The following is a 227,749-nucleotide window of genomic DNA, read 5'->3' on the forward strand; positions in this document are numbered from 1 at the left end:
GTGCTCGGTTGCAGGATCGCGGCGAGTTGGCAAAGGGCAGCAACCCGGCTGGTGATAAGGGTGAGGAACTCACCTACCAGACCAACAATGGGAAGCGATCCTTTGCGCGTGGCGACCGCATCGTCTTCCTGGAGAATGATCGTGATCTCGCCGTCAAAAATGGCATGCTGGGCGAGGTCATCGCCGTCGCGCCGGACGCAATACAGGTTCGGCTTGACGGCAAGGCGCAGACGCAAGATGGCCAGCGCCAGGTGACCGTACCGGTCAATCGTTACCAATCCTTTGACCACGGCTACGCAACGACGATCCACAAGACGCAAGGCGCTACCGTCGACCGGAGTTTTGTTCTGGCGTCGACGACCATGGACCGGCATCTGACCTATGTGGCGATGACCCGTCACCGCGAGGCGGTGCAGCTCTATGCGGGGCTGGATGCGTTCAAGACAGTGCGCTCGCTGACAGAGACACTGAGCCGATCAGGCGTGAAGGAGACGACGCTCGACTATACGCATGACTTTGCCAATCGGCGCGGCATGGAGGATCGCCGGGGGCAGGGCGAAAGGGATGTCGCATCTCAGGGAATCAGCAAAGGGATACAGCCCATTCCGGACACGGCGGTTGCCAAGCCAGTGGAGAAACCGCAGCCGCTCGCAGCCCGCACCATCGCCGATAACAGTCCTGCGCACCAAGACCGCAGCGACCATGAACGCCGCGTGCTCATTGCGGCCGTGAAGACCTATGCGATGAGCGTCGAAGAGGTTGGACGGTCAAAGGCAATGCCGGCATTCGAACGAGATTGGGACGCGGCAAAGCAGCTTGCGCCGCAGGTGTTCAAGGACGCGCCGGCGGCCATGGACGTGTTGCGCGGCCGGATCCTGGATGAGAATGCAGATCCGGTCGCGCTCGCCAACCAACTCAGCACTTTGCCCGAGACGATCGGTGCGCTCGCCGGCAAGACAGGCCTGTTCGGAGACAACGCCGATCGCCGGCACGCGCTTTCCCGGATCGATGCGCTGGCGTCGCATGTTCGCCAATCCGCCAAGACCTGGCAACGTCGCCTCGCGGCCGAATGCGGCTCGGAACGCTGGAAGCGGGAAAAGCAGGACGTGGTCGAGGTTCTGGGGCCGAGCCGCCGGAGCGAGGCGCTGCTGCGCAATCTCGACGATCTCCCCTATAGCGACAAGGCAAAGTTCGTTGAGCAATTGGCGGGGACACCGGAGGGGCGTCGAGCGCTTGCCGAGGCAAAGGACATCGCCAGCGCGATCGAAACGCGCTTCGGTCGCGCCGATCCCTCAGATCTCGCGGATCAGCTGAAGCGAGTGGGGCCTGATCAGGCTGGGGACGTCGGGCGTATCCGCCAGGTTGCTCGCCTTGCCGACCGTAGCCATCGTGCGGAGCTCACCCAGCAGATGGAGTTGAAGCGATCACTTTCGCGCACGAAGAGTTTGGGATTGGGGATGTAGAGTTCCATCTCCGACCGGTGGTCTTTTTTGGGCCGGATCGTTCTGCGTGTCGATGATGCAGCGGATCGGCTTGGTCTTCTTGATCTGCTTGCGTTCACGCGCACAGCTGGGCCAGCCTCCGGCCTTCGCCGACGGTGACGAAATAGAAGCCGCTTTCCGCGCCTCCGCGTCAAGCTCTGGCCCTGGCACCAGACCTTGCAGAATAAGCCTTTGCGTGAATGCTCGCCGCCTTCGCCTCCACAGCTCGCTGTAGGGGGTGTCGAAATGGGGGATTTCCGAGCAAGCAGGCTTTGTGATAAAACCTCTGCTATATATTTGATGAATAGAGGAATCGTCATAGGCGATGACATTCACTCCCGCCCAGAGACTTCGAGCGCTCGACCTCCTGAAAGCGCGGGGGATGCTCCGGCTGAAGGATTTCGTTGCCGAAGGCATTGGACCGGAGACGCTCGCCCGTCTCGTTCGGGAGGAGGCAGTCGTCCGCCCGGCACGAGGCCTATATCAACTCCCGGACACTCAGGCTGAGGCGGCCCATGCACTCGCTGAAGCGGCTGTTCTGGTTCCAAGGGGCGTGGTCTGCTTGACCTCGGCCCTCCAATACCACGAACTGACGCTGCAGATGCCCTCGGCTGTGTGGATGGCGATCGACCGCACTGCATGGCGCCCCAAGATCGACTATCCGCCAATCAAGTTCGTACGCTTCAAAGGGTCCGCTCTCACCGAGGGCGTCGAACGGCATCGCATCGAGGGCGTCGAGGTGCCGATCACAAATCCGGCGCGTTCGATCGTCGATTGCTTCCGCTATCGGGCGAAGGTCGGCCTCGACGTTGCGATGGAGGGGCTGCGCGAGGGGCTCCGCCGGCGCAAGACCACAAGCGACGACCTCTGGACATATGCGAAAGAGGCCAGGATCTGGTCGATCATGCGACCCTATGTCGAAGCGACGGTGGCCGATGGCGCGTGAACTCAAGGAAAACGTAGGGGCATCGGCGGTCGTTCCTTGGTCGCGAACGGATGGCGGCCGCACCACCCGCCTTGGGCACGGTGGTCGCTGATCTCGGACGCTTCCTATTGCCGCTGACGCAGCCTGTCGAAGGGGAATGGCGCTGGCATGAGGGCTGGATTCAGCTCAAGTAAAGCAGCTTGGATATCCAAAGCGCTGAAGTACGATATGCCGGACGTCAACGGATGAGCCTTCGCTCGAGAAAGCTTCGCATCTCGCGCCGTCCGTCTACGACGCAGTAGCCGACATCGGTGCCCATAATGCGATAGATCATGCGCTACGGCTTATGGTGTAGTTCCCGATATTCGGAAATACAGATCCCCGCCAACTCCTTCGGAATATTTCCGCCGGCGCATGCACTCTCGATTTCCGTCAGGAAGTGCCCTGGCGTCTCGGTGCCGTCGCGCTGGCGATGAAGCGATAGCGATCCTCAATGTCGCCTTCCGCCTCCTCGGCGAAATGACACGAGATGGCATCAGGGTTGGCTGTCAGCCAGACGATTTCGGATGCGCGCGAAGGATTCCGCAGCGGGGCGCAGTTTGCCCTCCTCGACCTGCCGGCTGGTGAGCGCCAGCACCTTCAAGAGCGCCAGCGTCTCCTGTGTTTCTTCGTATTGGCCGACGTCCTGAAGAATGGCTTTCGCCTCTCCGTGAAGCGTAATGACGACCGGCTGCAGGTTATCCTTCAGCTTTCGGATTATCTCGGGCGCATGCGCCTTGAGGTAGCTGACCGGCTTGATCTGTTCTGACAGCTTCATGCGGTTACTCCGTTTCGACCAAAATATAGACCATCAAGTGGCGATTGAAAGAAGCCTTACGCTGCCAGTGAGACAAAGTCCCGGCAGGCGATTCCCATCTTAGATGCGGCCGCTTTTTTTCACTCATCGCGTTCGAAAGAGAATGCCATTTCTTATAATGAAGTTTGTCTACTGATTTTATAGACTAAGCTTTGCAACCAAGGATCGGATCGTGGTGCCATGACCTACCTCCTCAGTCTTCTCGACAAAAGCCCGATCGAACAGGGTCTAACGGCCGCGGATGCACTGCGGGCGACGGTAAAGATTGCCGCCCGGGCCGAGGAACTCGGTTATCACCGTTTCTGGGTCGCCGAGCATCATAACATGTCCAATCTGGCGAGCTCCGCGCCGGAGGCACTGATTGCCTATCTCCTTGCCAGGACATCGAGGATCCGCATCGGCTCCGGCGGTGTCATGCTGCAGCACTACAGCGCCTATAAGGTTGCCGAGACCTTCAATCTTCTGGCATCGCTTGCGCCCGGCCGCGTCGATCTCGGTGTCGGCAAGGCGCCGGGCGGCTTTCCGCTCTCGACGCGCGCCCTGCAGCTTGCCGTCGATCCGGCCAGGAAGCCCGATTTCGCGAGCCAACTTTCCGATCTCAACACATATCTCGCTGCCGACCCGAATCACGAGGGGGCGCAGGCAACGCCCTTCCCGCCGGCTGCTCCCGAACGTTTCCTCCTCGGCGCCAGCGTCGAAAGCGCCGAACTCGCTGCCGAGAAGGGTTGGGAACTCGTTTTCGCCGGTCACCTGAACGGCGATCCTGACAATTTGCGCAGAACCTTCGAGGCCTATGAGCGGGCATCCGGCGGCAAGCGCCCGATCCTGGCGCTCGCAGCCTTCGCCGCCGAAAGCGAGGACTATGCCCGCGAGCGCGTCGGCAAGCTGCGCATCGTCAAGGTGTTCCTGCCGAACGGCCAGACCGTCAATGTCGGCAGCGAGGAGCAGGCGGCCGAATTTGCCCGCCAGGCCGGCGTCACCGATTACCGCATCGAGGAAAAGGTGCCGAGCGTGCTGCATGGCACGGCGGAGCAGATCCGCAAGGAACTGGACGAACTTCACCGCCGCTACGGGGTCAAGGAGTTCGTGCTCGACACGCCGGCGCTTTCGGTCGCCGAGCGCCTGGCCTCCATCGAGCTGCTCGCCAAAGAGCGGCTTTCCCTCGTCGCCTGACCGTTTCCAAAAAGGATTGATCCCATGGCTCAAAAACACGTCACGTTCGGCATCATGCTGCAGGGCCCCGGCGGTCACATGAACGCCTGGAAGCATCCAAGCGGGCCGGCCGATGCCAGCGTCAATTTCGACTTCTTCGTCAAGACGGCACGCAAGGCCGAGGCGGCCGGCATCGCTTTCGCCTTCGTCGCCGACGGGCTCTACATCAACGAACAGTCCATTCCGCATTTCCTCAACCGGTTCGAGCCGATCGCCATTCTCTCGGCGCTCGCCGCCTCGACCTCGAAAATCGGCCTCGTCGGCACAGTCTCGACCTCCTATAGCGATCCCTTCACCATCGCGCGCCAGTTCGCTTCGATCGATCTCATCAGCGGCGGCCGGGCAGGGTGGAACGCGGTGACCTCGCCGCTCGAGGGTTCGGGGCGCAATTACAGCCGAGAACATCCCGAACATGAACTGCGCTACGAGATCGCCGAGGACTATATCGATGCGATCAAGGGCCTGTGGGATTCCTGGGATGACGACGCCTTCGTCCGCAATCGCGAAACCGGCGTCTATGCCGATAAGACCAGGATGCACCGCCTCAACCACATGGGCCGCTTTTTCCGCATAGAAGGACCACTCAACATCGGCCGCTCGAGGCAGGGGCAACCGGTGGTCTTCCAGGCCGGCGCTTCGGACTCCGGCGTCAGGCTTGCCGGCAAGCATGCAGACGCCGTCTTTACCAATGGCGGGCCGTTCGAGGAGGCGCAGGCCTTCTATCGGCAGCTGAAGGACAGCGTGATTGCGCATGGGCGCCCGGCGGCCGAAGTCGGCATTTATCCCGGCATCGGCCCGATCGTCGGCAAGACGGCCGAAGAAGCGGAAGCCAAGTATCACGCGATCCGCAATCTCGTCACGATAAAGGAGGCGCTCGCCTATCTCGGCCGCTTCTTCGACCATCACGATTTCAGGACCTATCACCTGGACGAGGCATTTCCGGATCTCGGCGATATCGGCAAGAACAGCTTCCGCGCGACCACCGACCGGATCAAAAGAACGGCGCGCGAAAACGGCCTGACACTGCGCGAAGTCGCGCTCGATGTCGCCACGCCACGCACCGCCTTCATCGGCACGGCGGAGCATATCGCCGACGAGATCATCCGCTGGGTGGACCATGGCGCCGCCGACGGCTTCATCCTCGGTTTCCCCGTTATCGCCGAGGGTTTCGACGATTTTGCCGAACACGTCCTGCCGATCCTGACGGAACGGGGTTATTTCGATCCCGTTCTGAAGGGCGAGACGCTGCGCGACCATTTGGGTCTGCCCTTCCGCGAAAGCCGGTATGCGGCGAGAGCCGATCAGTTCGAGCCCGGAAAGGCTGTCGGCGCCTGAGGCGCTGGCGAACGCCATGGACACAATCGCTCAGAACCCGCGCAGCAACGATCCGGTCGAGAAGGGCATCGCCGCCTATCTCGACGAGATCATCGCCCTTCGCCACGATCTGCATCAATATCCGGAGCTTGCCTTCCAGGAACTCAGGACCAGCAAGCTCGTGGCCTCCCGCCTTTCCTCCTGGGGCTATGAGGTGGCGACGGGCATTGCCGGCACCGGCCTCGTCGCCAACCTCAGGCGCGGCGAAGGCAAGAAGCGCATCGGCATTCGCGCCGACATGGATGCGCTGCCGATCGAGGAGGCGACCGGTCTTGCCTATGCCAGCAGCAATCCCGGCGTCATGCATGCCTGCGGCCATGACGGTCATACCGCGATCCTGCTGGCTGCTGCCCGCTATCTCGCAGAGAGCGGTCATTTCAGCGGCACGTTGAGGCTGATCTTCCAGCCCGCCGAGGAAATCGGCGCCGGTGCCCGCAAGATGATCTCGGAAGGCCTGTTCGAACGCTTCCCCGTCGATGCGGTCTTCGGCCTGCACAACTGGCCGGGTGTGCCGACGGGCCAATTCGGTTTCGTCGCCGGCCCGGCCATGGCCTCGGTCGATCAGGCGGTGGTCAAAATCGTCGGCAAGGGCGGGCATGGCGCGGAGCCGCACCGTGCCGTCGATCCGGTGCTTGCTTCCGCCTCCTTCATCACCGCGCTGCAAAGCGTCGTCTCGCGCAATGTCGATCCGCAGGATATGGCGGTTGCCACCGTCGGCTCGATCCATGCCGGCTCCGCCTCCAATGTCATCCCCGAGAGCGTGGAGATGAAGCTCACCATGCGGGCCTTCAGCGAGACGGTTCGCCAGTTGCTCCAGGCGCGCATTCCAGCCCTTGCCCGCGCCCAGGCCGAAAGCTTCGGCGCGGTGGGGGAGGTGAACTACCGGCTCGGTTTTCCGGCGCTGGTCAACCACGCCAAGGAAACGGCATTTGCCCGGGATGTCGCCTATAACGCGCTTGGCCTTGCGGCGATCGAAAAGGATTTCCGCCCGCGAACAGCGAGTGAGGATTTTGCCTTCATGCTGCAGGCAAATCCCGGCAGCTATCTCTTCGTCGGGAATGGCGACAGCGCGCCTCTCCACAGCGCCCACTACAATTTCAACGACGCGATCATCGCGCCCGCCGCCCGCTACTGGGTGCGGCTCGCCGAGACCTTCCTCACTGATGACAACGGGTGATGAACGATATGAGCGATACGTTTCTCTATACCAGCCCTCTCGACCCGCGCGCCAAGCCGCTGATCGATGAATTGATCTACGAATACGACAGCCGTTACGGCAACTATTTCAATGCCGAAGGTGCTGCGGCCGAGCTCAACCGTTATCCTCCTGAGGCTTTTGCGCCGCCTCAGGGCAACTTTCTCCTGTTGATCCGTGATGGTGAAACCATCGGCGGTGGTGCCTTCAAGAATTATGACGACCGCACGGCCGAGTTCAAACGCATCTGGACGCGCTCCGATCTGCGCCGTCAGGGCTTTGCCCGCAAGGTGCTGGTGGAGCTGGAGGCTCAGGCCGCTCGCCAGGGCTATTCCCGCATCTATCTGACGACCGGCTTTCGCCAGCCCGAGGCCGTCGGCCTCTATCTGAACTACGGCTACACCGCTCTCTTCGACACATCCGCCGATCCCGAGATCTACAAGAGCCTGCCCTTCGAGAAGGACATCACTCATTTCGCTGAGCCTGCTCACGAAGATGCCGAACCGCGCCTGCGCGTGGCCGGTGCAAATTTTTGAAAACGGCAAAGACCGACAATCATAAAAGGGAAGCACAATGGCACTGACGACGGATTTCGCCGACATCGACGCCGGTAGCAGGGCGGCAGAATCGAAGGATCATTCCCGTTACCGCATCGTGCCGGCGCGCCATCCGGGCCGCCTGGCAGGCACGATCTTTGCCGCCCTCGTCATCATTGCCGTGCTCTATTCCATCTTCACCAATCCGCGCTGGGGTTGGAGCGTCTTCGCCGAATGGTTCTTTGCCGAACCGGTGCTCGTCGGTCTCGGCAGGACGCTGCTTTTGACCGTGCTTGCCGCCATATCCGGCTCCATCCTCGGAACGGCCCTGGCGCTTGCCCGCGTTTCCAAGTCGCCGCTGCTCTCCGGTCTCTCTTGGGGCTATATCTGGCTGCTGCGCTCAATCCCGGTCATCGTGCTGCTGCTAATCCTGAACAATCTCGGCTACCTTTATGAGACGATCAAGATCGGCATTCCCTTCACCGATACAGTCTTCCTCGACTATCCCACCGTGCAGCTGCTGACGCCCTTTGCCGCCGCCTTTCTCGGCCTGACGCTCAACCAATCGGCCTTCTTCGCCGAGATCGTGCGCGGCGGTATTCTCTCGGTGGATCACGGACAGTTGGAGGCCGCCGCAGCACTCGGTCTGCCGCGCCGCCGCCAGGCCTTCCGCATCGTGCTGCCGCAGGCCATGCGCTCGATCCTGCCGACTGGCTTCAACGAACTCATCGGACTGGCGAAGAGCACCTCCATGGTCTACGTGCTGGCGCTGCCGGAGCTCTTCTATACGGTCCAGGTGATCTACCGCCGCAATCTGGAAGTCATTCCGCTGCTGATGGTCGCGACCGTCTGGTATCTGATCATCATGACGGTGCTGTCGATCGCTCAGCGCTATATCGAACGCTACTTCTCGAAAGGCGCCGTGCGCAATCCGACGCCGTTGCCCTTTCAGTCATTTTTCGAGCGTTTCCGCCGTCCGCTGCCTGTCCTCGATACGGTGACCGACACCGTGCGCAAGATCGGTTTCCAGGATGCGGCGACGCTGCGGGCCGCAGGAGGCGCGGTGCGCATTCACGGCATTTCCAAAAGCTTCGGCTCGCTGAAAGTGCTCGATGATGTCGAGCTCAGCCTTCCCGCCGGCAGCGTGACCGCCATCCTCGGTCCGTCCGGCTCGGGCAAATCGACGCTTCTGCGCGCTATCAACCACCTGGAGCGTGTCGATGAGGGGTTCATCTCGGTCGACGGCGATTTCGTCGGCTACAGCAGGAAGGGCGACACGCTCTACGAGCTCAAGGAGAAGGATATCCTCAAACGCCGCGCCGATATCGGCATGGTCTTCCAGAGCTTCAATCTCTTTCCGCATCTGACCGTGCTCGAAAACCTCATCGAGGCGCCGATCCAGGTTCGCGGCATCGGCCGTGAGGACGCGGTGCAACTGGCGCAGGAGCTGCTGGCGCGCATCGGCCTCAGCGACAAGGTCAACGCCTATCCGCGCCAGCTTTCCGGCGGCCAGCAGCAGCGTGTGGCGATCGCCCGCGCACTGGCGCTCCGCCCGAAGGTACTGCTCTTCGACGAGCCGACCTCGGCGCTCGATCCGGAGCTCGTCGGCGAAGTGCTCGACGTCATCCAGGAACTTGCCCGCACCGGCACGACGCTCGTCATCGTCACCCATGAGGTCGGTTTTGCCCGCGAAGTCGCCGACACGGTCGTCTTCATGGAAAGCGGCCGCATCCTGGAGGCTGGCCCGCCGGCCCGCATCTTCGCACAAGCGGAACATCCCCGTACGCGGGAATTCCTCGCCAAGGTTCTCTAGCGCCTGACAGCGCTGGCGAAATGCCGGGCTGCGACGGGCTGCTCCGGCCGAATAACAATAACCACAACCTAAAGATGAAATGGAGAAGGGGCATGACATTTACAGATAGGGCAAGGCTTCTGATAGCGGGAGCCGTCACTATTGCCGCGATCGGTTTCGGTTCCGCTCAGGCGCAGCAGAAGTTCGATCTCAGCCCCGAGCAGCCCAACCGGCTGCGGGTGCAAAAGAACGAGAAGCGCATTGCCGAAGTCAAGGACTTCAAGTTCGTCGAAAATGGCGTCTTCACCGTCGGCATCAGCTCGAGCGGCAATCTGCCGCTACATGATTATGCCTCCGATTCCAAGACGGTTATCGGTAACGACGTCGATCTGGCGCAGGCCATTGCCGACAGCCTGGGCCTGAAGCTCGAATTGGTTTCCGTTGCCTGGGCCGATTGGCCTCTGGGGCTGACCTCCGGAAAGTTTGACGCCGTAATCTCCAACGTGACCGTCACGGAAGAGCGCAAGCAGAAATTCGACTTTTCGACCTATCGCAAGGACGAGCTTGGCTTCTACGTCAAGGCCGACAGCCCGATCACCGCGATCAAGCAGCCGAAGGATATTGCCGGCCTGAAGGTCATCACCGATGCCGGCACCAACCAGGAGAAGATCCTGCTGGAATGGGACCGCCAGAACGTCGCCGCCGGCCTGAAGCCCATCGAGGTGCAATATTATGACGACGACGCGGTCAAGGATCTGGCCGTTCAGTCCGGCAGGGCCGACACCGTCTTCAGCGTGAACGCGACGCAAGCCTATTCGGCGGGGATCAACGGCAAGACCAAGCTCGTCGGCACCGTCAGCGGCGGTTGGCCGATCACGGCCGAAATTGCCGTCACCACACGCAAGGGCAGCGGCCTGGCAGCGCCCTTGACCGATGTCGTCAACGACCTGATCGCCAGCGGCGCCTATCGGAAGATCCTCGATAGGTGGAACCTCGGTCCTGAGGCGATCGACAAGGCCCAGACCAACCCGCCGGGCCTGCCGAAGAGCGGTTCCTGATCGATCACTATTGGGCCGGCGGCATTGCTGCCGGCCATTCCTGCCTGACAATTTGGAGATTGAAGACGATGATTGCCCTTTCGGCATTCCGGATCCTGCTGATCGCCGCCGTGGCGTCGGCCCTTTCCTTCGATGCAACCGGTGCAGCCGAGGATTTCGACCTCAGTCCGGAACAACCGGGCCGGCTTCACGCCGCCAAGAACGATGCGGCGATTGCCGCAATCCCCAAGGATTTCAAGTTCGTCACGTCAGGCAAGTTCACCATCGCCGTCAGCCCGGGCGGTCCGCCGCTTGCCACCTATGCCACCGACGCCAAGACCGTGGTCGGGGCAGATCCCGATTATGCCTATGCCATCGCCGACAGCCTCGGCCTGACGCTGGAGATCGTGCCCGTCGCCTGGATCGACTGGCCGCTTGGCCTCGTCTCGGGCAAGTATGATGCCGTCATTTCGAACGTCGGCGTCACCGAGCAGCGCAAGGAAAAGTTCGATTTCTCCACCTACCGCCAGGGCTTGCATGGCTTCTTCGTGAAATCCGACAGCCCTGTGACCTCGATCAAGGAGCCCAAGGATGCGGCGGGCCTCAGGATCATTGTCGGGGCCGGGACCAATCAGGAGCGTATCCTGGTCAAATGGAGCGAGGAGGATGTCGCCGCGGGCCTGAAACCGATCGAGCTGCAATATTACGACGACGAGGCAGCAAGCCTTCTCGCGCTGCGTTCCGGCCGGGCCGATGTCATCGTCCAGCCGCATGCACAGCTCGTCTTCATCGCCGCGCGCGACAAGAATATCAAGCGCGTCGGCACGCTGAGTGCCGGCTGGCCGGATCGCTCGGACGTCGCGATCACCACCCGCAAGGGAAGCGGGCTTGCCGATGCGCTGACTGTCGCCACCAATGGCCTGATCAAGGACGGCACCTACGCAAAAATCCTCGATCACTGGCATCTGTCCGAGGAAGCCTTGCCGGCATCCGAGACCAATCCGCCCGGCCTGCCGAAATACTGATCATCGGATGGCACGAGTGGGCAACATATCCATCAGCCATATCGGCTTTCTCACCCCCGGCAACTATCCCGACGACGATCCATTGTCGGGATTGGAGCAGACGCTCCAACAACTGCAATTTGGCGAGGAGCTGGGTTTCGATAGCGCCTGGGTCCGCCAGCGTCATCTTGAGCCGGGGATCTCTTCGGCGAGCGCCTTCCTGGCGGCGGCCACACAACGCACCAGCCGGATCGAACTCGGAACGGCGGTCATTCCGATCGGCTATGAGAACCCCTATCGGCTGGCCGAAGACCTGGCCACGGTCGATATTCTCGCGCGCGGGCGCCTGAACATCGGTGTCAGCGCCGGCCGGCCGCTGCATGCCGAATTGATTGCCCCGCTCGTCTTCGACGGCGATTGGACCGGCCACGATGTCTCCCATGATCGCGTGCTGCGCTTTGCCGACAATTTGCGCGGCACCTATCTGGGCGACGAGCAGACGTTCATCAACACGCCCTTCGGCCCGCAGCGGCCGCGCCTGCAGCCCTATGCAAAGGGCCTGATCGACCGCATCTGGTATGGCGGCGGCTCGCAGCGCTCGGCCGGATGGGCCGGCCGCAATGGCTTCAATCTGTTGACCGGCAATGTGATAAGGGGGGAGGGGACGGATGATTTCTTCGTTGCCCAATCGAGGTTGGTTGAAACCCACCGTGCCGCCGGACCTCAGCGCCGTATTGCGCTTGGCCGCGTTATCGTGCCTTTCGACAGCGCCGACAAGGCAACGCGCCGCCGTTACCGCGATTATGCCGAGAGCCGCCATGGGCGCACACTTTCGCCGCAAGGCGAGCGGCGCACCTTATTCGCGCGCGATGTCGTCGGCACCGCGGACGAGATCTTGGCGCAGCTTTTTGCCGATCCGATCCTGCCTGAGGTCGGCGAGCTGAGGCTGGAGCTTCCTTACGAGTTTGAGCACGAGGAATACCGCCAGATCCTCTACGACTTCGTGACATCAATCGCACCCGAGCTCGGATGGAAAGCCCAGCCCCAAATTCGGGCCGCTTCCTGAAAAGGCGGAGGTCGAGTCGACGCCAGAAGCATCATCCCACGAGGAACATTCATCAGTGACCAAAAAGGTAGAATACTTCTTTTCGATCGGATCGCCCTGGTCCTACGTCGGCTTCGACGCCTTCATCGAATTGGCGGCCAAGAACGACGTCGTCATTACGCCCTATCTGACGACGGTGGTCGAGGAAAATGGCGGCATCTTCTCGCGCAACCGTCCGGAGATCCGGCGCGCCTATTGGACGCGGGACCTAAAACGCTGGGCGCGCGTGCGCGGGAAGGAATTGCGGCTCGAACACCGCCCGGAGCTGAGCGATCCGACGCCGGCCTCCCTTTTCGTGATCGCCGCCTATCTCGATGGGCAGGATTGGATCGGCGTCAGCAAGGCCTTGCAGCATGCCTTCTGGAGCGAGGCGAGGGATATCGGCAAACCCGATGTGCGCGAGGCGATCGTCACATCGGCAGGTTTCGATGGCGCAGCCCTTCTCAGGCGGCAAGCCGACGAGGACGTCCAGAACAAGTGGTCGGCGGACCGCGTGCATGCGCGCGACAGCGGCGTTTTCGGTTTTCCCACCTATGTCCATGACGGCGAGATCTATTGGGGACAGGACAATCTGCCCTTCCTCGAGCGACATCTTCGCGGCGACAGACCGTAGGAAGATCACCAAGACGAATGTTTTTTCCGCCGAGCGTCAAAGGAGAGACGCTCATTCCTTTAATCCAGTAATTTTATAGACAATATTTGAGGCGATATAGAGAGGAAAAACCATGTCAGGTTTCAAACTCGTCGGCATCGCCGGCAGCTTCAACCGTCCATCGAAGACACTGGCGCTCGTTCGGCATGTCGCCGACCGCGCCAGCTTCCGATACGGCTTTACCAGCAAGACCTATGATCTGCATGATCTCGGCCCGTCACTGGGCCACGCCTTGTGGCGCAAGGACCTCGATGAGCAGGCCGGGCGCGTCGTCGACGAGATCGTCAGGGCCGATGCCTTGATCATCGGCTCGCCGACTTACAAGGGCTCTTATCCCGGTCTGTTCAAACATTTGATCGATCTGATCGACCCGCAGGAACTTCGGGGCAAGCCGATCATCATTACCGCGACGGGCGGCGGCGACCGGCACGCGTTGATGGTCGAGCATCAGCTTCGGCCGCTATTCGGTTTTTTCATGGCCCATACGCTGCCGACGGCGGTTTATGCCTCTGACCGCGATTTCGCAAATTACGCGGTTTCATCGGAGGCGCTCTCGAACCGCATCAGCGAAGTGATCGGCGAGTTGGCAGCCTTCTTTCCTGAAGCAAGCCCGGTAATAGCGGCGGCGGAATAGGGATCGTCGCGATGGCCCGGTCTCAGGAGGCAGCAATGGACGATGCGGAGCGGCCGGGATCAGGCGAGCAATTGTGGAGCGTCTTTGAATTCGCCCGACGATATCGCCTCGCCAAGCGGGAAGAGAACCGCCTGTTGATGCTCTACGGACCGACTGCATCGTTTCGCGATCTTCTTGCCAATGCGCAACGTCATTCGCTGATTTCCTAACCGCCGAAGATATTGGTCCCGACAGGAGGTTTGTATGAAGCTTGATTTCTTTTTCCGGCTGAAACGAGTGATCGGCTACTTCCTCCAGCGCAAGGCGCGGAAGCCTGTAATCGGATTGTTTGCTCGTGACGAAGAGCGAGACCGGTCGGCCCGCGAATATGAACTCCATTATTGGGGTGCGATGCCCGGACTTTGGTATTGAGGAGGGCGGTGTGATGGCGATCGTCGTCGAGACCGGCCTCCGCCGGCGCGGCCCGAGAAGACCGGTAGGCAGCGTCATGCCGCAATTCAGGCATGCGGCGGGAATCTGCACGATCGTCGGTTCCTTCACGTTCCTCTTCGCCCTGGCGGTCGGGCTGATCCAATGAGTGCCGTCCTTATTCTTCCCGGACTTTTCGGCTCAGGAGAGGGGCATTGGCAACAGCACTGGCTGCAGGATCAGCCAGGCAGCCTTTGCGTCGCCCAGGACGACTGGGCTCATCCTGACCTCGACTCGTGGCTGGCGCGCCTGGAAGGCGTGCTCGAAGAGGCCGGTGAGGCCTATCTGGTTGCCCATAGTCTCGGATGCCTGCTCGCCGCCCGGCTGGCCGGGCGAAGTGTTGCCCGTCGGGTGAAGGGAGCGTTGCTCGTTGCTCCCTGCGATCTGCCGGCCACGGACATTCTGCACCCCGGGCATATCTCTTTCGGCGGCATGCCGACGGCGCCTCTGCCATTTCCGAGCATCGTTATCGGCAGCATGAACGACGCCTATATGGCGGTCGATCGACTGACCCTGTTTGGTCGCCTGTGGAAGGCCGAGACCAGGAATATCGGCCTTGCCGGCCACATCAATATCGCCAGCGGTTTTGGCCGCTGGCGAACCGGCTACCAGCTGTTGGATGCCTTGAAGATGCGCGCCGGCGATCGAAGGCGCAACGTTTTCGCGCGGCCGGCTTTCGCGCTGTGAATGGAAACGGAATGTCCGATCTCATCGACGATCTCCTGCGCCTCAGCGAAGATCCGAATGCTGACCCGAGGTGCCGGCGCCGGCAAACCATGGATCGATTGGTAGAGACGCTGCTTGCCATGGCTGATGCCGAAATTGGGCCTGAAGAGGTGCAACATCGTCATTCGATCATCCATTTGACGACAATCATCCGCGACATGACGGGCAGGATCGCAGAGGCCGACGATACGACATTTGCGGCGATCGCCAGGGAGGCCGCGATGCTGATCCGCAGCTTGCAGCGGCGCCGAGCCGATGCGGCCAGATTTACGGTGCATTGAAACGTGACCGGTCTTATCGCGCATAAGCAGCCCGGTATGCGACGAAGCGAGGTTCGGATGCTCGGCGCAACCAGGATGGCTCTCACGGACGAGCTCGTGTCGCTCAGCCTTCGCCCCGAGCTCGATCCCGGCCCCGAGCCGCACCGGACACCGCTGACCGAGATGGAGACGGAGATGTTTGCCAGGCGGCTGCTCCAGGAATCCGTGGCGCGCCGCTCTGGGTCTTCGCCTATGGATCATTGATATGGAAGCCGGACTTCGATGCCGTCGAGTGGCAGCGCGGCGCAGCAAGGGGTTGGCATCGGTCCTTCTGCCTTAAGATGACCCGCTGGCGGGGAAGCCGGGCGCAGCCCGGCCTCATGATGGCGCTTGATCGCGGCGGACGCTGCAACGGCATCCTCTACAGGCTTGCCGATGGGGAGCGTCTTGGCCAGATTCGGCGGTTGATCCGCCGTGAGGTCGGCACGATCGAAGATGCCGCGACGGTTCGCTGGATTCCGGTTGAAACCGCACATGGCTTCGTGCGCGCCCTGGTCTTTTGGGCCGGCCCGAAGGGGGAGCGCGTTTCCCGCAAATTGCCGCTGGAGACGGTGGCGGCCGTGCTTGCCAGGGCCTGCGGACATATGGGCTCCTGCGCCGAATATCTTTATCTGACGGTCAAGCATCTGGAAGAACGCGGCATCCGCGATCGCAATTTGTGGCGGCTTCAGGAACTCGTCGCCGCCGAACTCCTGTCGATACACGGCTTCAGTGGGGTAACACAAAGCCGTTAAGTGCTGCGCGTCTTTTCAGACCCGCGGCGCTTTGAGGTTTTGAATTGGCTGCATTCCCTCAGAGCTTGCCTTTCCACGGCACAAGGTAGGTCTCCAGGAAACGGATGGCGGCCGAGAAGGTGAAGGCGCAGACCGCGATGATGCCGATGCCGACGAAGACGACGTCGGTTGCCAGGAACTGCGATGCCGACATGATCATGAAGCCAATCCCCCGCGTCGAGGCGATCAATTCGGCGGCGACCAGCGTGCCCCAGCCGACGCCGAGGGCAATGCGGATGCCGGTGAGGATTTCCGGCAGGGCGGAGGGCAGGACGATATCGATGAATAGCTGCAGCCGGCTCGCACCCAGCGAACGGGCGGCATTGACGCGCTCGATCGGCAGCGAACGGACGCCTGCCTGGGCCGAGAGGCAGATCGGCGCGAACATTGCCAGCACCAGGAGCGTGATCTTCGACGTTTCGCCGATGCCGAGCCAGATGATCATCAGCGGCAGGTAGGAGAGGGGCGGAAGCGGCCAGTAGAACTCGATCGGCGCATCGAGCACCCCTTTGGCCCAGCGGTTCAGGCCCATGAGCAATCCGAGCGGAATGCCGACGGAGATGGCGATCAGCGCTGCGACGACGATGCGGAACAGACTCGCGAGGATATGCTCGGAAAGCGATGCGCCGGCATAACCGTCACGATAGACGAGGCCGATCTGCGTCAGCACCTCGTCCGGCCGCGGCAGGAACAGGTGCGGCACGAGACCGAGCGCGGAGACGAGCCACCACAGCAGCAGAATCGCCAAGGCGGTAGCGACGCTGATCGCCATCGTGGATTTCTCGCCGGCGCCGAAACTTGCCATCTTCACCAGTTTGACCTGGCGGTCCTCTCTCCGCGCCGCGACCGGCGATCTCTGGACGATATCGCTCATGCGACGCTCCTCAAATCTTCGCTGCTGTGGAGAATGGCGCGTATCTCCTCGCGCAGCTCGGCAAATTGCGGCGAGGCCTTGATCGATCGTGCGTCGCCGGTTTCGGCGAAGCGGCTGATGAAATCGAGATCGAAGCGGGCGACAACGCGCCCCGGCCGAGGCGACATCACCAGAACCTGCGTGCCGAGAAACAGCGCCTCTTCGATCGAATGGGTGATGAAGAAAATCTTCTTCGCCGTCTTGTTCCAGACGGAAACCAGCAGTTCCTGCATCTGCTCGCGTGTCAGGCTGTCGAGCGCTCCGAACGGCTCGTCCATGAGCAGGATGTGCGGATTGGCTGCAAGGGCCCGGGCGATGCCGACCCGCTGGCGCATGCCGCCCGACAGTTCGTAGGGAAAGGCATTGGCGAATTCGTCGAGGCCGACGAGCCGGAGCAGTTCGAACGCGCGCGCCTGTCGCTCCTTGCGGTTGACGCCGGCAAATTTCAGTCCGAGCGCGACATTGTCGGCCACCGATTTCCAGGGCAGCAGCGAATCTTTCTGAAAGACGACGCCGCGATCGGCGCCCGGCCGTTCGACTGCGCGGCCATCAAGCGTGATCCGGCCATCCGACAGCGGAAGGAAACCGGCAATCGCGTTGAGAAGGGTTGATTTGCCGCATCCCGAGGCGCCGAGCGCGACGACGAAACCCCGTTCGGGGATATCGAAGGAGACGCGATCGAGCGCGTGGACGGTCCGCCCATCCCGAGCTGCAAAGAAAACGCTGGCGTGATCGACTTTAAGCATGGTCCGCTCGCTAGTTCGATGCCGGCGCCACAACAGCCGCGCCGGCATCGGGGAGGATCAGTTGCTGACGCTGGTAAGCGCGTCTGCGGTGACGAAGGCGCCGTAATTTGCCAGCACGTCGGACACCTTGCCCTGCTCTTTCAGGAACGATGCGGTGTCCTTGAGGATCTTGCCGGCGCCGGCCTTTTCGCCGCCGCCGAGCCAGGCGTCCGATGCCTGAACCTCTGGGGTGAGCAGCGTCAGGTTCTTCAGGGCCGAGGCCTGTTGCTCGGCCGTTCCGCCGAGAAGCTTTGCGAGCGACTTGGCGTTGTCGCTGTCGGGACCCCAGGCTGCTTTGTCGGAGGCAAAGGAGGCGTAGTATTTGTTGATGACCAAAGCGAAGCCCTTCAGGAATTCCGGGTTCTCGGTCGCAAACGTCGAGGTGGCGACCCAGGCGGAGAATGTCGGTGCACCCTTGTCGGCCACGTCCTTGGAAGTCACCAGAACCTTTCCGTTCTTCTTGAGTTCGGTGAGCGCCGGATCCCAGACGAAGCCACCGTCGATATCGCCGCGGTTATAGCTCGCCACGATCTCCGGCTGCGGGACTGCGAAGACCTGGACGTCCTTCTCGGTCAGGCCAAGCGATTTGATCAGCGCCAGGAGCTGATAATGGTCAGTCGAGACAGGCGCGGCGGCGAGCTTCTTGCCCCTCAGATCGTTCAGGCTTTCGATGCCCGAGCCGTTGCGGACGACGAGGGCCTCGTCGATGCCGGAGATGGAGGCGAGGTAGAAGGCCTTGACCTCGAGCCCGCGCGACACCGCAGCTGCAAACGGGCTGGAGCCGACATAGCCGACCTGAACGTCGCCCGAGGCAATGGCCGCAAAAATTTCGGCGCCGGAATTGAACCTGCGGAAATCGATGTCGTAGCCCGTGTCCTTGGCGAATTCGCCGTTGGCGATCGCCACGGAAGACGGCAGGGCATCGGTCTGATAACCGACGACGACCTTCTTGTCCGCCGCCTCGGCGACGATCGCCGTTGCGAGAGTGCCGACGCTGACCGCGATTGCGGCAACCAAATTTCTGAAATTCATCCTGAGCCCCTTTTGTTTCCAGGGCCACCCGGCCCCTTGATCTCACCTTCAAAGGGTAATCGTCGAGAAGGGGCTGGCGGGAGGAATAACAAACTATATTTATAGACTATAGAGATAATTGTTTTCGTGATTCTGCCGCTCATGCGGTCCGCAGGACCGGCGAGCGACGTCAGGGCTTAAATGACGAGATGTCTCGACAGCGTTTGAAGCTTCAGGGAGAATGCATTGATATACGATGTGATCGTCGTCGGTTCCGGTTTTTCAGCGATCGCTGTGACCTGCAATCTCATCCAGCAGCTTCCCGCTTCGGCGAAGGTTGCCGTCGTCGGCGACGATCCCGGTTTCGGGCGCGGGACGGCATACCGGACGGAGCTCTATCTCCATCGCCTCAACGTTCCTGCCGGCCGCATGAGCCTGCTGCCCCACCACCCCGACGACTTTGTCGACTGGCTGAAAAGCAACGGGCGTCCGCTGCAGGCAGGCGATTTCGCCTCGCGCAGCGATTACGGGCTTTATGTCAGGGATACGCTTGCCCGGCTGCTTCGCAAGCGGGAGCGCCGTTGCCGGGTCGATTTTATCAAGGCCAAGGCGGCGGGCTGCGTGGAACGCTATACGAGCACGCTCGCGTTCCATCTCGGCAATGGCGACGAGATTGCCGGGAAAAACGTGGTGCTTTGTCTTGGCGTCGGAAACGCCAACCTTCCGGTCGATCCGACCGGCGTCCCGCCATTTTTGCGATCCCACATCGTCGAGAACCCGTGGCGGCTCTCCTGGCTGAGGCGAGTCGCGCCGCCCGATACGGTTTGTGTTCTCGGCTCCGGCCTGACGATGATCGATCAGGTTCTGGCACTTCGCGCCCATGGCCACAGAGGCAGGATCGAGGTGCTTTCGCGGCGCGGCCTGGCACCGCTCGGCCATGCAAGGACGCCGCCCGCGCCTCTGCCGATCGACGTTCACGCGCTTCCCGCTACGATCAGTGGCCTGTTGAAGATCTTGCGGGGCAAAAGCAGGGAGGTCGCCGACTGGCGAAGCGTGATGGACGGCCTGAGGCCGGTGACGCAGGCTCTCTGGCAACGGCTTTCGAACGAGGAGCGGGCCCGCTTCCTGCGCCACGCGCTTCCCTGGTGGAACATCCATCGCCACCGGGTCGCGCCCGACGTATTCGCCGGCTTCGAGAAACTGGTCTCGGACGGTTCCGTTCGCTTCCACGCCGGCTTTTTGAAATCGCTCGAGGCCAGGGAAGGCAGGCTCGTTGCCGACTATAGGATCAGGGCCAAGCGTGAGATCGCCGAAATCAAGGCGGACTGGCTGGTCAACTGCACGGGGATGGAGCGCGCCGGGATCAGCCATTCGCCGCTTCTGAAGGAAATGAGCCGGTTTCAGCTGATCGTGCCTGATCGGCTTGGCCTTGGCATTCAGGTGGATGCGGCTTCTGAGGTGACGGCTCCATCTCGAATTTCGCCGGCCCGGCTGTTTGCCGTCGGCGCCTTGACGGCGGGGCAATTCTGGGAGATCACCGCCGTCCCCGACATTCGGCTGCAGGCGAAGGCCGTGGCCCAGGAGATCGTCAGGGCAAGACCAAATTCCGGCGCATAGGCTGACAAACTCGGGATCGGCGCAGTGCTGTTGAATTGCTGGCCGCCGACAGCTAAAGTATTTGGTAGGCCATAATACGATTCCCTGATTTCGGCTGCCGCAGAAGTTGAGCCTGCGAAGTCAATCCAAACACTGAGGTACAGCATGAGCGGTGCTCTGAAGGACGCAGCAATCAGGGTGGAGCGTCCTGCGAAGACATTGCGGGAATTGGCGCTCGACAAAGTCCGCGAGGCCATCGTGAACGGATATTTTCGTCCCGGGGACCGCCTTGTCGAGCGCGACCTCTGCGCCCAGCTCGGCGTCAGCCGGACGGTGGTGCGCGAGGTTCTGAGACATCTGGAATCGGAAGGGCTCGTCGCCAATCTGCCGAACAAGGGACCGATCGTCGCCCTGCTGGATATCGAGGAAGCCAAACAGATCTATGAGATCCGCGGTGCGCTCGAAGGCATGGCGGCACGGCTATGCGCGGAGCGCGGCAGCCCCGAGATCGTCGCCGCGCTCGAGGAATCCCTGACCGCCATCCGCAACAGCTATCGCGACCAAGATATGGCGGCTGTGCTTGCCCATACCTCGTCCTTCTACCAAACGCTGTTCACCAGAGTCGACAGGCATGTCGCCTGGGGCGTTGTCAACCTCCTCACCGTGCGCATCAACCATCTGCGCTCGATGACGATCAAGACGGAAGGGCGCGGCACCGAGGGGCCGCTCCAGATGTCGAAGATTATCGACGCCATTCGCCGTGGCGACGGCGAGGGGGCTCAGCGGGCCGCGATGGATCATGTCGCGGCCGCCAGCGCAATTGCCGAGGCGGTGCTGTCCGCTCAGAAGCCTGCCGAATAGGTTGACACGTCAACCACCGCTGCCTTTGCAGGAGGCTGCCAGTGGGGGCCTCGCATCGACACTGTCGATGCCTGTCGCCTGCATCCGTAATCAGTTCCTGGCCGGCGTTGCGTCGGTCCGGAACGATTCTATCGTTCTCATGCGTTGGGAGGCTGAACAATTGCATTGGCGATTATAACTTTGCGAGACTTTAGACAATTCAACACCAGATATAGCATTGCTTTGCCATAATTTAATTTCAGCTCTTTTCATACTAAGTACCAAAGCCCGTATTCCGTGGTTTGCAACCTTTTCATATCATTTTTTATGGTGGTTGATGGTCTCGCTACCTACGAGACCCCGAGAGGCGGCAAGTAACTGACACCTGAGTAAGTCTCAGCGCGGTATCACGATGGCAAGCAGCCATCCTCCGGTGATCCGACGCCGTCGCGCGCCGAGCTCGACATACGAAGCTGTTCATCCAGGCGGCCAAGCCGCTCCACATCAAGGACGGTCGTGTCAGCCTGAAAGGGATTGAAGCTGATCTGAAAAGCAGGGGCAAGCTTCAATTGGCGCTCGTAAAACAATCTGTACATTGACCGAGTACCGAACCCGTTGCTGCATATCCAGACCCAGAGCGGTTCCGTCTCTGGAGCAGCACCTGTCAGCTACCGTATATCCGTGTCCCTTGGATGTTCAGGGCAATGAGGGGAATTCAAACTCCAAGCTTGACACCCAACTTTGCTCGATGTGATGGTATACCATAATCACTAATATCTAAGGCGGTCATAAGGGCCGGGATAATATTGGCGTTGTACGTGTCGCGTCACTACGGACGCGTCACGCCGTCCGGCTCTAGAGCTGAAGGAACAAGCGTTTCCGGGCGACGGGAGCGCACACGCCAAGCCAATCTTCGGACTTTATTTTGTCTCGGCCAAAACCAAGTTGACACACATATATTATGGTATACCATAATACCGAACAGAGAGACGAGATATTCCATGGCCATTCAAATTCGCAAGACAGGACTGCAGATTGAAACGACGCTGATCGAAGGCGGCAAGGCCGCGGCGGTGCCGCTGAAGATGTTTACCGCTTTCGCGGTCGTGAAGAACCCATGGGCGGACCAGGGCTTCGTCGAAGACCTCAAGCCCGAAATCCACGCCGGTGCACCGGTTCTCGGCGAATTGCTGACCAAGATGATCGTCGATGCGGTCGGGTCCGGCGATGCCGTCGAAGCCTATGGCAAGGCCGCCGTGGTCGGCCTGGACGGTGAGATCGAACATGCCTCCGCGCTCATCCACACGCTTCGCTTTGGCAATTTTTATCGTCACGCCGTCGGCGCCAAGTCCTATCTCGCCTTCTGCAATACGCGCGGTCCCGCCAATGCGCCGATCATGATCCCGCTGATGGACAAGAACGACGAAGGTCGTCGCTCGCATTACCTGACCATCCAGACCTCGATCCCCGATGCGCCGGCCGCCAACGAGATTGTCGTGGCTCTCGGCGCGTCGGTGGGGGGGCGCCCTCATCACCGCATCGGCGACCGCTACCAGGATCTGAAAGATCTTGGGCAGGACGTCGCCAATCCCGCGGGCGTTTGAAAGGGGCTCCGAGATGCTGACAGCCGGATCGATCTCAGGCGCCGCTGCAGCAAAGAGCGTCGCCGGTGACTTGCCCCGAAGGAAGACGGCAAGCGGAACGGCCTATCACGAGGCCGGCAGCGGTAAGCCGCTGGTTCTCATTCATGGCGTCGGCATGCGGCTCGAAGCCTGGGCGCCGCAGATCACCTTTCTGTCGGCCGGCCATCGTGTCATCGCCGTCGACATGCCGGGACATGGCGAGAGCGCAAAATTGCCGGCGGGCAGCCGCCTCAATGAGTTTGTCGCCTGGTTCGGGCGTTTTCTCGACGAGATGGCAATCGATACGGTGAATGTTGCCGGCCACTCCATGGGTGCGTTGGTATCCGGAGGAGCGGCGGCGACGTTCGGCGAACGGATCAGCCGTGTCGCGTACCTTAACGGCGTTTACAGGCGCGATCCCCAAGCAAAAGCTGCCGTGCTCGCACGGGCCGCGGCCATTCCGGTGACGGGCGTGGACAAGGAAGGTCCCTTGGCTCGCTGGTTCGGCGATGACGCTGACAGCGTTGTTGCGCGGGAATTGACGCGGAAATGGCTCAACCTCGTCGATCCGGAGGGTTATGCTGTCGCTTACGCCGCCTTCGCCGGCGGCGACGAGACCTATGCCGATCGCTGGAAAGACGTGGCTGGGCCGGCCCTGTTCCTGACGGGGTCCGATGATCCGAATTCGACACCTCTGATGGCGCAGCAGATGGCGGCGCTTGCGCCGAAGGGCTGGGCCCGCATCGTCGAAGGCCATCGTCATATGGTGAACCTGACCGCGCCTGATATCGTCAATTCGCTGCTCGCCGAGTGGCTGTCGTTCGGGGAGGATGAACGATGACAATCCAGACTGTCGACCCAAGAGCATTGCGAGATGCATTCGGCGCTTTTCCCACAGGCGTGACTGTCGTCACCGCCTGCGACGGAGATGGAAATCCGATCGGCTTCACCGCGAACTCCTTCACATCGGTCTCGCTCAATCCGCCCTTGCTCCTCGTCTGCCTTGCCAAGACGTCGCGCAATTTCGCCACCATGACCGGTACGCCGCATTTTGCGATCAACGTGCTGTCGGAAACGCAGAAGGACGTGTCGAACACGTTTGCGCGGCCGGTCGAAGACAGATTTGCGGCGGTCGAATGGGCCAAGGGATCGGCCGGCTGCCCGATATTCTCGAATGTGGCCGCCTGGTTCGAATGCGCCATGGAACAGGTCGTCGAGGCTGGCGACCATGTCATCCTGATGGGCCGCATCGAATCCTTCGACAATAGCGGCCGCAATGGTCTCGGTTATGCGCGCGGCGGCTATTTCACGCCGACGCTCGCAAGCAAGGCGGTTTCCGCGGCAAGCGAAGGCAATATCGAACTCGCTGCCGTCGTCGAGCGCCGCGGAGAAGTTCTTCTGCTCGGCGACGATGTGCTCTGCCTGCCGAGCGTCGACGCTCATGATGGCAACCCGACCGAGGCGCTGCAGGAATATCTGGAGACGCTCACCGGGCTGAAGGTGAGCATCGGCTTTCTCTATTCGGTCTACGAGGGCAAGAGCGATGGGAAGCAGCATATCGTTTATCACGCCGTTGCCGGAGACGGTGAGCCGGCCGGCGGCAGGTTCGTAAAACCTGACGCCCTGGCTGCGGCAAAATTCAAGACCAGCTCGACCGCCGATATCGTCAACCGCTTCGCGATGGAAAGCTCGATCGGCAATTTCGGCGTCTATTTCGGCGACGAGACCGGCGGCACCATTCATCCTATTCCAGCCAAGGGCGCAAAAGCATGAAGTTTTCCCTCTTCGTCCATATGGAACGGCTCGACGCCAACCAGAGCCATAAGAGCCTCTATGAGGAATTCGTCGCGCTCTGTGAGATCGCCGACAAAGGCGGCATGCATGCGATCTGGACGGGCGAACACCATGGCATGGATTTCACCATTGCCCCCAACCCCTTCGTGACCATTGCCGATCTCGCGCGGCGCACATCGCGGGCAAGGCTCGGGACGGGGACGGTGATCGCCCCCTTCTGGCATCCGATCAAGCTTGCCGGCGAGGCAGCCATGACCGACATCATCTGCGACGGCAGGCTCGATATCGGCATTGCGCGCGGCGCCTATTCCTTCGAATACGAACGGTTGCTGCCGGGTCTCGACGCCTGGGGTGCCGGCCAGCGCATGCGCGAGCTCATCCCGGCGGTCAAGGGCATATGGGCCGGCGACTACGCCCATGACGGGGAGTTCTTCAAGTTCCCCGCGACCACGTCGGCGCCGAAGCCGCTGCAGCAGCCGAACCCGCCGATCTGGGTCGCTGCGCGCGATCCGAACTCGCATGAATTTGCCGTCGCGAACGGCTGCAACGTCCAGGTCACGCCGCTCTGGCAGGGCGATGACGAGGTCCAGTCGCTGATGGACCGTTTCAACGATGCCTGCGCCAAGAATCCCGATGTCGAGCGGCCGAAGATCATGCTTTTGCGCCACACCTATGTCGGCTCGTCGGAAGAAGACGTCGCCCAGGCCGCCCATGAACTCAACGTCTACTACAACTATTTCTTCGCCTGGTTCAAGAATGAGAAGCCGGTGACCCAGGGCCTGATCGAACGGATTCCGGACGAGCAGATCCGCGCCAACGCCATGCTGTCGGACGAGGTCATGCGCACCAACAACGTCGTTGGCGACGCCGAGACCGTCATCCGCAGGCTCAAGGCCTATGAAGCGCTCGGCTATGACGAATATTCCTTCTGGATCGACACCGGCATGAGTTTCGAGCGCAAGAAGGCGTCGCTCGAGCGCTTCATCGCCGAGGTCATGCCGGCATTTCAGGAGTAGCACCATGCGGCGTTTCCAGCATTACATCGACGGCGAATTCTCGGATGGCGAAGCGAGCTATCCGAGCATCGATCCGGCCACCGGTGCGGTCTGGGCTGAAATGCCCGAAGCGCGAGAGGGCGATGTCGATCGGGCCGTGAACGCTGCCGAGAGGGCGCTTTATGATGGCCCCTGGGCGAAGATGACGGCCACGCAGCGCGGCAAGCTGCTCTACAAGCTCGCCGACCTCGTCGCTGCCAACGCGCAGGTCCTCGCGGAACTGGAAACACGCGACACCGGTAAGATCATCCGCGAAACATCCGCGCAGATCGCCTATGTCGCTGAATATTATCGCTATTATGCCGGCATATCAGACAAGATCGAAGGCTCCTATCTGCCGATCGACAAACCCGACATGGATGTCTGGCTTCGCCGCGAGCCGATCGGCGTCGTTGCGATGGTCGTGCCGTGGAACAGCCAGCTCTTCCTGTCGGCGGTCAAGATCGGCCCGGCGCTCGCCGCCGGCTGCACCATGGTGGTCAAGGCCTCGGAAGACGGGCCGGCGCCACTGCTTGAATTTGCCCGTCTCGTGCACGAAGCTGGCTTTCCCGCCGGCGTCGTCAACATCATCACCGGTTTCGGCCCCTCCTGCGGTGCGGCTCTTGGCCGTCACCCGAAGGTCGCCCATGTCGCCTTCACCGGCGGCCCGGAAACCGCCCGGCACGTCGTTCGCAACTCGGCCGAAAACCTCGCCTCCACCTCGCTCGAACTCGGCGGCAAATCGCCCTTCATCGTCTTTGCCGACGCCGACCTCGACAGTGCCGCCAACGCCCAGGTCGCCGGCATTTTCGCAGCGACCGGGCAGAGCTGCGTTGCCGGATCTAGGCTGATCGTCGAACGCTGCGTCAAGGACAAATTCGTCGCCCTGCTGCGGGAGAAGGCCGAGGCGATCCGGATCGGCGCGCCGCTCGACATGACGACCGAGGTCGGCCCCCTTGCTACCCGGCGCCAGCAGGACAATATCGGTGCACTCGTTACCAGGTCGGTCGAAAGCGGCGCCAGTCTCGTTACCGGCGGACGCAAAATCGATGGTGAAGGCTTTTACTTCCCGCCGACGATCCTCGATTGCGACAATGTCGCTTCGCCGTCGCTGATCGAGGAGTTCTTCGGGCCGGTCCTTTCCGTCGTCTCGTTCGAGACCGAGGCAGAGGCGCTGAGGCTTGCCAACGACACCCGCTATGGCCTGGCCTCCGGCATCTTCACGCAGAACCTGACCCGGGCGCACCGGCTGATGAAGGGCATCCGTGCCGGCATCGTCTGGGTCAACACCTACCGCGCCGTCTCGCCGATCGCGCCCTTCGGCGGCTTCGGCCTGTCGGGCCACGGCAGGGAAGGCGGCATGGCCGCGGCGCTCGATTATACCCGCACCAAAACGATCTGGCTGAGGACCTCGGACGATCCGATCCCCGATCCCTTCGTGATGAGGTGACGCGATGTTTTACGAAATCCGCACCTATCGGCTGAAGAACGGAACGATCCCGCAATATCTCAAGGTCGTCGAGGAAGAGGGCATCGAGATCCAGAAAAGCCATCTCGGCACGCTGGTCGGCTACTTCTTCTCGGAGATCGGCACGATCAACGAGATCGTTCACATCTGGGCCTTTACGAGCCTGGATGACAGGGAGGCGAGACGCCAGCGGCTTATGGCCGATCCCCGGTGGCAGGCCTTCCTGCCCAAGATTCGCGACCTCATCGAGGTGGCGGAAAACAAGATTATGAAGCCAGCAAGCTTCTCTCCCGGGAGCGAGGCGCACTGACGGCATAAGGCATAACCCGCAGGACAAGTCAGAACAAGGATAAGGGAACATGAAAACGACATTTGCTTTCGCGGCGGTTGCCGCATTCGTCGCCGTCTCCGCGCCGGTGCACGCCGACAACATGGTCTTCTCGAGCTGGGGCGGAACGACCCAGGATGCGCAGAAGGCGGCATGGGCAAGCCCGTTCACCGAAAAGACCGGCATCACCGTCGTGCAGGACGGCCCAACCGACTACGGCAAGCTGAAGGCGATGGTCGAGGCCGGCGAAGTCACCTGGGACGTCGTCGACGTCGAAGGCGATTATGCCGCCCAGGCCGGCAAGAACGGCCAGCTCGAGAAGCTCGACTTCTCCGTCATCGATAAATCCAAGCTCGATCCGCGCTTCGTCACGGACTATTCGGTCGGCAGCTTCTATTATTCCTTCGTCATCGGCTGCAATGCCGATGCCGTCAAGGCCTGCCCGAAGACATGGGCCGACCTGTTCGACACCGCGAAGTTTCCGGGCAAGCGCACCTTCTACAAGTGGTCGGCTCCCGGCGTGATCGAAGCGGCGCTGCTTGCCGACGGCGTGCCTGCCGACAAGCTCTATCCGCTCGATCTCGACCGCGCTTTCAAGAAGCTCGACACGATCAAGTCGGATATCATCTGGTGGTCGGGCGGCGCCCAGTCGCAGCAACTGCTCGCATCCGCCGAAGCAGCCTTCGGCAGCGTCTGGAACGGCCGCATGACGGCGCTTGCCGCGACCGGCATCAAGGTTGAAACCTCCTGGGAACAGAACATCACTGCTGCCGATGCGCTCGTCGTGCCGAAGGGCTCGCCGAATGTCGAAGCTGCGATGAAGTTCATTGCACTGGCGACCTCGGCCGAACCGCAGGCCGCCCTGGCAAAGGCCACCGGTTATGCGCCGATCAATGTCGACTCGGCCAAGCTGATGGACCCGGAAACGGCCAAGACCTTGCCGGATCAGCAGACCGCAAGCCAGGTCAATGCCGATATGACCTACTGGGCTGATAATCGCGATGCCATCGGCGAGAAATGGTACGCTTGGCAGGCGAAATAAGCTGAAGCTTGAGATCAACGGGCACGGCGAAGGTCGCCGTGCCCCCGCAGCGCCAGTGCCAATCGGTTGCACCTATGCGCCTCGCGGAAATTGACGGGTGGGAAGGACTGTCATGTCGACGTTTAGCGATGCCTCCGGCGTAATTGCGCCCTTGCCGAAGATACGCAGGCCGACAGGTTTCAGCGGGGTCGTTCCGGCTTTCGCCTTCGTCGGTATCTTTTTCGTCGTGCCGGTGGCGATACTGCTGTTGCGAAGCGTGCTGGAACCCGTGCCGGGTCTGGGAAACTATGCGCAACTGATCGGGTCATCGACCTATCTGAAGATTTTCGCCAACACCTTCATCGTCTCGGGTCTCGTCACGGTGATTTCGCTCGCGATCGGTTTTCCCGTCGCCTGGGCGCTGGCAATCATGCCCGGCCGGCTGACCTCGGTGATCTTTGCGATCCTGCTGCTGTCGATGTGGACCAACCTCTTGGCCCGCACCTATGCCTGGATGGTGCTCCTGCAACGCACCGGGCTGATCAACAAGATGCTGATGGGAATGGGCCTGATCGACCAGCCGCTGGCGCTCGTCAACAATCTGACCGGTGTCACAATCGGCATGACTTATATCATGCTGCCTTTCATCATCCTGCCGCTCTATGGCGTGATCAAGAAGATCGATCCGTCGACCCTGCAGGCGGCCGCCCTTTGTGGCGCCAACCGCTGGCAGTGCCTGACGCGGGTTCTGCTGCCGCTGGCGATGCCCGGCATGGCGGCGGGCGCCCTGATGGTCTTCGTCATGTCACTTGGTTATTTCGTCACGCCCTCGCTTCTCGGCGGCACTGCCAACATGATGCTCGCGGAGCTGATCGCGCAGTTCGTGCAGTCGCTGGTCAACTGGGGAATGGGGGGCGCTGCGGCGCTGGTCCTTCTGGTGGTGACGCTCTCGCTTTATGCCGTGCAGTTGCGCTTCTTCGGCAATCAAAACCCGGGAGGACGTTGACATGCTGCTCAATTTCGACCGTCTCGGCTGGTGGAAATACGTCCTTCTCGGCATAACGCTTCTGACCGCAGCCTTCCTGCTGCTGCCGATCGTGTTCATCGCGGCGCTGTCCTTCGGCTCCTCGCAGTGGCTGATCTTTCCGCCGCCGGGCTGGACGTTTCAGTGGTACAGCGAACTCTTTGCCGACCCGCGCTGGCTGGAATCGGCTTTGACGAGCCTCAAGATCGCGGTCATCGTGACGATCTTGTCGGTGCTGCTCGGGCTTGTGACATCCTTCGGGCTGGTGCGTGGTTCGTTCATGTTCCGGGATGCGCTGAAAGCGCTGTTCCTGACGCCGATGATCCTTCCGGTCGTGGTTCTGGCGGTCGCCCTCTACGCCTTCTTTCTCAGGATCGGCCTTGGCGGCACGCTGACGGGCTTCGTCATTTCGCATCTCGTGCTGGCACTGCCCTTCTCGATCCTGTCCATCTCGAGTGCCCTGGAAGGCTTCGACAAGTCGATCGAGGACGCGGCCGTGCTCTGCGGCGCCTCGCCTTTGGAAGCGAAGATCAGGGTCACCCTTCCGGCAATCAGCCACGGGTTGTTTTCGGCGGCCGTCTTCTCGTTCCTGACATCCTGGGACGAGGTGGTGGTGGCGATTTTCATGTCCAGCCCGACCCTGCAGACGCTGCCCGTGAAGGTATGGGCGACGCTCAGGCAAGACCTGACGCCGGTTGTCGCCGCCGCATCGACCCTTCTCATCCTTTTGACGATCATCTTGATGGCGCTGGTTGCCGTCGTGCGTAAGGTACTGAAACAATGAACGAACCATTCCTTCAGATCCGCGGAATACGCAAGGAATACGGCCCTGTGGTCGCCGTACATGATGTTACCCTCGACGTTCGGCGCGGGGAGTTCCTGACCTTTCTCGGGCCATCGGGATCGGGCAAGAGCACGACGCTGTACATCCTGGCGGGATTTGACAATCCGACGAAAGGTGACATTACGCTGGAGGGCAAGACCCTGCTCGCCACGCCGTCGCACAAGCGCAACATCGGCATGGTGTTCCAGCGCTACACGCTGTTCCCGCATCTGACGGTGGGTGAAAACATCGCCTTTCCGCTGAAGGTCCGGCGCAAATCGAAGGCCGAGATCGACAGCAAGGTGAAGGAGATGCTGCGCCTCGTCCGTCTCGAAGGCTTCGAGGATCGCAAGCCCGCGCAAATGTCCGGCGGCCAGCAGCAGCGCGTCGCGCTTGCCAGAGCCCTTGCCTATGATCCGCCGGTGCTTCTGATGGACGAGCCGCTGTCTGCGCTCGACAAGAAGCTGCGCGAGGAAATCCAGCATGAGATCCGTCGCATCCACCAGCAGACCGAAGTGACGATCCTTTATGTCACACACGACCAGGAAGAGGCACTGCGGCTCTCCGACCGCATCGCTGTCTTTTCCAAGGGGGTCATCGACCAGATCGGCACCGGCCCCGAACTCTACGCCAATCCGAAGACCCGCTTCGTTGCCGAATTCATCGGCGACAGCGACTTCATTTCCTGTGACCTGCTGTCGTCATCCGACGGACAGGCCACGATTTCGCTAGGCCGCGGAACCGTCTTCAACAGCATTCCGGTGCATGGAAAAGGCGCTGCCGGCACAAAAGCAGCCTTGATGCTGAGGCCGGAGCGCATTCGGCTGTCGCGCGCTCATGCGGGAGTGGGTCTCGCCGCGACTGTCAGCGACATCACTTTCCTCGGCAACAATATCCACGTTTCCACCGAAATGGCCAACGGCGAGGCGCTGGCGGTGCGTCTGCCGTTCGGTCATGAGGCGATCACCGGGCTCAGCCGCGGCGATACGGTGAATCTGGATTTCGATCCGGGTGCGGCCCACGTGTTCTGTTAAAAGTCGTCCTATGAAGCTCAGTGATCTCTCGCTGTTCCGTCAGGCATGCCCCGTCGCCGGCCGCTGGATCGAAGCGGAAGGCCGCCAGGCAACGACGGTGCGCAATCCGGCGACCGGCGAACCGCTCGGCGCGGTCCCCGACCTCGGAGCCGCGGAAACGGAGGATGCCATCGCCGCCGCTGTCGTCGCCCAGAAGCTTTGGGCGAAGAAGACCGCTAGCGAGCGCGCCGCCATACTCAAGACATGGCACCGCCTGATGATCGAAAACCGCGACGATCTGGCGATGATCCTGACGCTGGAGCAGGGAAAACCGCTCACTGAGGCTAAGGGAGAGATCACCTATGGCGCGAGCTTCATCGAATGGTTCGCCGAGGAGGCAAGACGCATCAACGGCGAGACCATACCGGGACATCAACCGGATAAGCGCATCCTCGTGCTGCGTCAGCCGGCAGGCGTGGTGGCGGCGATCACGCCCTGGAACTTTCCAAATGCGATGATCACCCGCAAGGTGGGCCCGGCCCTTGCCGCCGGCTGCGCCGTCGTTCTCAAGCCGGCGCCGCAGACGCCGTTCTCGGCGATCGCCATCGCCATTCTTGCAGAGCGCGCCGGCCTGCCGGCAGGCCTGCTCAACATCGTGACCGGTGATGCTGCCGCAATTGGCGGGACGCTGACGGCAAGCCGTGACATCCGGGTCCTGACCTTCACCGGTTCCACCCGGACGGGCGAGCTGCTTTACCGGCAATGCGCGCCGACGATCAAAAAGCTCGGCCTCGAGCTTGGCGGCAATGCACCCTTCATCGTCTTCGACGATGCTGATCTCGACGCGGCCGTCGAAGGTGCAATCATCGCCAAGTTCCGCAACAATGGCCAGACCTGCGTCTGCGCCAACCGGCTCTATGTCCAGGACGGCGTCTATGAGGCCTTTGCCGCCAAGCTGGCGACGGCCGTTTCGGCACTGAAGGTCGGCAATGGCCTCGAGCGCGATGTCGTGCTTGGCCCGCTCATCGATGAAAACGCCGTTGCCAAGATCGAAGCCCATATCGGCGATGCCGTCGCAAAAGGCGCGGGGATCGTTTCAGGCGGCAAGCGCCATGCGCTTGGCGGCCATTTCTTCGAACCGACCATTCTGCGCGATGTTGCAAGCGGCATGCAGGTCGCCCGCGAGGAAACCTTCGGACCTCTTGCGCCGCTCTTTCGTTTCCGCGACGAAGAGGACGTCATTGAACAAGCAAATGACACCGAATTCGGGCTCGCCTCTTATTTCTATGCACGCGATCTGTCGCGGGTCTTCCGTGTCGCTGAAGCGCTCGAATATGGGATGGTCGGCGTCAATACCGGTCTGGTCTCCACCGCCGAGGCGCCGTTCGGCGGTGTCAAAATGTCGGGTCTCGGTCGCGAAGGCTCCAGGCACGGGTTGGACGAGTATACCGAACTCAAGTATGTATGCCTGGGCGGCATTGCCTGACTTGGTCGACATTTGCGCATGCCGCAAAAGAAAGACCAGCATGCAATTCGCCAGTATAGCAATGTATCTCACACCCCAGCCGCTTGCGGATGCGACGGCCAAGCTCTGGTCGTTCCTCCGGCATTATCTCTCGCAGGCCGGCCTGACGGACCTGCCCGAAACGCTCGATCGGACGCTGCCCTATGACGAGGCCTGGCTGAGATCGGATCTTCTCCTCTCGCAGACCTGCGGCTATCCCTTTGCCAGCCGCCTGCGCGGCAAAGTTCGCCTGGTTGCGACGCCGGTCTATGATCATCCCGGCTGCGACGGTCCGCTGATGCGCAGCTTCATCATCGTCCGCACGGGTTCTTCCCTTCGCACGCTGGAGGATCTGCGCGGCACCACGGCTGCAATCAACAGCCCCGACAGCAATTCCGGCAGCAATCTCTTTCGCGCGGCCGTCGCTCCGCGTGCCCGCGAAGGCCGTTTCTTCGGGCGGATCATCGAAACCGGCAGCCATGGCAACAGCATCGCTGCCGTCGTCGAGGGCAGGGCGGATAGCGCGGCCATCGATTGCATCACCTATGGCAATATTCGCCGCTTCAATCCCGGCCATGTCGACGGGGTCCGCATCATCGCCGAAACGCCGAAAGCCCCGGGACTGCCGTTCGTAACTTCAGGCGATGCTTCGGACGAGAGGGTCCTTCTCCTGCGCCGTGCGCTGACCGCCGCTGTCAACGAGCCACTGCTGGCGGCGACGCGGGCCACGCTCGGCCTCGTTGATTTCGCGGTGCTTTCCGAAGCCGACTACGAGCCGCTTCTCTCATTGGCCGGCGACGCATTGCCGCAATTAACGGCTTGAAGAGGCGGCGGACTTCACTGCGCCGCAGGTGCTTCCAATGCGGCAAGACGATGGGCGATGCGATCGGCATTGGCCATGATCGTCATGGTGATGTATTTCGAGGATAGATCGGGAAGAATGGAGCCGTCGACGACGTGAAGACCCGGGTGAAGATTCAATTCGCCGTCCGAGGAGCTGCCGAACGGGCCGGTTTCGCCCATAGGTAGAGTGCCGGCGAAATGGGCGTCGATACCAGGCTCCGCCAGTGATGCGCCCGGGAGCTGAATAAGCCCCAGCCGTTTCCATTCCCGGCGAAGCGCTTTTTTCAAAGCCTCGGCGCGGATTTCGAAACCGTCCGTGAAACCGCCGCGGACGGTCAGCCCTTTTTTCGCCGTTGCATCCCGGTGAATGTAGCTCCGGCTTTGATCGCCGGGATAGTAGATCGTCGCGACGAGAAGGCTGCCGGCGATCAGTTCGAAGGCGGCTCGCCCGGCCTTTCGGCCGAGGGGCATCCTGTTGACGAAACTCTGCACCGGCAGGGAACCGACTTCATAGATCGCGCCCGTCACGTAATCGGATGCGCCGTCACCATAGCGCAGTGACAATCCGAGTTGCGCAAGACTGTGCGTCGGCGTCATCGAACGCAGCAATCTCGCGGGAGAGAGCAGAGGGATGGCCAGTGTGGGGCTGTTCAGGAGACGCAGTCCCTGCTGGCCGATCGGCAGAAGATCGGTGAGCAGGGCGGCCGTTCCGAGAACTCCTGCGGCAAGAATGATCCGCGGTGCGGAAAATGACGACCCATCGGCCGTTTTGACCGTCCAGCCCAAGTCCCGTGTCAACGAGACAGCCCGCCTGTTGTCGAGCAAACAAAAATGCGGCGACTTTCGTAAGAGCAGCAGATCGTGCCTGCTGTTATAGATCGCGCCGCTGGGGCAGCCATAGAGACAGTCGCCCCGCAGATCGCACGCCGCCCGTCCGGGCCTCGCCTCGGAGAGTATCGCATTGACGGCGGCAAATAGCCGAAACGATCCATCCGCCGGTTTTGCAGCCTTGTGCCGACGAAGAACATGGGCGGCGGTCGCGCCAAGCGGCAAGACGGCCTCGCCATCGGCGCCGGTCGTGAGATCGGCGTTGGTGCTGATCCCGATGCGTTGGGCTACCCGCTCGTAAGAGTTCTGCAGGGACGCGAGGTCGATCGGCCAATCGGCGATATCCCCAGCGTCGAGATAGCTGATTTGCGCACCCCAGATATTGGAGAGCCCGCCGCGCGCGAGACTGCCGATCGGTTTGAAGCCATTGCCCGATATTCCGGCGTCGCGTTGGAATCGTTCGAGAATCCCGCGTGATACAGGGGTCTGCAGTTTCGGCGAGCTGCCGTCGTCGACGCGCAGCGATTCCAGATCGCTTCCCAGGACACGGACGCTGCGGTTTTCCTCCTGCAATCCCAAGTCATCGCCGGCATCAAGCATCAGAACGCGGCGGCCGGCCGCTATCAGCGGAAACGCAGCGGAGACGCCTGCAGGGCCGCTGCCGATGATGATGAAGTCGGCATCGGGCGCATTCATCGATATGTCCCGGCCAAAAGCGCGCGGAGCGGAAACAACAGGACATCGCCGGCGATGGTCAATGCTGCGCCGAAAAACCCGGCCTTTGGGCCTGCATGCCTTTCCGGTTCGCTCGCGAGGTCCGCCAGATAGAGGGCTCGCGCGAGACGATGCTGCGTCCGACTGGCCGGCGGCTCGAAGAACGCCAGCAGGCGCGGATGCCTGATCACGGTTGTGGAAAGGCCGAGCGGCGACAGCCCTTCACGCCGAAGCCCTTCGCAGAGCCGCTGGAGCTGCATTTCGGTCGGCGCGATGCCGAGATATCGCAGCAGAGCCTGCGCCTCGCTGCGCGAATGATCCTTGCCTGTTTGGCTGAATTCGCCAGCAAGCGCAGTCATCGGGTCAGCCAGGTTCAATTTCAGCAGTCTGAGGCTCTCGCCGCTTTCCATGGGAGCGGCACCCGCAAGCCCCAGGACGCGCTCCGGATCGACCGTCGGGATCAACGGCACGAGCTTGGTCATGCGGCAGGCAAAGAGGGCGGCGGCCAGGGGGATCGGTATGAAATGGAGATTGCCCTTGCCCTGACTGCGGCGAAGCATTCTGAGCCATGCGGCAAAGCTTATCGGCTTTTCCTGCGCAAGCACGAAGGTCTGCGGGGGCTGGCTCTCCTGGGTCGCCAGCGCCAGCAGACCTTCGGCGACTTCGTCGAGATGAATCGGTTGGACCTCGCGGCTGAGCCCGATCATCGGCAGAAGCGGACTTAGAGCGGCCAACTTGGCCATCAGTCCGTACATGGCGGTACGTGGTCCACCATAGACGAGCCCTATTCGTGCAACGCGAACGATCGGCGCTGCGGGGCTGGCAGCCAAATGCTGTTCGATCCTGAATTTGGTGCGGCCGTAAACATTGAGCGCCTCCCGCCGGGACGAAGTGGAGGAGGAAAAGACGAAACGCGGCACGCCGGCTGTCTTTGCGGCCTCCGCCAATGTCACCGTGCCGGATATATTGATGTTGTCTTCTTCGGCGGCCTCCGGCTCGGTGGCCCAGGAATGCGCGAGATGGACGATTCCCACCGCCCCTTCCAGGTCGGAGGCAGCAGGCGCATCACCGATGCGCCATTTGGCTCCGGACCGCCGGCCGAGTTCAACCACCTCGAAGCCGCGCTCACGCGCCATCGCTGCCAGTCTTGCGCCGATATAGCCGGTCGATCCCGTGATGATGAGACGCGGTGCCATTCACACCCTCTACTGCGCAAAGGCGATACGCGCGCCGCTCCAGTCGAAACGAAACTCGATTTCCTTGAGCTGCGACAGCGCCTGACGCACTTTTTCCTGGCGGTCTTTCGGGCAATAGAGGACGAGGAAGCCCCCTCCGCCAGCACCTGCCAGCTTGCCGCCGATGGCGCCGGCAGCACGGGCCGCATCGTAAAACTCGTCGATCGCGCTGTTGGTGATCTTCGAGGTCAGCGACCTTTTCATCATCCATCCGCGATGAAGCGCTTCGCCGAAGGCGCCGAGATCCCCGCTCATCAGGATGTCGCGCATTTCGTAAGCCAGTTGCACCATGCGCTCGACGGTCCGAAATTTTTCCTCGTCCGCCTCCATGGCCTGCACCTGCGTCGACAGCACAGAGCGCGTATCGCGCTGGCTTCCGGTGAAAAACAACAGGATGTTGCTCTCAAGCTCGGCCATCTTTTCAGAGCTGAGGACGACGGGCTGTACGTTCACGCTGCCGTTGGAATTGAATTCGATGAAGTTCAAGCCGCCATGAGCGGCTGCATATTGGTCCTGTTTGCCAATCGGCTCCTTGAGGATATCGATTTCGAGTTTGCAGGCTTCTTCCGCCAACTGGTCCTTGGAGGCAAAACGCGACCTGTGAGCATAGAGCGCGTTGATCAGTGCCACGGAAAAGGAGCTGGAGGATCCGAGACCCGTTCCGGAGGGAATGTCGGCGACGGAAGCGACCTCGATGCCGGGCTCGACGCGATGCATCCGAAGTGCCTCGCGCAACAGCGGATGCGCAATCTCCTCAAGCGTCTCGGCAAGTTCGGTGCGCGTATATTTCAGATGATATTTGTTTTCATTGAAATAGTTGTGCACGATCACGAAGCTGTATTTGGCTATCGCACAGGACAGTACCGCGCCCGCCTGACGGCGGTAGTAGGACGCTATGTCCGAGCCGCCGCCGGCGAAGCTGACCCGAAAAGGTGCGGATGAAACGATCAAAGGATTGCCTCCTCGAGATTGATGACGATATCGGCCGATTTGCGCTGCAGATCGATCCTCGGCCACTCTTCCTGAATTCGCGACTGCCAGAGCGCTTCGGCGGCAACTGGCGTAAGGCCTTTCCAGGCGTAGAACGTGTGAAAGCGGTTTAGCAGGCTCTGCTGAGATGCTTCGACGAAGACGGACATGTCGACCTGTTCTCGGATCGACGCATGTCCGGCAAAGATGCCGTCCATGAGGATGACCTCGGCATCGCGGGCGTCATAGGCGGTGGTACCCCTAAGCCGGCCGCGGCTTGCCGCGTCATAGCCGGGTGCCTTAACCTGCCCGGAGCGGCGCAGCATGCTGACGATCTCGGGATAGAGCTCCACTCTGCTGCGCTCTTCCGCATTCATGTCGGGGCGGCGATGTTCGAGCGGCAGTATCCAGCGGTCGAGTTCAAGTCTCAGCACCCTCCGCCCTGTTTCCGAGAGCATGCGTTGAACGGCATGCGCAAACGTACTTTTCCCGGAGCGGGAACGGCCGCATATGCTGATGAGCAACGGACCGGCCGTAGATGAAAGCCGTTCATCAATCGCACCGGACAGAGCTTTGCCGATCTCTTGGTAGCCGCATTGGAAACGGACCGCGTCATAGACCGTGTCGAAGACAAGATCCGCATGCGGAATCTCTGTTTCGACGGTGGGATAGCTCTTTTCGTCCCGCAGGCCATAGCCTGTCCGAACGCCGTAGGACCAGATGCCCGCCTTGCGGCCAGCACCGATGTCGCGCAGGCTGTCGCCGATGATGATGGATTTCGATTTTTCGACAGGCAGTTCCGACATGGCCTGGCGGATCATCAGATCGCCCGGCTTCCGGCAGGCACAATCGATCTTGAGCGCGGCGACTTCGTTGGGAAATCCTTTGCCCGGATGATGCGGACAAAAATAAATGCGATCCAGGACGCCGCCATCTTCGGCAAGCTCGGCCTCGAGGCGACCGAGAACATGATCCAGCCCGGTTTCATCAAGAAAGCCTTTGGCGACCTGCGGTCTGTTCGTGACCGCAATCGTCAGGAAGCCCGCCTCACGGGCGAGCCGCACGGCTTCGCCTGCCCGGTCGATCAGCTTCACCTGGTCCGGATGGATGACGCCATGGCCGCCGACATCTTCGTTGAGCACGCCGTCGCAATCGAAGAAAACCGCGGGCCTTCGCACCGACAGATGCGCCGCATGAACCCGTTCCTGCCGGAGGTCCTCCTCGGCGGCAGCATGCCGGTTCGGCGACCCGGTATCCTTTATATATTCCGGCGTGTCATAAATCGCGACTGGAACGGACCGTTCGAGGAGGCGGGGAATGACGTCGTGGATCATATCCGCCGTTTGCGCCGGCACGAGCGCCTGGAAAAACTGCTCGGAGGCAACATACAAACCGGCCGGCACCAGATTGCGCCAATCCGCATCGCGCGGCGTTTTGCGGGGCAAGAGGCGCTGGAGATAACCGCTCTTCTGGACGACGAGATCGGATGTGCGGGGATGATCGTTGGGATGGGCGATGATGGTCAGAGCGGCGGGAAATTGCTGACGATGACGCGTCAGCGCCGATAGATCGATATCGAAAAGCATGTCGCCGTAGACGATCAGGACGTCGCCGGCCGTCATGTCCAATGTCGTCAGGCAGCCCGCCGTGCCGAGCGGAGATTTCTCGACGAAGACCTCGATCCTGATGCCGAGTTTTTCAGCTTCCGGACCGAGGGCGGGCTCGAGCTGGCTGCCGAGGTGGCCACCAAGCACGCGCACATGCTGAATACCTTCGCGGGCCAGGATGCGGATCTGCCGCAAGATGATCGGCACGCCGGCAAGGGGCAGAAGCGCCTTCGGGATAGCATCGCCCGTCATGCTGCGCGCGCGCGTTCCAAGGCCACCGGCAATAATGATCGCCTGGCGGATCGCGTCCTCAGAAGCCATTCGCCAGAATCCGTTCGACGGCAAGTTCAACGGCTTCTGTCGATTTCCGCTTCGGAGACCAGCCCAGCGTTACCAGCCGGCTTATGTCGTAGCTGAAGCGCGGCACGTCGCCCAGCCAGCCGCGGTCCTCGCTTCCATATTCGATGGCAGCTCCGGCCGCGACCTTGGAGACCACGATTTCGGCGATATCCCGGACCGACGTCTCGCCGATGCCGCTGGCGTGAAATACCTCATAGGGGCCGGGCGCCTTGTCCCAGGCCAGGAGAATCGCGTCCACCAGGTCGCCGACATAGAGATAGGGCTTCGTCTGCCTTCCGTTGCCGAGCACCTGAAGTCTCGTCGGATCGGCTTTCAACCTGTTGATGAAGTCGTAGATTGCCCCGTGGGTTGAGCGCTCCCCAACCACATTGGGAAAGCGCAGCACCAGCGTCTTGATGCCGAATGACAGAGCATAGACGGACAGATAGGCCTCCGCAGCAAGCTTGCTGGCGCCATAGAGCGAGATCGGCCGCAGGGGGCCGTGGTTCTCGTGGATGTTTCCTTCGGCTTCGCCGAAAACCGCAGAAGTGCTGGCAAAGAAAAGCCTGCCGACACCGTGCTTGCGCATGATGGCAAGCAGCGTCGTCGTCGTAAGCTGGTTCAGCTGCAGATCCAGTTCCGTATTGGTATTGCCCGCGGCAATATCGGAATTGGCGGCGAGATGGAAAACAGCATCAGGACGATCTGTCGCAAAGAGTTGATCCATGCCCTCCCGATCGAGCATATCAAGCTTCTGGAAGCGAAAATCCGTCCGGCCCTGGAGATGATCTATATTGCGCATCCGGCCGAGGTGAAGATTGTCGATCGCGGTTACCCGATAGCCCAAGGCCAAAAGGGGATCGCAGAGATGGCTGCCGATAAATCCGGCCCCTCCCGTTACCAAGGCATGCATGTCGGCAGCTCCATATGATCTGTTAAGGCTCATCAGAGCGCTTTGATCTTTCCCGAATGGGGACGCGAAAGGACGAATACACCACCGGCCAAGCCGACCACAAGCTGCAACAGGCCGAAAACCACCGATAGCGTTGCGGCGTCCGTCGTGCCGATGCCGAATACGGCAAGCGAAATGACCATGCCGCCTTCCCGCAGCCCCCATCCTCCGACAGAAATGGGAACCATGGCGATCAAAAGCACTGGCGGGAAAGCGGCTGCGGCCTGACCCCAATCGAGCGGGAGGCCAAGTCCGAGAACGAGGATCTCAAGCGAGACGACACTCAAACCGTGAATGACGAGGGTCAATAGAGATATTCCGAGCATTCCCCGGTGGGTGAGAAAAGCACCCAGCGCGTCGCTCAGCGCGTGCAGCTTTTCCGGAAGAAGCCGAACGAAGAGATGGCGACGCCAGCAGAACACCAGCGCCGATGCGATGGTTCCCGCGACGGCAAGGGCCGTGAGTTCGGTGAGATAGGGGATTGGGAAGTCGTGCCCGTAAAACGCCCGCATGATGATCAGACCGATCAGCGCAACGACCGCCAACCCGAACAGGGTGAGGATACGGTCCATGACGACGCCGAGCGTGGCTTCCTGGATCGTCAGGCCGTATTTGAGGGCGCCGAAAATGCGTGCGGCATCGCCTGGAATGGGACTTGGAAGAGCCTGATTGTAAAAGAGGCTTTGCATGAACAGTTTCATGGCGCCTGATATTTTCAGCCTCTGCCCGATCATCTCCGCTAGAAGGCACCACCGCCAGGCCGAAAGCAGGGCCTGCAGGAGAAGAAGGAAGATGCTGACGCAGATGGTCGTCGCCGACAGGGTCCGGACCGCGGCCCAGCCTTCTGCGAAATCGACCTTACGCGCGATCCATATGACGAGGCCAAGCGCCACGGCCACTTTCAGAACCGGTATGCCGATGCGAAGGAATGCTCGGGAGGATGGAGTCGTCACGATGCCCGATCCGCGTCAAAACGGTAGAGCTTCCAGCCGAACCGATCCGTCAAGATCAGTGAGGCGCGGGGCATCATGTGGGCTATGACGCTGTTGGCCAGCATTATTTTGTCTTCTCCTATGCGTTCTGCGAGGAACGCGCTGCCAGCATCCGGGGGAAGGATGAAGTAACCTATATGATTATCCCGGATGAAAGCATCGATATCCGACCCCGGTCTGGGCAGCACATAGCGTGGCAATTGCCAACCGCCATCGCGGCCGTCGTTATAAGCCGTCGACAATAATGTGTTGGCGGTGTCGAAAGGCTGAAAAACGGTCCGCAGGTCATGCTCCGCGATGTAGCGATACATGAAATAGGCTTCGCGGTGGCTCTCCATATATTTGTCGACACTGATCATCCCGAGCACGACGTCGAGGTCTTTCGCCTTGCCGGGATCCATGTCGCTGCCGCCCACGCGGTACCACTGCGAGAGCCAGAGTCCCCCGGCCAGCACGCCTAAGATCACCGGGCTGGCGATCATGCATGCCGGCGAAGAGGCGATTTTCGTAATTGGGGCCATCCGCGGCAGAACTTGCCGGTCGAGCCATTGATCCAGCCGTTCCCGAACCAGGGAGGCGCCGATAAACCCGGTCGAAAAGAACAGCAGATAGGCTGGCGTCGCCCACCGGATGTGATTGAACATAACGGTGTACCATATCACAAACATGGCAGCGGTAATCGCTGCGAGAAATGCGATGCGCCGAAAGGCCACGGCGAGACCGGCCAGGATCAAAGCGAGAGCGACGAAAGCATTCGGCTTGCCGGCCAGGAACCAGCTGTAAAGGATATGGAGGAAGTCGCGCCAACCTTGCAGAGTTGCGAGGTTCGTTACGAAATGTCGGTTAGCGGGATCGAAGGCCCGGCCCAATTCGAGCATGTAGTCCGCCATCCAGGCGTCGGTGAGGCCCGGATGACCGAACATGAAAGGATAGATCGGATTGCCGAGAACGATCAGGTTTTTCGCATACCAGTAGCCCGCGACTGCAAGGAATGCGCAAAGGCATGACAAAAAGAGCGGCAGCGATACCCTTCCCTTGAGAAGCATTGGCATCAGCGCCAGCCCTATCAGGCAAACCATTTGCAGTTCCGTATATTTCCCTCCGACCGCTCCCCCCAGCACGAGCGCACAATGAAAAAGCTCCGCCGGACGCCGGGTTTCCAGATAACGCCACAGGAAAAGCACAGCGGCGACTGAGAAACACGACCGTGCCAGATCCGTCATCGGTTCGCCGACACTTCCCCTGAAGAAGGGGATGCTGAGCATCAGAGCGGCCACCAGGAAAAAACCGCATGCCCGCCAACGACTGGCGCAGCTTGAAAGCAGGAACAGAAATCCGAAGAAAATTGCGACATTCATGATCGCCGCACCGGTCCAGTGACCGCTGACCATCATGACGAGCGCAAACAGCAGATTAAAGAAGAGCGGAATATTGCCGTAGAAGGGATGGTCGATCTGCGGCGACACAAAGCCGCTGTGTTCGATGATACTGTTTGCGAGCGGGATGTGGAAAACCCAGACGTCGGCAATTCCGGATGGAAACAGGGCCATAACGCTCCACACATAGCAAAGTACAGTGCATGTGAGTGCTGCAAGCACCGGAACCGGGTTTCCGGATCTCGTTTCAGCGGCAATTTTACGAAACAGCGAACCGAGGTCGTAGAGAACGGCGACGAGATCGCGCCACCGCCAAATCATCGAGACAGCGACGATCGGGAGAACGATCTCCCATCGCAGCCCATGGAACGCCCCAAGGACGGTGGCCGCGCCCCCGGCGATCGCCAGAGCCGGCAGAATACCGCTGAGCAGAAAGTCGGTGCCGTCTCGAAAGGGTTGATCGCAACGTTGGTTGAGCGAGGCAACGATGCCTCTGTCGATCACGAGGCCCCATAATATTATGGCGAGAACCGTGCACCAGCCTACGATCATGATCGACCCTTTCGTGGCTCCTATCCCGCGAGAGGAGGCGTAGGCTTTTTGACGGGCAGCATGACCCCAAGGGCTCTTATCATCAGCCCTGATATAAAGATCTGAAACGCGGTAATGATGAGCCAGAGCCCGAAGACGGCCCAGTTGGTCTCGATGCCGATCTCAGGCAGCAGGTATCCGTTCCCGACATAGGAATCGAAGAGCGGAACCGCCAGAAAAACGCCGGCCAGAACGGCGACCACTGATCCCCAGATGGTTGCATTGTAAGGCAGGAGCCGCTCGAAACGGCTCTGCACATGTCCTGAATAGTCGAAAATCACCCGACCGATTGCCGCCGAAACCAGCATTGATTGGCCAAGGACGGCCAGGGCCATGGCAAACAGCATGGCATTGGACGAAAACCGCACACCGCCAATAGACATCGGCCCGGCGAGCAGCGGCAGCATGATTATCAGGCCGAGGGCCAGAAGCAGGAATCCCGGCCAGATGAGAAAAAAATCAAACCCGTAGACGAACATTGCCTGCAGATTGCGCCAGCCTGCGCGCCACGGCTCCATCCAGCCCCGCCGCTTCATGTGGCTTAGCCGGCCTTCCGGATCCTTCAGGAAGTGGATTGGCACCTCTGTGGTCGGAAGCTCCATATGCACGGACTTCAGCACCATCTCCGACGCATATTCCCATCCTTGCGATCGAAGGTCCATGCGAAGCAAGGCATCGACGCTGATGCCCCGCATGCCGCAATGGATGTCGGAAAAGCGGCTGCTGAACATCCGATTGAGGATCCACGTGGTCAGCGGCGTTCCGAAATAGCGATGCAGCGGCGGCATCGCTTTGTCTTCGATCGAGCCCTTGAACCGTGAGCCCATCACGAAGTCGAAGCCCTTCCGGAAGGCTTCGATAAACGGCGCTATTTGCCGAAAATCATAGGTGCAATCCGCATCACCCATGATGATGAACTTGCCGCGCACGTATGGAATGGCATCGATGTAAGCTCTGCCCAAACCGCGCTTCGGTGTCCGCAATACGCGGGCTCCTCTGTCACGGGCGATTTCCGGGGTTCGATCGGTGGAGCTGTCGACGATAAGGATCTCCACAGCCGCACCGCTTGCCGCAATACCCTCGCGGCACCAGTCGACGAAGGTTCCGATCGTCAATTCCTCATTGAGAGAGGGAACGAGGATCGTCACTTCAGGGTTGGCGACGTCATCGTCGGGCGTCAGAAGCGTCAATTCCGGATCGTGGATGCGGGGAAAATTCATGCGCGTGAAACGGCTCTTCAGGAAAGGGTAGGCGGAACAAGTCCGCAGGAAAAATCCAATACGGCATGGCATATCGCCAGATGGGCGATCTCCACATAACCATATTGATCGGACGCCACATAAAAGTTCAGGTCACCCAGATCGCGCAGCGGATTGCCCGGAGCGAAGCCGCTCAGGGTCATCACGGCGCAGCCCTTGTCGCGTGCGGTCCGGACGGCCCTGGTAATGCTTTCCGATCTTCCGGAGCTGCTGATTGCCACCAGCAGGTCACCTTCATTGGCGTGCATATCGATCTGCTTTGCGAAGACGTTCTCATAGCCGAGGTCGTTCGACAGGCAGGTCAGCGTCGCGCCGTCGTTCATCGCCATCGCGCGCAGCCCACCGTTTTTCGAGTAGTCCGTCGCCATGTGGCTGGCAATTGCCGCGCTGCCGCCGTTGCCGATGAACATGATCTTTCGGCCGGCATCGTGTGTGGCACGGGCCAATTGCATGGACTCCGTCACCGCCGCCGCATAATCCAACGGCTTTCCGGCTGACCGCGTGGCGGTCGTATTCACCAGAGCATGGCGGAGAAAAGTGAAGTAGCGATCCAGCTCGCCGGTTGTGACACCGAGCCCCGAAGACCTGTTCTCATGATCTGACATGCTCGTCCAGTCCCTCCGCCTTGGAAATTGGGGCGTCCTTAAAGTGTAAATGGTACAAAGGCAAGTTGCTCGCCCGCTCTTTTAAGGGTTGTCGGCAAGTGTCACGGGTTTGCAACCAACGGCCTCACGCCGCTTTCAGCGCTCGCACTTGTCATGCCATACCGGGGGGGCGATGGGTTGGCGGTCGTTTCCAGCAAGGACCGACCGTCAGTTCCCGATTGCGGCGATCATGCCGATCTCCACGGAAAATTCCGGCGCGGCGAGCCTCGCTTCGACGGTGGCGCGCGCCGGCGCGTGGCCGGACGGCACCCAGGTGTCCCAGACGGCGTTCATCTCTTCGAACTTGGACATATCCGCAAGCCATATCGTCGCGCTGAGGATTCGTGTCGAATTGCTGCCCACGCCCTCCAGAAGCCGCGTGATCCGCGCCAGGATGTCGGTTGTCCGCTCGCGGACGGAGGCATGAGGCGCATCAATCGCGACCTGGTCTGCGAGGAAGACGAAGCCGCCATAGGTCACGGCCTGGCTCATCCGCTTTCCGGTTTCGTAGCGCTCGATCTGCATGCTCAAACTCCTTGAGTTAGTCTCTGTGCGCGATCTTCTGGCGTTCGGCGCGTCGCTGCAGCCATTGGATCGTGGCGAGAAACAGCGTCGAAAACAGGATGAGGAGGGTGGCGACGGCAGCGATCGTCGGACTCAGCGTTTCCCGCACGCCGCTCCACATCTGGCGCGGCAGGGTTTCGGTACCCACACGCGTCTGACGGAACATAAGCATCTGTCTCCATGGGAGGTCCATTCCTGCTCGGTCTGTTATCGAGAGTTCTCCAGGGCCTGTGGCCCGGACGACATTCCCTACTATCCGATCCGCCTGATGGAAGAGAAGACGCAGCTTGCCCAATATGTAGCAAGATCCCTGCGGGAGACCTCCGTCACCTTTGTCGGTCGGCTCGGGACATACCGCTATCTCGACATGGACGTAACCATCCGCGAGGCGCTGGACACGGTCCGGCTATATCTATCCGCCGGGGCCGAGATGCCGGCATTCCTGCATCGGCCGCTCTAGCTATTTTACTCTCCTCGAGGGGCTTGGTCTTACCTTCAAAACCGATGCTCCGATCCATCGACCGGATTTGCCCAGACCGTCATGCCAGGTGCAAACGGCGTCTCGCCTTCGGCGCGCACGACCATTTCTCCTAAATCGGGAACGTCGAGGTAGAGGATCGCGTCGGCGCCGAGCCGTTCCACATGCCGGATCGTGCCCTGCCATTGTCCGGCATCTTCCGAGAGTTTGATATGTTCCGGGCGCACGCCGTAGGTCGTGCAGTTGAATCGCCGCGCCGTCTCGCCGCCGTAGAGGTTCATCTTCGGGCTGCCGATGAAGCCGGCGACGAAGGGTGTGGCGGGATTGCGGTAGAGTTCCATCGGGCTGCCGATCTGCTCGACCGCACCGCCGTTCAGGACGACGATCTTGTCGGCCATCGTCATGGCTTCGACCTGATCGTGGGTGACATAGATCATCGTCGATTTCAGCCGAGCGTGGAGATCGGCGATCTCGAGGCGCATCTGGGCTCTCAGCGAAGCGTCGAGATTGGAGAGCGGCTCGTCGAAGAGGAAGACCTTGGGGTCGCGCACGATCGCGCGGCCGATGGCGACGCGCTGCCTCTGGCCGCCGGAGAGCGCCTTCGGCTTTCTCTGCAGGAGATGGGTGAGCTGCAGCGTTTCGGCGGCTGCGTTGACCCTGGCTGTGATTTCCGCCTTCGGACGGCGGGCGAGCGAAAGTCCGAAGCCGATATTCTCGGCAACCGTCATATGCGGGTAGAGCGCATAGCTCTGGAACACCATGGCGATGCCGCGCTCGGAGGGTTCGGCATGGGTCACATCCTTGCCGCCGATCGTCAGTACGCCCGACGTCGTCTCCTCCAGGCCGGCGATGATGCGCAGCAGCGTCGATTTTCCGCATCCCGACGGGCCGACGAAAACGACGAACTCGCCGGAGGCGACCTCCAGATCGATGCCCTTGATGACCTCGAGGGCGCCGAAGCTCTTGCGGACCTTTTTCAGAGTGAGCTCAGCCATCTTCTAGCCTTTGACCGCGCCTGATGTCATGCCCGCGACGATCTGCCGGTTGAAGAAGATGAAGACGATCAGCGGGGGGATCGTCACGAGCAGGATATTCATGAAGAGCAGGTTGTACTGGCTCGTATACATGCTCTGGAAATTATAAAGCGTCAGCTGCACCGTCACGTTCTCCTTGCCGGGAAGGTAATAAAGCGGGTTGGTGAAATCGTTGAAGATCGCGATCGACTGCACGACGATATTGGTTACCGTCACCGGTTTCAGAAGCGGCAAGATGACCCTGAAGAAGATCTGCCGCGGCTTGGCGCCGTCGATCAGCGCCGCTTCGTCGAGATCGCGCGGTATGGTCGAGATGAACGACCGGTAGAGCAAGATCGAAAAGGACAGATTATAGGCGACCTGGATCAGGATCATTCCGGTCATGGTCTTGAAGAGACCGATCTCCTGCAAAAGGCCGATGGTCGGCACGACCGCCGGCGGCATCATCAGACCCATGAACAGCGCAACCGAAGCCACCTTGTTCCAGACGGTCCTGCGGCGCTGCATCACATATCCGACCATCGCCGATAGCAGGAGCAGGATGCTGACGGAGACGACGGTGATCAGAGTGGAGTTGAAATAGGCGAGCGCGAGCTGGTAGTCGCGAGCCTTGAAGACGGCGATCAGATTGTCCCAGAACAGCCACTGCCCGGGCAATTCGAAATCGAGGCGGGAGGCTTCGGATTTCGATTTGACCGCCTGAAGAGCGACGAAAACGAAGGGCATTACGAAGATCACGGCCGCGACGGCCAGGGCGATCGCGCCGGTCACGTAAGGGCGGACGCTTCTCATTCTTCGACCTCGCGCCGGTTGAACCACAGGGAGATGGGCAGGATGATCCCGGCGATCAGTGCAAACAGGATGACGTTTCCGGCGGTCGACAGCCCATAAAAACCGGCCTGGTACTGCTTGTAGATGACCGAGGCGATCACATCCGAGGAGAAACCGGGCCCGCCGCGCGTCATCGCCCATATCAGGTCGAACGAACGAAGCCCGCCGATCAGCGACAATGTCACTACGACGATAGTGGCGGGACGCACGAGCGGCAGGGTGATCCGGAAAAATTGCTGAAGCCGTGTCGCGCCGTCGATTCTCGCCGCCTCGTAATAATCGGGGCTGATCGCAGCGAGGCCGGCGATGAAGATCAGGGTCGCAAGGCCGACACCCTTCCAGACATCGACCAGGGCCACCGAAAAAAGCGCGAGCGCCGGATTGGTGAGCCATCCCGGCCCCGGAATGCCGAGCGCTTCGAGCGTGACATTGATGATGCCCCTGGTCGGATGCATCATCACCGTGAAGGTGATGCCGATGCCGATCGTCGACACAAGGACGGGAAAGAAGACCAGCGTGCGCAGGAAGCCGCGAGCGAAAATATTGCTGGTCAGCAGCACGGCGAGCAGCAGACCGCAGACCGTCTTCAGGCCCGACGTGGTCACGGCGTAGATCAGCGTATTGACGAGCCCCTTGACCAGGAAGGGTTCGGAAAAGAACTGCCGAAAGTTTTCGAGCCCGATGAATTCTGCCGTCGAAAGATCCCAGCGCGTCAGGCTGAACCAGAGAGACGATACCGTCGGAAAAAGAAACAGCACGCCGTAAATGATGGCGGCGGGAATGAAAAACCACAGCGGATAGGGCGATTTGCGCGCCGGGCGGCGTGTCTCGGTCATGGCTCCCTCTTCCCTCGGGCGGAGCCTCGCTTTTTAGAAACGAGGCGCCAACTGCATAAGTGTTACAGCGTCATTTGCGCGTCCGAAACGATGCGCGGCGCCGTAGCCCCGAAAGACCGCTCTACCAGTTGGGCAGGCCGAGCTGCTTGGCCTGCTTGCGCACATCCTCGTCATAGAGTTTCGCCGCCTCGGCGGGTTGGCGAATACCGGAGCCGACCTCAACGGTGATCTGCTCGAGCGCCGGTCCCTTGACGGGCGACACGAATTCCAAGGCGGGAGTCGTCTTGTCCTTGGCCTCGAAATAGGGAAGCATGTCCTTGATCGCAGGCGGCACGTCGGCCGGCAGATCGCAGCCGTCGACCAGGGAGGGGCCCTGGACCGCGTTGGTTTCCACCATGATCTTGCAGCCCTCGACGCTTCCGGCGAAGTCGACGAATTTTTTCGCTTCCTCGGCATGCTGGCTGGTCGCGGGAATGTAAAGGCCCGGCGGCATCCAGACCGTCAGGCCGTTCGTTGCCGCATCGTCGCTCGGCTGGGCGAAGAAGCCGACATCTGCGAGGTTTTCCGGATAATTCTGTTTGAGCGCACTGACCGCGAAGCTCAGCATCGGATAATGCGCCGCCTCGCCGGTCGATACCATTCTCAAGCCGTCGTCGTAGCTTGCCGCGCCGAAGTCTTCGTTCATCAGGCCGGCGTCGTGAACGTCCTTCAGCCGTTCGAAGCCCTTCATGGCCGCCGGCGTCTCCGCATATTTCGCCTTGTTGGCGGTATAGTCCGCGGCGAAATTCGGCACGGCGGCATGCAGATTGTAATAATCGGCCAGAACGAACAACTGCGAAGTCCAGGTATCGCGATAGGTCTGCGCCACGGCGACCTTGCCGGATGCCTTGACCTTGGCGTTGTTCGCCATGAAATCCGCCCAGGTCTTCGGAACGGAGAGGCCAAGATCCTGATAGATCTTCCTGTTGTAGAGGATCCCGCCGGCCATCGCCGTGCCGAAAGGAACGCCGTAGAGTTTATCGCCGGCGCTGACCACCGCCTTGAAGCTTTCGTCCACCTTTGCCTGTGACGGCAGGCCGCTCAGATCGACAAGTTTCTGCGTGGGCTTGAGCGCCTGTAAGAGCGAACCGGAATTATAGAGGAATACATCGGACATCTCCCCTGTCGCCAAGCGCGTCTTGATGATGTTGTCGCCCTCGCCGCCGCCCGGCCGCTGTTCGATTTCGATCGTCACGTCGGGCGCCTTGGTCTGATAGGCGGCAACCAGGGCCTCGGCTGCTGCGACCGTGTCGGGATTGTTGTCAATCAGGAAAGACAGCGTGGTTTCTGCATGCGATGGACCGGCCGCTGCCAACGCCAGAAGCGTGGATGCGCCCGCAAGAATGCGCTTTATCCGATGTGTCATGACGTTCCTCCTCTGAACGGTGTGACGTTTATGCTCCTCAAAATTCGGGTAGAGAAAAGACCAGTTGGTGCGTTCCCGGGGGGAGAACGGCCTCCTCGCCGACGGGCTTTCCGTTCAGCGAGGGGTGCTGATGCCGCCGTCCGGGCCGGAAGCGGCCGATGCAGCCTTCCGGAAGGGTCAGCACATAGGTGACCTCGCTGCCGGTGCAATGCCAGCCGGCCTCGATGCGGCCCTGGCTGACGTCATGATGGGCCGCAACCGGCGAGAGGCCGGGGATCGGCGCGGGATCGACGATCACCTCGGCAAAGCCGGGCGCGCTCGGGTTCGGCGAAATTCCGGCGACGCATTCGAACAGCCACTGGCAGACGGCGCCATAGGCGTAGTGGTTGTAGCTGTTCATGTCGGGTTCGTAGATGGTGCCGTCAGGCGCCATCGAATCCCAGCGCTCCCAGATCGTCGTCGCCCCCTTCGAAACCTGATAGAGCCAGCCCGGCACATTCTCCTGCAGGAAGACCTTTTCGGCGAGATCGTCCATCCCGAGCTTCGTCAGCGCCGGCAAAAGGGCAGGGGTGCCGATGAAGCCGGTGCCGATCCGGTAATCGGCATCGATGACCACCTGCCGGAAATGCCGCCGGGCAGCCTCATGATGTTCCTGTGGGATCAGATTGTGCAGGAAGGCCAGCGCATAGGATGTCTGGTCGTTGTGCGCGAGCCGCCCCGCCGGCGTGATGAACTCGTCGGCGAAAGCCCGCCGGATCTCGCCGGCGCGCCGCTTCATCTCGTCTTCAAGTTTTTGCTCGCCGAGAACGGCGGCGATCCTTGCAAGAAGGTCGGTGGAGATGAAGTGGTAGAGTGTGGCCGCGCAGTCGTCGGCAATCGTCGGACGCGGCTTGCGGTTGTCGCCGACCGGCTGCAACCAGTCGCCGAAAGTAAAGCCGCGGGCGCCCCAATGCGACGGCGGATGCACGATCGGGCCATCCGAAATGGACCAGACGAAATCGACCCAGCGCACCATTGAGGCTAGGCATTCCGCCAGAACCGCCCGGTCGCCGTAATGGGTGTAAAGCACCCAGGGGATCACGACGATCGCATCGCCCCAGCCGGTCGAGCCCGCATAACCCGGGAAATTGGCGGGATGCAGGCGCGTCGGGTCCGGCGAAAAATGCGAGACGGCGCCGTCCTCTCGCTGATCGGCCATCACATCGCGCAGATATTTCCTCAGGAACGACTGGCTGTCGCTCAGCCAGCAGGCGGTTGCAGCAAACACCTGCGCGTCGCCGGTCCAGCCCAGGCGTTCGTCGCGCTGCGGGCAATCTGTGGGCACTTCGACGAAATTGGCGCGCTGCGACCAGATGGTATTCTGGACGAGGCGGTTGACGAGCGGGTTGCCCGAGGTGAACGCGCCGGCCGGTTCCGGCACCGATGAGATCGGGATGGATGCGATTTCAAGAATCTTCGCATTTCCCGTGATCGTCACCCTGGCATAACGGAAGCCGTGGAATGTGAAATGCGGCGCATAGGTCTCGTCGCCGTCGCCGCGCACTGTGTAGAGCGTGTGCGCCGCGGCCGTGCGATAGTTGCGATTGTCGAAATGCCGGTCGGGGCCGAGCACTTCCGAGTGCTCCACCCGCACTTCGGCACCGCCGACGCCGCGGACTGTATATCTGACGTAACCGCCGACGTTCTGGCCGAAATCATAGATCGTTCTGCCGTTGTCGTCGGTCCAGCTTTCGACGGCGGCGAGCGGTTGCAATTCCCGCACTGCTGCCGTCTCATGCGCGACGAGCAGCGCCGTGTTGAACGGCAATCTTTCGGTGCCGTGCGTTTCCGTGGGATTTTCCAGCAGCGCGTCATAGATCTCGCCGAAATAGATCCCCGATTTCAGGATCGGCAGCCTGCCGCTGCGCCAGGTCGTGTCGGTGGAAAGAATGACGCCGCCCGGTCCCACAAGATCCGCAATGGCGCCGATCCTGTCGCCCCAGCAGTTCGGGATCGGCTTGGTGCCCCACATCAGGGGCGACCGGTACCATCCGTCGGCAATCCAGATCTCGATGCGATTGAGGCCCGGCTTGATGAGGCTGGAAACATCGTAGCGCTGATAGGCGATGCGATCGTCGTAATTCGTCCAGCCCGGCGTCAACAGGTCGTCGCCGACGCGCGCGCCATTGATGAAGCAGCGGTAAAGGCCGAGGGCGGAGATGAACAGTTCGACGGGAAGCCCGGCGCCATCATGTTCGAAGCTTTTGGAGACGAAGCTTGCGGCGGTTCCCTGGCCGCCGTCCGACAGGGGCGCGATCATCTCTCCCGACCAGGCGCGCGAAACGAGATTGCCGCTTATGGCTGCCGGCTGAAAGTTCATCAAATCCTCCCGATGAAATGTAGAACGTTCTCCATATAACGTTCTACATTTTCTTCGGAAGCGCAATAGAAATTTCATCGCCAGTCTGCCATGGTGGTTTTGCGGGCGATTAATGACGGCTCGCAGCCGCAAGCCAGAGAGTCCATGTCAGTCGAAGACAAACAGAAGCCGCAACGAAACGATCGCGTGACGATCCGAACAGTGGCAACCCATGCAGGCGTCTCGGTCGCAGCGGTTTCCAAGGTGATGCGAAACGCCTACGGCGTCAGTGAGGCGCTGCGCGCCAAGGTGACGGATGCCATCGAGACGCTCGGCTATCGTCCCTCGCGGGCAGCAAGAGGCCTGCGCGGCCGCAGTTTCACCATCGGCGTGCTGCTGATCGACATCCGCAATCCTTTCCTCCCGGAAGTGATCGCCGGCGTCAACGGGGTACTGGCGCCTTCGCATTATCAGGCGATGATCGGCGTCAGCGATGCGCGCGTGCAGCTGGAGACGTCGTTGATCGAGTCGATGATCGACTACAAGATGGACGGGCTCGTTCTCGTGGCGCCGCGCCTGCCCTCGGAAATCCTCGCCAAGTTCGCGGCCCAGATCCCGATCGTCGCTGTCGGCTACCACGATGCCGGCGCCACGGCCTTCGACACCGTCAATGCCGACGATCAGCGCGGCGCGGAGATCGCGGTGGAAGCGCTGCTTGCCTGCGGCTATCGCGACATCGAAATGCTCAGTCTCGGCGAGCGCGAAGGGCATGCGGTTTCCGTCGTCCGCCAGCGTGAGATCGGGTACCGCCGAGCGATGCAGCGCGGCGGGCTCGGCGCCTCCGCGCCGATCGGCAAAATTCCGATCGCCCCGCTGAAGCGGGAAGCCGCGATGCGAAAATTCCTCGCGAGGAAAGACAGGCCGCGCGCCGTATTCTGCTGGAGCGATCTCGACGCGATCACGCTGCTGAGCCTGGCGATGGAAATGGGCGTGCGCGTGCCCGAGGACCTCGCGGTCATCGGATATGACAATTCGTCGACCGCAGCCCTCGGCCTCGTCAATCTCGCCAGCATCGATCAGTCGGGCAGGGAGCTTGGCCAGATCGCGACCCGGGCCCTCATCTCCAGAATTGAAGGCCGCACCGCGGCCGAGCATATTCTCCAGACACCATCGCTCGTCAGCCGCAACAGTCTGATCGGGTCTGAGGACGCGAGACAAGGCTGATGCCGACCGAGCCGGTCTCCTGAGCGGGCACCATGTCGTGCCCGCTCAAGGCACTGCACCTTAATCCTGAACGCCAGCAGCGCTCCCCGCCTTCAGCTTGACCTCGATGACCGGGACGACGACCTTGGGGCGGCGCAGCGGCAACACGAATGTCAGTTCGTCGTCGCCGACGGGGAACTGGGTGTTCGCCCACAGCGTATTGGCGGACGGGCGCAGCCAGGTGACCTCACTGGCATCGTGCAGGAATTGCGCATATTCGATCTTGCCGGCCAGGGAACCGCTGGTTCAAGATCAAGCTTTCTGGCGTGGTCGATGCCGATATCGGCCGGCTGGCGCGGATCGCCGTCGTGCTGGACCGCCTGCCGGACTATCGGCTGACGGTCGACCGCAACGAACAATTCAGCTCTGCCGAACCGCTTGCCGACCTACTGGCGCGCATCGCGGGGATGCCGCCGCTGGCACGGTTGCGTGCGTGGGGCCATTGCCTTTGTCGAACAGCCGTTCTCGCGCGCGATCACCATGGAAACACCGCTCGGGGCTCTGGCGGCGCAGCTGCCCTTCCTGATCGATGAGAGCGACGATGGCGACGAGGCCTTCGCCCGCGCCCGTGAGCTTGGCCATACCGGCGTCTCCTCGAAAACCTGCAAGGGCGTCTATCGCTCGCTTCTCAAGGCGATCCGCATCAGGACGACAGGCGTGCCGGGCCTGTTCCTCTCCGGCGAAGACCTGACCTGTCAGGTCGGGCTTGCCGTGCAGCAGGATCTGGCGCTGGTTTCGCTGCTCGGCCTCTCCCATGTCGCGCGTAACGGCCATCACTATGTAGCCGGCATGCAGGGTGCGCCGCAGGCGGAGATGGCGCGTTTTGCGGCGGCCCACCCGGATATTTACGAGCAGGGTGCCGAAGGACCGCTGTTGTCGATCCGCGACGGAAGGATCTCTATCGCTTCGCTGGGGGCGATCGGCTACGCCAGCAGCGCCTTGCCCGATTTCGAGGCGATGAAACCGCTGTCGTGAGCGCGCGATAAATCACCCCGTTCCGCCAATTGAAATGTCTTCCGACAGAGCATCACGCTCTTTGCGAAGGCTCTCCGCACGGCCTGGTTCAATCGCTTCGCTCAGAAAATGAGAGAGCAAGACGTAGTTATCTTGCAGGCAAAGTCGAAGAACTTTGGCAATTCTATAGTCGTAAAATATCGAGTGAAACGGACGCGCCCTCCGCGAAATCGCGGCGAGTATGACTTTCCCCTCCGCGAAGCGGCCAAGCAGAATATTTCGAGGTGCCTTGGACACACGACCCTCCGGATTGAGCTGAGGTCGATCTCTAATAGCTGTGCGGATGTCAAGCGCAGTTAAGGAAGTGTAAAGTTTGGTAAAGATTCTCGTGGCGACGTGCGCGCTGCGCTGCGGGCAGTCGATCGAGACGGGGAAACTGCAATCAGGATGAGTGCTCGGACTAGCGTTTCTAGAAGATGCAGGACGCGCAGGCGGCTTGTGGCCGCCTGCGGGGGAATACGTCCCGCGGTCTTGTTCCGGGGGAGGGGAACGCGACCGAAGAGGGTGCCGTCGCCGGCCTTGTGCGGTGGGGCAGCGTCTGCCCAATCACCTGTGGGGCATCATCTCTGAGCTTGTCCCCGTTTCGAAATCTCAGGCTGGAAGGCGATCGCCGCGTGATCGTTGGACGCATGCGGCTTATCCCCGGCGATGTCCTCGGCCAGTCCGATCCGGCGCAGGACCCGTTTGAGGATCTGTTCCAGATCGTCGACGAAAGTGAAGATGACGGGGATGACGATGAGGCTGAGCAGCGTCGACATCACCACGCCGCCGATCACGACGATTGCCATCGGCTGGCGGAAGCTCGAATCACCGCCCATCAGGCTGAGTGCCGCCGGCAGCATGCCCGAGGCCATGGCAATGGTGGTCATGACGATCGGCCGTGCGCGCTTGTGGCAGGCATCCACTAAGGCGTCGAATCTCGACATGCCACGCTGACGCGACATGATCGCATATTCGATGAGCAGGATGGAGTTCTTCGTCACCACGCCCATCAGCATGAGCAGGCCGATGACAACAGGCATGGAGAAGCTCGTTCCGGTCACCACCAGCGGCACCAACGCGCCGCCGAGCGAGAGCGGCAGCGCCATCAGAAGCGTCAGCGGCTGCAGGAAATCGTGGAAGAGCAGCACCATGACCGCATAGATGCAGAACACGCCGATCGCCATCGCCAGCCCGAAACTCTGGAACAGCTCCGAACTGCGCTGAAGTTCGCCCTGGTTGACCACGGTGACGCCCGAGGGCAGATGACGAAGTGCCGGCAGCGCCTGCGCTTCGCGGTTGACGTCGCCGAGGATGCGGCCATTGAGTTCGACGGAAAGGGTAACATTGCGCATCCGGTCGATCCGATCGATCTCCGACGGGCTGCCGCCGATCTTCACATCGGCGATCGATCCGAGATCGACGTTGCCGTTGGTTCCCGCGACCCGCATGTTCTTGATGTCGTCCAGATTGGTACGCGCCTCGGGCGAGAAGCGGACGACGATCGGAATCTGCCGCTGAGGCAGGTTGAGCTTCGGCAGGTCGGCCGAATATTCGCCGTTGGTCGCCACGCGCACGGCCTCGGCGATGGCGCTCGACGTTACTCCGAGGGCGGCGCTGCGCGCAAAGTCGGGCGTGATCTGGATCTCGGGCGCCTGTCTGGCTGCGGTCGATGTCACAGCGCCGATGCCCTGCAGTGAGCGGAGCTGCTCCTCGAGCGCCGTACTGGCGCTGTCGAGGACATTTGCATCGTCGCCAGCCAGCGTGATCTCGAGTTTCGTGCCATTGCCGCCGCCGCCGACCTCCACGCGCACGCCGGGGAGGATGGAAAGCGCCTGCCGGATATCGTTTTCGATTTCCGACTGCTTGCGGTCACGCTCGTCGATGGGCGGCAGCACGGCAACGATCGTCGCCGATCCGACATCGCTCGTGGTGCCGGCGTCGGGACCGCCGCCCGAGGACACCGATCCGACGGCGGAGAAGACATGGGTCACGTCGGGAAGCTTGCCGATGATATCCGCGGCCTTCCTGCTGGTGGCGTCGGTCTGCTCGATGGTGGCGCCCGGCTGCATGGTCAGCGTGATCTGGGTCCGCGCGTCGTCGGACGCGGGCAGGAAGCCCGATTTCAACAGGGGAATGGTCGAAAGCGAGAGCGCCACGATGACGGCGGTGACGGCCACGGTCGTCTTCCTGCGGTGCATGGCGGCCTTCACGATTGATATATAGGCGCGCATGATCCGGCCGTCCTTCTCCTCAGTCGGATGGGCCTTCATGAAATAGGCGGCCATCATCGGCGTAAGCAGGCGAGCGACGACCAGCGAGGCGAGAACGGCGACGGCAGCGGTGATGCCGAACTGGCGGAAGATAAGGCCCGGTATGCCGCTCATGAATGCTGTCGGCAGGAACACCGAAACCAGCGTGAAGGTGGTTGCGATGACGGCAAGCCCGATCTCGTTGGCTGCTTCGAGAGCGGCATCGATCGGCCGCTTGCCCATCTGCAGGTGGCGGGCGATGTTTTCGATCTCGACGATGGCATCGTCGACAAGGATGCCGACCACCAGCGACAGCGCAAGCAGCGTGACGATGTTCAAGCTGAAGTCGGCGAGATACATGACAAGGAAGGTCGGTATGACGGACAAGGGCAGCGCCACGGCCGACAGGATCGTCGCCCGCCAGTCCCGGAGGAAAAGCCAGACGACGATGATCGCCAGGATCGCGCCTTCGTAGAGCATGTGCATCGAGCCATCATAGTTGCCGATGATCGGACCGATCGTGCTGTAAGCCTCGTCGATCTCAACGTTGGAATGCTTGGCGGCGAACTCCCCGATCGCCTTCTCGACATCGGCGGCGACACCGCTGTCGGAAAATCCGTTCGAGCGCTTGATCTCGACCGCGATCACCGGCTTGCCGTCGAGATAGGCCATCGAGGAGCGCTCGGCGAAGCTGTCGCTGATGGATGCGACGTCGTCGAGGCGAACCTGCTGGCCGTTCGCCAGCGGGATTTTCAGCCCCTTCAGCGCCTCGATCGATGGCAGGGCACCGAGCGTGCGCAAGGTCTGGCGGGTGCCGCCGATTTCGCCGAGGCCGCCCGACGTATCCGTCTGCACGGCCTTCAGCTGCGACGATACGGTGGCCGCGGTGACGCCGAGCGACGCCATCGTCGCGGGATCGAGATCCACATGCACCTCGCGGTCGATCCCGCCGATGCGGTTGACTTGCCCGACACCGGGCACCGAAAGCAGTGCCTTGGTCAGATCATTGTCGACGAACCAGGAAAGCTCGGTCTCGTTGAGAGCGGTCGAGCGGACGGCATAGGTGACCAGTGCGGAGCTCTGTACGGTGACCTTGGTGACGCTCGGTGTTTCCATCTGCGCCGGCAGGTCGCCTTTGACGCTGTCGACGGCATTGCGGACTTCGTTCAGGGCCGTTTCGCTGTCTTTTTCCAGCTTGAAGGACACCTTGACCGAAACGGTTCCATCCGTGATCGTCGTGGTGATGTGATCGAGATAGCTGAGCGCGGCAAGACTGTCCTCGATCGTGCGGGCAACCTCGGTTTCCAGCTGCGTCGGCGCCGCGCCGTCGAGCGTCGCGGTGACGTTGATCGTGGGAAGGTCCATATCCGGGAAATTCTGGATCGGCAGCTGTTTGAAGGCCAAGAGCCCGCCGGCTGTCAGCATCACAAACAGCAATATCGCCGGTACGGGGTTACGGATCGACCAGGCTGAGAAGTTCATCAGTTTGTCTCCGCAATCTTCACGAGGTCGTTGTCGGACAGGAACGCGCCGCCCGAGTTCACCACTTTCGCCGAGCGATCGATGCCGGAGACGATTTCCACCTCGCCATTGTTGCGGCGGCCGGTTTCCACTCTGACCTTTCTGACCCGCTGATCCTCACCTGAAGTGAAGAGGTAACTGATGCCATCCCGGAACACGATCGCCGTCTCCGGAACGGTCAGTGCCGGCGAGGTCTGCAACTCGATATTGCCGGTGACATAGAGACCGGTGCGCGGCCGGACATCGGTGGGAAGCGCCACATAGACGATTGCCCGGCTGGTATCGGTGCTGACCGAAGGCCCGACAAGTCTCACCTTGCCGTCGATGACCTGGCCGTACGGTCCGTTGATCCTGACGCTCAAGCCTTCCGAAATGCGCGGGAGGTAGCGTGCTGACACTTCGGCCTGCCATTCGACACGCTGCTGGCGAACCATGCGAAACAACTCGGTGCCGGCGGAGACGACGGCGCCGAGATTGGCGGAACGCGACGTGATCACCCCGTCGTCGACGGCCGTGATTGTCGTCTGCGCAAGCTTGATCTTTTCGGTGTCGAGCGCGGCTTCTTCGGACGCAACACTTGCCGTCGCCGTCTGCTCATCGGCCAGATATTCGACGATCTTCTCGTCGGAAAGCGCGCCGGAAGGTTGCAGCTGTCGCGCCCGGTCGGCATTGGCCTTGGCCTTCGACAGGCTTGCCTTGGCGTTTTCGACCGCCGCCTCCTGCTTGCGGAGATCGGCGAGCACGCTCTCCTGCGAAAGCTGGACGAGCGTCTGTCCCTTGGTGACCACGGAGCCGACGTCGACCAGGACATCGGTTATGCGCAGGCCGCTGGTTTCGGAGGCGATGACCGCTTCCTGCCAGGGCTTCAGCCAGCCGCTCGCGGGAACGGTCTCCGGCCAGTCCCGCTGCGCCGGCGCCGTCAGGGAGACGGTGAGGGCGGGCGCCGCCGCCTGCTCGGCCGCGGCATTGCGCAGGGGGAAGAAAAGCGCGGCCGCAACGAGAGCGGCGGCGCATAGCCTGGATGGTTTTCTCAACGATGCACTCCTTGTGGTCAAAGGCATCGCTGCCTTTTCCCGATCCGCGATCAACTCGATGACGGATTGCGGCTCATGCACGGCAATCCGATCCCGGCTCGCGTCGATGTCATGGCAGGTTAAGTAACGGACCGAACGTTAAGTGCGGTCAAGTTAGTGTTAAGTTGGGTAAAACTTGGCCGCGCGACTGTGCATGTGCTGTATGGCTGCCGGGATTCGAGCATGATGCCGAAAAGTGTGAGCGGTTTTCTCAAGACATCATGCTCTAACTCTTTAATGGAGAACAGGATTCAGATTTTAGGCCGACCGGGCCTAAAATCATCCTGTTCTAATGACGGACGAAGTGAATGAACAAGGTTCTCCTCATCGACGACGATGCCGAGCTGACGACGCTTCTGCAGGAATATCTGATCGAAGAAGGGTATGACGTCGCAACGGATACCGACGGTCGCGCCGCCATTGCCGCTGCCGCCGGCAATACCGTCGATATCATCGTGCTCGACATCATGATGCCTCGGATGAACGGGATCGAAGTTTTGCAGAGAATCCGGAAACTGAGCCAGATTCCCGTACTGATGCTGACCGCAAGAGGCGACGACGTTGATAGGATATCGGGCCTCAATCTCGGTGCCGACGATTATGTGCCGAAGCCATGCTCGCCGGGTGAATTGGCGGCGAGGCTGCGCGCCATCCTGCGCCGCGCGGGGCAGCCGGCAGCCGGCGCATCGACCGACACGATCAGGGCGGGGCAGCTGGTGATTCACTCCGGCAGCAGAAGTGCTGAATGGCGCGGCGAGACTTTGGAGCTGACCGGCACCGAATTCAGCCTGCTCGAAGTCCTCGCCCGCAGCGCCGGTCAGCTGGTGTCGAAGCAGGATATTTCAAAGCGGGCCTTCGGCAAGCCGCTCACGCCGTTCGACCGCCGTATCGACGTCCATATCAGCAGCGTTCGCCAGAAGCTCGGCCTGAGGGAAGACGGACAATCCTGGATCCAGTCCGTCCGCGGTCAGGGCTATCAACTTCTCGTGGACTGACCATGCCCCGGCTTTTCTGGAAATTCTTCAGGATCATCTGGCTGACGCTGGCCGCAAGCCTCGCTGTCATCATCCTTATCGTCAAACTGCTTCAGGCGGTTCCCTTCGCAGGTGAGCTGGAACAGGAGCGGCGGGCGCTCGTGCTGAACCTGACGGCAAATATTCTGGTTGAGGACGGCGAAGACGCCGCGGCCCGTTTTGTCAGCACAAGCGAGAAGACTCAGCCACTGGGCCTCAGCCTTGCGAAACCTGCGCAAGCCGATGCCTGCGCCGGGAAGAACACGGTGACCACCCGATCCGTGCTGAAGGATGGCGTGTGCTATCGGCTTTCCGTGTCGGCTCCAGCCAGTTCCATCTTCGACAATCTTGGTCCGTTCATGCCGTGGTTCACCATACTGATCGCCAGCACGATCGCGGCCGGCGCATTGGCGCGATATCTCATTCGCCCCGTCGTGCATCTGCGCGACGGTCTGAGCGCGCTTGCCCATGGCCGCTTCGATTTTCGCATCGGCGACAAGATGGCTGGCCGAAAGGATGAGGTGACGGCACTCGCCTATGATTTTGATGCGAGCGCCGCCCGGCTTCAGGAATTGCAGGATGCGCAGCAGAGGCTGTTCCACGACGTCTCCCACGAACTGCGTTCGCCTTTGTCCCGCCTGCAGGCGGCCGTCGGCGTTCTCAGGCAAAGCCCGGCCAAACTCGGCGCCATGCTCGACCGTATGGACCGGGAAGTCGAACGGCTCGATACGCTGGTCGGCGAGGTTCTGACCCTTGCCAGGCTGACGGCGGGTTCCGGTCGGCCGCTGAAGACGCAGACCCTCGACGTCATCGAGCTGCTGAATGAAATCCTCGGCGACGCGGCATTCGAGGCCCAGGCCCGCGAGGTGACGATCACGACGAGTGTCGACGGCGTCTTCCGGGCCGAGGTCGAAGGCGAACTGATCTACAGGGCGCTCGAAAACGTCGTCCGCAACGCCGTCAAATATACGGCCGAGCATTCGCGCATATCAGTATCCTGCGAGGTAGGGGCCGACCGCCTTACGATCCGCGTTGGGGATCAGGGGCCAGGTGTCGGCCGGGACGAGCTCGAACGCATCTTCCAGCCGTTTTCCCGCGGCAAGGACGCCGTGCCGAGAGGCGGATACGGCCTGGGACTTGCCATCACCCGGCAGGCGATCGAACGTCACGGCGGGCGCGTGCATGCCTCGCTGCCGGAGGCCGGCGGCCTGGCGATCATGCTGGAGCTTCCGAGGCGGCCGATGCCCTATGGTGTGGCCGGCGATGAAAGCTGATTTAGACCGCTCGACGGGCGGTGCCCGATTTTACCTAACTTTACAGTTTCTTAACCGCCATTAACGCTGGTCTCGCTAAGCCTGAACCCACGATCCCGGTTCAGAAGGCTCGCCCGTGAGTACGTCGCTTCGCACAAGACTATCATCCCTCCGCTGCGCCGCATCCGCACTGACGTTTCTGCTGACCGGCTGCGTCAGCGGCCCGGATCATGTTCCTCCGCAAATGCCGCTTCCGGTCAAATTCGAAGAAGGGGGCAACAAGAGCAACGGCAATGTCGTGACGGCCGAGTGGTGGACGGCCTATCGCGACAAGCGGCTCGACGGTCTGGTGGCGCACGGCCTCAGCGAGAACCTCGACGTGCTGCAGGCGCTCGAAAGCATCAACTCGGCTTCGGCCAATGTCACCGTTGCCGGCGCCGGCGGCTTGCCGAGCCTGACTGTCGACGCTTCGCACACATTATCCGGCGAGAAGGGCCGGCTGCGCACGACCGTCGGCACCACGAACACGACGGGTGGCGAGGCCAGCCTCTCCTGGCTGCTCGATTTCTTCGGCCAATATCGTCGCTCCAGGGAGAGCGCAATTGCCTCGTTGGGGGCCGCCTATGCGACCGCAGATAACGCCAAGCTCACTTTTCTGAAAGACCTCGTCGAGAGCTATATCGACGCCCGCTACTACCAGGAGCGCATTGCGCTTTCAAAAGCGAGTTTGAAATCCCGCCAGCAGACTTACGAACTGACGCAGCTGCAGTTGAAAGCCGGTGCCGCCTCCCGCCTCGACGTCGTGCAGGCGGAGGGCCTGGTACAGTCGACAAAATCCGACATTCCCGGCCTGGAAAAGAGCTTCACGGAATCGGCCCATCACATAGCCACCCTCATTGGAATGCCGGCATCCGCGCTGATGGGAGAGCTGCAGAAGAGTGCGGGCCAGCCGGTGTTCCGCGGCGATCTTCGCGCTGGCATTCCGGCCGATCTGATCCGCAACCGTCCCGACATTCGCAAGGCCGAACGCGAACTGGCGGCCGCCGTTGCCGATATCGGTGCAGCCGAAGCCCAGCTCTACCCGTCGATCTCGCTCTCCGGCTCGATCTCCCCGAGTTGGGTCAAATCATCGGGCGCCAAAGGCGCAAGTCTGACCAGCTGGTCCTTCGGACCCTCGCTTAACCTACCGATCTTCGACGGCGGCACGCTGCGCGCCAATGTCGATATCGAAAAATCCGACGCGAAGACCCAGTATCTCGCCTGGAAGGCGGCAGTGCTGAACGGCGTCGAGGAGGTCGAAAACGCTCTGTCGGCCGTTCGCCGCGACACGCAGACGTTGGAGCCGCTGCGCCGGCAGGTGCAGACGGCGCAGGAATCGCTGGCGCTTTCGACCACGAGCTACAAGGACGGCGCCTCGTCGCTACTCGATATCCTGGAGGCGCAGCGTTCGGTCTCCGATGCCGAGGCAAGCCTTGCCGGCACCGTGCAGCAGGTCGCCAAGGACTACGTCGACCTCTACGTCGCTATCGGCGCCGGTTACCTGGAGCCGCAGCAGGTCGCCACCAAACCAGCCGCAAAGTCGGGCTGATCGGCAGAGGCTATTGTCCGGCGCTCTTCAAAAGGCGGAGCGCGAGCTTGAGATGCGGCAGGTCAAGCATGCGCCCGTCAAGCTGGATGACGCCGGCGTCGGGCCTGGCGGCAAAGGCGGCCGCAACTTTCTCTGCCCAGGCGATTTCGGACGCATCCGGCGTGAAGGCGTGGTTGATCGTCTCGATCTGGCTCGGATGGATGGCCATCATGCCGGAAAAACCGTCGCGCCGGCCGCGGCCGGCATAGGCCCTCAGACCGTTGTGATCGCGGAAATCGGGATAGACGGTTTCGATCGCCGGAACGGCGGCGGCTTGCGCTGCAAATAGCATGAGCGAGCGGGCAAGCTCGTAAGGCGGCGTATAACGGCCGTCGGTCCTCCGCGCGGTCGTAGCCCCCATGGCGGCCGGCAGATCCTCGGCCCCCCAGGTCAGCCCGCAGAGGCTGGCCGAAACCTCCCGATAGCTGCCGATCTCGAAGATGGCGGACGGCGTTTCCGTCGCGATCGGCAGGATGGGAATAGCCGATGCGAGGGAGTTTGCGAGCTTCAGCACGGAAGCGGCCCCCTCGGCCTTCGGCAGCATGAGAGCGAAAGGTTGGAGGCCGGTCAGGGCGGCAAGGTCGTCTTCGAATTCAGGCGAGGCGAGGGGATTGATGCGGATCAGGAGAGCGGTTTCGCCGGAATGGTGCAGGGCGAATTCGTGCACGCTCTCGCGTGCCCTCGGCTTATTCGCAAGCGAAACCGAATCCTCCAGATCGAGAATGACGGCATCGGCGCCCGAGGCGAGGGCTTTTTCGAAGCGTTCCGGCCGGTCGCCGGGCACGAAGAGCAGCGAGCGCAGCCTCATGACGGCTTCACCTTCAGCATCGCCGTGCGCAGGCACTGACAGACGATCTCATCGCGCTGGTTGAGGGTGATGTGCCGGAAGGTCACGATGCCGGCGTCGGAGCGGGAGTTGGAGCGGCGCAGCTCCGTCACCTCGGTTTCCACCCGCAACGTATCGCCGATGAAGACCGGTTTCGGCATCGTCACCTTGTCGTAGCCGAGATTGGCGACGAGCGTGCCGAGCGTGGAGTCGCCGACCGAAAGGCCGACGGTGAGCGCAAAGGTGAAGGTGCCGTTGACGACGATCCGGCCGAATTCGGTGCCGGCCGCATATTCGGCATCGAGATGCAGCGGCTGCGGATTGTGGGAGAGCGTCGTAAACAGCAGGTTGTCGGTCTCGGTGACCGTGCGGCGGATGTCGTGGGCGATGCGGTCGCCGATTGCCCATTCGTCGAAATAGCGGCCGGCCATCACTCCTCTCCCTTCATGACGGTGACGACCAGCTGGTTTTCCGAGACCCTGGCGCCGGGGGAAACCTGCAGTTTGCCGACGATGCCGTCGAAGGGCGCCCGCAGCGTATGCTCCATCTTCATCGCTTCGACCGTCAACAGACGGTCCCCCTTGGCGACCGGATCGCCTTCGGCGATATCCACCGAAATGACAAGGCCCGGCATGGGTGAAAGAATGGCGCCGTCGCCCACGCCGTGATTTGCCTCGACCTCCCCCGCATGGGGCAGGCCGATCGACCAGGCATTGCCCGCATCGAAAAGCACCGTCGCCTCGTTCATCTCGACAGCATTCGCCTCGAGGTCGGCGCGGGCACGGCCCCAATGGAGATGACCGTCAATGCGCACGCGCACGCGGCCGTCGTTTGGCCCGGCGATGCGGAAGCCGGTCAGCGTGGACCAGGGGTCGCCATCCATGTCCTTCGAAAGTGCCGTGGCCGCTTTGTCGATGACGGTTTCATCGGGCTCGCTGGCGACGAGGTTTTCGCCGTGGCGGTCGAGGAAGCCGGTATCGATCCGCGCGGCGCGAAAATCCGGATCATTGGCGATGCGGGCGATGAGGCCGGCATTGGATCTGACCGGCCAGACCTCGATGCCGGCACAGGCGGCGGCGAGCTTCGAAAGGGCGGCCTCACGGTTCGGCCCATGCGCGATGATCTTGGCGATCATCGGATCGTAAAAGGCGGTGATCTCATCGCCCTCAACGACGCCGCTGTCGACGCGGGTCGTCATCGGCAGTTTGAGATGGTCGAGCCGGCCGATCGAGGGCAGATATCCAGCGGCGGGGTTTTCGGCATAGAGCCGGGCTTCGAAGGCCCAGCCCTTCATTGTGATCTCTTCCTGGCTTTTCGGCAGCGGCTCGCCGCTTGCGACCGTCAGCTGCCAGAGGACCAGATCTTCGCCCGTGATTGCCTCGGTGACCGGATGTTCCACCTGCAGGCGCGTGTTCATCTCCATGAACCAGATACGGTCGGGATCGAGGCCAGAGGAGGCATCGGCGATGAATTCGATCGTGCCGGCGCCGACATAGTTGACCGCTCTTGCGGCCTTTACCGCCGCCTCGCAGATCGCCGCCCGGGTGGCGGCATCGAGGCCGGGGGCAGGGGCCTCTTCGATGACTTTCTGGTGACGGCGCTGCAGCGAGCAATCGCGTTCGAAGAGGTGGACACAATTTCCAAGCTTGTCGGCGAATACCTGCACCTCGATATGGCGCGGATTGGCGATATAGCGCTCGATCAGAACGCGGTCGTCGCCGAAGGCGGAAGCCGCTTCACGCCCGCAGGAGGCGAGACCTTCGGCGAAATCCTGCGGCCGGTCGATGCGACGCATGCCCTTGCCGCCGCCGCCGGCGACGGCCTTGATCAGCACGGGGTAGCCGATGATATCGGCTTCGGCCGCGAGCCTTGCTTCGCTCTGGTCCGAGCCGAGGTAGCCGGGGGTGACGGGCACGCCCGCCGCCTGCATCAATTGCTTGGCGGCGTCCTTCAGTCCCATGGCGCGGATGGCGGCCGGCGGCGCGCCGACCCAGATCATGCCGGCCTCTTCAACCGCTTCGGCGAATTCGGCATTTTCCGACAGGAACCCGTAACCGGGATGGATGGCGGCAGCACCTGACTTTCGGGCGGCTTCCAGGATGCGCTCCTGTGAGAGATAACTCTCTCGGGCCGGCGGCGGGCCGATGGCGATCGCCTCGTCCGCTTCCCTGACAAAGGGCAGGCCGGCATCGGCCTCGGAATAGACGGCGATGGTGCGGATGCCGAGCATCTTTGCCGTGCGGATTATGCGGCGGGCGATCTCGCCCCGGTTGGCAATGAGGAGACTTTCCATCATACCGCGCCTCACATCCTGAACAGGCCGAAGCGCGGCCCTTTCGGGATCGGCGCATTCAGGCAGGCCGAAAAGGCGAGACCCAGCACATCGCGCGTCTGGCGCGGGTCGATGATGCCGTCGTCCCAGAGACGGGCCGTGGCAAAATAGGGATTGCCCTCCGCCTCGTAGCCGGCGCGGATCGGTGCCTTGAAGGCCTCCTCCTCGGCGGCCGACCAATCCTCACCGCGCGCCTCCATCGCGTCGCGGCGGATGGTGGCGAGCACCGAGGCCGCCTGTTCGCCGCCCATGACGCTGATGCGGCTGTTCGGCCAGGTAAAGAGGAAACGCGGGCGATAGGCGCGGCCGCACATGCCGTAATTGCCGGCCCCGAAGCTGCCGCCGATGATGACGGTGACTTTCGGCACGGTGGCGGTCGCAACGGCCGTCACCAGCTTCGCCCCATCCTTGGCGATGCCGCCGGCCTCATAGCGGCCGCCGACCATGAAGCCGGAGATGTTCTGCAGAAAGAGCAGCGGCACGCGGCGCTGGCAGGCGAGCTCGATGAAGTGGGCGCCCTTCAGCGCGCTTTCGGAAAACAGCACGCCGTTATTGGCGATGACGGCGACCGGCATGCCCCAGATGCGGGCGAAGCCGCAGACGAGCGTGGTGCCGTAGAGCGGCTTGAACTCATGCAGTTCCGAGCCGTCGACGATCCGGCCGATCACCTCGCGCACGTCATAGGGCGAGCGCACATCATCCGGAATGAGGCCGATGAGATCTTCGGGATCGAGTTTCGGCGGGCGCGGCGGCGTGACGTCGATATCGACGGATTTGACGATGTTGAGGCTGGCCGCGATATCGCGAACGAGCAGCAGTGCATGTTCGTCATTCTCTGCGACATGATCGACGACGCCGGAGCGGCGACCATGGGTTTCGGCGCCGCCAAGCTCTTCGGCCGAGATGATCTCGCCGGTCGCGGCCTTCACCAACGGCGGGCCGGCCAGGAAGATCGTGCCCTGATTGCGCACGATGACCGTTTCGTCGGACATGGCGGGCACATAAGCGCCGCCGGCGGTGCAGCTTCCCATGACGCAGGCGATCTGCGGAATGCCTTCGGCCGACATCTGGGCCTGGTTGTAGAAGATCGCGCCGAAATGGTCGCGGTCAGGAAAGACCTCCGCCTGATGCGGAAGATTGGCGCCGCCGCTATCGACCAGATAGAGGCAGGGCAGCCGGTTCTGCATGGCGATCTCCTGCGCCCGCAGATGTTTCTTCACCGTCAGGGGGTAATAGGCGCCGCCCTTCACGGTCGCGTCATTGGCGACGATCATCACCTCACGGCCCGAAACGCGGCCGATGCCTGATATGATGCCGGCGCCCGGCGCCTCGTCGCCATACATGCCGTTGGCAGCCAGCGTGCCGATCTCCAGGAAGGGGCTGCCGGCATCGATGAGCAGCTGGATGCGGTCGCGCGGCAGGAGTTTGCCCTTGCTTGTGTGGCGCTCGCGTGCCGATTGCGATCCGCCCTCACGCGCTTTCGCCGAACGGGCGTGGAGCTCGTCGATCAGGGTTCTGTTCTTGACGGCATTGGCCTTGAAGCTGTCGCTGTCGGGATCGATCGCAGTCGAAATCACCGTCATGACGCAATGAGCTCCCGGCCGATCAGGTAGCGGCGGATCTCGTTGGTGCCGGCGCCGATATCGTAGAGCTTGGCATCGCGCAGGAAGCGTTCGACCGGCCATTCCCTGGTATAACCGGCGCCGCCGAGCGCCTGGATCGCCTCCAGCGAAACCTTCACCGCATTCTCGCTGGCAAAGAGGATCGCGGCGGCGGCGTCGGTGCGTGTCGCCCGGCCGGCGTCGCAGGCCCGGGCGACGGAATAGACATAGGCGCGGGCCGAATTCAGCGCGACATACATGTCGGCGATCTTGGCCTGCATCAGCTGGAAATCGCCGATCGGTTTGCCGAACTGCTTGCGATCGCGCACATAGGGCAGCACGACATCGAGGCAGGCCTGCATGATGCCGAGTGGACCGCCGGCAAGCACGGCGCGCTCGTAGTCGAGGCCGGACATCAGGATCTTCACGCCTTCTCCCTCCCGGCCCATCAGCGCCTCGGCCGGCACCTCGCAATCCTGGAACACCAGTTCGGCCGTGTCGCTGCCGCGCATGCCGAGCTTGGAAAGTTTTTTCGAGACGCTGAAACCAGGCAGGCCTTTTTCGATAATGAGGGCGGAAATGCCTTTCGGACCAGCCGCCGGATCGGTCTTGGCATACACGACGAGCACGTCGGCATGCGGCGCATTGGTGATCCAGAACTTGGTGCCGTTCAGGATATAGCGGTCGCCCTTTTTCTCGGCCCGTAGGCGCATCGAGACGACATCGGAACCGGCGCCAGCCTCCGACATCGCGAGCGAGCCGACATGTTCGCCCGAGATCAGCTTCGGCAGATGGCGGTGTTTCTGTTCCGGCGAGGCCCAGCGGCGGATCTGGTTGACGCAGAGATTGGAATGGGCGCCGTAACTCAAGCCCACCGAGGCCGAGGCGCGGGAAATCTCTTCCATGGCGACGACATGATCGAGATAACCAAGACCGGCGCCGCCGAATTCCTCTTCGACGGTGATTCCATGCAGGCCGAGCGCGCCCATCTCAGGCCAAAGCTGGCGCGGAAACGTGTTGCTTTCGTCGATCTCCGCAGCCAGCGGAGCAATATGATCGGCCGCAAACCGCGCCGTCGTTTCACGGATCGCGTCCGCGGTGTCGCCGAGCGAAAAATCAAACATGGCACTCCTCCCGCTGAAATATGTAGCGCGGGTTGCGGAAGGTTCAAAGTGTCCTTGATTGCAATGGCTCATCCAATTGCGAGAGAGCTTCCTCCCGGCGAAAGACCTCGGGGCTCTTGCCCATCCATTTCCGAAAGGCTCGGAAGAAGGCGCTCGGCTCGGAATAGCCGAGCTGCACGGCAATCTCACCGATGGACATCGAAGTGTTCAGCAGCAGTTCGACGGCGAGATCCCGGCGGATGTCGTCCTTGATGGCGGCATAGCTTTGTCCCTCGTCGTGCAGACGGTGGCGTAGCGTGGAGGGCGGCATTCGCATATCGGCGGCAAGCTCGGTAAAGCGCGACCAGGCAGCCGGCGTGGCCAGATTCAGGCGGCGGCGGACGGCGGCGGCGATACCGGCATCATAGCGATAGCGCACCAGAATATTGGCGGGCGCGCCGCGCAGGAACTGTTTGAGCGCCTGTTCGCTGCGCGCCACCGGCAGGTCGAGCAAGGCGCTGTCGAAGCCGAGCCGGCTGATGGTTTGCGAGAAACGCACTGGCGCGCCGAAGAAGAGCCGATAGTCGGCGCCTTGTTTGGGCTCCGCGCAGCGGAAATCGACGAGCCGGATCGGAATGCGCCGGCCGACCAGCCAGCAGGTGATGCCGTGCAGGATGATCCAATAGGTGCGATAGGCGAAGGCTGAACGCGGGCCGCCGGCATCCGTGAGCTCGACCTCGGCCAGACCGTCGCGGATGACGAGCCGTCCCCTGGGATCGTCGAGCACGACATCGAGGAAGCGCAGCGCCCGGCGCAGCGCGTGACCCAGCGTCGGCGCATGCAGCACAGAGTGGCAGAGCAGCGTGAAGCTGCCGCCGCGCATCGGTCGGCCACCCATGCCGAAGAATTCGTCGTCGAGCTCGGCGGCGATCGCCAGCCAGAGCGCGCCATATGTTTCGGCCGACACCGGTTGATCGACCAGCGGCGGCAGTCCCACACGCGCAAGAATAGGCTCTGTCGGCTTATCCAGCCGCCGCAGGCTGTCGAGGGCCTCCTCGACAAAGGCTGGTGCAATCATGCGTCGCTCGATTTCGGCCATCGCGCCCTCTATGGCAAAACTGTCCGAAATAATGGAGCAGTTCTGTCATCGCTTGCAATAGGTCGACGGAATAGAATCCTGACATTCGGCTGAGCCTGGAGGAGGCGTGGCCGGCAGGAGGAACAGGTCCATGCTGATCCGAGGTGCAAGTTTCATCGTGACCGGCGGCGGCTCCGGCCTCGGCGCGGCAACAGTGCGCATGCTTGTGGAGGCGGGCGGGCGGGTGACGATCGCCGATCTCAACTCGGAAGCCGGACAGGAAATCGTCCGGGAATGTGGAAGCGATGCCCGTTTCGTCAGGGCCGACGTGACCGATGGCGAGGAAGGGGCGGCGGCGGTTGCCGCTGCCGTCGAAGCCTTCGGCGGCTTGCGCGGATTGGTGAATTGCGCAGGCGTCGCTCCGGCCGAAAAGGTGATCGGCCGCGACGGGCCGCACCGGCTGGAGAGTTTTGCCCGCACGGTGAGCATCAATCTCATTGGCACATTCAACATGATCCGGCTGGCAGCGGCGGCGATCCAGACTACCGAGCCGGATGCGGAAGGCGAACGTGGCGTCATCGTCAATACGGCCTCGGTTGCCGCCTTCGACGGCCAGATCGGCCAGGCAGCTTACGCCGCCTCCAAGGGCGGGGTGGCGGCCATGACCTTGCCGATCGCCCGCGAGCTTGCTCGTCACGGCATTCGCGTGGTGTCGATCGCACCCGGCATTTTCGAGACGCCGATGATGGCTGATATGCCGGCCGAGGTTCAGGCGGCGCTCGGTAAGAGCGTGCCCTTTCCACCGCGGCTCGGTCGGCCGGCGGAATTTGCCGGGCTGGTACGCCATATCTTGGAAAACAACATGCTGAACGGCGAGGTCATCCGCCTCGATGGCGCATTGCGGATGGGCGCGCGGTGAACGCTTCGCCCCAAGGAGGAAAGATGGTTTTGCAGGATCCCATCGTCATCATCGGTGCAGCGCGCACCCCGATCGGCAGCTTTCAGGGAGAGCTGAAAGAGGCGACAGCGCCGGAGCTCGGAGCGACGGCGATCCGCGCAGCAATTGAGCGCAGCCGCGTCGGGGCCGAGGGGATCGAGGAGGTCGTCTTCGGCTGCGTGCTGCCGGCGGGGCAGGGGCAGGCGCCGGCGCGCCAGGCGGCGATCCATGCCGGTCTGCCCTTCGCGACTGCGGCGAGCACCGTCAACAAGATGTGCGGCTCAGGCATGAAGGCGGTGATGATGGCGCATGACCTGATTGCCGCCGGCAGCGCCTCAGCGGCGATTGCAGGCGGCATGGAAAGCATGACGAATGCGCCCTATCTTCTTGACAAGGCCCGTGGCGGCTACAGGCTCGGCCATGGGCGTGTCGTGGATCACATGTTCCTCGACGGGCTGGAGGATGCTTATGACAAGGGGCGCTTGATGGGCAGCTTCGCGGAGGATTGCGCCGAGGCCTATCAGTTCACGCGCGAGGCGCAGGACAGCTACGCCATCGCCTCTCTGACGCGGGCGCAGAAGGCGATCGCGGACGGATGTTTCGAAAGCGAGATCGTGCCGGTCACGGTGAAATCGGGCAAATCAGAGCAGGTGGCGAACCGCGACGAACAGCCGGGAAAGGCCAGGCTCGACAAGATCCCGTCGCTGAAACCGGCTTTCCGCGACGGCGGCACGGTGACCGCGGCGAATTCCAGCTCGATCTCCGATGGCGCGGCAGCCCTGGTACTGATGCGCCGCTCCGAGGCGGCGCGGCGCGGCCTGACGCCGCTCGCCACGATCCTCGGCCACGCCACGCATTCGCAGGCACCCAATCTTTTCGCCACCGCGCCGATCGGCGCGCTGCAGAAGCTCTCCGACCGGACCGGCCTGGCGCTTTCCGACGTCGATCTCTTCGAAATCAACGAGGCTTTCGCCGTCGTCGCCATGGCGGCGATGCGCGATCTCGACCTGCCGCATGAAAAGGTCAACGTGCATGGCGGCGCCTGCGCGCTCGGCCATCCGATCGGCGCATCGGGGGCTCGGATTTTGGTGACACTGCTTTCGGCGCTGCAGCGATACGGACTAAAGCGCGGCATGGCCGCGCTCTGCATCGGCGGCGGCGAGGCGACGGCTGTCGCCATCGAGCGGCACTAGCGGGGGCGAGCAGATGATCCTTTCCAACCTCCAACAGCAGATCACAGATCTCGCCCGTGATTTTGCCCGCGACCGGCTGGCGCCGGGAGCCGCTAAACGCGACCGGGAGCATCTGTTCCCGCGCGAGGAACTGAAGGAGATGGGCGAACTCGGCCTGCTCGGCATGCTGGTGCCGGAGGCCTATGGCGGCTCGGATACGGGCGTCGTTGCCTATGCCGCGGCACTCGAGGAGATTGCCGCCGGCGATGGACCTTGTTCGACGATCATGAGCGTGCACAGCTCCGTCGGCTGCGTGCCGATCCTGAAATTCGGCACCGAGGAGCAGCGGCAGCGCTTCCTGCCGAAACTGGCAAGCGGCGAATGGATCGGCGGTTTTGCGCTGACCGAGCCGCAGGCCGGTTCCGACGCCTCCAACCTGAAGACCCAGGCGCGGCGTGACGGCGATCATTATGTGCTCGACGGTGCCAAGCAGTTCATTACCTCGGGAAAAAACGGCAATGTCATCATCGTCTTTGCCGTCACCGATCCCGATGCCGGCAAGAAGGGCATCACCGCCTTCGTCGTGCCGACGGAGACGCCGGGCTACGAGGTGATCCGCGTCGAGGAAAAGCTCGGTCTACATTCCACCGATACCTGTCAGATCGCCTTCAACGCCATGCGCATTCCTGCAGAATTGAGGCTCGGGGCGGAAGGCGAGGGCTATCGCATCGCGCTCGCCAATCTCGAGGGCGGGCGGATCGGCATTGCAGCGCAGGCGGTCGGCATGGCGCGGGCGGCCTTCGAGGCGGCGCGCGATTACGCTAGGGAACGCACGGCCTTCGGCAAGCCGATTTTCGAGCACCAGGCCGTCGCCTTCCGCCTTGCCGATATGGCGGTCCGCATCGAGGCGGCGCGCCAGCTGGTCTTTCACGCGGCCGCGTTGAGGGAGGCCGAAATGCCCTGCCTGTCGGAAGCCTCGATGGCGAAACTCTTTGCCTCGGAGATGGCCGAGCGCGTCTGCTCCGACGCAATCCAGATCCATGGAGGCTACGGCTACATGGCCGATTATCCGGTCGAGCGCATCTACCGTGATGTGCGCATCTGCCAGATCTATGAGGGAACGAGCGACGTGCAGCGCATGGTAATCGCCCGCAATCTATAAGAACCATACCGGCCTTGCCCCCCGGGAGAGGGGCGTGGCCGGCAAAGGGAGGAAAGAAAAAGCATGGTGGATTCCGGTCGTTTGAGCCTGCACGTCCCCGAACCCGCCGTCCGTCCGGGCGGCCAGCCCGATTTTTCCAACGTCAAGATCGCCAAGGCCGGCTCCGTGCCGCGGCCGGAGGTGGATGTCGCCTCGGAGGAAATCCGCGACCTCGCCTATTCGATCATCCGCGTGCTGAACCGCGACGGCGAGGCGGTCGGTCCCTGGGCGGGGTCGCTCTCCGACGAGGAATTGCTGACCGGGCTACGCAACATGATGAAGCTGCGCGCCTTCGACGCCCGCATGCTGATGGCGCAGCGCCAGGGCAAGACATCTTTCTATATGCAGCATCTCGGTGAAGAGGCCGTCAGCTGTGCCTTCCGCAAAGCGCTCAACAAGGGAGATATGAACTTCCCGACCTATCGCCAGGCAGGTCTGCTGATCGCCGATGATTATCCGATGGTCGAGATGATGAACCAGATCTACTCGAACGAGAGTGACCCGCTGCGCGGCCGGCAGCTGCCGATCATGTATTCTTCCAAGGAGCATGGCTTCTTCACCATCTCGGGCAATCTCGCCACCCAATATGTCCAGGCTGTCGGCTGGGCGATGGCCTCGGCGATCAAGAACGACAGCCGCATTGCCGCCGCCTGGATCGGTGACGGATCGACGGCGGAATCGGATTTCCACTCGGCGCTCGTCTTCGCCTCGACCTACAAGGCGCCCGTCATCCTCAACATCGTCAACAATCAATGGGCGATCTCCACCTTCCAGGGCATCGCCCGCGGCGGCTCCGGCACATTCGCTGCCCGCGGCCTTGGCTTCGGCATTCCGGCGCTGCGTGTCGACGGAAACGACTATCTCGCCGTCCATGCCGTCGCCCGCTGGGCGGCGGATCGCGCGCGGCGCAATCTCGGCCCGACGCTGATCGAATATGTGACCTACCGTGTCGGCGCGCATTCGACCTCCGACGATCCGAGCGCCTATCGGCCGAAGACGGAATCGGAGGCCTGGCCGCTCGGCGATCCGGTGCTGCGACTGAAGAAACATCTGATCGTCAAGGGCGCATGGTCGGAAGAGCGGCATGTGCAGGCAGAAGCCGAAATTATGGACGAGGTGATCGAGGCGCAGCGCCAAGCGGAGGCTCATGGTACGCTGCATGCCGGCGGCAGGCCTTCGGTGCGCGATATTTTCGAGGGCGTCTATGCCGAGATGCCGCCGCATATCCGCCGTCAGCGGCAGAAGGCGGGGTACTGACATGACCAGGATGACGATGATCGAGGCGGTGCGCAGCGCCATGGACGTCTCGATGGCCAAGGACGACAATGTCGTGGTTTTCGGCGAGGATGTCGGCTATTTCGGCGGCGTTTTCCGTTCCACGCAGGGCCTGCAGGCAAAATACGGCCGGACGCGCTGCTTCGACACGCCGATCAGCGAATCCGGCATCGTCGGCACGGCGATCGGCATGGCGGCCTATGGGCTGAAGCCCTGTGTCGAAATCCAGTTCGCCGATTACATGTATCCCGCCTATGACCAGCTGACGCAGGAAGCCGCGCGCATCCGCTACCGCTCCAACGGCGATTTCACCTGCCCGATCGTCGTGCGTATGCCGACAGGCGGTGGCATCTTCGGCGGCCAGACGCACAGCCAGAGTCCGGAAGCGCTCTTCACCCATGTCTGCGGGCTGAAAGTGATCGTGCCGTCGAACCCCTATGACGCCAAAGGCCTGCTGATCGCCGCGATTGAGGATCCCGATCCGGTTATGTTCCTGGAGCCGAAGCGGCTTTATAACGGCCCTTTCGACGGTCATCACGAGCGGCCGGTGACGCCCTGGTCGAAACACGACCTCGGAGAGGTGCCCGACGGCCATTACACCATCCCGATCGGCAAAGCCGAAGTACGGCGCGTGGGATCGGCGGTGACTGTAGTCGCCTACGGCACGATGGTGCATGTGGCACTTGCCGCCGCCGAAGATGCCGGCATCGACGCCGAGGTGATCGATCTTAGAAGCCTGCTGCCGCTCGATCTCGATACGATCGTCAAATCGGTCACCAAGACCGGGCGCTGCGTCGTCGTGCATGAGGCGACCCTGACGTCGGGCTTCGGCGCCGAAGTCGTGGCGCTGGTGCAGGAGCATTGCTTCTATCATCTCGAAGCGCCTGTTGTGCGCGTCGCCGGCTGGGACACGCCCTATCCGCATGCGCAGGAGTGGGATTATTTCCCCGGTCCCGGCCGGGTTGGGCGGGCGCTTGCCGAAGTCATGGAGGCCTGAGCCATGGGCGAATTCATCATCAAGATGCCGGATGTCGGGGAAGGGGTCGCCGAGGCCGAACTTGTAGAGTGGCACGTGAAGGCAGGAGATCCGGTCCGCGAAGACATGGTGATCGCCGCCGTCATGACCGACAAGGCCACAGTCGAAATTCCCTCACCCGTCAGCGGCACCGTCATCTGGCTCGCTGGTGAGATCGGAGACCGTATCGCGGTCAAGGCGCCGCTGGTGCGGATCGAGACAGCCGGCGAGGCCGACGAGGCTCAGCCCGTGCAAATCTCGCAGGCGCGTTTTGCAGAAACGACGAAAGTCGAGATTGCGAAGCCTGCCCCTGCGGCGCCTGCCCCTGCGGCTGCACCGGTTGAAAAGCCGCTTGCCGCGCCCTCCGTCCGGCTCCTCGCCAGGGAAGGCGGGGTCGATCTCCGGCAAGTGCAGGGCACGGGGCCTGCCGGTCGCATCCTGCGCGAGGATGTCGAGCAGTTTCTGTCTCAGGGAGCAGCGCCCGCAACGGTAAAGAATGGTCTCGCCAGAAAGACGGCGACCGAGGAGATCAAGCTGACCGGCCTGCGCCGCCGCATCGCCGAGAAGATGGTGCTGTCCACCTCGCGCATTCCCCACATCACCTATGTGGAGGAAGTCGACATGACCGCGCTCGAAGAATTGCGCGCCACCATGAACAGCGAGCACCGCGAAGCGCACCCGAAATTGACGGTCCTGCCCTTCCTGATGCGGGCGCTGGTCAAGGCGATTTCCGAGCAGCCCGAGGTCAACGCCACCTTCGACGACGATGCCGGCATCATCACGCGCCATGGCGCCGTGCATATCGGCATCGCCACCCAGACGCCCGCGGGTCTGACCGTGCCGGTGGTGCGGCACGCAGAAGCGCGCAGCATCTGGGATTGCGCCGCCGAAATGAACCGGCTGGCGGAGGCGGCGCGGACGGGGACCGCGACGCGCGACGAACTTTCCGGCTCGACCATCACCATCAGCTCTCTGGGCGCTCTCGGCGGCATCGTCTCGACGCCTGTTATCAATCATCCCGAAGTGGCGATCATCGGCGTCAACAAGATCGCCACGCGTCCGGTCTGGGACGGAACGCAATTCGTGCCGCGCAAGATGATGAACCTCTCCTCGAGCTTCGACCATCGCATTATCGACGGCTGGGATGCGGCGACCTTCGTGCAGCGCGTCCGTACGCTTCTCGAAACCCCGGCGCTCATTTTCATCGAAGGCTGATCCATGAAAGAGATTGTCTGCAAGCTCCTCGTTATCGGCGCCGGCCCGGGCGGTTATGTCTGCGCCATCCGCGCCGGGCAGCTCGGTGTCGATACGGTGATCGTCGAAGCCGGAAAGCCGGGAGGCACCTGCCTGACGGTCGGCTGCATTCCCTCCAAGGCGCTGATCCATGCCGCCGAGGAATTCGCCGCCACGCAAAGGATGCTTGCCGGCAAGAACCCGATGGGCATCCGTGTCGAAGGCGCCTCGATCGATCTTGGCAGGACGGTCGCTTGGAAGGACGGCATTGTCGGCCGGCTGACGAACGGGGTTTCGGGCCTCTTGCAGAAGGCGCGGGTCAAGATCGTTCACGGCCGGGCCCACTTCCGTGACGGCAAGACGGTGGAGGTCGAGACGGAAACTGGCCAGCAGATCATCCGCGCCGAGACCGTGGTGATCGCCACCGGCTCCGACCCGGTGGAGCTTTCCAACCTGCCATTCGGCGGCCGCGTCATTTCCTCGACGGAGGCGCTGTCGCTAACGGAGCTGCCGAAAAAGCTGGTCGTGGTCGGCGGCGGTTATATCGGCCTGGAGCTCGGAATGGCCTTCGCCAAGATGAGATCGGAAGTGACGGTCGTCGAGGCGACGCCGCAGGTGCTGCCGCTCTACGATGCCGAACTCGTGCGGCCTGTCATGCGCAAGCTTACCGAAAGCGACATCCGGGTGCTGACAGGCGCGAAGGCGATGGGCCTTGCTGACAACGGTGAGGCGTTGCTTGTCGAAACCTCCGATGGCCGGCGAGAAAGCCTGTCGGCCGACCGCATTCTCGTGACCGTCGGTCGCCGCCCGCGGACGGCGGGATCCGGTCTCGAGGAGCTCGATCTCGATCGCGCCGGTCCCTATCTCAGGATCGATGATCGCTGCCGCACCTCGATGCGCGGCATCTATGCGATCGGCGACGTGACCGGCGAACCGATGCTGGCCCACCGGGCCATGGCGCAAGGCGAGATGGTGGCGGAGATCATCGCCGGCAAGAAGCGCGCCTGGGACAAGCGCTGCATCCCCGCCATCTGCTTTACCGATCCCGAGATCGTCAGCGCCGGTCTCTCGCCGGCCGAAGCGCAAGCGCAAGGCTATGAAATCCGCACCGGCCAGTTTCCGTTCAGCGCCAACGGCCGGGCGATGACCATGGTATCGGAAGAGGGCTTCGTGCGCGTCGTCGCCCGCGCCGACACGAACCTCGTTCTCGGCATCCAGGCGGTGGGGGCAGGCGTCTCCGAGCTCTCGGCGGCTTTTGCGCTGGCGATCGAGATGGGCGCGCGCCTGGAAGACATCGCCGGCACGATCCACGCGCATCCGACCCGCAGCGAAGCGGTCATGGAGGCGGCGCTGAAAGCGTTGGGAAGCGCCCTGCATATCTGAGGCGAAGCCCGATCCGGATTCTGACGATCCTGGAAATTGGGATATTAAATCAAAATTATAACGATAAATCGGCAGTCCGTCAGGAGGGAAATCTGATATATTCAATTATAAATTGTAAATCTTGCATAAGCTGAATTATGGAACTAACGAATCCCGCTCATTTGAAATCGGAGCATGCTTTCTTCGGCATCTTTGACACAGTTTGTCCCTGATACCGCCTTTCGCTGCAATGCGGGACGCAAGACCTCCGAGCGCCTTCAGCGGCATTCAAGCCGGGGCGATCGAGAGCCGGCGTCTCAGGCCGCTGCCGAATATATTTCGAGATTCCGCCTCAGGAGATCAAGCAGCGCGTCTCGTTCGGGATCACGGACTGCTTTCATCCAGGCGACAGCTAGCGGCAGTTTCGGCGTCGTCTGCCCTGCTCCCTCCTGCACCGGCAGAAAGCGAACGCCGGCAGAGGCGAGAGAGGATGTCCACCGCGGGACGATGGCGAGGCCGAGGCCGGCGGCGACCATGCTGACGATGGTTTGCTTTTCATCGGCGACCTGGGCGATATCAGGGTGCAGGCCGGCTGCGGCAAACAGGTTCATCGTCAAATCGTAGCTGTGGGGCCGGGATCGCCTGTCCGGTACGATCAGCGGCGCATTCGCCAGATCGAGGACGGAGACGTTCTTATGGTCAGCGAGTTCATGAGAGGCCGGGACTGCGACGACGGTCGTCTCGGAAAACAGATCCTCGACCGCAAGATGACGGCTCATTCCCGGACGCGGCCTGATAAAAGCCAGATCCAACCCGCCGGCCAGCAGTTTGGGCACGAGCCGAATGGATTTGCCCTCCATCAGCTGGATTTTGACATCGGGGGCGATGGCTCGAAAGTCGTGGATCAGTGTCGGAAGGAGGCCGGCGGCGGCGCTATCGATCGCGCCGATCCGAAGGATGCGGCTGCGCCGGTGATGCCTGGCACGAAATTTTTGACCGAGTTCATCGAGCCGGGCGAGAAGCGGCCTGACCTCTTCCAGCAGCGCTACTCCATCCTCGGTCAACGAGACGCTCCGGGTCGTGCGGCTCAGCAACTGACTTCCGACCGACTCTTCCAGCAGGCGCACATGGCGCCCGAGCGATCCCGGAAGCAACCCGATCCTTTGCGCCGCCCTTCCAAAATGAAGCTCCTCGGCAACGGCAACGAAGCACCTCAACTGCTCCAGCTCCACAGGCAGCCTCCTATTATATCCATAATTTATATAATTCTTTCATCGTTGAGTAAACCGAGAGCTCGGCACTAGGCTTAAGGTAGAACGCGTAGGCCGCATCGGGTGGACTGGCGCGGAAGAGGTTGCCGGAGCAAATCAATGCGTGAATATTCTATCGCCGCTATTCCTGCGGACGGGATCGGGCCCGAAGTCATTGCCGCCGGGCGAACGGTGCTCGCAAGTCTGGAAAAACGTCTCGGCGATGTGAGATTTGCCATCGAACACTTCGACTGGGGCTCCGACTACTACAAAAGACATGGCGTAATGATGCCTTCCGACGGGCTTGAACGGCTGAAGAAATTCGACGCGATCTATTTCGGCGCCGTCGGCGCGCCGGATGTTCCCGATCATATCACCCTCTGGGGGCTCAGACTGCCGATCTGCCAGGGCTTTGATCAATATGCCAATGTGCGGCCGACCAAGATCCTTCCGGGCATTACTCCTCCGCTGTGCAACTGCGGCGTCGGCGATCTCGATTGGGTGATCGTCCGCGAGAATTCCGAAGGAGAATATTCCGGCCATGGCGGCCGCGCCCATCGCGGCATGCCAGAGGAAGTCGGAACAGAGGTTGCCATCTTCACCCGCGTCGGCGTCACCCGCATCATGCGTTACGCCTTTAAGCTGGCGCAGGCGCGGCCGCGCAAATTGCTGACGGTCGTGACGAAATCGAATGCCCAACGGCACGGCATGGTCATGTGGGACGAGATCGCCGCCGAGGTGGCCGCAGAATTCCCTGATGTCACCTGTGACAAGATGCTGGTCGACGCCATGACGGTGCGGATGACGCTGAAACCGCAGAGCCTCGACACGATCGTCGCGACCAACCTGCATGCCGACATCCTCTCCGACCTTGCCGGCGCGCTCGCCGGCAGCATCGGAGTCGCGCCCACCGCGAATATCGACCCGCAGCGCCGGTTTCCCTCGATGTTCGAACCGATCCATGGTTCGGCCTTCGACATTGCCGGCAAGGGCATCGCCAACCCCATCGCAACCATCTGGACCGCCGCGCAGATGCTCGACCATCTCGGCGAGCAGGAGGCTTCGGCCCGTCTCATGCGCGCCTTCGAAGCGGTGACAGGCGCGGGTATCCTCACCCCCGACGTCGGCGGTACTGCCACGACCAAAGAGGTTACCGATGCGGTTTGCGACGCGATCCATTCCTCCAATGTTTAGAACAGGGCTGCGTGAAGTCACGCACCATCGCCTCGCCGGCGGACAGCATAAAATGCTGTCGCAGGCCAGGACGTATACTATTCGTCCCGCCAGGAGCCCAAGAAACGCGATCGACTCGCGCTTTCGATGTGGTAGTGTTGGCAGAGTAGCGGCATAATATGCTGCGGCGCTGGCAGGTTCGACAGGCGGAGTGAAGCGATGAAACTCGACCGGATCGATATAAAAATTCTGCATGAGTTGCAGAAGAATGGCCGCGTCACCAATGTCGAGCTCGCCGAGCTCGTCAACCTGTCGCCGAGCCCCTGCCTGATGCGGGTGAAGAAGCTGCAGTCTGAAGGTTATATCGAGGGTTATTCCGCGCAGATCAACGTCGCCAAACTCGGCCAGACGCTGACGGTGTTCACGGAGATCACCCTGAAAAACCACCGGCAGATCGATTTCGCCCGGTTTTTGACAACGGTCGAGAAGATCGACCAGGTGATCGAATGCCATCTGGTCTCCGGCGGCTATGACTATCTCTTGAAATTCGTGACGGCCGGGATCGGCGAATACCAGACGATCATGGAGCGACTCTCCGATATGGAGATCGGCATCGACAAGTATTTCAGCTTCGTCGTCCTGAAATCGCCCATCGTCAAATCGCACATGCCGTTGACGAGCCTGTTTCCGCTTTAGTTCGATCGTCGGCCCGGCCGCGGCGGCAACAAGGTGGGAATGCGCGTGGCATCGCCCTTGTTATAGCATTGCTATGAAACCGCAGCGGGCCGCGGTCAGCCCTTCAGGGTCGCGCGGATATCGGGGTCGGTCAGGGTGTCATCAAGCGTTTTGTGCGTGCGCTCGATGATGGCGTCGATATCGGCGTCGGTGCAGCAGAGCGGCGGCGCATAACCCAGCACGCCGTTGGCGAAGGCACGGATGACCAGGCCGTTTTCCCAGGCGCGGTCGAAGACCCGGCGCGCCGGATCGGCGGTCGACGGCAACGGCGTCTTTTTTTCCTTGTCGACCACCAGTTCGATGGCGGCCAGCATGCCACGGCCGCGCACGTCGCCGACAAGCGGATGGTCCTTGAGGCTTTCAAGCCCTTGCATCAGCCGTGCACCGGCTTTCCGGCCGTTCTCCAGGAGGCCGGTTTCGTAAAGGTTCAGCACTTCGAGACCGACGGCTGCGCTGACGGGATGGGCCGAATAGGTATAACCGTGACCGACGGCTGCGCCTCCGGCGCCATCCGCGATGGCCTGGTAGACATGATCGGCCATGAAAACCGCGCCCATCGGCACATAGCCCGAGGTCAGACCCTTTGCGGTGGTGATGAAATCAGGAACGATCCCGTCGTCCTCGCATGCAAAGAGCGGGCCGGTGCGGCCGAAAGCGGTGATGACTTCGTCGGCGACAAAGAGGATTCCGAGTTCGCCGCAGAGCGCCCGCATCGCCTTCATCCAGCCCTTCGGCGGCACCAGTACACCGCCCGACCCCTGAATGGGTTCGGCATAAAACGCGGCGACGCGTTCGGGGCCGACCTCTTCAACCTTGCGGCGCAGTGCCGCGAGCGAGGCGTTGATGATCGCCTGCGAATCCTCACCTACCGGGTTGCGGTAGGCGTAGTGCGAGGGGATTTTATGCTGCCAGTCGAAGGGAATGCCGAAGCCGGCGTGGAACAGAGGAAGCGCCGTCAGTCCTGCCCCGACAGTCGATGAACCGTGATAGCCTTGCTCGATGGAGATGAACTGGTCGCGTTGCGGCTGGCCGCGGGCGATCCAGTAATAGCGGATGAACCGGATCGTGCTGTCGACGGCATCGGATCCGCCCAAGGTAAAGTAAACATGATTGAGATCGCCCGGCGCCCGTTCGGCCAATGCCGCGGCAAGCCGGATCGCCGGTTCCGAACCGAGACCGAAATAAGTGGTGGCATAGGGCAGTTCGCGCATCTGCCGCGCCGCCGCCTCGACGATCGATTCATGACCGTAACCGGCATTGACGCACCACAGGCCGGCAAAGCCGTCGACCAACTGCTTGCCCGAAGCATCGGTCACCGTCGCCCCTTTTGCCGAAGCGAGCACACGCACACCGAGCTTTTCATGGTTGCGGTAGGAGGCGACGGGGTGGACGAGATGGGCGCGGTCGAGTTCGACAAGGGAATTGCTGTACATAATGCTCTCCGGATCAGCCGAGTGCCTGGTTGGCGAGGGCGAAGATGGTGGCGACGGAATCGACGGCTGGGATCGATGGCTTCATCATGGCGATGCCGCCGCCGACATGGGCGAAGCCTTGTTCGGCCAGCCAGCCGGACAGGCCGGCGGCAGTCGTGGTATCGACCCTGAGGAACCCGCCGGGGCGCCGTGCGATGAAATGCGTGACGAGCGCCTTGGCGTCATCCACGTTGCCCGCAATGACGGGGCCGATGACCTCGCCCCGGCCGAAGCTGCGAAGGACCGCAAAACCGCTGACGCGTCCATTGCGGCGGCGTACCACGGCGAGTTCACCGACCTTGGCGAGATATGCGATCAGATCGGCGCGATCGGCGCCGAAGGCCTGTCGATCGAGTTCGGTGATTGCCGAGAAATCGGTCATCGCGGCGGCTGACGTTGCCGTCGGCGCGGCGCGTTCTGCTGCGATGCCTTGATGCTGCAGAATGCGGCCGGTCTGGCGGAAGCCGAGCTTCTCGTAGAGTGGAAGGCCATCGGCGGTCGCTACAAGCCGGAGCGGGCGATCGCCGGCAAGCTCCATTGCGGCATGCATTAGCTTGCGGCCAAGGCCGCGGCCGCGCATGGCTTGATCGACGATGACCATGTTGATCGTGGCGCAGTCTTGCTTGTAGGGGGTGACGAGCACGGTGCCCACCACCCGGTCGCCCTCGATGGCGACGACACCCTCGCTCAAGGCACGCGCCATTTCCCAGTCTTCAGGCCGATGGGGCCAGCCCGCCTGCCGCGACAGCGTGAGGGCGGCACCCAGGTGTTCGCTGCCGAACGCGGCAAAGTCGATCTGGCTTGTCTGCATGACACTTCCCTTATTCTCCTGAGTGGAAGTGTGAAGGAGTGCGGGTTGGCTAATCGTCTGAAGGCTGCGCCCTGAGCAGTATCTTATCGTTTTCCCTTTGTCGCCTGCCGCATCTTATGCTGGCATGTGGGCGCCACCGGGCGGATCGCGAGCAACATTCGCTGCACGTCGGCAAGCCGGGTGAGTGAGTGCGGCGAGCCGATCAAATCAACAAGCATCATAGAGGCCGACATAGCCATCCTCGCCGTCGTTCAGCCACCGCCAGCGAGCGGGGCACCTACTACCATCTGCCAAAGCCGCCTTTCGATACGCAATAATCTGCTTCGATCGCAGCTACATTCAGGCGAGCCGCGGGGTGGGCCGCGCCTATCATGACTACGCCCCGGTCCACGCTCCAAAGGATATGTTCATGACCCTCATGCGCCCGAAATACATCACCTTCGACTGCTACGGCACGCTGACCAATTTCCAGATGGCGGAGGCGGCCCGCGACCTTTACGGCAATCAGCTCGACGAGCCGCGCATGGCCGAGTTCGTCCGCAACTTCGCCGCCTATCGCCTCGATGAGGTTCTGGGCGACTGGAAGCCCTATGCCGAGGTCGTTCACAATTCGATCGAGCGCAGCTGCAAACGCAACGGCATCAAGTTCAGGGACGAAGACGCCCGGATGGTCTATGAGCGCGTGCCGACCTGGGGTCCGCATGCGGATGTGCCGGCTGGCCTCGCGAAGGTCGCCAAGGAGATCCCGCTGGTGATCCTGTCGAATGCGATGATTTCGCAGATCATGTCGAATGTCGAAAAGCTCGGCGCTCCGTTCCATGCGGTTTACACGGCCGAACAGGCGCAAGCCTACAAGCCGCGCCTGCAGGCCTTTGAATATATGTTCGATATGCTCGGCTGCGCGCCCGAAGATGTCGTGCACTGCTCCTCGTCATTCCGCTATGACCATATGTCGGCCAACGATATCGGCATCAAGAACAAGGTGTGGGTCAACCGCCGCCATGAACCCGCCAACCCGTTCTATGGCTATGTCGAAATCCCCGACATTTCCGGCCTGCCGGGCGTTTTCGGTCTCTGAACCGTACGAGGAAAAGCGCGGGCGTTTCCGCCCGCGCTTCTTTTGAAGTGATCGGCTGTGCTTGCGGACCGACTGAAGCCGAAGGGTTGCCAACCCTCGTGTGTTGCGGTGGTTGTAAAAAAAAATGGCGCACCCCGCGTGCGCCACATTGCTGGTTCTCGTCCCGTAATCGCTTCCGGCTCAGCTCAGTCCGCCGATATGGAAGCTCTTCATCTCGAGATATTCTTCGATGCCCGCCTGCGCGCCCTCGCGCCCGAGGCCGGATTGCTTGACGCCGCCGAACGGGGCGACTTCGGTTGAGATCGCGCCGGTGTTGAGCCCGATCATGCCGAACTCGAGCGCTTCGCCGACACGCCAGGAGCGCTTGAGGTTTACGGTGTAGAAATAGGCAGCCAGGCCGAAGGGCGTGCCGTTGGCGATTGCGATCGCCTCGTCTTCCGTCTCGAAGCGGAAGAGCGGAGCAACCGGGCCGAAGGTTTCTTCGCTGGCAAGCAGCATGTCGGTCGTCGCCCCGGTCAGCACCATCGGCGCGGCGTATTGCGAGCCCTCCGCCACGGAGCTTCCCTGTGCGGCGATCTTGGCGCCTTTGGAGAGAGCGTCTTCGACATGGCGGGTGATCTTGTCGATCGCCGCTGCATTGATCATCGGGCCGATAACGTTGCCGGGTTCCGTGCCGGGGCCGACCTTCATGGCGTTGACGCGAGCGCCGAGTTTTTCGGCGAAGGCATCATAGACACCGGCCTGCACCAGGATGCGGTTGGCGCAGACGCAGGTCTGGCCGCCGTTGCGGAACTTGGACAGGATTGCGCCCTCGACAGCGAGATCGAGATCGGCGTCGTCGAAAACGATGAACGGCGCGTTGCCGCCGAGTTCGAGGGAGAGCCGCTTGACGCTGTCGGCAGCGCCGCGCATCAGAAGCGAGCCGATCCGGGTCGAACCGGTGAAGGAGATCTTGCGCACCGTCGCGTTTGCCATGAACTCGTTGCCGATCTCCGTCGGCATGCCGGTGACGATATTGATCACACCTGCCGGAATGCCGGCGCGCTCGGCAAGGACACCCATGGCGAGCGCCGAATAGGGGGTGAATTCCGAAGGCTTGACGACAACCGTACAGCCGGCCGCCAGGGCGGGCGCCACCTTTCGGGTGATCATGGCGATCGGGAAATTCCAGGGTGTCACGATGGCGCAGACGCCGACCGCTTCCTTGAGCACGACGATGCGGCGATCCGGCGTCGGCGAGGGAATGGTATGGCCGCCGATGCGGCGAGCTTCTTCGGCAAACCATTTGACGAAGGAAGCACCGTAACGGATTTCGGCACGCGATTCATCGAGAGGCTTGCCCTGTTCAAGAGTGATGAGCAGCGCCAGATCCTCGAGATTTTCGATCATCAGGGCATACCAGCGCTCGAGCAGAACGGCGCGTTCGGCATTCGTTTTCTTCTTCCACGAGCTGAAGGCGGCATTAGCTGCGTCGATCGCCGCCCGGGTCTCGGCTGTGCCCATGTCGGGAACGGTGCCGAGATTGTCCTGAGTGGCGGGATTGACGACGTTTACCGTCTTGCCCGACGCCGCACGCGACCAGATCCCGTCGATCAGTCCGGCCTGCTGGAAAAGGTCGTTGTCGTTCAAATCGAGCATATCGTTTCCTCTCTGACCATTGGTCGCTGGCTGCAAAAGCCAGCGTCTGGAATGAATTCCGTCTTGGTCGTTATCGCCGGCCTCGACGTGTTCCCGACCAAAGCCTACCGAAACTGAACAAGCAGCATGCATCGACAGTGGGTGCCGGGGCGGTGGAAAATAATGTTTTGAGTGATGAGACAGTCATCTTCGGCTGATGAAGGGGACGCGTTTTTTCCTCCTGGGCGGTGCGCTTCCGACGGATACCAACACCCCCTCACGCCTTTCGGCGTCATGCTAAAGCGCGTCGCGATCTTTCAGCTTCGCTCCACGCGCTTTAGGTCTTTGTTTTTACGCATGTCGTTATCACAAAGCGCTGCACACTTTTGCGCGACTTGCTTTAGAAGTAGCCAAGGATGGATTTGACCTCGAGGTATTCCAGCATGCCCTCAATGCCGAATTCGCGTCCGTTTCCAGATTGCTTAAAGCCGCCAAAAGGCGCGTGTGGATCCCAGGCTGGATAGTTGAGATGCACTTGACCGCAGCGGATCCGTGACGCGACGTCCCTGACGACGTCTGTATTTTTACCCTGCACATGTGCACCCAGACCGTAGACGGTATGGTTGGCGATGGTGATGGCTTCCTCCACCGTGTCGTAAGGAATGAGGCAGAGAACCGGGCCGAAGATTTCCTCCTGGGCGATACGCATATCCGTGCGCACGTCCGAGAAAATTGTCGGTTTGACGTAGAAGCCGGCATTCAGACCGGCGGGACGACCCTCGCCGCCGGTGACGAGCGTCGCGCCTTCCGCAATTCCGACGCCGATCATGGTTTGGATCCGATCGAACTGGGCCCGGTTGGCGATCGCGCCATGGGTGCTGGCTTCTGAAAGGGGATCACCGACAACGATCTCATCTGCGGTTCTTTTGGCGATGGACTCGCTGTTGGAGAGCATCGCGCGCGGCACGATCATACGCGTCGGCGCGCTGCATGATTGGCCGAGATTGCGGAAGGCAGCCGCTACGCCCATGGCAACGGCGCGGTCAAGATCGGCGTCCGGCAGGATCACGTTCGGCGACTTGCCGCCAAGCTCCTGCGCGACGCGCTTGACGGTCGGCGCGGCTGCCTGGGCCACAGCGATACCGGCACGGGTAGAGCCGGTAATCGAAATCATGTCGACATCCGGATGGGACGCGAGAGCCGAACCGACGCAGGAGCCGTCACCATTGACGAGGTTGAAGACGCCGTTGGGGAAGCCGGCTTCCTCAATCGTTTCTGCAAACAGCAGCGCGCCGAGAGGCGAAAGCTCGCTGGGCTTCAGCACGACCGTGCAGCCTGCGGCGAGTGCCGGCGAAACCTTGGCGGTGATCTGGTAGAGCGGCCAGTTCCAGGGCGTAATCAGTGCGCAGACTCCGATCGGTTCCTGGGCGACGGCGGTGTGGCCGCGCTGCTTGACGAAGGGGAAGGCTTCCAGGAGATCGCGGGCGACCTTCACATGGGCGATCGCCAGCGGCACCTGAGCGCTGCGCGCATATCCGATCGCCGCGCCCATTTCGAGACTCAGGCACTGCGCGAACAGTTCGCTGCGCGCTTCGAGCAGCGTCCGCAGGCGATCGAGCAGACCCGCGCGGTATTCCGGCCTGGTCCGGCTCCAGGTCGCGAAGGCCCGCCGGGCGGCGGAAACCGCCGCGTCGACATCCTCGCCGTTGCCGAGCGCAAACTGGGTCACCGTCTCTTCCGTGGCAGGATTGACTACGACGCCCTTGGCGCTGCCTTTGGGTTCGAGCCATTGACCGTCGATGAAGAACTTGCCCAGACGACCGTTGCGGGACAGATGTTCGAGAGGTGTGATCATTGCAAAGTCCTTATGCGGCAACAGGCACGGAGGATCGGCAGGGAATCAGGGGTGGCCGTCCTGCGTTAGGCCATCGGTGCCCGCGCGGGGCGCGGCGCCAGGATCGGTCAGGGCAGCAGGTCCTTCATGCGGTAATAGGTGCCGACGATGGGCAGAAACCACGGGTTTCCGGTATGCATCGGGACGGCGGGCCACGCGAAGCCGTCGAGCGGATTGGCGTCCTTGCGCCCCATCGCCATATTGGCCAGCGCGCTGCCCATGAAGGTCGATAGCTGGGCGCCGTGGCCGGAATAGCCCATGCTGTAAATCACACCCTCGGCGCTGCCTGCGCGGGGATAACGATCCTGCGTGCAGCCGACGAGGCCGCCCCAGCAATAGTCGATCTCGACGTCTGCAAGCTGCGGAAACATGCCGAGCATCTGCTGGCGCAGAAGCTGCCCGGAGCTGACGTCGGTTTTCTGGTTCGATACCGCCGAAAATCTCGCCCGCCCCCCAAACAGCATGCGGTTGTCTGGCGTCAGGCGGAAGTAGTTGGCGATGTTGAGGGAGTTGGTGAAGTTGCGGTTGCCCGGAACTGTCGCCGCGACCTCCTGCGGGGTGAGCGGGCGTGTCGCAATGATGAAGGAAGCGATCGGCATCAGCCTCCGGCGGAAATAGTTAAAGACGCTTGGCGTATAGGCATCGGTCGCCAGGATGACCTGGCGGGCGGTCAGCGAGCCGGTCGGCGTGGTTAGCCGCCATCCATTCGGGACGGGCTCGCGGGCGGTCACCGGGTTGTGTTCCCAGATCGCCGCGCCATGGCGGTGGGCCGCCTGCGCCACGCCGTTGGCGTAGCGCCCCATGTGCATCATGGCGGATTTCGGATAGAGGATCCCGCCATGGAAGGCATCCGATACCACCTCGTTGCGGAGGTCCTCGCGCGTCAGCCATTCGGCTGACGGGTCGACCTCGCGGCGGATTTCTTCGGCCATTGCCTGCAGCTTGCCGACATGAGAGGGCTTCGAGGCAAGCTTGAGCTTGCCGCCCCTGCGGAAGTCGCAGGCGATCTTTTCCTCCTCGACGATGCGTTCGATCATGTCGATCGAGTCGTCATAGGCCCGCCACAAGCGGCGCGCCCGGTCTTCCCCGAGATGCTGCCTGGCGGCGCCGAAGCTTGCGAAATGGCCGCTGTTGAGGTGCCCGCCATTGCGGCCGGACGCACCATAGCCAACGTGTTCGGCTTCCAGCAGAGCGACCTTCACACCGGATTGCGCCAACGTGCGCGCGGCGTTGAGCCCGGTGAAACCGGCGCCGATCACCGCAACGTCGAAATCTCCCGAGACGGGGTCGGCGATGCCTGCGGCGAATGGGATCGAGGTATCATGCCAGTAGGACGCAAATTTCATTGGCGCATGCCTTTATGCTCGTCTGATCCAATGCAGGAAGTATAGGCCTGCTTGCGCTGGAGAGGTGCGGCGCAGGCGGCTTTGTTTCGCAACAATTGCCTGTGTTGGGGGCAGCAAACCAAAGGATATTCTGTTTAAGCGCCAACTCCGCAGCGCGCCCCTTGAAGCCACCGATTAGGATCTATGCAGAATTCGAGCCAGTGCCTGGCAGATTAGCCCTCGGCCCATAGGCAACAGCATCAGCCTATGAATATCTCACCAAAAATGGGAGTGACGTCATGACCGGTAAAACCATTCTCCTCTTCGAGGCGAAAAGCGGATCCGCCCCTGAAGGCAAACGAAAAGCCTTGGGACCAGACGACATATTCGCGGTCGGCCGCGATATCGTCTGGAGCGCCTCGGGCGGCGTTTTCGCCGGATCGGTCCATTGGAATGGAAAAGCCTCGATCGCCGGCTTTCCCCACACGGAATGCCTGGTCGTCGTGGCAGGCCGTCTTGTCCTGCATTCGGGCGGCTCGACGTTTCATCTCACGTCCGGCGACAGCGTGGTCATCGGCCAGGGCGAGGACATTACGGCGGAAGCGGAAAACGGCACGCAGTGGATCTTCTGCGCAACGACCGCGGCGACATCAAGCGCGCAGGGCGTCGTGGCGATCGACAGGGATGTGGCGCTTGCCCCTCCCCGCCGCCTCCGGCGCAGTTCGTGGAAGGGGACACGCCTCAGTGCCGTCTCTTCAGGGCATTTTCCGACGAAGAGGCCGGCTTTCGGGCTGGTGTCTGGGCGACGACGCCGCACATCCGGATGTCGCGCTCTCATCCCGTCCATGAATTGATGTACATCCTGGAGGGGCAGGCTGATGTGACCGATGGCGACGGGACGCAAACATCGGTTGGCCCGGGAGACGCGATCTTCGTCGGCCGGGGGACGGTGAACCGTCTTTCAATTCAGGGCAACCTCAAGAAGATCTTTGCTATCGCCGAAGGCTAATGCGTGCGCGCTTTAGAGAGTTGGCGGTTCAGCCGCCTCGTGTTTTCAGCACGTGATTGCCGGATATAAGCGGCGTGCCGTTCTTCGGGCGCGCGCCGGCGGCTTCTCAGTCGTAAACGCAGACGTAGATCTTGCGCACGGTTTCGATGGTGCGCCAGACGCCGACAAAGCCAGGCTTCATCACGAAACTGTCGCCGGCGCGATACATCTTTGTCTCGCCGTCTTTTTCGTCGATCTCAATGACACCGGAAATGATGTGGCAGAATTCGTAGACCGTGCCCTTGATGGAATGGTGCTCGCCGGGGGTTGCTTCCCAGATGCCGGTGAGCACTTTTTCGCCTTTTGAGGCATCCTGTGCCCAGGTCTTGTAGGCCGGATTTCCTGAAATCAGCCGTTCCGCATCCGGTACGGCCTGCTTTGGAGTAAAGTTCGGATTTGTGTCGATGGTCTGCAGAAGCGACATGTCATTTTCCTCGTTTAATAACCACGTGTCCGATCGACCAGGCCGATCAGGGTTTCGCCGGCGCGGTGGCGCCGGATATTTTCGATGACCGAATGCGCCGCCGTTTCCGGCTGGGTGACGGAGGCGATGTGCGGCGTGATCGCCACTTTTGGATGGTGCCAGAGCGGATGGTCTGCCGGCAGCGGCTCGGGATCGGTGACGTCGAGCATTGCGGCGGCCAAGCGGCCGCTATCGAGCGCCTCGATCAGCGCCGTCTGGTCGAGCTGCGGTCCGCGGCCCACATGCAGCAGCCTGGCACCGGCCGGCAGCTGGGAGAAGAGCTCGGCATTGAGAATGCCGCGCGTCTCATCGGTCAGCGGCAGCAGGCAGACCAGAATGTCCGTCTCGGCCAGAAAATCGGCAAGTCCATCCGGGCCATGATGGCAGGTGACACCATCGATTTGCTTTTTGCTGCGGCTCCATCCGGCGAGCGGAAATTGGAACGGCTTCAAGCGCTCGATCGCCGCCTGCGCCAAAATGCCGAGGCCGAGGAAACCTATTCTGCGCGCGGTGGCCTGCGGGGCGGCCAGCGTCTGCCACGCAGACTGTTTCTGCAGGTCCCGGTAAGCGAGCATCTCCCGGTGGAGCGTCAGGACCCCAAGAGTGACGTATTCCTGCATCATCCGGATAATGCCATCCTCGACCATACGGACGAGCGCCACATGGTCCGGCAGGCTGTCCTGTTTGAGCTGATCGACGCCGGCGCCGATACAAAACAGCACTTCCAAATTGCGGTAACGCGCGATGTCGCCGGGGACCGTCCAGGTCAGGAGATAGCGCACCTTGTCCGGATCTACCGGTTGGCCCTGTCCGACGAATTCCAGATCCGGAAGCTCGCGGGCAAAAGCTTCCTTGAAAATCGCGCCGCGTGTGGCATCGGAGTTGAAGAGAAACGCCATGGAAATCGCCTTCTTTCAGCCTTCGGCAAGGGAGGCGCCGAGTTTCTCGATCATCGTCTGGCATGCGGCGAGCTCGCCGATCTCGATATACTCGTCGGGCCGGTGCGCACGGGCGATATCCCCCGGTCCGCAAATGATCGAATCGATGCCGGCTTGCTGATAGAGCCCGGCTTCCGTGCCGTAGCTGACCGCGGCCAGCGGCTTCTGCGCCGTCAATTCCGTCAGCAGCGCTGCGAGTTCGCTGCCTTCGGGGAGCGCAAGACCTGGGTAGGCGCTCAACTCATGCCAGCCGACCTCGAATCCCTGGTCTCTGAGGGCCGTGAGCCTGGCTTTTACCGGCTCGAGCAGCGATGACGGCGAGATACCCGGCACGGCGCGAACCTCGATATCGGCGGTGCAGCGATCCGGTATGATGTTGACCGACTGGCCGCCGGCAATGACACCGACCTGCAATGACGAGTAGGGTGGCGCGAAATCGTGGTGGAAAGGGCCGCTCGTCAGGGACCTGCCGTATTCGGCGACCTCTGTGATGAGATTGGCCATGGCATGAATGGCGTTTAATCCGAGATCAGGACGAGAGGAATGACCTGATCGCCCGATCACCTCCAGCCGGACCGCTGCCTTGCCCTTATGCCCCCGCACCGCCTGCATCCGGCTCGGTTCGCCGATGATTGCACCCAGCGGGGCGTTGCACAGCTTCGGCAGCGCCGCGATCAGATGCGGCACCCCGCGGCTGCCTGCCTCCTCGTCATAGGAGAAGGCAAAGTGGATTGGCCGCTGCAAATTCATGGCGGCAAGCTTCGGCAATGCGGCCAGTGCGCAGGCGAGAAAACCTTTCATATCGGTGGCGCCGCGTCCGTAAAGCCTGTCTCCCGCCGCGCGCAGCACGAAAGGATCCGAACTCCATTCCCGTTCACCGGCCGGCACGACATCCATGTGTCCGGACAGAATGTAACCTCGGCCTTCGCGTGGTCCGACGGTCGCGAAAAGGTTGTATCGGTCACCTTCCGGGCCGGGGTGGACCGTCACCTCGGCTCCCGCCTTCCGACAATAGCCGGCTATCCAGTCGGCAATCGCGCCGTTCGTCGTTCCGACGACGGAAGGGAACGCGATCAGCCTCGCAAGAATATCTATGACGTCCATGGGTGACCAAGTTGCCTTTGGAGTGGTCGAGATGCTAACTAGCCTAAGCAAAGGCAGGAGTTTTGCCTGCTGAGTGGGGCCTCGGTTCAGCTGAAGATTTCGAATTGTTGCGGCGAACAAGCCAATCCTGCCGGCCTTGGTGTGCGATATTGTGACTCGGTTGCAATCGGCGCAGGATCAAAGACGCTGTTCACTTCCAGTGGAGTCTGGTGATCTGGCGAACGGAACGGATACCCGAAATGCAAAAATCAGTGCGGCTGAAATCGTTCGAATTGATTGCGCAGGATATCAACAGTGTCGATGTCAGCCTGCTTCACGCATTGTCGATCGGCGTCGGCTGGCCGCACCGGCCGAAGGACTGGGATATCCTGCGGCGTGCGGGCCGCGGCATCGTTGCCGTCGATGGGATCGGACGCGTGTTCGGAAGCGCGATGTGGTTTCCGCATGGGGACGATTTCGCCACGATCGGGCTGGTGATCACATCGCCGCGCACGCAGGCGCAAGGGACCGGCCGATGGCTCATGGAGCAGGTGTTCGAGCAGTGCGGCGACCGCGATCTGAGCCTGAATTCAACCCATGCGGCTTACAGACTCTATGTTTCGCTCGGCTTCACCAAGGAAGCGATTGTCTATCAATACCAGGGAGATGTCGCGCCCAAGCTCCCTCCCCTGCCGGAGCTGAACGGGCAATTGAGCGAATTGTCAAATGACAATGTCGAGGAGATCAACGCTCTCGATACGCGCGCTTTCGGCACCGATCGCGGCAAATTGCTGGCTTTACTTGCCGAAGGTGCTTCCGTTTGCACACTCCGGCGGGGTGACGAAATCGTCGGCTATTCCATGTGCCGCGAGTTCGGACGCGGCCATGTGGTCGGCCCGATCGTGGCAAGCAATGATCAGGACGCGATCCATCTTACCGCCGTGCATCTCAAGGATCTGGCTGGCCGCTTCGCGCGCGTCGATACGCGGGAAAAAGGCCTCTTCGCCGAGTTCCTTCAACAAAGCCGGCTGGCCGTCTCGGAAACCGTGACGACCATGTCCAAGGGGCGGCGTTTCCTGAACAGGAAGAATGGGGAGCCGGCGGTTTACGGCCTGGCCGGCCATGCCGTCAGCTAGAGAATGACACTGACAAATGTTGCTCGATGTCCTGTCGATGACGGTGGCTGAGAAGCCGTCCGTGGCGTCGCATCGAACAGCCCTCGACAGTTGCTCTTCAATCACGTTTAAACGCTTCGCGCCCGGATTCCAAAGCGCGTCGCATCAAACTTGATCCATGCGCCGCGCTTTGGTCCTTTGTTTTATGCATGTCGTTACCCGGAACCGCTGCACATTCCGGACGACATGCATTGAGGATCGAAGCAAGATGCCAATTCATGAACTTGCCGCGCTCGGAGCGGCAACGTGCTGGGCCTTTACGGGTTTGATCGCGGCGGGTCCATCCGGCCATCTCGGCGCGCCGGCCTTCAACAGGGTCCGCCAGGTTTTCGTCACCGGTCTTTTGGCGCTTTATGTGATTTTTACCGGATCCTGGCGCCAACTGGACGAGGCAAGCGTCGGTCCGCTGCTCTTGTCCGGACTGATCGGCATCTTCATCGGCGATACGCTGCTCTTTGCCGCCCTGAACCGGCTTGGCCCGCGTCGTGCCGGCATCCTGTTCGCCCTCAACGCTCCGATTGCCTCACTGCTCGGCTGGCTGGTGCTGGGGGAGGTTCTATCGTTTTCCGCGGTGGTGGGGATTGCTTTGACGGCCGCAGGCGTTTTTCTCGCCATCGTGTTCGGCAAGAGCCGATCGCAGATCCATCAATGGGAGAGGATCAAGGGGCCACTGTGGATCGGCGTCCTGCTTGGGCTTGGCGCCGCAACCGGCCAGGCGGTCGGTTCCATCATCGCGCGACCGGTCATGGTCAGCGGTATCGATCCATTCGTCGCGTCCCTGCTGCGTGTCGCCATGGCGGCCCTTTGCCTCAGCATCCTGATCCAGTTGCCTGTCCAGTCGGTCAAGCCGAAGGGACCGCTCACCTTCAAGGTCGCGGCATTGACCGCCCTGACCGGGATCATCGCCCTCGGCATGGGCATGACACTCCTGCTCTTTGCGCTGGCTGGCGGCAAGGTCGGTATCGTTTCGACACTGTCGGCAACATCGCCCGCGATTATTCTACCGCTGTTGTGGCTGAAAACCGGCGAACGCCCGGCCGGCGGCGCCTGGGCCGGCGCCGCTCTTGTTGTCGTCGGGATGGCTTTGATCTTTCTTCGATGACCGATAGCGACAGTTCCGTCGCTCGTCACGATGCCGCCTGCAAATGCCGCCGGCGCCAGGCGGCCGGCGCCTCGCCGGTGCGTTTGCGGAAGAAGCGAGAGAAATAGGCGGGATCGTCGAAACCGATCTCGCCGGCAATATCTTCCACCGAGCGGACGGTGAACATCAGCAGGCGTTTGGCTTCCAACAGGCGCCGCTCCAGCAGCAATTCCTTGACGGATAATCTGAAGACTTCGCGGGCGGCCTTGTCGAGCAGATGCGGCGTGGTCGCAAGCAGATCGACATAGGCTCTCACCGGCCAATCCTTTCTGTAGTGAAGATCGACGAGACGGCGCAGCGCGAGGCCGAGTGAGACAGTCGCCGAGGTCGACGGCAGGGCGACCCGGCCGCCGATGCGGCCCATCAGCGACAGCACGACCGAAATCAGGCCGCAAAGCACCTGTTCGCCGTACGCACCTCGATCGCGATAATCCTCGGAGACCATGTCGAGCAGTGTTGCGAGCTTGGTCCATACCGGATCTGCAGACTGGCCGGTCAGGAAGGTCGGCACGTCGAGATTGAGCGCGATCTGCGGCACGATCGCCTTCAGCATGTCGTCCGAGACCGATACGACGATCGCGTCGGACTGTTCGTCGACATCGAAACCATGCACCACGTTGCTCGGCACGAAGCTCACGGCGGGAGCGGAAAAATTCCAAGTTTCGTCTTCAATCCGATAGGTTCCGCCCCCTTGAAACCAATAGGTGATCTGTCCCATCAGCGGATGTTTGTGCGGTGAGACATGGCCGAAATGCAGGTTTTTTCGCTCCATCACCGTTTCGACGTGCAGGAATCCCACATCGAGCGAGCGGCTCGGCTCGCCATAGACGAAAAAATTCGGAACATCGTTTCGTGTCGCCATAGCGGAAAAAGTACCAGCGAATTCCCTTCTTTGTCCATGGTGTGCCCGCCGCTCCCGTTTTAGCTTCTATCAATATTCCAAGGGAGGAACCTGACATGCGAGCTGAAGACCACCGCGGCGACAAGACCCGTCCGTTCACCGGCGCCGAATATCTCGCCAGCCTGCGCGACGGACGCGAGGTCTATATCAACGGTGAGCGCATCGCCGACGTCACCAGCCATCCGTCGATGCGCAATTCCGCCCGTTCGATCGCGCGGATGTATGATGCGCTGCACGCAGAGAAGACCAAGGACCGCCTGACATCGCCGACCGATACCGGCAATGGCGGCTATACGCATAAATATTTCCGGGTGGCGAAATCCTCGGCCGAGCTCGTCGCCCAGCAAGGCGCCATCGCCGATTGGGCCCGCATGTCCTATGGCTGGATGGGCCGCACCGCCGACTACAAGGCGGCTCTGATGAACACGCTCGGCGCCAATGCCGACTGGTATGGGCCGTTCAAGGACAATGCGCTCGCCTGGCACAAACGCGCCCAGGAAGCAGCGCTGTTCATGAACCATGCGATCGTCAATCCGCCGATCGACCGGCACAAGCCGGCCGATGCCGTCAAGGATGTCTTCGTTCACATCACCAAGGAAACCGATGCCGGCATCTACGTCTCGGGCGCCAAGGTGGTGGCGACTTCCTCGGCGCTGACACATTACAACTTCCTCGCCCAGAGCTCGGCGACGGTGACGGAAGATCCCTCGCTCTCGGTCATGTTCATTGTGCCGATGAATGCGCCTGGCATCAAGATGTTCTGCCGCGTCTCCTACGAGCAGACCGCCAACACGGTCGGTCAGCCTTTCGACTATCCCTTGTCGTCGCGCTTTGACGAGAACGATGCGATCCTGGTGCTCGACAACGTCTTCGTGCCCTGGGAGGACGTGCTGGTGTTGCGCGATGCGGCCAAGATCCTGTCGTTTCACCCGGCTTCCGGCTTCATGCACGGCTACTGCTTCCAGGGCTGCACGCGCTTTGCCGTCAAGCTCGACTTTATGGCGGGGCTGCTCGCCAAGGCGCTGCGCGCCACCGGCGGCGACGCCTTCCGCGGCAATCAGGCCGCACTCGGCGAGGTCATCGCGCTGCGCCACATGTTCTGGTCCTTCTCCAACGCCATGGCCCACAATCCCCAGCCATGGGCAAATGGCGCCGTGCTGCCCAACATGGAGGCAGCCCTTTCCTACCGCACCTTCATGTCGGAGGCCTATCCGCGCGTAATCGAGACGGTGCGCAAGGTCGTCGCCTCGGGGCTGATCTATCTCCCCTCCTCCGCCAAGGATTTCGGCAATCCCGAGATCGACCGCTATCTCGCCCAATATGTGCGCGGCTCCAACGACATGGGCCATATCGAGCGCATCAAGATCATGAAACTGCTGTGGGATGCCACCGGCACCGAATTCGGCGGCCGCCACGCGCTTTACGAACTCAACTATGCCGGTGCGCCTGAGGAGGTCCGGCTGCAGGTGCTGAAGGGCGCCGAGCGCGGCGGGCGGCTGAGGGAGATGGAAGCGCTCGTCGACCAATGCATGAGCGATTACGACGAAACCGGCTGGACCGGCGACACCTGGCTGCCGCCGCTCGATCAGGCATCCGCCGTCCGCAACGCGGCCGAGTGAGGAGACGGCCATGGAGGAGCAAGTCTCGAAAACCGAGTTCCGCGACGCGATGGCCAGGGTCTGTGCCCCGGTCAACGTCATCACCACCAACGGACCCGCCGGGCGCGGCGGGTTCACCGCCACCGCCATGTGCAGCGTCACCGACGAACCGCCGACGCTGCTGGTCTGCATGAACGGTCGCTCGGCCCAATGCGGCGTCTTTCTCGAAAACCACCGCTTTTGCGTCAACGTACTCGCCGATGACCATCAGGAGCTCGCCGGCTATTTCGCCGGCCGCCAGGCGGATATGGCAGCACGCTATGCCGCGGCGGAATGGGTCGACATGCCGTCGGGAAGCCAGGCGCTGGCCGGCGCCATGGTTTCCTTCGACTGCCGGCTCACCGAGGCGCGCCTGGTCGGCACACATCATATCTTCATCGGCCAGGTGATCGGCATTCGTGCGCGGGCGGATGGCAATGCACTGCTATACTTCGACCGCAACTATATCAACGTGCCGACGCAGGTGGGCAGTTTCGGGGGATAGGCGGTCGGCTTCCCCATTGCCGACCACCGATGGGAAAGCCGACTTGTTGTCGCCCCAACGGCTCGGGCCAGTGGCCTGCCCCTTACCGATCCGGGCCGAGTCACTCGTCTCGACTCGTCCCCCGTAAACAGAACGAGGGGTGCTAGGCGTGAGAGAGCAACGGAGAGGTTGCGGCTATCTCCCTTCGCCCCGCTAGCGGGGCGAAGGTGTCGGCAGGCGGATCAGGGGCTGACCGGCAGTTCGGTTGGCGCCGTTCCTCTCAGAGCTGGATCCACGCGGTTTTCAGATCGACATACTTATCCAGCGCATGCAGCGATTTGTCGTGGCCGTTGCCCGATTGCTTGACGCCGCCGAGCGGCACGCTGTTGTCGGCGCCGCCATAGGTGTTGACGTGCACGACGCCGGCGCGGATGCCGCGGACCATCCGATGGGCGCGCGACAGGTTCGATGTCCAGGCAGCGGACGCCAGCCCATATTCCGTGGCGTTGGCGATCTGCAGAGCTTCGGCCTCCGTCTCGAACGGAATGATCGACAGGATCGGCCCGAAGACTTCCTCGCGGGCAAGCGTCATCGATGGCGTCACGTCGAAGACCGCCGGTCGCATGTAATAGCCGCCGGTCTCCTCCAGGATGCGGGTGCCGCCGGTGCGCAGCAAAGAGCCTTCCGACACCGCCTGGGCGACATGGCCGAGGTCTTTCCGCAGCTGGATCTCGCTTGAGATTGCGCCGGCCTCGGTGGAAAGCTGCAAGGGGTCGCCGACCCTCATGGAGGCGGCGATGCCGGCGACCTTTTCCGAAAATTCCTGATGGATCGATTTTTCCACCAGCAGGCGGGAACCCGCGACGCAGACCTGACCGGAATTGCGGAAGATGCCGTAGGCGGAAATCTTGGCGGCCTGATCGAGATCCGGCGCATCGGCAAAGACGATGTTCGGCGATTTGCCGCCCAGTTCCAGATAGACGCGCTTCAGGTTGGAGCGCGCCGAATATTCCAGCAGCCGGCGGCCGATCGGGCCGGAGCCGGTAAAGGCGAGCACATCGATATCCATATGCAGTCCGAGCGCTTCGCCGCTGACGGCGCCGCGGCCGGTGACGACGTTGAGCACGCCATCGGGTAATCCCGCCTCGGTGCAAAGTTCGGCGAGCCGCAGCAGGGTCAGCGATGCGCCCTCGGCCGGTTTCAGCACCACCGAATTGCCGGCCGCAAGGGCCGGCGCAATCTTCCAGGCGCCGATCATCATCGGGAAATTCCACGGCACGATGGCGGCGACCACGCCCACCGGCTCGCGGTGAACGAGGCCGAGAATGTTGTCGGCTGTCGGGGCGATCTCGCCATAGACCTTGTCGATCGCCTCGGCATAGTAGCGGAAGGTGCCGGCGGCATTGCCCGGCTCGGCCTTCAGCGCCATGGAGATTTCGGTGCCGTTGTCGCGCACGCCGAGCACGGCGAGTTCAAGCGCGTTCTTCTCGATCAGTTCGGCGATCTTCAGCAGCACCTTCTTGCGCTCGGCAGGGGCTGCCCGCGACCAGCCGCCTTTTTCGAAGGCGCGCCGCGCCGCTTTGACCGCCTGATCGACGTCTTCGGCGCCGGCATCGGCGATCGTCGTCAGCTTGGTTCCGTCGATCGGGGAGATGACGTCCATCGCCGCTCCGCTGACGGCCAGGCGCCAGGCACCGTCGATAAACAGCGATTGGGGAGGAACGGGCTGCGTCCGCAACTGATCGATCTTGTCCTGCATCTCATGCTCTCACGAAAAAGGGTGGCGGAGATGATCCGCCACCGTTGATAGGGTTCGGTCAGGCTTCCTGCCCGGCGCCAAGCCGGGCAAAACCGACGGCATCCGCAGACTTCAGGCGCGCTGCGGCTAGCAATCCGACGATCCCGGCGATCAGCACGAGACCCGGCAGGAATACGCCGAGCGCGCCATTGGCGCCGGCGATGGCGCCAAAATTCGCCGAGATATAATAGACGAGCGCAAGCAAGATCAGCCCGGTGACGACAGGCAGCACCTTGACGGCCAGCACATTCCGCTCGAGCCCCGGGTTGCGGCTGAAAAAGGCGACGATCGCAAAGGCGGTGAAGGCCATCAGCAGGATGATCGCAAGCGTCGCCACATTGGTGAGCCACGAAAACAATGCGAGCACCGGATCCTGGCCCGTCATAGCAAAGAGCGCGACGACAAGAACCGCGATGACCGTCTGGATGATGGAGCCTACATGCGGGCTCTGGAAGACCGGATGCGTAACGCCGACCGACTTCGGCAGCAGACCCTCGCGGCCGGCGACATACATGTAGCGTGCAACGCCGTTGTGGAACGCAAGGACGCCGGCAAACAGACTGGTGATGAAGAGAACGCTCATCACGACGGTGATCCAGTGGCCGACATAGCGCTCGGCAAGGCCGAAGAGGAAAGTCGTGGGATCGGCGAGGCCCTGCAGTTCGGGCACGAGCTTGTCGGCGCCGGCGCCGTTCACCATTAGCCATGACGTCAGCATGTAGAAGAGGCCGATGATCAGAACCGAGATATAGGTGGCGCGCGGCACGGTCTTGTGCGGTTCGCGGGCTTCCTCGCTGTAGATGGTCGTTGCCTCGAAGCCGATGAAGGCGGCGAAGCAAAAGAGGATGCCGATCGCCGGCGTTCCGCTCCAGAAGGCGGTGGGCGTGAAGGGGGTGGCGGACAGGCCGCTGTCACCGCCCTTGGCCAGGATCGCAGCGTCAATGACGAGGACGACGAGATATTCGAGAATGACGAGAACCATCAACACCTTGGCCGAAAGATCGACTCGCCGGTAGCCGAAGACGGCGACAAAGGCGATGCCGATATAACTCCAGACCCACCAGGGAAGGTCGAGGCCGAGCTGCTCGGCGAAAAAGCCCCTGGTCGCTGCGCCGAAGAGGCCGAGGACGCCGACCTGCATGGCGTTGTATGCGAGGATCGCGATCAGCGCCGCCGCCCCGCCCATCAGGCCGCCGAGGCCTTGAGCCGTATAAGCGTAGAAGGCGCCGGCATTGCGGATATGGCGCGCCATGGCGACATAGCCGACGGCAAACAGCAACAGAATGCCGGTGACCAGCAGGAAGGTTAGCGGAATGCCCGCTCCGTTGCCGAGCATCATCGACAGCGGCACGCCGCCGGCAACCGCCGTCAGCGGTGCGGCGGCCGAAACCACCAGGAAGGTCACGGCGCCGACGCCGAGACTGTTTTTGCGCAGCTGGTTCTCAGCGGCGCTTTGCGAATTTTGCATATTCATCTGCCTTCGTTCCCCTTGTTTAAGGACATCCGATCATCGCTGCGATGCGCGCAAGCGACCTCCACCAGAACCGGACTGACAAACGGTGTTTTTGGCTTTTGTTGATTTTGCCGCCGTCAGCGCTTATGGTTCATTATTTGAACCGCAGCTTCAAATATAGACTTGCAAACAATCCCGAGCTCTGTCAAGTTAATTCGCATGTTAAGTATCTTGGGTCGCTGCCATGGTGCCGCAGTACAGGGTTTGCGGGCTGATTTGACGGATGGCGTAAAGCCGGATGCAACAAGCCGGGACATGAACCCTACTCCCCGAGAGGAAGAACGATGAGCACGATCGGAAAGGCGCTTTCATTGCTGGACACCCTGTCACGGCTCGGCAAGGACGTGGGTCTGACCGACATCGCCCGCCTGTGTTCGCTCGACAAGGCGACGGCACGGCGCTTTCTGGTGGAACTGGAAAAACACGGTTTCGTCGAGCAGGACCCTGACAGCCGCCGCTATCGGATCGGTTCGGCGCCAGTTCGGCTCGCCCGCATCCGCGAGGCCCGCTATCCCTTCCTGCGGGTCGCTGTGCCCTTCATCAGGACACTTGCCGAATCCTCGGCGGAGACGGTGCATCTTTCCGAATTTTCAGGCGGCCGGCTGTCGACCATCCATGTGGAAGATCCACAGCGGGCGCACCGCATCATCGTCGATGTCGGCAGCATCCTGCCCTTTCACGCCACCGCGTCCGGCCTTGCCTTCCTCGCCTTCTGCCCGTCGACGGAGATCGACGCGGCGCTGCGAAAGCCGCTCGAAAAATTCACCGACCATACCGTCGTCGACCCGCAGCTGGTCCGCGGCCTGCTCGACGAGACGGCCGCGCGCGGCTTTTCCATCAGTCATCAGGGTCTCGAAGCCGGCGTCATCAGTGCCGCCGCACCCGTGCGTGCGCCTGACGGCCGGCCGATCGGCTGCGTGGCCGTCGCCGCCCCGCTGTCGCGTACCACCAAGACCGCCATTTACGAATTCGGCGCGCAGGCGATCGCCGCTGCCGACGGAATTTCAGAAAAATACTACGGGTCGGAAAGGCTCACGGGAACCAGTCCAAAAACCAGGAGGAGAGATTGATGAGCCCTGCGGCTCCCTCGCCAAATATACTTGTCATCGGAACCGGTGACACCAAATGCGACGAACTGCAATTCATGGCGTCGGTCATCACCGAAGCCGGCGGCCGGCCTGTTATGGTCGATGTCAGCATTCTCGGCGACCCGCCCTATATTCCCGACCATTCCAAGCACGACATCGCCAAGGCGGCCGCGACCTCGATTGCGGCGATCACCGAAAGCGGCGATGAAAACAGTGCGATGGCCGCCATGGCCAGGGGCGCGGCGGCCTTGACCCGCCGGCTTTACGAGGACGGGCTCGTCGACGGCATCATCGTGCTCGGCGGCTCGATGGGCACGGATCTCGCTCTCGACGTCGCCGCCGTCCTGCCGCTCGGCGTGCCGAAATTCGTGGTATCGACCATCGCCTATTCCCACCTGATTCCGCCCGAGCGCATTGCGCCCGACCTGATGATGATCCTGTGGGCCGGCGGCCTCTACGGCCTCAACAGCATCTGCCGTTCGGTGCTGTCGCAGGCCTGCGGCGCCGTCGTCGGTGCGGCGAAGCACGGAACGAAACCGGATCGCACCCGCCCGCTGATCGGCATGACCTCGCTCGGCTCCTCCTGCCTGAAATACATGAAGTATCTGCGGCCCGAGCTGGAAAAGCGCGGTTATGACGTCGCCGTCTTTCATTCCACCGGCATGGGCGGCCGCGCCTTCGAAGCCATCGCCGCACAATCCGGCTTTGCCGCCGTCTTCGACTTCTGCATCCAGGAGGTCAGCAATCACCATTACGGCACGGTGGTAACCTCGGGTCCGGACAGGCTCGAAAATGCGGGCCGCGCCGGCATTCCGCAGATCGTCGCACCCGGCGCCGTCGACATGGTCGATCTTCAGGCCTGGCAGGCGTTGCCTGACATTTTCGCCGAGCGCCCCTACCATGGCCATAACCGGCTGATCGGGTCGGTGACGACCTCGCCGGAAGGCCGGCGGGAAGTGGCTCGGCTGATCGGTCGAAAGCTGGAACGGGCCGATGCGAAGGTCGCCTTCCTGCTGCCGACCGAAGGGTTGCAGGAATGGGACAAGCCGGACGAGCCGCTGCATGATCCGGAAGGCCTCGCCGCCTTCCTCGACGAAATGCGCCGCGCTGTTCCGCCCTCCGTCACCTTCCGGGAAGTCGACGCCCACATCAATTCTCCCGCCTTTTCCGCCGCAGCCCTTGCCCTTTTCGACAGCTGGGTTGCCGAAGGCATCATTCCGGAAGGACGGCCATGACAAGAGAACGCGCCCTCATCCTCGATTTCGGCGGCGTGGTCACCCGCACCCTGTTCGAGACGCATGACATCACCGAGCGGACGCTCGGCCTTCCCCAAGGCTCGCTGACCTGGCTTGGGCCGTTCGACACGGCGACCGACCCGCTCTGGGTGGCGATGCAGAACCGCGAGATCAGCGAACGCGATTATTGGCTGACGCGGGCCGGCGAGATCGGCCGAATGGTCAGAGAGAGCTGGACCGATATGCAGACTTTCGTGCGCCGCGCCCGCGGCGCCGAGCCGGAGTTGGTGCTGCGCCCTGAGGCCCGCGACGCCATCCTGCGGGCCAAGGAAGCAGGCTTGAAGCTCGCGATCCTGTCGAACGAACTCGACCTTTTCTACGGAGCCGAATTCCGCAAGCGCTTCCCGCTGATCGACCTTTTCGACGTCATCGTCGATGCCACCTACACCAAGATCCTCAAGCCCGACCCGCGCGCCTATGAGCAGGTGCTTTCCGAACTCGGCCTGCCGCGCGAGGCCTGCGTCTTTGTCGACGACCAAAAGAAAAACATCGAAGGCGCCGAAGCCGTCGGATTGCCGCATGTGCATTTCGACGTCACCCGCCCTGCCGAAAGCTATGCCCGCGCCCTTGCGATGCTGGGCCTCTGAACGAGAGGAATTGAGATGCGTGAAACCAACTTCATAATCGAAAACAATGCCCGCCACATGTGGCACCCGATGGCCCATCCGGCCGAAATGCAGGCGCAGCCGCCGCGCATCATCAACTCAGGCGAAGGCGTCGAGATCGTCGATATCCAGGGCAAGAAGGTGCTGGATGCCGTGGGCGGCCTGTGGAACGTCAATCTCGGTTATTCCTGCGAGCCGGTGAAGAAAGCGATCCGCGACCAGCTCGACGAGCTGCCCTATTATTCGACATTCCGCGGCACCACCAATTCGCCGCTGATCGAACTCTCCTACGAGCTTGCCGAATGGTTCAGGCCGGACGGATTGAGCCGTTCCTTCTTCACATCGGGCGGCTCGGATTCGGTCGAGACCTGCCTGCGGCTGGCTCGCCAGTACCACAAGATCAACGGGCAGCCGGAGCGCACCAAATTCGTCGCGCTGAAGAAGGGCTACCACGGCACGCATTTCGGCGGCGCCTCCGTCAACGGCAACCAGAATTTCCGCCGCAATTACGAACCGCTGCTGCCCGGCGTCATCCATCTGCCGGCGCCGTTCGCCTATCGCAACCCGTTCGACACCACTGATGATGCCGAGATCGCGGCCGCCATCGGCCGGCTCTTCGAGGACGAAATCGCCTTTCAGGGGGCCGACACCATCGCCGCTCTGATCGTCGAACCGGTGCTCGGCGCCGGCGGCGTCATCGTCCCGCACGAGACCTTCCTGCCGCTGATGCGCGAGATCTGCGACCGCCACGGCATTCTGCTGATCGCTGACGAGGTCATCACCGCTTTCGGCCGCACCGGCGCCTGGACGGGATCGCGCCTCTGGGGCGTCAAACCGGATCTGATGTCGACCGCAAAGGCGATCACCAACGGCTATTTCCCCTTTGGCGCCGTTATGATCTCAGACAAGGTGGCCGAGGTGTTCGAAAGCAGCAAGGGCGCATTCGGCGGCATCGGCCACGGCTATACCTATTCCGGCCATCCGACGGGTGCGGCCGCCGCGCTTGCGACCTTGAAGGAGACGATGCGGCTCAACGTCGCCGCCAATGCCGCCGTCCGCGGAGAGGAACTCATCGCCGGCCTCAGGAGGCTGCAGGACAGGTATGAACTGATCGGCGACGTGCGCGGCAAGGGCCTGATGTGCGCGCTCGAACTCGTCAGCAACCGGGAGAAGAAGAGCGCCGCATCGAAGGATGTCATGCAGAAGGTTCAGGATGCCGCCTATGAGGCCGGCGCGCTGGTGCGCACTTCCGGCGCCAACGTCATCATGTCGCCGCCGCTGATCGTCACGGCGGGCGATGTGCAGACGATCCTGACGGCGCTCGATACCGGCCTTGCCGCCGCGGGAGCCTGATCATGTCCGACAACGCTGCCCTTATCGCGCGCCGCGAGCGGCTTCTCGGCCGCAACATGTCGCTCTTTTATGACGATCCGGTCCATCTGGTCCGCGGCGAAGGCGTCTGGCTCTGGGATGCCGACGGCCGGCGATATCTCGATTGCTACAACAATGTGCCACATGTCGGCCATTGCCATCCACGCGTGGTCGAAGCGATCACCCGGCAGGCGTCGACGCTGAACACCCACACGCGTTATCTGCACGAGGGCATTCTCGACTATGTCGAACGCCTGACGGCGACCTTCGACAGCAGCCTCGACGCCGCGATCCTGACCTGCACCGGCAGCGAGGCGAACGACGTGGCGCTGCGCATGGCCCAGGCCGTCACCGGCAGGACCGGTGTGATCGCCACCAACCATACCTATCACGGCAATACCGCCGCCGTGTCGCAGCTCTCGACCCGCATGCCGCCGGTCGGCGGCTTCGGCGGCCATGTCAGGCACGTGCCGGCGCCCGACAGCTACCGCCCGCTCGGTGGCGAAGATGGCGAGGCCTTTGCCGCGGCCTTCGCGGCCGCAGTCGAGGCGGCGATCGCCTCGCTGCAGGAAAGCCCGCATGGTTTTTCCGCACTGATCATCGATCCGTTCTTTGCTAATGAAGGCTTTCCGGATCTGCCGCGGGGCTTCCTCGACAAGGCGGTGGCGGCGGTGCGCAAGGCCGGCGGCCTCGTCATCACCGACGAGGTGCAGCCCGGTTTCGGCCGCACCGGCTCTGATATGTGGGGCCATCAGCGCGCCGGCATCGTTCCCGATATCGTGACGCTCGGCAAGCCGATGGCGAACGGCCATCCCGTCGGCGGCGTCGTTGCCAATGCCGATGTGCTGAACGCCTTCCGCAAGGCCTTCCGCTATTTCAATACGTTCGGCGGCAATCCGGTCTCCTGCGCGGCCGCCATGGCGGTTCTCGACGTGATCGAGGACGAGAAACTCGTCGAGAATGCCCGCGACGTCGGCGAATATACGCGCGATGCCTTCAAGCGTCTGGCGCAAAAACACACGATCATCGGCGACGTGCGCGGCAGCGGTCTCTTCATGGGCATGGAATTCGTGGCGGACCGGGCGACGAAGGAGCCGGCCGTCGCTGAGGCGAGCCGGATCGTCAATGAAATGCGAGAGCGCGGCGTGCTGATGGGCAAAATCGGCATCCACCAATGCGCCACCAAGATCCGCCCGCCGATGCCCTTCTCCCGGGAAAATGCCGATCTGATGTTGTCGGTCTTCGACGACGTCCTGTCGGGGTTGTGAGGCTGAGATGACCGATCAATTACCGCAGACCATCCGGGATGACCTGTTGGAACGGGCGCTCGAAGCGCTCGACCATTGGGCGGTGCGGGCGGACGAACCTGTCCTGATGAAATACCGGGAAAACGCCGTCTTCCGCATCACTCTTGCTGATGGGCCGTTGGCTGCCCTGCGGCTGCATCGGCCGGGCTATCATGACGAGACGAGCCTGCGCTCGGAACTGGACCTCATGGCAGGACTGCGGCGCGGAGGTCTCGACGTGCCTGCCCCCGTAGCGACGAGCGACGGCGAGATTCTCGTCTTTCTTCCGGCCAACCGAAAGTTTCCCGAGCAATATGCCGACGTCGTCAGCTGGATCGACGGCACGGCCCTCGGGCAGACCGGCACGCCGCTACCGCAATCGGCCGAGACGCAGGCGGAAATCTTTTTCCGCACCGGCCAGGCGATGGCGACGATGCATGATCTGGCCGATGCCTGGGACCCGCCGGAACGTTTCCGCCGCCCGGCATGGGATGCCGAGGGTCTCCTCGGAGAAAGGCCTCTCTGGGGCCGCTTCTGGGATTGCCCGGGGCTTTCACGCGGCGAGGCCTCGTCGCTTTCGGCATTGCGCGACGACTTGCGGGACCGTCTTGCCAATGCGCAGCGACACGGCCTCGACTACGGCCTGATCCATGCCGATCTGGTGCGCGAGAACATCTTCCTGACGGGAAGCGAAGACGATATCGCCTTCATCGACTTCGACGATGCGGGATATGGCTTCCGCCTTTTCGATCTCGCCACGGCCCTGCTGAAGAATCGCCAAGAACCGGCCTACCCTGAAATCGAAAACGCCCTGATCGCCGGCTATCGCAACAGGCGCGGCCTTTCCGATGCGGCGCTGCAAAGCCTGCCGCTTTTCATGGCGCTGAGGAGCCTCACCTATATCAGCTGGCTTGCCGAGCGGCCCGAGATCCCGAACGCTCCCGAGCGGCTGTCGCGTTATGTCGCCGAAAGTCTGGAGCTTGCAAGAAAGCTCGATATCGACGCTTGACATCCATCACAAATTGATTAACGTGTTAAGTAAATAAGCCGTGGGAGGACGGATGCCACATCTCACCATCGAATATTCGGCCAATCTCGACGGCCGCGCCGACATTGGTGCACTCTGCGAGACGCTGCTGAACACCGTGCTCGAGACTGGGCTTTTCGAGATCGGTGCGGTGCGGGTGCGCGCCCTTCGCGCCGATCATTATGCGATCGCCGACCGGCTTGCCGAAAACTCCTTCGTCGACCTGAACTTCCGCATCGGCAAGGGCCGCACGGCCGAGGAAAAGAAACGCATTGGCGAAGCGATCCTTGCGGCGGCGGCTGACATCCTCGGCCCCCTCTTCGAGACGCCGCATTTCGCGCTGTCGCTGGAGATCCGCGAGATCGATGCGGAGCTGAGCTGGAAGAAGAACGCCATCCATCCGCGGCTTCGCGGCAAGTGACAAACCCCGCATCGCGGGACGAGACAACATCAGGGAAACAGACGATGTCCAAACTGCAGGAAAACATCGCAAAGGCGGAAACCTACCTTGCGCGTTTCAAGGAGCGCGGCGTCCTCAACCGCATCGGCGGCGAGGATGTGGGGGGCGGTGACGGCGCAACCTTCGAGACCCTCTCGCCGGTCGATCTGAAGCCGCTCGCCACCGTCGCCCGCGGCAATGCCGCCGATATCGACCGTGCGGCCAAGGCCGCCAAATCAGCCTTTGGCGAATGGGCCGCCATGCCCGGCGATGCGCGTAAGAAGCTCCTGCACAAGGTTGCTGATGCGATCGTCGCACGTGCCGAGGAGATCGCCTTCGTCGAATGCATGGATACCGGCCAGTCGCTGAAATTCATGGCGAAGGCGGCGCTGCGCGGTGCGGAAAATTTCCGCTTCTTCGCCGATCGCGCACCGGAGGCACGGGACGGAAAGTCACTGCGTGCCGATGGCCAGGTGAACGTGACGACGCGCGTGCCGATCGGCCCGGTCGGCATCATCACGCCGTGGAACACGCCCTTCATGCTGTCGACCTGGAAGATCGCGCCGGCCCTTGCTGCCGGCTGCACCATCGTCCACAAGCCGGCCGAATTTTCGCCGCTGACGGCCCGCCTGCTCGTCGAAATCGCCGAAGAGGCCGGCCTGCCCAAGGGCGTGTGGAACCTCGTCAACGGCTTCGGCGAGGACGCCGGCAAGGCGCTGACCGAACATCCGCTGATCAAGGCGATCGGCTTCGTCGGCGAAAGCCGCACCGGCTCGATGATCATGAAACAGGGCGCCGACACACTGAAGCGGGTGCATTTCGAACTCGGCGGCAAGAACCCGGTCGTCGTCTTTGCCGATGCCGATCTCGAGCGCGCGGCTGATGCCGCCGTCTTCATGATCTATTCGCTGAACGGCGAGCGCTGCACCTCGTCTTCGCGCCTGCTGGTCGAAGACAGCATCTATGACAGGTTCACCGCGCTCGTCGCCGAAATGGTAAGGCGCATCAAGGTCGGCCATCCCCTCGATCCCGAGACGGTCATTGGCCCGCTCATCCATCCCGTGCACGAAAAGAAGGTGCTGGAATATATCGCGATCGGACGCTCGGAAGGCGCAACGCTTGCTGCCGGCGGCGAGAAATTCGATGGTCCGGGCGGCGGCTGCTACGTCTCCCCCACCCTCTTTACCGGCGCCGACAACAAGATGCGCATCGCCCAGGAGGAAATCTTCGGGCCGGTGCTGACAGCCATCCCCTTCAAGGACGAAGCCGATGCGCTAGCGCTCGCCAACGACGTCCAGTACGGCCTGACCGGCTATCTCTGGACCTCCGACGTCACCCGCGCCTTCCGTTTCACCGACCATCTCGAAGCCGGGATGATCTGGGTGAACTCGGAAAACGTCCGCCACCTGCCGACGCCTTTCGGCGGCGTCAAGAATTCCGGTATCGGCCGCGACGGCGGCGACTGGTCCTTCGATTTCTACATGGAAACCAAGAACGTTGCCTTCGCCACCAAGCCGCACGCCATCCAGAAACTCGGCGGCTGAGCCGACCGCACTGATAAAGAGGAGGAACCCATGCCCCTGCCGACACCCAATCTCTATCCGCCTTTCAACATCGTGCGTCTCAGCCATGTCGAACTCGGCGTCACCGATCTCGCCAAGTCCCGCGCCTTCTATGTCGATACGCTCGGCTTGCAGGTGACGGATGAGACCGCCGATATCATCTATCTCAGGGCGCTCGAAGAACGCGGCCATCACTGCATCGTACTGAAGAAATCCGGCAAGGCCGAAGCCCGCGACCTCGGTTTCAAGGTCTTCGGCGACGAGGATCTCGACAAGGCCGCCCATTTCTTCAAGGATAAGGGCCTGCCGGTCGAGTGGGTCGAACGCCCCTATCAGGCGCGCACCTTCCGCACCCGCGATCCGCACGGCATTCCGCTCGAATTCTATTCGAAGATGGACCGCCTGCCGCCGATCCACCAGAAATATGCGCTCTACAAGGGCGTCAAGCCGCTGCGCATCGACCACTTCAACTGCTTCTCGCCGAATGTCGACGAAAGCGTCGCCTTCTATAACGAGCTCGGCTTCCGCGTCACCGAATATACCGAGGATGCCGAGACCGGCCGTCTCTGGGCCGCCTGGACGCACCGCAAGGGCGGCGTCCACGACATCGCCTTCACCAACGGCCGCGGTCCGCGCCTGCACCACACCGCCTTTTGGGTGCCGACGCCGCTCAACATTATCGACCTGCTGGATCTGATGGCGACCACCGGCTGGGTCTCCAACATCGAGCGCGGCCCCGGCCGCCACGGTATCTCCAACGCCTTCTTCCTCTATATCCTCGATCCCGACGGCCACCGCATTGAGATCTACTGCTCGGATTACCAGACGGTCGATCCCGATCTGGAGGCGATCAAGTGGGACCTCAAGGATCCGCAGCGCCAGACACTTTGGGGCGCACCGGCTCCCAAATCCTGGTTCGAACATGGTAGCCTGTTTGCCGGCGCCGATGTAGTCGAGCCTGATCTGAAGGCACAGCCGATCATCGCGCCTTGAACGTTTACCCGAAAGCGGGCGAAATCGCCCGCTTTTCAACGTTGGCGAGGATAGTGTCATGGAATTGAAAGACGCAACATTGTTCCGGCAGGCTGCATTGGTCGGCGGCGATTGGATCGAGGCGGGGGACAATGGGATCGCGGTTGATAATCCCGCGACCGGCGAGATCATTGGCCGCGTTCCCAATCTCGGCGCAGCCGAGACCAAGGCGGCGATTGCCGCGGCCGAGATTGCGCAGAAGGAATGGGCCGCCCGCACCGCCAAGGAGCGGTCGGTCATCCTGCGCCGCTGGTTCCAGCTGATGATGGACAATCAGGACGATCTCGGCCGCATCCTGACGGCAGAACAGGGCAAACCGCTGGCCGAAGCTAAGGGTGAGATCGCCTATGGCGCGAGCTTCATCGAATGGTTTGCCGAGGAGGCGCGGCGGGTCTATGGTGACATCGTTCCCGGCCATCAGAAGGATAAGCGCATCCTGGTGATGAAGCAGCCGATCGGCGTCGTTGCCGCCATCACCCCGTGGAATTTCCCTAATGCGATGATCACCCGCAAGGCTGGACCCGCCTTTGCCGCCGGCTGCGCCATGGTGCTGAAGCCGGCCTCGCAGACGCCGTTTTCGGCGATCGCCATCGCGATCCTCGCCGAGCGCGCCGGTTTCCCCAAGGGCCTGTTCAGCGTTCTCACAGGTTCGGCCCGCGCAATCGGCGGCGAAATGACCGCAAGCCCCATCGTGCGCAAGCTGACCTTTACCGGCTCGACCGAAGTCGGCGCCGAACTCTACCGGCAGAGTGCACCGACCATCAAGAAGCTCGGGCTGGAACTCGGCGGCAATGCGCCCTTCATCGTTTTCGACGACGCCGATCTGGATGCGGCCGTGGAAGGCGCGCTGATCGCCAAATTCCGCAACAACGGCCAGACCTGCGTCTGCGCCAACCGCCTCTATGTGCAGGAGGGCGTCTATGACGCTTTTGCCGAGAAGCTCTCGAAGGCCGTCGGCGCGTTGAAGACCGGCAACGGCTTCGACGAGGGCATCAATCTCGGCCCGCTGATCGACGAGTCCGCCCTTGCCAAGGTCGAGGAGCATGTCGCCGATGCGCTGTCCAAGGGCGGCCGTGTCGTTGCCGGCGGCCACCGCCACCCACTCGGCGGGCGCTTCTATGAGGCGACTGTGCTGGCCGACGTCACCCCTGCCATGGCTGTCGCCAAGGAAGAGACGTTCGGGCCGGTGGCGCCGCTCTTCCGCTTCAACGACGAAGCCGATGTGATCGCTCAGGCCAACGACACCGAGTTCGGTCTTGCCTCCTATTTCTACGCCAAGGATCTCGCCCGGGTCTTCCGGGTCGCCGAGGCGCTGGAATACGGCATGGTCGGCGTCAATACCGGGCTGATTTCGACGGCCGAAGCCCCATTCGGCGGCGTCAAACTTTCTGGCCTCGGCCGCGAAGGCTCGAAATACGGCATCGAGGAATTCACCGAAATCAAATATGTCTGCCTCGGCGGTATCGCCTGAGGCCAAGAGAAGGCCCGAGACAAGCATGACCCATCCACGATTCCTGTCCTTTTCCAGAAACGGCCATCATGGCTATGGGCTTGCCGTCGAGAACGGCGTCATCGACCTGTCGGCTCGCCACGGCGCAAGCTGGGCGAGCCTTCGCGAAGTGATCGAGGCGGGCCGCCTCGTTCAGCTCGCCGAGGAGAGCAGATCATTAAAGCCGGATTTCGCGCTCGACGACATCCGCTTCGAAATTCCTATTCCGTCGCCGGAAAAGATTATCTGCGTCGGGGTCAACTTTCCCGACCGCAACGAGGAATATAAGGACGGTCAGGCAGCACCCTCCAACCCCTCGCTGTTCATCCGTTTTCCCCGTTCCTTCACCGGCCACGGCGAACCGCTGATCCGGCCGCCGGAAAGCCCGCAGCTCGACTATGAAGGCGAGATCGTCATCGTCATCGGCAAGGGCGGCCGGCGGATTGCCGAGGCGGACGCCTTCTCCCACATCGCCGCCCTGTCGCTCTGCAACGAGGGCACGATTCGCGACTGGGTGCGCCATGCCAAGTTCAACGTCACCCAGGGCAAGAACTTCGATCGCACCGGCGCGATCGGCCCCTGGCTGATCCCCTTCACCGATGCCGCTCAGCTCGAAGACATCAAGCTCGAAACCCGCGTCAACGGCGAGGTCCGCCAGAGCGACCGCACCAGCCGGATGATCTTCTCGTTCCGCAAGATCATCAATTATGTCTCCACCTTCACCACGCTCGTTCCCGGCGACGTCATCGTTACCGGCACGCCGACAGGCGCCGGCGCCCGCTTCGGTCCGCCGATCTGGCTGAAACCCGGCGATGTCGTCGAAGTCGAGGCCGACGGCCTTGGCACCCTGAAAAACACCATCGCCGACGAGGTGTTGTGATGCTGTCTGAGGACGAAATCCAGGCGGCCGCCGAAAGCCTCGACCAGGCTGAGCGCACCCGCATCCAGGCCGGCCTTCTGTCGCTGAGGCATCCCCGAATGGATATGGACGACGCCTATGCCGTACAGAGCGCCTGGGTGAAAAAGAAGATCGCGGCCGGCCGCAAGCCAATCGGCTGGAAGATCGGGCTGACCTCGAAGGCGATGCAATATGCGCTCAACATCGACATCCCCGATTCCGGCGTGCTTCTCGACGACATGATGTTCGAAGACGGCGCCACCGTGCCGGCCGATCGCTTCATCCAGCCGCGAATCGAGGCGGAGATCGCCTTCGTCATGAAGGCGCCTTTGCGCGGGCCTGATATCTCGATCTTCGACGTGCTGAACGCCACCGATTATGTGACGCCGGCGCTCGAAATCCTCGACACCCGCATCCTGCGCGTCGATCCGCAGACGAAGAAGCCGCGCACCATCGTCGATACCATTTCCGACAATGCCGCCAATGCCGGCATCGTCACCGGCGGCCGCGCCGTGCGGCCCGGGGAGATCGACGTGCGCTGGATGGGAGCGATCGTCAGCCGCAACGCCGAGGTCGAGGAAACAGGGCTTGGGGCGGGCGTCCTCAACCAGCCTGCTCGCGGCGTTGCCTGGCTCGCCAACCGGCTGGCGCAATATGGCGATGGCATCGAGGCTGGACAGATCGTGCTGGCTGGTTCATTCATCCGTCCGATCGAGGCACGGCACGGCGATACCATCAACGCCGATTTCGGCCCTTACGGCTCGGTCAGCCTCTATTTTGCATGAAGGAGTGAAACATGCCGGCGCCCAAAAACCTCTTCAAGCAAGCCCTGAAGGAGGGGCGGGCGCAGATCGGCCTCTGGCAGGCGCTCGCCAGTCCCTATACGGTCGAGATCTGCGCCGGCGTCGGTTATGACTGGCTGCTGCTCGATGCCGAACATGCGCCGAACGACGTGCCGCTTCTCGCCTCGCAGCTGCAGGCGATGAAGGGATCGGCAAGCCATGCGGTGATCCGCCCGCCGGTCGGCGAGACCTGGATCATCAAGCAGATGCTCGATATCGGTGCGCAGACGCTGCTCATTCCGATGGTCGACAGCAAGGAGATGGCGGAGGCCATGGTCCGCGCCGTGCGTTATCCGCCGCAGGGTGTGCGCGGCGTCGGTGCCGCCCTTGCCCGCGCCTCCGATTTCAACCGCATCCCCGATTATCTCCAGACCGCCAATGACGAGATCTGCCTGCTGCTGCAGGTCGAAAGCCGGGCGGGACTCGCAGCGCTCGACGCGATCGCGACGACCGAGGGCGTCGACGGCGTTTTCATCGGCCCGTCCGATCTCGCCGCCGATATGGGCTATCTCGGCAGACCGGGCGCGCCCGAAGTGCAGGCCGAAGTCGAAAAGGCGCTTGCCAGGATCCAGTCGCACGGCAAGGCCGCCGGCATCCTGATCGGCGATCTCGCCCTTTCCAAGCGCTATCTCGAACTCGGCGCCACCTTCGTCGCGATCGGCAACGACGTCATGCTGCTCGCCAATGCCACGGCCAAGCTGCTTGAGGATTTCCACAAGACCGAACCCGCCAGGCCGGCGGGCGACGTGAAGGTCTACTGACCTCCCGCATTCAGCATCGTTTTGCACGCTCAGTCAAAACGGACTGCACAGCTGGACAGGACGCCTCCCGGCCTTTCGACCATGATGATCGAAAGGTCCAGGAGGAAGAGATATGCGTTTCAGCAAGAAGACAGCGCTGATCACCGGCGGCGGCACGGGCATCGGCGCCGCCGTCGCGCGGCGCATCCGTAGGGAAGGCGGCAACGTCGTGCTCGTCGGACGGCGCCCCGAACCGCTTCGCGCCGTTGCCGATGAGATCGGCGCCACCGTCATCACCACCGACGCGGCCGATGGCATTGCGATGCGGAAAGCGCTCGAAACGGTCGTCGAGACTTTCGGCGGGCTCGATATCCTGATTGCCAATGCCGGCGGCCACGGCGTCGGGCCGACGATCAGCATGTCTGACGAGACCTGGGATCTCGCGGTTCGGCTCAATTTGAACACCGCCTTCGTCAGCGCCCGCGAATCCCTCCCCTATCTGATCAAGAACAAGGGCAATATCGTCGTTCTCGCCTCGATTGCCGGGCTGTTCGCCGGGCCGGATGCGGCGGGCTACGTCACCATGAAGCATGCCTGTATCGGGCTCGCAAAATCGCTGGCGCGCGACTACGGCCGCAAGGGCGTGCGCACCAACACCGTCTGCCCGGGATGGGTGACGACTGACATGGCCGACGAGCAGATGCAGATGATCGTCGAGAAGTTTAGGCTGAAAAGCATCGAAGAGGCTTATGCGCTCGTCACCAAGGACGTGCCGCTCGGTCGCCCCGCGAGTACCGAGGATGTCGCCAACGCCGTCTGCTTCCTGGCCTCCTCGGACGCCTCAATGATCAACGGCGCGATCCTGACCGTCGACGGCGGAGCCGGCACGGTCGATCTGCCGACCCTCGCCTTTGCAGAATGCTAGGAGGAGACAACGATGAACGAAAATCCGAAGGATTGGAAAACCTACGACGAATTCGCCTATGGCATCGACACGAACCGCCTGCCGGCGAGCGAAGCGCTTTCCGGCTCTTCCTATAAGATCGGCTTCGACGACGGCCGCCGGCTCGACCTTGCCTTCGGCAGAGGCGAGGCCAGATGGTCCGACGGCAAGGAAAGCGCAATTGACAAGGCTGAGGTGATCGAGGTCGCGCCGAATACCTATTTCATCGAAATCGTCTTCGCCGGCCGCCCGAGAGAAGCCGAAACGCTGATCCTCAATGTCGAGACCCGCCGAGCGTTTTCGATCTATTCGATCGTCCGCGACGCGAGGGATGCCGTCGGCGAACCGCAGGTGGCGCAGATCTTCCGGCCCGGCGTCATCGAAGGTGGCACTTCAAGCGGGCCGGCGCCGGCCGAAAGCCGTGATCTCATCGGGCTCAGGGCGCATTTCACCTATAGCCCCAACCATGTCTACGAACACACCTACCTCTCCGCTGAGCGCTACGCCTGGCAGTGCCTGGTCGGCGTCCAGCGCGGCCATGGCGATGTCGACCTGACAACCACCTACAAGTTCGACGACAACCAGTACGTCTTTACCTTCCGGGAGTTCAAAATCGCGGTCGCCTCCACCTTCTTCTACAATTTCAACGATATGCGCTCGACCGGTAAATTCCTCGGCATTACCGGCGACGGACGCATCCAGAACAGTCCTGCCGGCGCCTTCATCCGCAAGGCCTCGATGACCTATTACCTGCCGGGCCAGGAACCGGTGTGAGAGACAGAACCATGAAAACAGCTTTCGACATGGTGAAGGCGCATTACGACGCCAACGACCGCCGCGATATAGACGGGATGCTGGCCGACATTGCGCCCGACTGCCGCTGGACCGAGATGGACGGCTTTCCCTGCGCCGGCACCTATGTCGGCCCGCAGGAGGTCTTTAGACACGTCTTCCAGGCCCTCGGTGAGGCATTCGATGGCTACACCTTCAAGCTGGAACGTCTTCTCGACGCCGGCGACGATGTGATCGCCATCGGCGACTACAGCGGCACGCACCGGCAGACCGGTAAATCCTTCAAGGCCCGCGTCGTCCATGCCTGGCGTGCCGCGGACGGCAAGATCCGGCGCTTCGAGCAGTTTACCGATACGCTGCGCGTCGCGGAATCGATGCGATAAGAATCTGGGCGGCTCGGCGCAGACCGGCCGCCCTACAAAAGCGCAGCCTTGCGCCATTGCGACGGCGAAACGGCGTAGCGGGCGCGGAAAGCCCGCGAAAAATGCGCGCTGGAGGAAAAGCCGAGCGCAAAGGCGATCTCGGATATCTCGCCGCTATGGCCGGCGGCTTTGCGCAGCCTGGCCGCAGCCTGCTGCAGGCGCAGGTCCCAGATATACTCGGACGGCGTCAGCCGTTCGGTCTCGAATGCGCGATAAACGTAACGCACCGAGCAGCCCATGCGCCGCGCGATCATGGCGACGGTCAGATCCGGCCGGGCGATATTCCCGGCGATGAAATCCTTGATGCGCGCCAGCAGCAGATCGAGGGGATTGGCGACCAGTCCCTCCGGCCGCCCCTCGCCGATCATCGTGCGAACGAGATCGATCATCGTCTGGCCGACGCTCGAACGCCGCGCTTCGTCGAGATGGCCGATCTCGTGCATGGTCGTTTCCATCAGCGACAGCAGAATACCGCACATGCCGTCATACTCGGCATGCGCGGTGAAGGGTGCTGCCAGCCGCTCGACCGCGGCCAGCGGCAATGCCTGCCGCGGCAGTTGCAGCAGCAATTGGCGGACCGGCGTGCTGTTGGTCAGCACATAGGGCCGGCGCGGATCATAGATCACAAGCGCATCGGTGGAGATCGGCGCGTGCAAGCCACCCTGGGTGATCGAGGCGCTGCCTTCGGCCTGCAGGATCAGCTTGATCGCGTCGGGATCGTCAGGCCTGGCCGTCACCCGCTCGCCGAAAACCATATGCCGATCGGCTTCCAGCCGCGTCAGCCGGCAGGCTCCCAGCATAGCGGAGAGCATCGAACTCTTCTCCTCGTCGGCTGCCGTGAAATCGAGCTTGACATTGCCGAACAGCGTGCGGGCAAGCCCGGCGAACTCCTGGCCCCGAGCTGTCTCGATAGCGCGGTGATCAGCGGAAAAACGCATAACAACCTCCTCACTTCAGCTCGCCAGATAGGCGCCATGGAGGATGTCCGGCTGGGCTTTCAGCGTCGCGGCGGGACCGTCGAAGACAAGGCGGCCGCGCTCCAGCACGAGGGCCTTATCGGCGAGATCCAGCGCGAGATTGGCGAATTGCTCGATCAGCAGCACGCCGATGCCGCCGGCAGCGGCAATCTTCAGCGCCTCGGCCAGACGCTTGACGACGGCAGGCGCCAAGCCGAGCGAAAGCTCGTCGACGATCATGAAACGTGGCTTTGCGACGAAAGCCTGCGCCATCGCCACCATCTGCTTCTGACCGCCGGAGAGATCGGAAGCCGACTGACGCCGGCGCTCGGCAAGCTCAGGGAATATCTCATAGGCGCGCTCCAGCCCCTGCCGGCGGGCAGTCGCCGCAGGATCGAGCGCGGCGACGAGGATATTGTCCTCCACCGACAATTGCCCCAGCACGCGGTGCCCTTCCGGAACGAGCGCAAGGCCTGCCCGACGAATGCGGTCGGGCACAAATCCTTCGAGTGCGATGTCTCCCAGCCGCACCGCGCCGCCGCGCGGCAGAACACCTGCCATGGCCATGACCGTGCTCGATTTTCCCGCCCCATTGGCGCCGAGCAGGGTCGTCACCTCGCCGGCCGCGACCGAAAAGGAAATGTCATGGATGACGCGTTTGCCGCCGCGTTCGACGACGAGGTTTTCGACGCGGACCTCGGAATTCCCGCTCATCTCAGAACTCCCCCAGATAGGCGCGCCGCACGTTCGGATCGGCAAGCACGGTCTGCGTCGGGCCGAGGGCCAGCAGCTTTCCGTAGTCGAGCACCATGGTCTCGCTGCACATGGAGCGGATAAGATCGACGTCGTGATCGATGACCAGAATCTGCGCCCGGAATTCCGCGGGGATGCGCAGCACCAACTCGCGAAACGCCTTGCCCTCCTCCTCGGTCAGACCGGCGGCCGGCTCGTCCAGCAGGATCAGCTTCGGCTTGCCGACGACACATTTCGCCAGTTCGACCAGGCGGCGCTGGAAGAGATTGAGCGATTTCCCCAGCCGGTCGGCAGCCGCGCTGAGTCCGACGAAGGAAAGCGCCTCGTCCACGGCTTCGGAGCGATGCGGCGCGCCGACCACATGATCGGCGATCGCCGCGATATTGCCGGCGACGGTCAGGTCCCCGACCACCTGTTCGGTCTGGAACGAGCGGCGCAGGCCGGCGCGTACGCGCTGCAGCGGCGTCATCGGCAACAGCGCCTGGGCGCCGAGCGACACGGTCCCCTGAACCGGCCTGATGAAACCGGAGAGCACGTTGAGCAACGTCGTCTTGCCGGCGCCATTCGGGCCGATCAGGCCCGCGACCGGTGCGGTGAGCACGGCGCTGAGCTCGTTGATCGGCTTCACACCACCGAACTGGACGACGAGATTGTCGATGGTGATCATCGTGCCCTCCCCCTTGATAGGCCGCTGTTCAGACGGGCGATCAAGCCCGCGATCTGGCCGGCTATGCCGGTCGGCGCGGTTGCCAGCGCATGGAACAGGGCGACGCCGAAAATACCGATCGTGATATAACCGTCGATGCCGAGATCGGTCAGCAGCGCCGGCACCGCGCGCAACAGAAGCCCGGCGATCAGCGCGCCGTACCAGTTGAAGACACCGCCGACGATGGCGAGCGCAAAGAGGTTGAGGCTCTCGAAGGCGCCGAAGGCGCGCCCGTCGAGCTGGCCGACATTGCCGGCCAGCAGCCCGCCGGCAAGGCCGGCGAGCAAGCCGCTGAGCGCAAAGGCCCAGGCCTTGTAGATGAGAACGTTGACGCCGCTGGCGACGGCGACAGTCTCGCCCTTGCGGATCAGCGCCCAGGCCCTGCCGGGACGCGCAAGCTTATGCCATTGCGCGATCAAAAGACCGATCGCAGCTGCCGCGCACACATAGAGGAAATAGGCAACCTCGCCGTCGGCGATGACAGGCCTCGCCAGCATTTCGCGTCCGGAGCCGTCCGCCCGACCGAGAAAGCCAGGACCGCCATCAGGGAAACCCCAAGCGCTGATGATTATCTGGAAGCCGCCGGCGAGCATTAGGGTGACGAGCGCGAGGTAGAGACCACGCAGCCGCAAGGCCGGCACGCCGAAGGCGAGCCCGACCGCGGACGCGACGATGCCGCCGGCAAGCAGGCTGACCTCGAAGGGTGGATGAAAGGCGTGACCGATGCGCAGCGTTACCCAGCCGCCGACACCGACGAGGGCAAACTGGCAGAGCGAAACCAAGCCGAGCTGGCCATAGAGAATGGCAAGGCCAGCAACCGACAGCGACAGCGCGACGGCCGACGTTGCCGCCGAAAGCCAGAAGGAATTGGCGAGAAGGACGACCACAGCCGCGAAGAGCGCCGTCGTCACGGGGACATGCAGAAGCTGTTTCGGCAGGCGCATTGTCGACAGGCCTTCAGCGTTGGAGGCGATTGTTTGCGGCTGAACGCTCATCGGTCTTTCAACGCGGCCTTCGCCGTGCCTCCGAGGATCGTGACGGCGGCGAGCGCGATGATAAAGGGCGCCGCCGCCCGATAGGGCGATATCCAGGCAATCGGGGTCAGCGCCGCCTCGGCAATGCCGATCAGAATGCCGGCAGCCGCCGTCTCCCAAAGCGACCGCAACTGGCCGAGGATCGCCGCGGCAATGGCGGGAATGACCAGCAGGGTCAGGAAGGTGCCCTGCAGGCGCACGAGATCGGCCAGCAGCAGGCCGGCAAGGCCTGAGAAGATGCCGGTGATGATCCAGGCGGCGGTCTCGGTATGGAGGACGCGCACGCCGAGGACGGCACTGAGATCGCGGTCATTGGCCAGTGCGCGCATATCGAGGCCGAGCCGCGTGCGAGAGAGCAGCAAGGTGATCGCGACGACCATGGCAACGGCTAGAAGAAGGGCGATGATGCGCGTGTAGGTCAGGCGCACGGCAAAGAGCGAGACGAACATCTGGTCGGTCGGAAACTGCAGGCGGCGCGGCAGCTCGCCCCAGACGACACCCATGACGGCGATCAGAACCAGAGCCGGCGCCAGTGTGCCGACGGCGCGCACGACGGTATCGCGATGCGACAGCATGGGAGCGAAGATCCGCCCGTAGAGAAAGCTGATTGCCGTCGAGACCACGACCGCCGCAAGGATGGCGACGATGAGCGGAACCTTCCACTCGAGCAGCTGCCAGGCGCAATGCGCGCCCATCGCACCAAAAGCACCGAAAGCGAAATTGAGAACGCCGGTCGCGCGAAACAGCACGACGAGTCCGACACCCGACAGGGCATAGACGGCGCCGATTCCAAGCCCGGAAATGACGAAGGGAAGAATATTCATAACCCGATCCTCTAGCACTCGCCCGGCTCCGCGGGGTAGCAGCCGCGGAGCACGATGGCAGTCGCAGGCTCAGTTGATGCCCGCGGACTTTTCGAAGGCGCGGATGTCCTTCAGCTCGGGGTCCGGCGACGGCGCGCAGTCGGAGACGACTTTCCACTTGCCGGCTTCGCTGACGGCCATGCGCGTGGTCGAATTGGCATTGTGGCGAGTCTGGCCGTCACCGAAGTACCAGGGGGCACAGAAAATATCGCTTTTGAAGCCCTTGATTCCTCGCACCGCAGCCGACGCCGTCTCGCGGTTGACGTTGGCGGGATCGAGCGTCATCAGTGCCGTCTCGGCGATCCGTGCAGCAAGATAGCCGGCCTGGGCGAAGGTGTCGCGCGGATCGGACTTCTGGCCGTACTGATCCATGACAGCGAGCCAGTTCTGATTATCAGGCGTCGTCGCCTCGAGATCGTTGAACTCCATGTTGACGATGAAATTGCCGTCCCAGCCGGCGCCGATCGTGCCAGGCACCGAGAGATCATAGGCGGAGGCGGCGCTCAGGAACTTGATGCTCTGGTTCAGCCCCTGTTCTTCCGCAGCGGTCAGCAGCGGCACGGTGACGCCCTTGGGCAGGCCGAGAATGATCACATCCGGCTTGGAAGCTGCCGCCTGCAGGATGGTCGATGTGGAATCGGCGGTGCCGGGATCCATCAAGATCGTCTCGGCCGTCAGGCCCTTCTCTTTGGCGAGCTGAATGATCCCGTCGCAGGACCAGGTGCCGACATTCGGGATGTTCGGCCCGATGCAGACGACCGACTTTGCCTTCAGTTGATCGAGCGCATAGCCCATTGCGCCGAGCATCGACACGCGAGGACCGGCATTGGTCGGGGCATAGTTCGCCGCGAAGAAACATTCGCGGGGAACGCCGACGCCGGCGACGACGAGAATGGCGGATTTCTTGTAGAAATCGGCATTGGCGCCGCATTCGACGAAACTCGAATTGCCGACCATCAGCACGGCCTTCTCGTCATTGACGAGCTTGGCGGCGAGCTGTGCTGCTATCTCAGGATTCCACTGGTCGTCCTCGACCAGATATTTCACCGGCCGTCCCTTGATCCCGCCGTTGGCGTTCAGGCAATCGAAATAGGCCTTGGCCGCCTTGGTGGAATTGGAAAAATCATCCGGTCCCGTCTTGCCGGTAATCGCGCCGACCACAATTGCTTCGCCGGTTGCCGGCTTACCGCTATTGTCGCCGCAGGATGCTGCAGCATTTGCGCTGAACGCCGAAAAGAGCGTCAGGAAAAGGCCGATTACCAGCCCTTTTGGATTGATAGGCATTGTCTCCTCCAGTGTGTTGTCCCGCTCCCCACGGGATATTACGATCGGCGATACCAGGCTCAGCCGGAAATCGCCTTCCCTGTCATGAAGGCGGCAGCCTTTGCCGCAATCATCATCGTCGGCGCGTTGGTATTGCCCGACACCAACGTCGGCATCACCGAAGCGTCGCAGACGCGCAGCCCCTCGACGCCGCGCACCTTGAGGTCCGGTCCGACCACCGCCATGCGATCGTCGGCGCGGCCCATGCGCGCAGTTCCCGCCGGATGGAACACTGTTTTGGCTGATTGGCGGATGTAATCGCGCAAAGCCTCCGGATCCTTTTCGGTCCCAGGCTTCGGCAGCACGCGGCGCTTCACCAGCTTGGCAAGCGCCGGCGCATCGAGGATGCGGATCGCCGTTTCGACACCGCGCACCAGCGTCTCGATATCGGCGGGATCGGAAAGCAGATTGGCGTTGAAATCCGTCTGCTCCCTGGGATCGGCGCTCTTCAGCTTGATCCAGCCGCGCGACCGCGGCCGCAGATAACACGGCCCGATGCTGAGACCGTGGCCGGGCTCCGGTTCGCGGTCGACGAAGCCGATCAGCACCGGCAGGACATGGAACTGTACATCCGGCTGGCCGGTGCCTGCGGTATCGACGAAGCCGCCGCACTCGACGACGTTCGATGACAGCAGCCCGCGACGCGAGGTGAGGTAACGCAGCATGTGGCCGGCGGCACGCAGACCCTTGTCATGACCGAGGATCGAGATCGGCTCGCGCGTCTCGCCCTGCACCGGCACTTCGAGATGATCTTGATAATTGGCGCCGACACCAGGCAGGTCGGCAACGACCTGGATGCCGAGCGAGGTAAGATGCGCACCGTCGCCGATCCCCGACAATTGCAGGATCTTCGGCGTGGCGATGGCGCCTGCGGTGAGCGCGATTTCGCGCGACGCCTTGAAGATCGTTCCATCGAGCAGTTCCACGCCGACCGCCCTCTGCCCCTCGAACAGCAGGCGCGCCACCTTGCGCTCCGTCAGAACGGTGAGATTCGGCCGCTTCTCCGCTTCGCGCAAAAAGGCCTGAGCCGAACTCCAGCGCCGGCCGCCATGGGTGGTGCTCTGATAGAAGCCGACACCCGCCTGATCGGCGCCGTTGAAATCGTCGTTCTGGGGAATGCCGATTTCAGTCGCCGCCTTGACGAAGGCCTCGCTCAGCGGGTGGCGGTGGCGCGGGTCGGAGACGTGCAACCCACCCTTCTTTCCGTGGAAATGGCCGTTCAGCCGCTCGTTCTGTTCCAGCGAGCGGAAAGCTGGAAGCAAGTCGTCATAGGACCACCCCTGGCAGCCCATTTGCGACCAGGTATCGTAGTCGTTGCGATGGCCGCGAATATAGATCATCGCATTCACCGAGCTGCCGCCGCCGAGCACATTTCCCTGCGGCACGATGCACGGCCGGCCGTTCAAGCCCTTGTCGGGGTTCGATGCGTAGGGATGGATGTCGATGCCCTTGCCCAGCACCTTGAAGAAGGTCGCGGGTATATGGATCCACGGATCGGCGTCGCGGCGGCCGGACTCGATCAGCAGGACCTTATGCGCCGGATTTTCCGACAGGCGGTTCGCCAGCACGCAGCCCGAGGATCCGCCTCCGACGATGATATAATCGTAAGTCGTCATGGCTCAGCTCAACACCGTCTGGATCGTCGTGAATTCCTTCAGTCCTTCGGCGCCGAATTCGACGCCGATGCCGGATTGTTTGACGCCCCCGAAGGGTGCATTGGGTTGAATCGTGCCGTGCTTGTTGATCCAGACCGAGCCGCATTCGAGCTGCCTTGCATAGCGCTTGGCCTTCTCGACATCGGCAGACCAGACCGAACCGCCGAGACCCGCCGGATTCTGGTTGGCGCGGGCGATCACCTCGTCGAGATCACTGTAACGGATGATCGGCAGGGCCGGACCGAACTGCTCCTCATCGACCAGCCGGACACCATGATCGACATCGGCAACCAGCGTGATCGGATAGAAATAGCCGGGCCGGTCCATCGGCGCGCCGCCGGTCAGAATGCGGCCGCCTTGTGTGCGCGCATCATCGACGAGATCGCGCACCTTGTTGAACTGCATTTCGTTTTGTATCGGGCCGAGGATGCTGGCCTCATCCAGGCCGTCGCCGACAGTGATCTTGCCGGCATAATCGGCAAGTGCGCTGCAGACCTCCTCATAGATGCTGTCATGCACATAGAGGCGTTTCAGCGCCGCGCAGGTCTGGCCGTTATTGATGAAGGCGCCCCAGAACAGGCCCTCGACAATGCCTTTCGGATCGACGTCGGGCAGCACGATGCCCGCATCGTTGCCGCCGAGTTCCAGCGTCAGCCGTTTCAAGGTGGCGACGGCCGAGGCCATAATTTTCTTACCGGTCTCGGTGGAACCGGTGAAGGTCATCTTGGCAATACCGGGATGAGCGGAAAGCGCAGCCCCGATGCTGTTTTCGCCGGTGATCACATTGACGACGCCGGGGGGCAGCACCTCGTTGATGATCTCGACCAGACGGATGGTCGAGAGCGGCGTCAGGGGCGACGGCTTGATGACGACGGTATTGCCGGCCCGCAGCGCCGGCACGATGTGCCAGCAGGCAATCATGACGGGCCAGTTCCAGGGCGTGATCGAACCGACGACGCCGATCGGCTTGCGGTGCAGCTCGACACGTCCTTCATTGTCATCCTGCAGGATTTCCACCGGCAGATCGAGTTCGGCCGTATGACGTGTCCAAGCGATCGCGCCGCCGATTTCAAACCGCGATCCTAGACCATTGAGCGGCTTGCCCTGCTCCCGGGTTAGGATCTGCGCCAGTTCTTCGGCGTGCTCGGCGATCTTCTCGGCAAGGGCCCGGCAGGCCGCGGCGCGCTCTTCATTCGAGGTCTGCGACCAGCTTTTGAAAGCCGCGGCGGCGGCGGCAACGGCTTGGTCGAGATCGGCTTCCCCGGCAAGCGGCATATAGCCGACGATTTCGCCGTTCGATGGATTGGCAACCGGCGCATGATGGGTCGTGGCGACAGTTTCGCCACCGATGAGCAGGGTAGACTGCTTCACGATATTCTCCTCCCGTGAGATTGGGGAGGACTATGACTTTGGCTGGATAAGCCGTCTTGGGGAGAAACGCGCCTCGTCTTGGACGGAAGCGCAAATTGCGCGTCAGACCATCCGTGGCACCGCTTCGCCGGCGCGCAGCAGCTCGCTCGGCGCACAATCGAACAGTTCTTTGAAGCTGCGGTTGAAATAGGAAATGTCGTTGAAGCCGGCGGAATAGGCGACTTCGGCGATCGTTCCGGCGTGGCGCTGCTCCTTGAGCTGCTCGATCTTTTCGCGTGCAAAGCGCAGGCGCTTGTCGCGGATGACGGTGGTGCAGGTCATGCCCAGTCCCTGGAAGTCCTGCTGCAGCGTGCGGATCGAGACGCCGAGCCTCGTCGCCAGCCATTTGGCGCTGAGATCGCTCTCGGTCAGGTGTTTGTCGATCAGGATATCGACCATCTGCATGCGCCTGCCGGCACTGTCATGCAAGGAAGTCAGGCTTGCCGTCTGGATGTCGGTCGACAGAAATGCCTGGCGCGTCGTGTCGAACATCAGCTGGCGCAGATGCGGCGAGGCCGCCTCGCTTTCCGGCGTCGTCATCATCTTGGCGATCAGCGCACGCAGCATCATCGTCATCGGATCGTCGGCCGCAAGCTTGCGGGCCACGTCGAAATCCACCTTGCTGCCCGAATACATCAATTGCCGCGGCAAATGCAGGGACAGATGATTGGAGAAGTGACCGCGGAAATAGAAGGTGGTCGGCCGCGTGGAATCGACCAGAATGCATTCGCCGACATCGAGAATGTTCTGCTGGCCGGAATGCTCTACGCCGCAGGCTCCCTCGAGCTGCAGGATCAGGAACAGATGTTCGTGGGCATCGCGGCGAATGTCGTCCCAGCCGCGATGGACATAATCGAGATCGTTGGAGACGTGGGCAAATTCCATGCCGCAGACGTCGATGCGGCTTGCCGTGCCGGTCACCTTGTCGCCCCGTTGCATCGTATGCGCGTTGAAATTCCCGCAGATATTGTGAAGGTCATCCGACCATTGATCGTAAGGCGTCGGCGACCAGGCGCGATCGACGAGGCTGCGGTTCTGCAACAGGTCCAACTCTGCCTCCCAACAGTGTCTACACAGCTGAAGACTGCCGCAGGCCGGACTGGCCGTCAATTAAATATTTAACACATTAATCAAGAGGCTGTGCATGGGGCGGAAGCCGTCACTCCTCACCGCCGGTCGCGCCTTCGAGCCTCAGCGCCGTCAGCTCGTCCAGCATGTCCAGCAGTTGCTCGACCCGCTCCGCCCCGAAGCGTACGCCGATATCGGCATAGACCTTCAGGCTCTCCGGCATCACCTCGTCGACCATTGCTCGCCCGGCAGGCGTAATCCGCAGCAGCACCCGCCGACCGTCGGCCTTGTCCTTATGTTTGGTGATGAAGCCGCGCTCTTCGAGCGAGCGGATCATGCGCGTCAGGCTCGGTGCCAGGATCGAGGCCTTGTCCGCCACTTCGCTGGCATCGAGCGTACCTGCTTCGGAGAGCACACGGATCACCCGCCACTGCTGCTCGGTTACATCATGCGCCGCCAGGATCGGTCGGAAATGGCTCATCACCGCTTCGCGCGCCCGCAAAAGCCCGATCGCGAGCGACCGCTGGCGCTCTTGCGATGAACCCGGCAACGACGGCATCTCGCGTTTCTCCTGCTGTCCATTCTTCATCGGCGTCCGATCGTGCAATGATTGAATATCGATTCTTCGCCACATTGAGCCGCCGCGGAAAATCGCAAGACAGCTAGTTAACACAGCAACGACCAACCACAAGCCCATCCGCTCGATCGATCGACAAGGCTTATGAGCATCGTGACGGTCGCCGGTGTTTGCGGAGCAAACTCCGACGGCGTATCCTCGCTTCGACGATACCCCTTTCGCAAGTGCATTCAGGCGCTATGGTGTTGGAAAAACAAGGGCGAGCATGAGACAAAATACAAGCCACCTCCAGGAGCGGATGACCATTGTCGGTGATCTCAAGGCTGCGTCCTTTATCCCCTGGATCCGGCGCCATGCCGCCAAGCTCGGGCTGTCGCACACCATATCCCATGCGAGTTCCATGCGGATCGAGCTCGAGCTTTCAGGACCGGAGGATTTGATCGACATGATGGAGGTGGGGTGTTCACTGGGGCCAATCGACGTATGGGTCGAGTGCATAGAACGCACTGCGAGGATGGGCGAAAAGGCCTAACACCATGTGCGGTTTTTGCGATGTGCATATTATTTAACCATCGTTGCCAATGCGAAAAAACTATGCAAACGTGAGGCCTTGAGCGTATCGTTTTACAAAACGTGGTGTAGTTCAGGAAGTCTAGTCATGCCATCCGATCCGACCGGCTTTTGGACGCCAGTCGCCCTCTCCCGGGATCTGCCGGCCGCAACAGTCATGCCGGCCCGGACGGCATCTGGATCGATTGCCCTCTGGCGCAGCGCTTCGGGGCGTATATCGGCGTCGGCGGATCGCTGTCCGCATCGTGGCATGCGCTTGTCCCATGGCTTCGTGCGCGGCGAGGCGCTTTCCTGCATCTATCACGGCTGGAGTTATGGCCAGGCCGGAAACTGTCTGCGCATTCCTGCCCATCCGGGGCTGGCGCCGCCAGAAACCATCCGTGTCGCCACCCATGAGGTCGAGGAAGCGGGCAGCATGATCTGGGTGGCCGTGGGCACGCCCACTTCGAAGCCGCCGAGGCTTGATGGCCTCATTCCCCTGCGCTCGCTAACGGCGTTTGCAGGCACTGCCGCGATTGAAGCGGCGGCCGGCGTGAAGGCGAACCCTGACGGTCTTGTCGAGATCGACGCACCCACCGGCAGCCTCTGTCTGTTATTATCCGCCCAAGAAGACGGGCAGACGCTGATCCATGTGCTCCTGAAGGATGACCTCGGCCCAGCTGCGGCCATCGGCGCTTCGCGGGTTGCCGAAAGTCTGCGGCGCCGGGCTGAAGATCTTCAGAAAAAGGAGATCGCGCGGTGAGCATGCAGGCGATGATCGACGAATGGTATCCGGTTGGGCTTTTCAGTCAACTCGACAGCGCCGGTCGCAAAACGAGGCTGATGGGCGAGCCGATCGGCGTGGCGAGCGACGCCGATGGCAATGCGAGGGTAACGGGCGACGACGGCCGCGTTCTGCCGGTGCGCGTGCGTTACGGCCATGTCTGGTCCTCGCTCGGCGAGCCGAGGAAGGATATTTTCCCGATCCCCGAGGCCGACCAGCCCGGCCGCCGTTTCGTCGACGTCGGCGTGGTGCGCGTGCGCTGCTCGCCCCTGCGCGCCGTCGAGAACTTCCTCGACATTGCCCATTTCCCCTTCGTCCACACCGACATTCTCGGCGCAGAGCCGCACACCGAGGTTCAGAACTACAAGGTCGAGATCCGCGAGGAAGAAGATGAAGTCTGGGCAACGCAGGTGAAGTTTTACCAGCCGCAGGCCGCCAAATCGGCAAGCGGCGGGATCACGACGGAATATATGTACCGCGTGCCGGCACCGACTTGCTCCGTGCTCTACAAGACCTGCCCGCCGCGCCCGAGCGAGTGGGATGTCATCACGCTCTTCGTGCAGCCGCTGGCCGAGGACCTGTGCGACGTCTGGCCGTGGATGGCGCTTTTCGATGACGAGACCGCGATGACCGACCTCATCCACTTCCAGCAGACGATCTTCCTGCAGGACCGGTCGATCCTGGAAAACCAGATCCCGTCGCTTCTGCCGCTCGATCCCGGCATGGAAATCCCGACGCGGGCCGATCTCACATCGATCGCTTACCGGCGCTGGCTGAAGCGTCACAATTATACCTATGGCGCGCAGCTGGTGGCGCAATGAAGCTCTACGACTACATTCTCTCCCCCAGCTGCTACAAGGTGCGCCTGATGGCGGCGCTGACCGGCGTCAAGCTGGAACTCCGCCCGGTGGATTTCCATCCCGGCGCCGAGCATCGCGGCCCCGAGCTTCTCGCCCTCAATCCGGCAGGTTCCATTCCAATCCTGGAGGATGGAGATCTGATCCTGACCGAGTCGTCGGCAATCCTCGTCTATCTCGCCGCCAAGGCAGCACCCGAATGGCTTGGCAATGGCAAGGCCGAAGAAGCTGCAAAGGTACAGCAATGGCTGTCCTTTTCCGGCCGGCTGACGGCAAGCCTGGGCGGCGCGCGGCTTCACGAAATGCTGCTGCGGCCGGGCGATATCGGCGGGTTGCAGGCCCAGGGCATCGCCGCACTTCGCGAGCTTGAGGCGGGACTGGTCGAGCAGGGTGTTCGCGGCATGCGCTTCCTCGCAGCCGACCAGCCGACAATTGCCGACATCGCCTGCTTCCCCTATGTGGCGCTGGCGCCCGATGGAGGCGTGGCGCCGGATGCTTATCCCGCCATCCGGCTCTGGTCGCGGGCGCTACGTGCGCTCGATAGGTTTATCGAAATGCCCGGTATTCACCGGCTGCACGAATTGAAGCCGGAACCCCAGATAGAGCCGGGCGAGGTATGACATGACCGGCTATCTCCTGAAGAACTGCGCAGCCGTGATCGTCGACGAGGGCAAGGGGCCGGTCGTCCGTCGCCATGTCGATCTATTGACCGAGGGTCCGGCGATTATGGCGATCGGCGAAAATCTGGCTGCGGACGCGCTTCCCGCCGGCACGACCATTCAGGATGCCGCCGGCTGGTTCGTCTATCCCGGCCTAGTCAACACCCACCATCATTTTTTCCAATGCTTCGTGCGCAATCGCGTCGATCTCGACTGGACAAAGCTTTCGGTCATCGAGTGGCTGGACCGGATCTACCCGATCTTTTCGCAGCTCAATGAGGAGTGTTTTTACCACTCCTCCGTCACGGCGATGGCCGAGATGATCAAACATGGCTGCACCACGGCCTTGGATCACCAATACAATTTCCCCCGCCACGCCGGGAAGCGGCTGATCGACCGCCAGTTCGAGGCAGCCGAGCTACTCGGCATGCGCTTCCACGCCGGCCGCGGCGGCAACACCCTGCCGAAGTCGGAGGGCTCGACCATTCCCGACGCGATGCTGGAAACGACCGACGAATTTATCGCCGACTGCGCCCGGCTGATCGACACTTACCACGATGCCAACCCGTTCAGTATGCGCCAAGTCGTGTTGGCGCCCTGCCAGCCGGTGAACTGCTATCGCGAGACCTTCGTGGAATCGGTGGCATTGGCGCGCGATCGCGGCGTCATGATGCACACCCATGTCGGCGAGGGCGAAAGCCCGGTTATTCAGGCTCGTCATGGCATGCGCACGGTCGATTATCTGGAAGAACTCGGCTTTGCCGGGCCCGACGCCTTCTATGCCCATTGCTGGGAGCTGACTCACGACGAACTCAGGAAGATGGCGGCGAGCCGCACCGGCGTGGCGCACTGCCCGGAGCCGGTTTATCTGGTCGGCGCCGAGGTCACCGACATTCCCGCCATGGCTGCCTTCGGACTGCGTATCGGCCTTGGCTGCGACGGGGCCGCCTCCAACGACAATTCCAACCTGATGCACTGCCTGCACTCCGCCTATATGCTGCAGTGCCTGGTATCTTCCAGCCGCGCCCATCCCGTGCCGCCGCCCGTCGATTTCCTCGGCTACGGCACGACAGGCGGTGCGAGCCTGCTCGGCAGGCGCGACATCGGCCGGCTGGCGCCCGGCATGGCAGCCGACCTGTTTGCGATCGACACGCGTCGGATGGATTATGTCGGCACGCGGCACGATCCGTTGAGCCTGATTGCCCGCGTCGGCATCGGCATGGCGACCGATATGACGATGATCAATGGCCGCATCGTCTGGCAGAAGGGGGAATTCCCCGGTCTCGACGAGGCCAAACTGGCCGCCGACGCCGAGGCCGCCCTATCCGCCGTCGAATCTTAAAAAAGCCAAAAGAGGGAACTGAGAACATGACCAAACTGACCCGCAGAAACCTGATGACGGCCGCTGCCGCCACCGGCCTTGCCGGCGCGCTCGGCAGCCGCCTTGCTTTCGCCGCCGACCAGCCGCTCGGCATCACGCTCGTCGTCCCTTCGCCGATCGGCGATGTCGGCTGGGGGCACGCCCTTGCCGCCGGCCTCGAGCCGATCAAGGCCGCTTACGGCGACAAGGTGAAGGTCACCGTGCTTGAGAATATCGCCGAAGGCCCGGACGCCGACCGCATCATGACCAAGACCGTCGCCGACGGAAACAAGTTTCTGATCGCCGGCTCCTTCGGCTATCAGAACGGCGCGTTGCAGATCGCCCGCCGTGATCCAGGCGTGACGGTCCTGCATGCCTCCGGCTTCCAGGTTGCTCCCAATTTCTCGCCGTTCGCCGCCAAATATTTCCAGGGCACCTATCTGCTCGGCATGGCTGCCGCAGCACTTTCCAAGACCGGCAAGCTCGGCTCCGTGTCCGCCTTCGCGATTCCCGAACTCATCACTTCGATCAACGCCTTCACCCTCGGCGCCCAGGCCGTCAAGCCCGATATCGAGGTCTCGGTAGTGTGGGTGAACTCCTGGTTCGACCCGGCCAAGGAGCAGGAAGCCGCCAAAGCCTTGATCGCGCAGAAGTGTGACGTGATCTTCTCCAACGCCCAGGACACGCCGTCCGTCATCTCGGCCTGCGAGGAAGCCGGCGTCTACGCCTTCAACCTCAACTCCTCGATGAAGAAATACGCACCGAAAACCTATCTCGGATGCATCTCGACGGATTGGTCGCCGTTCTTCAAGGCATCGGTCGACGCCCATCTCGCCGGCACGTTCAAGGGCGCCAATGCGTTCCTCGGCGTCGCCGACAAGGTCGTCGAAGTGGTCGATTGGAATCCGGATGTTCCGGCAGACGTGATGGCCAAGATCAAGGAGATCGAGGCAAAGATCGCCGACGGCAGCTTCTCGCCCTTCACCGGGCCGATCACCAAGGCCGACGGCAGCGAGGGTGTCGCATCTGGCGCAACCATGGCCGACCCCGAGATCATCGCCATGAATTGGCACGTCAAGGGCGTCTCGACGCCGCTGCCGAAATAAGTCATGACCACCCCGCTCCTGTCGCTGCGCGGCATTTCGAAAAGCTACGGCCAAGTCCATGCCAATCAGGCAATCGATCTGGACGTGGCTCCGCAATCGATCCACGCGATCCTCGGAGAAAACGGGGCGGGAAAATCGACGCTGATGAAGCTGATCTACGGTGTCGAGCAGCCGGACGACGGAGATATCGTCTGGGAAGGCACACCCTTACGCCTCGCCTCCCCCGCGGAGGCGCGGCGCAAGGGCATCGGCATGGTCTTCCAGCACTTTTCGCTGTTCGAGACCTTGACGGTCATCGAGAATATTCAGCTGGTGGTGCCGGGTCGGAAAGCCGATCTCAAGGAACGTATCCGGTCGCTTGGACGGGAGTTCGGCCTTGAAGTCGATCCGCTTGCCCATGTGCATGCGCTGTCCGTCGGCGAGCGGCAGCGGGTGGAGATCATCCGAAGCCTGATGACCAATCCGAAGCTGCTGATCCTTGACGAGCCCACCTCCGTCCTTCCGCCGCAAATGGTGGAGAAGCTCTTCGACACCCTGCTTCGGCTGCGTGATGGCGGCGTTTCCATCCTGCTGATTTCCCACAAGCTCGAAGAAATTCGGGCGATCTGTGACCGCGCGACGATCCTGCGCGGCGGGCGCGTGACCGGGGATGTCGATCCGCGCGAGCATGATGCCCATGACCTGGCCCGGATGATGATCGGCCGCGATATGCCCGCACCCATCTCCGCGCTGCCGCTGTCTGGCGGGGAAAAGCGGCTGGAGATCATCGGTTTGGACCACCAGCCCGACGATCCCTTCGCGGTGCCGCTTTCCGGCCTCAGCCTTGAGGTGCGTGCCGGCGAAATCCTCGGCATCGCCGGTGTTTCGGGCAACGGCCAAAGCGAGCTTGCTGCGCTGATTTCAGGCGAGACCATGCTGGGGCGCGAACAACGCGACCGGATTTACATGATGGGAATGGATGTCGGCAGGCTCGATGCCGCCGCGCGGCGGCAGCTCGGATTTGCCTTCGTTCCGGAAGACCGGCTCGGACGCGGCGCGGTGCCCGAAATGTCGCTCGTCCTCAACAGCCTGTTGACGGCCCATCCGCTCAAGCTTTTACGGCGTGGTCTCATCGAAAGGGCACGGGCGATGACGTTCACCACGGATTGTATCCATCAGTATGATGTCCGGACATCCGGCCCGGATGCGGAAGCCGGCACCCTGTCCGGCGGCAACCTGCAGAAGTTCATCGTCGGCCGCGAAATCATGCTGTCTCCGAAATTGCTTTTCGTGGCGCAGCCGACCTGGGGTGTTGATGTCGGCGCTGCCTCTGCTATCCGCAGCCGCCTGGTCGCATTGCGCAATCAGGGCATGGCGATCCTCGTCATTTCCGAGGAGCTGGAAGAATTGTTCGAACTCTGCGATTGCATCCAGGTGCTGCATCACGGACGGCTCAGCCCGCCGCTTGCAACCCGGGACACCAAGCCCGAGGAGATCGGCCGATACATGATCGGGGCCCATGTCTCGCCCGAGAAAGTTCAACAATGAGCGTCTGGTTTCCTGCTTCCCTTCCCACCCTGGTCCGCCGGGAGCGCGCCTCGCTGGCCGCGGCCTTGGGCGCACCCGTCATCGCGCTCGGGGGGGCGATCGCACTTAATCTCGGCCTTTACGTCTTGATGGGCCGCGACCCCGTCGCGGTCGTCTATGCGATGCTTTTCGAGCCCTTCCTCTCCTGGGCTTCATTTTCGGAAGTTCTCCTAAAGGCCGGGCCTCTCCTTCTCATCGCCCAGGGGCTGGCAATCGGCTTTCGCGCCAAGGTTTTCAATATCGGCGCCGAGGGCCAGTTTATCCTTGGGGCGATCTTCGCCTCCGCCATCCCGGTCTGGTTTCCCCAGGCGTCGGGCCAGTGGATCTGGCCGGCGATGCTGCTGCTCGGCGCCATCGGCGGCGCGATTTGGGCTTCTCTCACCGCCTTCTGGCGCGTGCGCCTCAATGCCAATGAGATCCTCGTTTCGCTGATGCTGAGCCTCGTTGCCGCGCAATTGTTGAACTATCTGCTGCTCGGGCCCTGGAAGGATCCGAACGGCTTTAATTTCCCCCAGTCGGTGATGTTCCAGTATGATGCGATGGTGCCGACCCTGATTGTCGGCACTCGCGTCAATGTCTCCTTCCTCATCACCCTCGTTTTGTCGGTTGCGGCCTGGGTCTTCATGCAGAAGAGCTTCATCGGCTATAAGCTGCAGGTCGGCGGCTTGGCGCCGCGGGCTGCCGGCTACGCCGGTTTCAGGGAAGGCTGGGCGATCTGGCTTTCGCTGCTGATCGGCGGTTTTGCTGCCGGTCTTGCCGGCGCCGCCGAAGTCGCCGGTCCGCTCGGCCAACTGCAGCGTTCGGTCGCGAGCGGCTACGGTTATGCGGCCATCATCGTCGCCTATCTCGGCGGCCTGCATCCAATCGGTATCGTGGTCTCGGCGCTGGTCATGGCGGTTATCTATATCGGCGGCGACAATGCCATGGTCTCGGCCAGCCTGCCGATCGCCGCCGTCCGCGTCTTCCAGGGTAGTCTGCTGCTCGCCTACCTGATCGCCGTCGCCTTCGTGCGCTACCGTCTTGAATGGCGCCGCACCGCCCAGCGGAGCCTGCCATGAACGCCATCGAGTTCATTCTTGCCGGCATGCTTGCGGCTGCGACACCGTTTCTTCTGGCGGCACTCGGCGAATTGGTGGCCGAGCGCGCCGGTGTCCTCAACCTCGGGGTCGAGGGATTGATGGCCCTTGGCGCCGTGCTCGCCTTCATCGTCGTTTATCATGGCGGCGGACATTTTCTTGGTTTCATCGTCGCAGGGCTCGGCAGCGCCGCCCTTTCACTGCTCTTTGCCTTCGTCACGCTCGGGTTCCGGGCAAACCAGGTGGCTGCCGGCCTTGCCATCGGCATTCTTGGCCAAGGCCTTTCGGCCCTCTTCGGCAAGACCTATGAAAGCCTGACGGTCAAGGGTCTTCCAAAGCTTGCTCTTCCAGCGCTGTCGGAACTGCCGGTGATAGGGGGCCTTTTCGTTCAGGACATCGTCGTGTGGATTTCGCTCGCCGCGACGCTGGCTCTTTGGGCCATACTTGCCTACACCAAGCTTGGTCTCATCGTCCGCGCCGTCGGTGAGAACCCGAAGGCCGCCCACGCCATCGGCTATTCGGTGATATCGGTCCGCATCCTCGCCATCGCCTTCGGCGGCGCGATGGCAGGTTTCGCCGGTGCCTATGCGGCGGTCGTTTACACACCACTCTGGGCTGACGGGATGATCGCCGGACGCGGCTGGATCGCCATCGCCCTCGTCGTCTTCGGGACCTGGCTCACCGGTCGCATCTTCCTTGGGGCCTGCCTTTTCGGCGCAGTCTCGTTGATGGGTCTTGCGGCCCAGGCAACCGGACTGGACGTTCCCTCGCAGCTACTGTCGAGCCTGCCCTATCTCGTCACCATCATCGTGCTCGGCATCATCTCCGCCGACCGTCGCTTACTGAAACTGAACGGTGTGGCTTCGCTCGGCGAACCATTCGAGCGATAGCGCATCGTGCGGTCTGTTGATTACCGCCGGTATGCTGGTTACCTTGATATTTCCGTCCATTCGGAAGGGTCGCAAGGAAGCATTCGAGGCAAACGAAGATTGCGGCGGGGAGGCTGACTGTCGGTAGCGGTGGCCCTCTCTCAGAAAACGAATTCGCCTGTAATCCAACGGAGCAAGCCATGAAAGTAAGCAGCCTCCAGTCCCGCCGTTCGACCCGGCTGGCGCAGGCTATGCTCTGCCTCGATGACTTCGAGCCAAAGGCAAAACGGCATCTGCCGAAGCCGCTCTATGCCTATATTTCCGGTGGAACCGAAACCAACGCATCGCTGCGAAATAATCTCGAGGCCTTTCAGGCTTATGCGTTTCGACCGCGTATTCTGCGGGATGTGTCAAAGCGAAGCACGGAGACGACCTTATTCGGTCAGACCTATGCCGCCCCATTCGGGATTGCCCCAATGGGTATCAGTGCGCTCATGGCCTATCGCGGCGACATTATTCTTGCTGCCGGTGCGGCGCAGGTCGGGATTCCGATGATCATGAGCGGATCCTCGCTCATTCGACTCGAGGAGGTTATTGCCGCCGCGCCCGCGAGCTGGTTCCAAGCCTACCTGCCCGGTGAACCCGAACGCATCGATGCGCTGGTGGACCGCGTTGCGGCGGCAGGCTTTAGCACCTTGTTGCTGACCGTCGATACCGCCACGCTCCCGAACCGGGAAAACAATATCCGGGCAGGCTTCTCGACGCCTCTGCGGCCGAGCCTTGCTTTGGCCTGGCAGGGTGTCTCGCACCCGCAATGGACTATCGGGACATTTCTGCGCACTGTCGCCCGCCACGGCATCCCGCATTTTGAAAACTCCTACGCAACCAGAGGCGCACCCATCATCGCCTCGAACGTCACGCGGGACTTCGGCCGGAGAGACCATCTGAACTGGAGCCATCTCGAGCGCATCCGCAGCCGCTGGAGCGGCAAGCTGATCGTCAAGGGCATTCTTCATCCGGACGATGCGGCGCGTGCCGTCGAGACAGGGGCTGACGGGGTGATCGTCTCCAATCACGGCGGCCGCCAGCTCGATGGCGCCATATCTCCCCTGGCGGCGCTTCCCGAGATCGTGGAGCGTCTGGGTGACACGATCCCAGTCATGATCGACGGCGGCTTTCGCCGCGGAACCGATATTATCAAGGCTTTGGCGCTCGGGGCACGTTTCGTGTTTGTCGGGCGGCCGTTTCTCTATGCGGCGGCCGTTGCCGGTCTGCCTGGTGTATTGAGGGCGGCAGACATCCTAAAGTCTGAGCTCCACAGCAATATGGCCCTGCTCGGCGTAACGACGATCGAGCAAGTTTCTCGCGGCCACCTCGTTCCGGCTTGACGAAACAGCCGTGATCTCTCACCAGCGCGGATCGTCGTCGCGAACCTTCCGGCAGCGGGCGCGCCCATCGGCATTTTTGGTCGAGGCCTCTCCGCCCTTGTCGGCAAAACCTGTGACTGGAGCGACGATTTCGGCTTGATGGCACCAGCCAGCGACCGAAATGACGCGTGTGCACTGCACAAATAGGCGCATTCACGACTGCGAGCATAGCAACAATCGCCCAATGAATCGGCACTTAGCATTAATGCCTAAAATATAATCAATAGCGGATTTGCGAAATATCTCCTGTTGATTCAGTCTGTTAACGGCCGCTTTCAGGATTGGCACGCTGATTGCAGGTTCTAAGGCGCATCGGTCAACGGCGACCGGCGCGGATAGGCGCGGTATAAGCGCCTACACAGACACCGACGTCGCAAGGTCTTTGCACTCCAGGATGCTCCCATCCCTGGACGTAAATTCCGGCGGCGTTTTTTTGCGTCCGAATTCAGCCAGCAGAGGGGAACCTGCAGATGAAAAAAATTTCGACGACTGGGATTTCAACAACCGGCATGACCCGCCGCAGCATGCTCAAGACGACCGCAGCGGCTGCCCTCATCGGCGCCGTCAAGGCTGCCTTTCCGTCCGGCGCCTTCGCAGCTGGGGCAGGGCCTGAGGTGAAAGGTGCCAAGCTCGGCTTTATCGCTCTCACGGATTCCGCACCGCTGATCATCGCCAAGGAAAAGGGCTTTTTCGACAAGCATGGCCTTCCGGAAACGGATGTGGCCAAACAGGCATCCTGGGGTGCGACCCGCGACAATCTCGTGCTGGGCGGCGCAGCAAACGGCATTGACGGTGCCCATATCCTGTCGCCGCTCCCCTATCTCATGCATACCGGCAAGGTGACGCAGAACAATAAGCCGGTGCCCATGGCAATCCTCGCCCGGCTCAACCTCGACAGCCAGGGTATTTCCGTCGCCAAGGAATATGCCGAAACCGGCGTGCAGCTCGATTCCTCCAAGCTGAAGGCGGCATTCGAGAAAAAGAAGGCTGAGGGCAAGGAGATCAAGGCCGCCATGACCTTCCCGGGCGGCACCCATGACCTCTGGATCCGCTACTGGCTCGCCGCGGGCGGCATCGATCCGAACAAGGACGTTTCGACCATCGTCGTGCCGCCGCCGCAGATGGTTGCCAACATGAAGGTCGGCAACATGGACGTCTTCTGTGTGGGCGAACCGTGGAATGAGCAGCTCGTCAACCAGGGCATCGGCTTTACCGCAGCTACCACCGGCGAGCTCTGGAAGGGGCATCCTGAAAAGGCGCTCGGACTGCGCGCGGAGTGGATCGAACAGAATCCCAATGCTGCCAAGGCCCTGCTGATGGCTGTCATGGAGGCTCAGCAGTGGTGCGAAAGCATGGACAACAAGGCGGAGATGGCTGACATTCTCGGCAAGCGCCAATGGTTCAACGTTCCGACGAAGGACGTGCTCGGCCGCCTCAAGGGCGATATCAATTATGGCAATGGCCGCGAGGTCAAGGCCACCGACCTCTATATGAAGTTCTGGAAAGACGGCGCCTCCTACCCGTTCAAGAGCCACGATACCTGGTTCATGACGGAAAACATCCGCTGGGGAAATCTCCCGGCGAGCACCGACATCAAGGCGCTGGTCAACCAGGTGAACCGCGAAGACATCTGGCGCGAGGCCGCCAAGGATCTCGGCGTCGCGGCGGCCGATATTCCCGCATCGTCTTCTCGCGGCAAGGAGACTTTCTTCGACGGCAAGGTCTTCGACCCTGAAAATCCCTCCGCCTATCTCGACAGCCTTTCGATCAAGGCTGTCTCCTGACCCGCTCCGGCGCGCGACCGGCGCGCCGGCCTTTCATTCACGTGAGGAGCACGTTGATGTCCGCCCTGGCAAATAAAGAAAATCCCTCCACGGCCGCCTCTGCCAAGCTGGCGGCAAAGGTTCTGCCATTTTCCGGCAAGCACGGATCGCGGATCGATTTTCGTCGAGCGGCACTGACCGCACTTCGCAATGTCGTTCCGCCAGTCGTCGTGCTGGCACTCATCCTGCTTGTCTGGCAGGTGCTCTGTTCGTCGGCGGATGCGTCTTTACCCTCGCCGCATCGGGTCTGGCAGGATAGTTATGACCTGATCGCCTATCCGTTTTTCAACTACGGCTCCCAGGATATCGGGCTCGGCTGGCGCGTGCTCATTTCGCTGCAGCGCGTTCTCTATGGCTTTGGCCTTGCCGCGGTCACCGGCGTCATCATCGGTGCGATCATCGGCCAGTCGATCTGGGCTATGCGTGGCCTCGATCCGATCTTCCAGGTGCTGCGTACGGTCCCGCCGCTCGCCTGGCTGCCGCTGTCGCTCGCAGCCTTCCAGGATTCCAATCCCTCGGCGATCTTCGTGATCTTCATCACGTCGATCTGGCCGGTGATCATCAACACCGCCGTCGGCGTGCGTAATATCCCGCAGGACTACCGCAATGTCGCCGAGGTGCTGCGCCTCAACCAGTTCGAGTTTTTCTGGAAGATCATGCTGCCTTCGGCAGCGCCTTACATCTTCACCGGCCTCAGGATCGGCGTCGGCCTCTCCTGGCTCGCCATCGTAGCGGCCGAAATGCTGACGGGCGGCGTCGGCATCGGTTTCTTCATCTGGGACGCATGGAACTCGTCGCGTCTTCCGGACATCATTGTCGCGCTCGCCTATATCGGCATCGTTGGCTTCGCCCTCGACAAGCTGGTGGCAGCACTGGGCAAACTCATCACCCGCGGCGCCATGGCCAACTGAGGAACGCACCTATGAACGCCTATCTGAAGCTTGATCATATCGACAAACATTTCGATCGGGGCGGCGTGCGCGCCGAGGTCCTGAAGGATATCAACCTGACGATTTCCGCGGGCGAATTCGTCTCGATCATCGGCCATTCGGGCTGCGGCAAGTCTACCCTGCTCAACCTCATCGCCGGCCTGACCCCGGTTTCGGCAGGCGCCGTGCTGCTTGAAAACCGTGAGGTCAATGGACCCGGTCCGGAGCGCGCCGTCGTCTTCCAGAACCACTCGCTGCTGCCCTGGCTGACGGTCTACGAGAACGTTAATCTCGCCGTCTCCAAACTCTTCAACCGAACGAAGACCAAGGCCGAGCGGCATGACTGGGTCATGGCCAACCTCGACCTCGTGCAGATGGCGCATGCGAGGGATAAGCGGCCTTCGGAAATTTCAGGCGGCATGAAACAGCGCGTCGGCATTGCCCGCGCGCTTGCAATGGAGCCGAAGATCCTGTTGCTCGACGAGCCCTTCGGCGCGCTCGATGCGCTGACCCGCGCCCATCTTCAGGACGCGGTGATGGAAATCCACGCCCGGCTTGGCAATACGATGGTGATGATCACCCATGATGTCGACGAAGCGGTGCTGCTGTCCGATCGCATCGTGATGATGACCAACGGCCCGGCGGCCCGCATCGGCGAAGTGCTCGATGTGACCATGTCCCGTCCCCGCAATCGCATCGAACTCGCCTCTGATCGGACATATCTCAAATGCCGTGAAGCCGTGCTGAAGTTCCTCTATGAACGCCACCGCTTCATCGAAGCGGCGGAGTAGAAACCGGGAAATAACCTCGGCGTTTGCCGGCCCTGATCTTTTCGTCTTCGTATCGGGTCCGGCAGCGCCTGATTTTAGGCGTTGGGCTCTCTTTATTCCCCGGGCGTTGCAAAGACCGCGCTGGCATCGCTGACAATTTCCACATGGGAATATGCCGCCTGCCCTGCGGCCGCGGCATCCGCGCGCATGATTGCGGTCACGATCCGGCCGTGCTCCTCATAGGATTTTGCCAGGCGCCCGGGCAGACGGAACTGCGCCCGCCGAAAAGGCGCGAGCCGCGCCCGTGTCTGGGTCACCATCTCAAAGACATGATCATTATGCGCGCCGCGATAAAGCCGGGTATGGAATTCGGTGTTGTGAGCCGAATATTCCTCTTCCGCGCCGGCGTGCACGAGCCTCACCGATGCCCGATGCTCCAACTCCAGCGCGCGCCGCTCGTCGACCGTCATACGCTCGGCCGAGAGCCTGGCGCAGATCGCTTCGAGTTCGGCCATCGCTTCGAACATCGAATGCAGATAAGCCTCGGTGACATTGGTAACGACGGCACTGCGGTTCGGCTCGCGTGCAATCAATCCCATAGCGCCCAACTCACGCAGAGCCTCGCGTACCGGCGTGCGCGAAACGTCGAAACGAACCGCGAGCGATACCTCGTCCAACTTCGCGCCCGGCAGGATTTCACCTGTGACGATCATGTCGGCGATCGCCCGCACCATCTGTTCGACGGTGGTTCCGGTGCGGATCACTTCTCTGCGCCTGGTCTGCTTCACGATACGAATCTGCTCACGTCAACACTCTGCATACAGATGACGTTCGAGACTGGATAAGTCAAATCGGGCGGCGAAGATATTGTTAAATTTTCGCTTTCTCATGCCCGAGATACCTCGGCTAACTCGACTTTGTGCCAACCACGCAGTCACAATGAACAAGAAATATCTATTGATTACTTTTTGCGCAAGAATTCGATCAATCTGTATGCACTTTGCAACGCGCAAGTCTTGCGATAACGGATAAATTATAAAAAACAACAGATTAATTTCTGGCACATGCATTGCATGCACTTTCCTGTACCCGTTCACAACCGGCCCAGCGCCGCAAGGAGCATTTCCGATGACCAAACTCCTTTCCATGAACCGCCGCAATTTCCTCCAGGCTTCCGCTGCCGGTGCGCTTGCCGGCGCCATGCCGGGTCTGATCGCCTCCTCCGCCGCAGCCCAAACCGCGCTGACCGTCGGCTTCATCTATGTCGGCCCCAAGGACGACTACGGCTACAACCAGGCGCATGCCGAAGGTGCGGCCGTCATCAAGGCGCTACCAGGCGTGACGCTGGTCGAAGAAGAGAATGTACCGGAAACCGTCGACGTCCAGAAGACCATGGAATCCATGATCAACCTGGACGGCGCGACCCTGCTCTTTCCGACCTCCTTCGGCTACTTCGACCCACACATGCTGGCCGTGGCCGCCAAACATCCCGACATCCAGTTCCGGCACTGCGGCGGTCTCTGGCAGGAAGGCAAGAACCCGGCCAATACGGGCTCCTATTTCGGCTATATCTTCCAGGGCCAGTATCTGAACGGCATCGCCGCCGGTCATGCGACGAAGAGCAAGAAGATCGGCTTCGTCGCCGCCAAGCCGATCCCGCAGGTTCTGCAGAATATCAATGCCTTCCTGCTCGGCGCACGCACGGTCGATCCGGGTATCACCTGCCAGGTGATCTTCACCGGCGAATGGTCGCTTGCCGTCAAGGAGGCCGAGGCCACCAATGCGCTGGTCGACCAGGGCGCCGACGTCATCACCTGCCACGTCGACAGCCCCAAAGTGGTCGTCGAGACGGCCGCCGGCCGCGGCGCCTTCGTCTGCGGCTATCACGCCAACCAGAGCCCGCTTGCTCCCGAAAAGTACCTCACCGGCGCCGAATGGGCCTGGGGCAACGTCTACAGCGACTTCGTCAAGAAGGCGCAGGCCGGCGAAAAGCTCGGCAACTTCGTGCGTGGTGGCCTGAAGGACGGCTTCGTGAAGATGAGCGCGCTCGGCCCAGGCGTGTCCGCGGAGGGCCGCAAGGCTTTTGAGGCCACGCAGGCGGAGATGATGAAGGGCGGCTTCTCGGTCTTCAAGGGTCCGTTGAAGGACAATAAGGGCGACACTGTCGTGGCTGCCGACAAGAGCTACGCCGAAGACGCGATCGAACTCGAGAGCATGAATTATCTGGTCGAGGGCGTGGTCGGGTCCACAGCGTAAACCGCGAAGGGAGAAGCGCCATGACCATAGAGGCCAATGATCCCGCAATAGCCATCGTGGAAAAACCGGCTTCGCTGCGCCCCGTCCTCGAATGGATCGCGCGGCGAGCCGAGCCTGTTGTCATCGGCCTCGCGGCCATCCTGATCGGTCTTGCGCTCTTCTCCCTCTTCATCCTGGCGGTCGGCAAGTCGCCGGCCACCCTCTTCCAACTGATGTATACCGGCGGCTTCGGCAGCTGGTTTTCGGTGCAGAACAGCTTAAGTCGTGCCGCACCCCTTCTCCTGACGGCACTCTGCGTCGCCCTGCCCGCCCGTCTCGGCCTCGTCATCATCGGCGGGGAAGGAGCGGTCGTGCTGGGCGGCGTTGCCGCCGCAGCCATGGCTCTGCCGCTCGCCGGCACCGCGCCTGTTTTCCTCACCCTCATTCTGATGGCAATCGCTGCCATGGTGGTCGGCGGTATCTGGATCGGCCTTGCCGGTTTCCTGCGCCATTATCGCGGGGTCAACGAAACCATCTCCTCGCTGCTGCTCTCCTATATCGCCATTGCCCTGATGAACCAGTTCGTCGAAGGGGTGCTGCGCGATCCGGCGAGCCTCAACAAGCCGTCGACCAGGCCGCTGCCGGCGGAATACATGCTCGGCAATATTCCCGGCATGGACGTGCATTGGGGTCTCGTCATCGGCATCCTCGCCTGCATGCTCTCCTGGATCGTGATTGAGGCGACGTGCTACGGTTTTGCCGCCCGCATCGCCGGCGGCAACGTGCGCGCCGCGCAGATCCAGGGACTGCCGGTGGGCAGGCTGATCGCCGGATTTACCGCGCTTGCCGGCAGCTTTGCCGGTCTGGCGGGCATGATCGAAGTGGCGGCGGTGCAGGGAAGTGCCAACGCCTCGCTTGCCGCCGGCTACGGTTATACCGGTATCCTTGTCGCCTTCCTCGCCAGGCACAATCCGCTGGCGATCATTCCGGTCGCGATCCTGCTCGGTGGCATCGACGCCTCGGGTGGCCTCATCCAGCGGCGCATGGGCCTGCCGGATGCGACGGTTCTGGTGCTGCAGGGGACACTCTTCATCGTCATTCTCTTCTGCGAAACCTTCTACGGCCGCTTCAAGATCTTCAATCCCGACCTCTGGAAAAGGAGCCTCTGATGGAGGAGACAGGCATCGGCATCTGGGGCGTGCCGCTGGCGATCTTCGCCGGCGCCATCCGCGTTTCCACGCCCTTCATCTTCGTCAGCCTCGGCGAGACGATCACCGAACGCTCCGGCCGCATCAATCTTGGCCTCGAAGGCACGCTCGTCTTCGGCGCCATGACGGCCTATGCGGTGGCCGTCATGACTGGCTCCCCGACCCTCGGCGTGCTGGCCGCAATGGTGGCGGGCGCGATCTTCGGCCTCATCCACGGCTGGATCTGCAAATTCCCCAAGGTCAACGACATCGCCATCGGCATCGCCATAATGCAGTTCGGTCTCGGCATGGCGTTCTTCCTCGGCAAATCCTTCATCCAGCCGGTTGCCCCGAAACTGCCCTCGATCCCGCTCGGCGGCTGGTCGAGCACTCCGCAGGTCCAGGCGGCGCTCAATATCAACGTGCTGTTCTTCATCGGCGCGGCACTTGCCCTCTTCCTGTTCTGGGCCTTCAAGAACACGCGCATCGGCCTGATCCTGCGCGTCGTCGGCGACAGCACCGACGCAGCCCGGGCCATGGGCATCCACCCGGACCGGGTTCGCTTGCTGGCAACGGCAGTGGGCGGTTCGTTGGCGGCAATCGGCGGCGCCTATCTCTCGCTCTACTATCCGGGCTCCTGGAACGAAGGCATTTCGTCGGGCCAGGGCCTGATGGCCGTGGCCCTTGTCATCTTCGCCCGCTGGAACCCGATCGGCTGTTTCCTGGCCGCCCTGCTTTTCGGCGGTGCCGGCGCGCTCGGCCCGGCGCTGCAATCGGTCGGCGTTACACAAGGCTACTATCTTTTTTACGCCGCGCCTTACGTGCTCACCCTCATCATCCTGATCGCCACCTCCTCGCCCACCCGCTCGCTCGCCGGTGCGCCGGGTGCGCTGTCGCTCACGAAATAACGGAGCATCCCGATGAACGGACTTGGCGGTCTCAACAAATCCGAACACGGCGTCGGTATCGGCCTGGTACAGCTCCAGCTGCCGGTGACCGTCACCAAAGCGGACTTGGCAAAACAGACGCAGGTGATCGTCGATCTGGTGGGCAAGGCGCGGCGCAACCAGCCGGGCATGGACCTCGTCGTCTTTCCCGAATACGCACTGCACGGCCTTTCCATGGACATCAATCCGGAGATCATGTGCACGCTCGACGGGCCGGAGGTCGCGGCCTTCAAGCAGGCCTGTAGGGACAATCGGATCTGGGGCTGCTTCTCGATCATGGAGCTGAACCCTGGCGGCATGCCCTATAATTCCGGCATCGTCATCGACGATCAGGGCGAGTTGAAGCTCTATTACCGCAAGATGCATCCCTGGATCCCCGTCGAGCCGTGGGAGCCCGGCGATCTTGGCATCCCTGTCATCGAGGGGCCGCGGGGCGCCAAGCTCGCGCTGATCATCTGCCATGACGGCATGTTCCCGGAGATGGCGCGCGAATGCGCTTATAAAGGCGCCGAAATCATGATCCGCACAGCCGGCTACACGGCGCCGATCCGCGATGCCTGGCGCTTCACCAACCAGGCGAACGCCTTCTGCAACCTGATGATCACCGCGAATGTCTGCATGTGCGGCTCGGACGGCACGTTCGATTCCATGGGTGAAGGCATGATCTGCAATTTCGACGGCACGATCATCGCCCACGGCACCTCCGGCCGGCCCAACGAGATCATCACCGCCGAGATGCGTCCTGACCTGGTGCGTGAGGCCCGGCTCGGCTGGGGCGTGGAGAACAATATCTACCAGTTCGGCCATCGCGGCTATGTCGCCGTCGCCGGCGGCGCCCAGGATGCGCCCTACACCTACATGCACGACCTCGTCGCCGGCATATACCGCCTGCCCTGGGAAGACGAGATAAAGGTCAAGGACGGCACGTCCTGCGGATTTGACAAGCCGATGCGCCGTTACGGCGAACCCCTCAAACCTGCCGCGGAATAGGAGAGAGAATGATGGACGCGATGGTCGAAACCAAAGGGCATTTTATCGACGCCGATCCGTATCCGTGGCCCTATAACGGCGCGCTGAGGCCTGATAACACCGCCCTCATCATCATCGACATGCAGACAGATTTCTGCGGCAAGGGCGGCTATGTCGACCACATGGGCTACGACCTGTCGCTGGTGCAGGCGCCGATCGAACCCATCAAACGCGTGCTTGCCGCCATGCGGGCCAAGGGTTATCACATCATCCACACCCGCGAGGGCCACCGCCCGGACCTCGCCGATCTGCCGGCCAACAAACGCTGGCGCTCGCAGCGGATCGGCGCCGGCATCGGCGATCCCGGCCCCTGCGGTCGAATCCTGACGCGTGGCGAACCCGGCTGGGACATCATCCCCGAACTCTACCCGATCGAAGGCGAGACGATCATCGACAAGCCCGGCAAGGGTTCGTTCTGCGCCACCGACCTCGAACTCATCCTCAACCAGAAGCGCATCGAGAACATTATCCTCACCGGGATCACCACCGATGTCTGCGTCTCGACGACGATGCGCGAGGCGAACGACCGCGGCTACGAATGCCTGCTGCTGGAGGACTGCTGTGGTGCGACCGACTACGGAAACCACCTCGCCGCCATCAAGATGGTGAAGATGCAGGGCGGCGTCTTCGGCTCGGTCTCCAGTTCCGCGGCTCTAGTCGAGGCGCTGCCCTGATGCCGTCATTGCGTGCCCATGTCTTTCGCGTGCCAGCCGACGGCCCCGATGACGTTGCCGGCGTCGAGGCGCTCTTTGCCAGCGGCCTTCAGGCGAACAACGTCGTCGCCGTTCTCGGCAAGACGGAAGGCAACGGCTGCGTCAATGATTTTACCCGCGGTTATGCCACCCGCAGCTTCGAGACATTGTTCAGTAGATATGGCGTCGACGGCGTCTCGATCATCATGTCCGGCGGCACCGAGGGTGCCCTCTCGCCGCATTGGACGGTTTTTGCGCGTGAAACCGTAGAAACCCCGGGCGAACGGGCGCTGGCCATTGGTGTGTCGCGTACCCCCGCGCTGCCCCCCGAACATCTTGGGCGCCGGGAACAGATCCTGCTCGTTGCCGAAGGCGTGAAGTCCGCGATGAGGGATGCCGGCATCGATGATCCCGCCGATGTCCATTTCGTGCAGATCAAGTGTCCGCTGCTCACCTCGCGCCGGATTGCCGAGGCCGAGGCAGCAGGCAGGACGGTCGCAACCCACGACACGCTGAAATCCATGGGCCTCTCGCGCGGCGCTTCGGCTCTCGGCGTCGCCGTGGCACTCGGCGAGATAGATGCGACGTCGATCGGCGATGCCGACATCTGCACACGTTTCGATCTCTTTTCCCGCTGCGCCTCAAGCTCGTCCGGGGTCGAACTCACCGATCACGAAATCATCGTCCTCGGCATGAGCGCAAAATGGTCCGGTCCGCTGTCGATCGACCACGCGGTCATGCGGGATGCGATCGACGCGCATTCCGTCAGGAAAGCCCGCGAACGCCTGCCGGAAAACAGCCGGCTGGCGGCGGTTCTCGCCAAGGCCGAGCCGGACCCGTCCGGCAGGATTGGCGGCAGGCGCCACACGATGCTCGATGACTCGGATATTGCAGGCACCCGCCATGCCCGTGCCTTCGTCGGCGGCGTTCTCGCCAGCATCTTCGGCATTACCGATCTCTATGTGTCCGGCGGCGCCGAACACCAGGGTCCGCCCGGCGGCGGTCCCGTCGCCATCATCGTCGAAAAGGAGCAATGAAGTGAGCACAGTCCGCGACACGCCCCTTCCGCAAGCCGGCAAGGCCGTCGGCATCGAGACGCTCGATATGACCATGCGTTTCGGCAGCTTCACTGCGCTCGACAACGTCTCGATCGCCGTTCCGGCCGGCTCTTTTCACGCGCTTCTCGGCGAAAACGGCGCCGGCAAGTCGACACTCGTCAAATGCATCATGGGCTTCTATCACGCAACCTCAGGCTCGCTGTCGGTCGACGGTCGCGAGGTGGCGGTTGCCTCACCCAAGGATGCAGCGGCCTATGGGCTCGGCATGGTCTACCAGCATTTCACACTGGTTCCCTCTCTGACCGGCGCGGAAAACCTTGTCATCAGCCGCACCGAAGTGCCCGCGGTGATCAACTGGGCCAGGGAACGCAAGGATCTGGCGGATTTCATGGAGCGCATGCCGTTCAAGATCCCGCTCGACAGGCCGGTGAGCGAGCTTGCCGCCGGCGAAAAGCAGAAGCTCGAAATCGTCAAGCAGCTCTATCTCGGCCGCTCCTTCCTCGTCCTCGACGAGCCGACTTCGGTGCTGACGCCCGCCGAAGCCGACGAGATGCTTGGCATCGTGCGCGGGATGACCGAGCGCGGCGAGCTCACCGTGCTGATGATTTCCCACAAGTTCCACGAGGTGACGAAGTTCGCTGATGCCGTTTCGATCCTGCGGCGCGGCAAGCTGGTCGGCACCGGTAAGGTCGGCGAGCTCTCCACCGCCGAGATGGCGGCGATGATGATCGGCGACGTCAAGCTCGCCGAGCTCGACAGCCGTCTGCCGGTGGCGGAAGCGGCCAAATCCGTGCTCACTGTAAGCCAGGTGAAAGCTCCGGATCGCTCCGGCCTGAAGACGATCGAGATCGACGCCCTTACGGTCCGCTCCGGCGAGATCGTCGGCATTGCCGGCATATCGGGCAACGGCCAGAAGGAGCTGACGGAAATTCTGGCCGGCCAGCGCCCGACCGATAGCGGCCAGGTCATGGTCAATGGCGAGGCTTACGGCGCCACCCGCGACGAGACCCGCAAGAACAGGGTGCGTTTCATCCCCGAAGAGCCGTTGCAGAATGCCTGTGCGCCGAAGATGACCGTGAGCGAGAACCTTGCGTTTCGCACCTTCGACTTGAAATCGGACGGCAAGGACGCGATCTGGCTGAACAAGGGCAGCATGAAGAAGCGTGCCTCGGCGCTGATCTCCGACTTCAAGGTCAAGACGGCCTCTTCCGCCTCGCCGATCGCAGCGCTTTCGGGCGGCAACGTGCAGCGTGCCGTGCTCGCCCGCGAATTGACCGGCGATGTCGATCTGTTGATCGTCTCGAACCCCTGTTTCGGTCTCGATTTCTCGGCCGTCGCCGAAATCCGCGCCCGCATCATGAAGGCACGCAATTTGGGCGCTGCCGTGCTGCTGCTTTCCGAGGACCTCGACGAACTGCTCGAGATGTCCGACCGCATCATGGTCATTTCGGAAGGCAAGCTGGTCTACGAGACACCGGCGCGCTCGGCCGATATTGGCGTGATCGGCGCCCACATGGCGGGGCATCATTGATGGCGAAGATCAAAGCTGAACCTTTCGCCTTTCCGGTGAAGCACGATGAGCTCGCCCTCATCGTCATTGACATGCAGCGTGATTTCGCCGAACCCGGCGGCTTCGGCGCAAGCCTCGGCAATGATGTCAGCCGTATCACCAGGATCGTGCCTGATGTCAAACGCCTCATCCTGGGCTTCCGCAATGCCGGCCTGCCTGTGATCCATACGATGGAGTGCCACCGGCCGGACCTTTCTGACCTGCCGCCGGCCAAACGCGACCGTGGCAATCCGTCGCTCAAGATCGGCGACGAAGGTCCGATGGGCCGCATCCTGATCTCAGGCGAACCCGGCACGGCAATCCTGCCGGAACTCGCTCCTGTGAAGGGTGAAGTCGTCATCGAAAAACCCGGCAAGGGCGCCTTCTACGCCACCGAACTTGGCACCGTGTTGCAAGAGAAGGGCATTCGTCAGCTGGTCTTTGCTGGTGTCACCACCGAAGTCTGCGTGCAGACGACGATGCGCGAAGCAAACGACCGCGGCTATGAATGCCTTCTCGCCGAGGAGGCGACGGAGAGCTACTTCCCCGAATTCAAAGCCGCAGCTATCGCCATGATCCGCGCCCAAGGCGCGATCGTCGGCTGGACCGCGCATGTCGACGACATTCTGGAAAGTATCGCCCATGCCTGAAACGACCCGCGAACGCCTGACGTCAGGCGGCTGGAAGGAGCTGGAATTCGGCCCCTTCCGCGATGCCGTCACCATTCACTGGATCCGCCCCTTCGAGGGTGATCAGCCGGGCGTGGCGCTGCTGAAATATGAGCCCGGCGCCTCCGTTCCCCGCCATCGCCACGAAGGGCTCGAGACCATCCTGGTGCTCGACGGCGTTCAATCCGACGAGACGGGCGATTACATCAGCGGCAGTTATATCGTCAATGCGCCGGGCAGCGAACACTCGGTATGGAGCGATACCGGCTGTGTCGTCCTCATCCAGTGGGACCGGCCGGTGAAGATATTCGAAGAGGAATTCGCATGATGCCGTTCCTCACTTTCGAGAGTGCCTCGCGGTTTTAACTCGGCGCTGTCGCGACTTGCTCTGCAGACGGGCTGGCGATCAGCATGACGATCTTCAATCCGACTATGCCGCACGAATCTTCGCCGTTGCGCCGTTTCGCGTGTCCTCTACGGCTCCGATCGCCATTCCGGCGCGCCGTCCCTCATAGAAGGCATAGGGAGCCTGCCTTGGTGCCACACCATCGCCGATCTCGACGAAGGGGATAGCGAGTTCGGCCAGCTCCAAGGCGAGCCAGTTCGCGGCAACATTGGTTGTGGAGAAGACGAGGCTGTCGGCTCCGATCGTCTCTCGTTTTCCGGTCAGGTGGGAGACGAGGATTGCGGCATTGCCTTGCCAGCTCTCTATGCTGGTCTCCGATCGGAATTGAACGCCGAGCATGCTGAGCGTCCGGCGCAGGGGAACGTCGGCGGAGGTGCGCTGCAGTTCCTTTCCGATGAGTGCGTCGGGTGTGACGAGCACGACCTCGTGCCCCTGCTCGGCAAGCTTCCAGGCCGTGCCGCAGCCCTTCCAGCCGCCGGTTTCGTCCACCACGACAACACGTTTGCCGAGCCGTGCCTGGCGGGCCATGACGCTTTCGGCGGAGAAGACGTTTCCTCGTTCAATGCCGGCGAGCGACGGGTGGTTGGGCATAGCCTTCTGAAAGCCTGTCTCCTGCGGCAGCGATCCGGTCGCTAAGATCACCACGTCGGCGCCGATCTCGGCGACGTCGCTTCCCTCGATATAGCTGTTGAAGCGAACCTCGACGCCGAGTTTTTCGAAGCAGGTTTCGTACCAGCGGATGAGGTCGAGGATCTGCGCCCGCCGGGGTTGCTCGCCGGCAAGGCGGAAAGCGCCGCCCAGCCGGTCCGAGGCTTCCGCAAGAATAACCCGATGGCCTCGTTCGGCGGCCACGCGCGCCGCTTCCAATCCGGCTGGCCCTCCCCCGACGACCAGCACGAACTGGGGATTGTCGACAGGTTCGAACCGGTCACCGCCCCATTCGGCCTCGCGCCCGACGGAAGGGTTGATCAGACAGCTGATCCAATAGTCGCGCGAGCGGCGGCCCCAGCACATCTGGTTGCAGGACAGACAGCCGCGAATATCTTCAGGCGTGCCCTGGCGCGCCTTGTTGGCAAGATGCGGGTCGGCGATCTGGCCGCGGACGATCGAAACCAGATCCGCGGCCCCCTCCCCGAGCGTGATTTCCGCATTTTCGGGCGTTCGAATATGGCTTTCCGCCGTCACCAGCGCATGGTTCACGACCTGCTTGAGGCGGGCCGACAGCTCGACACCCAGTCGCTCGGGATAGAGAAAGGTCGGCATCAGGCTGCCATAGTCGAAATATCCGCCCGAGCCGCAGGTCACGTAATCGATCAGCCTCTTTTCATCGAGGCCGGCAACGATCTCGGTCAACTGATCACGATTGAGAGCCGTGGGACAGCCCGGCTCGTCGCTGACGGTCAGCCCGATGATGAAACCCGGGCCGCAGGCCTGCCGGATGCGGCTGAGAATTTCCCTGGAGAATCTCGTTCTATTTTCGAGGCTCCCGCCCCAGCGATCCTCGCGGCGGTTATAGAAGGGTGTCCAGAACTGATCGAGAAGCCCGCCATAGGCGGCCCAGACCTCGACGCCGTCAAAACCTGCCGCCCGACAGCGCAGCGCCGCCTTGACGAAGGCCTCGATGGTCTCCTCGATCTCGTCCTCCGTCATCGCATGCGAGCCGTCGCTGTCGTGATAGCTCGGTCCTCCCGAAGGCGACCAATGCGGATGAAAGGAAAGATCGGAGTCTCCGTGGCTTCCGACATGATAGAGCTGCTGGACGATGACGGCCCCATGCTGCTTGACGCTGTCGGTCAGCCTCTTGAACGCCGGGATGACGGAATCGTCCGATGTGCGGAAATTGCCGCGCGTCAGCACGGTCGCCGGATGGACCGGCATCGGCTCGACGACGATCATCGCTGCCCCGCCGATCGCCCGTTCGACATAATAGGCGGTGGTCTGATCGCCCGGCAGTCCATTCACCGACATATTTGCCGTATGGGCGCCGAACACGATCCTGTTGCGCAGCCTATGGCCTGCAAGCGTGATGTCCGAGAAGGTCTTCGGAAAGGAACTCGTCATGTTGAATCCTAGCGGGTTTCACGGTTTGCCGTGCGGACGCGCGGGCCCCGGCGGCCCGCGCGCTTATCGTTCAGAAAGCGGCGGTGATTTTCGCCGCCACATCGGCGCTCAGCCACGACTTCCAGACCTCCGGATGCTCCTTGAAAAAGTGCACCGCGCCGTCGTCACCGCCGGCCTGGGTATCGGTCATCCACGACATGACCGAACTGACGGTCTGATTGTCCCATGAGCGCTTGCGCAGATAGTCTATCACGCCGGCATTTCCGCTTTCCGCCAGTTTCTGCGACACCAGCGTCACCACATGGTCCTTCGGCCACTCGTTCTTTTTCGGATCGGGACAATCGGCAACGGTGTTGCAGCGCTTCCACTCCGCCGCATCGTTGGTGACGCCGGCTTCGAGACGCACCATGGAATATTTCCCAAGAAGGGCGGTCGGCGACCAGTAATAGCCCATCCATCCCTCTTTGTGCTCATAGGCCCGCGCCATGGCGCCGTCGAGGCCGGCCTGGGTTCCGGGGTCGACGAGGTCGAAGCCCTTGGCCTCGCCGCCATACGCCTTGAAAAGCTGGGCAGTGACGACCGAGCCGCCCGATCCGGTCGGACCGTTGAAGACCGCTCCTTTCGCGGTATTCTCGGGCGCGGGGAAAAGCTCCGGATGCGCGAAGGCATCATCGACGGTCTTGATCTCGGGATGAGCGTCGACGATGAATTTCGGTATATACCAACCCTGAATGCCGCCATCGGTCAAGGCTGGTCCGATATTTACAATTCTGTGCTCGTCGACGCCGCGTCTGACGATTTCCGGAACGAGATCGACCCAGGCCTCGCCGGCAATGTCGGGCTGCCCTTTTTCCACCATCGAGGTGATCGTCGGCACGGTGTCGCCGGGCACGAACTCCACCTGACAGCCGAAACCGTGCTCGAGGATGAATTTGTCGACATGGGCGAGAAGTTCGCCGCTTTGCCAGTTCATGTTGGCGACGGTGACGGTACCGCAAGCGGCGCTGGCGTTGGATGCGATGCCGGCGATCAAAGCGACCGTCGAAATTGCGAGAAGATTCTTCATTATGTTCCCCTTTTGCGCTTTGGCATGTCTGCTTGGCGGGAGGGAATGCCGGTTTTCCGAGCCTCGGACCGCGCCTCCCAACGCAAATCGATGGTATTTGTCTTGGTTGCCGCGGTATTGTACGTTTAGGACAATTTCCATGGCCCGGAGGACCATCGTTTGCAGCGCGACTACTCCCAGCTGGGGCCGAGCAAGCCGCCACCCGAGATCACCTCTCCGCTCAGGGTGGGGATCGTCGCGACACCGAACTTCACGCTGATGCCGCTTGCCTGCTTCACGGATTTTCTCCGGCTTGCAGGCGACGAAGGTGATTTCAGCCGGCGCATCTATTGTGACTGGGATCTGCTGTCGCACAGTCTCGATCCGATACGGTCGAGCTGCGGCCTGGAATTGACACCCGGCAGGACATACGGAAATCCCAGTGATTACGACTTCATCGTCGTGCATGGAGGCATACTCCATGCCGACCACAGGATCCCGCCGGAACTCTATGACTTCGTTACTGCCGCCGTTTGCAACGGCGTGCCGGTGGCCGGCAATTGTTCAGGAAGTTTCGTGCTGGCCGAGGCGGGCGTGCTTGCCGGAAAGAAATGCGCCGTCCATTTCACGCTGGCGGGGCTGCTGCGCCAGACTTTTCCGGATATCACTCCGATCACCGACCGGCCGGTCGTGGTCGACGGAGACGTCATAACCTGTCCCGGCGGGTTGGCGTCGATAAAGCTTGCAATGTATCTGGTCTCGAATGCCTGCGGGGAATCCCGTGCGCACAAGGCGTTTCACTACCTTCTCGGCGATCACGGTTTCGACAGGCAAGGCGCGATCGAAGAGCCCGATCTCGGCATGAAGTGCGGGGATCGCCGCGTCGTGAATGCGATCGGGCTGATGCGGCAGAAGATGTACGAGCTCTGTTCGCTCGCCGACATCGCGGCGAGCGTCGGTACATCGGAACGGGAGCTTTCCCGGCTTTTCCAAAAACATCTGCAGGTCGCTCCCGGCGAATATTGGCGCCAGATGCGCCTGAAAGCCGCGAAGTGGATGGTACTTAACAGCGATCGGTCTATCGCCCAGATCGCCTATGAATGCGGCTTTACCGATTGCGCCCATCTGGTGAACTGGTTCAGGCGCACCTATCACGTCACGCCCGCAAAACTCCGACGGTCGCATCGCGAACTGGGCGTGCGCTGACGGGAACTGCTTCAGCCAACGCCTCGCAAAAATTCCTCGGTCTCCATCAGTTCGAGCTGCACGGAAAAGCGGTCGTGCAGGAGTTCCAGCGAGGCGTCGTGCGTATCGTCGGCGCCGCTGCAGACGGCGTCTTTCAGCACGATCACCCGATAGCCGAAATCGATGGCGCCGAGTGTTGTGGCAAGCACGCAGACATCGGTTTCACCGCCTGTTATCACAAGCGTATCGACCCGTTCCGACTGAAGGATCGGATGGAGGCGGCCGTCGATCCAGGGGGAATAGGTGCGTTTGTCGAAGTGCCTTGCCGGCGGAACCAGTGATGTCAGCGATGAGGCCAAATCGACGAGGTCGCGCGGAAGATGCTCGCCGGTCATCATCCACCATTTCCGGTAATAATCCCGCCATTTCCCCGGCATCTCGTCGGCATGATCGGGTGGCAGGAAGCGGGTAAAGATCGTTCGGGACGGGTGCCGCCCAGCGAGTTCCTCGATCTGCGGCGAGACCCGCGCCATCCAGGGAACATGCCAAGGCGTGTCTTCGGCAAACATCCGCTGCATGTCGACGCAAAGGTGCCGCCACTCGCCTATCTCGCCCATCCCATCCTCCGTTCTCCGGGCGTCAACCGCCGCCCGCGGCGAAAGTTCCCGTGACCTGTGGAAGATCGGAAGCCTTCAGGCGACGGCGCCTGAAGCGGTTGTCAGTAATCCGGCGGCGCTCTCAGCTTCGCGGAAACAACCGAGTTCGCGGAGAGGAACCGGTTTGGAGAAGAAATAGCCTTGGAGGTCGGTGCAGCCAAGGGCGGCCAGGAAGTCGCGTTGATATTCGGTTTCAACCCCTTCCGCCGTCGTCGAAATACCGAGGTTGCGGCTGAGCGCGACGATGGCGCCGATGATCGCTGCGCCGTTGGCTTTTGTGCCGAGCAGCGAGACGAACGATCGATCGATCTTGATGCGGTCGATGTCGAAGCGCATCAGATGGCTGAGGCATGAAAAGCCGGTTCCGAAATCGTCGAGCGAAATCTGAACACCTCGGCTGCGCAGCGACTTCAGCACAGAATAGACGTCCGAGTTGTCCTCGATGAGCGAGGACTCGGTAAGCTCGAGCTCGAGCCGCGATGGCGGCAGTCCGCTCTCTTCAAGCACGGCGAAGACTTCCTCGGCAAAATTCGGCCGTCTCAACTGGGCGGGAGACACGTTGACGGCAACAAACGTATCGTCGGGCCATTTGCAGGCGGCTCGGCAGGCTTCGCGCAGCACCCAGAAACCGAGAGCGTCGATGAGGCCGCCCTCCTCGGCGACAGGGATGAAGCTGGCGGGCGTCAGCAGACCACGCTGGCTGTGACGCCAGCGCACCAGCGCCTCCGCGCCCGACGCTGCGTATCCGCCCTCGGCGCGGTGCACCGTTTGGTAATAGACCTCGAGCGATCCGAAGTCCGGCCTGGTTGTAATAGGATCCGAAGGTGAGCCGGCGGATGAAGCCGTGCCTTTGGCGAGAACTTCGCGCAATTCGTTTTTGAGAATGTCGCGCGCGTTCCTGCCGCCGTCCATGGAGGGCGAATAGAGGCGCCATTGACCTCTGCCGCCCATCTTTGCCTCGTAAAGCGCGACGTCGGCATAGCGCATGATGTCGTCGGCATTTCGGCCGGCATCCGGCACGACGGTCACGCCGATCGAGCCGCCGACGCGGGCGACTGCCTCGCCGTGCAAAAGCGGAAAGGGCTTGCCAAGTTCGGCAACGATGGCTTCGCAGATTGCCGGCAAAACCTGATCATGATCTTTGATGTCCCGGAGAAGCAGGGCAAATTCGTCGCCTCCGAGCCGGGCAAGCGTGTCGGCTGGACGCAGTATGGCGCGGATCCGCTCCGCAGCCATCCTGATGAGTTCATCGCCGGCCGCATGGCCGAACGTGTCGTTCACGGCTTTAAAGCGGTCGAGGTCGAGAAGCGCAACGGCCGAGCGCTCGGACGAATTGCGCGTCTCGGCCAGGCACTCGTCGAACCGCATCGCGAACAAGGCGCGGTTGGGAAGATCGGTCAGCACATCATGCAAGGCAAGCTGCCGCGCATGCAGCTCGCTCTTCTTCAACTCGCCGAGACTGCTTCGCAGGCGCACCAGCAGAAACGAGAACAGGACCGCGATCACCAAGGCTGCAATCGAAAGCGCCGGCATCAAACGGCCGATCACTCTCGATCCCGGAAGATCGGGCCGCCAGACGATGAAGCCGATCGGTTCGCCGTTTGCCGTCGCGTCGATCTGAAACGCAACCTCGTTCTCGTCGGCATCGGCGGTACGCGCAAAGCGCGCCCCGTTGAGCCCCTGTTGCCGGCTTAATTCATCGAGCGCCGCGCCATCGATAAACCGAACGACGACCAGGAATTGCCGTATCGGCTGCTGCCGTCCCTGATCGGCGTCGTTGATGGCGACGACCCCGACGATCGTCGGGCGGCCTTCCAACCGCATCAGATTGGCCAACGCACGGTTGGGGCGGGCGGCACTCGCAACGCGGCTTTCCATCGAGGACGGCGTTCGTTCCGACGCCGTCCCTTGTCTCACCCCCAGGCGGGCATCCTGAAGGAGAGGCGCAAAGAGGGGCTTCATCCAGCGGTAACGCTTTTCCGTCTGGGCGTCCGACAGCATGAGTAGTTGGGCCTTCTCGTCGACGACGAAAGCCTGGTCGTAACCGAAGGCGGACATTGCGGTCTGGCTGATCGCACTGCCGGCCGCCGCCGTCAGGACGGCGTCGAGGCTGGAGGAGCCTCCGTTTGACCGGGCGGCAGGATAAACGCGTGTGAGGTAGCCGTTGCCGAACTGGCCGATAACATGTGCGACCTGATCGACCTGCTCTCGCAGGCGCGCATTCACGAGCTGGCGCTGGCGATCAAGGGCGGCGGCGTCGCTCTCGGTTCCTGCCCAGAGCGCCGAAAGCACGACGAGCCCAATCGCTCCCAGCCCGCTGACGGCGATCAGAAAGAGAATCCTTCCCGAGGCGATCCAGGATTGCTGAAACGTATTGGAGCTGGAAGGAACAACGATGTGCAAGCCTAGACCCCTGAACACCACGATATGGGCGCATGCGTCGACGCTAGCAAAGAAGCGTTCACGTAGAATTAAAAGCTGGGGCGCACTATGGGCGAGATCGAATAGCCCCAAGGAGCACACGACGATGCTGCGCATATCCCTTCAGACGATGTTGCGCGCAGCGCTGATGGCGGGGGGCTTCGGTATGTTGTTGGCCGCGGCCGTGCCAATCCAGGCTGCCGCGCAAGATCGTATGCCGATGCGAATTGCCGTCGAAGGCGCATTTCCGCCCTTCAATTATCTCGATGCAAACAACAAGCTTCAGGGCTTCGACATCGATATTGCCAATGCGCTTTGCGAGGTCGGCAAGTTCGAATGCCAGTTCATCATCGAGAAATGGGACGACATAATCCCCAACCTCGTTGCCGATAAATACGACGCAATCATCTCGTCCATGTCGATGAGCCTCGAGCGGCGTCAAAAGGTTGCCTTCACGGAAAAATACTACAACAGCCCCTCCGTGTTCATCGCTCGCAAGGATTCGCCGATCAGCGATGTCAGCCCCACTGGCCTCAGCGGCAAGATTCTCGGAGTGACGTCGTCGACGGCGCAGGAATCCTACGCCAACCATCTCTATCCGGAGATGAAAAAGAAGATCTTCCGGTCTTCGCCTGAATTGTACAAGGGGTTGTCGGATGGCAGCGTCGATATCATCCTGGAGGACAAACTCGCCATCTACGACTGGATCGCCAACACCAAGGCGGGAACCTGCTGCGAGTTCAAAGGACCGGATCTGGTCGACGTCACATACTTCGGCGAAGGTGCCGGCATCGCGCTGCGCCTGGATGACAAGGAGCGTCTTACACGCTTGAACGAAGCGTTGAAGAGCATCAAGGCGGATGGGACCTACGACATGATCAACGCAAAATATTTCCCGTTCAGCATCCAGTAATTCCGCCGGCAAATTCCTGATGAATGCAGGATGGCCGGCTTGCGGCCGGCCATCCCATCGCGTCGAGTGTTCAATCGTAACCGCTAAGCGGCTTTCGCGACGTCCCCGTGCGGATCGAGGACGAATTTCGTCGCCGCTCCGTGGTCGAAGCTCTCATATCCGGCGGCGGCCTCGTCGAGCGGAATGACCTTGGCGTTGACGATATCGGCAATCGGCAGCCGGTCGTGCAGGATCGCCTGCATGAGCTGCCGATTGTACTTGAGCACCGGCGTCTGGCCGGTGTGGAAAGACTGCGCCTTGGCCCAGCCGAGGCCGAAGCGGAGCGACAGATTGCCGTGCTTGGCGGCATTGTCGACGGCACCAGGATCCTCCGTGACGTAGAGGCCGGGAATACCGATCGAACCTGCGGCGCGGGTGATCTCCATCATCTGATTGAGCACGATCGCCGGCTGTTCGCCGCCCGAATGGCCGCGCGCTTCGAAGCCGACCGCGTCGATGGCGCTGTCCACTTCATTGCTGCCGACGACCTGGGCGATCATGTCGCCGAGGCGGTCGCTCTTGGAGAGATCGATCGGTTCGAAACCGACCCTTGCCGCATGCGCCAGGCGATCCTTATTGAAATCACCGACCATGACGACGGCGGCGCCGAGGATGCGCGCCGAAGCGGCAGCCGCAAGGCCGACAGGGCCGGCGCCTGCGACGTAGACGGTCGATCCGACCCCGACGCCTGCGCGCACAGCGCCATGGAAGCCGGTTGGCAGAATATCGGAGAGCATGGTGAGATCGCGGATCTTCGCCATCGCCTTGTCCCGATCAGGGATTTTGAGCAGGTTGAAATCGGCATAGGGAATGGTGACGTAGCGCGCCTGTCCACCGATCCAGCCGCCCATGTCGACATAACCATAAGCGCCGCCGGCGCGGGCCGGATTGACCGTCAGGCAGACGCCGGTATCCTGGGACTTGCAGCAGCGGCAACGGCCGCAGGCGACATTGAACGGCACCGAGACGATATCGCCGATGTCGAGCATCTCGACGTCGACGCCTTTCTCGATGATCTCGCCGGTGATTTCATGACCGAGGACCAGGCCCGGCATCGCCGTCGTGCGGCCGCGGACCATGTGCTGGTCGGAGCCGCAGATATTGGTGGAGATCACCTTCAGGATGACGCCGTGCTCGATGCGGCGGCCGTCGGGCGCTTCCAGCTTCGGGTCGTCGATGTCGCGAACTTCGACCTTGCCCGGCCGGAGATAAACGACGCCTCTATTCTTGCTCATGGATTCCTCCCATTCGTTGAATGCCTCGATCTGCAACCGATGCAATCGATGGCAATTTTTCCTCCGGCCTGCCTCCTCTGCAGCCCGGTATTCACAACGCCGCATCGGGCGATATACGAATTTCGCAAATAGGCGGGGACAGATTGGATGGAGGGGAAGAGTGAAGACGATAGGTCTGGCCTGTCGTTTCCGCTCGTCATCACCGCCGCAATCCGCCGATTTGCTGCGCAAAGAGCTGGTTTCGGACTCCAGAACCTCCTTTCGATTCATCTTGGAATCTTCGGTCGGCCTTCCAACGGTTCTGTCGCCAGTGACGAGCGCCTTGAACATCACAAGCAAACCATGCCCGGCGGAAAACAGCGCCCGAAAAAACGACATGGGCGCAACTCAAAGACGACAGTCGGAAAACTCCGATAGCATGCCGCCGGAAGCTATGAGTTGATCCCCGGAATAGGGCGGTTTTCCGGATCGGTTCAGAAGATTTGAATTGCAGATCTCCGATCAAATGGCCTGAGCAATGCAAGGTTTCTCTGCCGGTTGTCGCGCTGTGACCGCCTCTGTCCGACCAGCGGCAGATGCCGTTGCCAATCGTGATTGGACATCGGCTGCGACCTGAGCCACGCTATTTTTGGGAGCGGACCATCTATTTTTCTCGGAGATAGGAGGCCGAAATGGAACAGTATGCACTGGAGCAGTTGAAAACGATTGCGAAGGTCAGCACGACCTGCAAGCGCCTTGACTTAACGCGGCGCGAACGGATTGAACGGTGGGCCGAAAGTCTCGAACGCAGCCCCAGACCGTTTCTTAAGACGCTTCACGAAACGGAATATCAGCCGATCGCAGATCGCATAGCCATGCGGGATGACGACACGCCGATCTCGGTTGCATTCGCTGATCCCATTCTGCGGGCGGCAGGAATGGAAAATGATAGTTACGGAGAAGCCAAACGGTTCTTCGAACTCAGCGACGGGGAACTGCACGAGCTTGTCTGCTTCTGTCATTTTGGTGAACGCGTCAGCGCGGCAACAGTCGCTCGCCGCGTGCGTAAGATGGCAGATCCTCAACCAAGCGGATTTTTCGCTCAGCTTCGTGCGTTCTTCGGCTAATTGAGGCTAAAGACCCCATGACGCTGCAAAGCCGGCTCTAAAGCGCGTCGCGATCTTTCAGATTCGCTCCTTGCGCTTTAGATCTTTGTTTTTACGCATGTCGTTACGGCAAAAGCGCTTCGCGCTTTGCCTGGGAAAACCGCTGTACACTTTTGCGCGACATGCTTAGCGGTCGCGTGACTGCTGGCTGCGGTTGAAGTCGATTGCCGTGTGCCAGAACACGGCGCCGAGGATGATTGCGCCGCCGAAATAGGTGGCGACCGGCGGCTGTTCCGAAAACAGCAGCCAGACCCAGAAGGGCGTCAGCACGATTTCCATCGTGCCGATCAGCGCGGCTTCTGCCGGCGGCATCCGTTTTGCGCCGGCGAGGAAGAGCACCAGCGCTAGCGAGAAATTGGTGGCGCCGAAGGCGGCAAGGACGATCCAGTTGTGCAGGTCGAGCGAGCCGACCGAACCGAACGGCGCGAAGATGACGAGGGTCAGGAAAGCGCTGACGACGGTCGGCGGCAGGCTCGGCACGCCGGGATTGATGCGCGGAATGATGATGACGAGCGCGAAGGACGCGGTCATGCCGAGCGCTAAGAGGTCGCCCCAACCAGTGCCGCCGCCGATCGACGAGGCGACGATGACGCCGACGCCGAAGAGGGACACGGCGCCGGCGATCAGCGTCCGCCTGGCGACCCTCTCTCCGAGGATGAGCCAGCCGAACAGAGCCGCAATGAAGGGCGTCGTCGCATAGATCATCGTCACATTGGCGACGGTAGTCATGTAGAGCGCCCCGATGAAACATCCCTGACTGAAGGTCTGGCATGCGATCATCGCAAGACCGGAGGGATGGAAGACGGAACGCCATTGCCGCCGCGAGATGCCCCCTTCGAGGAAAAGGCAGGGGATCAGCAGGAACAGGCCTCCGAACAACGACCGCCAGGCGATCGCCGTCCATACGTCGGTCGTGAGCAGCCGCGAGTAAACGCCGCTCGCACTCCAGGCGAGCGTCGCGGCAACGATGAGAAGCACACCCTTCTCGTGCTCGCTGCCTGCGAGGCGCGTGGTCGGATTTTCAATGGTCACGCAGATGGTCTCAAAGAAGGAAGTCGAACGCCGCTCATTTCTGCGCCGGTAATTGACATAAGACAAACGAATAGTAGAGATAGCTCTTATCGATTTTTTCTATGGCTCTGTCATGCATGAACCAATCGAGAGCGATCTCTTGAGGACCTTCCTGGTCGTCGCCGAGACGTCGAATTTCTCTGCGGCTGCCCAACGCATCGGGCGGACGCAGTCGGCCGTCAGCACCCAGATTAAGAGGCTCGAGGCGGCGATCGGCGAGATCCTCTTCGAGCGTGGCGCCCGCGGTGTACTGCTCACCCGCCAGGGCATCCAACTGGTGCCTTATGCCCGCAGGGTGATCGACCTCCTCAACGAGGCCGCCGCGACGATCCGCAGCAAGCCGCTCGACGGGCCGGTGCGGATCGGAATTCCCGAGGAATATAGCCAGACGGTGCTGCCGGCAGCCCTTGCGGCTTTCGCCGTGCGCCATCCGGCGGTCGAGGTCACGGTGTCCTGCGACTACACGGTCCGCAACCTCGCCGCCCTGGAACGGGACGAACTCGATCTCGCCGTCGTTTTCGACTGGAGCGACCAGAACAAGGGCGAGGTCCTCTGCATTGATCCCACAGTCTGGGTCACATCGATGGTCCACCGGCTGCATGACATCGATCCACTGCCCGTCGCGACCTATCGCAATTCCACCTGGTCACGCGATTTTGCGCTCCGCTCGCTGGAACAGATCGGCCGCAGCTACCGGATCGCCTTCATCGCCGATACCGGCTCGGGGCTGAAGAACGCGGTGACCGCAGGCCTTGCCGTCACCACGCTTTCCCGCAGCAGCATCCCGCCCGGCTGCCGGGAACTGACCGCCGAAGACGGTTTTCCGCCGGTCGATTCCTCGAAGGTCGTGCTTCGCCGCAGCACGTTCCGTTCCAGCGAGGCCGTCCGGGAACTCGCCGAAATGGTGCGCGAAGCCTTCCAGCCTATGGCGGCGCCGGCGATGGCGTGATGCGGCGGCGCAGGCGGCGACGGGTTTCGGACGGGCTCTCGGAAAAACTCGCCCGGTAGCTTCTTGCAAAGGCCGAGGCTGAATTGAAGCCGGTCGCCGCCGCGATGTCGGCGAAGGAGGCTGTTGTTTCGATCACCTTGCGGCGCGCCGCATTCAGCCGCAGCGCCAGATAATGCACATGCGGCGGCGCGCCGATACTCTGTTGGAAAAGATCCTGCAGATGCCGGGCGCTGACGCCCACCCTGCGGGCGAGCCGCGCCAAAATCAGCGGCTGCTCGATATGCTCCTCCATCAGTCGTACCGCCTGCGTCACGCGGGGATCATGCATGCGCAGTCCCGCCGAGGCCGCCGACAGCGGTTCATCGATATGAAAGGAGGGCTGCTCGTAACGGAACAGCCGGCTGACCTCGAGCGCCAGCGAATAACCCTGCCGCTGCCGGATCACCTCAAGCATCAGGTCGACGGTCGGCAGCGAACCCGATGTCGTCAACCGCTTGCCGTCGATGACGAAACGGTCTTTGACGGCCCTGACCTCAGGATAGGCCAGCGCAAAATCCTCGTAATCCTCCCAGTGGACGGTCGCCGGCAGCCCGTCGAGCAGACTTGCTTCCGCCAGCAGCCATGTGCCGGACTCGATGCCGGCAATGATCGTGCGGTGTCGGGCCGCCTGCGACAGCTGCATCTTCAGCGCCGGCGTCGCGCTGCGGCGCCAGTTGTAGCTGGCCAGCACGAAAAGCGGCGTCTCCTCGGTCGTCGCCTGGAAAGTGCCCTCAGCCGGGATGGCGATCGCGCTGGTGGTCGGGACCGGCGCTCCGTCCGGCGTCAAGAGCCGCCAGCGATAGAGTTCGCTGCCGGCGATGCGGTTGGCGCCGCGCAGCGGCTCGATGACCGACGCGATCAGGATCAGGTTCGTCTCCGGTAGGACGAGAAGGTCGATATCGAGCGGTTCCGTTGATCGCTGCAGCAAGGTCATCTCCTCTAGTTCCGATAATGTATCGATAGCTTCCGAGAATGCAAAGCATCTCCGCCGATCCTGCCGCGTAATGCCTGACAACACGGGGAGAACAAAAATCATGCCTCTTGCGATGAACCGCGATGTCTTCATCACCTGCGCCGTCACCGGCGCCGGCGATACGGTTTCCAAATCCAGCCATGTTCCCATTACTCCCAAGCAGATCGCGGACTCCGCGATCGACGCCGCCAAGGCTGGGGCGGCCGTTGTTCACTGCCATGTCCGCGATCCGGAAACGGGGGCCGCCAGCCGCCGCAACGATCTCTATAGGGAAGTCACCGACCGCATCCGCTCGGCCGATATCGATGTGGTCCTCAATCTAACCGCCGGCATGGGCGGTGATCTGGTGTTCGGCAATGTCGAAAGCCCCCTTCCCCTCAATCCGAGAGGCACTGACATGGCGGGCGCCAGCGAGCGCGTCAGCCATGTCGCCGAATGCCTGCCCGAGATCTGCACGCTCGACTGCGGCACGATGAACTTCAACCTCGGCGATTATGTCATGACCAATACGCCGGCCATGCTGCGGGCCATGGCGAGGAAGATGACGGATCTCGGCGTGCGACCGGAGATTGAGGCCTTCGACACCGGCCATCTCTGGTTCGCCAGGCAGCTTGCCGAGGAAGGCCTGATCGAAGACCCGGTGCTGATCCAGCTCTGCATGGGCATTCCATGGGGTGCGCCCGACGACCTCAACACGTTCATGGCGATGGTCAACAACCTGCCTCAGAGCTGGACCTTCTCGGCCTTTTCGATCGGCCGCAACGCCATGGCCTATCCGGCCGCGGCGGTGCTGGCCGGCGGCAATGTGCGCGTCGGCCTGGAGGATAACCTCTTCGTCGGCAAAGGCCAGCTCGCCACCAATGCGCAGCTCGTCGAAAAGGCCGTGCAGGTGGTCGAGGGCATGGGAGCGCGCATCATCGGACCGGAAGATGTGCGCAAGAAGCTGAAGCTGACGAAACGCTGAGGATATCATGACTAAGATCAGCAAGGCGGCCTGTATCGGCGGCGGCGTTATCGGTGGCGGATGGATCGCCCGTTTCCTGCTGGCCGGCATCGACGTCGATGTGTTCGACCCTCATCCGGAAGCAAGCCGCATCGTTGGCGAGGTGATCGCCAACGCCGAAAAAGCCTATGCCATGCTGACAGGCGCACCGCTGCCGCCGCGAGGCAGGCTGCGCTTCTGCCCGACGCTCGCTAAAGCCGTCACTGACGCCGACTGGATCCAGGAAAGCGTACCGGAAAGGCTCGACCTCAAGCGCCGCGTGCTGACCGAGATCGACGCCGCGGCCCGCCCGGAAGCGCTGATCGGCTCCTCTACGTCGGGGCTGCTGCCGACCGATCTGCAGCGCGACATGACGCATCCCGAACGCCTCTTCGTCGCCCACCCTTATAATCCCGTCTATCTGCTGCCGCTGGTCGAAATCGTCGGCGGGGCAAAGACCTCGCCGGCGACCATCCAGGCGGCGATGGAAAGACTGCCGCTGATCGGCATGAAGGGTGTCCACATCGCCAAGGAGATCGAAGCCTTCGTCGGCGACCGACTGCTCGAAGCGCTCTGGCGCGAGGCCCTGTGGCTCATCCATGATGATATCTGCACCGTCGAGACGCTCGATGATGTCATCCGCTACTCCTTCGGCCTGCGCTGGGCGCAGATGGGCCTGTTCCAGACCTACCGCATAGCCGGCGGCGAGGCCGGGATGCGTCATTTCCTCGCCCAGTTCGGCCCCTGCCTTGCCTGGCCCTGGACCAAACTCACCGATGTCGTCGATCTCGACGACGCCCTGATCGAAAAGATCGGCAGACAGTCCGACGAGCAGGCGGACGGCCTGTCGATCCGTGCGCTCGAACGCATCCGCGACGAAAACCTCGTCGGCATCTTGCAGGCGCTGAAGGGCGGCGACGGCGGCAAGGGTTGGGGCGCCGGCAAGCTGCTGAAGGATTTCGAGCAATCGCTCTGGGCAGCGGGCGGCGGCGCGACGAAGTCGTTCGACCCGTCGAAGCCGCTGAGGCTCGTCGAGACGAAGGTCAGCCCGGCTTGGGTCGACTATAACGGCCATATGACCGAGCACCGCTACCTGCAGATTTTCGGCGATACATCAGATGCTTTGCTGCGCTTGATCGGCGTCGATCTCGCCTATGTCGAGGCGGGGCAGAGCTACTATACGGTGGAAAGCCACATCCGCCATCTCGGCGAGGCGAAGCTCGGCCAGGCGATCCACTCGACCTGCCGGATCCTGTCGGTCGACGAAAAGCGGCTGCATCTCTTCCATACCCTCTCCGACACGGCGACGGGCGAGCCCCTCGCAACCGCCGAGCACATGCTGCTGCATGTCGACAGCAAGGTCGGCAAGGCCGCGTCGGCGCCGGCCGCCGTGCTCGACAAGGTCAAGGCGATCGCCAGCGCCCAAGCGGCGTTGGCGCTGCCCGAAGGCGCCGGCCGCTACGTCGGCCAGAAACGGTAGGAGACAGGGCATGGATTTCGGTCTCAGCCAGGAACAGGAAATGATCGTCGAGACGGTTCGCGCCTTTGTCGAAACCGAGATCTATCCGCATGAGAACGAGGTCGAGCGGACCGGCATCGTCCCGCCGGAGCTTGGCCGCGAAATCCAGCGCAAATGCATCGATCTCGGCTTCTATGCCTGCAATTTCCCCGAGGAGATCGGCGGTGCCGGGCTCGACCATGTCACCTTCACGCTGGTCGAACGGGAGCTCGGGCGCGGTTCGCTCGGGCTGACGGTTTTCTTCGGTCGGCCCTCCGGCATCCTGATGGCCTGCGAGGGTGAGCAGCGCGAGCGTTACCTCCTGCCGGCGGTGCGCGGCGACAAGATCGACGCGCTCGCCATCACCGAACCGGATGCCGGTTCGGACATGCGCGGCATGAAATGCGCCGCCCGCCGCGATGGCGGAGACTTCGTGCTGAACGGCACGAAGCACTTCATCTCGCATGCCGATGTCGCCGATTTCGTCATCGTCTTTGCCGCGACGGGTGAGGAGGAAACGCCGAAGGGCATCAAGAAGAAGATCACCGCCTTCCTCGTCGATCGTGGCACGCCGGGCTTCGAGATCCGCAAGGGCTACGATTCCGTTTCGCATCGCGGTTACCATAACTCGACGCTCAGCTTCGAAGATTGCCGCATACCGGAAGCCCAGGTGCTGGGCGAGGTGCATCGCGGTTTCGATATCGCCAATCAATGGCTTTACGGCACGCGGTTGACGGTGGCCGCCACCTGCGTCGGCCGGGCGCGGCGCGTCTTCGAGATGGCCCTGCCCTACGCCGCCGAGCGCAAGCAGTTCGGCAAGCCGATCGGCGCCAATCAGGGCGTCTCGTTCAAGCTTGCCGACATGATCACCGAGATCGACGCGGCCGAGTGGTTGACGCTTTCAGCCGCCTGGCGGCTCGATGCCGGCCTTCCGGCAGACCGGCAGATCGCTTCTGCCAAGCTCTATGCCTCCGAAATGCTCGCCCGCGTGACGGATGAGGCGATCCAGATCTTCGGCGGCATGGGCCTGATGGACGACCTGCCGCTCGCCCGCTTCTGGCGCGATGCCCGCGTCGAGCGCATCTGGGACGGCACCTCCGAAATTCAGCGTCATATCATCAGCCGCGACCTGCTTCGGCCTTTGGGAGCGTGAGCCGATGACATCCAGCCCGCTCGACCGCCTGCTCAGACCGCAAACGATCGCCGTCTTCGGCGGCCGCGAGGCGCGCAGGCTGATCGAGCAGTGCGACCGCATGGGCTTTTCAGGCAAGATCTGGCCCGTCCATCCCAAACTCGACGAGGTGCTCGGGCGGCTGTGTTATCGCTCGGTCGCCGATCTGCCTTCCGCTCCGGATGCCGCCTTCGTCGGCGTCAACAGGACGCTCACCGTAGATATCGTGCGCAGCCTTTCTGCGGCCGGCGCCGGCGGCGCGGTCTGTTATGCATCAGGCTTCAGCGAGGCGACGGCGGAACTTGCCGATGGCGCCGACCTGCAGCAGGCGCTGCTTTCGGCGGCCGGCAACATGCCGATCCTTGGGCCCAACTGCTACGGACTGATCAACGGTCTCGACGGCGCGCTGCTCTGGCCCGACCAGCACGGCATGAAGCGCATCGAATGCGGCGTGGCGATCCTTACGCAGTCTTCCAATATCGCCATCAACCTGACCATGCAGACCCGTGGACTGCCGATCGCCTATATGGTCACGGCCGGCAACCAGGCGCAGACAACGCTTGCCGACGTCGCCTGCGCCTTGATCGAGGATCCGCGTGTCACGGCGGTCGGCCTTCATGTCGAAGGTTTCGGCGATCTCTCCGGCCTCGAACGCCTTGCTGCCATTGCCCGCCGGTCCAAGAAGCCGGTCGTCGTGCTGAAGGTCGGCCGATCCGAGCAGGCAAAACAGGCGGCAGTGTCGCACACCGCTTCGCTTGCCGGCAGTGATGCCGTGGCGGATGCCGTGCTTGCCCGCCTCGGCATCGGCCGTGTCCAGAGCCTGCCGGCGCTGCTCGAAACCCTGAAGCTGCTGCATGTCGCCGGCCCTCTGCCAAGCCGGTCGATCTCGTCGATGAGCTGCTCGGGCGGCGAGGCTTCGCTGATCGCGGATGCCGCCGTCGGCCGCAATATCGAATTCCCTGCGCTGCACCCGCAACAATTGCCGCGTCTGCGGCGGGTGCTGGGCGAGATGGTGACGCTCTCCAATCCGCTCGACTACCACACCTTCGTGTGGGGCGATTTCGCCAGCCAGACCGAAGCCTTCAGCGCCATGTTCAAAGGCGGCTATGCCCTCAATCTGGTCGTCCTCGACTTCCCGCGGCGCGACCGCTGCGATGCGTCCGAATGGGCAATGACGGCAGATGCGGTCATCACTGCTGCCTCTGCGACAGGTGCGCTGGCCGGCCTTCTCGCGACGCTTCCGGAGAATATGCCCGAACCTGTCGCCGATCGGCTGATGGCCAATGGCATCGTCGCCTTCTCAGGCATCGACGAAACCATGGCTGCAGCTGAGGTCGCAGCCGGCATTGGCCAAGCTTGGCAAGCCCCGCCTCCCCTGCCGCTGCTCGACGTGCCGTCCATGGATGGTGAGATCGAGACGCTGACCGAAGCTAACGCGAAGGCGGAGCTTGCTGCCTGTGGCCTCCCCGTTCCCCGGGGGCTGCAGGCTTTTTCTCCCCATGAGGCCGTCGAGCAGGCCGAACGGCTCGGTTTCCCCGTCGTGTTGAAGGGTCTCGGCATCGCACACAAGACCGAAGCCGGCGCCGTCGCGCTCAACCTCCGGGATAGTCAGGCGGTCTCGACCGCCGCGGCGGCAATGCGGCCGAATGCCGGTTATCTGGTCGAGAAGATGATTGATCCGCCGGTCGCCGAGCTCATCGTCGGCGCCATTCGCGATCCCGCCTTCGGTTTGTCGCTCACCTTGGGAGCGGGCGGAATCTTTGTCGAATTGCTCGAGGATTCCGTCATCCTGCCGCTTCCGACGACGAAAACCGAGATTCATGCGGCGATTTCGCGGCTCAAACTGGCAAAATTGATCTATGGCTATCGCGGACGGCCGAAAGGCGATCTCGACGCCGCGGTGGCCGCTATCGCAGCAGCGGCAGATTATGTCGTAAAGAACGTGGCACGCCTGGAGGAACTGGACATTAATCCATTGATGGTTCTTCCCGAAGGGCGCGGTGTTGCTGCAGTCGATGCCCTCATACGGCGTAGGAGGTAGCATAGGTTGAGCGAATGCATTCGCACACGACATGACGGCGGGGTGCTCGAAGTCGTCATCGACCGGCCGAAGGCGAACGCCATCGACCTTGCGACCAGCCGTGCCTTGGGATTGATCTTCCAGAATTTTCGCGACGATCCGGAATTGCGCGTCGCCATCGTGACGGGTGGGGGCGAAAAGTTCTTTTGCGCTGGATGGGACCTCAAGGCGGCAGCATCAGGTGATGCGGTCGACGGTGACTACGGTGTCGGTGGCTTCGGCGGGCTGCAGGAGCTGCGCGACCTCAACAAGCCGGTTATTGCAGCGGTCAACGGCATCTGTTGCGGCGGCGGATTGGAGCTCGCCCTTTCGGCCGACCTGATCGTCGCCGCCGAACATGCGAGTTTCGCCCTGCCGGAAATCCGTTCGGGCACGGTTGCCGATGCGGCGTCGATCAAGCTGCCGAAGCGCATCCCCTATCACATCGCCATGGACATCCTTTTGACGGGACGCTGGCTCGACGTTCACGAGGCGCATCGCTGGGGTTTCGTCAACGAGGTCCTGCCGGCCGGCCGGCTGATGGAGAGAGCTTGGGAGCTTGCTCGCCTGCTCGCAAGCGGGCCGCCGCTCGTCTATGCGGCCATCAAGGAAATCGTGCGCGAAGCGGAGGGTTCGACGTTCCAGACTGCCATGAACAAGATCACCAAGCGGCAGTTTGCGACCGTCGACAGGCTCTATTCGAGCGAAGACCAATTGGAAGGCGCACGGGCCTTCGCCGAGAAGCGAAGCCCTATCTGGAAAGGACAATAACGAGGCGGCAGCAACCGCAATGTTTCCCGCATGATGCGGGCACCGGAGGTGGAGAGGAAACCGCCTGCGATCCTGCCCGGAAGTTCTGTCAACGCACCACAAAGAAGGAACTGGGGAATGAACGACTATAGCAAATATCTCGCAGGCCGCGTCACCGCGGGCGGGCTCAGCCGCCGCGAATTCATGGGACGCGCCATGGCGGCGGGCATCACACTTGCCGTCGCCGACAAGCTCTTCACCGAAAGTGCCGAGGCCGCCGAACCGAAACGCGGCGGCCACCTGAAGCTCGGCCTCGAAGGAGGTGCAGCCACCGATTCCAAGGATCCGGCGAAGTTCCTGTCACAGGTCATGTTCTGCATCGGCCGCTGCTGGGGCGACATGCTGGTCGAGTCCGACCCGCTGACGGGTGCCGCCGTGCCCTCGCTTGCCGAATCCTGGGAGCCGTCGAAAGACGCTGTCACCTGGACCTTCAAGATCCGCAAGGGCGTCAAGTTCCACGATGGCAAGGAACTGACGATTGACGACGTTGTTGCGACGCTGAAGCGCCACACCGATGCTAAGTCGGAATCCGGTGCGCTGGGTGTTCTCGGCTCGATCAAGGAGATCAAGGCCGACGGCGGCAATCTGGTGCTGACGCTCAGCGAAGGCAATGCCGACATGCCGTTGCTGTTGTCGGACTACCATCTGGTCATCCAGCCGAACGGCGGCGTCGATGATCCGCTGGCCTCGATCGGCACCGGCCCCTACAAGATGACGAGTTTCGAGCCCGGCGTCCGTGCCACCTTCGAAAGGAACAAGGACGACTGGCGCACCGACCGGGGCTATGTCGATTCGATCGAAATCATCGGCATGAATGACGCGACCGCCCGCATCGCAGCACTGTCGTCCGGCCAGGTGCACTACATCAACCGCGTCGACCCGAAGACCGTCAACCTTTTGAAGCGCGCCCCGAACGTCGAGATCCTCTCGACTGCCGGCCGCGGCCATTACGTCTTCATCATGCATTGCGACAAGGCGCCGTTCGACAACAACGACCTGCGGCTGGCCCTCAAATACGCCATGGACCGCGAGACCATGGTGCAGAAGATCCTCGGCGGTTACGGCAAGGTCGGCAACGACTTCCCGATCAACAGCACCTATGCGCTCTTCCCCGAGGGCATCGAGCAGCGCGTCTACGATCCCGACAAGGCCGCCTTCCACTATAAGAAGTCGGGCCATAGCGGCTCGGTCCTTCTGCGCACCTCCGAAGTCGCCTTCCCCGGCGGTGTCGATGCAGCCGTCCTCTATCAGGAAAGCTGCAAGAAGGCCGGCATCGAGATCGAAGTCAAGCGCGAGCCGGGCGACGGTTACTGGACCAACGTCTGGAACGTCCAGCCCTTCTCCACTTCCTACTGGGGTGGCCGGCCGACACAGGACCAGATGTATTCCACCGCCTATCTCTCGACGGCGGACTGGAACGACACCAAGTTCAAGCGTCCTGACTTCGACAAGCTGCTGTTGCAGGCCCGATCCGAACTTGATGAAGCCAAGCGCAAGGATTTGTATCGCGCCATGGCGATGATGGTGCGCGACGAGGGCGGCGTGATCCTGCCAATGTTCAACGATTTCGTGAACGCCTCCACCAAGCAGGTGAAGGGTTATGTCCACGATATCGGCAACGACATGTCGAACGGCTACGTCGCGACGCGCGTCTGGCTGGACGCCTGATTGCAAAGGGGCGCTTGCCCCTCCGATCCCCAACGAAGCCGGGACCGTGGGATGAAACCCCGCGGTCCTCCCGACGTTTTAGCGCGAGGCCCTCGCCATGACCAATCCTGCCCCAAGCATCTTGCCCGGCCTCGGGTTCCGGCAGCGTTTTCCGCTGCTTGCCCTTATCCTCGAGCGTTTCGTGCTCAGCCTGGTCCTGCTTTTTGCCGTCTCCATCCTGATCTTCGGTGGTCTGGAAGCCCTGCCCGGCGATTTTGCCACAACCTATCTCGGTCAGTCGGCGACACCGCAGGCCGTTGCCAATATTCGACAGGATCTCGGGCTGAACCGGCCGGTCACGACGCGCTATGTCGAGTGGCTCGGCAATGCCGTCCAGGGTGACTTCGGCACTTCCTGGGCCAGCAAGAATTCAGTGAGTGAACAGATCGGCAAACGTCTCGGCAATTCGCTCTTCCTGGCGGGTTTCGCCGCGGTGATATCAGTGCCGCTCGCCGTCGGCCTCGGCATGCTGTCGGTGCATTTCCGCAACCGCCTGCCGGATAAGATCATCAACATTATCTCGCTCGCGGCGATCTCACTGCCGGAGTTCTTCATCGGCTACTTGCTGATCCTGTTCTTCGCGGTGAAGCTCGGCATGGCGACTTTTCCAGCGACCGTCTACGACAGCATGGGTCTCGCCGAGCGATTGAAGGCGATCGCGCTGCCGACGGCGACGCTGGTGCTCGTCGTGCTTGCGCACATGATGCGCATGACGCGGGCGGCGATCCTCTCCGTCATGTCGTCGGCCTATATGGAAACCGCCGAACTGAAGGGCCTCAGCGCCTTCCGCGCGATCGTCAAGCATGCCGCCCCCAACGCGCTCGCGCCGATCATCAACGTCATCGCGCTGAACCTTGCCTATCTCGTGGTCGGGGTCGTCGTTGTCGAAGTGGTCTTCGTCTATCCCGGCATGGGGCAATATATGGTCGATGCGGTCACCGTGCGCGACATGCCTGTGGTACAGGCCTGCGGCCTGATTTTCGCGGCTGTCTACATTTTCCTCAATATGACGGCCGATATCCTCGCGATTATCGCCAATCCCCGGCTGAGGCATCCGCGATGAGATTGAGAGACATTCCCATCACCGCCTGGATCGGCATGGCCGGCATCGCCATCGCCTTCATCTTTGCGATCTTCGCCCCCTGGCTCGCTCCCTATGGCGAGACGCAGGTTGTCGGCGACGTCTGGCAGCTGCCGGATAATCAATACATCTTCGGCCTCGACAATCTCGGCCGCGACATCCTCTCGCGCCTGATCTATGGCGCGCGTACGACGCTGCTGGTCTCGTCCGCCGCCACCGTCATCTCCTTCTCGCTCGGCATCATCCTGAGCTTCACCGCTGCCGTCTCGCGCGGCATCATCGACACGGTCTTTTCGCGTTTCAACGATCTGATGATGTCGATCCCGACGCTGATCTTCGCGCTGGTGGTTCTTGCGGTCCTGCCGCAGAATATCGTCGTCCTGATCCTTGTCATGGCGATCCTCGATTCCACCCGCGTCTACCGTCTTGGCCGCGCCGTGGCGCTCGATGTCGCGGTGATGGAATTCGTCGAGGCGGCAACACTGCGCGGCGAAGGCAAGCTCTGGATCATCTTCCGCGAAATCCTGCCGAACACCCTGTCGCCGCTGCTGGCCGAATTCGGGCTGCGCTTCGCCTTCTCGATCCTGTTCCTCTCGACGCTTTCCTTCCTCGGCCTCGGCATTCAGCCGCCAGCGGCCGATTGGGGCGGCATGGTCAAGGACAACAAGGACGGCATCATCTTCGGTATATCGGCAGCACTGGTGCCGGGCACGGCGATTGCCGTGCTTGCCGTCTGCGTCAACCTCGTCGTCGACTGGCTCCTGAAACGCACATCCAGCCTCAAGGGAGGGCGCGGCGATGCCTGAGCTTCTTTCCGTTCGCAATCTGAAGATCGAAGCAACCAGCTATCCGCCGGGCGAGCCGCCGAAGCGGGTGACGATCGTCGACGGCGTTTCTTTCGATTTGCAGAAGGGCAAGGTTCTCGGCCTGATCGGCGAATCGGGCGCCGGCAAGTCGACGATCGGCCTTTCGGCGCTTGCCTATGGCCGAGGCGGCGCCGAAATCACCGGCGGCGAGGTGCGGCTCGACGGCGCCGATATCCTGGTGCTTGGCAAGAACGGCATCCGGAAAATCCGCGGCGCCCGGGTCTGCTACGTCGCGCAATCGGCGGCGGCCGCCTTCAATCCGGCGCATAGACTCGGCGATCAGGTGATCGAAGCTTCGGTCAAACATGGTTTGATGAGCAAGGACGAGGCGCGCAAGCGTGCGCTTTATCTGTTCGGGGTTCTCGGCCTGCCCAATCCCGAAACCTTCGGTGAGCGCTTTCCCCACCAGGTCTCCGGCGGCCAGTTGCAGCGGGCGATGACGGCGATGGCGCTCTGCTCCAATCCCGAACTGATCGTCTTCGACGAGCCGACGACAGCGCTTGACGTCACCACGCAGATCGACGTGCTGGCGGCGATCAAGCATGCCATCGAGGAAACGCACACCGCCGCCCTCTATATCACCCATGATCTCGCCGTCGTCGCCCAGATTTCGGACGACATCATGGTCCTGCGTTATGGCAAGCAAGTCGAATACGGCAGCGTCCAGCAGATCATCGAGGCACCGCGGGAGGACTATACGCGCGCCCTCGTTAATGTCAGGCAGGCCTACCGCGAGGAAGCCGCCGACCAGTCTGCAGCACTTCTCAAAGTGGAGAATGTCAGCGCCGAATATTCCAACGGCTTCAAGGTGCTGCACGATGTCTCGCTGCACGTGCCGAAGGGGCAGACGCTCGCCGTCGTCGGCGAATCCGGTTCAGGCAAATCCACCCTGGCGCGCGTCATTACCGGCCTGTTGCCGCCGAGCAACGGACGCATCGTCTTTGATGGAAAGCCGCTGATGCCTGGCCTCAAAAGCCGGCCGAATGACGACTTGAGGCGCATCCAGCTGATCTACCAGATGGCCGATACGGCGATGAACCCGCGGCAGACGGTCCGCGACATCATCGGCCGCCCGCTGACCTTCTATTATGGTCTGAGAGGTGCCGAGAAAACCGCGCGGGTAAAGGAACTGCTCGACCAGATCGAAATGGGCAACGGTTTCGTCGATCGTTATCCGGCCGAACTGTCCGGCGGCCAGAAGCAGCGCGTGGCGATCGCGAGAGCCCTTGCCGCCAAGCCCGAACTTATCCTCTGCGACGAGCCGACCTCGGCCCTCGATCCGCTGGTTGCCGAAGGCATTCTGAAACTGCTGCTGAAGCTGCAGGAAGAGGAACATCTCTCCTACGTGTTCATCACCCATGACATCGCTATCGTGCGCGCCATTGCCGACAGCGTCGCGGTGATGCATCGCGGCAAGCTCGTCCGCTTCGGTCCCAAATCCCAAGCGCTATCGCCGCCCTTCGACGACTACACCGACCTGTTGCTGAAATCCGTACCGGAGATGGAGATCGGCTGGCTGGAGCGGGTGCTAACGACGCGGAAGATGGCAAGCGCCGGGAATTGAAGGCTCGAAATCTTCCGGCACTCATCCGGATGGCTTCGTTGAAAATCGGTTTCTTCAATACTCTGCCGGCACCGCATACACTTCCGCGGATGGATCTGCGAGGAACGAGCGCACCGTCGGTGGCAGCTGGCGTGAAGACAGCGGCAGTGGTCCGCAACGCGACAGAAGCTCGCGCAGGTTGGGCTCGGCGCCGACATGCCGCCAGATCATCCGCGACGCATACGGGAGATTTTCCCGTCGCCACGAAACTCCCATTGTCGTCCCGCGCAGATAGACGCGCTGGTACTCATCGAATGGCAGGAGGATCGTCTGTGAAAGTATCGGATTCGGGCCGACGACTCGCTCCGTAATGAAGATCCGGTTTCGATAGAAGGCCGCAAGGCCGACATATTTCGAAAATTGCTGGATGCCGTTTCCAGCGTCCCGCAGACGCTCCATTGATTTGACATGCACAAGCCCACCCTTCTCCACAAAGCGGCTGCACGAACACACAACCATTCCCGGCCAGGACGGGGAGCGATGATAGGTCTGGAAATAGCCGATATGGCGCCGGAGCGCGGTCAGATCGCCTGGGAACGCCTTTAATAGTTCGGAACTTTGATTGAGGTCTAGAGTCGGTTTGCGAAGCCGCTCGCGAAAGAGCCTGGGAACGAGACCAAAGTCGGCTGCGTCGAGATCGAAATACTTGGCTATGCGAGCGAGATTATGGGCAGACGGCCTCGTCTGGCCGTTGATGTATCGATTGAATTGCTGCCGATTGATATCGATCGCGCGGCAAAGATGCGAAATGGAACGCTGCGTGGCACAGGCGATCTTGAGGTTCTCGACTAGGTGAGGCATCGGCGGTTCCGTCTTAATGATAGTAGCGTAAACTCGCTCAAAAATGCGTCAAGTCGCGAAATTGCGTGAAGCAGCCTGATCTCTACGTTCCCTTCTAAGAACGTTGAAAAGGGAACTGAAATGACACGTGAAAAGGATCAATCTTCGCCTTTGAGTATCGGCCGTCGTCACTTCGTTGGCGGTGCCGTCGCGCTGGGTGCTTTGCCAGTCCTCCCCTCCGGACTCTTGATGCCGCGCGATGCCCGCGCGCAGGAAGCGAAGCGCGGGGGTCATCTGAAACTCGGTCTCAAGGGCGGCGCCACCAGTGATGCGCTCGACCCCGCGACCTATAGCGCCTCCGTGTTGTTCGTGATTGGCCGTCTCTGGGGCGACACACTTGTCGAATCCGACCCTAAGACCGGTACGCCCTTGCCGTCGCTGGCGACTTCCTGGACGCCATCGGCGGACGCATCCGTCTGGACTTTCAAAATTAGGAACGACGTGCAGTTTCACGACGGCAGCAAGATGACCGTCGCGGACATCGTCGCGACACTGAAGCGACACGCGGACAAGAATTCGCAGTCGGGCGCTCTGGGGCTCATGGCCTCGATCACCGGTATCGAAGAAAAAGCGGGCGACCTTGTCCTCACACTTTCGGAAGGCAATGCGGACCTGCCTTTGCTTTTGACCGACTATCACCTGATCATCCAACCGAAGGGCGGCCTCGACAAGCCTGCGGCGGCCATCGGTACAGGTCCTTACATTCTGAAAAGCTTCGAACCGGGCGTTCACGCAACCTTCGAGAAAAACCCGAAGGATTGGCGCTCCGACCGCGGCTTTGTCGACAGTGTCGAGATCCTCGTCATCAACGACAACACCGCCCGCGTTGCCGCACTTGCCTCCGGCCAAGTCCATTTCGTCAACAATGTCGACCCCAAGACAGTCCCGATGCTGCAGCGAGCACCGACCGTCGAAATCCTCCGGAATGCAGGCAAGGGCTTCTATTGTTTCCTGATGCATTGCGACACGGCTCCCTTCGACAACACCGATCTTCGGCTTGCGCTGAAATATGCCATTGATCGTCAGGCGATCCTCGACAAGGTTCTGGGCGGCTACGGAGTCATCGGCAACGACTATCCGGTCAATTCCAACTACGCTCTCGCCCCGACCGATATCGAGCAGCGCCCTTATGATCCAGATAAGGCCGCCTTCCACTTCAAGAAAGCGGGTCTCGACCGCTCCATTCAGCTGCTCACGTCAGACGCAGCCTTTCCTGGCGCTGTGGATGCGGCGATCCTGTTCCAGCAAAGCGCGCGCAAGGCCGGCATCACGATCGACGTCAAGCGCGAACCGGAAGACGGCTACTGGACCAATGTCTGGAACAAGCAGCCCTTCTGCGCCTCGTTCTGGGGCGGTCGTCCGACCCAGGATTCGCGCTATTCCACCTCTTACCTGTCGACCGCAGAATGGAACGACACGCGTTTCAAGCGCCCTGACTTCGACAAATTGGTTCTGCAAGCAAGGTCAGAACTCGATGAGGCCAAGCGCAAGGTGCTTTATCGGCAATTGGCCCTGATGGTGCGAGACGATGGCGGTCTGATCCTGCCCGTCTTCAACGATTACATCATGGCCTCTTCGAAAATGCTGAAGGGATATGTCGACGATATCGGCAACGATATGTCCAACGGCTACATCGGCAGCCGCGTGTGGCTTAATGCCTAAAGCTCTCCTGGATATATGACAATGTCAGACCGCAGCTTCACAACCATCGAAAATCAGTGGATCACCTTGAAGGATGGGACGCGGCTGGCGGCACGCATCTGGATGCCCGACGGCGCGGAGGAGGATCCCGTGCCGTCGGTCTTCGAGTTCCTGCCCTATCGCAAGCGCGACGGGACGAGCCTCAGGGACGAGTCGACCTATCCGGTCTTCGCCGCCGCCGGCATTGCCGGCGTGCGCGTCGATATCCGCGGATCGGGAGAATCCGACGGCGTCATCGATGGCGAATATACCGAACGGGAGCTTGCCGATGCCTGTGAGCTGATCGCCTGGATTGCCGCGCAGCCTTGGTCGAACGGCGCGGTCGGCATGATGGGCATCTCCTGGGGCGGCTTCAACAGCCTGCAGGTCGCAGCCCTGCGCCCGCCGGCGCTGAAGGCCGTCATCTCGATCGCCTCGACCGTCGACCGCTACAATGACGACATCCACTACAAGAACGGCTGCCATCTCTCCGCCCAGCTTTCGTGGGCGGCGACGATGCTCGGCTATCAGTCGCGCCCGCCCGATCCCGCACTGGCCGGCGAGCGCTGGAAGGCGCTGTGGCTGGAGCGCCTGGCGGGCGAACCCTTTTTCATGGAGGAGTGGCTGAGCCATCAGCGGCGCGACGATTTCTGGCGTCACGGCTCGATCGCAGAGGATTTTTCCAGCGTCGAGATCCCCGCGCTGGTCATTGCCGGCTGGGCCGACGGTTACCGCAATACGCCGCTGATGGCGGTCGAAGGCCTCGGCGATAAAGCCAAGGCGCTGATTGGTCCCTGGGTGCACAAATATCCGCACTTCGCCTGGCCGAAACCGCGCGCCGATTTCCATGGCGAAGCGATCGCCTGGTGGAACAAGTGGCTGCGTGGCGAGGACAACGGCATCGACAGACTGCCGCAGACCCGTGCCTATATTCTCGATGCCATCCGCCCTGCTCCACGCCGCGACAGCGATCCTGGTTTCTGGATCGCCAGGGATGTCTGGACGCCGCCGCGCATGCAGTGCTTTTACGTCGAGCAATTCGGCAGGCTGACGGAAGGCATGCCGATCCCGCACGCGCCCGAACATCCCGTTTATCTCCATTCTCCGCTCGATACCGGCACGGCATCCGGTGAATATTTCACGCTGAAGCCCGACGCCGAAATGGCGATCGATCAGCGCTCGGACGATGCCGGCTCGCTGGTCTTCGATACCATGCCGCTTTCCGGCGATTGCGACTATCTCGGCCAGCCCGTGCTGACGCTTGCGCTGCGCTCCCGGACGTCGGGCGGCAATCTCTGCGCCCGGCTGATCGATGTTCATCCTGATGGTACGGCAATGCGGGTCGCCTTCGGCGTCGTCAATCTCACCCACCGCGACGGCAATGCCGATCCGAAACCGCTGATCCCGGGCGAGACGGTGTCGATCCGTCTCGTGCTCGACGCCTGCGGCTATCGCTTCCGCAAGGGACATCGCATCCGCCTTTCGCTTTCCACCGCCTATTGGCCGATGATCCTTCCTCCGCCTGAGGATGAGGGAATCGAAATCGACATGGCATCGCTCGGCTTGGGGTTGCCGGTGCTCGGCGACCATCGCCGCATCGAAATCAAGGAGCCGGCCAATCCCGATCCCCTGCCTCGATATATCGAGCATGCCGCGGCGGCGACGGAGCGCCAGGTCGTTCGCAACCTCTCGGGCAACCGGACGGACTATCGCATCCACGAGGATACCGGGCTCTACGAACATCCTGAGACGGGCCTGTCGACCCGGCAATTGCGCGAGGAAGTCTGGTCGATTTCACCCGATGATCCGCTGTCGATGACCGGTGTGTCGACCTGGACCTGCGATATGCGCCGCCCCGGCTGGTTCGTGCGCACCGTGGCAACCGCGCGGATTGCCTGCACCGCCACCGATTGGATCATCAGTGCCGTCGTCGCCGCTTTCGAGGACGACGTGCAGATCTTCGAAAAGATCTTTGCGGAAAAGCGGATCCCACGTGATCTGATGTGATCGTCAGGACACGGCGAAATGCCGGACAGCCTCGCAGACGGCATGGAAGCCATCGCGGGCGCCATCGCTCATATGCCGGGCGCGCAGCCAGGCATGCACCATCTGGGGCTCCTCCCGGAACCAGACCTCTCCGCCCGCTTCAGTGAGCCGGGCGGCATAGTGCCGGCCGTCGTCTCTCAAGGGGTCGAAATGCGCGACCGTGATGAAGGCCGGCGGCAGCCCGGCAAGCGAAGACGCCTGGAGTGGCTCGGCGATCTCATTTCCTTCAGGCGCCTGCAGAATCTCGCGATAATAGGCGACATCGGCCGTCGTCAGGCCGGGTGCGGCGGCCATTTCGAGATAGGAACCTGCGTCGAGGTCGCCGCCGAGCGCGGGATAGATTAGCACCTGGCCGACGATGCCGGAGAGTTCCTCGTCGCGCGCCCGCAAGGCAAGCCCTGCCGCAAGGTTGCCGCCAGCGCTGTCGCCGATCAGCACGACCTTATTGCCGGCGGCAAGCAGATGTTTGAGCACGGCGAAGCCGTCATCCGTCTGTGCCGGCCAGCGATATTCAGGGGCCAGCCGGTAATCGACGGAAACGAGTTCGGCGCCGGCAAAATCAGCGATCTCGGCGCAGATGGCGTGATGGCTCTCAAGCGAACCGACGACGAAGCCGCCGCCATGGAGATAGAGCAGAACAGTCCGGGTGATGATTTTCCGCGGACGGTAGCGCCGGATCGGTATGCGCTGGACCATGCCGTCCGCAAAGATCAAATCCGGGGGCAGCGGGCGGTCGAAGCGGGCGCAAAGCGAATCGTACCAATGCCGTTGCTGCTCGACCGACGCTTCGACAGCCTCAGTGGGATAGACGCTATCGCAAATCTGGAGAAACTGCAGAATGCCTTTTTCGGTGGGGACAGGGGATGGAGCGGACATGCAGGGTCCTTTCGATTTGGGACTGCGGAGACGTCCCTGGCCGACTCTCACCCCATCATGCGCCTTTGCGGCGGAGGCAATCTGTCTGGCCGCGACCCATGGATGTCGCGATGCTTCCTTATTTTGATCCTGCATTTCAAGGCTTTGCCGCTTTTTCAAAAAATTCCGATATTTTTTTCGTCGTCGACCCAAGGAAAGCCACTGGAGAAACGTCTCAATCCCGAAATAGCATCTTGCTTGATAGCTTGGGGGTAGGTGCGCATTGGATGCGGAGCTCATAGAACGAGCGCAGGGCGGCGACCGGGAGGCCTTCGGGCAACTGGTCTCGCGCCATTATGATTTCGTCCACGCGACGGCATGGCGATGGTCGGGCAGTTCCGCCGACGCCGACGACATCGCCCAGGAGGTCTGCGTCAAGCTCGGCGCGGCCATCCGCGGCTTTCACGGCGCCAGCCGCTTCAGGACATGGCTCTATACGCTGACGCTCAATGCCGCCCGCGACCATAGACGCAAACTTGTACGGGACGAGCAGACATTCCGCGCTTACGCCTCCGAACCGCAGCCGGATGCACCGGGCGGGAACGACGACGAGCTGTCGAGCGAATTATGGGCGGCCGTGCGCGCTTTGCCGGAACGCCAATGCGACGCCGTGCTGCTCGTCTATGGCGAAGGCCTCAGCCATTCGGCTGCCGCCGATGTCATGGGCTGCTCGGAAACGACCGTGTCCTGGCAGGTCCACGAGGCGCGCAAGCGGCTGAAGGCCATGCTCGGCAAGGAAGAGGTATAATGGACAAGGAACTCGAGAAGCTCTCCCGCCTCACCCCGCCGGCAACCGATCTGGAGGCGCGTGCACGCGCCCTTGCCGCGGCAATGCAGGCCTTCGACAACGCAGAAAATAATGCCGCAGCAGCCCAAGGAATTACGAAAGGCTGGCGTCCAAGCTCCATCATCAACTGGATATGGAGCTCTGCTGTGAATAAGAAATTCCTCGCCGGTTCAGCCCTTGCAACGCTGCTCGTCATTCCCACCGCCGGCTATCTCACCCTCGAGCTGGCCCGCAACCAACCGATCGTCGACCAGGAAAAGATCGCCGGCACCGTTTCCAAAAATGACATGCCGAAACCGGCCGAACCTCGGCTTTCCGAAGCGCCAGCCGAAGAGAATCGGCCGGCTCAATCGTCGGCGGCTGATAGCACTCAACTCTTGCAGGACAAGGAACCTCAGGCCGCAAAGTCCGCTGCGGAGCTGCGCGCTGAATTCGATGCCGGCGAGATTGCCACTCTTAAGAACAAGTCGGAGGATTCCGCCGCGGCACTTGGCATGGCAAAACGGGCTGCGCCGGCTGCTCCCGGCGTGGTTGCTCAGGGCCAGCTGTCGGCAGAGCCGATGGCCGCGGCCCCCTCGCCTGTCCCGCCGGCGGAAGGGAATGTCCAGGTTCAGCTCGATCCCAGCCGCGAACGCTTTGCCAATGCCGCGGCAAATCCGATCAAGAGTGTCGCGACCGATCCGGTCTCGACCTTCTCTGCCGATGTCGACAGTGCCTCCTATTCCTTCGTCCGCCGGTCGTTGGCCGGCGGGGCGATGCCGGATCCGCAATCGGTTCGCGTCGAGGAGATGATCAATTATTTCCCCTATGACTGGCCGGGTCCCGAGAAGGCCGATCAACCTTTCAAGGCGACCGTGACGGTGATGCCGACACCGTGGAATCACGATACGGAACTGATGCACGTGGCGATCAAGGGCTATGACATTGCGCCGGCGGCCGCGCCGCATGCCAATCTGGTCTTCCTCATCGACGTCTCGGGCTCGATGGACGAGCCGGACAAGCTGCCGCTGCTGAAGAGCGCCTTCCGTCTTCTGGTCAGCAAGCTGAAGGCCGACGATACCGTCTCGATCGTCACCTATGCCGGCAATGCCGGCACGGTGCTCGAGCCGACGCGGGTAGCGGAGAAATCGAAGATCTTCGTGGCAATCGACAGGCTGGAGGCTGGAGGCTCGACCGGCGGCGCCGAAGGCATCGAGGCGGCCTACGATCTTGCCAAACAGGCCTTCGTCAAGGATGGCGTCAACCGGGTGATGCTGGCGACGGACGGCGACTTCAATGTCGGCCCGTCGAGCGACGAGGATCTGAAGCGCATCATCGAGGAGAAACGCAAGGACGGCATCTTCCTGACCGTTCTCGGCTTCGGCCGCGGCAATCTCAACGATTCCCTGATGCAGACGCTGGCCCAGAACGGCAATGGCAGCGCCGCCTATATCGACACGCTCGCGGAGGCGCAGAAGACCTTGGTCGAAGAAGCCGGGTCGACGCTGTTTCCGATTGCGAAGGACGTCAAGTTCCAGGTCGAGTTCAACCCGGAACGGATCGCCGAATACCGGCTGATCGGCTACGAGACACGCGCCCTCAACCGCGAGGATTTCAACAACGACCGCGTCGATGCCGGCGATATCGGCTCCGGCCACAGCGTCACGGCGATCTATGAGATCACCCTCAAGGGAAGTCCCGCGGTCATGAATGACGACCTGAGGTATGGCGCAGCCGACAAGGTGCCGGCCGCGGCATCGGACGGCACGCATCACGGCGAGCTTGCTTTCGTCAAGATGCGCTATAAGCGGCCGGGGGAGGACAAGAGCGCGCTGATCACCACCCCTGTCGGTGACGGCAACGCGGTCGCCACCATCGACGCCGCGCCGCAGGACGTTCGCTTCTCCGTGGCCGTCGCCGCCTTCGGCCAGAAACTGAGCCGCACCAGCGCCCTCGACACCTATCCCTATCAGGCGATTGCCGATCTCGCTGCGGCATCGCGCGGGGCGGATCCCTTCGGCTACAGGTCGGACTTCCTCGGCCTCATCAGGTTGGCTGACGGCCTCAGCCAACGCTGAATTGAGGAATACCGCAGAGCAGAGACCGCCGGGGAAGCGGCCTCTGCTTCTGAGCGTTTGGAACGAGGAGTTCCCTGTTCAGTCTGTGGACTGATAATCGATATGGTTAAATCTGCCCACAGTATGAAACGGAAACCCATTAATACAGGTCGCGAGCTGATTTATTGTTGGAAGATAGGGCGCTCTATCCCAGTCTTGAGCCGTTGGCCGTGAGATAGACCGCATAGAGCGACGTGGTTGCCGTAATGAAGATGCGGTTCAATCTCTCGCCGCCGAAAGCGACGTTGGAGACAATCTCGGGAATATGGATCTTGCCGATCAGTGTGCCATCTGGATTATAGCAGTGCACACCGTCGCCGGCGCTCGTCCAGATCCTTCCCTTTCGATCGACGCGAAAACCATCGAAAAAGCCTGCGGTGCATTCGGCAAAAATGCCGAGATCGCTCAGCTTGCCGTTATCGGACACGGCGAGCTTTCTGATATGGCGCGGACCGCCGGACAGGTGCGATGCCCCGGTATCGGCGATATAAAGCAGCGTTTCGTCCGGGGAGAAAGCCAGCCCGTTCGGTTTGACGAAATCCGATGTCATCTGGTCGGTGGCGCCTGTTGCCGGGTCGTGCCGGTAGACGTGGCATCCGCCGATTTCCGCCTCGCCATAGTCGCCCTCATAATCGTGGAGGATGCCGTAGCTCGGGTCGGTGAACCAGATGGTCCCGTCGGATTTGACGGTGACATCGTTGGGAGAATTGAGCCGCTTGCCGGCAATGCGATCGGCCAGCACGCTGATCCCGCCGTCGAAATCGGTTCGCGTGACACGGCGCGCCAGATGCTCGCAGGTGATCAGCCGTCCCTGATTGTCGACCGTGTTGCCGTTCGAGTTGTTGCTGGGTGAGCGGAAGACCGATGTCTGCCCGCTGGTATCATCGTAGCGCATCATGCGATTGTTGGGGATATCCGAGAAGACCAGATAGCGCCCGGCGGCAAACCAGGCCGGTCCTTCCAGCCAGCGCCCGCCCGTCCAAAGCCGCTCGACGCGGGCATGGCCGACGAAACAGTTTTCAAAGCGCGGATCGAGAACCTCGAACCCAGTCCCCTCGATTTCTCCGAACATGATGCTCCCTCATCTCAAATTGTTATCGATACCATAATGCTTTGTTTTTCGCTCTTCGTACAGATATCGGCGAACTGTGGAACGCGGCATTCCTGCAATAATATCGATTGTGCGATGATAGCGATAACTTTATCGTGTGTTGAGTTGCCCAACTCGGAAGCTGTTTTGAAAGCGGAGCCAGTGAAAAACGAGGATGAGCCAAAAGACAAGCGTCTCAAGGGAGGCGACGCCCAAAAACTGACGATGGCTGAAGTCGCCAAATATGTCGGCGTATCTGCCATGACCGTTTCGCGCGCTTTTCGGCAGGATGCGAGCGTTTCCGAAGAGACGCGCAAGCGCATCATGGAAGCCGTCGATGCGCTCGGCTACGTGCTCGACTTGTCGGCCGGCAGTCTTTCCTCTCGGCGCAGCGGCTTCATCGCGGCGCTGGTACCCTCGATCAACAATTCGAATTTTTCCGACACCGCCCGCGGCATCACCGATGCCTTGGAAGATACCGGCCTTCAGCTTCTTCTCGGCTATACCGACTATTCCGCCGAGAAAGAAGAAAAGCTGATCGAGGCAATGCTGCGCCGCCGCCCCGAAGGCATCATCCTGACAGGCGGTTCGCATACCGACCGGGCGCGGCGCATGCTTGATAAGGCCGGCATTCCGGTGGTTGAAACCTGGGAAATTCCGGAAGAGCCGATCAATCATGTCGTCGGCTTTTCCAACAGCGAGGCGATGTCCCTGTTGGTGCGAGCGCTTGCGAGCCAGGGCTATCGCAGGTTCGGCTATATCGGCGGTACGACAGCGCGCGATACGCGCGGCAGCCAGCGACGAAGCGGTTTTCTGAGGACCGTCGAGGAACTGGGTTTGGGACCGGGGCGGGCGATTTCCTTTGGCGTGCCGCCGATCAGCATGGAACAGGGCGGCCAGGCGATCGTCAGCCTGTTGGAGCGTTGGCCGGATACCGAAGTCGTTCTCTGCGTCTCCGACCTGTCCGCCTTCGGCGCGATCATGGAATGCAAACGCCGGGGAATGCGCGTGCCTGAAGATATCGCCATAGCCGGCTTCGGCGATTACGAGATCTCGTCGATCTGTCACCCCAGCATCACCACCATCAATGTCGACTGTTACGGCATCGGCCGCCAGGCCGCCGCCCGCCTTCTCGATGCCTTGCAGGGCAGCGGCGAGACGACCGGCGACGAGATCACATTGACAGGCTACAGGGTCGTGCTGCGCGAAAGCACGGATCGCAGCGCCCAATAATGGGCGCCGATATCAGAAGGCGATCTGCACCTTCATCGACTTGCTGCGGTCGCTGGCCAATTCGAAGGCGGCGACGGCCTCTTCGATGGCAAAAACACCTGTCAGCAGCGGTTTCAGATCGACGCGGCGCGCATTGATCAGTTCGACCGCAAGCGCAAATTCCTCGTGAAAGCGGAATGTCCCGCGCATCTCGATTTCCTTGGCGACGATCATGTTCTGCGGGATGGAGACATCGCCGCCGAGGCCCAGCTGTACGAGCACGGCGCGAGGCTTCAGCGCCTCCAGGCCGGCGCGCACCGCCCGCTCATTGCCCGACGCCTCGAACATGACGTCGAAATATCCCTTGTCGGCGCCGTAAGCGGCGAGGTCGGCGGCATGCGTGGCAACATTGATCGTTCGATCCGCGCCGCTGGTGCGGGCGATCGCCAGAACGCTGTCGGTCACATCGGTCGCGACGATTTCGCGAGCGCCGAGAACACGCGCGGCAACGATCGCCAGCATCCCGATCGGGCCGCAGCCGGTGACGAGCACCCGTTTACCCAGCAGCGATCCGGCGCGGCTGGCCGCATGCAGCGTCACGGCAAAGGGTTCGGCGAAGGCGGCCTCGTGAATGGAAATGCCCTCCGCGACCTTGTGGCATTGCCAGCGCTCCGCCACCAGCCGCTGGCGAAAGCCGCCCTGAATATGCGGCATCGGCATGGCGCTGCCGTAAAACCGCATGTTGAGGCAGTGATTCTGCTGCCCCTTCAGGCAATATTGGCAATGATTGCAAGGCCGGCTCGGAGAAACCGCAACGCGGTCTCCGACGGCAAGGTCGCTCACACCGGCACCCAGCGCCTTGACTGTACCGGCGATCTCGTGGCCGAGGATCATCGGCTCGCGCAGGCGAACGGTGCCGAAGCCGCCATGATTGTAATAATGCAGGTCGGATCCGCAAATGCCGCCGGCTTCGATGGCGATTTCCACCTGCCCCTCGCCCGCAACCTCCGGCTCGCGCTCCTCGATCCTGAGATCCTTGGCGGCATGAATGACGATGGCTTTCATATCGAAACCCTCACACGACGGGAGTTGGAAGTGCTGCGCCGGCGAAATGCGCGGCGAGATTGTCTCTGACCAGCTGGCCCATGGCCTTGCGGGTTTCGACGGTACCGGAGCCGTGATGGGGCTGCAACACCACGTTCTGGAGTGTCAGGAACCGCGCATCGATCTTCGGTTCGTTCAAAAAGACGTCGAGGCCGGCGGCCTGGATGGTGCCGTCCTGTAGGGCTGCGATCAGCGCCTCTTCATCGACGGTGGTTCCGCGAGAAACATTGATCAACATGCCGTTCGGACCGAGCGCTTTCAGCACCTCGGCATTGATGATCTTCATGGTCGCCTGCCCGCCGGGGACGATGACGATCAGAAAATCGGCCCAATCGGCAAGTGCGACCAGGTCCGGCTGGTAGGCATAATCAACATCCGTGTGCTCATTGCGGGCGAAATAGGAGATGTCGCAGCCGAAAGCGGCAGCCCGCTTGGCGATCGCCTTGCCAATCCGCCCCATGCCGGCCAGTCCGACCTTCTTGCCGGCGACCCGCGTCACCAGCGGCATGGCGACATTGCCCCACTGGCCGGCGCGGACGAAAACATCGGCCTGCGGGATCTGCCGCGCCGTGGCAAGCAGCAGTCCGATGGCGATATCGGCGACATCTTCGGTCAGCACATCAGGCGTGTTGGTGACGCGAATGCCGTTGGCGCGGGCATAGGCGAGGTCGATGGCGTCGGTGCCGACGCCGTAACAGGAGACGATCTCCAGCTTCGGCAATTGCTTCATCAGCTCGGCGGAGGCGCCGAGTTCACCACGCGTCGCGATGGCGCGAATATCCTTGCCGACCCTTGCAATCAGTTCCTGCCGGTCTGCCGCTTCCCACAGGCGGTGAACGCGATACTTCGCCTCCAGATCGACCATATCCCATTCCGGATAAGCTCCGGTCATCAAGATCTCTACGTCAGGCATTCCGTCTCCGTCCCGCATTTTGGCAGTTGATTATGTTATCGATAACATATAATCCAGAGAAGCGATGTCAAGTGAGTTTCACCTGAAGTGGCGGTATAAGCCGTCATTCGCAGCGACACCGGAGGAGTTATTTGCATGAAGAACCTGTTTGATCTGACCGGGCAGCTTGCCTTGATCACCGGCTCGAGCCAGGGGATCGGTTATGCGCTGGCCGAGGGCCTGGCGCAGCACGGCGCCGAGGTCATCATCAACGGCCGCACGCCCGAAAGCGTCAAACGCGCAGTGGAAAGTCTCAAGGCTCAAGGCCTGTCTGCCCATGCCGCTATCTTCGACGTGACCAGCAAGGATGCCGCCAAAGCGGGCATCGATGCGATCGAAGCCGATATCGGCCCGCTCGACATCCTGATCAACAATGCCGGCATGCAGTTTCGCACGCCGCTGGAAGATTTCCCGGCGGACAAATGGGAGCTGCTGCTGACCACCAATATTTCGAGCGTGTTTTACGTCGGCCAGGCAGCCGCCAAAGCCATGATAGCCCGCGGTCAGGGCAAGATCATCAACATTGCCTCGGTTCAGAGCGAGCTGGCCCGCCCGGGCATCGCTCCCTATACGGCGACCAAGGGTGCGGTGCGCAACCTGACGCGCGGCATGTGCGCCGACTGGGCCAAGCACGGCCTGCAGATCAACGCGATTGCGCCCGGCTATTTCAAGACGCCGCTCAACCAGGCGCTCGTCGACAATCCTGAATTCTCGTCTTGGCTGGAGAAGCGGACGCCGGCCGGGCGCTGGGGCAATGTCGAAGAATTGGTCGGCGCCGCCGTTTTCCTGGCGGGCCGCGGGTCGTCCTTCATCAACGGCCACACGCTGTACGTCGACGGCGGCATCACGACCTGCCTCTGACAGAGACGCGACGATGGAACTCGAAAAAGAAACGCTGCCTCTGGCCGTTGTCGTCATGGGCGTGAGCGGTTGCGGCAAGTCCTCGGTTGGAGCGGGCATCGCGACTCGAAACGGCATGCGTTTTGTGGAAGGCGACCAACTCCACCCGGCTCGCAATGTCGAGAAGATGGCGAAAGGCATACCGCTCACCGACGCCGACAGGCTGCCCTGGCTCGACCGGATCGGCGAGGAGATTAACACCGCGCAAAAGGCGTCGCAGGGATTGGTAATTTCCTGTTCGGCGCTGAAGAAAACCTATCGGGACAGGCTGCGTCAGGCGGCGGGCGGACGCTTGGCCTTTGTTTTTCTGGAGGGGACGCGCGATCTGTTGCTGTCGCGGATGCAGGCCCGTCAGGGCCACTTCATGCCGGCGTCGCTGCTTGACAGCCAGTTGCAGACGCTGGAGCCGCCGACCGATGAAGCCGGGGTGGTGACGGTGGCGGTCGAGAATGCGTTGGAGGATATTATGGCGCTGGCTTGCAAAGGGCTGAGCGGCGTGGCGGTCAAGGGAGGAGATAATCATGCAGGATGACTATAGAGCAGACGTCGCCGTCATCGGCGCGGGTATCATGGGAACGGCGATCGTCACGCGACTGATCGAAACCGGGCACAAAGTGTCGGTCTTCGATCTCGATGCCGAAAAGGTCGCGGCACTCACGGCCAAGGGTGCCCACGCGGCGAGTTCCGTGGAGAATGCGGTCTCGGCGTCGGAATTCTGCGTGCTCAGCCTCAATCACGCCAACATCGTGCGTGCCGTCGTCTTCGGCGAGAAGGGGGTAGCGGCGGCGGCAAGCGCCGACAAGCTGCTGATCGACATGTCCTCCATCGATCCCGCCGAGACGGTCGACATGGCGAAGCGGCTGCGTGCGGAAACGGGCATGGCATGGGTGGATTGCCCGTTGTCCGGCGGCGTGCCAGGCGCGCTTGGCGGAAAGCTGACGATCATGGCCGGCGGCAGCCCTGAGGATTTCGAACGGGCCCGCGTGGTGATGCGGCATCTTGCCGCCAATTATACGCTGATGGGCCAATCCGGCGCCGGGCAGACCACCAAGCTGATCAATCAGCTGTTTTGCGCCGTGCTGTTCCAGGCCGTCGCTGAAGCCGTCAAGCTCGCTGAAGCCGGCGGCGTCGATCCCTCAGCCATTCCGGCAGCCCTTGCCGGCGGCAGGGCGGACAGCCGGATATTGCAGGAATTCATGGCAAAATTCTCCGCCCGCGATTTCTCCCCGACAGGAAGAATCGACAACATGCTGAAGGACCTGGATTCGCTTCAGGCTTTCGCGCTGAAGACGAAGACGCCATTGCCGATGACCGGGGCGGTGGTCGAAATTCACCGACTGCTCTGTGCGGCCGGGCTTGGGCCGAAGGACTCGGCCGAGATGATGCGCCTTCTCGACGGGCTTCAGGCCGGCTGACGGCAATCTTCATTCGAAATTCGAGATTGTCATCTTTCCGCTTGACCATGCATGAATGTTATCGATAACATACAGCCAATGACAACCGCAGCTTTGGGAGGAGCCACAGTGGAAGCCAAGAGACTGCTGGAGTTCCAATCGATCACCAAAAGCTTCGGCGGCACGCAGGCGTTGCGTGACGTCTCGATCGATCTGCGCGAGGGCGAAATCCTGGCGCTGCTGGGCGAAAACGGCGCCGGCAAATCGACGCTGATCAAGACCCTCGCCGGCATTTACAGGCCGGATAATGGCGACATCCTTTTCCGCGGCCAGAGCTACCATCATCGTCCGCCGAAGCCGAACGAGCGCCAACCGGTCGCCTTCATCCACCAGGATCTCGGTCTGATCGAGTGGATGACGGTCGGCGAGAATATGGGCCTGTCACAGGGTTTCTCGATGCGTCGCGGCGTGATCGATTGGAACAGGACACAGGCGCGCGCCAAGGAGGCCCTGAAACTGGTCGGCTGCGACTTCGATCCGACAACGCGGGTCTCGGCCCTGTCGCGCACCGAAAAATCGCTTGTCGCCATTGCCCGCGCGCTTGCCGTCGAGGCCGACGTTCTGGTGCTCGACGAGCCGACCGCAAGCCTTCCCGCCGACGAAGTCGACCGGCTGTTCAATGCGATCCGCCCCCTGAAGGAGCGGGGCGTCGGCATGATCTACGTTTCCCACAGGCTGGACGAGATTTTCCGCATTGCCGATCGCGTCGCCGTGCTGCGCGACGGATGCATGGTGGGACAGAAGCCGGTCAGCGAGACCACCCCCGACGAACTGGTGACGATGATCATCGGCCGCAGCAGTGACAGCCTCTTTTCCAAGGCCGAGATCAAGCCCGGCAAGGCGATCGTCGAGGTTCGCGATCTCGTCTGCACCGGCACGAGCCCGATATCCTTCGATATCCGCGAGGGTGAGCTGCTCGGGCTGGTTGGATTGCGCGGCGCCGGTCAGGAACGCATCGGCCGGGCGCTGTTCGGCTGCGAGCCCTTCAACGGCTCGGTTCTGCTGCATGGCCTGGCCCCTGATCTTTCCAGCCCGCGGCAGGCCATGGCGTCAGGGATCGGTCTGATCGCCCGTGACCGGACGGAGGAATCCGTCGCGCTCTCGCTGTCAATTCGGGAAAATACCTATCTCAATCCGGGCGCCGTCGGACGCGGGATTTTCTCCTTCCTGTCGCCGCGTGGCGAAGCCGATCTTGCCCATGCGATCGGCCATTCCGTCGGCCTCAGGCCGAACGATCCGGATCTGCCGGTGGAGGCGCTGTCGGGCGGCAACCAGCAGAAAGTGGTCGTCGGCCGCTGGCTGGCGACCGGGCGCAAGCTGCTGGTTGCGGAAGACCCGACCGCCGGCGTCGACATCGGCGCGCGTGCGGAAATCTACCGCCTGATCACCCAGGCGCTGGAAGCCGGTCTCGCGGTCGTCGTGGTCTCGACGGATTTCGAGGAAATCGCCCATATCTGCCACCGCGCGCTGGTTTTCTCGCGCGGAAAAATCGTCAGCGAACTGAGCGGAAGCGCTCTGACTACGGAGGCGGTCATCACGGCCGCTTCGGCGTCGGAAGCCGCTTGAGCCATCGGGAGAACAGCCATGCAATCCATTGAATCCACCGCACTGGAGCCGACCAAGAGCGAAATGGCCGGCCTGTCCACCGGCCAGAAGATCGGCCGCCTGATCCCGGTTTACGGGCTGGTGATCCTGACCGTCGGCCTGATCGTAATCTTCTCGATCCTTCTGCCGGATACGTTCCCGACCGTGCTGAACGTTCGCTCGATCGTCTCCGACAAGGCGATCATCGCGCTTCTGTCGCTGGCCGCAATGATCCCGATGGCATCGGGCCGCATCGATCTGACGGTCGGCTACGGCATCGTGCTCTGGCACATTCTCGCCATCAGCCTGCAGACGGCCTACGGCCTGCCCTGGCCGGTCGCCGTCCTCATCGTACTCGCGCTCGGCGTCCTCACCGGTTTCATCAACGGCCTGCTGGTCGAGGTCGCCAAGATCGACAGCTTCATCGCCACGCTCGGTACCGGCACGGTTCTTTACGCGCTTGCCCTTTGGCACACCGGCGGGCGGCAGGTGGTCGGTGTACTGCCTGAAGGTTTTTATGCGCTGAACGGTACCATGCTGTTCGGCCTGCCGATCACCGGCTTTTATGTGCTCTTGATCGCCATCTGCATGTGGGTCGTGCTCGAATACCTGCCGATCGGCCGGTACCTTTACGCGATCGGCGCCAATCCCAAGGCTGCGGCCCTCAATGGCATTCCGGTCCGCAAGTTCGTGATCGGCGCATTCGTGACCTCCGGCCTGCTGGCTGCTCTGACCGGGGTCCTTCTCGCCTCGAAGCTTCGCATCGGCCAGGCAAGCGTCGGTCTTGAATATCTGCTGCCGGCGCTGGTCGGCGCATTTCTCGGATCGACGACGATCAAGCCAGGCCGGGTGAACGTCTGGGGCACTTTGATCGGCGTCATCATCCTGGCAGTCGGGATATCAGGAATTCAGCAATTCGGCGGCTCGTTCTTCGTCGAACCGCTGTTCAACGGCGTGACCCTGCTGATTGCCATCGGCATTGCAGGTTATGCCCAGCGCAAGCGCGGAGCTGTGAGGAGGATCACACCCGCATCCAAATGAGGATGCCGGCTCACCGGCATTCCACAACAAACAAAATGGAGGAGTGAACATGAAGCGCAGGACTTTATTGCAGGCAACGGTCGCAACCGTCGCCATTATGCTCAGCATGCCGGCAATGGCCGATTCCATGGCCGACGCCAAGGCCGTGGTCGACAAGTATGCTTCCAAGGTGAGCGCATGGGATGGCCCGACGAGCGGCCCCAAGGCTGCTAGCGGAAAGAACATCGTCATTCTTGCTGGCGATATGAAGAACGGCGGCATTCTCGGCGTGGTCAACGGCGTTCAGGAAGCGGCAGGCGCCCTGGGCTGGACGGTCAAGGCGCTTGACGGCGCCGGCTCGATCGGCGGACGGACGGCTGCCTTCGGCCAGGCCATGGCGCTGAAGCCCGACGGCATCATCATCAACGGCTTCGACGCGGTCGAGCAGAAGCCGGCGATGGAAGCGGCAAAGGCGGCCGGCATTCCGATGGTTTCCTGGCATGCCGCCTCGGCCGTCGGTCCGGTTCCCGAAGTCGGCGTTTTCGCCAACGTCACCACCGATGCGATGGAAGTCTCGAAGTCGGCGGCGGATTGGGCCTTCGTCGACGCCGGCGGCAAACCGGGCGTCATCATCTTCACCGACTCGACCTATGCAATTGCAATTGCCAAGGCCGACCGCATGAAGAAAGAGATCGAGGATCTCGGCGGTACCGTGCTGGAATATGTGGACACGCCGATCGCCGAAACCTCCCAGCGCATGCCGCAGCTGACCACGTCGCTGCTGCAGAAGTACGGCGCCAAGTGGACGCATTCTCTGGCGATCAACGACCTCTACTACGACTTCATGGGACCGTCGCTTGCCTCAGCCGGCATCGCCGGCGACGGGAAGCCGGTAAACGTTGCAGCCGGCGACGGTTCGGAGAGCGCCTATCAGCGTATCCGCGCCAAGCAGTTCCAGGCCGTCACGGTCGCCGAACCGCTCAACCTCCAGGGCTGGCAGCTCGTCGATGAGCTGAACCGCGCTTTCGCCGGCGCCCCGTGGTCGGGCTATGTGTCGCCGCTGCATGTGGTGACCAGCGCGAACGTCGAGTTCGACGGCGGACCGAAGAATAGCTTCGATCCCGATAACGGCTATCGCGATCAGTATAAGAAAATCTGGGGCAAATAAGCCTCCAATCAGGGCGTATCGATCGATACGCCCTCACTTTCCCCCATCATATCGATCCGGCTCCGGCGAGTTTTGGAAAAGAGAACCTATGATCATCCGTTATGCTTTGTTTGAAGGCGAAATCCATCCCGGCAGAGAAGAGGAATTCCGCGCTTTTGTCAGGGAGCGGCTCGTTCCTCTATGGACGAAATTTCCAGGCGCCGAGGAAGTTCGGGTCTTGGACGGGATGGAGCGCGATGAAGGCGCCCCGGTCTATGCCATGGCCTTGGCGATCCGTTATCCCGATATGGATGCGGTGAGCGCAGCGCTAAGTTCCGATGTGCGCTTCGAGAGCCGTGAAGTTACCGGCGAACTCCTGCAACTCTTCACCGGCAAGGTGCATCATCACGTATTCCAGGCCAACGAATACCCGCCGGCCGCTGCCTGACGTCAGCGATTGACATCTGCCGGCTTCAAGACACAGTCGAAGACTGGAGTGACCACAAGGCGCCTGCGGCATATGTCTCAGGCGCCTTTTTTCGTCTGGGCATCGGCAATCCTCGGGGGCGCCCAATCGGGCCAGCGACCCGAGCTTTGGCACAATTTTTTATCAGCGACGTGATTATTGAATTAAATAGTCTATAGATTTAGTGGATAATGTTCCATCTTACCGTGCATCGTTCCTGCAATCAGCAATCCGAAACGGGAAGATCGACGATGACATTGGCAAAAGCATTCAAAATCGCGTTGTTCAGTCTGCTTGGCTTCGGCGCCATTCACAATCCGGCCGCAGCCCAGGCCGACGCGCCCCTCCTTGCTAAAGTGCCGCCGGGCACCGTGCTGACGATCGGCGACCCGGTCACGCAGAAGGCTCTCGAAGTGTCTGGCCTCGACAAGGAGCTCACTTTCGAAGTGAAATGGGCCAATATCAGCGGCGGACCGCAGACATCGGAAGCCTTCCGCGCCCATGCGCTCGACGTCGGCTCGGTGGCCGAGATCCCCTCGATCTTCGCCAACTGGAACAACCTGCCGGTCCGCAACATCGCCTATCGCGAACGCCGCGACCCGATCGCCAATCCGATCTACCGCTTCGGCATCGCGCCTGGCGCCGACGTCAAGACGCTCTCTGATTTCCGCGGCAAGCGCATCGCGTTTAGCCCCGGTCAGGCCCAGGGCACTCTCGTCCTGCGCGCGCTTCACACCGCCGGCCTGAAGAGCAGCGACGTCACTCTCGTGGAATTGCCAAGCACCGGCGATGTCTATCCGAAGGCCTTGGCGGGCAAACAGGTCGACATCGCGCCGCTCGGCAGCGTCTATATCAGGCGCTACATCACGCAATACGGGCCGGATGGCGCAACTCTCCTCGAGCATGGGCTGCGCGATGATCCCGGCCATCTTTATGCTCCGCAATGGGTTCTGGATGATCCCGCCAAGGCGGCTGCCCTCGCTGAATATGTCGGCCTGTGGGCGCGCGCCACCGAATGGGTGAACCGCAACCCGGACCTCTGGATCAAGGAATATTACGTCGGTCAGCAGGGCCTCAGCCAGGACGACGGGGAATATCTCGTCAAGATGACCGGGGAGCAGATCGTTCCCTCCGATTGGAGCGAGGTGAAGAAGCGTCATCAGGAAACGATCAACCTGCTAGCGGACGAGCTCGGTTACAAGCCGTTCGACGTGGAGCAGATTTTCGACAATCGCTTCGAAAAGCTGGGTGCGGCGGCTTTGGCCAAGGGCCTTTAACGTTCCCCATTCCATTCAGGAGGAGATTTCAAGCATGGCAACCATTTGGGATGCAGATGAAGCGAACCTGTCCCTGAGGTCAGGTGGCAGAATTGCGCCGGCGGGTTTACGCGCGGCAAGGCCGGTTGGTCTTCCCGGCTCTGCCGGCGCGCGCGCCCGGCGCAGGCTGGGTCCCGGCCCGGCGATACCTTTCGGGCTGCAGATCGGACCGGCATTGCTTGTCTTGGCCTGGGTCGCCGGCTCGGCGCTCGGATGGATCGACCCGCGTATCCTGTCGGCACCGTGGACGGTCGTCGAGGCTTTCGCGCGGCTTTTGGAACAGGGCCGCCTGCAGGACAATTTCGTGACGTCAGCGACGCGCGCTCTGCTCGGCCTCGGCATCGGTTTGCTGATCGGAACGATCCTGGCCGTCATCGCCGGTCTTTCCCGGATCGGCGAGGCGCTGATCGACGGACCGGTTCAGATCAAGCGGGCGATACCCACGCTCGCCTTGATCCCCTTGCTCATCCTGTGGTTCGGCATCGGCGAGAGCATGAAGGTTACGACGATCGTGCTTGCCGTCATCGTGCCGATCTACATCCACACCCACAATGCGCTGCGCAGCATCGATAGTCGCTATGTCGAACTGGCCGAGACGCTGCGCATGAGCCAGAAGGACTTCATCCTCCAAGTGGTGCTGCCGGGCGCTTTGCCCGGTTTCCTGCTGGGGCTGCGCTTTGCCGTCACCCTCTGCTGGGTTTCCCTTGTCGTCGTCGAGCAGATCAACGCCACCAGCGGGCTCGGCTACATGATCGATCTCGCCCGCAATTACGGGCAGACCGATGTCATCCTCGTCGGCCTGGTGGTCTATGTGCTCCTGGGTCTCGTCTCGGACGGCCTCGTCCGCCTCATCGAACGGAGGGCTCTCTCATGGCGCCGCACCCTGGCAAACTGAAGCCGGCGGCCACGGCCGTCCATGTGCGAAACCTCGTCCGCCGGTTTGCAGCGAAGACGATCCTCGACGGTGTCGATCTCGATATCGAAGAAGGCGAATTCGTTGCCCTGCTCGGCCGCAGCGGCTCCGGCAAGAGCACATTCCTCAGGGCCCTTGCCGGTCTCGATCACGGTGTGGAGGGAAGCGGCACGCTTGAGACGCCGGAAAGGCTTTCCGTGGTCTTCCAGGATGCCCGCCTGCTGCCCTGGCGCAGCGCCATCCAGAACGTCACGCTCGGCCTGCCCCGCGCCACCGGCCAGGAAGGCGGCAGGAAGGCTTTGGCGGAAGTGGGACTCGCGGGGCGGGAAACGGCATGGCCGAACCAGCTTTCCGGCGGCGAGCAGCAGAGGGTCGCGCTTGCCCGTTCCCTGGTGCGCGAGCCGGCCTTGCTTCTCGCCGACGAACCCTTCGGCGCGCTCGACGCGCTGACCCGGCTGAAGATGCACGATCTGCTGCGGGAATTATGTGCAAGGCACCGTCCCGCCGTGCTGCTCGTCACCCATGACGTCGACGAGGCAATCTCGCTGGCGGACCGGATTCTGGTTCTCGACGAAGGCCGGCTCATCGAGGATCTCAGGATCGATCTGCCGGCGCCGCGCGATCACAGCGATCCGCGTTTTGCAGAGTTCCGAAGCCATCTTCTCGGCCGGCTCGGGGTCAGCGTCCCCGGCCGCAGAGCAGCCTGATATAGCGGCGAAGCAAGCCAATGAGCACATCGAAACGGCAAATGCGGCTCGGCGCCTTTATCATGGCGACCGGCCATCATATCGCCGCCTGGCGCCATCCGGATGCGCAGGCCGATGCCGGCCTCAATATCGATCACTACCGGGACCTGGCGCAGACCGCCGAACGCGGGAAATTCGATCTCGTCTTCGTCGCCGACAGCCCGGCGGGATGGGAGCGGGCCGCGGATCCGGAAGCGTTTCGCCGCATTGCCCAGGGCGCTCATTTCGAGCCGCTGACACTCTGGGCCGCCCTCTCCCAGGCGACCAGTCATATCGGCTTCGTCGCCACGGCATCGACGACCTACGAGGACCCCTATCTTCTCGCCCGCAGATTCGCGTCGCTGGATTATATCTCCAAGGGCCGTGCCGCATGGAACGTCGTCACGACGGGCGCCGACGTGTCGAAGAACTTTTCGATCGCAGGCCATCCCGCCCATGCCGATCGTTATGAGCGGGCCGAGGAATTCGTCGACCTGGTGAAGGGATTGTGGGATTCCTACGAGGACGATGCCTTTATCCGCGACAAGCAAAGCGGGGTCTATCTCGATCCCGACAAGGTGCATCTCGTCAATCACAAGGGCAAGTTCTTCTCGGTGGCGGGTCCGCTCAATGTCGGCCGTCCGGTGCAGGGCTATCCCGTCATCGTGCAGGCTGGCGCATCGGAACCCGGACGCGAGCTTGCCGCACGCACCGCCGAGATGATCTTTACCGCCAACCAAACGATCGAGGATGCCCAGGAATTCTATTCCGACGTCAAGGGGCGGCTTGCCCGTTACGGGCGGCGGCCGGACGACCTCCTGATCAGTCCCGGCATATTCCCTGTTCTCGGCGGTACGGAGGCGGAAGCTCAAGCGAATTATGAGTATATCCAATCGCTGGTGCATCCCGCTATCGCCTGGAATATCCTTGCCCGCCACTATAGGGGCGTCGATCTTTCCGGCTATTCGCTTGATGATCTCGCCCCTCCCCTGCCTGACAATACCGAACTCAACAAAAGCCGCCTCAAGCTGGTTTCCGACCTCGTCTCGCGCAATCATCTGACGCTGCGCCAATTCTATCTGGCGGTCGCCACCGCGCGCGGCCATCGCACTGTCGTCGGAACGCCCGAGCAGATTGCCGATGCGATGCAGATCTGGTTCGAGAATGGTGCCGCCGACGCCTTCAACATCATGCCGCCGATCCTGCCCACGGCTCTCACCGACTTTGTCGATCAGGTCGTGCCGATCCTGCGCAGGCGTGGCCTGTTCCGGCATGAATATGAAGGCACGACGCTGCGGGAGAATCTGGGCCTCCAGCGCCCGCCGAACGGTTTTGCGCTTCAGGCGCAGGCAGCACAGGCAGCCGTATGATCTTCCCGGTCTTTCCTTGGCCTCCTTCTTCCAATCCCGAATAAACCGGCATCGCATGAGCAAGCATTCCGAATTTCTCTGGTATATTCCCAACGACGTCAGAGCAGGTCATCGCGGAGATTCCGCCGTCGACAACCACAACAGCCTCGACACGCTGACCAGCCACGCGAAGGCGCTGGAAGAGCATGGCTGGAAGGGCGCGCTCATCGGCACCGGCTGGGGCCGTCCCGACACGTTCACCGTCGCGGCCGCGCTCGCCGCGCGCACCACCAGCTTCGAGCCGCTGATTGCGATCCGGCCGGGTTATTGGCGGGCGGCGAACTTCGCTTCCGCGGCGGCAACGCTCGACCATCTGACTGGCGGCCGGGTGCGGATCAACATCGTCTCGGGCAAGGACAATCTGGCCGCCTATGGCGACAGCGAGGGCGACCAGGCGCATCGTTATGCCAGGACCAAGGAATTCATGCGGCTGGTCCGCAGGCTGTGGACCGAAGAAAACGTCACCTCGGCAGGCGACCATTTCCGGGTCGCCGAATCCACCGTGGTGCCGCGCATCGAGGTTCGCGGCAACCGCCGGCATCCGAAATTCTATTTTGGCGGCGCCTCGGAAGCGGCCGAACGGGTGGCGGCCACCGAGGCTGATGTCCAGCTTTTCTGGGGCGAGCCGCTCGAGGGCGTCCGCGAGCGGATCGGACGGCTCAAGGGGCTGAGCCGTGCTCTCGACCGCGACCTCCCGCCGCTGGAATTCGGGCTACGGATAACGACGCTGGTTCGCGACACGACGGATGAGGCCTGGGCCGACGCCGAGGCGAAGGTCGCCGAGATGGCAAGGAGCAAGGGCACCGGCTGGCACGATCACCAGCGCGTGCTCGCCGTCGGCCAGCAGCGGCTGCTTGCTCTCCATGAACGCAGCGACGTCCTCGACGACAATCTCTATACCGCGCCGGGCAGGTTCGGCGGCGGCGGTGCCGGCACCACCTGGCTGGTCGGTTCACCGGCAGACGTCGCCCGCTCGCTGCGCAAATACCAGGATCTCGGGATCACGCATTTCGTGCTGTCCGACACGCCCTATCTCTCCGAGATCAAGCGGCAAGGCGATCAGCTCTTGCCGCTACTGCGCGACTGAAGCAGGAGGCGACAGCTCGCCATCGACACGTATCGTTTGCGGCCGGTATTCTTGGCGGCGCAGAGATTGGCGTCGGCCACCTGCAGCGCCGCCTCCAAGTATTGGCCAAGGACCGACAGTCAGGCCGATCGAACAGGTGACTTCAATCCATGGGGTCACCTCCGACCATTCGTGGTTCTGCAGCAAATACGACGAAATATACAAAAATCGCAGCATAATGACGCCCTGTGGGCTTCGTTTACACTCTCTAAAATATCTCCTCCTATTTTTAAGCATATCGGAGCGACGTTCTGAGGATCGTCACCTACGCCATGATGGCCGGCCAGGTATCCCGAAATCCCGCATGAAATCGACGTTGGTACCCTGACGCGCGCCCGCTTTGGAGGCGACGCGTGTAGTGGTGGCCGGCGGAGGCGTTCGGGGACAGATCCTGGTCACAGACACCTTTAAACCTCGCCGACACGATGGAGCGCGCGAATGAACAGCATTAAGAGTTTCGGGATCGCGATGCGTCTCGCCCTTGGTTTCAGCTTTCTGATCGTGCTGATGGCCAGCCTCAGCATCTACTCGGCGGTGCAGGTCGCGGAGATCAACAACAATCTCGGAACGATCAACGACGTCAACAGCGTCAAGCAGCGCTTTGCCATCAACTATCGCGGCAGCGTGCACGATCGGGCGATCGCCATTCGCGATGTGACCCTGGTGACGTCCGCCGATGAACGCAAGGCGGCCGAGGCATTGATCGAAAAGCTCGCGGCCTCCTACGCCGAAAACGAAAAACGCATGGCGGAGATGGTTGCATCGCCGGCGGGTGCGACGGATCAGGAAAAGACCATTCTGAGCGAGATCGCCGACATCCAGGCGAAAACCAATCCCCTGGTCGCCCAGATCATTGCGCTGCAGGAAAAGGGTGATGGCGAGGCTGCCCGCAAGATCCTGCTCGAACAGGCAAGACCGGCCTTCGTTGCCTGGCTCGGCGCCATCAACAAATTCATCGACTACCAGGAAGCATATAACAAATCGATCGGCGGTGAGGTCCGCAGCACGGCGAGCGGCTTCAAGCCGATGGTCCTGACGGCGCTCGGCATCGCAGCTCTTCTTTCGATCGTTGCGGCTGCGATTACCGCGCGTACGATCGTTGGCCCGCTGGCAAAACTGCAGCTTTCGCTGAAGGCGATGGCGGAAGGCAATCTCGATGGCGATCGCCGCCTCGAAGCGCGCGGCGATGAGATCGGCACGCTTGCGCGCGCCGTCGCCGGCCTGCGCGATGCCATTTCGGCAAAGGCTGAGCGGGAAGCCGACACGGAAGCCAAGCGGGCGGTCGCGGAACGGCATCGACTCGAACAGGATGCCGATGAACGCCGCACCCTTGCCGAGCAGACGGACCGAGCGGTCGGCCAGCTTGGTACTGCATTGCAGGCGCTGGCCGATGGCGATCTCACGCAGCAGATCGGCACGCCGTTCATTCCGTCCCTCGAAAAGCTCAGAGCCGACTTCAATGCCGCCGTCGAAAAGCTGCGCGCCGCCATGCAGAAGGTTTCCCAGAACGCCAGCGCCATCGCAGCCGGCGCGCAAGAGATCCGCTCCGCTTCGGACGATCTCGCCAAACGGACCGAACAGCAGGCCGCCTCCGTCGAAGAAACCGCCGCTGCCCTTGAAGAGATCACCACCACCGTCGCCGACTCGAGCAACAAGGCTCAGGAAGCAGGCCAGTTGGTTCGCAAGACCAAGGACAATGCGGAACGCTCGGGCAGTGTCGTGCGGGATGCGGTCGACGCCATGGGCAAGATCGAATCCTCCGCCACCGAAATCGGCAGCATCATTGGCGTCATCGACGAGATCGCCTTCCAGACCAACCTCTTGGCGCTGAATGCCGGCGTCGAAGCCGCCCGCGCCGGTGAAGCCGGCAAGGGCTTTGCCGTCGTTGCCCAGGAAGTACGCGAATTGGCGCAGCGTTCCGCCAAGGCGGCAAAGGAAATCAAGGAACTGATCAACGCTTCGAACGGCCACGTGAAAAACGGCGTCGCCCTGGTTGGCGAGACCGGAAAGGCCCTGCAGGAGATTGCGGCGCAGGTGCAGCAGGTCGACGGCAATGTCGGCGCGATCGTCGGCGCTTCGCAAGAGCAGGCGACAGGACTGAAAGAGATCAATACCGCCGTCAACAGGATGGACCAGGGCACGCAGCAGAACGCCGCCATGGTGGAAGAAGCGACAGCCGCCTCTCATAACCTCGCCAAGGAAGCCGATGCATTGTTCCAGTTGCTCAGCCAGTTCAACATTGGCGGAGTAGCAGCACCGAAGCGCGTATCGCAGCCGGCGGCCCCGGCACAGCATGCTCAACCCGTGGCCTCGCCGGCACGCCAGATGATCGCCAAGGTGGGCAGGTCGTTCCAGGGGAATGCGACCCAGGGCAATGCGGCATTGGTTGGCGATTGGGAGGAGTTTTGATCGCCCAACCTCTCCTCAGCTTCTGCTGAAAAATAAAAGGACAAAGGGCAGCGTTTGCTGCCCTTCGTATTTTTGTCTTACGCCCGAGCCGGAACCTTGGCCGGAAGCAGGGCATTGATCACCACCGCGACGGCGATGTTTGCCGCCAGCGCCAGCAGCCCGGTATAGACGGTGAAGGGTTCACCGCCGAGGCTGATCATATGCAGCGGCTTCCAGCCGGCATCCCAGACGAGGAAGGTACCGCCGCAGAAGCCGACGAACCAGCCGGCCAGCAGGGCGGGTGCACGGAACCAGTTGGTGTAGAGGCCGAAAACCAGGGCCGGAAGCGTCTGCAGGATCCAGATGCCGCCGAGCAGTTGCAGGTCGAGTGCGAACTGCGTCGGCAGGAAGATGATGACAAGCAGTGCCCCGACCTTCACCACCAGCGACGTCACCTTCGCGACCTTGGCCTCGCCCGCGTCGCTGACCTTGGGGTCGACATAGGCCTTCCAGAAATTGCGGGTGAAGAGGTTGGCCGCACCAATGCTCATTACCGCCGCCGGCACCAGTGCGCCGATGGCGATCGCCGCGAAGGCGAAGCCGGAGAACCAGCCTGAAAACAGCGTCTTGAACAGGGTCGGAACGACATCATTGGCGCTGTCGAGCTTCAGGTTGGCGGCATGGCCCATATAGCCGAGCAGTGCCAACAGGCCGAGCAGCAGCGTATAGGCGGGCAGCATGATCGCGTTCTTGCGGATAGTCTTGCCGCTGTTGGATGCAAAGATGCCCGTCAGCGTATGCGGATACATGAAGGCTGCGAGCGCCGAACCGAGAGCGAGCGTGGCATAGGCGACATACTGGTTACCGCCGAGCAGCAGGTGGCCGGAGCCCTTGGCCTGGAAGGCCGCATCGGCAGAGGCGAAGACATTGGCGTAGCCGCCGAGCTTCGACGGGATCAGTGCGACGGCTGCGATAACCACGATATAGATCATGATGTCCTTGACGAAGGCGATCAGCGCCGGTGCGCGCAGGCCCGCCGAATAGGTATAGAGCGCCAGCACGATGAAGGCGATCGCCAGCGGGAGTTCGCCATGCAGCCCGAGCGCCTTCAGGACCGCCGTCATGCCGACGAGCTGGAGGGCGATGTAAGGCATGGTGGCGATGACGCCGGTTGCAGCGACGGCGAGTTCCAGGCCGCGCGATCCGTATTGGCCGTGGACGACGTCGGCGGCCGTCACATAGCCGAAATCCTTGGCGCGTTTCCACAGAACCGGCATGACCATGAAGACGAAGGGATAGACGACAATGGTATAGGGCAGCGCGAAGAAGCCGTAGGCGCCGACCGTATAGACTAGTGCCGGGACAGCGATCACAGTGTAGGCGGTGTAGAAATCGCCGCCGACGAGGAACCAGGTGATCCAGGTGCCGAAGTTGCGGCCGCCGAGACCCCATTCATCGATGTGGGCGAGCGTCTCGGGCTTGCGCCAGCGGCTGGCGACGAAGCCCATGACCGTGACGAGGACGAAAAAGAAGATGAAGACGGCAAGCGCCGTGCCGTTGATGTCAGTCGTCATGGCGCACGCTCCGATAAGCGATCCAGGTCAGCGTCGCTGTGATCGGCACCCAGAGAAGCTGATACCAGTAGAAAAAGGGAAAGCCGAAAAGCGACGGCTCGCGGAGATTGTAAAATGATGGCCAGAGCAGACCTATGTAAGGGATGATCAGCAGCCAGAGTGCTGCCTTGCTACGTGGTTTTTCCATGTCGGAATACCTTTCAGGCGCCGCGCGGCGGCGGTCGCCATGTTCCAGTTGTCGGCGTGGAAGGCAGGTCTTTCAGCCGGCGGCGGCAGCAGGCCCGTTTCGGGTCGCTCGAGCTTTTCCGGCGGATCGGAAGCTGATGTAACGCATGTGAATTCCTCCCAACGGCTTGGCACTTGGCCAGCCGTGACTGGAGTCCTAGGGCGTTGGTTTTATCCCCACAAGATGGGCGCAGAGGCGAAATACCGGGGCCTACCCAGAAGTGGGTAGGCGCGGATTTCCTTCGCTTTTCGAGGCGATGCCATGGTCGAGCGCATAGCGGATAAGGCCTGCCGTGGTGGCGATGCCGAGCTTTTTCTTGAGGTTCTTGCGGTGGGTTTCCGCCGTGGCGGCGCTTATCCCGAGCGCTTCGGCGATCTCGCGGTTGCTCCTGCCGGCAACGATCAGCCCGAGCGTGTCGCGCTCGCGCGGCGTCAGAGGATCGCTCCCTTCTTCTACGCGCTCACCCATCAGCGCGTCGAAGACGCCGGAGGAGAAATAAGTACCGCCGCCCGCCACTGTCTCGATGGCCGCGACGATCTCGTCGGTCGACACGTCTTTCAGCACATAACCGGCGGCGCCATGCAGGACCGACGAGGAAATATACTCGCGGCTGTCATGCATGGAAAGCATCACGACGCGGGTTTGCGGAAGCTCGTTCCGGAACAATTCGATCGCATCGATGCCGCTGAGCTTCGGCATGTTGATGTCCATCAGCACCACCTGCGGCTGGACCTGCCGGGCGATATCAAGCCCGGTTTGGGCCAGTCCGGCAGTGCCCGCTACTTCGATATGGTCGAAGGTTTCGAGCACTGCTTTCAGCCCGTCCAGCACCAGCGGATGGTTGTCGATCAGGAGCACCTTGATTTTCGGGCGTTCGTTCATGCGGCTTCCGCCTGCTTGCCGGCGGGCAGATTGGCCGATCTCGGCATCATCGCCGTCAAAGTCGTGCCGGCCTCGCCGCTCTCGATCAGTAGCAGGCCCCGGAAGTGTGCCATCCGCTCCTGCATGTTGCGCAGGCCCAGACCCGAGCTGCCGGAAGCGCCATCCCTGGCGCCAGCGAACCCGGTGCCGTTGTCGGAGATGGTCATGCGGGCGCGGCCGCCGTCGCTCCAGAGCTTGACCGTAAGCCGGGAGGCGCCCGCGTGTCGCTCGACATTGTTGAAGGCCTCCTGGGCGACGCGGTAAAGCGCGGTGTTGGCTTCCGCCTTCAGCATGCCGGTAAAGCCCGAGGCGTCTATCTCCGTCTCGATCCCCGTCCGTTCGGCAAAGTGATGACAGAGCGCCTCCAGCGCCGCCGTCAGGCCGAGATCGTCGAGCACGCGCGGGCGCAGATCATGCGAGAGCAGCCGTATTTCCTTTATGGCGCCGTTCAGCGCCTCGACGCCGCGCTCGATGGTCAGCGCGGCCTCGTCGACATTGGTCCTGACCTTGCGGCCGGCGAGATCCATTGCATAACGCACGCCGAGAAGGGTCTGGGAGATGCCGTCATGCAGCTCGCGCGCCAGCCGTGTGCGCTCTTCTTCCTGGGTGTCGATGACCCGCTGCGTCAGTTCCTTCAGCCGGCTGTCGGCCATACGGCGCTCATGGAAGGTCAGCAGCATGCAGGTGGTGAACACGACCAGCACCGAAGGCACGGCGATCAGCGCGACGATGACGAAGGTCCGTCTGATGTTGGCGCGCGTCACTGCATTGGCGGCGGCACTCTGGGCAAAGACGTCATCCAGATAGACGCCGGTGCCGACGACCCAGTTCCATTTGTCGAGGCTGACGACGAAGGAGAGCTTGTCGGCGATCTGCCCGGTCGACGGTTTCTGCCATTTGTACTGATGAAGGCCGCCGCCTGCCTTGGCCGTGGCGATCAGTTCGGCGATGACCTTGTCGCCATCCGGGTCGGTAAGGTCGAGCCAATTGTGGCCATGCCGGAAACTCTGGCGCGGATGGACGATATTGTTGCCGGCGTAGTCGTAAACGAAGAAATACCCGTCCTTGCCGTAGTCGAGCGAGGTCAGAATTTCAGCCACCTGCTGCTTGGCGGCTTCGTCGTCGGCCCCGGCTTTGTCATAGATTGTCTGGATGGCGGAGAGGGCAAGATTGGTCAGGTTGAGGATCTCGGCTTCCTTGGTCTTCAGCATGTTCTGCTCGAACGTGTCGATGCTGTTCTTGGCGAGGTTTGCCGATTGCCAGGTGATGAAGGTGGTGATCGCAAGGATCGAAATGACGAGCGGGACGATCGCCAATGCGATGATCTGGTGTCGTAACGTCAAGGCTCGTTCCTCCCGAGAATTTGCGCCCGGAATTATGCCCTTTGCCGATTGCGAGTCCAGCGGCTTATCCGGCGCTATTCCAGGGGCACGAACAGGCCGAGCTTGACGTCGCGCAGCACGACATTGGTGTGCATGCGGCGGATCTGTGGATTGTCAGCCATGATCAGGGCGGCGATATCGTCATAGTGCTCGACGTCGCGGGCGGTGACGATGGCGATCAGATCGACGGCGCCAGTGACGTAATAGACCTGCTGGATATGATCCTGCTTCTCCGCCCAGACGCGGAACTTCGCCAGCGCGTCGTAATTGTCCCGCTCGATTTCCATGCCGACGATGAACACCATCGATGTTCCCGTCGCTTTCCGATCGACGACGGCGACCTCCGCCTTGATGATCCCCTCCTCGCGCAGCCGCTTCAACCGCCGTTGCACGGCCGAGACAGACAGGCCGACCCGTTCGGCGATCGTTTCGGCCTTCAGTTGGCAGTCGCGCTGAACGATATCGAGAATGTCACGGTCAAAACGATCCAGCTGTTCCATTGTCCAGTCCAATTCCAGTTATGGCTTTTCATAGATTTCGCCGCATTCGATGCGTGAGGAAGATTATTTTGCGCATAATATGCAAAAGAGGTGATAATTGCGCGAAAAAACCGCGTTGTTTTATCATTATCCTTCGCAAACTCAGTTCAGCCGGACCCCTGCATGTCGGATCAACCCTTTCCTGCTCTTCGCGTCGAAGATCTCCATAAAAGCTTCGGCTCGCAACAGGTTCTCAAGGGTATCTCGACGGAGGCCTACAAGTCCGATGTGATTTCGATCATCGGCTCGTCGGGCTCCGGCAAGAGCACTTTTCTCAGGTGCATCAATTTCCTGGAAACACCGGATCGCGGGCGCATTGCGGTGAACGGCGAGGAAGTCGTGCTGAAAGCCGGTCGCGGCGGGCGGCTGCAGCCGCAGAGCTGGCGGCAGATCGAGCGGTTGCGGACGGGGCTCGGCATGGTCTTTCAAAGTTTCAATCTCTGGGCCCATCGCACCGTGCTGGAAAACGTCATCGAGGCGCCGGTGAATGTCATGGGCATATCCAAGCGCGAGGCGATCGAAAAGGCGGAAGCCCTGCTCCACAAGGTTGGGCTTTTCGATAAGCGCGACACGTATCCCGCCTTCCTCTCCGGAGGCCAGCAGCAGCGCGCGGCGATTGCCAGAGCGCTCTGCGTCGATCCCGCCGTCATGCTGTTCGACGAGCCGACATCGGCGCTCGATCCGGAACTGGTCGGCGAGGTCCTGAAAGTCATCCGCGATCTCGCGGAAGAAGGCCGGACCATGCTGATCGTCACCCATGAAATGCGCTTCGCCCGGGATGTTTCGAGCCGTGTCCTCTTCCTGCATCAGGGACGGATCGAGGAGGAAGGGCCGCCGGAACAGGTTTTCGGGGCGCCGGTCAGCGCCCGCTGCCGGGAATTCACTCGTCTCAGCGCCCATTGATCCACACCAGCCGTCATCGACACCCACGAACCAGGAGAATCCTGCGAATGAAACTGCTCCCCATGCTTTTTGCCGGCGCCGCACTTGCGCTTTCCGCGGTCACCGCGCAGGCCGAAGTCCGCTTCGGCGTCATGAACGAATCCTATCCGCCCTTCTTTGCCAAGGACGCCTCGGGTGAGTGGCACGGATGGGAAATCGACTTCATGAACGCCGTCTGCACGGAGATGAAGGAGAAATGCTCGATCGTCGACATTTCCTGGGATGGTCTCATTCCGGCTCTCCAGAGCAAGAAGTTCGACGTGATCTGGTCGTCGATGTCGAACACGGCGGAACGCTCGAAGGTGATCGATTTCACCGACAAATATTACAACACGCCGAGCACCCTGATCGGTCCCAAGGACCAGAAGCCGGGCGCCACGGCCGAAGACGTAAAGGGCAAGACCATCGGCATCCAGGTGTCGACGATTCAGTCTGAATATTACAAGAAGTATTTTGCCAATGCTGCCGAGGAGAAAACCTACCAGACGCTCGACGAGGCTTTCCAGGATCTGGCCTCCGGCCGCATCGACTACGTCTTCGGCGATTCCCTGGCACTCGACGCCTTCCTGAAGAGCGACGGCGGCAAGGATTGCTGCGCCAAGATGGGAGATGTCGCCGACGACAAGGAAATTCTCGGCGCCGGCGTTTCGGGCGGTCTGCGGAAAGAAGACACCGAGCTGAAAGCCAAGCTGAATGCGGCGATCGCTGCAGTTCGCGCCAACGGCCAGTACGACGCGATCACCAAGAAATACTTCGACTTCGACATCTACGGCGCGAAGTAAGCGATCCAAGAGATGGCGACCGCTCAACAAGGCATTCTGGATCTGCTGTCTCCCTATCCTCCGGGATGGGGCGGCGTTCTTTTGACAGGTGCTGTCTCCACGGTCGCCATCTCGGCTTGCGCCTTCGCCATTGGCCTGCTGCTCGGCACCGGCGGCGCGCTCGGAAAGCTTTCCGGCAATCGAGCACTGCGCCTGGTGCTCGATCTCTACACCACGCTCATCCGCGCCGTTCCCGAACTGATCCTCATCGTCGGCCTCTATTATGCCGGCACCGACGGCCTCAACCGGCTGCTGGCGGCACTCGACCTGCCGCCGGTCAATGTGAACGGCTTCGTCGCCGCCGTCGCGGTGCTCGGCTTCGTGCAGGGCGCCTATATGACCGAAGTGCTGCGCGGCGCGATCCTCGCCATTCCCACCGGTCAGATCGAGGCGGCCAAGGCCTTTGGCATGGGGCCGATGCTGCGGTTCCGCCGCGTGTTGCTGCCGGCGCTTTTGCCGAACGCGCTGCCAGGGCTGGCCAATCTCTGGATGTCGGTCACCAAGGACAGTGCGCTCGTCGCGGTCGTCGGCTACCAGGAACTGGCGCTCGCCACCCGGCTTGCCGGGGCAAGCACCAAACACTATTTCGTGTTTTTCCTCGCTTCGGCCTTTCTCTACCTCGCCATCACCCTTGTTTCCAACGTCGCCTTCAAGCTGATCGAAGGGCGGGTGCGGCGCGGACAGCCGCGTCTCGCCTGAGGAAGCCGCGCCCATGAGTTTCACCTGGATTTCCTCCTATTGGCCGCTGCTTCTGACCGGCGCCTGGCAGACCGTGGCGCTGCTGGTCATCTCAGTCGTGTTCGGTTTCATCATCGCCATCGGACTCGCCTTCGCGCAGGTCAGCGGCGGCAGGCTGACGCGGCTGCTGGCCCGCGGTTACTGCACCTTCTTCCGCGGCACACCGCTGCTGATCCAGCTCTGGCTGCTCTACTATGGGGCCGGCTCGCTGCTGCCGATGATCCCCGGTATCCGCCAGAGCCTATTCTGGCCGATCCTGCGCGAGGGCTTCTTCTTTGCCGCCGTCAGCTTCACGCTGAATTATGCGGCCTATGAGGCGGAGGTTTTGCGCGGCGCGCTGCTTGCCGTTCCCAAGGGCGAACTTGAAGCCGGGCGGGCCTTTGGCCTGTCACCCTGGAAGCTGACCCGCCGCATCTGGCTGCCGCGCGCCATCCGCATCGCCCTGCCGACCATTGCCGGAGAGATCGTCATGCAGCTGAAGGCGACGCCGCTCGCCTTCACGGTGACGGTGATGGATCTCTATGCCGTGGCCAACAAGGTCCGTCAGGATACGCTGCTGGTCTATGAGCCGCTGCTCGTCGTCACTCTCTTCTATCTCGCCCTGACCGCAGTGATTGCCCGCGTCTTTCGAGGTCTCGAAGCGCAAGTGCCGGTTCGTCGTTAGCCGATCGGAAGAGCCCGCTATGAAACCCCGCCGCCTGTCGGAGCGAACAACACTCACTCACTCTTTTGTAAATGAAAAGCACGCTCGCCGGTGACGGTGCGGCGGCCCGAATGGAGACCCTTCATGAGCAGGACACGAATCCTCGATGGCGGCATGAGCCGCGAGCTGCTGCGGCTCGGCGCCGAATTGAAACAGCCGGAATGGTCGGCCCTGGCGCTGATCAATTCGCCGGATATCGTCCGCGAGGTGCATAAGGAATTCATCGCCGCCGGCTCTGAGGTCATCACGACCAACAGCTATGCGCTGGTGCCCTTCCATATCGGCGAGGACCGGTTCCAGAAGAAGGGTGCGGCGCTGATCCGTCTTGCCGGCCGCCTGGCGCGCGAGGCGGCCGATTCCACCACCGATCGCAAGGTGCTGGTCGCAGGTTCGCTGCCGCCGATCTTCGGCTCCTACGAGCCGCAGAATTTTCAGCCTGAGCGGGTGCAGGGTTATCTCGAGGTGCTGGTCGAAAACCTCGCCCCCTTCGTCGACATATGGCTCGGCGAGACGCTGAGCCTGATCGCCGAGGGCGAGGCCGTCCGTCAGGCGGTGGCGGGATCGGGTAAATCGTTCTGGATTTCCTTCACGCTGGCCGATGACGAAGCGGATATCGAAAGCAGCGAGCCGAAGCTTCGCTCCGGCGAAAGCGTCGAGGATGCGGCGTCCTGGGCGGCGTCATCGGGCGCCGAAGCCTTCCTGTTCAACTGCAGCAAGCCCGAGGTCATGCGAGAAGCGGTCGAGACGGCCGCCGAGACGTTCCGCAAGATGGACGCCCAGATCGAAATCGGCGTCTATGCCAACGCCTTCGAAGGGGAACAGGGCGCCTCGGCCGCCAATGAAGGCCTGCACGATACCCGCGACGATCTGAACGACGATGCCTATTCGCGTTTTGCCTGCTCCTGGGCCGAAGCTGGTGCGACGATCATCGGCGGCTGCTGCGGAATCGGCGCCGCTCATATCCATCGTCTCGGCAAAACGCTTTCACGATAAGCCGCAGCGCGGCTTCGTTCACTCCACTTTCGGCGCCGTCTTCTGAAGCTCGAGCAGAAGCTCGATCAGCTTCGGCGCCATCACCCTGATTTCCGAAAGGTGGACAGCGCTCAGCCGCGTCAGAAGCTCGTCCGCCTTCTCGGTCAGGAGGAGTGTCTGACGGCGCCTGTCGACCGGATCGGCATGGCGTTCGACCAGCCCGGCATCCGACAGCCGCCCGACGAGCTCGGTCGCCGTATGCGGCGCGATGATCAGCCGCTCGGCGAGCATGCCGATGGTCATGGTTTCGCCGCCGCGTTGCCCCTTGATCGCCAGCAGCGCTTGATGCTGCTGCACCGGCAGTCCTTCCGACTGGGCGGCCGACGCGCTGAAGTCCGTGAACTGGCGAAGCGCGAATCTGAGGTCGGCGAGCGCCTCGTAATCCTCCTGTCTCAGCGGCGGCGGGATTTTCTTCACACTCATTCTCCTTTGCCGCTTGGTTCGCAGGAGGCGATCCATGCGCGCGCTATTGCCGATCTCGAATAGATGGGCAGCCGCCGGCCGGTCAAGTGAAGCATCTTCCGAGAGATTTTCGCCTACTTGCTTTCGTCCATTGATTTATATCGTATCACGATATAATGACGCCACTCAAGCAGACCCATTTTCGCGTAGCAGAGGCTTCCATGGCGCAGCATCAACCCAGCAACCGCCCGCATGATTTTACCGGCGGTCTTTCCCGACGCGAGGCCGGCGATTTCACTACCGACCGGCGGGTTCTCCTGCTGGTCGGGATGTCCATCATCGTCGGCACGGCGGGCGCCTTTGCGGCCTGGTGTCTCGTCAGCCTGATCGCGCTGGTGACCAATGTCATCTGGTTCGGAGAGATCGGCACTCAGCCTAACTCTCTGGCTTCAGTGCCGCGCTCGCTATGGGTGGTGATGGTGCCGCCGCTCGGCGGACTGGTCATCGGCCTGATGGCCCGCTTCGGGTCGGAGAAGATCCGCGGCCACGGCATTCCGGAGGCAATCGAAGCCATCCTGATCGGCGGCAGCCGGATGTCGCCGAAGGTCGCGGTCCTGAAGCCGCTGTCCTCGGCAATCTCGATCGGAACCGGCGGCCCGTTCGGCGCCGAAGGACCGATCATCATGACGGGCGGGGCGATCGGATCGCTCTTTGCCCAGTTCTTCCACATGAGCGCGGCCGAGCGGAAGACGCTGCTCGTCGCCGGTGCCGCCGCGGGCATGACGGCGATCTTCGGCTCGCCGATCGCCGCGGTCATGCTGGCGGTCGAACTCCTATTGTTCGAATGGAAACCGCGCAGCTTCATTCCCGTCGCCGTTGCCGCCTGCGTGTCGATCTGCTGGCGTCCGCTACTCTTCGGCACCGGACCGCTGTTCCTAACCCATTTCCAGGTTGATTTGCCCTGGTGGGGGATTTTTGCCTGTGCGGCGATGGGCATCATATCGGGGCTGCAATCGGGATTGCTGACGACGCTGCTCTACCGGATCGAGGACCTGTTCGAGGCGCTGCCGATCCATTGGATGTGGTGGCCGATGCTCGGCGGTCTCGTCATCGGCCTCGGCGGCCTGATCGAGCCGCGGGCGATGGGTGTCGGCTACGACATTATCGATGGCCTGCTCAACAATCGGCTGCTCGCGCCGGCGGTTCTGTCGATCCTCTTGGTGAAGACGATCATCTGGCTATTTGCCCTGTCGTCGGGCACCTCGGGTGGCGTGCTCGCGCCGCTTCTCATCTTCGGCGGCACGCTCGGATGGCTGGTCGGCCTCGTCTTGCCTGGCTACGATCCCGGCTTCTGGGCGCTGCTCGGCATGGCGGCGATGATGGGCGGAACCATGCGCGCGCCGCTGACCGGCACCTTCTTTGCGATGGAGATTACCGGCGACGTCAGCACGCTCGTTCCCCTGCTCGCCGCAACAGTGGTGGCCTATGCGGTCACGGTGCTGCTGTTGCGCCGCTCGATCCTCACCGAGAAGATCGCGCGCCGTGGGCAGCACATCACCCGCGAATATGGCGTTGATCCCTTCGAACTCTCCCGGGCAAGGGAGATCATGATCGCCGATGTCGACACGCTTCCCGTTACGATGACAATCGGCGAGGCCTGCGATTTCTTCGCCTCTCAGCAGAAAACCCATCGGATCTACCCGGTGGTGGACGCGGAAGGCAGATTGGCCGGCATCGTCTCGCGCGCCGATGTCCTGCTCTGGCAGGGGAAGGCGGATCTGGTCCTACAGACGCTTTCCGAAAACGTCACGGACGATTCCGTCCCCGTCGGGCATCCGGATGATACCGTTGCCTTCATCGCCGACCTGATGCTGTCGACCGGCGATGGGCGTATTCCGATCGTCGATCCGGCGTCCGGCAAACTCTGCGGCCTGATCGCCCGCAAGGATCTGTTACGGCTGCGCAGCTCCTACCGGTCGGCGGAACTGGATCGGCGGCCTTATCTGACTGCCGGAGCGAAGAGCAAGTCTTGATAGCCGCCTCCGGTTTCTTCAGCGCAATGCGGGGCCGAGACGCGCAACCCTAGGGATTTCGAGGGCTTTGGGATCGAACTGATCGATCCCTGGATCGTATAGTCTTGGCGAAGGCTGCAGCGGCAGCCTTCAATGCAGCCCGAACAGGTTCAGCAGCTGCTCGCGATGCCGGACGAATTCCGGTGCGCTGCGGTCGCGCGGGCGCGGCAGATCGATGTCGATCAGGCGCGGTTCGGCCCCCTTTTCCCGCGGCAGGATCAGGATCCGGTCGGCGAGATAGATCGCCTCCTCGAGATCGTGGGTGACGAGAATGGTCGTCACATCCTCATCGCGCCAGATCCGGGCGAGTTCCTGCTGCATGCCGATCTTGGTCATCGCATCGAGCGCGCCGAGCGGTTCGTCGAGCAGCAGGATTTCCGGCTGGACGGCAAGCGCTCGGGCGATGCCGACGCGCTGTGCCATGCCGCCGGAGAGTTGCCGGGGATAGGCCGCCTCGAACTGCTGCAGACCGACGAGCTTGACGTAGTGACGCGCCCGCGCCCTCGCCTGCTCGCGGGGGAGGCCTCTCGTTTCCAGCCCGAAGGCGACGTTGCCGAGGACATCGAGCCAGGGAAGAAGGCGCGGCTCCTGGAAGATGACGGCGCGTTCCGCGCCGACGCCGCGGATCGCCTTGCCGTCGACAAGCACCTCACCAGTGTCGGCCTCTTCGAGGCCGGCGAGAACCCGGAGCAGGGTCGTCTTGCCCGAACCGCTGGCGCCGACGATTGCAAGGCTTTCGCCGGAGCGGATGTGGAGATTGATATCTTTCAGAACCTGCAGATGGCTGCCGTTCAGCTTGTAGGATTTGGAGAGGTGACGGATTGTCACCTCTCCGCGGCGAATGTCCTGGGCGAGGCTCATCACTCTTCCTCAGTTGCTTACCGGCTTGGCATCGGCCGCGTAGATGATGTCCTTGGCCGCCAGCTGGCCCTGCTTCAGCTTGCCTTCGCGGACCAGCACGTCGATCCAGAACTGGATGTCGCGCTCGACCGGCAGGCCACCGGCGCGCACGCCGTAACCGCGGAAATACTGTGCGATGTCAGGGTTCTCGCCACGTTCGCTGAGTGCCTTTGCCAGGATCTTCTTGGTTTCCTCGGGATGTTCACGGGCATAGTCGAGGGCGCGGGCCGACTGCTCGACGAAGATCTTCGAGGCTTCGGGATGCTGCTGAATGAAATCGCGGCGCAGGACCACGAAACCACCGGCAATGTCGCCGAGCACGTCGGTATCGTCGAAGACCGCACGCAGGCCGCCGTTCTTCAGCGCAGCACCCTCGAAGGTCGTCTGCCAGTAGCCGAAGGCGGCGATATCGACCTGCTTGGAGCGCAGCACCTGCTCGAGCTGCGGCCCGGGAACGACGACCTGATTGGCGGAGTCGCTTGGCAGGCCGACGGAATGCAGGGCTTCGCGGATGGTGTAATCGAGATGGGCGCCGAGCGTATTGACGGCGATGCTCTTGCCGGCAATGTCCTTGATGCTTTTGATCGGGCTGTCTTCCAGCACGTAGAAGGTCGACTGCACCTCGTCATTGATGCCGTTCGATGGGTAGGCGGCGACGAAATCATTGCCACCGATGATCGAATTCAAGACGGCTGACGTGGCGGCGCTGCCGATCTCCACATCCCCGGATGCAAGAGCGATGAGAGAGGCCGGGCCACCCTGGGCATAGCCGACATTCTCAAACGTGATGCCGGTATCTTTGAAGTAGCCGAGTGCGTCGGCGAGTTCATGGGCGGCAAGGCCGCCTTGGCTCGCGAGATAGCGCAGCTTGACCGTATCGGTGGCGGCGGCCGGCGTGGCGAGACCGAGAGCGATCACGGCCGGCAGGAGAAGGTTGCGGGGATGGAAAGTCATGACGTGTCCTTTCGGAGGAGGAAAATCGGTGGAAGCGGTCAGGCGTTCGGCTGAGACCAGCGGCAGAGGCGGCGCTGCAGCAGAACGAGCAAGGCATTGGCGGCAAGGCCGAGAAAGGCGAGCAGCAGGATCGCCGCAAACATCAGCGGGATCTGGAAATTGTACTGAGCGTTCATGACCTGGAAGCCGATGCCCTTGTTGGCGCCGATCATCTCGGCGGCGATCAGCAGCAGAAGTGCCGTCGTCGCCGAGAGGCGCAGGCCGACGAAGATTGCGGGGACGGAGGCCGGCAGGATGACGCGGCGGAAGACGGTCAGCGATCCGGCGCCGTAAGTTCGCGCCATCTCGATGAGCTTCTGGTCCACCTCCTTGACGCCGCTGATCGTGGCGAGCAGCACAGGAAACAGCGTCGCCCAGAAGATCACGAAGATCTTCGATGTTTCGCCGAGGCCGAGCAGCAGGATGAAGACCGGATAGAGCGCCAGCGCCGAGGTCTGGCGGAAGAGCTGCAGGATCGGATCGAGCGCCTGCTCGACCGCGCGAAACTGGCCCATGAACAGGCCGAGCGGAATGCCGACCACGACGGCAAAGGCAAAGGCTGTTCCCGATCGCTGCAGGCTGATGGCGATGTCATCAAGCAGCGCGCCATTGGCAAGGTTGGTCCAGAGGGCCGACAGGATCACGTTCAGGGGCGGGAAAATGGCCGGATTGATCCAGCCCCTGGTGCTCGAAACCTGCCAGAGTGCGAGGAAGGCGATCAGCAGGCCGTAGCGCGGCAGAAGCGATGCGAGCGCATGGCGCACATGCGACGCGAAAGTGGGCCTATTGCTTTCGCTGCTCTTCAGGCGGCCGAAGCTTCTTGGGAGGACCTGATTGATTTCATAAGCCATGGATCGCTCCTCACTCTGCTGCCTGGAGAGCTGCGCGCCCCGCAGCCCATCGGTTGGTCGGGAAAGGTAGGCCGAGGTTTTCCCGCAGCGTCTTGCCTTCATAGGCGGTGCGGAACAGGCCGCGGCGCTGCAGTTCCGGGATGACCAGATCGACGAAGTCATCGAGCGCGGTGGGAAGCCAGGGCGGCAGAATGTTGAAGCCGTCGGCGGCTTCGTTCTCGAACCATTGCTGCAGCGTGTCGGCGATCTGCTCGGCGGTGCCGACGATGGTGTAGTGGCCGCGGGCCGATGCGATCCACTGATAGAGCTGGCGGATGGTGAAGTTATTTTCGTCGGCGATCTGGCGGATGAGGGCCTGGCGGCTCTTCATGCCTTCGGTCGGCGGCGCCGGCGGCAGCGGCCCGTCGAGATCATAGCCGTGCAGGTCGAGCGTGCCGCCGGTCAGGCCGTTGAGGAGGCCGATCCCATCCTCTTCGACGATGAGCGAGGTCAGGCGATCATACTTCTCCCGCGCCTCGGCTTCGGTCCTGCCGACGAAGGCGGAGACGCCGGGCATGACCAGGATGTGATCGGGATTGCGGCCGAGGCCGCGGGCGCGCGCCTTGATATCCCGGTAGAATTCCTGGGCGGTTTCGATGTGCTGATGGGCGGTGAAGATGACTTCGGCCGTTGCCGCGGCAAGCCCGCGCCCGTCGTCCGACTGCCCGGCCTGGACGATAACAGGATGTCCCTGGGGCGAGCGCGAGACGTTGAGCGGACCGCGCACGCTGAAATGCTCGCCGCGATGGTCGGTATCGTGCAGCTTCGCCGGATCGAAGAACACGCCGCTCTCCTTGTCGCGGATGAAGGCGTCGTCCTCGAAGCTCTCCCAGAGTTTGCGGACGACGTCGACATGTTCGGCAGCACGGCGATAGCGCTCGGCATGCGGAAGCTGGGTGTCGCGATTGAAATTCTGCGCCGTGAGGTCGCCCGTCGTGGTGACGACATTCCAGCCGGCGCGGCCCTCCGAGATCAGATCGAGCGAAGCGAATTTGCGGGCGGTCGTATAAGGTTCCTCATAGGTGGTCGAGGAGGTGGCGATAAAGCCGAGATGGGTGGTCAGAGGCGCGAGTGCGGAAAACAAGGTGACGGGCTCGAAGCCTGCGACACGAGCATTGCCGCCTTCGCGTGCGCCGCCAAAACCGACGGCCAGCCCATCGGCCAGGAAGTAGGCATCGAAGAGGCCGCGCTCAGCCGTCAGGGCGAGTTGCTTGTGAAACTCGAAACTGGTGGCGCCGTCGGCCGGCTGGTCGGGATGGCGCCACGAGGCGACGTGCTGACCGCCACCGGGGAGAAATGCTCCAAGCCTGATTTTCCGTGTCATTTCGCGTCCTCTCCGTTTGCCGTTGATCGCCCGGTCTTATTCAAAGCCAAGGTATAGATCGGCTGTCAGGACGCTAAACTACGTTTTCCATAAATTTTATAGAGAAACTACATTTCATAATTTCGGAGGAAGCGTGAATAGTTTTGCGGGATCGGCTTGAATCTGGAAATCGACGATCGCGGCGGCCAACAAGAGATATCTCTTGCTACTGCGGTTTATAATTTTGTCGTCATCCTGCTGTCTTCCCGGTGCGCTGCCAGTTCTGCCTCAAAGCGGCGCCTGAGCATCCGCCTCGTCTGCCGGGATATTTGTCCAGAGACGCGAAAGGGCCCGTCAGAGGGGATGATTACCGCGGCACTCTGTCATCCGCTGGAACAGATGTCCACGCCTCTGGTCGAGACGATGATCGAAACGATCACGCAGGGCGCTTCGGGCGGTACAATCCAGCGCACCATTACCTTCGAAATCGTGACGCCCCAGAATATCTGAGGTGCCCAGTCGCGACGGCTAAGCCCGCGACGGAATAGCGGCGCGGGCTTAGCAAGAGTTCATTCGTGTATCGTCTCAGATGTCGACGACAAGGCCCTTGGCTTTCAGCACCGGCGCCAGATTGCTGACCTCGATGACCGATTTTCCTGCCTTGTAGGCGGCGATATAGCCGGCTTCGGCATCTTCGCGGGCCTGCGAAAGTCTGGCGGCTTCCTGCGCTTCCTGCCTGCGCACGACCACCAGGCCGTCGGCATCACCGACGATGATGTCGCCGGGATTGATAGTCTCGCCGCCGACGATGATCGGGTCGTTCACCGCCGCAATGGTTTCTTTCACCGTGCCCTTGATGCAGACGCTAAGGGAGAAGACGGGGAAACCGAGTTCCCTAAGCTGCAGCGTGTCGCGCACGCCGGTATCGGTCACGAGACCGCCGATGCCCTTGGCAAGGCAGGCATTGGCAAGCACGTCGCCGAAGGAGCCGGCCTCTTCGTATTCGCCGGCGGAGACGACGATGATGTCGCCGGGCTTCGCATAATTGATGGCAAGCTGTAGCATGATGTTGTCGCGCGGCGCGCATTTGACCGTGAATGCCGGGCCGCACAGTTTCATGCGGTAGTCGATGGGCTTGAGGCGGGAGGAAAGCGCGCCGCGGCGTCCCTGGGCCTCGTGGATCGTCGCCGGCGAAAATTTCGAAACGGCCTCGATGTCAGCTTTGCTGGGCCGTTCAGCGATGTCTTTTATATGAATCATGGGTGCCTCACATCGTTGGTAGACGGCGGGCAAATCCCGCCGTCTTATCTCGGTTGAATGTTCGGGAGGTTCCGAGACCGGTCGGTCTACGGGATCGGGTCGAATTTCAGCTGCGCGAGCGGCACGACTTTGTCGGTGCGGGTCATCTTGTACTCGGTGTTCGGGCCGAGCCACTTGTCCCAGATCTTGTTGATTTCACCGGACTCGTCGAGCTTGTGCAGGATCTCGTTGATCTTGGCGGTCAGGGCCGGCTGATCCTTGGCCATGCCGATGCCGATCGGCTGATAGAGCATCACCTCCTCGATCATCCGCATTTCCTTGCCCTTGCTCTTCGATTCATTGACGAACTTGGTCGTCGTCATGGTGTTGGCGACCATGCCGCGGGCCTTGCCCTGCTGGACGGCGAGATAGGCCGAGGCGGTATCCTGGAAGGTCAGCGGGTCGGATTTGTTCAGCTTGATCGACATCTCAGATGTCGAGCCCTTGGTCGAAGCCAGGCGCTGGCCGGCGTAATCGGCCTTCGTCTTGCCGGCATCGTCGGCCGGCACGATCAGCATTTCCTTGGCGAGATAATAAGGATCGCTGAACTGGATCTGTTCGGCGCGGCTCAGCGTATAGGCAAGGTTGGCAACGGTGATGTCGACGCGGCCGAGCTTGACCTCCGGCACGCGGGCTTCGACCGAAACCGGCTTGATCTCGGCCTTGACGCCCAATTCCTTGGCGATGGCGCCGCAGAGATCGACGTCGAAACCGGCCATCTCGCGGGTCTTCGGATCCGGCGAGGCGAAGGGAGGAACGTCGGCGAACGTCGCGCAGCGCAAGGTCTTTGCCGACATGATGGTGTCGAGCTGATCGGCTTTCGCGGGCAAGGCGGCTGCCATGCCGGCGAATGCGACGGTGAGGCTTAGGTATTTCCACTTCATTGCTGTTCTCCTTTGTTTTTAATGGTTAGGTATCAATGCCTGAGATCAGCGAGGAACCGCTGAGCCCGGGGATGGGTCGGATTGCTGAAGAAGTCCTCGGGAGCTGCCGTTTCGATGATCTGGCCGGCATCGATGAACCAGATCCGATCGGCGACATCGCGGGCGAAGCCCATTTCATGGGTGACGCAGAGCATGGTCATGCCTTCGGAGGCCAGGCTCTTCATGACGGCGAGCACCTCGCCGACCATTTCGGGATCGAGCGCACTGGTCGGTTCGTCGAACAGCATCACCGGCGGTTCCATGGCCAGAGCACGGGCGATCGCCACCCGCTGCTGCTGGCCGCCCGACAGCTGGCCGGGATAGGCGCGGGCCTTGTCGGCAAGGCCGACCCGGTCGAGAAGCTTGAGCGCCTTTTCGTGCGCGACATCGGCCGCGACGCCCTTCACCCGGATCGGCGACATCGAGACGTTTTCGGCCACTGAGAGATGCGGAAACAGGTTGAAATTCTGAAAGACGAAGCCGATCCGGCTGCGCATCGCGTTGAGTGCCTTTGCCCGCATGGAGGCGTGAATGTTCTGCCCGTCGAGCGTGATCGATCCGCTGTTGATCTCCTCGAGGCGATTGATCGTGCGGATCAGCGTGGATTTCCCCGAACCAGACGGTCCGCAGATGACGACGACTTCGCCGCGCGCCACCTCAGCGTCGATGTCCTTCAAAACCGGATAGTCGCCATAGCTCTTGCAGACCTGCGAAAGCCGGATCATCTGCGATTCCTGCGTTGAAACGGACATGGTCATAGCTGCTCCGATACGATTTTCGACGGCGTGACCACGGCGGCGGAGACGTTGAGAAGTCCCGCACGCCGCCGCGTGATGCGCCGCTCGAGGCGATTTGCGAAGTAGGTCAGCGTCCAGCAGATGGCGAAGTAGACGATCGCCAGGATGAGGAAGACCTGGAAGGGCTGCGTCAGCAGCTGATTGTTGACCTGACTTGCGGCAAAGGTCAGGTCCGGCACGTTGATCACGTAACCGAGCGTCGTATCCTTGATTGTCGAGACGAAGGTGGAGAGGATGCTCGGGATCATGTTGTAGAGCGCCTGCGGCAGGATGATGTAGCGCATCGCGCCGATATAGCTGTGGCCAAGCGCCCGTGCCGCATCCATCTGGCCAGGCCCGAGCGCGACGATGCCGGCACGGACGACTTCGCTCAAAAACGCGCTCTGATAGACCACGAGCGTCGTCAGCATGGTGACGAAGCTCGGTACGTCGGCGCCGGTCAGCAGCGGCACCAGGAAATAGCTCCACAGGATGAGCATCAAGAGAGGCACGCCCCTGGTGAAATAGACAAGGGCGGTAACCGGCCAGCGCAGCAGCGGCGATTTGGAGAGCCTCGCTATGGCAAACAGGATACTGATCGGAAAGGCGAGAGCGATGCTGAGCGCCGACAGGATCAACGTATTGGCGAGCCCGCCGAGCGGTCCGTTCGGATATTGGCCGATCAGAAGCAGCAGCCAGTAGTCGCGGACGATGGCGATCATGTCGTGGATCATGCGCGCGCACTCCTGGCAGGATCGGCGCGCATCGACAGATAGGCGCCGATGCTCATGATCACGAGCGAGAAGAAGAGGTAGAGAACTGTGCCGATCAGGTAGATTTCGAAGGTGCGGAAGCTGAGGTTTTCGATTTCCTTGACGGCATGCGTCAGTTCCGACGCGCCGATGACGACGGCGAGGCTGCTGTTCTTGAACAGGGAGACACTGTGATTGATGAGCGGCGGCAGCGCGTTGCGCACGCCCTGCGGCATGATGACGAAGCGCATCGCCGAGACATAACCGTGGCCCAGCGCGCGGGCTGCCTCCATCTGGCCGGGACCGACCGAGCGCACGCCCGAACGAAGATCTTCGCTGAAATAGGCTGCCTGGCAGAGCCCGAGCCCGATCACCGCGAAGATCGCCTCGGCATTGTGGCTTGCAAGCCATGTTGCCACCCCATTCGGCATCAGGGTGAAAATCCCGAAATACCACAGCATCAGCTGAACAAGGGTGGGCACGTTGCGATGGTAGGATACGTAAGCTGCGACTAACGGAGCGCCGAAGCGAAAGGGCGACAAGCGCACAGCCAGCAGCAGCAGTGCGAGCGCCATCGCCAGCGACCAGGACCCGGCATAGATGATGAAGGTCATCTCGATGCCATGCAGCAGCATGGCGGCATATTCGGGATTCCCCAGGATTGCCGAAAGGTCGAAGCCGCTCACGAGCCTGGCTTCCCAGATGGATCTGTCTTCGGCTGCGGCCTTGCGGTCTGCAGGCCGCCCATGACCTGCAGCGTCGGCGTGATCTCCATATGTCCGATGTTGACGGCGACGGGAGCCGATATGGCGAAAGCGATCGCGTCGGCGATATCGGTCGCTTCAGGCAATTCGAAACCGTCGATGAACTTTTCCCGGATGCTGGGATCATTGCCATGAACGTGATTGAAAATATCCGTGGCGACCCGGCCGGGGCAGATTTCGGTGACCCGCACCCGCTTGCCGAAAGCGTCGATGCGCAGCTGGTTGGACAGCATGCTCACGCCGGCCTTGGTGGCGTGATAGGAGGAGTTGCCGCCGAAATTATAGGCGCCGGCAATCGACGAAATGTTGATGACATGGCCGCGGTCGCGCGCCACCATGCCCGGCACGACGAGGCGGCAGATGTGTAGAACCGCGCGGAGATTGACGTCGACGAGGAGATCGATATCGCCCTCGTCGGCTTCCAGGAACTTCTTCGGCCGATCGACGCCGGCATTGTTGACGAGAATGTCGAACTCCACCCGGCCGGCGAGCTCGGCGATCGCCGGGCGGTCGGTCACATCGATGGCATGGGCAATGCAGCCCGTACGTTCTGCCAACTGCTGCAGTGCCTCTGCGCTGCGGGCGGCGGCATGGACTTCGATGTTCTCCCGGCGAAGCCGCTCAACCACGGCTGCGCCGATTCCGGAGGAGGCGCCGGTCACCAGTGCAGTCTTGTAGTCGGAGAATGGCATAGTCGTTCCCTTGTGGTTGATTGAGACAGTAGCGAAGCTTTAACCCCTTGCCTAAGACCGATTATCTCTGGAGCAATAAGCAACGGTTATGGAGCCGGTGCGGTCTGCCGAAGAAGAGAAAGCGGCGATGCCGGTATTCTCTCGCGGCCTCGCTTCAGGCCGCGCCGCGTTGCAAAAGCAAGGCGCCTCTGCAAACATGCCATCCGCAGATCAGAATGGTACCCCGATCCCCATGGACATCAGACGCCTCAAATCCTTCATCGTGATCGTCGACAGCGGCAGCATCACACGAGCGGCGGATCTTTTGCATATCGCCCAGCCGGCTCTGAGCCAGCAGCTCGCGGCGCTGGAAGAGCATTTCGGCCACAAGCTGCTAATCCGCAGCCAGCAGGGCGTCAGCATGACCGATGCCGGACACGCGGTATATCGCCATGCCCAGATCATCCTTCGGCAAATGGAGCAGGCGCAGGCCGATGCATCGGCGGCGGGCAATTCGCTTGCCGGGCGCGTGTCGGTCGGCCTGGTGCCGTTCAGCAGTGCGGCGACGCTCTCCGTCGATCTGCTGGCGGAAACCCGGAAACGGCATCCCGGTATTCTGCTGCACCTGACCGAAAGCGTCGGCCAGACCTATAGCCAGATGATCATGAACGGCCGGCTGGAGATGGCGCTTCTGCATGGAACCGGACCGATCAAAGGCGTGCGCTTCGAACCGATCCTCAGTGAAGAGTTTTTCCTGGTCGCCCATCGCGACTTTGCCATCGAAGCGGATACGAAACCCGTTCCGGTCAACGCTCTCGACGGCATACCGATGCTCCTGCCGCCGGCCTATAATTTCGTCCGCCGTGCGGTCGATACGGCCTTCACCCGCACGCGCACCAATTTGAAGGTCGTGGCGGAAGTCGAGATCGTGCGCACACTCGCCCGCGCGGTCGGCAGCGGCCTCGGCGCGACGATCATGCCGAAGGCGATTGCCGATCGCATCGTCTCGGAATCGAGCGAGCCGCTGATCTGCCGGCTGGTCTCGCCGCGGATCGAGGAAACGCTGTCGCTTTGCGTTTCCGATCAGAATCCCCTGTCGGAGCCGGCGCTTGCCGTCCGCGACATTCTTCTCGAGCTGACGGCGCGGCTGAAAGCCTGAGGTGGCTGCCGGCTAGCGCATATCCTTGCAGAACTGGGCGATCCGCGCGCAGCCCTCGCCCAGTTTTTCCAGACTTGTCGCGTAGGAAATACGGAAGAAGGGGCTCATTCCGTAAGCCGCGCCTTGCACGGTCGCGACATAATGCTCCTCCACCAGACCGATGACGAAATCGACGTCGCTCTCGATCTTGCGCCCGCCCTTGCTGGTCTTGCCGATCAGCTCCGAAATGTTGGGATAGATATAAAAGGCGCCCTCGGGCCGGTGGCAGCGCAGCCCTTCCACTTCGGATAATTTGTCGAGAACGAAGTCGCGTCGCGTCTTGTAGATAGCGGCGCGCTCCTTCAGCAGGTCTTGGGGCCCGTCCAGCGCCGCGGTTGCCGCCGCCTGGGTCAGCGTCGCAATGCCGCCGCCATTCTGGCCGTTGACGTTGCTAATCGCCGAGATCAGCTCTTTCGATCCGGCGCAGAATCCGAGGCGCCAGCCGGTCATCGCGTAAGCCTTGGAGACGCCGTTCATCGTCAGGACGCGATTGTACAGTCTCGGCTCGACCTCCGCGATCGTGCAGAACTGGAAGTCGTCATAGACCAGATGTTCGTAAATATCGTCGGTCATGATCCAGACGTTTGGATGGCGCAGCATGACCTCGGCGATGGCGGCCATCTCAGCCCGAGAGCAGGCGGCTCCGGTCGGATTGTTCGGGAAATTCAGGAAGAGCCATTTGGTGCGCGGCGTGATCGCAGCCTCCAGATCTTCCGCGCGCAGCTTGAAGCCGGTCTGCTCATGGCAGGGGACCGGAACCGGTACGCCGCCGGCGAATTTGACGATGTCGGCATAGCTGACCCAGGAGGGCGTGGGGATGACGACCTCGTCGCCCGGATTGCAGGTCGCCAGCATGGCGTTGAAGATCACCTGCTTGCCGCCGCCCGAGACGACGATCTGGCTGGCGTCGTAGTCGAGATTGTTGTCGCGCTTGAACTTCCGGATGATGGCGGATTTGAGCGCCGGCGTGCCGTCCATCGGCGGATATTTCGTATCGCCGGCGAGCGCTGCCGCGTGGGCCGCCTCGATCGCATGTGCTGGGGTGGGGAAATCCGGCTCGCCGGAGGAGAGGCTGACGACTTTGATCCCCTTGGCAGCCAATTCCCGGGCGCGCTGGGTCATGGCGGCGGATGCTGAAATGGAGACGTTTTTCAGGCGGT

Annotated in this window: 211 protein-coding genes and 7 pseudogenes (1 of these 218 cut by a window edge); 132 read left to right on the forward strand and 86 right to left on the reverse strand. The window is 62.0% G+C overall.

The window, feature by feature from the left end; all coding sequences use genetic code 11:
• On the forward strand, window positions 1-1,463 hold a 1,463-nt coding region (locus K6N12_RS15505), incomplete at its 5' end, for a BID domain-containing protein (RefSeq protein WP_222148841.1).
• Between the two features lie 33 nt (window positions 1,464-1,496).
• Here K6N12_RS15505 and K6N12_RS34995 read toward each other — a convergent pair.
• Window positions 1,497-1,704, reverse strand: a pseudogene (locus K6N12_RS34995) (ParB N-terminal domain-containing protein); the annotation flags it as partial.
• A 102-nt stretch (window positions 1,705-1,806) separates the two neighbouring features.
• On the opposite strand from K6N12_RS34995, the gene K6N12_RS15510 reads away from it, so the two are divergent.
• Window positions 1,807-2,427: a type IV toxin-antitoxin system AbiEi family antitoxin domain-containing protein gene (locus K6N12_RS15510; RefSeq protein WP_222148842.1), complete on the forward strand. Its 621-nt coding sequence runs from the start codon at window positions 1,807-1,809 to the stop codon at window positions 2,425-2,427.
• Window positions 2,428-2,644: 217 nt separating this feature from the next.
• Here the strand turns inward: K6N12_RS15510 and K6N12_RS34095 are convergent.
• Window positions 2,645-2,942, reverse strand: a pseudogene (locus tag K6N12_RS34095) (type II toxin-antitoxin system RelE/ParE family toxin).
• Entirely contained in the window at window positions 2,942-3,223 is a 282-nt protein-coding gene (locus tag K6N12_RS15515) for a type II toxin-antitoxin system Phd/YefM family antitoxin (RefSeq protein WP_222148843.1), read from the reverse strand. Before K6N12_RS15515 ends, K6N12_RS34095 begins: the two are co-directional and overlap by 1 nt.
• 219 nt (window positions 3,224-3,442) lie before the next feature.
• Here K6N12_RS15515 and K6N12_RS15520 point away from each other — a divergent pair, with 219 nt between their 5' ends.
• From K6N12_RS15520 to K6N12_RS15595, 16 genes and pseudogenes are all read left to right on the forward strand, one after another.
• The gene (locus K6N12_RS15520) at window positions 3,443-4,435 is read left to right on the forward strand and encodes an LLM class flavin-dependent oxidoreductase (RefSeq protein ID WP_222148844.1); all 993 of its coding nucleotides are present in this window, start codon (window positions 3,443-3,445) and stop codon (window positions 4,433-4,435) included.
• Window positions 4,436-4,459: 24 nt separating this feature from the next.
• A complete protein-coding gene (locus K6N12_RS15525; RefSeq protein WP_222148845.1) occupies window positions 4,460-5,809 on the forward strand; it encodes an LLM class flavin-dependent oxidoreductase in 1,350 nt (449 codons plus the stop codon).
• A gap of 16 nt (window positions 5,810-5,825) precedes the next feature.
• Window positions 5,826-7,025, forward strand: coding sequence for a M20 aminoacylase family protein (locus tag K6N12_RS15530; protein WP_222134894.1), 1,200 nt, complete (start codon window positions 5,826-5,828; stop codon window positions 7,023-7,025).
• Window positions 7,022-7,579 (forward strand): GNAT family N-acetyltransferase, encoded by a 558-nt coding sequence (locus K6N12_RS15535; protein ID WP_222134895.1) that lies wholly within the window; start codon window positions 7,022-7,024, stop codon window positions 7,577-7,579. Before K6N12_RS15530 ends, K6N12_RS15535 begins: the two co-directional genes overlap by 4 nt.
• A gap of 37 nt (window positions 7,580-7,616) precedes the next feature.
• A complete protein-coding gene (locus tag K6N12_RS34655) occupies window positions 7,617-9,392 on the forward strand; it encodes an amino acid ABC transporter permease/ATP-binding protein (RefSeq protein ID WP_131711304.1) in 1,776 nt (591 codons plus the stop codon).
• Between the two features lie 92 nt (window positions 9,393-9,484).
• The gene (locus K6N12_RS15545; RefSeq protein ID WP_222134896.1) at window positions 9,485-10,429 is read left to right on the forward strand and encodes an ABC transporter substrate-binding protein; all 945 of its coding nucleotides are present in this window, start codon (window positions 9,485-9,487) and stop codon (window positions 10,427-10,429) included.
• A 68-nt stretch (window positions 10,430-10,497) separates the two neighbouring features.
• A complete protein-coding gene (locus K6N12_RS15550) occupies window positions 10,498-11,433 on the forward strand; it encodes an ABC transporter substrate-binding protein (protein WP_222148846.1) in 936 nt (311 codons plus the stop codon).
• A 7-nt stretch (window positions 11,434-11,440) separates the two neighbouring features.
• Entirely contained in the window at window positions 11,441-12,478 is a 1,038-nt protein-coding gene (locus K6N12_RS15555) for an LLM class flavin-dependent oxidoreductase (protein ID WP_222148847.1), read from the forward strand.
• 55 nt (window positions 12,479-12,533) lie between these two features.
• Window positions 12,534-13,130 (forward strand): 2-hydroxychromene-2-carboxylate isomerase, encoded by a 597-nt coding sequence (locus tag K6N12_RS15560; protein WP_131711301.1) that lies wholly within the window; start codon window positions 12,534-12,536, stop codon window positions 13,128-13,130.
• A gap of 112 nt (window positions 13,131-13,242) precedes the next feature.
• Entirely contained in the window at window positions 13,243-13,803 is a 561-nt protein-coding gene (msuE, locus tag K6N12_RS15565; protein WP_131711300.1) for an FMN reductase, read from the forward strand.
• Between the two features lie 11 nt (window positions 13,804-13,814).
• Window positions 13,815-14,012: a hypothetical protein gene (locus K6N12_RS15570; RefSeq protein ID WP_097626308.1), complete on the forward strand. Its 198-nt coding sequence runs from the start codon at window positions 13,815-13,817 to the stop codon at window positions 14,010-14,012.
• Window positions 14,013-14,046: 34 nt separating this feature from the next.
• The gene (locus tag K6N12_RS15575) at window positions 14,047-14,214 is read left to right on the forward strand and encodes a hypothetical protein (protein WP_165503926.1); all 168 of its coding nucleotides are present in this window, start codon (window positions 14,047-14,049) and stop codon (window positions 14,212-14,214) included.
• Window positions 14,215-14,227: 13 nt separating this feature from the next.
• Entirely contained in the window at window positions 14,228-14,380 is a 153-nt protein-coding gene (locus tag K6N12_RS15580) for a hypothetical protein (RefSeq protein ID WP_165503925.1), read from the forward strand.
• Window positions 14,377-14,958 (forward strand): RBBP9/YdeN family alpha/beta hydrolase, encoded by a 582-nt coding sequence (locus tag K6N12_RS15585; RefSeq protein ID WP_097626307.1) that lies wholly within the window; start codon window positions 14,377-14,379, stop codon window positions 14,956-14,958. The genes K6N12_RS15580 and K6N12_RS15585 overlap by 4 nt, the downstream gene beginning before the upstream one ends.
• Before the next feature lie 11 nt (window positions 14,959-14,969).
• Complete coding sequence (locus K6N12_RS15590) at window positions 14,970-15,278, forward strand: hypothetical protein (RefSeq protein ID WP_222148848.1); 309 nt, start codon at window positions 14,970-14,972, stop codon at window positions 15,276-15,278.
• 57 nt (window positions 15,279-15,335) lie between these two features.
• Window positions 15,336-16,051 (forward strand): annotated as a pseudogene (locus K6N12_RS15595) (gamma-glutamylcyclotransferase).
• 58 nt (window positions 16,052-16,109) lie between these two features.
• Here K6N12_RS15595 and K6N12_RS15600 read toward each other — a convergent pair.
• The 3 genes from K6N12_RS15600 to tauA are packed head-to-tail and all read right to left on the reverse strand — an operon-like array spanning window position 16,110 to window position 18,820.
• On the reverse strand, window positions 16,110-16,964 hold the full coding sequence (locus K6N12_RS15600) for an ABC transporter permease subunit (RefSeq protein ID WP_097626305.1): 855 nt from the start codon (window positions 16,962-16,964) through the stop codon (window positions 16,110-16,112).
• The gene (locus K6N12_RS15605) at window positions 16,961-17,749 is read right to left on the reverse strand and encodes a taurine ABC transporter ATP-binding protein (RefSeq protein WP_097626304.1); all 789 of its coding nucleotides are present in this window, start codon (window positions 17,747-17,749) and stop codon (window positions 16,961-16,963) included. Before K6N12_RS15605 ends, K6N12_RS15600 begins: the two co-directional genes overlap by 4 nt.
• Window positions 17,750-17,806: 57 nt before the next feature.
• Window positions 17,807-18,820, reverse strand: a complete 1,014-nt coding sequence (gene tauA / locus K6N12_RS15610) for a taurine ABC transporter substrate-binding protein (protein WP_222148849.1) — start codon at window positions 18,818-18,820, stop codon at window positions 17,807-17,809.
• Window positions 18,821-19,045: 225 nt separating this feature from the next.
• Here tauA and K6N12_RS15615 point away from each other — a divergent pair, with 225 nt between their 5' ends.
• Both K6N12_RS15615 and K6N12_RS15620 read left to right on the forward strand, forming a co-directional pair.
• Complete coding sequence (locus K6N12_RS15615; protein ID WP_222148850.1) at window positions 19,046-20,416, forward strand: FAD/NAD(P)-binding protein; 1,371 nt, start codon at window positions 19,046-19,048, stop codon at window positions 20,414-20,416.
• 144 nt (window positions 20,417-20,560) lie between these two features.
• The gene (locus tag K6N12_RS15620) at window positions 20,561-21,256 is read left to right on the forward strand and encodes a GntR family transcriptional regulator (protein ID WP_097626301.1); all 696 of its coding nucleotides are present in this window, start codon (window positions 20,561-20,563) and stop codon (window positions 21,254-21,256) included.
• A 386-nt stretch (window positions 21,257-21,642) separates the two neighbouring features.
• On the opposite strand, the gene K6N12_RS15625 is transcribed toward K6N12_RS15620, so the two are convergent.
• Window positions 21,643-21,804 (reverse strand): hypothetical protein, encoded by a 162-nt coding sequence (locus tag K6N12_RS15625; RefSeq protein ID WP_179867131.1) that lies wholly within the window; start codon window positions 21,802-21,804, stop codon window positions 21,643-21,645.
• A gap of 432 nt (window positions 21,805-22,236) precedes the next feature.
• Between K6N12_RS15625 and K6N12_RS15630 the strand changes: the two genes are divergently transcribed.
• From K6N12_RS15630 to K6N12_RS15685, 12 genes are all read left to right on the forward strand, one after another.
• A complete protein-coding gene (locus tag K6N12_RS15630) occupies window positions 22,237-22,839 on the forward strand; it encodes an amino acid synthesis family protein (RefSeq protein ID WP_222148851.1) in 603 nt (200 codons plus the stop codon).
• Between the two features lie 13 nt (window positions 22,840-22,852).
• Complete coding sequence (locus K6N12_RS15635; RefSeq protein ID WP_097626298.1) at window positions 22,853-23,698, forward strand: alpha/beta fold hydrolase; 846 nt, start codon at window positions 22,853-22,855, stop codon at window positions 23,696-23,698.
• Window positions 23,695-24,630 carry a flavin reductase family protein gene (locus K6N12_RS15640; protein ID WP_183779842.1) on the forward strand — a complete coding sequence of 312 codons (936 nt, stop codon included), beginning with the start codon at window positions 23,695-23,697 and terminating at the stop codon, window positions 24,628-24,630. The genes K6N12_RS15635 and K6N12_RS15640 overlap by 4 nt, the downstream gene beginning before the upstream one ends.
• Window positions 24,627-25,667, forward strand: a complete 1,041-nt coding sequence (locus K6N12_RS15645; RefSeq protein ID WP_222148852.1) for an LLM class flavin-dependent oxidoreductase — start codon at window positions 24,627-24,629, stop codon at window positions 25,665-25,667. Before K6N12_RS15640 ends, K6N12_RS15645 begins: the two co-directional genes overlap by 4 nt.
• Before the next feature lie 4 nt (window positions 25,668-25,671).
• Window positions 25,672-27,135 carry an aldehyde dehydrogenase gene (locus tag K6N12_RS15650; RefSeq protein WP_222148853.1) on the forward strand — a complete coding sequence of 488 codons (1,464 nt, stop codon included), beginning with the start codon at window positions 25,672-25,674 and terminating at the stop codon, window positions 27,133-27,135.
• 4 nt (window positions 27,136-27,139) lie between these two features.
• Window positions 27,140-27,463: an NIPSNAP family protein gene (locus K6N12_RS15655; RefSeq protein ID WP_088939231.1), complete on the forward strand. Its 324-nt coding sequence runs from the start codon at window positions 27,140-27,142 to the stop codon at window positions 27,461-27,463.
• Window positions 27,464-27,512: 49 nt separating this feature from the next.
• Complete coding sequence (locus K6N12_RS15660; protein ID WP_097626294.1) at window positions 27,513-28,523, forward strand: ABC transporter substrate-binding protein; 1,011 nt, start codon at window positions 27,513-27,515, stop codon at window positions 28,521-28,523.
• Between the two features lie 112 nt (window positions 28,524-28,635).
• Entirely contained in the window at window positions 28,636-29,508 is an 873-nt protein-coding gene (locus K6N12_RS15665; protein ID WP_064841519.1) for an ABC transporter permease, read from the forward strand.
• Between the two features lies 1 nt (window position 29,509).
• Window positions 29,510-30,310, forward strand: coding sequence for an ABC transporter permease (locus K6N12_RS15670; RefSeq protein ID WP_097626293.1), 801 nt, complete (start codon window positions 29,510-29,512; stop codon window positions 30,308-30,310).
• Window positions 30,307-31,383: an ABC transporter ATP-binding protein gene (locus tag K6N12_RS15675; RefSeq protein ID WP_097626292.1), complete on the forward strand. Its 1,077-nt coding sequence runs from the start codon at window positions 30,307-30,309 to the stop codon at window positions 31,381-31,383. Before K6N12_RS15670 ends, K6N12_RS15675 begins: the two co-directional genes overlap by 4 nt.
• A gap of 10 nt (window positions 31,384-31,393) precedes the next feature.
• Window positions 31,394-32,848, forward strand: a complete 1,455-nt coding sequence (locus K6N12_RS15680; RefSeq protein ID WP_222148854.1) for an NAD-dependent succinate-semialdehyde dehydrogenase — start codon at window positions 31,394-31,396, stop codon at window positions 32,846-32,848.
• Between the two features lie 40 nt (window positions 32,849-32,888).
• A complete protein-coding gene (locus tag K6N12_RS15685) occupies window positions 32,889-33,689 on the forward strand; it encodes a phosphate/phosphite/phosphonate ABC transporter substrate-binding protein (RefSeq protein ID WP_222148855.1) in 801 nt (266 codons plus the stop codon).
• A 14-nt stretch (window positions 33,690-33,703) separates the two neighbouring features.
• On the opposite strand, the gene K6N12_RS15690 is transcribed toward K6N12_RS15685, so the two are convergent.
• From K6N12_RS15690 to K6N12_RS15740, 11 genes and pseudogenes are all read right to left on the reverse strand, one after another.
• Window positions 33,704-35,233, reverse strand: coding sequence for an FAD-dependent oxidoreductase (locus K6N12_RS15690; RefSeq protein ID WP_222148856.1), 1,530 nt, complete (start codon window positions 35,231-35,233; stop codon window positions 33,704-33,706).
• The gene (locus K6N12_RS15695) at window positions 35,230-36,447 is read right to left on the reverse strand and encodes an NAD-dependent epimerase/dehydratase family protein (protein WP_222148857.1); all 1,218 of its coding nucleotides are present in this window, start codon (window positions 36,445-36,447) and stop codon (window positions 35,230-35,232) included. The genes K6N12_RS15690 and K6N12_RS15695 overlap by 4 nt, the downstream gene beginning before the upstream one ends.
• A 9-nt stretch (window positions 36,448-36,456) precedes the next feature.
• The gene (locus tag K6N12_RS15700; RefSeq protein WP_003591637.1) at window positions 36,457-37,437 is read right to left on the reverse strand and encodes a GHMP family kinase ATP-binding protein; all 981 of its coding nucleotides are present in this window, start codon (window positions 37,435-37,437) and stop codon (window positions 36,457-36,459) included.
• Window positions 37,434-39,383 (reverse strand): HAD-IIIA family hydrolase, encoded by a 1,950-nt coding sequence (locus K6N12_RS15705; protein ID WP_222134910.1) that lies wholly within the window; start codon window positions 39,381-39,383, stop codon window positions 37,434-37,436. Before K6N12_RS15705 ends, K6N12_RS15700 begins: the two co-directional genes overlap by 4 nt.
• Entirely contained in the window at window positions 39,373-40,314 is a 942-nt protein-coding gene (locus K6N12_RS15710) for an NAD-dependent epimerase/dehydratase family protein (protein ID WP_222148858.1), read from the reverse strand. Before K6N12_RS15710 ends, K6N12_RS15705 begins: the two co-directional genes overlap by 11 nt.
• A 32-nt stretch (window positions 40,315-40,346) precedes the next feature.
• Window positions 40,347-41,306 (reverse strand): lysylphosphatidylglycerol synthase transmembrane domain-containing protein, encoded by a 960-nt coding sequence (locus tag K6N12_RS15715; protein WP_222134912.1) that lies wholly within the window; start codon window positions 41,304-41,306, stop codon window positions 40,347-40,349.
• Complete coding sequence (locus K6N12_RS15720) at window positions 41,303-43,273, reverse strand: hypothetical protein (protein ID WP_131711279.1); 1,971 nt, start codon at window positions 43,271-43,273, stop codon at window positions 41,303-41,305. Before K6N12_RS15720 ends, K6N12_RS15715 begins: the two co-directional genes overlap by 4 nt.
• 20 nt (window positions 43,274-43,293) lie before the next feature.
• A complete protein-coding gene (locus K6N12_RS15725; RefSeq protein WP_131711278.1) occupies window positions 43,294-44,532 on the reverse strand; it encodes a glycosyltransferase family 2 protein in 1,239 nt (412 codons plus the stop codon).
• Between the two features lie 17 nt (window positions 44,533-44,549).
• Complete coding sequence (locus K6N12_RS15730; RefSeq protein ID WP_222148859.1) at window positions 44,550-45,176, reverse strand: SIS domain-containing protein; 627 nt, start codon at window positions 45,174-45,176, stop codon at window positions 44,550-44,552.
• A gap of 207 nt (window positions 45,177-45,383) precedes the next feature.
• A complete protein-coding gene (locus tag K6N12_RS15735) occupies window positions 45,384-45,740 on the reverse strand; it encodes a RidA family protein (protein WP_222134914.1) in 357 nt (118 codons plus the stop codon).
• Window positions 45,741-45,756: 16 nt separating this feature from the next.
• Window positions 45,757-45,915 (reverse strand): annotated as a pseudogene (locus K6N12_RS15740) (ABC transporter permease); the annotation flags it as partial.
• Between the two features lie 12 nt (window positions 45,916-45,927).
• Between K6N12_RS15740 and K6N12_RS15745 the strand changes: the two are divergent.
• Window positions 45,928-46,239: pseudogene (locus K6N12_RS15745) on the forward strand (UDP-galactopyranose mutase); the annotation flags it as partial.
• 35 nt (window positions 46,240-46,274) lie between these two features.
• On the opposite strand, the gene K6N12_RS15750 reads toward K6N12_RS15745, so the two are convergent.
• From K6N12_RS15750 to K6N12_RS15770, 5 genes are all read right to left on the reverse strand, one after another.
• A complete protein-coding gene (locus K6N12_RS15750; RefSeq protein WP_131711275.1) occupies window positions 46,275-47,252 on the reverse strand; it encodes an ABC transporter ATP-binding protein in 978 nt (325 codons plus the stop codon).
• Between the two features lie 3 nt (window positions 47,253-47,255).
• Window positions 47,256-48,083 carry a carbohydrate ABC transporter permease gene (locus K6N12_RS15755; protein ID WP_097626279.1) on the reverse strand — a complete coding sequence of 276 codons (828 nt, stop codon included), beginning with the start codon at window positions 48,081-48,083 and terminating at the stop codon, window positions 47,256-47,258.
• Window positions 48,080-48,958: a carbohydrate ABC transporter permease gene (locus K6N12_RS15760; RefSeq protein WP_131711274.1), complete on the reverse strand. Its 879-nt coding sequence runs from the start codon at window positions 48,956-48,958 to the stop codon at window positions 48,080-48,082. The genes K6N12_RS15755 and K6N12_RS15760 overlap by 4 nt, the downstream gene beginning before the upstream one ends.
• 121 nt (window positions 48,959-49,079) lie before the next feature.
• Entirely contained in the window at window positions 49,080-50,363 is a 1,284-nt protein-coding gene (locus K6N12_RS15765) for an ABC transporter substrate-binding protein (RefSeq protein WP_097626277.1), read from the reverse strand.
• Between the two features lie 37 nt (window positions 50,364-50,400).
• Entirely contained in the window at window positions 50,401-52,722 is a 2,322-nt protein-coding gene (locus tag K6N12_RS15770; protein ID WP_222148860.1) for an alpha-L-rhamnosidase, read from the reverse strand.
• A 144-nt stretch (window positions 52,723-52,866) separates the two neighbouring features.
• Between K6N12_RS15770 and K6N12_RS15775 the strand changes: the two genes are divergently transcribed.
• On the forward strand, window positions 52,867-53,925 hold the full coding sequence (locus tag K6N12_RS15775; RefSeq protein ID WP_097626334.1) for a LacI family DNA-binding transcriptional regulator: 1,059 nt from the start codon (window positions 52,867-52,869) through the stop codon (window positions 53,923-53,925).
• Window positions 53,926-53,985: 60 nt separating this feature from the next.
• Here the strand turns inward: K6N12_RS15775 and K6N12_RS34110 are convergent.
• Window positions 53,986-54,201 (reverse strand): annotated as a pseudogene (locus K6N12_RS34110) (alpha-L-fucosidase); the annotation flags it as partial.
• On the opposite strand from K6N12_RS34110, the pseudogene K6N12_RS15780 reads away from it, so the two are divergent.
• A pseudogene (locus K6N12_RS15780) lies at window positions 54,192-54,939 on the forward strand (enolase-like domain-containing protein); the annotation flags it as partial. The pseudogenes K6N12_RS34110 and K6N12_RS15780 overlap by 10 nt on opposite strands.
• A gap of 599 nt (window positions 54,940-55,538) precedes the next feature.
• Here the strand turns inward: K6N12_RS15780 and K6N12_RS15785 are convergent.
• Window positions 55,539-58,691: an efflux RND transporter permease subunit gene (locus K6N12_RS15785; protein ID WP_222148861.1), complete on the reverse strand. Its 3,153-nt coding sequence runs from the start codon at window positions 58,689-58,691 to the stop codon at window positions 55,539-55,541.
• On the reverse strand, window positions 58,691-59,791 hold the full coding sequence (locus K6N12_RS15790) for an efflux RND transporter periplasmic adaptor subunit (RefSeq protein ID WP_222134919.1): 1,101 nt from the start codon (window positions 59,789-59,791) through the stop codon (window positions 58,691-58,693). The genes K6N12_RS15785 and K6N12_RS15790 overlap by 1 nt, the downstream gene beginning before the upstream one ends.
• Before the next feature lie 320 nt (window positions 59,792-60,111).
• Here K6N12_RS15790 and K6N12_RS15795 point away from each other — a divergent pair, with 320 nt between their 5' ends.
• From K6N12_RS15795 to K6N12_RS15805, 3 genes are all read left to right on the forward strand, one after another.
• Window positions 60,112-60,798, forward strand: a complete 687-nt coding sequence (locus K6N12_RS15795) for a response regulator (protein ID WP_222134920.1) — start codon at window positions 60,112-60,114, stop codon at window positions 60,796-60,798.
• 2 nt (window positions 60,799-60,800) lie between these two features.
• Window positions 60,801-62,090 (forward strand): HAMP domain-containing sensor histidine kinase, encoded by a 1,290-nt coding sequence (locus K6N12_RS15800; RefSeq protein ID WP_222134921.1) that lies wholly within the window; start codon window positions 60,801-60,803, stop codon window positions 62,088-62,090.
• Between the two features lie 115 nt (window positions 62,091-62,205).
• Entirely contained in the window at window positions 62,206-63,657 is a 1,452-nt protein-coding gene (locus K6N12_RS15805; protein WP_222148862.1) for an efflux transporter outer membrane subunit, read from the forward strand.
• A gap of 10 nt (window positions 63,658-63,667) precedes the next feature.
• Here the strand turns inward: K6N12_RS15805 and K6N12_RS15810 are convergent, their stop codons facing one another.
• The 6 genes from K6N12_RS15810 to K6N12_RS15835 are packed head-to-tail and all read right to left on the reverse strand — an operon-like array spanning window position 63,668 to window position 70,657.
• Entirely contained in the window at window positions 63,668-64,504 is an 837-nt protein-coding gene (locus tag K6N12_RS15810; RefSeq protein ID WP_183780235.1) for an HpcH/HpaI aldolase/citrate lyase family protein, read from the reverse strand.
• Complete coding sequence (locus K6N12_RS15815; protein ID WP_183780233.1) at window positions 64,501-64,953, reverse strand: MaoC family dehydratase; 453 nt, start codon at window positions 64,951-64,953, stop codon at window positions 64,501-64,503. Before K6N12_RS15815 ends, K6N12_RS15810 begins: the two co-directional genes overlap by 4 nt.
• The gene (locus K6N12_RS15820; protein WP_222148863.1) at window positions 64,953-66,818 is read right to left on the reverse strand and encodes an ATP-binding protein; all 1,866 of its coding nucleotides are present in this window, start codon (window positions 66,816-66,818) and stop codon (window positions 64,953-64,955) included. Before K6N12_RS15820 ends, K6N12_RS15815 begins: the two co-directional genes overlap by 1 nt.
• Before the next feature lie 8 nt (window positions 66,819-66,826).
• The gene (locus K6N12_RS15825) at window positions 66,827-68,437 is read right to left on the reverse strand and encodes a carboxyl transferase domain-containing protein (RefSeq protein WP_222148864.1); all 1,611 of its coding nucleotides are present in this window, start codon (window positions 68,435-68,437) and stop codon (window positions 66,827-66,829) included.
• The gene (locus K6N12_RS15830) at window positions 68,434-69,579 is read right to left on the reverse strand and encodes an isovaleryl-CoA dehydrogenase (protein ID WP_222134925.1); all 1,146 of its coding nucleotides are present in this window, start codon (window positions 69,577-69,579) and stop codon (window positions 68,434-68,436) included. Before K6N12_RS15830 ends, K6N12_RS15825 begins: the two co-directional genes overlap by 4 nt.
• Before the next feature lie 43 nt (window positions 69,580-69,622).
• Window positions 69,623-70,657, reverse strand: a complete 1,035-nt coding sequence (locus K6N12_RS15835; RefSeq protein ID WP_131703820.1) for an AraC family transcriptional regulator — start codon at window positions 70,655-70,657, stop codon at window positions 69,623-69,625.
• A 130-nt stretch (window positions 70,658-70,787) separates the two neighbouring features.
• On the opposite strand from K6N12_RS15835, the gene K6N12_RS15840 reads away from it, so the two are divergent.
• The 7 genes from K6N12_RS15840 (at window position 70,788) to lpdA (ending at window position 78,852) form a co-directional block, all read left to right on the forward strand.
• Entirely contained in the window at window positions 70,788-71,555 is a 768-nt protein-coding gene (locus K6N12_RS15840; protein WP_222148865.1) for a 3-hydroxyacyl-CoA dehydrogenase, read from the forward strand.
• Between the two features lie 23 nt (window positions 71,556-71,578).
• Window positions 71,579-72,766 (forward strand): acetyl-CoA C-acyltransferase, encoded by a 1,188-nt coding sequence (locus K6N12_RS15845; protein WP_222148866.1) that lies wholly within the window; start codon window positions 71,579-71,581, stop codon window positions 72,764-72,766.
• A gap of 13 nt (window positions 72,767-72,779) precedes the next feature.
• Window positions 72,780-73,907 carry an acyl-CoA dehydrogenase family protein gene (locus tag K6N12_RS15850; protein WP_222148867.1) on the forward strand — a complete coding sequence of 376 codons (1,128 nt, stop codon included), beginning with the start codon at window positions 72,780-72,782 and terminating at the stop codon, window positions 73,905-73,907.
• Window positions 73,908-73,970: 63 nt separating this feature from the next.
• Window positions 73,971-75,203: a 3-methyl-2-oxobutanoate dehydrogenase (2-methylpropanoyl-transferring) subunit alpha gene (locus K6N12_RS15855; RefSeq protein WP_222148868.1), complete on the forward strand. Its 1,233-nt coding sequence runs from the start codon at window positions 73,971-73,973 to the stop codon at window positions 75,201-75,203.
• A 1-nt stretch (window position 75,204) separates the two neighbouring features.
• Window positions 75,205-76,218 carry an alpha-ketoacid dehydrogenase subunit beta gene (locus tag K6N12_RS15860; RefSeq protein WP_183780219.1) on the forward strand — a complete coding sequence of 338 codons (1,014 nt, stop codon included), beginning with the start codon at window positions 75,205-75,207 and terminating at the stop codon, window positions 76,216-76,218.
• 3 nt (window positions 76,219-76,221) lie between these two features.
• On the forward strand, window positions 76,222-77,451 hold the full coding sequence (locus tag K6N12_RS15865; protein WP_222148869.1) for a dihydrolipoamide acetyltransferase family protein: 1,230 nt from the start codon (window positions 76,222-76,224) through the stop codon (window positions 77,449-77,451).
• A 3-nt stretch (window positions 77,452-77,454) separates the two neighbouring features.
• Window positions 77,455-78,852, forward strand: a complete 1,398-nt coding sequence (gene lpdA / locus K6N12_RS15870) for a dihydrolipoyl dehydrogenase (RefSeq protein ID WP_222148870.1) — start codon at window positions 77,455-77,457, stop codon at window positions 78,850-78,852.
• Window positions 78,853-79,148: 296 nt separating this feature from the next.
• Here the strand turns inward: lpdA and K6N12_RS15875 are convergent, their stop codons facing one another.
• Entirely contained in the window at window positions 79,149-80,063 is a 915-nt protein-coding gene (locus tag K6N12_RS15875) for a LysR family transcriptional regulator (protein ID WP_097626258.1), read from the reverse strand.
• 138 nt (window positions 80,064-80,201) lie between these two features.
• Between K6N12_RS15875 and K6N12_RS15880 the strand changes: the two genes are divergently transcribed.
• A complete protein-coding gene (locus K6N12_RS15880) occupies window positions 80,202-81,275 on the forward strand; it encodes a tartrate dehydrogenase (RefSeq protein ID WP_097626257.1) in 1,074 nt (357 codons plus the stop codon).
• A 198-nt stretch (window positions 81,276-81,473) separates the two neighbouring features.
• Window positions 81,474-81,950, forward strand: a complete 477-nt coding sequence (locus tag K6N12_RS15885; protein ID WP_003577877.1) for an Lrp/AsnC family transcriptional regulator — start codon at window positions 81,474-81,476, stop codon at window positions 81,948-81,950.
• 95 nt (window positions 81,951-82,045) lie between these two features.
• On the opposite strand, the gene K6N12_RS15890 is transcribed toward K6N12_RS15885, so the two are convergent.
• Both K6N12_RS15890 and K6N12_RS15895 read right to left on the reverse strand, forming a co-directional pair.
• Complete coding sequence (locus K6N12_RS15890) at window positions 82,046-83,422, reverse strand: aspartate aminotransferase family protein (RefSeq protein ID WP_097626256.1); 1,377 nt, start codon at window positions 83,420-83,422, stop codon at window positions 82,046-82,048.
• Between the two features lie 13 nt (window positions 83,423-83,435).
• The gene (locus tag K6N12_RS15895) at window positions 83,436-84,272 is read right to left on the reverse strand and encodes a GNAT family N-acetyltransferase (RefSeq protein WP_183855884.1); all 837 of its coding nucleotides are present in this window, start codon (window positions 84,270-84,272) and stop codon (window positions 83,436-83,438) included.
• 409 nt (window positions 84,273-84,681) lie between these two features.
• On the opposite strand from K6N12_RS15895, the gene K6N12_RS15900 reads away from it, so the two are divergent.
• The gene (locus K6N12_RS15900; protein ID WP_183855882.1) at window positions 84,682-85,350 is read left to right on the forward strand and encodes a haloacid dehalogenase type II; all 669 of its coding nucleotides are present in this window, start codon (window positions 84,682-84,684) and stop codon (window positions 85,348-85,350) included.
• 180 nt (window positions 85,351-85,530) lie between these two features.
• Here K6N12_RS15900 and K6N12_RS15905 read toward each other — a convergent pair whose 3' ends face one another.
• The 3 genes from K6N12_RS15905 to K6N12_RS15915 all read right to left on the reverse strand — a co-directional run bounded on the left by K6N12_RS15905 (window position 85,531) and on the right by K6N12_RS15915 (window position 90,207).
• Window positions 85,531-86,988 carry an NAD-dependent succinate-semialdehyde dehydrogenase gene (locus tag K6N12_RS15905; RefSeq protein ID WP_222134930.1) on the reverse strand — a complete coding sequence of 486 codons (1,458 nt, stop codon included), beginning with the start codon at window positions 86,986-86,988 and terminating at the stop codon, window positions 85,531-85,533.
• Between the two features lie 379 nt (window positions 86,989-87,367).
• Window positions 87,368-88,822 carry an aldehyde dehydrogenase family protein gene (locus tag K6N12_RS15910; RefSeq protein ID WP_183780197.1) on the reverse strand — a complete coding sequence of 485 codons (1,455 nt, stop codon included), beginning with the start codon at window positions 88,820-88,822 and terminating at the stop codon, window positions 87,368-87,370.
• Between the two features lie 107 nt (window positions 88,823-88,929).
• Complete coding sequence (locus K6N12_RS15915; RefSeq protein ID WP_097626251.1) at window positions 88,930-90,207, reverse strand: NAD(P)/FAD-dependent oxidoreductase; 1,278 nt, start codon at window positions 90,205-90,207, stop codon at window positions 88,930-88,932.
• 278 nt (window positions 90,208-90,485) lie between these two features.
• Here K6N12_RS15915 and K6N12_RS15920 point away from each other — a divergent pair, with 278 nt between their 5' ends.
• Both K6N12_RS15920 and K6N12_RS34115 read left to right on the forward strand, forming a co-directional pair.
• Window positions 90,486-91,040: a cupin domain-containing protein gene (locus K6N12_RS15920; protein ID WP_245426835.1), complete on the forward strand. Its 555-nt coding sequence runs from the start codon at window positions 90,486-90,488 to the stop codon at window positions 91,038-91,040.
• Complete coding sequence (locus K6N12_RS34115; protein ID WP_245426833.1) at window positions 91,010-91,195, forward strand: cupin domain-containing protein; 186 nt, start codon at window positions 91,010-91,012, stop codon at window positions 91,193-91,195. The genes K6N12_RS15920 and K6N12_RS34115 overlap by 31 nt, the downstream gene beginning before the upstream one ends.
• A gap of 106 nt (window positions 91,196-91,301) precedes the next feature.
• Here K6N12_RS34115 and K6N12_RS15925 read toward each other — a convergent pair whose 3' ends face one another.
• The 3 genes from K6N12_RS15925 to argE are packed head-to-tail and all read right to left on the reverse strand — an operon-like array spanning window position 91,302 to window position 93,739.
• On the reverse strand, window positions 91,302-91,658 hold the full coding sequence (locus K6N12_RS15925) for a cupin domain-containing protein (RefSeq protein ID WP_097626250.1): 357 nt from the start codon (window positions 91,656-91,658) through the stop codon (window positions 91,302-91,304).
• A 14-nt stretch (window positions 91,659-91,672) separates the two neighbouring features.
• Window positions 91,673-92,596 (reverse strand): 2-hydroxyacid dehydrogenase, encoded by a 924-nt coding sequence (locus K6N12_RS15930; RefSeq protein ID WP_097626249.1) that lies wholly within the window; start codon window positions 92,594-92,596, stop codon window positions 91,673-91,675.
• 15 nt (window positions 92,597-92,611) lie between these two features.
• Window positions 92,612-93,739, reverse strand: a complete 1,128-nt coding sequence (argE, locus tag K6N12_RS15935) for an acetylornithine deacetylase (RefSeq protein WP_222134931.1) — start codon at window positions 93,737-93,739, stop codon at window positions 92,612-92,614.
• Between the two features lie 239 nt (window positions 93,740-93,978).
• Between argE and K6N12_RS15940 the strand changes: the two genes are divergently transcribed.
• Both K6N12_RS15940 and K6N12_RS15945 read left to right on the forward strand, forming a co-directional pair.
• Window positions 93,979-94,854, forward strand: coding sequence for a GNAT family N-acetyltransferase (locus tag K6N12_RS15940; RefSeq protein WP_183780191.1), 876 nt, complete (start codon window positions 93,979-93,981; stop codon window positions 94,852-94,854).
• A gap of 247 nt (window positions 94,855-95,101) precedes the next feature.
• Window positions 95,102-95,995, forward strand: a complete 894-nt coding sequence (locus K6N12_RS15945) for a DMT family transporter (protein ID WP_097626246.1) — start codon at window positions 95,102-95,104, stop codon at window positions 95,993-95,995.
• A gap of 25 nt (window positions 95,996-96,020) precedes the next feature.
• Here the strand turns inward: K6N12_RS15945 and K6N12_RS15950 are convergent, their stop codons facing one another.
• The gene (locus K6N12_RS15950) at window positions 96,021-96,896 is read right to left on the reverse strand and encodes a helix-turn-helix domain-containing protein (RefSeq protein WP_222134932.1); all 876 of its coding nucleotides are present in this window, start codon (window positions 96,894-96,896) and stop codon (window positions 96,021-96,023) included.
• A 95-nt stretch (window positions 96,897-96,991) separates the two neighbouring features.
• On the opposite strand from K6N12_RS15950, the gene K6N12_RS15955 reads away from it, so the two are divergent.
• Window positions 96,992-98,554: a 4-hydroxyphenylacetate 3-hydroxylase N-terminal domain-containing protein gene (locus K6N12_RS15955; RefSeq protein ID WP_131711250.1), complete on the forward strand. Its 1,563-nt coding sequence runs from the start codon at window positions 96,992-96,994 to the stop codon at window positions 98,552-98,554.
• A 10-nt stretch (window positions 98,555-98,564) separates the two neighbouring features.
• Window positions 98,565-99,077, forward strand: coding sequence for a flavin reductase (locus tag K6N12_RS15960; RefSeq protein WP_064841598.1), 513 nt, complete (start codon window positions 98,565-98,567; stop codon window positions 99,075-99,077).
• Window positions 99,078-99,336: 259 nt separating this feature from the next.
• On the opposite strand, the gene K6N12_RS15965 is transcribed toward K6N12_RS15960, so the two are convergent.
• Together K6N12_RS15965 and K6N12_RS15970 are read right to left on the reverse strand one after the other, a co-directional pair.
• Window positions 99,337-100,815 carry an aldehyde dehydrogenase gene (locus K6N12_RS15965; protein WP_097626243.1) on the reverse strand — a complete coding sequence of 493 codons (1,479 nt, stop codon included), beginning with the start codon at window positions 100,813-100,815 and terminating at the stop codon, window positions 99,337-99,339.
• A gap of 58 nt (window positions 100,816-100,873) precedes the next feature.
• Window positions 100,874-102,328 carry an APC family permease gene (locus K6N12_RS15970; RefSeq protein ID WP_183780185.1) on the reverse strand — a complete coding sequence of 485 codons (1,455 nt, stop codon included), beginning with the start codon at window positions 102,326-102,328 and terminating at the stop codon, window positions 100,874-100,876.
• A 323-nt stretch (window positions 102,329-102,651) separates the two neighbouring features.
• Here K6N12_RS15970 and K6N12_RS15975 point away from each other — a divergent pair, with 323 nt between their 5' ends.
• The 16 genes from K6N12_RS15975 (at window position 102,652) to K6N12_RS16050 (ending at window position 118,159) form a co-directional block, all read left to right on the forward strand.
• Window positions 102,652-103,437 (forward strand): IclR family transcriptional regulator, encoded by a 786-nt coding sequence (locus tag K6N12_RS15975; protein WP_097626241.1) that lies wholly within the window; start codon window positions 102,652-102,654, stop codon window positions 103,435-103,437.
• On the forward strand, window positions 103,437-104,690 hold the full coding sequence (locus tag K6N12_RS15980; RefSeq protein ID WP_222134933.1) for a Tm-1-like ATP-binding domain-containing protein: 1,254 nt from the start codon (window positions 103,437-103,439) through the stop codon (window positions 104,688-104,690). The genes K6N12_RS15975 and K6N12_RS15980 overlap by 1 nt, the downstream gene beginning before the upstream one ends.
• Window positions 104,687-105,337: an HAD family hydrolase gene (locus K6N12_RS15985; protein WP_097626239.1), complete on the forward strand. Its 651-nt coding sequence runs from the start codon at window positions 104,687-104,689 to the stop codon at window positions 105,335-105,337. Before K6N12_RS15980 ends, K6N12_RS15985 begins: the two co-directional genes overlap by 4 nt.
• 15 nt (window positions 105,338-105,352) lie before the next feature.
• Entirely contained in the window at window positions 105,353-106,708 is a 1,356-nt protein-coding gene (locus K6N12_RS15990; RefSeq protein ID WP_183780176.1) for an aspartate aminotransferase family protein, read from the forward strand.
• A gap of 2 nt (window positions 106,709-106,710) precedes the next feature.
• Window positions 106,711-107,994 (forward strand): aspartate aminotransferase family protein, encoded by a 1,284-nt coding sequence (locus tag K6N12_RS15995; protein WP_183780173.1) that lies wholly within the window; start codon window positions 106,711-106,713, stop codon window positions 107,992-107,994.
• Between the two features lie 7 nt (window positions 107,995-108,001).
• Window positions 108,002-109,021, forward strand: coding sequence for a phosphotransferase (locus K6N12_RS16000; protein WP_183780170.1), 1,020 nt, complete (start codon window positions 108,002-108,004; stop codon window positions 109,019-109,021).
• Between the two features lie 52 nt (window positions 109,022-109,073).
• Entirely contained in the window at window positions 109,074-109,460 is a 387-nt protein-coding gene (locus tag K6N12_RS16005; protein WP_183780167.1) for a 5-carboxymethyl-2-hydroxymuconate Delta-isomerase, read from the forward strand.
• A gap of 44 nt (window positions 109,461-109,504) precedes the next feature.
• A complete protein-coding gene (gene hpaE, locus K6N12_RS16010; protein ID WP_183780164.1) occupies window positions 109,505-111,022 on the forward strand; it encodes a 5-carboxymethyl-2-hydroxymuconate semialdehyde dehydrogenase in 1,518 nt (505 codons plus the stop codon).
• Window positions 111,023-111,052: 30 nt separating this feature from the next.
• A complete protein-coding gene (hpaD, locus tag K6N12_RS16015) occupies window positions 111,053-112,033 on the forward strand; it encodes a 3,4-dihydroxyphenylacetate 2,3-dioxygenase (protein ID WP_183780161.1) in 981 nt (326 codons plus the stop codon).
• 58 nt (window positions 112,034-112,091) lie between these two features.
• Window positions 112,092-113,543, forward strand: a complete 1,452-nt coding sequence (gene gabD / locus K6N12_RS16020; RefSeq protein WP_097626232.1) for an NADP-dependent succinate-semialdehyde dehydrogenase — start codon at window positions 112,092-112,094, stop codon at window positions 113,541-113,543.
• A gap of 25 nt (window positions 113,544-113,568) precedes the next feature.
• Window positions 113,569-114,441, forward strand: a complete 873-nt coding sequence (locus tag K6N12_RS16025) for a fumarylacetoacetate hydrolase family protein (RefSeq protein ID WP_183780159.1) — start codon at window positions 113,569-113,571, stop codon at window positions 114,439-114,441.
• On the forward strand, window positions 114,441-115,244 hold the full coding sequence (gene hpaH / locus K6N12_RS16030) for a 2-oxo-hept-4-ene-1,7-dioate hydratase (protein ID WP_183780157.1): 804 nt from the start codon (window positions 114,441-114,443) through the stop codon (window positions 115,242-115,244). The genes K6N12_RS16025 and hpaH overlap by 1 nt, the downstream gene beginning before the upstream one ends.
• Window positions 115,245-115,255: 11 nt before the next feature.
• Window positions 115,256-116,062, forward strand: coding sequence for a 4-hydroxy-2-oxoheptanedioate aldolase (gene hpaI, locus K6N12_RS16035; protein ID WP_097626230.1), 807 nt, complete (start codon window positions 115,256-115,258; stop codon window positions 116,060-116,062).
• A gap of 112 nt (window positions 116,063-116,174) precedes the next feature.
• Window positions 116,175-116,966 (forward strand): SDR family NAD(P)-dependent oxidoreductase, encoded by a 792-nt coding sequence (locus tag K6N12_RS16040; protein WP_097626229.1) that lies wholly within the window; start codon window positions 116,175-116,177, stop codon window positions 116,964-116,966.
• A 12-nt stretch (window positions 116,967-116,978) separates the two neighbouring features.
• Window positions 116,979-117,758: a MoaF C-terminal domain-containing protein gene (locus tag K6N12_RS16045; RefSeq protein WP_097626228.1), complete on the forward strand. Its 780-nt coding sequence runs from the start codon at window positions 116,979-116,981 to the stop codon at window positions 117,756-117,758.
• Window positions 117,759-117,769: 11 nt separating this feature from the next.
• Complete coding sequence (locus K6N12_RS16050) at window positions 117,770-118,159, forward strand: nuclear transport factor 2 family protein (RefSeq protein ID WP_097626227.1); 390 nt, start codon at window positions 117,770-117,772, stop codon at window positions 118,157-118,159.
• Between the two features lie 32 nt (window positions 118,160-118,191).
• Here K6N12_RS16050 and K6N12_RS16055 read toward each other — a convergent pair whose 3' ends face one another.
• The 10 genes from K6N12_RS16055 to hpaR form a co-directional block, all read right to left on the reverse strand.
• Entirely contained in the window at window positions 118,192-119,136 is a 945-nt protein-coding gene (locus tag K6N12_RS16055; protein WP_097626226.1) for an AraC-like ligand-binding domain-containing protein, read from the reverse strand.
• A gap of 15 nt (window positions 119,137-119,151) precedes the next feature.
• On the reverse strand, window positions 119,152-119,868 hold the full coding sequence (locus tag K6N12_RS16060) for an ABC transporter ATP-binding protein (protein WP_097626225.1): 717 nt from the start codon (window positions 119,866-119,868) through the stop codon (window positions 119,152-119,154).
• Window position 119,869: 1 nt separating this feature from the next.
• Window positions 119,870-120,574 carry an ABC transporter ATP-binding protein gene (locus tag K6N12_RS16065; RefSeq protein ID WP_097626224.1) on the reverse strand — a complete coding sequence of 235 codons (705 nt, stop codon included), beginning with the start codon at window positions 120,572-120,574 and terminating at the stop codon, window positions 119,870-119,872.
• Window positions 120,571-121,608, reverse strand: a complete 1,038-nt coding sequence (locus tag K6N12_RS16070; protein WP_097626223.1) for a branched-chain amino acid ABC transporter permease — start codon at window positions 121,606-121,608, stop codon at window positions 120,571-120,573. Before K6N12_RS16070 ends, K6N12_RS16065 begins: the two co-directional genes overlap by 4 nt.
• The gene (locus tag K6N12_RS16075; RefSeq protein ID WP_097626222.1) at window positions 121,605-122,471 is read right to left on the reverse strand and encodes a branched-chain amino acid ABC transporter permease; all 867 of its coding nucleotides are present in this window, start codon (window positions 122,469-122,471) and stop codon (window positions 121,605-121,607) included. Before K6N12_RS16075 ends, K6N12_RS16070 begins: the two co-directional genes overlap by 4 nt.
• A 69-nt stretch (window positions 122,472-122,540) precedes the next feature.
• Window positions 122,541-123,794 (reverse strand): ABC transporter substrate-binding protein, encoded by a 1,254-nt coding sequence (locus tag K6N12_RS16080; protein ID WP_097626221.1) that lies wholly within the window; start codon window positions 123,792-123,794, stop codon window positions 122,541-122,543.
• A gap of 59 nt (window positions 123,795-123,853) precedes the next feature.
• Entirely contained in the window at window positions 123,854-125,449 is a 1,596-nt protein-coding gene (locus K6N12_RS16085) for a GMC family oxidoreductase (RefSeq protein ID WP_097626220.1), read from the reverse strand.
• Window positions 125,450-125,452: 3 nt separating this feature from the next.
• Window positions 125,453-126,859: an aldehyde dehydrogenase family protein gene (locus tag K6N12_RS16090; protein ID WP_097626219.1), complete on the reverse strand. Its 1,407-nt coding sequence runs from the start codon at window positions 126,857-126,859 to the stop codon at window positions 125,453-125,455.
• Between the two features lie 102 nt (window positions 126,860-126,961).
• Entirely contained in the window at window positions 126,962-127,948 is a 987-nt protein-coding gene (locus K6N12_RS16095) for a helix-turn-helix domain-containing protein (protein ID WP_097626218.1), read from the reverse strand.
• A gap of 109 nt (window positions 127,949-128,057) precedes the next feature.
• On the reverse strand, window positions 128,058-128,573 hold the full coding sequence (gene hpaR / locus K6N12_RS16100; RefSeq protein WP_375166082.1) for a homoprotocatechuate degradation operon regulator HpaR: 516 nt from the start codon (window positions 128,571-128,573) through the stop codon (window positions 128,058-128,060).
• A 235-nt stretch (window positions 128,574-128,808) separates the two neighbouring features.
• Here hpaR and K6N12_RS16105 point away from each other — a divergent pair, with 235 nt between their 5' ends.
• The 10 genes from K6N12_RS16105 (at window position 128,809) to K6N12_RS16150 (ending at window position 138,757) form a co-directional block, all read left to right on the forward strand.
• Window positions 128,809-129,075, forward strand: a complete 267-nt coding sequence (locus K6N12_RS16105; RefSeq protein WP_097626216.1) for an acylphosphatase — start codon at window positions 128,809-128,811, stop codon at window positions 129,073-129,075.
• A gap of 126 nt (window positions 129,076-129,201) precedes the next feature.
• Entirely contained in the window at window positions 129,202-129,855 is a 654-nt protein-coding gene (locus tag K6N12_RS16110; protein ID WP_097626215.1) for a Rieske (2Fe-2S) protein, read from the forward strand.
• The gene (locus tag K6N12_RS16115; protein ID WP_097626214.1) at window positions 129,852-130,697 is read left to right on the forward strand and encodes an aromatic ring-hydroxylating oxygenase subunit alpha; all 846 of its coding nucleotides are present in this window, start codon (window positions 129,852-129,854) and stop codon (window positions 130,695-130,697) included. The genes K6N12_RS16110 and K6N12_RS16115 overlap by 4 nt, the downstream gene beginning before the upstream one ends.
• Window positions 130,694-131,353: a glutathione S-transferase family protein gene (locus tag K6N12_RS16120; RefSeq protein ID WP_097626213.1), complete on the forward strand. Its 660-nt coding sequence runs from the start codon at window positions 130,694-130,696 to the stop codon at window positions 131,351-131,353. The genes K6N12_RS16115 and K6N12_RS16120 overlap by 4 nt, the downstream gene beginning before the upstream one ends.
• A gap of 1 nt (window position 131,354) precedes the next feature.
• Complete coding sequence (locus K6N12_RS16125; protein WP_097626212.1) at window positions 131,355-132,734, forward strand: amidohydrolase; 1,380 nt, start codon at window positions 131,355-131,357, stop codon at window positions 132,732-132,734.
• A gap of 26 nt (window positions 132,735-132,760) precedes the next feature.
• On the forward strand, window positions 132,761-133,858 hold the full coding sequence (locus tag K6N12_RS16130) for a BMP family ABC transporter substrate-binding protein (protein ID WP_097626211.1): 1,098 nt from the start codon (window positions 132,761-132,763) through the stop codon (window positions 133,856-133,858).
• A gap of 3 nt (window positions 133,859-133,861) precedes the next feature.
• Window positions 133,862-135,385 carry an ABC transporter ATP-binding protein gene (locus K6N12_RS16135; protein ID WP_097626210.1) on the forward strand — a complete coding sequence of 508 codons (1,524 nt, stop codon included), beginning with the start codon at window positions 133,862-133,864 and terminating at the stop codon, window positions 135,383-135,385.
• The gene (locus tag K6N12_RS16140) at window positions 135,382-136,482 is read left to right on the forward strand and encodes an ABC transporter permease (RefSeq protein WP_097626209.1); all 1,101 of its coding nucleotides are present in this window, start codon (window positions 135,382-135,384) and stop codon (window positions 136,480-136,482) included. The genes K6N12_RS16135 and K6N12_RS16140 overlap by 4 nt, the downstream gene beginning before the upstream one ends.
• Window positions 136,479-137,390, forward strand: a complete 912-nt coding sequence (locus tag K6N12_RS16145) for an ABC transporter permease (protein ID WP_054183546.1) — start codon at window positions 136,479-136,481, stop codon at window positions 137,388-137,390. Before K6N12_RS16140 ends, K6N12_RS16145 begins: the two co-directional genes overlap by 4 nt.
• A 179-nt stretch (window positions 137,391-137,569) precedes the next feature.
• Window positions 137,570-138,757, forward strand: coding sequence for an alpha-hydroxy acid oxidase (locus K6N12_RS16150; RefSeq protein ID WP_097626208.1), 1,188 nt, complete (start codon window positions 137,570-137,572; stop codon window positions 138,755-138,757).
• Between the two features lie 18 nt (window positions 138,758-138,775).
• On the opposite strand, the gene K6N12_RS16155 is transcribed toward K6N12_RS16150, so the two are convergent.
• On the reverse strand, window positions 138,776-138,949 hold the full coding sequence (locus K6N12_RS16155) for a hypothetical protein (protein ID WP_165503924.1): 174 nt from the start codon (window positions 138,947-138,949) through the stop codon (window positions 138,776-138,778).
• Window positions 138,950-139,266: 317 nt separating this feature from the next.
• On the opposite strand from K6N12_RS16155, the gene K6N12_RS16160 reads away from it, so the two are divergent.
• Genes K6N12_RS16160 through K6N12_RS16170 form a run of 3 tightly spaced genes read left to right on the forward strand, consistent with a single transcriptional unit; the run spans window position 139,267 to window position 142,339 of the window.
• Window positions 139,267-140,580, forward strand: coding sequence for a CmpA/NrtA family ABC transporter substrate-binding protein (locus tag K6N12_RS16160; RefSeq protein ID WP_097626207.1), 1,314 nt, complete (start codon window positions 139,267-139,269; stop codon window positions 140,578-140,580).
• 56 nt (window positions 140,581-140,636) lie between these two features.
• Window positions 140,637-141,530, forward strand: coding sequence for a nitrate ABC transporter permease (ntrB, locus tag K6N12_RS16165; RefSeq protein WP_064654446.1), 894 nt, complete (start codon window positions 140,637-140,639; stop codon window positions 141,528-141,530).
• 11 nt (window positions 141,531-141,541) lie between these two features.
• Window positions 141,542-142,339, forward strand: a complete 798-nt coding sequence (locus K6N12_RS16170) for an ABC transporter ATP-binding protein (RefSeq protein ID WP_222134934.1) — start codon at window positions 141,542-141,544, stop codon at window positions 142,337-142,339.
• Window positions 142,340-142,431: 92 nt separating this feature from the next.
• Here K6N12_RS16170 and K6N12_RS16175 read toward each other — a convergent pair whose 3' ends face one another.
• Window positions 142,432-143,106, reverse strand: coding sequence for a GntR family transcriptional regulator (locus K6N12_RS16175; protein WP_027683086.1), 675 nt, complete (start codon window positions 143,104-143,106; stop codon window positions 142,432-142,434).
• A 340-nt stretch (window positions 143,107-143,446) separates the two neighbouring features.
• Here K6N12_RS16175 and K6N12_RS16180 point away from each other — a divergent pair, with 340 nt between their 5' ends.
• Genes K6N12_RS16180 through K6N12_RS16220 form a run of 9 tightly spaced genes read left to right on the forward strand, consistent with a single transcriptional unit; the run spans window position 143,447 to window position 152,011 of the window.
• Window positions 143,447-144,574, forward strand: coding sequence for a BMP family ABC transporter substrate-binding protein (locus K6N12_RS16180; protein WP_097626204.1), 1,128 nt, complete (start codon window positions 143,447-143,449; stop codon window positions 144,572-144,574).
• A 20-nt stretch (window positions 144,575-144,594) separates the two neighbouring features.
• Window positions 144,595-145,722 (forward strand): ABC transporter permease, encoded by a 1,128-nt coding sequence (locus tag K6N12_RS16185; protein WP_183780138.1) that lies wholly within the window; start codon window positions 144,595-144,597, stop codon window positions 145,720-145,722.
• Complete coding sequence (locus K6N12_RS16190) at window positions 145,722-146,648, forward strand: ABC transporter permease (RefSeq protein WP_183780135.1); 927 nt, start codon at window positions 145,722-145,724, stop codon at window positions 146,646-146,648. The genes K6N12_RS16185 and K6N12_RS16190 overlap by 1 nt, the downstream gene beginning before the upstream one ends.
• A gap of 12 nt (window positions 146,649-146,660) precedes the next feature.
• The gene (locus K6N12_RS16195; RefSeq protein ID WP_222134935.1) at window positions 146,661-147,677 is read left to right on the forward strand and encodes a formamidase; all 1,017 of its coding nucleotides are present in this window, start codon (window positions 146,661-146,663) and stop codon (window positions 147,675-147,677) included.
• 11 nt (window positions 147,678-147,688) lie between these two features.
• Complete coding sequence (gene biuH, locus K6N12_RS16200; RefSeq protein WP_131711313.1) at window positions 147,689-148,390, forward strand: biuret amidohydrolase; 702 nt, start codon at window positions 147,689-147,691, stop codon at window positions 148,388-148,390.
• Window positions 148,390-149,445 carry a cyanuric acid amidohydrolase gene (gene atzD / locus K6N12_RS16205; RefSeq protein WP_222134936.1) on the forward strand — a complete coding sequence of 352 codons (1,056 nt, stop codon included), beginning with the start codon at window positions 148,390-148,392 and terminating at the stop codon, window positions 149,443-149,445. The genes biuH and atzD overlap by 1 nt, the downstream gene beginning before the upstream one ends.
• A 1-nt stretch (window position 149,446) precedes the next feature.
• Complete coding sequence (locus tag K6N12_RS16210) at window positions 149,447-150,997, forward strand: ABC transporter ATP-binding protein (protein ID WP_222134937.1); 1,551 nt, start codon at window positions 149,447-149,449, stop codon at window positions 150,995-150,997.
• A complete protein-coding gene (locus K6N12_RS16215; protein WP_027683078.1) occupies window positions 150,997-151,665 on the forward strand; it encodes a cysteine hydrolase family protein in 669 nt (222 codons plus the stop codon). The genes K6N12_RS16210 and K6N12_RS16215 overlap by 1 nt, the downstream gene beginning before the upstream one ends.
• Entirely contained in the window at window positions 151,658-152,011 is a 354-nt protein-coding gene (locus tag K6N12_RS16220; RefSeq protein WP_222134938.1) for a cupin domain-containing protein, read from the forward strand. Before K6N12_RS16215 ends, K6N12_RS16220 begins: the two co-directional genes overlap by 8 nt.
• Before the next feature lie 102 nt (window positions 152,012-152,113).
• On the opposite strand, the gene K6N12_RS16225 is transcribed toward K6N12_RS16220, so the two are convergent.
• Together K6N12_RS16225 and K6N12_RS16230 are read right to left on the reverse strand one after the other, a co-directional pair.
• Window positions 152,114-154,150, reverse strand: a complete 2,037-nt coding sequence (locus K6N12_RS16225; RefSeq protein WP_222134939.1) for an oxidoreductase — start codon at window positions 154,148-154,150, stop codon at window positions 152,114-152,116.
• A gap of 70 nt (window positions 154,151-154,220) precedes the next feature.
• Window positions 154,221-155,216: a glycine betaine ABC transporter substrate-binding protein gene (locus K6N12_RS16230; RefSeq protein ID WP_222134940.1), complete on the reverse strand. Its 996-nt coding sequence runs from the start codon at window positions 155,214-155,216 to the stop codon at window positions 154,221-154,223.
• Window positions 155,217-155,375: 159 nt separating this feature from the next.
• Here K6N12_RS16230 and K6N12_RS16235 point away from each other — a divergent pair, with 159 nt between their 5' ends.
• Window positions 155,376-156,401, forward strand: coding sequence for a GlxA family transcriptional regulator (locus tag K6N12_RS16235; RefSeq protein ID WP_222134941.1), 1,026 nt, complete (start codon window positions 155,376-155,378; stop codon window positions 156,399-156,401).
• An 11-nt stretch (window positions 156,402-156,412) separates the two neighbouring features.
• Here K6N12_RS16235 and K6N12_RS16240 read toward each other — a convergent pair whose 3' ends face one another.
• Both K6N12_RS16240 and K6N12_RS16245 read right to left on the reverse strand, forming a co-directional pair.
• Window positions 156,413-156,997 carry a cysteine hydrolase family protein gene (locus tag K6N12_RS16240; RefSeq protein ID WP_097626194.1) on the reverse strand — a complete coding sequence of 195 codons (585 nt, stop codon included), beginning with the start codon at window positions 156,995-156,997 and terminating at the stop codon, window positions 156,413-156,415.
• Between the two features lie 75 nt (window positions 156,998-157,072).
• Window positions 157,073-159,460, reverse strand: a complete 2,388-nt coding sequence (locus tag K6N12_RS16245) for a putative bifunctional diguanylate cyclase/phosphodiesterase (RefSeq protein WP_222134942.1) — start codon at window positions 159,458-159,460, stop codon at window positions 157,073-157,075.
• Window positions 159,461-159,563: 103 nt separating this feature from the next.
• On the opposite strand from K6N12_RS16245, the gene K6N12_RS16250 reads away from it, so the two are divergent.
• Entirely contained in the window at window positions 159,564-160,370 is an 807-nt protein-coding gene (locus K6N12_RS16250) for an ABC transporter substrate-binding protein (RefSeq protein WP_183780120.1), read from the forward strand.
• Between the two features lie 83 nt (window positions 160,371-160,453).
• Here K6N12_RS16250 and fdhA read toward each other — a convergent pair whose 3' ends face one another.
• A complete protein-coding gene (gene fdhA / locus K6N12_RS16255) occupies window positions 160,454-161,644 on the reverse strand; it encodes a formaldehyde dehydrogenase, glutathione-independent (protein WP_097626332.1) in 1,191 nt (396 codons plus the stop codon).
• Window positions 161,645-161,804: 160 nt separating this feature from the next.
• Between fdhA and K6N12_RS16260 the strand changes: the two genes are divergently transcribed.
• Window positions 161,805-162,086, forward strand: coding sequence for a hypothetical protein (locus tag K6N12_RS16260; RefSeq protein ID WP_131711207.1), 282 nt, complete (start codon window positions 161,805-161,807; stop codon window positions 162,084-162,086).
• A 229-nt stretch (window positions 162,087-162,315) separates the two neighbouring features.
• Entirely contained in the window at window positions 162,316-162,750 is a 435-nt protein-coding gene (locus K6N12_RS16265) for a hypothetical protein (protein WP_097626191.1), read from the forward strand.
• Window positions 162,751-162,915: 165 nt separating this feature from the next.
• Here K6N12_RS16265 and K6N12_RS16270 read toward each other — a convergent pair whose 3' ends face one another.
• Entirely contained in the window at window positions 162,916-163,821 is a 906-nt protein-coding gene (locus K6N12_RS16270; RefSeq protein WP_183780117.1) for a DMT family transporter, read from the reverse strand.
• A 112-nt stretch (window positions 163,822-163,933) separates the two neighbouring features.
• Between K6N12_RS16270 and K6N12_RS16275 the strand changes: the two genes are divergently transcribed.
• Window positions 163,934-164,809, forward strand: a complete 876-nt coding sequence (locus tag K6N12_RS16275) for a LysR substrate-binding domain-containing protein (protein WP_041672096.1) — start codon at window positions 163,934-163,936, stop codon at window positions 164,807-164,809.
• On the opposite strand, the gene K6N12_RS16280 is transcribed toward K6N12_RS16275, so the two are convergent.
• On the reverse strand, window positions 164,784-165,776 hold the full coding sequence (locus K6N12_RS16280; protein ID WP_375166343.1) for a GlxA family transcriptional regulator: 993 nt from the start codon (window positions 165,774-165,776) through the stop codon (window positions 164,784-164,786). The two genes, K6N12_RS16275 and K6N12_RS16280, sit on opposite strands and share 26 nt — an antisense overlap.
• A gap of 106 nt (window positions 165,777-165,882) precedes the next feature.
• Here K6N12_RS16280 and bcoG point away from each other — a divergent pair, with 106 nt between their 5' ends.
• The 9 genes from bcoG to K6N12_RS16325 all read left to right on the forward strand — a co-directional run bounded on the left by bcoG (window position 165,883) and on the right by K6N12_RS16325 (window position 177,559).
• Complete coding sequence (gene bcoG, locus K6N12_RS16285; RefSeq protein WP_131711204.1) at window positions 165,883-166,785, forward strand: 3-dehydrocarnitine:acetyl-CoA trimethylamine transferase BcoG; 903 nt, start codon at window positions 165,883-165,885, stop codon at window positions 166,783-166,785.
• A 7-nt stretch (window positions 166,786-166,792) separates the two neighbouring features.
• The gene (locus K6N12_RS16290) at window positions 166,793-168,283 is read left to right on the forward strand and encodes a carnitine 3-dehydrogenase (RefSeq protein WP_097626187.1); all 1,491 of its coding nucleotides are present in this window, start codon (window positions 166,793-166,795) and stop codon (window positions 168,281-168,283) included.
• A gap of 10 nt (window positions 168,284-168,293) precedes the next feature.
• Window positions 168,294-169,454, forward strand: a complete 1,161-nt coding sequence (locus K6N12_RS16295) for an acyl-CoA dehydrogenase family protein (RefSeq protein ID WP_097626186.1) — start codon at window positions 168,294-168,296, stop codon at window positions 169,452-169,454.
• A 4-nt stretch (window positions 169,455-169,458) separates the two neighbouring features.
• Window positions 169,459-171,513, forward strand: coding sequence for an acetate--CoA ligase family protein (locus K6N12_RS16300; protein WP_222134944.1), 2,055 nt, complete (start codon window positions 169,459-169,461; stop codon window positions 171,511-171,513).
• Window positions 171,514-171,519: 6 nt separating this feature from the next.
• Complete coding sequence (locus K6N12_RS16305; protein WP_222148871.1) at window positions 171,520-172,302, forward strand: carnitinyl-CoA dehydratase; 783 nt, start codon at window positions 171,520-171,522, stop codon at window positions 172,300-172,302.
• A gap of 117 nt (window positions 172,303-172,419) precedes the next feature.
• Complete coding sequence (locus K6N12_RS16310) at window positions 172,420-174,009, forward strand: ABC transporter substrate-binding protein (protein WP_131711201.1); 1,590 nt, start codon at window positions 172,420-172,422, stop codon at window positions 174,007-174,009.
• Between the two features lie 97 nt (window positions 174,010-174,106).
• Window positions 174,107-175,111 carry an ABC transporter permease gene (locus tag K6N12_RS16315; protein WP_183855822.1) on the forward strand — a complete coding sequence of 335 codons (1,005 nt, stop codon included), beginning with the start codon at window positions 174,107-174,109 and terminating at the stop codon, window positions 175,109-175,111.
• Window positions 175,108-175,935 carry an ABC transporter permease gene (locus K6N12_RS16320; RefSeq protein WP_097626181.1) on the forward strand — a complete coding sequence of 276 codons (828 nt, stop codon included), beginning with the start codon at window positions 175,108-175,110 and terminating at the stop codon, window positions 175,933-175,935. The genes K6N12_RS16315 and K6N12_RS16320 overlap by 4 nt, the downstream gene beginning before the upstream one ends.
• Window positions 175,928-177,559, forward strand: coding sequence for an ABC transporter ATP-binding protein (locus K6N12_RS16325; RefSeq protein ID WP_222134945.1), 1,632 nt, complete (start codon window positions 175,928-175,930; stop codon window positions 177,557-177,559). Before K6N12_RS16320 ends, K6N12_RS16325 begins: the two co-directional genes overlap by 8 nt.
• A 54-nt stretch (window positions 177,560-177,613) precedes the next feature.
• On the opposite strand, the gene K6N12_RS16330 is transcribed toward K6N12_RS16325, so the two are convergent.
• Window positions 177,614-178,399, reverse strand: coding sequence for a helix-turn-helix domain-containing protein (locus K6N12_RS16330; RefSeq protein WP_097626179.1), 786 nt, complete (start codon window positions 178,397-178,399; stop codon window positions 177,614-177,616).
• A gap of 120 nt (window positions 178,400-178,519) precedes the next feature.
• Between K6N12_RS16330 and K6N12_RS16335 the strand changes: the two genes are divergently transcribed.
• Together K6N12_RS16335 and K6N12_RS16340 are read left to right on the forward strand one after the other, a co-directional pair.
• Window positions 178,520-180,100 carry an ABC transporter substrate-binding protein gene (locus K6N12_RS16335; protein ID WP_222134946.1) on the forward strand — a complete coding sequence of 527 codons (1,581 nt, stop codon included), beginning with the start codon at window positions 178,520-178,522 and terminating at the stop codon, window positions 180,098-180,100.
• 21 nt (window positions 180,101-180,121) lie between these two features.
• Window positions 180,122-182,125 (forward strand): CocE/NonD family hydrolase, encoded by a 2,004-nt coding sequence (locus K6N12_RS16340; protein ID WP_222148872.1) that lies wholly within the window; start codon window positions 180,122-180,124, stop codon window positions 182,123-182,125.
• Between the two features lie 3 nt (window positions 182,126-182,128).
• Here the strand turns inward: K6N12_RS16340 and K6N12_RS16345 are convergent, their stop codons facing one another.
• On the reverse strand, window positions 182,129-183,040 hold the full coding sequence (locus K6N12_RS16345) for an alpha/beta hydrolase (protein ID WP_131711196.1): 912 nt from the start codon (window positions 183,038-183,040) through the stop codon (window positions 182,129-182,131).
• Between the two features lie 262 nt (window positions 183,041-183,302).
• Here K6N12_RS16345 and K6N12_RS16350 point away from each other — a divergent pair, with 262 nt between their 5' ends.
• Both K6N12_RS16350 and K6N12_RS16355 read left to right on the forward strand, forming a co-directional pair.
• Window positions 183,303-183,827, forward strand: coding sequence for an RNA polymerase sigma factor (locus K6N12_RS16350; RefSeq protein WP_222148873.1), 525 nt, complete (start codon window positions 183,303-183,305; stop codon window positions 183,825-183,827).
• The gene (locus K6N12_RS16355) at window positions 183,827-185,923 is read left to right on the forward strand and encodes a vWA domain-containing protein (RefSeq protein WP_222148874.1); all 2,097 of its coding nucleotides are present in this window, start codon (window positions 183,827-183,829) and stop codon (window positions 185,921-185,923) included. The genes K6N12_RS16350 and K6N12_RS16355 overlap by 1 nt, the downstream gene beginning before the upstream one ends.
• A 184-nt stretch (window positions 185,924-186,107) precedes the next feature.
• Here the strand turns inward: K6N12_RS16355 and K6N12_RS16360 are convergent, their stop codons facing one another.
• Both K6N12_RS16360 and K6N12_RS16365 read right to left on the reverse strand, forming a co-directional pair.
• A complete protein-coding gene (locus K6N12_RS16360; RefSeq protein ID WP_222148875.1) occupies window positions 186,108-187,034 on the reverse strand; it encodes an SMP-30/gluconolactonase/LRE family protein in 927 nt (308 codons plus the stop codon).
• Between the two features lie 14 nt (window positions 187,035-187,048).
• Window positions 187,049-187,315 carry a hypothetical protein gene (locus K6N12_RS16365; RefSeq protein WP_183855946.1) on the reverse strand — a complete coding sequence of 89 codons (267 nt, stop codon included), beginning with the start codon at window positions 187,313-187,315 and terminating at the stop codon, window positions 187,049-187,051.
• On the opposite strand from K6N12_RS16365, the gene K6N12_RS16370 reads away from it, so the two are divergent.
• The gene (locus K6N12_RS16370) at window positions 187,215-188,285 is read left to right on the forward strand and encodes a LacI family DNA-binding transcriptional regulator (RefSeq protein WP_097626330.1); all 1,071 of its coding nucleotides are present in this window, start codon (window positions 187,215-187,217) and stop codon (window positions 188,283-188,285) included. The two genes, K6N12_RS16365 and K6N12_RS16370, sit on opposite strands and share 101 nt — an antisense overlap.
• A 12-nt stretch (window positions 188,286-188,297) precedes the next feature.
• On the opposite strand, the gene K6N12_RS16375 is transcribed toward K6N12_RS16370, so the two are convergent.
• Entirely contained in the window at window positions 188,298-189,329 is a 1,032-nt protein-coding gene (locus K6N12_RS16375) for an L-idonate 5-dehydrogenase (protein ID WP_222148876.1), read from the reverse strand.
• Window positions 189,330-189,339: 10 nt separating this feature from the next.
• A complete protein-coding gene (locus K6N12_RS16380; RefSeq protein ID WP_097626171.1) occupies window positions 189,340-190,281 on the reverse strand; it encodes a 2-hydroxyacid dehydrogenase in 942 nt (313 codons plus the stop codon).
• Window positions 190,282-190,416: 135 nt separating this feature from the next.
• Between K6N12_RS16380 and K6N12_RS16385 the strand changes: the two genes are divergently transcribed.
• From K6N12_RS16385 to K6N12_RS16445, 13 genes are all read left to right on the forward strand, one after another.
• Window positions 190,417-191,181: an SDR family oxidoreductase gene (locus tag K6N12_RS16385; protein ID WP_097626170.1), complete on the forward strand. Its 765-nt coding sequence runs from the start codon at window positions 190,417-190,419 to the stop codon at window positions 191,179-191,181.
• Window positions 191,182-191,194: 13 nt separating this feature from the next.
• Entirely contained in the window at window positions 191,195-191,752 is a 558-nt protein-coding gene (locus K6N12_RS16390) for a gluconokinase (RefSeq protein WP_183780093.1), read from the forward strand.
• Window positions 191,742-192,635, forward strand: coding sequence for an NAD(P)-dependent oxidoreductase (locus K6N12_RS16395; protein WP_183780089.1), 894 nt, complete (start codon window positions 191,742-191,744; stop codon window positions 192,633-192,635). The genes K6N12_RS16390 and K6N12_RS16395 overlap by 11 nt, the downstream gene beginning before the upstream one ends.
• Window positions 192,636-192,743: 108 nt before the next feature.
• Window positions 192,744-194,240 carry a sugar ABC transporter ATP-binding protein gene (locus K6N12_RS16400; RefSeq protein WP_183780086.1) on the forward strand — a complete coding sequence of 499 codons (1,497 nt, stop codon included), beginning with the start codon at window positions 192,744-192,746 and terminating at the stop codon, window positions 194,238-194,240.
• 18 nt (window positions 194,241-194,258) lie between these two features.
• Window positions 194,259-195,299 carry an ABC transporter permease gene (locus K6N12_RS16405; RefSeq protein WP_131711187.1) on the forward strand — a complete coding sequence of 347 codons (1,041 nt, stop codon included), beginning with the start codon at window positions 194,259-194,261 and terminating at the stop codon, window positions 195,297-195,299.
• Window positions 195,300-195,348: 49 nt separating this feature from the next.
• Window positions 195,349-196,446, forward strand: coding sequence for an ABC transporter substrate-binding protein (locus tag K6N12_RS16410; RefSeq protein ID WP_183780084.1), 1,098 nt, complete (start codon window positions 195,349-195,351; stop codon window positions 196,444-196,446).
• An 88-nt stretch (window positions 196,447-196,534) separates the two neighbouring features.
• The gene (locus tag K6N12_RS16415) at window positions 196,535-196,873 is read left to right on the forward strand and encodes a hypothetical protein (protein WP_012555586.1); all 339 of its coding nucleotides are present in this window, start codon (window positions 196,535-196,537) and stop codon (window positions 196,871-196,873) included.
• A gap of 269 nt (window positions 196,874-197,142) precedes the next feature.
• On the forward strand, window positions 197,143-198,168 hold the full coding sequence (locus K6N12_RS16420) for an ABC transporter substrate-binding protein (RefSeq protein ID WP_183780081.1): 1,026 nt from the start codon (window positions 197,143-197,145) through the stop codon (window positions 198,166-198,168).
• A 34-nt stretch (window positions 198,169-198,202) separates the two neighbouring features.
• Entirely contained in the window at window positions 198,203-199,102 is a 900-nt protein-coding gene (locus K6N12_RS16425) for an ABC transporter permease (RefSeq protein ID WP_183780077.1), read from the forward strand.
• Window positions 199,078-199,827, forward strand: a complete 750-nt coding sequence (locus tag K6N12_RS16430) for an ABC transporter ATP-binding protein (RefSeq protein ID WP_183855802.1) — start codon at window positions 199,078-199,080, stop codon at window positions 199,825-199,827. The genes K6N12_RS16425 and K6N12_RS16430 overlap by 25 nt, the downstream gene beginning before the upstream one ends.
• Window positions 199,828-199,847: 20 nt before the next feature.
• Window positions 199,848-201,215 carry an LLM class flavin-dependent oxidoreductase gene (locus K6N12_RS16435; RefSeq protein WP_222134952.1) on the forward strand — a complete coding sequence of 456 codons (1,368 nt, stop codon included), beginning with the start codon at window positions 199,848-199,850 and terminating at the stop codon, window positions 201,213-201,215.
• Window positions 201,216-201,270: 55 nt separating this feature from the next.
• Entirely contained in the window at window positions 201,271-202,341 is a 1,071-nt protein-coding gene (locus K6N12_RS16440) for an LLM class flavin-dependent oxidoreductase (RefSeq protein ID WP_183855800.1), read from the forward strand.
• 477 nt (window positions 202,342-202,818) lie between these two features.
• On the forward strand, window positions 202,819-204,789 hold the full coding sequence (locus K6N12_RS16445) for a HAMP domain-containing methyl-accepting chemotaxis protein (RefSeq protein WP_183780068.1): 1,971 nt from the start codon (window positions 202,819-202,821) through the stop codon (window positions 204,787-204,789).
• Between the two features lie 77 nt (window positions 204,790-204,866).
• On the opposite strand, the gene mctP is transcribed toward K6N12_RS16445, so the two are convergent.
• From mctP to K6N12_RS16470, 5 genes are all read right to left on the reverse strand, one after another.
• Window positions 204,867-206,342: a monocarboxylate uptake permease MctP gene (gene mctP / locus K6N12_RS16450; protein ID WP_222134955.1), complete on the reverse strand. Its 1,476-nt coding sequence runs from the start codon at window positions 206,340-206,342 to the stop codon at window positions 204,867-204,869.
• Entirely contained in the window at window positions 206,332-206,529 is a 198-nt protein-coding gene (locus K6N12_RS16455; protein ID WP_097626160.1) for a DUF3311 domain-containing protein, read from the reverse strand. Before K6N12_RS16455 ends, mctP begins: the two co-directional genes overlap by 11 nt.
• Window positions 206,530-206,778: 249 nt before the next feature.
• Complete coding sequence (gene mctR, locus K6N12_RS16460) at window positions 206,779-207,450, reverse strand: two-component system response regulator MctR (RefSeq protein WP_183780065.1); 672 nt, start codon at window positions 207,448-207,450, stop codon at window positions 206,779-206,781.
• On the reverse strand, window positions 207,447-208,832 hold the full coding sequence (gene mctS / locus K6N12_RS16465; RefSeq protein ID WP_183855798.1) for a two-component system sensor histidine kinase MctS: 1,386 nt from the start codon (window positions 208,830-208,832) through the stop codon (window positions 207,447-207,449). Before mctS ends, mctR begins: the two co-directional genes overlap by 4 nt.
• A gap of 74 nt (window positions 208,833-208,906) precedes the next feature.
• Window positions 208,907-209,371 (reverse strand): Lrp/AsnC family transcriptional regulator, encoded by a 465-nt coding sequence (locus tag K6N12_RS16470; protein ID WP_003577754.1) that lies wholly within the window; start codon window positions 209,369-209,371, stop codon window positions 208,907-208,909.
• A gap of 162 nt (window positions 209,372-209,533) precedes the next feature.
• Between K6N12_RS16470 and K6N12_RS16475 the strand changes: the two genes are divergently transcribed.
• From K6N12_RS16475 to K6N12_RS16495, 5 genes are all read left to right on the forward strand, one after another.
• A complete protein-coding gene (locus tag K6N12_RS16475) occupies window positions 209,534-210,313 on the forward strand; it encodes an ABC transporter ATP-binding protein (RefSeq protein ID WP_097626157.1) in 780 nt (259 codons plus the stop codon).
• A 47-nt stretch (window positions 210,314-210,360) separates the two neighbouring features.
• Complete coding sequence (locus K6N12_RS16480) at window positions 210,361-211,134, forward strand: transporter substrate-binding domain-containing protein (RefSeq protein WP_097626156.1); 774 nt, start codon at window positions 210,361-210,363, stop codon at window positions 211,132-211,134.
• Window positions 211,135-211,146: 12 nt separating this feature from the next.
• Window positions 211,147-211,872 (forward strand): ABC transporter permease, encoded by a 726-nt coding sequence (locus K6N12_RS16485; protein WP_097626155.1) that lies wholly within the window; start codon window positions 211,147-211,149, stop codon window positions 211,870-211,872.
• Between the two features lie 13 nt (window positions 211,873-211,885).
• On the forward strand, window positions 211,886-212,575 hold the full coding sequence (locus K6N12_RS16490) for an ABC transporter permease (protein ID WP_222148877.1): 690 nt from the start codon (window positions 211,886-211,888) through the stop codon (window positions 212,573-212,575).
• A gap of 123 nt (window positions 212,576-212,698) precedes the next feature.
• Window positions 212,699-213,607 (forward strand): homocysteine S-methyltransferase family protein, encoded by a 909-nt coding sequence (locus K6N12_RS16495; protein WP_222148878.1) that lies wholly within the window; start codon window positions 212,699-212,701, stop codon window positions 213,605-213,607.
• Between the two features lie 18 nt (window positions 213,608-213,625).
• Here K6N12_RS16495 and K6N12_RS16500 read toward each other — a convergent pair whose 3' ends face one another.
• Complete coding sequence (locus K6N12_RS16500; protein ID WP_222148879.1) at window positions 213,626-214,063, reverse strand: MarR family winged helix-turn-helix transcriptional regulator; 438 nt, start codon at window positions 214,061-214,063, stop codon at window positions 213,626-213,628.
• 206 nt (window positions 214,064-214,269) lie between these two features.
• Here K6N12_RS16500 and K6N12_RS16505 point away from each other — a divergent pair, with 206 nt between their 5' ends.
• Window positions 214,270-216,081: a chloride channel protein gene (locus K6N12_RS16505; protein ID WP_222134960.1), complete on the forward strand. Its 1,812-nt coding sequence runs from the start codon at window positions 214,270-214,272 to the stop codon at window positions 216,079-216,081.
• A 129-nt stretch (window positions 216,082-216,210) separates the two neighbouring features.
• On the opposite strand, the gene K6N12_RS16510 is transcribed toward K6N12_RS16505, so the two are convergent.
• The 4 genes from K6N12_RS16510 to K6N12_RS16525 are packed head-to-tail and all read right to left on the reverse strand — an operon-like array spanning window position 216,211 to window position 220,227.
• Complete coding sequence (locus K6N12_RS16510) at window positions 216,211-216,981, reverse strand: ABC transporter ATP-binding protein (RefSeq protein ID WP_097626151.1); 771 nt, start codon at window positions 216,979-216,981, stop codon at window positions 216,211-216,213.
• A gap of 9 nt (window positions 216,982-216,990) precedes the next feature.
• Complete coding sequence (locus K6N12_RS16515) at window positions 216,991-217,974, reverse strand: ABC transporter substrate-binding protein (RefSeq protein ID WP_097626150.1); 984 nt, start codon at window positions 217,972-217,974, stop codon at window positions 216,991-216,993.
• Window positions 217,975-218,012: 38 nt separating this feature from the next.
• Window positions 218,013-218,864 (reverse strand): ABC transporter permease, encoded by an 852-nt coding sequence (locus K6N12_RS16520; RefSeq protein ID WP_097626149.1) that lies wholly within the window; start codon window positions 218,862-218,864, stop codon window positions 218,013-218,015.
• 10 nt (window positions 218,865-218,874) lie between these two features.
• The gene (locus K6N12_RS16525; protein ID WP_097626148.1) at window positions 218,875-220,227 is read right to left on the reverse strand and encodes an LLM class flavin-dependent oxidoreductase; all 1,353 of its coding nucleotides are present in this window, start codon (window positions 220,225-220,227) and stop codon (window positions 218,875-218,877) included.
• 156 nt (window positions 220,228-220,383) lie between these two features.
• Between K6N12_RS16525 and K6N12_RS16530 the strand changes: the two genes are divergently transcribed.
• Window positions 220,384-220,716, forward strand: coding sequence for a type 1 periplasmic-binding domain-containing protein (locus K6N12_RS16530; protein WP_246645499.1), 333 nt, complete (start codon window positions 220,384-220,386; stop codon window positions 220,714-220,716).
• Between the two features lie 75 nt (window positions 220,717-220,791).
• Here the strand turns inward: K6N12_RS16530 and K6N12_RS16535 are convergent, their stop codons facing one another.
• From K6N12_RS16535 to K6N12_RS16560, 6 genes are all read right to left on the reverse strand, one after another.
• Window positions 220,792-221,466, reverse strand: coding sequence for a 4-carboxy-4-hydroxy-2-oxoadipate aldolase/oxaloacetate decarboxylase (locus K6N12_RS16535; protein ID WP_131711170.1), 675 nt, complete (start codon window positions 221,464-221,466; stop codon window positions 220,792-220,794).
• 86 nt (window positions 221,467-221,552) lie between these two features.
• Window positions 221,553-222,389: an ABC transporter substrate-binding protein gene (locus K6N12_RS16540; RefSeq protein ID WP_222148880.1), complete on the reverse strand. Its 837-nt coding sequence runs from the start codon at window positions 222,387-222,389 to the stop codon at window positions 221,553-221,555.
• 32 nt (window positions 222,390-222,421) lie between these two features.
• Window positions 222,422-223,186 carry an amino acid ABC transporter ATP-binding protein gene (locus K6N12_RS16545; RefSeq protein WP_131711168.1) on the reverse strand — a complete coding sequence of 255 codons (765 nt, stop codon included), beginning with the start codon at window positions 223,184-223,186 and terminating at the stop codon, window positions 222,422-222,424.
• A complete protein-coding gene (locus K6N12_RS16550) occupies window positions 223,183-223,938 on the reverse strand; it encodes an amino acid ABC transporter permease (RefSeq protein ID WP_131711167.1) in 756 nt (251 codons plus the stop codon). Before K6N12_RS16550 ends, K6N12_RS16545 begins: the two co-directional genes overlap by 4 nt.
• Window positions 223,935-224,642, reverse strand: a complete 708-nt coding sequence (locus tag K6N12_RS16555; RefSeq protein ID WP_097626131.1) for an amino acid ABC transporter permease — start codon at window positions 224,640-224,642, stop codon at window positions 223,935-223,937. The genes K6N12_RS16550 and K6N12_RS16555 overlap by 4 nt, the downstream gene beginning before the upstream one ends.
• Window positions 224,639-225,412, reverse strand: coding sequence for an SDR family oxidoreductase (locus K6N12_RS16560; protein ID WP_222148881.1), 774 nt, complete (start codon window positions 225,410-225,412; stop codon window positions 224,639-224,641). Before K6N12_RS16560 ends, K6N12_RS16555 begins: the two co-directional genes overlap by 4 nt.
• Window positions 225,413-225,644: 232 nt before the next feature.
• Here K6N12_RS16560 and nac point away from each other — a divergent pair, with 232 nt between their 5' ends.
• Window positions 225,645-226,550 carry a nitrogen assimilation transcriptional regulator NAC gene (nac, locus tag K6N12_RS16565; RefSeq protein ID WP_097626324.1) on the forward strand — a complete coding sequence of 302 codons (906 nt, stop codon included), beginning with the start codon at window positions 225,645-225,647 and terminating at the stop codon, window positions 226,548-226,550.
• 12 nt (window positions 226,551-226,562) lie between these two features.
• On the opposite strand, the gene K6N12_RS16570 is transcribed toward nac, so the two are convergent.
• Window positions 226,563-227,749, reverse strand: partial view of a pyridoxal phosphate-dependent aminotransferase gene (locus tag K6N12_RS16570; protein ID WP_183855772.1) — the 3' portion only. It continues 16 nt past the right edge of the window; only the last 1,187 of its 1,203 coding nucleotides appear in the window; its start codon lies off the right edge, out of view — the gene reads right to left on this strand; the stop codon is at window positions 226,563-226,565.

The sequence above is a fragment of the Rhizobium redzepovicii genome, assembly GCF_019793435.1.
GTDB lineage: Bacteria > Pseudomonadota > Alphaproteobacteria > Rhizobiales > Rhizobiaceae > Rhizobium > Rhizobium redzepovicii.

Coding starts and splice junctions, on each gene's coding strand:
- K6N12_RS15510 (WP_222148842.1), top strand. CDS start 1,807: ATGACATTCACTCCCGCCCAGAGACTTCGAGCGCTCGACCTCCTGAAA.
- K6N12_RS15515 (WP_222148843.1), bottom strand. CDS start 3,223: ATGAAGCTGTCAGAACAGATCAAGCCGGTCAGCTACCTCAAGGCGCAT.
- K6N12_RS15520 (WP_222148844.1), top strand. CDS start 3,443: ATGACCTACCTCCTCAGTCTTCTCGACAAAAGCCCGATCGAACAGGGT.
- K6N12_RS15525 (WP_222148845.1), top strand. CDS start 4,460: ATGGCTCAAAAACACGTCACGTTCGGCATCATGCTGCAGGGCCCCGGC.
- K6N12_RS15530 (WP_222134894.1), top strand. CDS start 5,826: ATGGACACAATCGCTCAGAACCCGCGCAGCAACGATCCGGTCGAGAAG.
- K6N12_RS34655 (WP_131711304.1), top strand. CDS start 7,617: ATGGCACTGACGACGGATTTCGCCGACATCGACGCCGGTAGCAGGGCG.
- K6N12_RS15545 (WP_222134896.1), top strand. CDS start 9,485: ATGACATTTACAGATAGGGCAAGGCTTCTGATAGCGGGAGCCGTCACT.
- K6N12_RS15550 (WP_222148846.1), top strand. CDS start 10,498: ATGATTGCCCTTTCGGCATTCCGGATCCTGCTGATCGCCGCCGTGGCG.
- K6N12_RS15555 (WP_222148847.1), top strand. CDS start 11,441: ATGGCACGAGTGGGCAACATATCCATCAGCCATATCGGCTTTCTCACC.
- msuE (WP_131711300.1), top strand. CDS start 13,243: ATGTCAGGTTTCAAACTCGTCGGCATCGCCGGCAGCTTCAACCGTCCA.
- K6N12_RS15570 (WP_097626308.1), top strand. CDS start 13,815: ATGGCCCGGTCTCAGGAGGCAGCAATGGACGATGCGGAGCGGCCGGGA.
- K6N12_RS15575 (WP_165503926.1), top strand. CDS start 14,047: ATGAAGCTTGATTTCTTTTTCCGGCTGAAACGAGTGATCGGCTACTTC.
- K6N12_RS15580 (WP_165503925.1), top strand. CDS start 14,228: ATGGCGATCGTCGTCGAGACCGGCCTCCGCCGGCGCGGCCCGAGAAGA.
- K6N12_RS15585 (WP_097626307.1), top strand. CDS start 14,377: ATGAGTGCCGTCCTTATTCTTCCCGGACTTTTCGGCTCAGGAGAGGGG.
- K6N12_RS15590 (WP_222148848.1), top strand. CDS start 14,970: ATGTCCGATCTCATCGACGATCTCCTGCGCCTCAGCGAAGATCCGAAT.
- K6N12_RS15600 (WP_097626305.1), bottom strand. CDS start 16,964: ATGAGCGATATCGTCCAGAGATCGCCGGTCGCGGCGCGGAGAGAGGAC.
- K6N12_RS15605 (WP_097626304.1), bottom strand. CDS start 17,749: ATGCTTAAAGTCGATCACGCCAGCGTTTTCTTTGCAGCTCGGGATGGG.
- tauA (WP_222148849.1), bottom strand. CDS start 18,820: ATGAATTTCAGAAATTTGGTTGCCGCAATCGCGGTCAGCGTCGGCACT.
- K6N12_RS15620 (WP_097626301.1), top strand. CDS start 20,561: ATGAGCGGTGCTCTGAAGGACGCAGCAATCAGGGTGGAGCGTCCTGCG.
- K6N12_RS15630 (WP_222148851.1), top strand. CDS start 22,237: ATGGCCATTCAAATTCGCAAGACAGGACTGCAGATTGAAACGACGCTG.
- K6N12_RS15635 (WP_097626298.1), top strand. CDS start 22,853: ATGCTGACAGCCGGATCGATCTCAGGCGCCGCTGCAGCAAAGAGCGTC.
- K6N12_RS15640 (WP_183779842.1), top strand. CDS start 23,695: ATGACAATCCAGACTGTCGACCCAAGAGCATTGCGAGATGCATTCGGC.
- K6N12_RS15645 (WP_222148852.1), top strand. CDS start 24,627: ATGAAGTTTTCCCTCTTCGTCCATATGGAACGGCTCGACGCCAACCAG.
- K6N12_RS15650 (WP_222148853.1), top strand. CDS start 25,672: ATGCGGCGTTTCCAGCATTACATCGACGGCGAATTCTCGGATGGCGAA.
- K6N12_RS15655 (WP_088939231.1), top strand. CDS start 27,140: ATGTTTTACGAAATCCGCACCTATCGGCTGAAGAACGGAACGATCCCG.
- K6N12_RS15660 (WP_097626294.1), top strand. CDS start 27,513: ATGAAAACGACATTTGCTTTCGCGGCGGTTGCCGCATTCGTCGCCGTC.
- K6N12_RS15665 (WP_064841519.1), top strand. CDS start 28,636: ATGTCGACGTTTAGCGATGCCTCCGGCGTAATTGCGCCCTTGCCGAAG.
- K6N12_RS15670 (WP_097626293.1), top strand. CDS start 29,510: ATGCTGCTCAATTTCGACCGTCTCGGCTGGTGGAAATACGTCCTTCTC.
- K6N12_RS15675 (WP_097626292.1), top strand. CDS start 30,307: ATGAACGAACCATTCCTTCAGATCCGCGGAATACGCAAGGAATACGGC.
- K6N12_RS15680 (WP_222148854.1), top strand. CDS start 31,394: ATGAAGCTCAGTGATCTCTCGCTGTTCCGTCAGGCATGCCCCGTCGCC.
- K6N12_RS15685 (WP_222148855.1), top strand. CDS start 32,889: ATGCAATTCGCCAGTATAGCAATGTATCTCACACCCCAGCCGCTTGCG.
- K6N12_RS15690 (WP_222148856.1), bottom strand. CDS start 35,233: ATGAATGCGCCCGATGCCGACTTCATCATCATCGGCAGCGGCCCTGCA.
- K6N12_RS15695 (WP_222148857.1), bottom strand. CDS start 36,447: ATGGCACCGCGTCTCATCATCACGGGATCGACCGGCTATATCGGCGCA.
- K6N12_RS15705 (WP_222134910.1), bottom strand. CDS start 39,383: ATGGCTTCTGAGGACGCGATCCGCCAGGCGATCATTATTGCCGGTGGC.
- K6N12_RS15710 (WP_222148858.1), bottom strand. CDS start 40,314: ATGCATGCCTTGGTAACGGGAGGGGCCGGATTTATCGGCAGCCATCTC.
- K6N12_RS15720 (WP_131711279.1), bottom strand. CDS start 43,273: ATGATCGTAGGCTGGTGCACGGTTCTCGCCATAATATTATGGGGCCTC.
- K6N12_RS15725 (WP_131711278.1), bottom strand. CDS start 44,532: ATGAATTTTCCCCGCATCCACGATCCGGAATTGACGCTTCTGACGCCC.
- K6N12_RS15730 (WP_222148859.1), bottom strand. CDS start 45,176: ATGTCAGATCATGAGAACAGGTCTTCGGGGCTCGGTGTCACAACCGGC.
- K6N12_RS15735 (WP_222134914.1), bottom strand. CDS start 45,740: ATGCAGATCGAGCGCTACGAAACCGGAAAGCGGATGAGCCAGGCCGTG.
- K6N12_RS15750 (WP_131711275.1), bottom strand. CDS start 47,252: ATGGCTGAGCTCACTCTGAAAAAGGTCCGCAAGAGCTTCGGCGCCCTC.
- K6N12_RS15755 (WP_097626279.1), bottom strand. CDS start 48,083: ATGAGAAGCGTCCGCCCTTACGTGACCGGCGCGATCGCCCTGGCCGTC.
- K6N12_RS15760 (WP_131711274.1), bottom strand. CDS start 48,958: ATGACCGAGACACGCCGCCCGGCGCGCAAATCGCCCTATCCGCTGTGG.
- K6N12_RS15765 (WP_097626277.1), bottom strand. CDS start 50,363: ATGACACATCGGATAAAGCGCATTCTTGCGGGCGCATCCACGCTTCTG.
- K6N12_RS15770 (WP_222148860.1), bottom strand. CDS start 52,722: ATGAACTTTCAGCCGGCAGCCATAAGCGGCAATCTCGTTTCGCGCGCC.
- K6N12_RS15775 (WP_097626334.1), top strand. CDS start 52,867: ATGTCAGTCGAAGACAAACAGAAGCCGCAACGAAACGATCGCGTGACG.
- K6N12_RS15785 (WP_222148861.1), bottom strand. CDS start 58,691: ATGAACTTCTCAGCCTGGTCGATCCGTAACCCCGTACCGGCGATATTG.
- K6N12_RS15790 (WP_222134919.1), bottom strand. CDS start 59,791: ATGCCTTTGACCACAAGGAGTGCATCGTTGAGAAAACCATCCAGGCTA.
- K6N12_RS15795 (WP_222134920.1), top strand. CDS start 60,112: ATGAACAAGGTTCTCCTCATCGACGACGATGCCGAGCTGACGACGCTT.
- K6N12_RS15800 (WP_222134921.1), top strand. CDS start 60,801: ATGCCCCGGCTTTTCTGGAAATTCTTCAGGATCATCTGGCTGACGCTG.
- K6N12_RS15810 (WP_183780235.1), bottom strand. CDS start 64,504: ATGAGGCTGCGCTCGCTGCTCTTCGTGCCCGGCGACCGGCCGGAACGC.
- K6N12_RS15815 (WP_183780233.1), bottom strand. CDS start 64,953: ATGGCCGGCCGCTATTTCGACGAATGGGCAATCGGCGACCGCATCGCC.
- K6N12_RS15820 (WP_222148863.1), bottom strand. CDS start 66,818: ATGATGGAAAGTCTCCTCATTGCCAACCGGGGCGAGATCGCCCGCCGC.
- K6N12_RS15825 (WP_222148864.1), bottom strand. CDS start 68,437: ATGACGGTGATTTCGACTGCGATCGATCCCGACAGCGACAGCTTCAAG.
- K6N12_RS15830 (WP_222134925.1), bottom strand. CDS start 69,579: ATGTTTGATTTTTCGCTCGGCGACACCGCGGACGCGATCCGTGAAACG.
- K6N12_RS15835 (WP_131703820.1), bottom strand. CDS start 70,657: ATGGCCGAAATCGAGCGACGCATGATTGCACCAGCCTTTGTCGAGGAG.
- K6N12_RS15840 (WP_222148865.1), top strand. CDS start 70,788: ATGCTGATCCGAGGTGCAAGTTTCATCGTGACCGGCGGCGGCTCCGGC.
- K6N12_RS15845 (WP_222148866.1), top strand. CDS start 71,579: ATGGTTTTGCAGGATCCCATCGTCATCATCGGTGCAGCGCGCACCCCG.
- K6N12_RS15850 (WP_222148867.1), top strand. CDS start 72,780: ATGATCCTTTCCAACCTCCAACAGCAGATCACAGATCTCGCCCGTGAT.
- K6N12_RS15855 (WP_222148868.1), top strand. CDS start 73,971: ATGGTGGATTCCGGTCGTTTGAGCCTGCACGTCCCCGAACCCGCCGTC.
- K6N12_RS15860 (WP_183780219.1), top strand. CDS start 75,205: ATGACCAGGATGACGATGATCGAGGCGGTGCGCAGCGCCATGGACGTC.
- K6N12_RS15865 (WP_222148869.1), top strand. CDS start 76,222: ATGGGCGAATTCATCATCAAGATGCCGGATGTCGGGGAAGGGGTCGCC.
- lpdA (WP_222148870.1), top strand. CDS start 77,455: ATGAAAGAGATTGTCTGCAAGCTCCTCGTTATCGGCGCCGGCCCGGGC.
- K6N12_RS15880 (WP_097626257.1), top strand. CDS start 80,202: ATGCGTGAATATTCTATCGCCGCTATTCCTGCGGACGGGATCGGGCCC.
- K6N12_RS15885 (WP_003577877.1), top strand. CDS start 81,474: ATGAAACTCGACCGGATCGATATAAAAATTCTGCATGAGTTGCAGAAG.
- K6N12_RS15890 (WP_097626256.1), bottom strand. CDS start 83,422: ATGTACAGCAATTCCCTTGTCGAACTCGACCGCGCCCATCTCGTCCAC.
- K6N12_RS15895 (WP_183855884.1), bottom strand. CDS start 84,272: ATGCAGACAAGCCAGATCGACTTTGCCGCGTTCGGCAGCGAACACCTG.
- K6N12_RS15900 (WP_183855882.1), top strand. CDS start 84,682: ATGACCCTCATGCGCCCGAAATACATCACCTTCGACTGCTACGGCACG.
- K6N12_RS15905 (WP_222134930.1), bottom strand. CDS start 86,988: ATGCTCGATTTGAACGACAACGACCTTTTCCAGCAGGCCGGACTGATC.
- K6N12_RS15910 (WP_183780197.1), bottom strand. CDS start 88,822: ATGATCACACCTCTCGAACATCTGTCCCGCAACGGTCGTCTGGGCAAG.
- K6N12_RS15915 (WP_097626251.1), bottom strand. CDS start 90,207: ATGAAATTTGCGTCCTACTGGCATGATACCTCGATCCCATTCGCCGCA.
- K6N12_RS15920 (WP_245426835.1), top strand. CDS start 90,486: ATGACCGGTAAAACCATTCTCCTCTTCGAGGCGAAAAGCGGATCCGCC.
- K6N12_RS34115 (WP_245426833.1), top strand. CDS start 91,010: ATGTCGCGCTCTCATCCCGTCCATGAATTGATGTACATCCTGGAGGGG.
- K6N12_RS15925 (WP_097626250.1), bottom strand. CDS start 91,658: ATGTCGCTTCTGCAGACCATCGACACAAATCCGAACTTTACTCCAAAG.
- K6N12_RS15930 (WP_097626249.1), bottom strand. CDS start 92,596: ATGGCGTTTCTCTTCAACTCCGATGCCACACGCGGCGCGATTTTCAAG.
- argE (WP_222134931.1), bottom strand. CDS start 93,739: ATGGACGTCATAGATATTCTTGCGAGGCTGATCGCGTTCCCTTCCGTC.
- K6N12_RS15940 (WP_183780191.1), top strand. CDS start 93,979: ATGCAAAAATCAGTGCGGCTGAAATCGTTCGAATTGATTGCGCAGGAT.
- K6N12_RS15945 (WP_097626246.1), top strand. CDS start 95,102: ATGCCAATTCATGAACTTGCCGCGCTCGGAGCGGCAACGTGCTGGGCC.
- K6N12_RS15950 (WP_222134932.1), bottom strand. CDS start 96,896: ATGGCGACACGAAACGATGTTCCGAATTTTTTCGTCTATGGCGAGCCG.
- K6N12_RS15955 (WP_131711250.1), top strand. CDS start 96,992: ATGCGAGCTGAAGACCACCGCGGCGACAAGACCCGTCCGTTCACCGGC.
- K6N12_RS15960 (WP_064841598.1), top strand. CDS start 98,565: ATGGAGGAGCAAGTCTCGAAAACCGAGTTCCGCGACGCGATGGCCAGG.
- K6N12_RS15965 (WP_097626243.1), bottom strand. CDS start 100,815: ATGCAGGACAAGATCGATCAGTTGCGGACGCAGCCCGTTCCTCCCCAA.
- K6N12_RS15970 (WP_183780185.1), bottom strand. CDS start 102,328: ATGAATATGCAAAATTCGCAAAGCGCCGCTGAGAACCAGCTGCGCAAA.
- K6N12_RS15975 (WP_097626241.1), top strand. CDS start 102,652: ATGAGCACGATCGGAAAGGCGCTTTCATTGCTGGACACCCTGTCACGG.
- K6N12_RS15980 (WP_222134933.1), top strand. CDS start 103,437: ATGAGCCCTGCGGCTCCCTCGCCAAATATACTTGTCATCGGAACCGGT.
- K6N12_RS15985 (WP_097626239.1), top strand. CDS start 104,687: ATGACAAGAGAACGCGCCCTCATCCTCGATTTCGGCGGCGTGGTCACC.
- K6N12_RS15990 (WP_183780176.1), top strand. CDS start 105,353: ATGCGTGAAACCAACTTCATAATCGAAAACAATGCCCGCCACATGTGG.
- K6N12_RS15995 (WP_183780173.1), top strand. CDS start 106,711: ATGTCCGACAACGCTGCCCTTATCGCGCGCCGCGAGCGGCTTCTCGGC.
- K6N12_RS16000 (WP_183780170.1), top strand. CDS start 108,002: ATGACCGATCAATTACCGCAGACCATCCGGGATGACCTGTTGGAACGG.
- K6N12_RS16005 (WP_183780167.1), top strand. CDS start 109,074: ATGCCACATCTCACCATCGAATATTCGGCCAATCTCGACGGCCGCGCC.
- hpaE (WP_183780164.1), top strand. CDS start 109,505: ATGTCCAAACTGCAGGAAAACATCGCAAAGGCGGAAACCTACCTTGCG.
- hpaD (WP_183780161.1), top strand. CDS start 111,053: ATGCCCCTGCCGACACCCAATCTCTATCCGCCTTTCAACATCGTGCGT.
- gabD (WP_097626232.1), top strand. CDS start 112,092: ATGGAATTGAAAGACGCAACATTGTTCCGGCAGGCTGCATTGGTCGGC.
- K6N12_RS16025 (WP_183780159.1), top strand. CDS start 113,569: ATGACCCATCCACGATTCCTGTCCTTTTCCAGAAACGGCCATCATGGC.
- hpaH (WP_183780157.1), top strand. CDS start 114,441: ATGCTGTCTGAGGACGAAATCCAGGCGGCCGCCGAAAGCCTCGACCAG.
- hpaI (WP_097626230.1), top strand. CDS start 115,256: ATGCCGGCGCCCAAAAACCTCTTCAAGCAAGCCCTGAAGGAGGGGCGG.
- K6N12_RS16040 (WP_097626229.1), top strand. CDS start 116,175: ATGCGTTTCAGCAAGAAGACAGCGCTGATCACCGGCGGCGGCACGGGC.
- K6N12_RS16045 (WP_097626228.1), top strand. CDS start 116,979: ATGAACGAAAATCCGAAGGATTGGAAAACCTACGACGAATTCGCCTAT.
- K6N12_RS16050 (WP_097626227.1), top strand. CDS start 117,770: ATGAAAACAGCTTTCGACATGGTGAAGGCGCATTACGACGCCAACGAC.
- K6N12_RS16055 (WP_097626226.1), bottom strand. CDS start 119,136: ATGCGTTTTTCCGCTGATCACCGCGCTATCGAGACAGCTCGGGGCCAG.
- K6N12_RS16060 (WP_097626225.1), bottom strand. CDS start 119,868: ATGAGCGGGAATTCCGAGGTCCGCGTCGAAAACCTCGTCGTCGAACGC.
- K6N12_RS16065 (WP_097626224.1), bottom strand. CDS start 120,574: ATGATCACCATCGACAATCTCGTCGTCCAGTTCGGTGGTGTGAAGCCG.
- K6N12_RS16070 (WP_097626223.1), bottom strand. CDS start 121,608: ATGAGCGTTCAGCCGCAAACAATCGCCTCCAACGCTGAAGGCCTGTCG.
- K6N12_RS16075 (WP_097626222.1), bottom strand. CDS start 122,471: ATGAATATTCTTCCCTTCGTCATTTCCGGGCTTGGAATCGGCGCCGTC.
- K6N12_RS16080 (WP_097626221.1), bottom strand. CDS start 123,794: ATGCCTATCAATCCAAAAGGGCTGGTAATCGGCCTTTTCCTGACGCTC.
- K6N12_RS16085 (WP_097626220.1), bottom strand. CDS start 125,449: ATGACGACTTACGATTATATCATCGTCGGAGGCGGATCCTCGGGCTGC.
- K6N12_RS16105 (WP_097626216.1), top strand. CDS start 128,809: ATGAGACAAAATACAAGCCACCTCCAGGAGCGGATGACCATTGTCGGT.
- K6N12_RS16110 (WP_097626215.1), top strand. CDS start 129,202: ATGCCATCCGATCCGACCGGCTTTTGGACGCCAGTCGCCCTCTCCCGG.
- K6N12_RS16120 (WP_097626213.1), top strand. CDS start 130,694: ATGAAGCTCTACGACTACATTCTCTCCCCCAGCTGCTACAAGGTGCGC.
- K6N12_RS16125 (WP_097626212.1), top strand. CDS start 131,355: ATGACCGGCTATCTCCTGAAGAACTGCGCAGCCGTGATCGTCGACGAG.
- K6N12_RS16130 (WP_097626211.1), top strand. CDS start 132,761: ATGACCAAACTGACCCGCAGAAACCTGATGACGGCCGCTGCCGCCACC.
- K6N12_RS16135 (WP_097626210.1), top strand. CDS start 133,862: ATGACCACCCCGCTCCTGTCGCTGCGCGGCATTTCGAAAAGCTACGGC.
- K6N12_RS16140 (WP_097626209.1), top strand. CDS start 135,382: ATGAGCGTCTGGTTTCCTGCTTCCCTTCCCACCCTGGTCCGCCGGGAG.
- K6N12_RS16145 (WP_054183546.1), top strand. CDS start 136,479: ATGAACGCCATCGAGTTCATTCTTGCCGGCATGCTTGCGGCTGCGACA.
- K6N12_RS16150 (WP_097626208.1), top strand. CDS start 137,570: ATGAAAGTAAGCAGCCTCCAGTCCCGCCGTTCGACCCGGCTGGCGCAG.
- K6N12_RS16155 (WP_165503924.1), bottom strand. CDS start 138,949: ATGCGCCTATTTGTGCAGTGCACACGCGTCATTTCGGTCGCTGGCTGG.
- K6N12_RS16160 (WP_097626207.1), top strand. CDS start 139,267: ATGAAAAAAATTTCGACGACTGGGATTTCAACAACCGGCATGACCCGC.
- ntrB (WP_064654446.1), top strand. CDS start 140,637: ATGTCCGCCCTGGCAAATAAAGAAAATCCCTCCACGGCCGCCTCTGCC.
- K6N12_RS16170 (WP_222134934.1), top strand. CDS start 141,542: ATGAACGCCTATCTGAAGCTTGATCATATCGACAAACATTTCGATCGG.
- K6N12_RS16180 (WP_097626204.1), top strand. CDS start 143,447: ATGACCAAACTCCTTTCCATGAACCGCCGCAATTTCCTCCAGGCTTCC.
- K6N12_RS16185 (WP_183780138.1), top strand. CDS start 144,595: ATGACCATAGAGGCCAATGATCCCGCAATAGCCATCGTGGAAAAACCG.
- K6N12_RS16190 (WP_183780135.1), top strand. CDS start 145,722: ATGGAGGAGACAGGCATCGGCATCTGGGGCGTGCCGCTGGCGATCTTC.
- K6N12_RS16195 (WP_222134935.1), top strand. CDS start 146,661: ATGAACGGACTTGGCGGTCTCAACAAATCCGAACACGGCGTCGGTATC.
- biuH (WP_131711313.1), top strand. CDS start 147,689: ATGGACGCGATGGTCGAAACCAAAGGGCATTTTATCGACGCCGATCCG.
- atzD (WP_222134936.1), top strand. CDS start 148,390: ATGCCGTCATTGCGTGCCCATGTCTTTCGCGTGCCAGCCGACGGCCCC.
- K6N12_RS16215 (WP_027683078.1), top strand. CDS start 150,997: ATGGCGAAGATCAAAGCTGAACCTTTCGCCTTTCCGGTGAAGCACGAT.
- K6N12_RS16220 (WP_222134938.1), top strand. CDS start 151,658: ATGCCTGAAACGACCCGCGAACGCCTGACGTCAGGCGGCTGGAAGGAG.
- K6N12_RS16225 (WP_222134939.1), bottom strand. CDS start 154,150: ATGACGAGTTCCTTTCCGAAGACCTTCTCGGACATCACGCTTGCAGGC.
- K6N12_RS16230 (WP_222134940.1), bottom strand. CDS start 155,216: ATGAAGAATCTTCTCGCAATTTCGACGGTCGCTTTGATCGCCGGCATC.
- K6N12_RS16240 (WP_097626194.1), bottom strand. CDS start 156,997: ATGGGCGAGATAGGCGAGTGGCGGCACCTTTGCGTCGACATGCAGCGG.
- K6N12_RS16250 (WP_183780120.1), top strand. CDS start 159,564: ATGCTGCGCATATCCCTTCAGACGATGTTGCGCGCAGCGCTGATGGCG.
- fdhA (WP_097626332.1), bottom strand. CDS start 161,644: ATGAGCAAGAATAGAGGCGTCGTTTATCTCCGGCCGGGCAAGGTCGAA.
- K6N12_RS16265 (WP_097626191.1), top strand. CDS start 162,316: ATGGAACAGTATGCACTGGAGCAGTTGAAAACGATTGCGAAGGTCAGC.
- K6N12_RS16275 (WP_041672096.1), top strand. CDS start 163,934: ATGCATGAACCAATCGAGAGCGATCTCTTGAGGACCTTCCTGGTCGTC.
- bcoG (WP_131711204.1), top strand. CDS start 165,883: ATGCCTCTTGCGATGAACCGCGATGTCTTCATCACCTGCGCCGTCACC.
- K6N12_RS16290 (WP_097626187.1), top strand. CDS start 166,793: ATGACTAAGATCAGCAAGGCGGCCTGTATCGGCGGCGGCGTTATCGGT.
- K6N12_RS16295 (WP_097626186.1), top strand. CDS start 168,294: ATGGATTTCGGTCTCAGCCAGGAACAGGAAATGATCGTCGAGACGGTT.
- K6N12_RS16300 (WP_222134944.1), top strand. CDS start 169,459: ATGACATCCAGCCCGCTCGACCGCCTGCTCAGACCGCAAACGATCGCC.
- K6N12_RS16310 (WP_131711201.1), top strand. CDS start 172,420: ATGAACGACTATAGCAAATATCTCGCAGGCCGCGTCACCGCGGGCGGG.
- K6N12_RS16315 (WP_183855822.1), top strand. CDS start 174,107: ATGACCAATCCTGCCCCAAGCATCTTGCCCGGCCTCGGGTTCCGGCAG.
- K6N12_RS16320 (WP_097626181.1), top strand. CDS start 175,108: ATGAGATTGAGAGACATTCCCATCACCGCCTGGATCGGCATGGCCGGC.
- K6N12_RS16325 (WP_222134945.1), top strand. CDS start 175,928: ATGCCTGAGCTTCTTTCCGTTCGCAATCTGAAGATCGAAGCAACCAGC.
- K6N12_RS16330 (WP_097626179.1), bottom strand. CDS start 178,399: ATGCCTCACCTAGTCGAGAACCTCAAGATCGCCTGTGCCACGCAGCGT.
- K6N12_RS16335 (WP_222134946.1), top strand. CDS start 178,520: ATGACACGTGAAAAGGATCAATCTTCGCCTTTGAGTATCGGCCGTCGT.
- K6N12_RS16340 (WP_222148872.1), top strand. CDS start 180,122: ATGTCAGACCGCAGCTTCACAACCATCGAAAATCAGTGGATCACCTTG.
- K6N12_RS16345 (WP_131711196.1), bottom strand. CDS start 183,040: ATGTCCGCTCCATCCCCTGTCCCCACCGAAAAAGGCATTCTGCAGTTT.
- K6N12_RS16355 (WP_222148874.1), top strand. CDS start 183,827: ATGGACAAGGAACTCGAGAAGCTCTCCCGCCTCACCCCGCCGGCAACC.
- K6N12_RS16360 (WP_222148875.1), bottom strand. CDS start 187,034: ATGTTCGGAGAAATCGAGGGGACTGGGTTCGAGGTTCTCGATCCGCGC.
- K6N12_RS16365 (WP_183855946.1), bottom strand. CDS start 187,315: ATGGCAGATACGCCGACATATTTGGCGACTTCAGCCATCGTCAGTTTT.
- K6N12_RS16375 (WP_222148876.1), bottom strand. CDS start 189,329: ATGAAAGCCATCGTCATTCATGCCGCCAAGGATCTCAGGATCGAGGAG.
- K6N12_RS16380 (WP_097626171.1), bottom strand. CDS start 190,281: ATGCCTGACGTAGAGATCTTGATGACCGGAGCTTATCCGGAATGGGAT.
- K6N12_RS16385 (WP_097626170.1), top strand. CDS start 190,417: ATGAAGAACCTGTTTGATCTGACCGGGCAGCTTGCCTTGATCACCGGC.
- K6N12_RS16390 (WP_183780093.1), top strand. CDS start 191,195: ATGGAACTCGAAAAAGAAACGCTGCCTCTGGCCGTTGTCGTCATGGGC.
- K6N12_RS16395 (WP_183780089.1), top strand. CDS start 191,742: ATGCAGGATGACTATAGAGCAGACGTCGCCGTCATCGGCGCGGGTATC.
- K6N12_RS16405 (WP_131711187.1), top strand. CDS start 194,259: ATGCAATCCATTGAATCCACCGCACTGGAGCCGACCAAGAGCGAAATG.
- K6N12_RS16410 (WP_183780084.1), top strand. CDS start 195,349: ATGAAGCGCAGGACTTTATTGCAGGCAACGGTCGCAACCGTCGCCATT.
- K6N12_RS16415 (WP_012555586.1), top strand. CDS start 196,535: ATGATCATCCGTTATGCTTTGTTTGAAGGCGAAATCCATCCCGGCAGA.
- K6N12_RS16420 (WP_183780081.1), top strand. CDS start 197,143: ATGACATTGGCAAAAGCATTCAAAATCGCGTTGTTCAGTCTGCTTGGC.
- K6N12_RS16425 (WP_183780077.1), top strand. CDS start 198,203: ATGGCAACCATTTGGGATGCAGATGAAGCGAACCTGTCCCTGAGGTCA.
- K6N12_RS16430 (WP_183855802.1), top strand. CDS start 199,078: ATGGCGCCGCACCCTGGCAAACTGAAGCCGGCGGCCACGGCCGTCCAT.
- K6N12_RS16435 (WP_222134952.1), top strand. CDS start 199,848: ATGAGCACATCGAAACGGCAAATGCGGCTCGGCGCCTTTATCATGGCG.
- K6N12_RS16440 (WP_183855800.1), top strand. CDS start 201,271: ATGAGCAAGCATTCCGAATTTCTCTGGTATATTCCCAACGACGTCAGA.
- K6N12_RS16445 (WP_183780068.1), top strand. CDS start 202,819: ATGAACAGCATTAAGAGTTTCGGGATCGCGATGCGTCTCGCCCTTGGT.
- mctP (WP_222134955.1), bottom strand. CDS start 206,342: ATGACGACTGACATCAACGGCACGGCGCTTGCCGTCTTCATCTTCTTT.
- K6N12_RS16455 (WP_097626160.1), bottom strand. CDS start 206,529: ATGGAAAAACCACGTAGCAAGGCAGCACTCTGGCTGCTGATCATCCCT.
- mctR (WP_183780065.1), bottom strand. CDS start 207,450: ATGAACGAACGCCCGAAAATCAAGGTGCTCCTGATCGACAACCATCCG.
- K6N12_RS16470 (WP_003577754.1), bottom strand. CDS start 209,371: ATGGAACAGCTGGATCGTTTTGACCGTGACATTCTCGATATCGTTCAG.
- K6N12_RS16475 (WP_097626157.1), top strand. CDS start 209,534: ATGTCGGATCAACCCTTTCCTGCTCTTCGCGTCGAAGATCTCCATAAA.
- K6N12_RS16480 (WP_097626156.1), top strand. CDS start 210,361: ATGAAACTGCTCCCCATGCTTTTTGCCGGCGCCGCACTTGCGCTTTCC.
- K6N12_RS16485 (WP_097626155.1), top strand. CDS start 211,147: ATGGCGACCGCTCAACAAGGCATTCTGGATCTGCTGTCTCCCTATCCT.
- K6N12_RS16490 (WP_222148877.1), top strand. CDS start 211,886: ATGAGTTTCACCTGGATTTCCTCCTATTGGCCGCTGCTTCTGACCGGC.
- K6N12_RS16495 (WP_222148878.1), top strand. CDS start 212,699: ATGAGCAGGACACGAATCCTCGATGGCGGCATGAGCCGCGAGCTGCTG.
- K6N12_RS16505 (WP_222134960.1), top strand. CDS start 214,270: ATGGCGCAGCATCAACCCAGCAACCGCCCGCATGATTTTACCGGCGGT.
- K6N12_RS16510 (WP_097626151.1), bottom strand. CDS start 216,981: ATGAGCCTCGCCCAGGACATTCGCCGCGGAGAGGTGACAATCCGTCAC.
- K6N12_RS16515 (WP_097626150.1), bottom strand. CDS start 217,974: ATGACTTTCCATCCCCGCAACCTTCTCCTGCCGGCCGTGATCGCTCTC.
- K6N12_RS16520 (WP_097626149.1), bottom strand. CDS start 218,864: ATGGCTTATGAAATCAATCAGGTCCTCCCAAGAAGCTTCGGCCGCCTG.
- K6N12_RS16525 (WP_097626148.1), bottom strand. CDS start 220,227: ATGACACGGAAAATCAGGCTTGGAGCATTTCTCCCCGGTGGCGGTCAG.
- K6N12_RS16535 (WP_131711170.1), bottom strand. CDS start 221,466: ATGATTCATATAAAAGACATCGCTGAACGGCCCAGCAAAGCTGACATC.
- K6N12_RS16540 (WP_222148880.1), bottom strand. CDS start 222,389: ATGAAGTGGAAATACCTAAGCCTCACCGTCGCATTCGCCGGCATGGCA.
- K6N12_RS16545 (WP_131711168.1), bottom strand. CDS start 223,186: ATGACCATGTCCGTTTCAACGCAGGAATCGCAGATGATCCGGCTTTCG.
- K6N12_RS16550 (WP_131711167.1), bottom strand. CDS start 223,938: ATGATCCACGACATGATCGCCATCGTCCGCGACTACTGGCTGCTGCTT.
- K6N12_RS16560 (WP_222148881.1), bottom strand. CDS start 225,412: ATGCCATTCTCCGACTACAAGACTGCACTGGTGACCGGCGCCTCCTCC.
- nac (WP_097626324.1), top strand. CDS start 225,645: ATGGACATCAGACGCCTCAAATCCTTCATCGTGATCGTCGACAGCGGC.